190 protein-coding genes, 2 tRNA genes and 4 pseudogenes are annotated in these 174579 nt (G+C 62.5%); 59 read left to right on the forward strand and 137 right to left on the reverse strand.

Annotated features, from left to right (window positions below):
- From tnpA to tnpC, 3 genes are all read left to right on the forward strand, one after another.
- Positions 1-489, forward strand: a 489-nt coding sequence (tnpA, locus tag F3H26_RS04865; RefSeq protein ID WP_316634805.1) for an IS66-like element accessory protein TnpA, incomplete at its 5' end; no start/stop codon positions are given.
- Positions 486-839: an IS66 family insertion sequence element accessory protein TnpB gene (gene tnpB / locus F3H26_RS04870; protein WP_149774948.1), complete on the forward strand. Its 354-nt coding sequence runs from the start codon at positions 486-488 to the stop codon at positions 837-839. The genes tnpA and tnpB, both read left to right, overlap by 4 nt.
- Before the next feature lie 54 nt (positions 840-893).
- Positions 894-2408, forward strand: a complete 1515-nt coding sequence (gene tnpC / locus F3H26_RS04875) for an IS66 family transposase (protein ID WP_149774949.1) — start codon at positions 894-896, stop codon at positions 2406-2408.
- A gap of 81 nt (positions 2409-2489) precedes the next feature.
- Here tnpC and F3H26_RS04880 read toward each other — a convergent pair.
- Positions 2490-3584: pseudogene (locus F3H26_RS04880) on the reverse strand (IS3 family transposase).
- 428 nt (positions 3585-4012) lie between these two features.
- On the opposite strand from F3H26_RS04880, the gene F3H26_RS04885 reads away from it, so the two are divergent.
- Entirely contained in the window at positions 4013-5698 is a 1686-nt protein-coding gene (locus tag F3H26_RS04885) for a tryptophan halogenase family protein (protein WP_149774950.1), read from the forward strand.
- A 523-nt stretch (positions 5699-6221) separates the two neighbouring features.
- On the opposite strand, the gene F3H26_RS04890 is transcribed toward F3H26_RS04885, so the two are convergent.
- The 10 genes from F3H26_RS04890 to F3H26_RS19380 form a co-directional block, all read right to left on the reverse strand.
- Positions 6222-6824, reverse strand: a complete 603-nt coding sequence (locus tag F3H26_RS04890) for a GNAT family N-acetyltransferase (protein WP_149774951.1) — start codon at positions 6822-6824, stop codon at positions 6222-6224.
- Positions 6817-7215 (reverse strand): ketosteroid isomerase-related protein, encoded by a 399-nt coding sequence (locus F3H26_RS04895; RefSeq protein ID WP_149774952.1) that lies wholly within the window; start codon positions 7213-7215, stop codon positions 6817-6819. The genes F3H26_RS04890 and F3H26_RS04895 overlap by 8 nt, the downstream gene beginning before the upstream one ends.
- Positions 7212-7670 carry an arsenate-mycothiol transferase ArsC gene (locus tag F3H26_RS04900; protein WP_149774953.1) on the reverse strand — a complete coding sequence of 153 codons (459 nt, stop codon included), beginning with the start codon at positions 7668-7670 and terminating at the stop codon, positions 7212-7214. The genes F3H26_RS04895 and F3H26_RS04900 overlap by 4 nt, the downstream gene beginning before the upstream one ends.
- Positions 7671-7673: 3 nt before the next feature.
- Complete coding sequence (locus F3H26_RS04905) at positions 7674-8153, reverse strand: UPF0262 family protein (protein WP_149774954.1); 480 nt, start codon at positions 8151-8153, stop codon at positions 7674-7676.
- A gap of 83 nt (positions 8154-8236) precedes the next feature.
- On the reverse strand, positions 8237-9034 hold the full coding sequence (locus F3H26_RS04910; RefSeq protein ID WP_149774955.1) for a glycosyltransferase family 32 protein: 798 nt from the start codon (positions 9032-9034) through the stop codon (positions 8237-8239).
- Between the two features lie 128 nt (positions 9035-9162).
- Entirely contained in the window at positions 9163-10464 is a 1302-nt protein-coding gene (gene hisD, locus F3H26_RS04915; protein ID WP_149774956.1) for a histidinol dehydrogenase, read from the reverse strand.
- 63 nt (positions 10465-10527) lie between these two features.
- On the reverse strand, positions 10528-11064 hold the full coding sequence (locus F3H26_RS04920) for a GNAT family N-acetyltransferase (protein WP_223162430.1): 537 nt from the start codon (positions 11062-11064) through the stop codon (positions 10528-10530).
- Positions 11065-11541 (reverse strand): DUF2948 family protein, encoded by a 477-nt coding sequence (locus F3H26_RS04925; RefSeq protein ID WP_149774957.1) that lies wholly within the window; start codon positions 11539-11541, stop codon positions 11065-11067.
- A complete protein-coding gene (murA, locus tag F3H26_RS04930) occupies positions 11541-12806 on the reverse strand; it encodes a UDP-N-acetylglucosamine 1-carboxyvinyltransferase (RefSeq protein WP_149774958.1) in 1266 nt (421 codons plus the stop codon). Before murA ends, F3H26_RS04925 begins: the two co-directional genes overlap by 1 nt.
- A 6-nt stretch (positions 12807-12812) precedes the next feature.
- Positions 12813-12968, reverse strand: coding sequence for a hypothetical protein (locus tag F3H26_RS19380; RefSeq protein WP_188127691.1), 156 nt, complete (start codon positions 12966-12968; stop codon positions 12813-12815).
- An 83-nt stretch (positions 12969-13051) separates the two neighbouring features.
- Here F3H26_RS19380 and F3H26_RS04935 point away from each other — a divergent pair.
- Positions 13052-13126: transfer RNA gene (locus tag F3H26_RS04935), tRNA-Thr, on the forward strand.
- 258 nt (positions 13127-13384) lie between these two features.
- Here F3H26_RS04935 and F3H26_RS04940 read toward each other — a convergent pair.
- From F3H26_RS04940 to F3H26_RS04960, 5 genes are all read right to left on the reverse strand, one after another.
- Positions 13385-13630: a MoaD/ThiS family protein gene (locus tag F3H26_RS04940; RefSeq protein ID WP_040633350.1), complete on the reverse strand. Its 246-nt coding sequence runs from the start codon at positions 13628-13630 to the stop codon at positions 13385-13387.
- Positions 13623-15878, reverse strand: a complete 2256-nt coding sequence (locus F3H26_RS04945; protein WP_149774959.1) for a xanthine dehydrogenase family protein molybdopterin-binding subunit — start codon at positions 15876-15878, stop codon at positions 13623-13625. Before F3H26_RS04945 ends, F3H26_RS04940 begins: the two co-directional genes overlap by 8 nt.
- Positions 15878-16357: a (2Fe-2S)-binding protein gene (locus F3H26_RS04950; protein WP_149774960.1), complete on the reverse strand. Its 480-nt coding sequence runs from the start codon at positions 16355-16357 to the stop codon at positions 15878-15880. Before F3H26_RS04950 ends, F3H26_RS04945 begins: the two co-directional genes overlap by 1 nt.
- Positions 16354-17220 (reverse strand): FAD binding domain-containing protein, encoded by an 867-nt coding sequence (locus tag F3H26_RS04955; protein WP_149774961.1) that lies wholly within the window; start codon positions 17218-17220, stop codon positions 16354-16356. The genes F3H26_RS04950 and F3H26_RS04955 overlap by 4 nt, the downstream gene beginning before the upstream one ends.
- A gap of 126 nt (positions 17221-17346) precedes the next feature.
- Positions 17347-20559 carry a reductive dehalogenase gene (locus F3H26_RS04960; protein WP_149774962.1) on the reverse strand — a complete coding sequence of 1071 codons (3213 nt, stop codon included), beginning with the start codon at positions 20557-20559 and terminating at the stop codon, positions 17347-17349.
- Between the two features lie 75 nt (positions 20560-20634).
- Between F3H26_RS04960 and F3H26_RS04965 the strand changes: the two genes are divergently transcribed.
- Entirely contained in the window at positions 20635-21537 is a 903-nt protein-coding gene (locus tag F3H26_RS04965; protein ID WP_149774963.1) for a LysR family transcriptional regulator, read from the forward strand.
- Here F3H26_RS04965 and F3H26_RS04970 read toward each other — a convergent pair.
- Complete coding sequence (locus tag F3H26_RS04970; protein WP_188127706.1) at positions 21528-22379, reverse strand: LysR substrate-binding domain-containing protein; 852 nt, start codon at positions 22377-22379, stop codon at positions 21528-21530. The two genes, F3H26_RS04965 and F3H26_RS04970, sit on opposite strands and share 10 nt — an antisense overlap.
- Positions 22380-22483: 104 nt before the next feature.
- On the opposite strand from F3H26_RS04970, the gene F3H26_RS04975 reads away from it, so the two are divergent.
- Positions 22484-23188: an SDR family oxidoreductase gene (locus F3H26_RS04975; RefSeq protein ID WP_149774965.1), complete on the forward strand. Its 705-nt coding sequence runs from the start codon at positions 22484-22486 to the stop codon at positions 23186-23188.
- A 4-nt stretch (positions 23189-23192) separates the two neighbouring features.
- On the opposite strand, the gene F3H26_RS04980 is transcribed toward F3H26_RS04975, so the two are convergent.
- The 3 genes from F3H26_RS04980 to F3H26_RS04990 are packed head-to-tail and all read right to left on the reverse strand — an operon-like array spanning position 23193 to position 27729.
- Positions 23193-24467: an NAD(P)/FAD-dependent oxidoreductase gene (locus tag F3H26_RS04980; RefSeq protein WP_149774966.1), complete on the reverse strand. Its 1275-nt coding sequence runs from the start codon at positions 24465-24467 to the stop codon at positions 23193-23195.
- Between the two features lie 41 nt (positions 24468-24508).
- On the reverse strand, positions 24509-25543 hold the full coding sequence (locus tag F3H26_RS04985; protein ID WP_149774967.1) for an ACP S-malonyltransferase: 1035 nt from the start codon (positions 25541-25543) through the stop codon (positions 24509-24511).
- Positions 25540-27729 (reverse strand): dehydrogenase E1 component subunit alpha/beta, encoded by a 2190-nt coding sequence (locus F3H26_RS04990; RefSeq protein ID WP_149774968.1) that lies wholly within the window; start codon positions 27727-27729, stop codon positions 25540-25542. The genes F3H26_RS04985 and F3H26_RS04990 overlap by 4 nt, the downstream gene beginning before the upstream one ends.
- Between F3H26_RS04990 and F3H26_RS04995 the strand changes: the two genes are divergently transcribed.
- Both F3H26_RS04995 and F3H26_RS05000 read left to right on the forward strand, forming a co-directional pair.
- Complete coding sequence (locus F3H26_RS04995) at positions 27706-27975, forward strand: hypothetical protein (RefSeq protein WP_149774969.1); 270 nt, start codon at positions 27706-27708, stop codon at positions 27973-27975. The genes F3H26_RS04990 and F3H26_RS04995 overlap by 24 nt on opposite strands.
- Before the next feature lie 4 nt (positions 27976-27979).
- Entirely contained in the window at positions 27980-28876 is an 897-nt protein-coding gene (locus F3H26_RS05000; RefSeq protein ID WP_149774970.1) for a LysR substrate-binding domain-containing protein, read from the forward strand.
- A 12-nt stretch (positions 28877-28888) separates the two neighbouring features.
- Here the strand turns inward: F3H26_RS05000 and F3H26_RS05005 are convergent, their stop codons facing one another.
- From F3H26_RS05005 to F3H26_RS05020, 4 genes are all read right to left on the reverse strand, one after another.
- Positions 28889-29653 carry a nuclear transport factor 2 family protein gene (locus F3H26_RS05005; protein ID WP_149774971.1) on the reverse strand — a complete coding sequence of 255 codons (765 nt, stop codon included), beginning with the start codon at positions 29651-29653 and terminating at the stop codon, positions 28889-28891.
- Positions 29654-29831: 178 nt separating this feature from the next.
- Positions 29832-30989, reverse strand: coding sequence for an acyl-CoA dehydrogenase family protein (locus F3H26_RS05010; RefSeq protein ID WP_149774972.1), 1158 nt, complete (start codon positions 30987-30989; stop codon positions 29832-29834).
- 108 nt (positions 30990-31097) lie between these two features.
- Entirely contained in the window at positions 31098-31889 is a 792-nt protein-coding gene (locus tag F3H26_RS05015; protein WP_149774973.1) for a TIGR03084 family metal-binding protein, read from the reverse strand.
- 49 nt (positions 31890-31938) lie between these two features.
- Positions 31939-32502 carry a TetR/AcrR family transcriptional regulator gene (locus F3H26_RS05020; protein ID WP_149774974.1) on the reverse strand — a complete coding sequence of 188 codons (564 nt, stop codon included), beginning with the start codon at positions 32500-32502 and terminating at the stop codon, positions 31939-31941.
- 305 nt (positions 32503-32807) lie between these two features.
- On the opposite strand from F3H26_RS05020, the pseudogene F3H26_RS05025 reads away from it, so the two are divergent.
- From F3H26_RS05025 to F3H26_RS05040, 4 genes and pseudogenes are all read left to right on the forward strand, one after another.
- Positions 32808-33272 (forward strand): annotated as a pseudogene (locus F3H26_RS05025) (nuclear transport factor 2 family protein).
- 13 nt (positions 33273-33285) lie between these two features.
- A complete protein-coding gene (locus F3H26_RS05030; RefSeq protein WP_149774975.1) occupies positions 33286-33900 on the forward strand; it encodes a pyridoxamine 5'-phosphate oxidase family protein in 615 nt (204 codons plus the stop codon).
- A gap of 44 nt (positions 33901-33944) precedes the next feature.
- Entirely contained in the window at positions 33945-34925 is a 981-nt protein-coding gene (locus tag F3H26_RS05035) for an alpha/beta fold hydrolase (protein ID WP_149774976.1), read from the forward strand.
- Positions 34926-34977: 52 nt separating this feature from the next.
- The gene (locus F3H26_RS05040) at positions 34978-35814 is read left to right on the forward strand and encodes a PhzF family phenazine biosynthesis protein (RefSeq protein WP_149774977.1); all 837 of its coding nucleotides are present in this window, start codon (positions 34978-34980) and stop codon (positions 35812-35814) included.
- Between the two features lie 6 nt (positions 35815-35820).
- Here the strand turns inward: F3H26_RS05040 and F3H26_RS05045 are convergent, their stop codons facing one another.
- Entirely contained in the window at positions 35821-36489 is a 669-nt protein-coding gene (locus F3H26_RS05045; protein WP_149774978.1) for a TetR/AcrR family transcriptional regulator, read from the reverse strand.
- Positions 36490-36553: 64 nt separating this feature from the next.
- Between F3H26_RS05045 and F3H26_RS05050 the strand changes: the two genes are divergently transcribed.
- The 6 genes from F3H26_RS05050 (at position 36554) to F3H26_RS05075 (ending at position 44627) form a co-directional block, all read left to right on the forward strand.
- Positions 36554-37870: a flavin-containing monooxygenase gene (locus F3H26_RS05050; protein ID WP_149774979.1), complete on the forward strand. Its 1317-nt coding sequence runs from the start codon at positions 36554-36556 to the stop codon at positions 37868-37870.
- The gene (locus F3H26_RS05055) at positions 37867-38769 is read left to right on the forward strand and encodes a bile acid:sodium symporter family protein (protein WP_149774980.1); all 903 of its coding nucleotides are present in this window, start codon (positions 37867-37869) and stop codon (positions 38767-38769) included. Before F3H26_RS05050 ends, F3H26_RS05055 begins: the two co-directional genes overlap by 4 nt.
- Positions 38766-39698, forward strand: coding sequence for an SDR family oxidoreductase (locus F3H26_RS05060; RefSeq protein WP_149774981.1), 933 nt, complete (start codon positions 38766-38768; stop codon positions 39696-39698). Before F3H26_RS05055 ends, F3H26_RS05060 begins: the two co-directional genes overlap by 4 nt.
- A complete protein-coding gene (locus F3H26_RS05065) occupies positions 39695-40453 on the forward strand; it encodes an SDR family NAD(P)-dependent oxidoreductase (protein WP_149774982.1) in 759 nt (252 codons plus the stop codon). The genes F3H26_RS05060 and F3H26_RS05065 overlap by 4 nt, the downstream gene beginning before the upstream one ends.
- 133 nt (positions 40454-40586) lie before the next feature.
- Complete coding sequence (locus F3H26_RS05070; RefSeq protein ID WP_149774983.1) at positions 40587-41459, forward strand: NAD(P)-dependent oxidoreductase; 873 nt, start codon at positions 40587-40589, stop codon at positions 41457-41459.
- A gap of 102 nt (positions 41460-41561) precedes the next feature.
- On the forward strand, positions 41562-44627 hold the full coding sequence (locus F3H26_RS05075; RefSeq protein WP_149774984.1) for an aminotransferase class III-fold pyridoxal phosphate-dependent enzyme: 3066 nt from the start codon (positions 41562-41564) through the stop codon (positions 44625-44627).
- A 43-nt stretch (positions 44628-44670) separates the two neighbouring features.
- On the opposite strand, the gene F3H26_RS05080 is transcribed toward F3H26_RS05075, so the two are convergent.
- Together F3H26_RS05080 and hemP are read right to left on the reverse strand one after the other, a co-directional pair.
- Positions 44671-45147, reverse strand: a complete 477-nt coding sequence (locus F3H26_RS05080; protein ID WP_149774985.1) for a hypothetical protein — start codon at positions 45145-45147, stop codon at positions 44671-44673.
- On the reverse strand, positions 45144-45311 hold the full coding sequence (gene hemP / locus F3H26_RS05085) for a hemin uptake protein HemP (protein ID WP_005978533.1): 168 nt from the start codon (positions 45309-45311) through the stop codon (positions 45144-45146). The genes F3H26_RS05080 and hemP overlap by 4 nt, the downstream gene beginning before the upstream one ends.
- 209 nt (positions 45312-45520) lie before the next feature.
- On the opposite strand from hemP, the gene gph reads away from it, so the two are divergent.
- Complete coding sequence (gene gph, locus F3H26_RS05090) at positions 45521-46180, forward strand: phosphoglycolate phosphatase (RefSeq protein WP_149774986.1); 660 nt, start codon at positions 45521-45523, stop codon at positions 46178-46180.
- Positions 46181-46410: 230 nt separating this feature from the next.
- Here the strand turns inward: gph and F3H26_RS05095 are convergent, their stop codons facing one another.
- From F3H26_RS05095 to F3H26_RS05170, 16 genes are all read right to left on the reverse strand, one after another.
- Entirely contained in the window at positions 46411-47631 is a 1221-nt protein-coding gene (locus tag F3H26_RS05095) for an acetate/propionate family kinase (RefSeq protein WP_149774987.1), read from the reverse strand.
- Positions 47628-49001: a bifunctional enoyl-CoA hydratase/phosphate acetyltransferase gene (locus F3H26_RS05100; protein ID WP_149774988.1), complete on the reverse strand. Its 1374-nt coding sequence runs from the start codon at positions 48999-49001 to the stop codon at positions 47628-47630. Before F3H26_RS05100 ends, F3H26_RS05095 begins: the two co-directional genes overlap by 4 nt.
- Positions 49002-49212: 211 nt before the next feature.
- Positions 49213-49908, reverse strand: coding sequence for an RraA family protein (locus F3H26_RS05105; RefSeq protein ID WP_149774989.1), 696 nt, complete (start codon positions 49906-49908; stop codon positions 49213-49215).
- Positions 49908-50600, reverse strand: coding sequence for an alpha/beta fold hydrolase (locus tag F3H26_RS05110; protein WP_149774990.1), 693 nt, complete (start codon positions 50598-50600; stop codon positions 49908-49910). Before F3H26_RS05110 ends, F3H26_RS05105 begins: the two co-directional genes overlap by 1 nt.
- Entirely contained in the window at positions 50597-51721 is a 1125-nt protein-coding gene (locus F3H26_RS05115) for a cobalamin-independent methionine synthase II family protein (protein WP_149774991.1), read from the reverse strand. The genes F3H26_RS05110 and F3H26_RS05115 overlap by 4 nt, the downstream gene beginning before the upstream one ends.
- A 16-nt stretch (positions 51722-51737) precedes the next feature.
- Positions 51738-52700, reverse strand: coding sequence for a cupin domain-containing protein (locus F3H26_RS05120; protein WP_149774992.1), 963 nt, complete (start codon positions 52698-52700; stop codon positions 51738-51740).
- Between the two features lie 157 nt (positions 52701-52857).
- Positions 52858-53847, reverse strand: coding sequence for a nuclear transport factor 2 family protein (locus F3H26_RS05125; protein WP_149774993.1), 990 nt, complete (start codon positions 53845-53847; stop codon positions 52858-52860).
- Positions 53848-53850: 3 nt separating this feature from the next.
- Positions 53851-54888, reverse strand: a complete 1038-nt coding sequence (locus F3H26_RS05130; protein WP_223162431.1) for a LacI family DNA-binding transcriptional regulator — start codon at positions 54886-54888, stop codon at positions 53851-53853.
- Positions 54888-55652: an SDR family NAD(P)-dependent oxidoreductase gene (locus F3H26_RS05135; protein ID WP_149774994.1), complete on the reverse strand. Its 765-nt coding sequence runs from the start codon at positions 55650-55652 to the stop codon at positions 54888-54890. The genes F3H26_RS05130 and F3H26_RS05135 overlap by 1 nt, the downstream gene beginning before the upstream one ends.
- On the reverse strand, positions 55652-56704 hold the full coding sequence (locus F3H26_RS05140) for an ester cyclase (RefSeq protein ID WP_149774995.1): 1053 nt from the start codon (positions 56702-56704) through the stop codon (positions 55652-55654). The genes F3H26_RS05135 and F3H26_RS05140 overlap by 1 nt, the downstream gene beginning before the upstream one ends.
- Positions 56701-58029: a histidinol dehydrogenase gene (gene hisD, locus F3H26_RS05145; protein ID WP_093965116.1), complete on the reverse strand. Its 1329-nt coding sequence runs from the start codon at positions 58027-58029 to the stop codon at positions 56701-56703. Before hisD (F3H26_RS05145) ends, F3H26_RS05140 begins: the two co-directional genes overlap by 4 nt.
- An 11-nt stretch (positions 58030-58040) precedes the next feature.
- Positions 58041-58571 (reverse strand): ester cyclase, encoded by a 531-nt coding sequence (locus F3H26_RS05150; RefSeq protein WP_149774996.1) that lies wholly within the window; start codon positions 58569-58571, stop codon positions 58041-58043.
- A 130-nt stretch (positions 58572-58701) separates the two neighbouring features.
- On the reverse strand, positions 58702-59856 hold the full coding sequence (locus F3H26_RS05155) for a carbohydrate ABC transporter permease (protein WP_149774997.1): 1155 nt from the start codon (positions 59854-59856) through the stop codon (positions 58702-58704).
- 1 nt (position 59857) lies between these two features.
- A complete protein-coding gene (locus tag F3H26_RS05160; RefSeq protein WP_223162432.1) occupies positions 59858-60835 on the reverse strand; it encodes a carbohydrate ABC transporter permease in 978 nt (325 codons plus the stop codon).
- Positions 60836-60950: 115 nt separating this feature from the next.
- Positions 60951-62162 (reverse strand): ABC transporter substrate-binding protein, encoded by a 1212-nt coding sequence (locus F3H26_RS05165; protein WP_149774999.1) that lies wholly within the window; start codon positions 62160-62162, stop codon positions 60951-60953.
- A 74-nt stretch (positions 62163-62236) separates the two neighbouring features.
- Positions 62237-63286 carry an ABC transporter ATP-binding protein gene (locus tag F3H26_RS05170; RefSeq protein WP_149775000.1) on the reverse strand — a complete coding sequence of 350 codons (1050 nt, stop codon included), beginning with the start codon at positions 63284-63286 and terminating at the stop codon, positions 62237-62239.
- 165 nt (positions 63287-63451) lie between these two features.
- On the opposite strand from F3H26_RS05170, the gene F3H26_RS05175 reads away from it, so the two are divergent.
- Together F3H26_RS05175 and F3H26_RS05180 are read left to right on the forward strand one after the other, a co-directional pair.
- Positions 63452-64453 carry a nuclear transport factor 2 family protein gene (locus F3H26_RS05175; protein ID WP_149775001.1) on the forward strand — a complete coding sequence of 334 codons (1002 nt, stop codon included), beginning with the start codon at positions 63452-63454 and terminating at the stop codon, positions 64451-64453.
- On the forward strand, positions 64453-65319 hold the full coding sequence (locus F3H26_RS05180) for an amidohydrolase family protein (protein WP_149775108.1): 867 nt from the start codon (positions 64453-64455) through the stop codon (positions 65317-65319). Before F3H26_RS05175 ends, F3H26_RS05180 begins: the two co-directional genes overlap by 1 nt.
- Before the next feature lie 10 nt (positions 65320-65329).
- Here F3H26_RS05180 and F3H26_RS05185 read toward each other — a convergent pair whose 3' ends face one another.
- From F3H26_RS05185 to nusG, 7 genes and pseudogenes are all read right to left on the reverse strand, one after another.
- Entirely contained in the window at positions 65330-66331 is a 1002-nt protein-coding gene (locus tag F3H26_RS05185) for a HupE/UreJ family protein (protein ID WP_149775002.1), read from the reverse strand.
- Positions 66328-67200, reverse strand: a complete 873-nt coding sequence (locus tag F3H26_RS05190; protein ID WP_188127692.1) for a peptidyl-prolyl cis-trans isomerase — start codon at positions 67198-67200, stop codon at positions 66328-66330. Before F3H26_RS05190 ends, F3H26_RS05185 begins: the two co-directional genes overlap by 4 nt.
- Before the next feature lie 84 nt (positions 67201-67284).
- Positions 67285-69207, reverse strand: a pseudogene (locus tag F3H26_RS05195) (DUF3604 domain-containing protein).
- Between the two features lie 133 nt (positions 69208-69340).
- On the reverse strand, positions 69341-70402 hold the full coding sequence (locus F3H26_RS05200; protein ID WP_223162433.1) for a porin family protein: 1062 nt from the start codon (positions 70400-70402) through the stop codon (positions 69341-69343).
- A 501-nt stretch (positions 70403-70903) separates the two neighbouring features.
- Complete coding sequence (locus tag F3H26_RS05205) at positions 70904-71500, reverse strand: GNAT family N-acetyltransferase (RefSeq protein ID WP_223162434.1); 597 nt, start codon at positions 71498-71500, stop codon at positions 70904-70906.
- Positions 71497-71805: a type II toxin-antitoxin system TacA family antitoxin gene (locus F3H26_RS05210; RefSeq protein WP_149775111.1), complete on the reverse strand. Its 309-nt coding sequence runs from the start codon at positions 71803-71805 to the stop codon at positions 71497-71499. Before F3H26_RS05210 ends, F3H26_RS05205 begins: the two co-directional genes overlap by 4 nt.
- Positions 71806-71981: 176 nt before the next feature.
- The gene (nusG, locus tag F3H26_RS05215; protein ID WP_149775004.1) at positions 71982-72494 is read right to left on the reverse strand and encodes a transcription termination/antitermination protein NusG; all 513 of its coding nucleotides are present in this window, start codon (positions 72492-72494) and stop codon (positions 71982-71984) included.
- Between the two features lie 204 nt (positions 72495-72698).
- Here nusG and F3H26_RS05220 point away from each other — a divergent pair, with 204 nt between their 5' ends.
- The 10 genes from F3H26_RS05220 (at position 72699) to F3H26_RS05265 (ending at position 84729) form a co-directional block, all read left to right on the forward strand.
- Positions 72699-74261 carry a recombinase family protein gene (locus tag F3H26_RS05220; RefSeq protein WP_262504551.1) on the forward strand — a complete coding sequence of 521 codons (1563 nt, stop codon included), beginning with the start codon at positions 72699-72701 and terminating at the stop codon, positions 74259-74261.
- A 36-nt stretch (positions 74262-74297) separates the two neighbouring features.
- A complete protein-coding gene (locus tag F3H26_RS05225) occupies positions 74298-75212 on the forward strand; it encodes a plasmid partitioning protein RepB C-terminal domain-containing protein (RefSeq protein ID WP_223162435.1) in 915 nt (304 codons plus the stop codon).
- 19 nt (positions 75213-75231) lie between these two features.
- The gene (locus F3H26_RS05230; protein WP_149775005.1) at positions 75232-76329 is read left to right on the forward strand and encodes a plasmid partitioning protein RepB C-terminal domain-containing protein; all 1098 of its coding nucleotides are present in this window, start codon (positions 75232-75234) and stop codon (positions 76327-76329) included.
- A 449-nt stretch (positions 76330-76778) separates the two neighbouring features.
- Entirely contained in the window at positions 76779-77138 is a 360-nt protein-coding gene (locus F3H26_RS05235; protein WP_149775006.1) for a MarR family EPS-associated transcriptional regulator, read from the forward strand.
- A gap of 111 nt (positions 77139-77249) precedes the next feature.
- A complete protein-coding gene (gene wecB, locus F3H26_RS05240) occupies positions 77250-78389 on the forward strand; it encodes a non-hydrolyzing UDP-N-acetylglucosamine 2-epimerase (protein ID WP_149775007.1) in 1140 nt (379 codons plus the stop codon).
- The gene (gene wecC / locus F3H26_RS05245) at positions 78389-79675 is read left to right on the forward strand and encodes a UDP-N-acetyl-D-mannosamine dehydrogenase (RefSeq protein ID WP_149775008.1); all 1287 of its coding nucleotides are present in this window, start codon (positions 78389-78391) and stop codon (positions 79673-79675) included. The genes wecB and wecC overlap by 1 nt, the downstream gene beginning before the upstream one ends.
- Positions 79676-79843: 168 nt before the next feature.
- Complete coding sequence (locus F3H26_RS05250) at positions 79844-80929, forward strand: O-antigen ligase family protein (protein WP_188127693.1); 1086 nt, start codon at positions 79844-79846, stop codon at positions 80927-80929.
- A gap of 141 nt (positions 80930-81070) precedes the next feature.
- Positions 81071-82315 (forward strand): hypothetical protein, encoded by a 1245-nt coding sequence (locus F3H26_RS05255; protein ID WP_188127694.1) that lies wholly within the window; start codon positions 81071-81073, stop codon positions 82313-82315.
- A 141-nt stretch (positions 82316-82456) separates the two neighbouring features.
- Complete coding sequence (locus tag F3H26_RS05260; RefSeq protein ID WP_149775011.1) at positions 82457-83668, forward strand: glycosyltransferase family 4 protein; 1212 nt, start codon at positions 82457-82459, stop codon at positions 83666-83668.
- A gap of 317 nt (positions 83669-83985) precedes the next feature.
- Entirely contained in the window at positions 83986-84729 is a 744-nt protein-coding gene (locus F3H26_RS05265; protein ID WP_188127695.1) for a WecB/TagA/CpsF family glycosyltransferase, read from the forward strand.
- A 362-nt stretch (positions 84730-85091) separates the two neighbouring features.
- On the opposite strand, the pseudogene F3H26_RS05270 reads toward F3H26_RS05265, so the two are convergent.
- From F3H26_RS05270 to F3H26_RS05300, 8 genes and pseudogenes are all read right to left on the reverse strand, one after another.
- A pseudogene (locus F3H26_RS05270) lies at positions 85092-85235 on the reverse strand (IS5 family transposase); the annotation flags it as partial.
- On the reverse strand, positions 85190-85540 hold the full coding sequence (locus tag F3H26_RS05275; RefSeq protein WP_149775013.1) for a transposase: 351 nt from the start codon (positions 85538-85540) through the stop codon (positions 85190-85192). The pseudogene F3H26_RS05270 and the gene F3H26_RS05275, both read right to left, overlap by 46 nt.
- 81 nt (positions 85541-85621) lie before the next feature.
- Positions 85622-86281: a hypothetical protein gene (locus F3H26_RS05280; protein ID WP_149775014.1), complete on the reverse strand. Its 660-nt coding sequence runs from the start codon at positions 86279-86281 to the stop codon at positions 85622-85624.
- The gene (locus tag F3H26_RS19385) at positions 86278-86766 is read right to left on the reverse strand and encodes a hypothetical protein (RefSeq protein ID WP_188127696.1); all 489 of its coding nucleotides are present in this window, start codon (positions 86764-86766) and stop codon (positions 86278-86280) included. Before F3H26_RS19385 ends, F3H26_RS05280 begins: the two co-directional genes overlap by 4 nt.
- A gap of 11 nt (positions 86767-86777) precedes the next feature.
- Positions 86778-87518, reverse strand: coding sequence for a hypothetical protein (locus F3H26_RS05285; RefSeq protein ID WP_188127697.1), 741 nt, complete (start codon positions 87516-87518; stop codon positions 86778-86780).
- A 42-nt stretch (positions 87519-87560) separates the two neighbouring features.
- Complete coding sequence (locus F3H26_RS05290; RefSeq protein WP_149775016.1) at positions 87561-87851, reverse strand: hypothetical protein; 291 nt, start codon at positions 87849-87851, stop codon at positions 87561-87563.
- A gap of 47 nt (positions 87852-87898) precedes the next feature.
- Positions 87899-89014, reverse strand: a complete 1116-nt coding sequence (locus F3H26_RS05295; RefSeq protein ID WP_149775017.1) for a phage tail fiber repeat family protein — start codon at positions 89012-89014, stop codon at positions 87899-87901.
- A 202-nt stretch (positions 89015-89216) separates the two neighbouring features.
- Positions 89217-89570: a hypothetical protein gene (locus tag F3H26_RS05300; RefSeq protein ID WP_149775018.1), complete on the reverse strand. Its 354-nt coding sequence runs from the start codon at positions 89568-89570 to the stop codon at positions 89217-89219.
- Positions 89571-89657: 87 nt separating this feature from the next.
- Here F3H26_RS05300 and F3H26_RS05305 point away from each other — a divergent pair, with 87 nt between their 5' ends.
- A complete protein-coding gene (locus F3H26_RS05305; RefSeq protein WP_149775019.1) occupies positions 89658-90341 on the forward strand; it encodes a UPF0149 family protein in 684 nt (227 codons plus the stop codon).
- Positions 90342-90496: 155 nt separating this feature from the next.
- Here F3H26_RS05305 and F3H26_RS19390 read toward each other — a convergent pair whose 3' ends face one another.
- The 21 genes from F3H26_RS19390 to F3H26_RS05405 all read right to left on the reverse strand — a co-directional run bounded on the left by F3H26_RS19390 (position 90497) and on the right by F3H26_RS05405 (position 108758).
- Positions 90497-90754: a hypothetical protein gene (locus tag F3H26_RS19390; RefSeq protein WP_188127698.1), complete on the reverse strand. Its 258-nt coding sequence runs from the start codon at positions 90752-90754 to the stop codon at positions 90497-90499.
- On the reverse strand, positions 90751-91683 hold the full coding sequence (locus F3H26_RS05315; protein ID WP_149775021.1) for a C40 family peptidase: 933 nt from the start codon (positions 91681-91683) through the stop codon (positions 90751-90753). Before F3H26_RS05315 ends, F3H26_RS19390 begins: the two co-directional genes overlap by 4 nt.
- Before the next feature lie 96 nt (positions 91684-91779).
- A complete protein-coding gene (locus F3H26_RS05320) occupies positions 91780-92091 on the reverse strand; it encodes a phage holin family protein (protein WP_149775022.1) in 312 nt (103 codons plus the stop codon).
- A 38-nt stretch (positions 92092-92129) separates the two neighbouring features.
- The gene (locus F3H26_RS05325; protein WP_223162436.1) at positions 92130-92339 is read right to left on the reverse strand and encodes a hypothetical protein; all 210 of its coding nucleotides are present in this window, start codon (positions 92337-92339) and stop codon (positions 92130-92132) included.
- A 20-nt stretch (positions 92340-92359) separates the two neighbouring features.
- Complete coding sequence (locus F3H26_RS05330; protein WP_149775024.1) at positions 92360-94954, reverse strand: host specificity protein J; 2595 nt, start codon at positions 94952-94954, stop codon at positions 92360-92362.
- A 3-nt stretch (positions 94955-94957) separates the two neighbouring features.
- A complete protein-coding gene (locus F3H26_RS05335) occupies positions 94958-95395 on the reverse strand; it encodes a DUF6950 family protein (protein WP_149775025.1) in 438 nt (145 codons plus the stop codon).
- The gene (locus tag F3H26_RS05340; RefSeq protein WP_149775026.1) at positions 95395-95955 is read right to left on the reverse strand and encodes a hypothetical protein; all 561 of its coding nucleotides are present in this window, start codon (positions 95953-95955) and stop codon (positions 95395-95397) included. The genes F3H26_RS05335 and F3H26_RS05340 overlap by 1 nt, the downstream gene beginning before the upstream one ends.
- On the reverse strand, positions 95952-96551 hold the full coding sequence (locus F3H26_RS05345) for a hypothetical protein (RefSeq protein WP_149775027.1): 600 nt from the start codon (positions 96549-96551) through the stop codon (positions 95952-95954). Before F3H26_RS05345 ends, F3H26_RS05340 begins: the two co-directional genes overlap by 4 nt.
- Entirely contained in the window at positions 96548-99010 is a 2463-nt protein-coding gene (locus tag F3H26_RS05350; protein ID WP_149775028.1) for a phage tail tape measure C-terminal domain-containing protein, read from the reverse strand. Before F3H26_RS05350 ends, F3H26_RS05345 begins: the two co-directional genes overlap by 4 nt.
- Positions 99003-99161: a DUF7697 family protein gene (locus F3H26_RS19395; protein WP_188127699.1), complete on the reverse strand. Its 159-nt coding sequence runs from the start codon at positions 99159-99161 to the stop codon at positions 99003-99005. The genes F3H26_RS05350 and F3H26_RS19395 overlap by 8 nt, the downstream gene beginning before the upstream one ends.
- A gap of 167 nt (positions 99162-99328) precedes the next feature.
- On the reverse strand, positions 99329-99691 hold the full coding sequence (locus tag F3H26_RS05355; protein ID WP_149775029.1) for a hypothetical protein: 363 nt from the start codon (positions 99689-99691) through the stop codon (positions 99329-99331).
- Positions 99691-100632, reverse strand: coding sequence for a phage tail tube protein (locus F3H26_RS05360; protein ID WP_149775030.1), 942 nt, complete (start codon positions 100630-100632; stop codon positions 99691-99693). The genes F3H26_RS05355 and F3H26_RS05360 overlap by 1 nt, the downstream gene beginning before the upstream one ends.
- A 25-nt stretch (positions 100633-100657) precedes the next feature.
- A complete protein-coding gene (locus F3H26_RS05365; RefSeq protein ID WP_149775031.1) occupies positions 100658-101077 on the reverse strand; it encodes an acyl-CoA transferase in 420 nt (139 codons plus the stop codon).
- A complete protein-coding gene (locus tag F3H26_RS05370; RefSeq protein ID WP_149775032.1) occupies positions 101074-101703 on the reverse strand; it encodes a DUF6441 family protein in 630 nt (209 codons plus the stop codon). The genes F3H26_RS05365 and F3H26_RS05370 overlap by 4 nt, the downstream gene beginning before the upstream one ends.
- Entirely contained in the window at positions 101700-102011 is a 312-nt protein-coding gene (locus F3H26_RS05375; protein WP_149775033.1) for a head-tail joining protein, read from the reverse strand. Before F3H26_RS05375 ends, F3H26_RS05370 begins: the two co-directional genes overlap by 4 nt.
- Positions 102011-102346 carry a DUF2190 family protein gene (locus tag F3H26_RS05380; protein ID WP_149775034.1) on the reverse strand — a complete coding sequence of 112 codons (336 nt, stop codon included), beginning with the start codon at positions 102344-102346 and terminating at the stop codon, positions 102011-102013. Before F3H26_RS05380 ends, F3H26_RS05375 begins: the two co-directional genes overlap by 1 nt.
- A gap of 78 nt (positions 102347-102424) precedes the next feature.
- Positions 102425-104479, reverse strand: coding sequence for a prohead protease/major capsid protein fusion protein (locus tag F3H26_RS05385; RefSeq protein ID WP_149775035.1), 2055 nt, complete (start codon positions 104477-104479; stop codon positions 102425-102427).
- Between the two features lie 5 nt (positions 104480-104484).
- Positions 104485-106038: a phage portal protein gene (locus F3H26_RS05390; protein WP_149775036.1), complete on the reverse strand. Its 1554-nt coding sequence runs from the start codon at positions 106036-106038 to the stop codon at positions 104485-104487.
- The gene (locus tag F3H26_RS05395) at positions 106038-106247 is read right to left on the reverse strand and encodes a phage head-tail joining protein (RefSeq protein WP_149775037.1); all 210 of its coding nucleotides are present in this window, start codon (positions 106245-106247) and stop codon (positions 106038-106040) included. Before F3H26_RS05395 ends, F3H26_RS05390 begins: the two co-directional genes overlap by 1 nt.
- Positions 106247-108250, reverse strand: a complete 2004-nt coding sequence (locus tag F3H26_RS05400; RefSeq protein WP_149775038.1) for a phage terminase large subunit family protein — start codon at positions 108248-108250, stop codon at positions 106247-106249. The genes F3H26_RS05395 and F3H26_RS05400 overlap by 1 nt, the downstream gene beginning before the upstream one ends.
- The gene (locus F3H26_RS05405; protein WP_149775039.1) at positions 108198-108758 is read right to left on the reverse strand and encodes a hypothetical protein; all 561 of its coding nucleotides are present in this window, start codon (positions 108756-108758) and stop codon (positions 108198-108200) included. The genes F3H26_RS05400 and F3H26_RS05405 overlap by 53 nt, the downstream gene beginning before the upstream one ends.
- 146 nt (positions 108759-108904) lie before the next feature.
- Between F3H26_RS05405 and F3H26_RS05410 the strand changes: the two genes are divergently transcribed.
- The 3 genes from F3H26_RS05410 to F3H26_RS05420 all read left to right on the forward strand — a co-directional run bounded on the left by F3H26_RS05410 (position 108905) and on the right by F3H26_RS05420 (position 109731).
- The gene (locus F3H26_RS05410) at positions 108905-109174 is read left to right on the forward strand and encodes a hypothetical protein (RefSeq protein WP_149775040.1); all 270 of its coding nucleotides are present in this window, start codon (positions 108905-108907) and stop codon (positions 109172-109174) included.
- 5 nt (positions 109175-109179) lie between these two features.
- Positions 109180-109398: a hypothetical protein gene (locus tag F3H26_RS05415; RefSeq protein WP_149775041.1), complete on the forward strand. Its 219-nt coding sequence runs from the start codon at positions 109180-109182 to the stop codon at positions 109396-109398.
- 90 nt (positions 109399-109488) lie between these two features.
- Complete coding sequence (locus tag F3H26_RS05420; protein ID WP_149775042.1) at positions 109489-109731, forward strand: DUF3489 domain-containing protein; 243 nt, start codon at positions 109489-109491, stop codon at positions 109729-109731.
- Here the strand turns inward: F3H26_RS05420 and F3H26_RS05425 are convergent.
- The 16 genes from F3H26_RS05425 to F3H26_RS20095 form a co-directional block, all read right to left on the reverse strand.
- Positions 109713-110033, reverse strand: a complete 321-nt coding sequence (locus tag F3H26_RS05425; protein ID WP_394349762.1) for a DUF7220 family protein — start codon at positions 110031-110033, stop codon at positions 109713-109715. The two genes, F3H26_RS05420 and F3H26_RS05425, sit on opposite strands and share 19 nt — an antisense overlap.
- Positions 110030-111295, reverse strand: coding sequence for a site-specific DNA-methyltransferase (locus tag F3H26_RS05430; protein WP_149775043.1), 1266 nt, complete (start codon positions 111293-111295; stop codon positions 110030-110032). Before F3H26_RS05430 ends, F3H26_RS05425 begins: the two co-directional genes overlap by 4 nt.
- Positions 111296-111721: 426 nt before the next feature.
- On the reverse strand, positions 111722-112102 hold the full coding sequence (locus F3H26_RS05435; RefSeq protein ID WP_149775044.1) for a DUF6362 family protein: 381 nt from the start codon (positions 112100-112102) through the stop codon (positions 111722-111724).
- The gene (locus F3H26_RS05440) at positions 112095-112292 is read right to left on the reverse strand and encodes a hypothetical protein (RefSeq protein WP_149775045.1); all 198 of its coding nucleotides are present in this window, start codon (positions 112290-112292) and stop codon (positions 112095-112097) included. Before F3H26_RS05440 ends, F3H26_RS05435 begins: the two co-directional genes overlap by 8 nt.
- Positions 112289-112777: a crossover junction endodeoxyribonuclease RuvC gene (locus F3H26_RS05445; protein ID WP_149775046.1), complete on the reverse strand. Its 489-nt coding sequence runs from the start codon at positions 112775-112777 to the stop codon at positions 112289-112291. Before F3H26_RS05445 ends, F3H26_RS05440 begins: the two co-directional genes overlap by 4 nt.
- Before the next feature lie 345 nt (positions 112778-113122).
- Positions 113123-115447, reverse strand: coding sequence for a DUF3987 domain-containing protein (locus F3H26_RS05450; protein ID WP_149775047.1), 2325 nt, complete (start codon positions 115445-115447; stop codon positions 113123-113125).
- A complete protein-coding gene (locus tag F3H26_RS05455; protein ID WP_058243102.1) occupies positions 115447-115671 on the reverse strand; it encodes a DUF6511 domain-containing protein in 225 nt (74 codons plus the stop codon). Before F3H26_RS05455 ends, F3H26_RS05450 begins: the two co-directional genes overlap by 1 nt.
- Positions 115668-117404, reverse strand: coding sequence for a DEAD/DEAH box helicase (locus tag F3H26_RS05460; protein ID WP_149775048.1), 1737 nt, complete (start codon positions 117402-117404; stop codon positions 115668-115670). The genes F3H26_RS05455 and F3H26_RS05460 overlap by 4 nt, the downstream gene beginning before the upstream one ends.
- Positions 117398-118342, reverse strand: a complete 945-nt coding sequence (locus F3H26_RS05465) for a PDDEXK family nuclease (RefSeq protein ID WP_149775049.1) — start codon at positions 118340-118342, stop codon at positions 117398-117400. The genes F3H26_RS05460 and F3H26_RS05465 overlap by 7 nt, the downstream gene beginning before the upstream one ends.
- Complete coding sequence (locus F3H26_RS05470; RefSeq protein ID WP_223162437.1) at positions 118342-118704, reverse strand: hypothetical protein; 363 nt, start codon at positions 118702-118704, stop codon at positions 118342-118344. Before F3H26_RS05470 ends, F3H26_RS05465 begins: the two co-directional genes overlap by 1 nt.
- 65 nt (positions 118705-118769) lie before the next feature.
- A complete protein-coding gene (locus F3H26_RS05475) occupies positions 118770-119279 on the reverse strand; it encodes a DUF669 domain-containing protein (RefSeq protein ID WP_149775050.1) in 510 nt (169 codons plus the stop codon).
- A gap of 21 nt (positions 119280-119300) precedes the next feature.
- Positions 119301-120047 carry an ATP-binding protein gene (locus F3H26_RS05480; protein ID WP_149775051.1) on the reverse strand — a complete coding sequence of 249 codons (747 nt, stop codon included), beginning with the start codon at positions 120045-120047 and terminating at the stop codon, positions 119301-119303.
- On the reverse strand, positions 120047-120532 hold the full coding sequence (locus F3H26_RS05485; RefSeq protein ID WP_149775052.1) for a hypothetical protein: 486 nt from the start codon (positions 120530-120532) through the stop codon (positions 120047-120049). The genes F3H26_RS05480 and F3H26_RS05485 overlap by 1 nt, the downstream gene beginning before the upstream one ends.
- A gap of 11 nt (positions 120533-120543) precedes the next feature.
- Positions 120544-120753 (reverse strand): helix-turn-helix transcriptional regulator, encoded by a 210-nt coding sequence (locus F3H26_RS05490; RefSeq protein WP_027261246.1) that lies wholly within the window; start codon positions 120751-120753, stop codon positions 120544-120546.
- Positions 120754-120925: 172 nt separating this feature from the next.
- Positions 120926-121834, reverse strand: a complete 909-nt coding sequence (locus F3H26_RS05495) for a hypothetical protein (RefSeq protein WP_149775053.1) — start codon at positions 121832-121834, stop codon at positions 120926-120928.
- A 13-nt stretch (positions 121835-121847) separates the two neighbouring features.
- Positions 121848-123071, reverse strand: coding sequence for a hypothetical protein (locus F3H26_RS20095; protein WP_149775054.1), 1224 nt, complete (start codon positions 123069-123071; stop codon positions 121848-121850).
- Positions 123072-123094: 23 nt separating this feature from the next.
- On the opposite strand from F3H26_RS20095, the gene F3H26_RS05505 reads away from it, so the two are divergent.
- The 6 genes from F3H26_RS05505 to F3H26_RS05530 all read left to right on the forward strand — a co-directional run bounded on the left by F3H26_RS05505 (position 123095) and on the right by F3H26_RS05530 (position 127070).
- Complete coding sequence (locus F3H26_RS05505) at positions 123095-123550, forward strand: helix-turn-helix domain-containing protein (protein WP_223162438.1); 456 nt, start codon at positions 123095-123097, stop codon at positions 123548-123550.
- The gene (locus F3H26_RS05510) at positions 123547-124467 is read left to right on the forward strand and encodes an ImmA/IrrE family metallo-endopeptidase (RefSeq protein ID WP_149775055.1); all 921 of its coding nucleotides are present in this window, start codon (positions 123547-123549) and stop codon (positions 124465-124467) included. The genes F3H26_RS05505 and F3H26_RS05510 overlap by 4 nt, the downstream gene beginning before the upstream one ends.
- A 165-nt stretch (positions 124468-124632) precedes the next feature.
- A complete protein-coding gene (locus F3H26_RS05515) occupies positions 124633-124881 on the forward strand; it encodes a hypothetical protein (protein WP_149775056.1) in 249 nt (82 codons plus the stop codon).
- 58 nt (positions 124882-124939) lie between these two features.
- Positions 124940-125365 carry a DUF2924 domain-containing protein gene (locus F3H26_RS05520; RefSeq protein ID WP_223162445.1) on the forward strand — a complete coding sequence of 142 codons (426 nt, stop codon included), beginning with the start codon at positions 124940-124942 and terminating at the stop codon, positions 125363-125365.
- Positions 125362-126690 carry a recombinase family protein gene (locus F3H26_RS05525; RefSeq protein WP_223162439.1) on the forward strand — a complete coding sequence of 443 codons (1329 nt, stop codon included), beginning with the start codon at positions 125362-125364 and terminating at the stop codon, positions 126688-126690. Before F3H26_RS05520 ends, F3H26_RS05525 begins: the two co-directional genes overlap by 4 nt.
- Complete coding sequence (locus F3H26_RS05530) at positions 126687-127070, forward strand: hypothetical protein (protein ID WP_149775058.1); 384 nt, start codon at positions 126687-126689, stop codon at positions 127068-127070. Before F3H26_RS05525 ends, F3H26_RS05530 begins: the two co-directional genes overlap by 4 nt.
- A 268-nt stretch (positions 127071-127338) precedes the next feature.
- On the opposite strand, the gene F3H26_RS05535 is transcribed toward F3H26_RS05530, so the two are convergent.
- From F3H26_RS05535 to F3H26_RS05555, 5 genes are all read right to left on the reverse strand, one after another.
- Entirely contained in the window at positions 127339-128451 is a 1113-nt protein-coding gene (locus F3H26_RS05535) for a hypothetical protein (protein ID WP_188127703.1), read from the reverse strand.
- 770 nt (positions 128452-129221) lie between these two features.
- Positions 129222-129298, reverse strand: a tRNA-Arg gene (locus tag F3H26_RS05540).
- A 64-nt stretch (positions 129299-129362) separates the two neighbouring features.
- Entirely contained in the window at positions 129363-130745 is a 1383-nt protein-coding gene (locus F3H26_RS05545) for a sensor histidine kinase (RefSeq protein WP_149775060.1), read from the reverse strand.
- Positions 130746-130763: 18 nt separating this feature from the next.
- Entirely contained in the window at positions 130764-132182 is a 1419-nt protein-coding gene (locus F3H26_RS05550) for a dihydrolipoyl dehydrogenase family protein (protein ID WP_149775061.1), read from the reverse strand.
- A 3-nt stretch (positions 132183-132185) separates the two neighbouring features.
- Complete coding sequence (locus F3H26_RS05555) at positions 132186-132917, reverse strand: TVP38/TMEM64 family protein (protein WP_149775062.1); 732 nt, start codon at positions 132915-132917, stop codon at positions 132186-132188.
- A gap of 295 nt (positions 132918-133212) precedes the next feature.
- Between F3H26_RS05555 and rpmH the strand changes: the two genes are divergently transcribed.
- The 15 genes from rpmH (at position 133213) to F3H26_RS05630 (ending at position 146457) form a co-directional block, all read left to right on the forward strand.
- Positions 133213-133347, forward strand: coding sequence for a 50S ribosomal protein L34 (rpmH, locus tag F3H26_RS05560; RefSeq protein ID WP_005980833.1), 135 nt, complete (start codon positions 133213-133215; stop codon positions 133345-133347).
- Between the two features lie 26 nt (positions 133348-133373).
- Positions 133374-133796, forward strand: coding sequence for a ribonuclease P protein component (gene rnpA, locus F3H26_RS05565; RefSeq protein WP_149775063.1), 423 nt, complete (start codon positions 133374-133376; stop codon positions 133794-133796).
- On the forward strand, positions 133793-134032 hold the full coding sequence (yidD, locus tag F3H26_RS05570; protein ID WP_149775064.1) for a membrane protein insertion efficiency factor YidD: 240 nt from the start codon (positions 133793-133795) through the stop codon (positions 134030-134032). The genes rnpA and yidD overlap by 4 nt, the downstream gene beginning before the upstream one ends.
- A 78-nt stretch (positions 134033-134110) precedes the next feature.
- Positions 134111-135766, forward strand: coding sequence for an acyl-CoA dehydrogenase family protein (locus tag F3H26_RS05575; protein ID WP_149775065.1), 1656 nt, complete (start codon positions 134111-134113; stop codon positions 135764-135766).
- 9 nt (positions 135767-135775) lie between these two features.
- Positions 135776-136669, forward strand: a complete 894-nt coding sequence (gene ttcA, locus F3H26_RS05580) for a tRNA 2-thiocytidine(32) synthetase TtcA (protein WP_149775066.1) — start codon at positions 135776-135778, stop codon at positions 136667-136669.
- Between the two features lie 68 nt (positions 136670-136737).
- Positions 136738-138279 carry a putative bifunctional diguanylate cyclase/phosphodiesterase gene (locus tag F3H26_RS05585; RefSeq protein WP_149775067.1) on the forward strand — a complete coding sequence of 514 codons (1542 nt, stop codon included), beginning with the start codon at positions 136738-136740 and terminating at the stop codon, positions 138277-138279.
- Positions 138280-138395: 116 nt separating this feature from the next.
- On the forward strand, positions 138396-140225 hold the full coding sequence (gene yidC / locus F3H26_RS05590) for a membrane protein insertase YidC (RefSeq protein WP_149775068.1): 1830 nt from the start codon (positions 138396-138398) through the stop codon (positions 140223-140225).
- Positions 140222-140959, forward strand: coding sequence for an MOSC domain-containing protein (locus F3H26_RS05595; protein ID WP_149775069.1), 738 nt, complete (start codon positions 140222-140224; stop codon positions 140957-140959). The genes yidC and F3H26_RS05595 overlap by 4 nt, the downstream gene beginning before the upstream one ends.
- Positions 140956-141609, forward strand: a complete 654-nt coding sequence (gene yihA, locus F3H26_RS05600) for a ribosome biogenesis GTP-binding protein YihA/YsxC (RefSeq protein ID WP_149775070.1) — start codon at positions 140956-140958, stop codon at positions 141607-141609. The genes F3H26_RS05595 and yihA overlap by 4 nt, the downstream gene beginning before the upstream one ends.
- Complete coding sequence (locus F3H26_RS05605; protein WP_223162441.1) at positions 141606-141971, forward strand: DUF2946 family protein; 366 nt, start codon at positions 141606-141608, stop codon at positions 141969-141971. Before yihA ends, F3H26_RS05605 begins: the two co-directional genes overlap by 4 nt.
- A gap of 66 nt (positions 141972-142037) precedes the next feature.
- The gene (locus F3H26_RS05610; RefSeq protein WP_149775071.1) at positions 142038-143441 is read left to right on the forward strand and encodes a PepSY-associated TM helix domain-containing protein; all 1404 of its coding nucleotides are present in this window, start codon (positions 142038-142040) and stop codon (positions 143439-143441) included.
- A gap of 156 nt (positions 143442-143597) precedes the next feature.
- Positions 143598-144461 (forward strand): acetylglutamate kinase, encoded by an 864-nt coding sequence (gene argB / locus F3H26_RS05615; RefSeq protein WP_149775072.1) that lies wholly within the window; start codon positions 143598-143600, stop codon positions 144459-144461.
- Positions 144462-144518: 57 nt separating this feature from the next.
- Entirely contained in the window at positions 144519-145313 is a 795-nt protein-coding gene (locus F3H26_RS05620; RefSeq protein ID WP_149775073.1) for a sterol desaturase family protein, read from the forward strand.
- Positions 145310-145975 carry a 4Fe-4S dicluster domain-containing protein gene (locus F3H26_RS05625; RefSeq protein WP_149775074.1) on the forward strand — a complete coding sequence of 222 codons (666 nt, stop codon included), beginning with the start codon at positions 145310-145312 and terminating at the stop codon, positions 145973-145975. The genes F3H26_RS05620 and F3H26_RS05625 overlap by 4 nt, the downstream gene beginning before the upstream one ends.
- Positions 145960-146457 carry a SixA phosphatase family protein gene (locus tag F3H26_RS05630; RefSeq protein ID WP_149775075.1) on the forward strand — a complete coding sequence of 166 codons (498 nt, stop codon included), beginning with the start codon at positions 145960-145962 and terminating at the stop codon, positions 146455-146457. Before F3H26_RS05625 ends, F3H26_RS05630 begins: the two co-directional genes overlap by 16 nt.
- A 56-nt stretch (positions 146458-146513) precedes the next feature.
- Here F3H26_RS05630 and F3H26_RS05635 read toward each other — a convergent pair whose 3' ends face one another.
- The 31 genes from F3H26_RS05635 to rpmC form a co-directional block, all read right to left on the reverse strand.
- On the reverse strand, positions 146514-147305 hold the full coding sequence (locus F3H26_RS05635) for an amino acid ABC transporter ATP-binding protein (RefSeq protein ID WP_149775076.1): 792 nt from the start codon (positions 147303-147305) through the stop codon (positions 146514-146516).
- 10 nt (positions 147306-147315) lie between these two features.
- Positions 147316-148623 (reverse strand): amino acid ABC transporter permease, encoded by a 1308-nt coding sequence (locus F3H26_RS05640; protein WP_149775077.1) that lies wholly within the window; start codon positions 148621-148623, stop codon positions 147316-147318.
- Between the two features lies 1 nt (position 148624).
- Entirely contained in the window at positions 148625-149893 is a 1269-nt protein-coding gene (locus F3H26_RS05645) for an amino acid ABC transporter permease (protein WP_149775078.1), read from the reverse strand.
- 130 nt (positions 149894-150023) lie between these two features.
- Positions 150024-151040 carry an amino acid ABC transporter substrate-binding protein gene (locus F3H26_RS05650; RefSeq protein WP_149775079.1) on the reverse strand — a complete coding sequence of 339 codons (1017 nt, stop codon included), beginning with the start codon at positions 151038-151040 and terminating at the stop codon, positions 150024-150026.
- Positions 151041-151249: 209 nt separating this feature from the next.
- Positions 151250-151957, reverse strand: a complete 708-nt coding sequence (locus F3H26_RS05655; RefSeq protein WP_149775080.1) for an ATP12 family chaperone protein — start codon at positions 151955-151957, stop codon at positions 151250-151252.
- Positions 151950-152633, reverse strand: coding sequence for an HAD-IA family hydrolase (locus tag F3H26_RS05660; protein ID WP_149775081.1), 684 nt, complete (start codon positions 152631-152633; stop codon positions 151950-151952). The genes F3H26_RS05655 and F3H26_RS05660 overlap by 8 nt, the downstream gene beginning before the upstream one ends.
- A complete protein-coding gene (locus F3H26_RS05665; protein WP_149775082.1) occupies positions 152630-153673 on the reverse strand; it encodes an RluA family pseudouridine synthase in 1044 nt (347 codons plus the stop codon). The genes F3H26_RS05660 and F3H26_RS05665 overlap by 4 nt, the downstream gene beginning before the upstream one ends.
- Before the next feature lie 180 nt (positions 153674-153853).
- Entirely contained in the window at positions 153854-155167 is a 1314-nt protein-coding gene (locus F3H26_RS05670) for a replication-associated recombination protein A (protein WP_149775083.1), read from the reverse strand.
- Positions 155168-155171: 4 nt separating this feature from the next.
- Complete coding sequence (locus tag F3H26_RS05675) at positions 155172-156557, reverse strand: trypsin-like peptidase domain-containing protein (protein WP_149775084.1); 1386 nt, start codon at positions 156555-156557, stop codon at positions 155172-155174.
- A gap of 169 nt (positions 156558-156726) precedes the next feature.
- The gene (gene rplQ / locus F3H26_RS05680) at positions 156727-157152 is read right to left on the reverse strand and encodes a 50S ribosomal protein L17 (protein ID WP_149775085.1); all 426 of its coding nucleotides are present in this window, start codon (positions 157150-157152) and stop codon (positions 156727-156729) included.
- Between the two features lie 125 nt (positions 157153-157277).
- Positions 157278-157421, reverse strand: coding sequence for a hypothetical protein (locus tag F3H26_RS19410; protein ID WP_188127704.1), 144 nt, complete (start codon positions 157419-157421; stop codon positions 157278-157280).
- A 13-nt stretch (positions 157422-157434) separates the two neighbouring features.
- A complete protein-coding gene (locus tag F3H26_RS05685) occupies positions 157435-158181 on the reverse strand; it encodes a hypothetical protein (protein WP_149775086.1) in 747 nt (248 codons plus the stop codon).
- A gap of 67 nt (positions 158182-158248) precedes the next feature.
- A complete protein-coding gene (locus F3H26_RS05690; protein ID WP_149775087.1) occupies positions 158249-159265 on the reverse strand; it encodes a DNA-directed RNA polymerase subunit alpha in 1017 nt (338 codons plus the stop codon).
- A 114-nt stretch (positions 159266-159379) separates the two neighbouring features.
- A complete protein-coding gene (gene rpsK, locus F3H26_RS05695; protein WP_068344878.1) occupies positions 159380-159769 on the reverse strand; it encodes a 30S ribosomal protein S11 in 390 nt (129 codons plus the stop codon).
- Between the two features lie 14 nt (positions 159770-159783).
- Entirely contained in the window at positions 159784-160152 is a 369-nt protein-coding gene (gene rpsM, locus F3H26_RS05700; RefSeq protein WP_068344877.1) for a 30S ribosomal protein S13, read from the reverse strand.
- A 200-nt stretch (positions 160153-160352) separates the two neighbouring features.
- Positions 160353-160994 carry an adenylate kinase gene (locus F3H26_RS05705; RefSeq protein ID WP_149775088.1) on the reverse strand — a complete coding sequence of 214 codons (642 nt, stop codon included), beginning with the start codon at positions 160992-160994 and terminating at the stop codon, positions 160353-160355.
- Complete coding sequence (secY, locus tag F3H26_RS05710; RefSeq protein WP_149775089.1) at positions 160991-162355, reverse strand: preprotein translocase subunit SecY; 1365 nt, start codon at positions 162353-162355, stop codon at positions 160991-160993. The genes F3H26_RS05705 and secY overlap by 4 nt, the downstream gene beginning before the upstream one ends.
- Positions 162356-162464: 109 nt before the next feature.
- Positions 162465-162938 carry a 50S ribosomal protein L15 gene (gene rplO, locus F3H26_RS05715; RefSeq protein WP_149775090.1) on the reverse strand — a complete coding sequence of 158 codons (474 nt, stop codon included), beginning with the start codon at positions 162936-162938 and terminating at the stop codon, positions 162465-162467.
- 149 nt (positions 162939-163087) lie between these two features.
- A complete protein-coding gene (locus F3H26_RS05720) occupies positions 163088-163915 on the reverse strand; it encodes a hypothetical protein (protein ID WP_223162442.1) in 828 nt (275 codons plus the stop codon).
- A 173-nt stretch (positions 163916-164088) separates the two neighbouring features.
- Positions 164089-164304, reverse strand: a complete 216-nt coding sequence (locus tag F3H26_RS05725; RefSeq protein ID WP_149775092.1) for a DUF1127 domain-containing protein — start codon at positions 164302-164304, stop codon at positions 164089-164091.
- Between the two features lie 211 nt (positions 164305-164515).
- Entirely contained in the window at positions 164516-164704 is a 189-nt protein-coding gene (gene rpmD / locus F3H26_RS05730; RefSeq protein ID WP_149775093.1) for a 50S ribosomal protein L30, read from the reverse strand.
- Between the two features lie 12 nt (positions 164705-164716).
- Entirely contained in the window at positions 164717-165295 is a 579-nt protein-coding gene (rpsE, locus tag F3H26_RS05735) for a 30S ribosomal protein S5 (protein WP_149775094.1), read from the reverse strand.
- A 116-nt stretch (positions 165296-165411) separates the two neighbouring features.
- The gene (rplR, locus tag F3H26_RS05740) at positions 165412-165771 is read right to left on the reverse strand and encodes a 50S ribosomal protein L18 (RefSeq protein ID WP_149775095.1); all 360 of its coding nucleotides are present in this window, start codon (positions 165769-165771) and stop codon (positions 165412-165414) included.
- Between the two features lie 11 nt (positions 165772-165782).
- Positions 165783-166316, reverse strand: a complete 534-nt coding sequence (gene rplF, locus F3H26_RS05745; RefSeq protein WP_149775096.1) for a 50S ribosomal protein L6 — start codon at positions 166314-166316, stop codon at positions 165783-165785.
- An 11-nt stretch (positions 166317-166327) separates the two neighbouring features.
- Entirely contained in the window at positions 166328-166720 is a 393-nt protein-coding gene (rpsH, locus tag F3H26_RS05750) for a 30S ribosomal protein S8 (RefSeq protein ID WP_149775097.1), read from the reverse strand.
- A gap of 13 nt (positions 166721-166733) precedes the next feature.
- Positions 166734-167039, reverse strand: a complete 306-nt coding sequence (rpsN, locus tag F3H26_RS05755) for a 30S ribosomal protein S14 (RefSeq protein WP_005980746.1) — start codon at positions 167037-167039, stop codon at positions 166734-166736.
- A gap of 19 nt (positions 167040-167058) precedes the next feature.
- The gene (rplE, locus tag F3H26_RS05760; RefSeq protein ID WP_149775098.1) at positions 167059-167619 is read right to left on the reverse strand and encodes a 50S ribosomal protein L5; all 561 of its coding nucleotides are present in this window, start codon (positions 167617-167619) and stop codon (positions 167059-167061) included.
- Positions 167612-167923 carry a 50S ribosomal protein L24 gene (gene rplX / locus F3H26_RS05765; RefSeq protein ID WP_149775099.1) on the reverse strand — a complete coding sequence of 104 codons (312 nt, stop codon included), beginning with the start codon at positions 167921-167923 and terminating at the stop codon, positions 167612-167614. Before rplX ends, rplE begins: the two co-directional genes overlap by 8 nt.
- 2 nt (positions 167924-167925) lie before the next feature.
- A complete protein-coding gene (gene rplN, locus F3H26_RS05770) occupies positions 167926-168294 on the reverse strand; it encodes a 50S ribosomal protein L14 (protein WP_011567679.1) in 369 nt (122 codons plus the stop codon).
- A 75-nt stretch (positions 168295-168369) separates the two neighbouring features.
- Positions 168370-168600, reverse strand: a complete 231-nt coding sequence (gene rpsQ, locus F3H26_RS05775) for a 30S ribosomal protein S17 (RefSeq protein ID WP_068344864.1) — start codon at positions 168598-168600, stop codon at positions 168370-168372.
- A gap of 12 nt (positions 168601-168612) precedes the next feature.
- A complete protein-coding gene (rpmC, locus tag F3H26_RS05780) occupies positions 168613-168813 on the reverse strand; it encodes a 50S ribosomal protein L29 (RefSeq protein WP_149775100.1) in 201 nt (66 codons plus the stop codon).
- 303 nt (positions 168814-169116) lie between these two features.
- Here rpmC and F3H26_RS05785 point away from each other — a divergent pair, with 303 nt between their 5' ends.
- The gene (locus tag F3H26_RS05785; RefSeq protein WP_149775101.1) at positions 169117-169710 is read left to right on the forward strand and encodes a thermonuclease family protein; all 594 of its coding nucleotides are present in this window, start codon (positions 169117-169119) and stop codon (positions 169708-169710) included.
- Between the two features lie 16 nt (positions 169711-169726).
- On the opposite strand, the gene F3H26_RS05790 is transcribed toward F3H26_RS05785, so the two are convergent.
- From F3H26_RS05790 to rplB, 6 genes are all read right to left on the reverse strand, one after another.
- Positions 169727-170347, reverse strand: a complete 621-nt coding sequence (locus tag F3H26_RS05790) for a 2OG-Fe(II) oxygenase family protein (protein WP_149775102.1) — start codon at positions 170345-170347, stop codon at positions 169727-169729.
- 235 nt (positions 170348-170582) lie between these two features.
- On the reverse strand, positions 170583-170996 hold the full coding sequence (gene rplP, locus F3H26_RS05795; RefSeq protein WP_005980704.1) for a 50S ribosomal protein L16: 414 nt from the start codon (positions 170994-170996) through the stop codon (positions 170583-170585).
- A gap of 12 nt (positions 170997-171008) precedes the next feature.
- Positions 171009-171716 carry a 30S ribosomal protein S3 gene (gene rpsC, locus F3H26_RS05800; RefSeq protein ID WP_149775103.1) on the reverse strand — a complete coding sequence of 236 codons (708 nt, stop codon included), beginning with the start codon at positions 171714-171716 and terminating at the stop codon, positions 171009-171011.
- Positions 171716-172096: a 50S ribosomal protein L22 gene (rplV, locus tag F3H26_RS05805; protein WP_005980700.1), complete on the reverse strand. Its 381-nt coding sequence runs from the start codon at positions 172094-172096 to the stop codon at positions 171716-171718. The genes rpsC and rplV overlap by 1 nt, the downstream gene beginning before the upstream one ends.
- A 3-nt stretch (positions 172097-172099) precedes the next feature.
- On the reverse strand, positions 172100-172378 hold the full coding sequence (gene rpsS, locus F3H26_RS05810; RefSeq protein WP_068348022.1) for a 30S ribosomal protein S19: 279 nt from the start codon (positions 172376-172378) through the stop codon (positions 172100-172102).
- A gap of 3 nt (positions 172379-172381) precedes the next feature.
- On the reverse strand, positions 172382-173224 hold the full coding sequence (gene rplB, locus F3H26_RS05815) for a 50S ribosomal protein L2 (RefSeq protein WP_005980695.1): 843 nt from the start codon (positions 173222-173224) through the stop codon (positions 172382-172384).
- Between the two features lie 291 nt (positions 173225-173515).
- Here rplB and F3H26_RS05820 point away from each other — a divergent pair, with 291 nt between their 5' ends.
- Entirely contained in the window at positions 173516-174487 is a 972-nt protein-coding gene (locus F3H26_RS05820; protein WP_188127705.1) for a PilZ domain-containing protein, read from the forward strand.
- Positions 174488-174579 lie beyond the last annotated feature (92 nt).

Below are 174579 nucleotides of genomic sequence, written 5' to 3' on the forward strand. Positions count from 1 at the left end.
CAACCCGTCGCGACCAATCCCGGTCGCGGCATAACCGAGCGGGAAATCCACCTACAAAACGGCTCGAAACTGTTCAAACGAACCGAACCACCTCTCTCAACGGATTTTCTCACGGATGTAGGCGTAGTTGTGGGCCCTCGGGGTCATCGGCGGTGGCCGGATGCGGTGAAGGCGCGGATTGTGGCGGAGACGCTGGAGCCAGGGGTGACGGTGAACGAGGTTGCGCGGCGGTATGACATGCGGCCCAATCACCTGTCGGAATGGCGGCGGATGGCTCGTGAGGGGAAGCTGGTTTTGCCCGCTATGCCGGAATCGGAGGCGGAACCCGGGCTCGTGTTCGCGCCAATGGTTGTCGAAGAGTTAACCGACCGTGCGCAGGGGGCCGGGGATGCAACGCTTGAGATCGTCTGCGGCGATGTGTTGATCCGGCTGGATGCGGCGACCCCGGCGGCACGGATTGCGGAGATTGTGCGGGCACTCGGGGCATGATCTTCCCATCGAACCGGGTACGGATCGTTGTGGCGACGAAGCCGGTGGACTTCCGGAAAGGCCATGACGGGCTGGCGGCCCTGGTGAAGAACGAGTTGCGCAAGGAACCCTTCACGGGGACGGTGTTCGTGTTCCGTGCGAAGCGGGCCGATCGGCTGAAGCTGCTCTATTGGGACGGCACCGGGCTGGTGATGACCTACAAGCGGCTGGAGGAGACGACCTTCACCTGGCCGGCGATCCGCGACGGTCTGATGTCATTGAACCATGCCCAGTTCGAGGCGCTGTTTGCCGGATTGGACTGGCGGAAAGTGAAGGCGCTGGCGGCACGTCCGCCGACTGCGGCAGAGTGAATCACGGGGATGTTTTGGCGGGTGCTTCCCGCGCGATTTTGATAGATCACCCCCATGAACGCGGCGGCAAATCTTCCCGATGACATCGAGGCCCTGAAGGCCATCATCCTGGCCCAGCAGGAGCAGAATGCACGGCTGGAAGCCTTGGTCGCGGCCTTCAAACAGGCGCTGTTCGGGCGCAAGTCCGAGAAGATCGGTCCGGATCAGTTCGAGCTGGCGCTGGAGGATATCGAGACCGCGATTGCCCAGGTCGAGACCGAAGGCGAGGCCAAACCACTGGTCACACCGACGCGGACCTCGACGCCCCGCAAGGCCAGCCGGGGATCGCTGCCCAGACATCTGCCGCGCATCGAAGAAGTGATCGAACCCGAGACCACGCTGTGCGACTGTGGCTGCGAGCGGCATGTGATCGGCGAGGACGTCAGCGAGCGGCTGGACATTATCCCCGCGCAGTTCCGGGTGATCGTCACACGGCGTCCGAAGTATGCCTGCCGCTCCTGCGAGGGCAGGATCGTCCAGGCCCCGGCACCCGCGCACCTGATCCCCGGCGGCATGCCGACGGAGGCCACGGTGGCGCATGTCATCGTGTCCAAATACGCCGACCACCTTCCCCTGTACCGGCAGGCCCAGATCTACAGCCGCCAGGGCATCGATCTGGACCGCTCGACGCTGGCAGCCTGGGTCGGGCGCGCGGCGTTTGAACTCAAACCCGTCTATGACGCGCTGCTGGCGAACCTGAAGCGATCCACCAAGCTGTTCATGGATGAGACCACGGCGCCGGTGCTGGACCCGGGTCGCCGCAAAACCAAGACGGGATACTTCTGGGTCTTGGCCCGCGATGACCGCCCCTGGGGCGGCGGCGCCCCGCCGGGCGTGGCCTTCACTTACGCACCGGGCCGATCCGGCCAATACGCCGAGGGCATCCTCAAAGGCTTCACAGGAACCCTGCAAGTGGACGGCTATGCGGGCTACAACCGGCTGCTCAAACGGCCAACCCAGGATATCCAGCTGGCGTATTGTTGGGCCCACGCCCGGCGCAAGCTGCACGAGGTCGCCCAGACCGGCACAACGCCGATCGCCGACGAGGGACTGAAACAGATCGCCGCCCTCTACCGCATCGAGAAGGACGTCCGCGGTCAGAAGCCCGAGGCCCGCCTGTCCGAAAGACAAGCACGCTCAAAGCCGATCATCGACGCATTCGAGGCTTGGCTCACCACCCACCGCGCCCGCCTCTCCGCCAAGTCCCCGCTCGGCGAAGCCCTCAAATACATCGCCAAATACTGGGACGGCTTGACCCTGTTCCTGACCGACGGCCGCATCGAGATCGACAACAATGCCGTCGAACGCAGCATCCGCCCCATCGCGCTCAACCGAAAAAACGCCCTCTTCGCAGGCCATGACGCCGGCGCACAGATCTGGGCGATGCTGGCGTCGCTGATCGAAACCTGCAAACTCAATGCCGTCGATCTCCACGCCTGGATAACGGCGACGCTCCGGGCCATCATCAATGGCCACAAGCAATCCGATATCGACGCCCTGCTGCCCTGGAATTACGCCCAGACAGTGTGATCCGCGCACCGCTTACGAGTCTGCTCAACCCGCGCTGCTCCCCACCATTGGACCGCCGGAAGCTGGATTTTTGCGGTTCTGTCACGATGACGGGCTGATGACGTCATCGGGATATTGCATGGCAATCGGAACGTTGTACCCGACTGCGCTATGGGGCCTGTCCTCATTGTAGTGTCTGCGCCAATCCTCCATTTTTTCGCGGGCATCTTCAAGGCTCATGAACCAGTGGGCATTCAAACACGCCGCCCTCAGCTTGCTGTTGAAAAGCCATTGTCCGTGGGCTTGCCAGGCCGTGAGAAGTCCAATGTGACGTCGTTGGTATAGGCCCAGAGATCGAGGTCACGAGAGATGAATTCGCTGCCGTTGTCGACCCTGATCGTTCTCGGACAATCGATCTTTCCACAGACCCGTTCGAGCGTCTCCACGACATCTTCGCCCCGATAGGTGAAGCGCGGCTCGACCGCCGGGCAGAGGCGGGAATGCGTATCGACGATACTCAGAATACGCAGTTTCTTACCCAGGGCGAGCTGGTCGTGCACAAAATCCATCGCCCAGACATCGTTTGGACCGACCGCTTCCCGGCGATCCTCCCGCAGCTTTGCCTTCACCCGGCGCTTCGGGTGCTTGTTCCTGAGCTGCAAGCCCAACTCGTTGTAAATCCTGCGGGTCTTCTTCATGTTGATCACCCAACCCTCCCGTAGCAGAAGAACGTGAACGCGCCGATAGCCATAGCGCACACGCGTCTCTGCGATCTCCTTGATCCGCCTATCGACGGCAGCCTGGTCCGTCCGCCGGGACTTGTAGTGGTAGGTGGAGATGTCGAAGCAGATGGCCTCACAGGCCTTCCGGATCGACACGCCCCAGCCGACGCACATCCCGGTGACGATCTCGCGCAAACGGCCAGGCTTCAGAGCTTTCGCCGAATGACATCCTGCAACATCTCGCGGTCCAGGGTGAGGTCGGCCACGATCTTCTTCAGCCGGGCATTCTCGTCCTCAAGCGCTTTCAGCCGGCGCATCTCGTCCGGCAACAAGCCGCCGTACTTCTTCTTCCAATTGAAGTAGGACGCCTGACTTATCCCAGCCTTGCGACAAATCTCCGCGACGGGCGTGCCTTGCTCGCCCTGTTTCAGGATGAAGGCCTGTCTCGCGCCTCCGTGAACCTCGATGCGTTCATGCGATTCCGCTCCTTTCCCAGCCAGGAAAACTCCAGCTTCAAACGATCCAGTTTTCAGGGGGCAGAGCAGTCGGAGCATTGGCCTTCAGACCGATCGGCGAGGCCGGGGGCATCTCGGTCGGTACGGACGGGCATGAAATGGTATCACCGCGTCCTTTGGTCTGCGCTGCCATCCTGGTCACTTCTCCAGCGCAAAGGCCGGAAACGCTCCGATCATGGACGGGGCGCCCGTCGTTCGCTGGCTATTCCACGGCTTTTTTCGAATCCGGCCGAGCCGGCAGCCATCTTCTTTGTGGTGCCTCGGCCAGTCGGGCGAACAGCGCAGGCCGAGGACAGGCCGGTCGATCCGTGGCCGGCCTTGACGCTTAGTGGAAGCGGGAATTGCTGATATAACGACCGAAAAACAATACCAACAGGGACAGAATCACATGAACAACCGTTTGAGCAAAATCACCATCGTGGGTGGCGGCACGGCAGGCTGGATGACCGCGCTGATCCTCGAGATGGTGTTTTCACGCACATCTGCGCCAAAGGACCGACCGCGCATCTGCCTGATCGAAAGCCCCAATATCGCAACTGTCGGCGTCGGCGAGGCGACCGTGCCGCGAATGCCGGTCACGCTGCGTCAGGCCGGCATTTCCGAGCGGGATTTCTTCCGCGAGACCAATGCGTCGTTCAAGCTGGGCGTCAAGTTCTGCAACTGGAACAAGGATGCCAAGGGCAATCGCATCGATTATGTGAACCCTTTTGCCCACGGCCAGATGATCGAGGGGCTGGATGCCGCAGAGTATTTCCTGCGTTTCGGGAATGGTGATCGTGACTTTACCCAGTCGATCGCACCGCATGATGATCTGGGGCGCCTGTGCAAGGGCGCGCGGCCGCTGGGTCAGCCGGAGTTCGAGCAGCGGTTCGGGTATGCCTATCACCTGGATGCCGTGAAATTTGCCGGGATGCTGACCAGAGTCTGCACCAAGCGCGGTGTCGAACACATCCAGGACGAGGTGCAGTCGGTCGAACTGGACGAGCAGGGAAATGTCAGCCACCTGATGCTCGAACGCAAGGGCCGGCATGACATCGAAATGGTCATCGACTGCACCGGGTTCCGTGGCCTGATCATCAACCAGGCGCTTGGCGAACCCTTCATGGACTATTCGGACTACCTGCCCAACGACCGCGCGATGGCGTTGCAGGTCGAACATCCCGACCCCGACAAGATCGAAAGCCTGACGCGCGCCACTGCCCTTGGTGCCGGGTGGACATGGCGGGTGCCGCTGTTCAACCGCGTGGGCACGGGCTATGTGTTTTCTTCGGCGCATCGGACCGACGATCAAGCGGCGGATGAATACCTGGAATGGCTGGGCGACAGCGGCAAAGGCGCGACCCCACGCGTGATCCCGATGCGGATCGGGCGCGTGCGCAACGCCTGGGTCAAGAACTGCGTGGCGATCGGCCTGGCGGGCGGGTTCATCGAACCGCTCGAAAGCACCGCGATCCACATGATCGACCACGCGGTGCGCTGGTTTGCCGAACACCTGCCGACCAAGGCCATCGAGCCCTCTTTGCGGACACGGTACAACCGACAGATGAACAAGCTCTATGACGAGGTTCTGGAGTTCATCTGCCTGCATTACCGTCTGGGCAATCGCACGGATGACCAGTATTGGATCGACGCGCGCACCCAGTTGAAAGTGCCGGATCGGTTGGCCGAAAATCTCGACCTGTGGCAGAATCGCCTGCCCTTGGAGCGTGACATCGAATTCGCCACCCTGTTCGACTATCGCGTCTATCAGACGGTTCTGCTGGGCAAGCAGGTCTATGACACCGGATACGGCCCCGGCATCCGCGACCGTCTGCGGCCGCTGAAAAAGCCGATCTGGTTCCAATGGTGGAAAGGGGCCAAGATGGATCTTGCAAAGATCCTCAAGACGATGCCCGACCACAAGACCCTGCTGCTGGATATCCGCGGAGAGCTGGAACGCCCCGCCTTCGGCAAGGCGGTCGCGGCGAAACCGACCGTGGCGATGCCCGGGACAGTTCCGGCGCCGGTGGTCGTTCAGAACATGCCGAACCTTGCCGAAATCCGCAGCGGAGCAAAGGATCTTCAGCTGTTCTAACGCAATCGGGAAAACGCCCGACCGACAGGCAGCGGCCGGCAAGTTACCGTCGAACAGGGGGCTCGATTCCGTCTGGCACAGACTGACCCGGCCGCTTGATCCCGGTCGATTGAGTGTCGCATCCGTTCCTGAACCCGTCATGCGTCTGCGCCGCCCCGGATCCTTGTGCCAACTGGCGCTGACGGGGCGGTTGCGCCTGCCGGGCGATCGATGGAGCGGAGATCAACGCCGAAGCCACGTCGAGACCAAGATGCATTGCGTCAAACGGACGGGCCGCGCCTCGTGGCGAGGGATTTCGACAGGCAGGTCGCGGAAATACAAGTCCGCAGCGCCGCGCCACACCTTGCCCGGAACTCCTGCCACATAGGCCATGGGACAAATCCGTCAGGGGAAAGGGAAAATCTGCCCTTCACTCTGTCCGCGCTACTAAGCCTCCGGGATCTGCTGCGCGCCCCTGCAGAATGTTCCAGCCCTGACCAAATCTGAACTCCCCGCTTGACTTGCCATTCGGTTGAACGCCGGCTTACTTGTCGCACAATTCCCTGATCCAGAATTGCAACGGCTTGCGGGTTTCCGTGGCGTCTCCCAGGTCCTTCCACGAAAACTGGGCGATCACGCCCGGCAACGGTGAATACCCCCGCGCGCGCCAGAATGGGTCGAGCGGCCGGTAGTCGTCCGGGCGCATCGGATGATCCGCCGGACGCTGAACGCCGCAGAAGGCGCATTTGTTGAACCCCAAGCCCCGCGCGTGACCCTCGCGCAGATCAAAGAACGCATGCCCGACGCCCTGCCCCCGATAGGCGGGCAGCAGCACGGATTCGGCGCAATAGAAGATCTGCGACAGGTCCAGCCCGGTGCCCTCGAAAGCGGCGGCGAAATCCTCGGCATGGTCGGCCAGCGGCGCGCCGGTCGCGGCCCCTACCAGCCGGTCGCCGTCAAAGGCGCCGACCACGATCGCCCGGTCGCTGTCGCGGTAGGATTGCAGGTATCCGCGCTCGTAGTCCAGATCGCCGTCATAGAGGTAGGGCCAGTCGCGGAACACCGAAATGCGCAGGCGCGCCACGTCGTCCAGCGCCGCCTCGAGCGCCGGCCCCGTCAGCGCGCGGACCTGCGTGATCTCAGCCATTCGAGACCTGCTTTACCCAGTCGGCCAGGTTGTAATAGGTGGTCACGCGGGTGATCTTGCCGTCCTTGAGGTCAAAGAACGACCCGGCGGGCAGGCGATAGGACTGGCCCGAGGCCGCGGGCAGGCCGGCATCGGTTTCCAGATAGGTGCCGTTGACGATGTATTCGGCGGCGGCGCGGGTGCCGCCCTGGGCCTCGAAGATCACCATGTCGGTCAGGGTCTCGCGGTAGCAGCGGTTCATATGCGCGCAGAATTCGGCGAATTTCTCTTTGCCGACGCGGATCTGGCCTTCGTTCACGTGATGGGCCACGTCATCGGACAGGCAGGCCAGCATGCCGGCCACGTCCCCGGCGTTGAAGGCGTCGAAATAGGCTTGGATGGTCTGGGTCATGCGATCTCCGTAGGTTCCCCCCAGCGATCCTTCAGGTGCTTGATGATCTGATCGCGGGTCTGACGGTAGTGGTGTAGCTTTTCCTCGCGCGTCTCGCCCAATCCGGTAGGGTCCATTATTGGCCAGTATTCGACATCCAGGTGAAAAAACCGCGTCAGTTCCAGCGCCTTGCGCTGGCTGGCCGGCGACAGCGCCACGATCAGATCGAAGGAGCTGAGATCGTCGCCCCATTCCTGCATCTCGTCGAACGACCGCGACCGGTGGCGTGACAGTTCCACGTCGATCTCCTGGCAGACGGCGATGCTGAACCCGTCGATTTCCAGGTCGTTGTGTACCCCGGCCGACTGCACATATGTGCCCGTGCCGTAGAATTTCTTCATGATGCCTTCCGCCATGGGCGAGCGCACCGCGTTGTGGTCGCAGCAGAACAGGACCGAATGCGGCAGAGGCTTCACCCGTCAGCCTCCGAAATGCAGCACGCAGATCAGCGTGAACAGGCGGCGGGCGGTGTCGGTGTCGATCTCGGCCTTGCCCTCCAGCCGTTCCTGCAGGACCCGGCTGCCTTCGTTGTGGATGCCACGCCGGGCCATGTCGATGGTTTCGATCTGGCTGGGCGGCAGGGTTTTGACCGCGTTGAAATAGCTTTCACAGATCTGGAAATAGTCCTTGACCACCTGCCGGAACGGACCCAGCGACAGGTGGAACTCGGCCGCTTTCTGGTGGTCTTCGGTGCTGATGTCGAACACCAGCCGCTTGTCGCGGATCGACAGTTGCAGGTGATAAGGGCCGTCGGGCACCACCCGGTCGTCGCGTTGCGGTAGCGTGAACGAGTTTTCCTCGAGCAGATCATAGATGGCGACCTTGCGCTCCTGCTCGATCTCGGGCGTGGGCGGCGGCAGGTTTCGATCATCCAGTTCGATATGCGAAATGCGGGTCATGGTCATAGACTTCCGTTCAGGTCAGGCCAGACCTAGCGCACCTGTGCCCGCGGGACAACGCGGCAAACGGGTCGGACGCAGGGTCAGATCGGGTGGTCGTTCGGGTCGATGCCGTGCTTGCGCAGCAAGGTGTCGACCAGCGAACCGGGGTTGATGGCGCGGTCCTTGAATATCTTGCGGAACCAGGACCCGTAAAAATGGACCGAAGTCTGGTTCTGCCAGTCCAGGAACTCAAGTTTGCCCTGATCCGGCTCGTTCCACAGTGACCGGTGGCGCAGCGGAATCGCATACAGCGATTTCCGCGAGACGGCCTTGGCATGTTCCGGCGTCGGGTACAGATAATGGAACAACATCGGCGGGCCAAAACTGAAGATCGGCAGGCTCCAGTAGGTCGAGCGCCCGAAGATCTGAAGATACGCGCGCTGCTGTTCCTCGGGCCACCAAGGCGGCACCAGGTCGCTGTCAAAGGCAAAGGCGCACATTTCAGCAAGGGCCGGGCTGTCGCCCGGCAAGGCAAGAACGCCATTCATGATGCGTTGCCGCCTGCGATTGGCCGCCGGAAACAGATAGCCCTGATCGGTCTGGAATGGCTTGACCGCGTAAGCATCGGCATCGACCCATATCTGGTCGGTCTGCTGCAGCAGTTTCAGGCGGAACAGGTCCGCATGTACGGCGACCGACCGGGTGATCGGATCGCGATAAATCTCGGGCGCGTCGAATACCTCACGCGCGTCGCGGGCCTCGACGTAACCCGGAATGTCCTTCAAATCACCATAGTGATAGACGATCGGCTTCTGGTCCAGGTCCGCAAAGGATTTCAGGCACAGATGCTCCAGAAAGCTGAAGCGCTCTCCGATCCATAGGGTTGCGACACGTTCCAAATTCGGCTCCGGGTTTGTCCTAAGACGTCACCGGTTAGAACGCACAGGTCGGACAACCACTGCAAGTGGTTTTGCGCCGGCCACGGCAGTCCCGGGCCGGATGTGACCCCGGCGCCAATGTCCCGAGATCAGCCGTTCAGCCGCTTGAGCCGCGCCCCCACCGACAGGCCGTGCGCCTCAAGGCTTTCCGACCGCGCCAGTTGCTCGGCTGCCGGGCCAATGGCCCGCAGAGCCTCGGGGGTCATGCGGCTGAGCGTGGTGCGTTTGAGAAAATCCATCACGCTGAGCCCCGACGAGAACCGCGCCGAACGTGCAGTGGGCAGCACATGGTTCGGGCCGCCGACATAATCGCCGATGGCCTCGGGCGTGTACTGGCCAAGAAAGATAGCACCGGCATGGATGGTCTGGTGGCTCAAGGCCACCGGATCGACCACGCACAGTTCCAGATGCTCGGGCGCGATGCGGTTCGACAGGGCGGCGGCCTCGTCCAGGTCGCGCACGATGATCACCGCGCCATAATCGCGCCAGCTGGCCCCGGCGATTGCGCGCCGTTCAAGCGTTTCCAGCCGCTTGTCCACCGCCTCGGCCACCGCTCGGCCGAAACCGGCGTCGTCGGTGATCAGGATCGATTGGGCGCTTTCGTCATGCTCGGCCTGGCTGAGCAGGTCCAGCGCAATCCAGTCGGGGTCGTTTTCCTTGTCCGCGATCACCAGGATCTCGGACGGCCCCGCGATCATGTCGATGCCGACCTTGCCGAACACCCGCCGCTTGGCCGCCGCTACAAAGGCGTTGCCCGGCCCGGTGATCTTGTCCACCGGCGCGATGGTTTCCGTGCCATAGGCCAGCGCCGCAATCGCCTGCGCGCCGCCGATGCGATAGATTTCATCGACGCCCGACAGGCGCGCGGCCAGCAGCACCAGCGGGTTGACCTGCCCGTCGGGCGTGGGCACCGCGATGGCCAGCCGTTCGACCCCGGCCACCTTGGCCGGAATGGCATTCATCAGCACCGAGGACGGATAGGATGCCAGCCCGCCCGGCACGTAAAGCCCCGCGGCAGAGACCGCCGACCAGCGCCAGCCCAGCGTGGCACCCGACTCGTCGGTCCATTCCTGATCCTGCGGCATCTGGCGTTCGTGATAGGCGCGGATACGCGCGGCGGCCAGTTCCAGCGACGCGCGGTCTTCGTCGCTGACGGTCGCGATGGCCTGCGTTACCTCTTCGGCACTGAAGGCCAGCGTGTCCGGCGTCAGCTCCAGCCGGTCGAATTTTGCGGTCAGCTCGATCACGGCGGCATCGCCGCGCGACCGAACGTCCGCGATGATCTCGGCCACGACAGCGTCCACGTCCGGGCTGTCCTCGCGCTTGGCCGAGAGCAGGTCGGCGAAAGCGGTTTCGAAGTCGGGCGAAGCGGTATCGAGGAAAACGGGCATGATGGTGTCTCCGGCAGTCTTGGCGGGAATATCCGGGCGCGGCTCGCGCCTCAAGGGTTTAGATCAGGGGTGCAGCGATTTGCGCATCGGGTATCCGACGATCCAGCGCCCGGCGCGCGGCTGTCCTGCGTCCATCCACCCGCGGGACAGGTAGAACCGGCGCGCGGTCGCGGTGCTGGTGACGCGCGCCTCGGTCACGCCGAGGGCCGAGAGGCGCGATTCGAGGTGGGAAAGCATGGCGGAGCTTGCGCCCTGCCCCCGGAAGTCCGGATCCACATAGTTGAGCGTGATCCGCCCGGTGCCCTGCCCCATCTTGACCCCGCCCAGCGCCCCGACCGTGGCCAGCCTGCCAGCCTTCAGCAACAGCCAGACCTCGTCCTCCGTGTCCGCCAGGTAGTTCCGCAGCGCCTGCGGGGTCTTGTTCGCCGTCCAGCGGGCAATCGCGGCCGCGTCCTTGCCGTGATCCTCGGCGCAGAGCCGCGCGATCGAGCGGGTCAAGACCCGGCTCATCTCGAACAGGTCGAACAGGGTGGCGCGGCGAATATCAGTCCCTTTCGGCGCGCCCGAGAAGGTCTGGGATATCCCGCGTTTGTTCCGCACCTAGACCGGGTGCTGCGGCGCATGCCCCGAGGGCGCGCGGTAGGGGCGGGTGACATCCCTGAGCGTGGCCTCGAGCGCCTCGACCGTCAGGCGGATCGCGCCATCGCCGGCCAGCGTCAACAGCACCTCGCCCGCGCCGTCCTCGGCCGGGTGGAACGCGATATCCAGCAGCGACAGGATCAGGTCCTTGTCGGATCGGTCGATCCCCTGGCTGGCCACCGACAGGACCGAATCGAACACCAGCACCGACTGCACCCGCTCGTAGGGGCGGTTGCGGCGCTCGGCGGCCTCCTTGTCTTCCCACCGGAACCGGTTGAGCAGCAGGGCAAAACGGCGGCGGGTCGGTTGCCAGGTCATCTCGCTGGCCGGAAAGACCGCATCCTGCACCAAGGCCGCGATCACCTTCAGATCCTCGGCATCCAGCGCACCCAGGTTCAGCGGCGCCTCGCGCCCGTCTTCGAATGTTGCGTCTGCCATCAGCCCTTGATCCGTTCGATTTTCGCGCCCACGCCTTCCAGCTTGCGGACCACATGCTCATATCCGCGGTCCAGATGATAGACCCGACTGACAAGTGTTTCGCCCTCGGCCGCCAGACCGGCCAGGATCAACGAGACCGAGGCGCGCAGATCGGTGGCCATCACCGGCGCACCCTTCAGGCGCTCGACCCCGGTCACCGTCGCGGTGCCGCCATGCACCTCGATCTGCGCGCCCATGCGCACCAGTTCGGGGGCGTGCATGAAGCGGTTCTCGAAAATCCGCTCCTCCAGCACCGAAACCCCATCGGCCGTGCACATCAACGCCATCATCTGCGCCTGCAGGTCGGTGGGAAAGCCGGGGAACGGCTCGGTCACCACGTCGACCGCACGCACCCGGCCGTCCCTGCGCGAGACCTTCAGGCCCGCTTCCGTTTCCTCGACATCGACCCCGGTGGCCGTCAGCTTTTCCACGAAGGATTCGACCAGCGACAGGCGGCCGCCCAACAGCTCGACCTCGCCGCCGCAGATGGCCGGGGCCAGCATGTAGGTGCCCAGCTCGATCCGGTCGGTCACCACCTGGTGCGTCGCGCCATGCAGCCGGTCGACGCCCTGGATCTCGATGGTCGAGGTGCCCGCGCCCTGGATCTGCGCGCCCATCTTGCGCAGGCACTCCACCAGATCGACGATCTCGGGTTCGCGCGCGGCGTTTTTCAGAACCGTCGTACCCTTGGCCAGCGTCGCGGCCATGACGATGTTTTCGGTGGCCCCCACTGAGGCAAAGCGCATTTCATGCACCGCGCCCTTCAGCCCGTTCGGCGCCTTGGCGTGCAGGTATCCGTCCTTCAGCTCGATCTCGGCGCCCAGGGCTTCCAGCCCCTCGACATGCAGGTCCATCGGGCGCGCCCCGATGGCGCAGCCGCCCGGCAGCGACACCACCGCCTGCCCGAATCGCGCCAAGAGCGGCCCCAGAACAAGGTTCGAGGCCCGCATCTTGCGCACGATCTCGTAATCCGCCGTGTGACTGGTCAGATCATGGCTGGACATCGCCAGAACCTGCCCGTCCTGCAGGGCCGACACCTCGGCCCCCAGCGACTGCAGCAGCGCGGTCATGGTCTTGATGTCGCTCAGCCGCGGCGCGTTGGTCAGCGTAAGCGGTTCTTCGCTCAGCAGCGTGGCCGGCATCAGCGTCAGGCAGGCATTCTTGGCCCCCGCGATCGGAATTTGGCCGTGAAGCGGCCCGTTGCCCGTTACCAGAATCGAATCCATCTGCTCTCAGTCCTTGTGCTGTCCCGGCCGGTCATCCTGTGCGCTGCGCGCCTTGGCCTGCGCCTTGCGCCGCGCCAGGTTGGCCTTGAGAGCCGCCTTGAGCCGATCTTCGCGCGTGGAGCCGGATTGCCCGTGTTTTTTGGGTGATTTCTTCTCTGCCATGATCTTTCTCTACAGGAGGCGAAAAAAACCGTCCAGAGACCCTTGCGCCCCGTTTCGTTTGAGTCTAATCACCCGCCCACAGCGCTGCTGTAGCTCAGAGGTAGAGCACTCCCTTGGTAAGGGAGAGGTCGAGAGTTCAATTCTCTCCAGCAGCACCATTCCCCTCCAGATCGGCGCATCGCAGCAACTGCAAAACCTGCGGGTTATGCAAGCGGCCATGGTTGACCAAACGGAAACCCACACATCCGACACCTTTAGGTGCCACTTATGCCAATTTTGCGATCCATAGCGGGGCAACTCTGCCGTTTTTTGTTCAAAGGTGTTTTCTTAACGAGGGGGTAATTCGGCCGGGCCAGGGGCGAGACCGGTACGGGGCCTGAAGGCTGTCGTATCCGTGTCTCCCCCCGCCGATTCTCTCAACCGCCCCGCAGGCGTTGCATCAGGTACACCTCGGCCCCTTCGGGGATGGGCTCGCTCAGCCCTGCCGCGATGATCCGGCCGTTCACCGCGACCGACACGCCCGCGTCGATCGGCGCCTGCAATTGCGGATGGAGGCGCACCAGTTCGCGCAGCAGCTCGCCGGTTGTCGCTGCCTGAACCTGCACCACTTCCTGGCCCCCGGTCAGAGACCGGAGACCAGACCAGAGATGGACCTCAACCATTGCCCTTGAGCGCGGCCAGAATGCGCGGCGGCGACATCGGCAGTTGCCGCATCCGCACGCCGGCCGCGTTCGACACCGCATTCGCGATGGCCGCCAGCGGTGGCACGATGCCGGTTTCCCCCACGCCACGCACGCCGAAGGGGTGGCCCGGATTGGGCACTTCGACGATCACGGTGTCGATCATCGGCAGGTCGCTGGCCACCGGGATACGGTAGTCGAGGAACACCGGATTCTGCAGCCGGCCATCCTCGCCATAGATGTATTCCTCGTTCAGCGCCCAGCCGATGCCCTGGGCCGCGCCGCCCTGGAACTGGCCCTCGACATAGGCGGGGTGGATCGCCTTGCCCGCGTCCTGGATGACCGTGTAGCGGGTGATCGAGGTCTTGCCGGTTTCGGGATCGACCTCGGCATCGACGATATGGGTGCCAAAGGACACGCCCGCGCCTTCGGGGGTCGCCTCGAAATGGCCCGAGATCGGGCCGCCTGTGCGCCCCATGTCAGCGGTGATCTCGGCCAGCGGCAGCGGGTCGAAATCGCCCGCGTTGGGCCCGGAGGGCACTGCGCAGCCGTTTTCCCATTTCACCGCGTCCACGGGGATGCCCCATTTGGCCGCCGCGCGTTCGCACAGTTTCTCGACCGCGTGCTGCGCCGCCTTGATCGTGGCCAAACCGCTGGCATAGGTCACGCGCGAGCCGTGGCTGACGTCGTTGTAGCCCAGCGTGGCGGTGTCGGCGATGGTCACGCGGATGTTCTCGTACGGGATGCCCAGCACCTCGGCCGCCATCAGCGCCATCGACGCGCGCGAGCCGCCGATATCGGGCGTGCCGACCATCAGCTGTGCCGAGCCGTCCTCGGACAGGGCCAGCGACACCGAGGTCTCGCCCCCGTGGTTGAACCAGAACCCGCAGGCGATGCCCCGCCCCTGCCCCGGCTTCAGCGGCGCGGAATAATGCGGGTGGTCTTTGGCGGCTTCGAGCGTCTCGACCAGGCCGATCCGGTCATAGGTGGGGCCATAGCTGGCCTTGGTGCCCTCGCGCGCGGCGTTCTTCAGGCGCACCTCGATCGGATCGAGGCCCAGTATCTTGCAAAGCTCGTCGATGACCGACTCCACCGCAAACGCCCCCATCGGCGCGCCCGGCGCGCGATAGGCGGCCTGTTTCGGGCGGTTGGACATCACGTCATACCCCACCTGCCGCACATTGGTCAGGTTGTAGGGGGCAAAGGCGCACATTGCGGTCATGTCGCCCGGCGCACCCGGAAAGGCACCGCCCTGCAGGCGGAACACGCCCTGGGCGGCGGTGATGGTGCCGTCCTTCTTCATGCCGATCTTGACGTCCATCGAGGCCGAAGCGGTCGGCCCGGTGGCCCGCAGAACCTCGGACCGGGACATCACGATCTTGACCGGACGGTTGGCCTTGCGCGACAGCGCCAGCGCCACCGGTTCGATGAACACGGTGGTCTTGCCGCCGAACCCGCCACCGATTTCCGATGCGGTCACGCGCAGCTGCGCGGTTTCGATCCCCAGCAGCGCGGCGCAGGTCTTCTGCACGATCCAGTGGCCCTGGGTGCAGCACCACAGCTCGCCCTTGCCGTCAGCGCCCAGCGAGGCAAGGCAGGCGTGCGGTTCGATATAGCCCTGGTGGGTGGCCTCGGTGACGAAGTGATCCTCGATCACCAGATCGGCCTCGGCAAAGCCGGCCTCGACATCGCCATGCCCGCTTTCGTGATAGCGCACCACGTTGGGGTGCATCCCCTCGGGCACCGAATAATCGGCCGCGCCCTCGCGGATCACCGGGGCGTCGGGCGCCATCGCCTTGTCCACGTCGGTGACATGGGGCAGCACCTCGTATTCGACCTCGATCAGCTTGAGCGCATCCCGCGCCGCCAGCGCCGAACTGGCCGCAACTGCCGCCACCGCGTGCCCGTCATAGAGCGCCTTTTCCCCGGCCATGACGTTTTCCAGAACGTTCCAGAACTCGCCCTCGAGACCCGGCTTGAACGGGACATCGGCAAAATCGGCGCGGGTGACCACGGCCTTCACGTCCCGATGCGCCTCGGCCTTCGAGGTGTCGATCCGGACGATCCGCGCATGGGCGTGGGGCGAGCGCAGGATGGCGCCGAACAGCATGCCCGGCGCGGTCACGTCGGCCCCGAACCGGGCGCGACCGGTGACCTTGTCCAACCCGTCGGGACGGTTCGGGCGGGTGCCCACGAAGGTGAAATGCGACTTGCGATCGTCGAGTGCCATTACGAAGCCTCCCGCAGCTCGGCGGCCGTGTCCAGAACGGCGCGGATGATCTTGTCATAACCCGTGCAGCGGCACAGGTTGCCGGCCAGCCAATAGCGGGCCTCTTCCTCGGTCGGGTCGGGGTTCTTTTCCAGCAGAGCCTTGGCGGCGACCAGAACGCCCGGCGTGCAGACCCCGCATTGCAGCGCGGCATGTTCGATGAACTTGCGCTGCAGCGGGTGCAGGGTTTCGCCCCGGGCCATGCCTTCGATGGTTTCGATCTGCTTGCCCTCGGCCTCGACCCCCAGCACCAGGCAGGAACAGACCAGCCGCCTGTCCAGCGTGACCGAGCAGGCCCCGCAATCGCCGGTGCCGCAGCCCTCCTTGGCGCCGGTCAGGTTCAGCTTGTCGCGCAGACAGTCCAGCAGGGTTTCACGCGCGTCGCACAGGTATTCGACCGTGTCGCCGTTGACGGTGGTGGTGACGTGATGCTTGGTCATGCGGTCTCTCCCTTGGCGCGGGCATAGGCGATTTTCGCGGCGCGTTTTGCCAGCACTCCGGCCACTTCGGTGCGGAATTCGATGGTGCCGCGCTTGTCGTCGATGGGTTTGCACGCGGCCGAGGCGGCGGCGGCCAGCGCCGCCAGCGCGGTATCGTCCAGCGTGGTGCCGATCAGCGCACGGGCGCACTCTTCGACCAGCAGGACGGTAGGCGCCACGGCGCCCAGCGACACGCGGGCCTCGGTGATCGTGTCACCATCGACGCGCAGGCTCACACCCACGCCGACCACGGCGATGTCCATCTCGGTGCGCGGAATGAAGCGCAGATAGGCGTCGCCGCCATTTGCGCCCCGCGCCGGGATGTGCAGAGCCGAGATCAGCTCGCCCTGCGCCAGCGAGGTCTTGCCGGGGCCGGTCGGGATATCCTCGACCGCCACGACCCGATCGCCCGCGGGGCCGGTCACCGTCACGCTTGCGCCCGCGGCCACCATGGCCGGAACCGAGTCGGCGGCGGGCGAGCCGTTGCACAGGTTGCCAACCGGCGTGGCACGGCCCTGGATCTGGGTCGAGCCGATCAGGTCCATCGCCTCGACCACACCGGGCCACTCGCGGCCCAGTTGGGGATGTTCGCTCATCTCGGCACCGGTGACGGCCACGCCCAGCGTCCAGCTGCCGTCGGCGTGGCGAGTGATGTCGCGCACCCCGTCGATGGCCTTGATGTCGATCAGGGTGTCGGGGGTCACGATCTCGGACCGCAGCTGCACCAGAACGTCGGTGCCGCCGGCCAGAAACCGCGTGATGCCCGTTGCATGGGCAGCCAGATCCGAAGCTTCTGCAAAGCTGGCGGGGCGGTGATATTGCATGATTGTACCTCGCGCCTGTTGGTCAGGGTTCACTGGGTTTGGGGCGACGTTAGAGCAGCCGCGCGGCGGCGTCCATGGCCCGCGCGACCTATTTTTTCGCCTGAAAATGTCGCTTTCCGACCGGGGTCAGAGGTCGATCTCGACCACCCCGCCCGGCTCGGCCGCGCGGCTCTGGCACAGAATCAGTGCCGATTCCCGCTGTTTGCGCGACAGGACGAAATCGCGATGCTCGACCTCGCCTGCAATCAGCCCGCATTTACAGACGCCACAGATGCCGTCGGCGCATTTCACGTCTACATGGATGCCGGCCTCGTTCAGCACCTGCGCCGCGTCCTTGTCGGCGGGCACCTCAAGGTCACGCCCCGACCGTGCCAGCCGCAGGGTGAACGGGTGGTTTTCATAGTCGGGCTGCTCGGGCACCGAGAAATACTCCAGATGCCGGGCCTCCTCGGGCCAGCCCTGACGTTCGGCGGCCTGCATCACCGCCTCCATGTATCGGTCCGGGCCGCAGGTATAGACGTGCCAGCCGTCGCGATAGCCCGCCAGGATCGTGTCCAGGTCGGCGCGGGTGCCCTCGTCCGAGACATGCAGATGCACGCGATCCGCCCAGGGCGCGGCGGCCAGATCGGCCAGATACCCGGCCTTTCCCCGTGAAGGGACGGAATAGTGCAGATCGAAATCGCGGCCCAGCGCGTGCCGGCGATGCGCGAAGGCGATCATCGGGGTGATGCCGATGCCGCCACCCATCAGCAGAGTGCGGGTGGCGGTCTCGTCCAGTTCGAAATGATTGATCGGCTTTGACACGAACACCTTGCGGCCCGGCGTGAAAATCCGGTGCAGCAGAACCGAGCCACCGCGGCCCTCATCCTCGCGCAGCACGCCGATCTGGTATTTCGACCGGTCCGCGGGGTCGCCCGACATGGAATACTGGCGCAGGAACTCGGGCGCCACCAGCACGTCCAGATGCGCGCCCGCCGTCCATTCCGGCAGGGGCGCGCCATCCGGGGCGGAGAATTCGTATTTGCTGATGTCCGGTGTCATCTTCTCGACCTTGGTCACCTCGACCCGCATGACCGGGGCGTCGCCGGCAATCGTGTAGCGATGCACCACCGACATGTCCCCGGCGGCCAGACGGGTCTTGTACTCCTCGGCGGTGACCATCGCCTGATAGGCGGCGATCCCCGCCTCGCGATCCATCGCGAACGGATAGGGCCAGGGGTGCGGGGCCAGTGGGGCCGGATAGACGGCCAGCGTCTGATCCTCGTATTTCAGGTCAAGATCCTTTTGCAGATCACGCCGGTTCAGCGGGTGCGCGGTGGGGCGATAGGCGCCGTCGGGCTGCAGTTCCAGATCCCACCACCATTTCTTGGTGTCGTTCAGCCCGCCATTGCCCAGCGCATCGTCCAGTTTCGCCAGCGCGGGCGCGGCGGCGGGGATTTTCATCGCGGCCCAGCGGAACGGGCGTTCGGCGAACAGCCCTTCCAGGTTCCACGGGCAGGTCTTCATGCAGCGCCCGCACATCGCCCCGCCCGGCGTGGTGATCCGGTAGGTGGCGCATTTCTGGCTGTCGGATTTCCAGATCTCGTAGCCGTTAAACATCAGCTTGGGCCCGGCGGTGATCGCCCCCGAGGGGCATTCGCGGGCGCATTTGTTGCAGCTCTCGCAGAACCGCTGCAGGCCGAAGTCGATGGGCTTGTCATGCGCCATCGGCATGTCGGTGGTCACCACGCCCGATTTCAGGCGCGGGCCGAGGAACGGGTTCAGAATGACCTCGCCGATGCGGCTGACCTCACCCAGCCCCGACAGCAACAGCAGCGGCGGTTGCAGCACCTCGCCATCCATCACCGTATGCGCCTTGGCCTTGTAGCCCAGATTGCGGATCTGCCGGGCCAGCACCCCGCCCAGCAGCGAGAACCGCAGATAGGCGCGCATCGACTGGGCGACGCTGATCCAGTCGTCGCCGGAGGCGCCTTCCATGGTCTCATAACCTTGGTCGATGATCATGCTGATCGCCTGATCGTGAGGCGGCACGATTTCCTCGCCGGTGGCGTCGTGGGAATACCACGCCCATTCGGGGCAGCGGCTGAGGCCTACGGCATCGACGCCCAGAAAATAACTGGCGGCCTTGAGGTTGGCGGCGTTGCGGTCAGCGTCCGAGGGTTTGGGGCCATCGGCGCTGTCACCGTCCTGCAGCAGGACGAACGCCCCCAGCGCGCGGCGTTGCGCAAAGCTGGGCGCGGATTTTCGGACGTAGTGCCCGCCCTTGGCCGCGTCCTGCAGCGGTTTGCCCATGTCGCCGAACTGCGCCCGCGCGAACATGTCGGCGCGTTTCGGCACCCGGGCCACGTTCTCCTCGTCGATATAGGTGGTCGGGCTGTCCACGCGTTTGAGCGTCTCGAACGGGTGCGCGCCATCGACATAGCGGCGGCGGGCGAAAGGGTCGCGGTTCAGCGCGCTTTTGGCAAAGCCCGCGCCCAGCCACCACGCGGGGCCTTGGGTTCTGAACCACGGCTGCCGGTCGCGCGGGGCCAGGGGGCGATCATGGGCGATTTCCAACTCGGTGGTCACGGCGGCCAGCCCGAACCGACGCCCCAGCCAGGGGGCCACGGCGGTGCCATCCTCGGCCCAGACCAACCCGGCTGCGGCGGCAAGGCGCGGCAGATTCATGTCCGAGGACATCACCGAATGCGCCCGCGCATCATACCCCAACAGACGGATGTAATTGGCGATCACCACCGCGTTTTCGGTGGCCAGCAGGCAGGCGCGGTGGTCCTGCGCATCCAGGATCCACTCGGCGCCGGGCTCGGACGGATCGGGGTCGCGGTGATGTTCGTACAGGAACACGATGGCATGGCGATGGGCGGTGATCGGCCCCGGCTGGGCCGCGACGCTGTCGCGCAGGTCGGCCATGATCACGTCGATCCCCGAGGCCAGGGTCTTCGTCTGCCGGGTCTGCAGCGCATGGGCCAGTCGGTCGATATCGGGGTTGCGCCGGGGCTGGTCCAGCAGCGCCTGCGGCAGCAGAGGCCCGCAGCCCATCATCGAGGCGTCGTTGAAATAGCCGAACGCTTTCAGGTGATTGGCGCGCTCGACCGGATCGCGGGGCATCTCGGCCCGGGCCGGATTGACGAAGCCATCGCGGATGGTGTCCAGCATCGCCTGAAACTCGCCCATCGCGTTGACGATGCTGTGGGGCTGCTCGGGGCGGTCGAAACTCAGCACCGGCATGGGCGCCAGCGCCGACAGATCGGGCAGCGCATCCTGCCGCCGCAGCCGTTCCAGCGGATAAGGCCCCATGTGAACGGGTCGGTTCTTGTCCGAGAAAAAGCGGATCCCCATCGCGTGCCTCCTGTTGCCAAGCTTCCCCTAGCGCGGCATGAACAGCAACACCATTCATGGCGGATCATAAACGGTATGAAGAAAATCGATTTCACGGATCTGGACGGCAAGGTCCTGCGCACCTTCCTGACGATCCTCGAGGAGAACTCGGTGTCCAAGGCCGCCGACCGGCTGGGTGTCACGCAATCCGCCATCAGCCACACGCTGGCCAAGCTGCGGCAGGTGCTGGGCGACCCGCTGTTCGTACGGTCGGGCCAGGGGCTGCGCGCGACCGAGCGGGCGCTGGCGCTGAAAGACCCGGTGCAGAGGGTGCTGGACGGTATGCGTGCCCTGACCGATGAGCGGCCCTTTGACCCGCTGTCCGAAGAGATCACCGTCCAGATCGCCACCAACGACATGCCGCGCGAGTTGATCTTTCCGCAGTTGCTGCGCGCAGCACGGGCCGATGGGGTGCGGCTGCGGCTGGGGTTCATGCCCTCGGGCGTGCCCGACCCGGAACTGCTTCGCAGCGACCGGTGCCAGCTGATGCTGACCCCGCTGCCTCCGGACGGCCCCGACATCTTTCAGAAACTGCTGGTGAGCAGCCCCCTGATGGTGTTCTACGACGCCGAACGCCGCGACCCGCCCGCCGACTGGGCCGCCTATTGCGCCTCGGACCATGTCGAGGTGCGGTTTCCCGATGGGCGCAACGCGCGAGCGGTGATGCGCGGCGTGGATCAAAGCCAGATCCGCCCGCCCACCGTGACCCTGCCGCATTTCAACGCGATCCCGGCCTTCGTGAAGGGCAGTGACCTGATCTCGACCGACACGGCGCTGATGAAGCAAGGGCCTTTGGCGGCGCTGGACTGCGCTCCCCTGCCCTTCGAGTGTCAGCCGGTGTCGATCTACATGGTCTGGCACCAGCGGTTCGCCAACGATCCCGCCCATCGCTGGCTGCGGGGGCGGATCGCGGCGATTGCGGCCACGCTTCAGGCCTGAGCCCGCAGCCACTCGCGCATCAGCGCCACCAGATCCGGCTGCCGCGGCTTGCGCGGGGTGACGATATGGAACCCCAGATCGTCCAGCAGCACCTGCGCCAGCGGTTGCACCAACCGTCCCGCCATCAGCTCGGCCGCGACCAGCGGCGCATTGGCCAGCGCAAAGCCCTGCCCGGCCACGGCGGCGTCGATGGCCAGGCTGGTCTGGCTGAAATTCATCATCCTCGGGCGCCCCTGCACGCCGGCGCGTTCCAGAAACAGGGGCCAAAGGCCATGAGAATCGCTGAGCAATACATGCGCCAGCAGGTCTTGCGCCGACGTCACCTGCGCGGCCAGGTCGGGGCTGCCGACGACGACGAATTCGGTGGGGAACAGCGGCTCGGCCACCAGGCCGTCGCCGAACGGCGCGCGGCCCTGCCGCACCGCGATGTCCACCCCGTCCGTCTGGAAATCGGCCAGCCGCTCGCGCGCATCGACCTGCACCGAGACATCCGGGTGGCGCGCGGTGAAATCGCCCAGCCGCGGCACCAGCCATTTCGAGGCAAAGCTGGGCGTGACCGACAGAGTGATCTGGCGCTGGCCGGACAGGTCTTCGACCGCCTCTTCGATCAGACGGAAAGCGCGGCGCAGGGGCGCGTGGAACCGCCGACCGGCCTCGGTCAGGCGCAGGCCGCGCGGCAGACGGTCGAACAACGGGGTACCCAGCCGCGCCTCGAGGCCCCGGACCTGCTGTGCCACGGCGCCTTGGGTGACACCCAGTTCCTGCGCCGCCAGCCTGAAGTTCAGGTGCCGGGCCGAGGCCTCGAAGGCGCGCAGCGCATTCAATGGAGGAAGGGCAACCATGGCGTCCATACAATAGATTTCCTACATCCTTAAGGCAGAAGAGCTGATTGGTCAAACGGCCCGCCGCGCGTCATCTTGGCGACAGATTGAAACGGAGAACGAAGATGACGGAAAAAGTGGCTCTGATCACCGCCGGCGGCAGCGGCATGGGCGCGGATGCGGCGCGGCGGCTGGCGGCGGACGGGTTCAAGGTGGGCATTCTGTCCTCGTCCGGCAAGGGCGAGGCACTGGCAGCCGAGCTGGGCGGCGTGGGCGTGACCGGCTCGAACCAGTCGACTGACGATCTGCAGAGGCTGGTGGATGCGGCAATGGCCCACTGGGGGCGGATCGACGTTCTGGTGAACTCGGCCGGGCACGGACCCCGCGCGCCGGTGCTGGAGCTGACCGACGAGGACTGGCACCTCGGCATGGAGGTCTATTTCCTGAACGCGGTGCGCCCCACCCGGCTGGTCACCCCGATCATGCAGGCGCAGGGCGGCGGGTCGATCATCAACATCTCGACCTTCGCGGCGTTTGAGCCGGACCCGGTCTTTCCGACCTCGGGCGTGTTCCGGGCCGGGCTGGCGGCGTTCACCAAGCTGTTCGCCGACAAGTATGCCGCCGAGAACATCCGCATGAACAACGTCCTGCCCGGCTTCATCGACAGCCTGCCGGAAAAGGAGGAGTTCAAGGCCAGGATCCCCATGGGCCGCTATGGGCGCAGCTATGACGAGATCGCCTCGGTCATCGCGTTTCTGGCCTCGGAAGGCGGCGGCTACATCACCGGGCAGAACATCCGGGTGGATGGCGGGATCACCCGCTCGGTCTGATCGGTCAGACCCTTGCCTTGACCAGATGTGTCAGCGCCGCGCCGGCCTCAAAAAAGGCGCGGCGCAGGCCTGTCCAGCTTTCGCTGTGCGCAGGCACGGGCGGCAGCGGCAGGCGGGCGGGGTCGCCAGACAGCAGGCTGTCGGCCATCATGCGGCCGAACACCGTGCCCGGCCCGATCCCGCGCCCGGAATAGCCATGCGCCGACAGCGCGTTCGGCCCGATCTGCACCAGCTTCGGGATATGGTCCGCGGTCATGGCGATGCGCCCGTGCCAGCCGTCCTTCAGCGGCTGGTCGGCCAGCGCGGGAAAGATCTGCGCCAGTTTGCGCGTGATCCAGCCGCGATGGGCGAAACTGCCCGCGTGGCCCAGATCGCCCATCGCCCCGATCACCAGCCGCCCGGCTTGATCCATGCGGAACGAGGTCATGATCAGCCCGGTATCCCAACAGCCCTCGCCCCCCGGCAGCAGGGTGGCGCGGATCTCCTCGGGCAGCGGGTCGGTGGCGTATTGGAAGTAGTAGACCGGCACATAGTCCTGCCGGGTGTCGGGCAGCCCCGCGTGATAGGCGTTGGTGGCCTGGATCAGCGCCTTGGCGCGCACCGAACCCTGCGGCGTGTCCAGATGCCATATCTCGCCATCGCGGCGCAGGGCCTGCACCGGGCTGTTGGCGTGGATCGCGGCCCCGGCCTGCTGCGCCGCGCGGGCGAGGCCCTGCACATAGGCCAGCGGCTGGATCGTCCCGGCGCGCGGATCGAAAATGGCGCCGTGAAACGCCGCGCTGCCGGTGCGGCGGGTGGTGTCCTGCGCGGACAGCAGCTCCACCGGCGCGCCGTCGGATGACAGTTGCTCGTGGCGGGTCTGCAGGTCGCGCAGGCCCTTGGGCGAATGGGCCAGGTGCAGGGTTCCGGCCTGCACCGGCTCGCAATCGATGGCGTGGTCACGGATCAGGCGGAACACCTCGGCCGGGGCCTGCGCCAGCAGGGCGATCAGCCTGTCGCCCGCCGCGTCACCCAGATGGGCGCGGATCTCGGCCGGGGGCAGCCACAGCCCGGCATTGGCCAGCCCGACGTTGCGGCCCGACCCGCCATGGCCGATCTGGTGCGCCTCGAGCAGACAGACCGAGGCCCCCGCCTGCGCCGCGTGCAGCGCCACCGAGCAGCCCGTATAGCCGCCGCCGATCACGGCGAGGTCCACCGTGGCGGACCCGGTCAGGGGCGGGGCGTCCACCCGCTCGCGGCTGGTCTTGGTCCACAGGCTGATTTCCGGGTCGGTGGTCATGGCGGGATGTCCTTGAATGCGCGCGCAGATTTCCCGAGGGCTCAGCCGATGGCAAGGGGTCTTTGATCCTCGCGCCCCAGCGCGATCAGGAACGGGTCCTGCGCCTGCAGGGCCTGGAAACCCTCCTTGTCGGACATGCCGCGCCAGTTGGCCAGCACCAGCGACTGCGCCACCGCGCCGCCCAGCGTGGCACCGGGGCCGGTGACGATGAACAGGTCGGGCGCGAATTCGCGGGCGGCGGTCTGCACCGCGCGGGTGAAATCGTAGGGCTCGGTTACCTGATGGCCCAGCGTGTAATCCCACAGCGCGCCCGTGTCGGTGGCCCCCGGCCACCAGATCTTGCCGCGCCCGTCGATCATCGGCAGGTCGGGCTGGGTGAACAGCGTGGCGGGCAGTTGGCGGCGGCCCTCCTGCGCCACCGGGGCCTGAAGGCGCGTGTGAAAGGCCGCGTGGTTGGCCAGCCGCATCGGGAACCGTTCCTGCACCACCGGCTGCGCGGCCTCGAAGGCCTTGAGACCGGCTTCGTTGCCGGCCAGAACCAGCATCCCGCCCAGGTCGATCGACAAGGCAAGGTCATGTTCGGGCAGGGCGTCGATGCGCGCCACCTCGGCCAACAGCTCGGCCTTTCGGGCCGGGTCGTCGCGCCAGTCGTCGCCGGTGAAGGGATAGACCAGCTGCCCGCCGATCAGATGGGTCTGCATCAGCGTGCCCATGGTGTTGACCACCCGGAACCCGTTTTCGGGCGACAGCGCCCCCGCGGCGGCCAGCGCGATATACCAACCCATCGAGTTGCCGGTGACGGCCACCACCTCGATATCCTCGGCCAGAGCCTGCGCATCGGCCAGCGCGGCGGCATAGATCAGGGGCGAGGCCACGTCACCGCGCGAATACTTGCTGACCGAGAAGCGCGACGCGCCGTCCAGCGCGGTCACCGCCTCTTGGCCTGTCTCGGCGCGGATCGCGTCGAATTCGCGGAAAAGTTCCATCCGGTTCGAATGGTGACGGTGCAGATAGCCCAGCTCGGGCTTGTTGTAGGTGCCCCGGCCGGGGCAGATCACGACGGCGGTGCGGGTCATTTTGCGGCTCCGGTCAGAGTCAGGGCGGCGGCCACGATGCCATCCTTCGAGGGCAGCGGCGCGGCATAGGCGGGGCCGGTGGCGATGAAGCAATCCTCGGCCACCACGCGGGCGGTGGGCAGGTCGGTCTGCTCGGCAAACAGCGTCATCAGCGCCTCGGACTGGCTGCCGGTGCGGCGGCATTCATCGACGATCAGGACGTGCTTGCAGCCCTTGGTCGCCTCAAGCAGCGCCTGTTCCGGCAGCGGCGCCAGCCAGCGCATGTCGATGATGCGGGTCTTGAGGCCCGCCGCTGCCAGCTCGGGCAGCGCCTGTTTCGACAGGTAGTGCCCGTTGCCGTAGGTCACGATCGCCAGATCGGTGCCGTCGCCATGCACGCCCACCTCGCCCAGCGCGATGCGTTCGCCGGGGGCGGGATAGCGGGTCATCCACGCGCCGTCCTGCCCCTCGTGCAGGTCGCGCATCGGGTAGAGCGCGATGGGTTCCAGGAACACCACCACGCGCTGCTCCTCGCGCGCAAGCCGCACGCATTCGCGCAGCATCCGCGCCGCATCCGCCCCGGTCGAGGGGCAGGCGATGATGACGCCCGGAATGTCGCGCAGCACCGCCAGCGAGTTGTCGTTGTGGAAATGGCCGCCAAAGCCCTTCTGGTATCCCAGCCCGGCGATGCGCACGACCATCGGGTTGGTGAACTGCCCGTTCGAGAAGAAGGGCAGCGTGGCGGCCTCGCCCCGGATCTGGTCCTCGGCATTGTGCAGATAGGCGAGGAACTGGATCTCGGGGATCGGGACGAAACCGTTGTGCGCCATGCCGATGGCAAGGCCAAGGATGGACTGTTCGTCCAGCAGCGTGTCGATCACCCGGTCGGGGCCGAAGCGCGCCTGCAGCTTCTGCGTCACGCCATAGACGCCGCCCTTGCGGCCCACGTCCTCGCCCATGCAGACGATCTCGCCATGTTCCAGCATCAGGTCGGTCAGCGCCCAGTTGATCAGGCGCGCCATCGGCTGCGGGTCGTCCATCGCGCGCAGGTCGCTGCCGAAGGTGGCGGCGCGGGCCTCGGCGCTGGGGCCGTTGGTGGGCTTGCAGGGGCGTTTCGGCGGGATCAGGCTGGCCGCGACCTCGGCGGCGGTGGACAGATGCGGGCGGGTGGCGGCATCGGCCGCGATGCGGTCGGTGCGGGCGCAGGTCTGTTCATAGATCTTCAGCGCCTGATCGGGCGACAGCGCCCCGGCCTGATCCAGCAGGCGCACCGAATGCAGCAGCGGGTCGTTGGCCTCGTCGGCCTCGACCTCGGCGCGGCTGAGATAGGTGGTGGGCACATCCGCCCCCGCATGGCCATACAGCCGCACGGTTTTCAGATGCAGGAAGGCCGGCTTGCGCCGGGTGCGGACGTATTCGGCCGCCTGCTGCGCCACCGCGAAGGTTTCATAGATGTCCAGCCCGTTGGCCTGGAAATACCTGATACCCGGGCGATGCTCCATCGAGGCCTGAATCCAGCCCTTGGGCGTCTTGACCGAGATGCCGATGCCGTTGTCCTCGCAGACAAAAAGCAGCGGCAGCGGGATCGACTGGACGCTGGTCCAGCCGGCGGTGTTGATCGCGCCCTGCGCGGTGGAATGGTTCGCGGACGCATCACCGAAGGAACACATGGCGATGCCGTCCTCGGGCAGTTGCCGGTGTTCAGGGTCGTGCCGCCGCGCCGCGCCCAGACTGTAGGCCGCGCCCACCGCCTTGGGCAGGTGGCTGGCAATGGTCGAGGTCTGCGGCGGGATCATCAGCGCCTTGGAGCCCAGCACCTTGTGCCGCCCGCCCGAGGTCGGGTCCTCTTTGGAGCAGGCAAAGCTCAGCAGCATGTCCCAGGCGATCTGCTGGCCGGGCACCTGCTCGGCCCGGGCGATCTGAAAGGCGGCGTCGCGATAGTGCAGAAAGGCGATGTCGGTCGGGCGCAGGGCATGGGCCACGGCGGCCATGCCCTCGTGCCCGGACGAGCCGATGGTATAGAACCCCTGCCCCGCCTTCTGCATCGCCCGGCTGGTGCGGTCCAAGGCGCGGCTGAGCACCTGCGAGCGGAACAGCGACACCGCCTCGGGCGCGGTCAGGCCCGGGCGCGGCAGTGCGCCTGCGGGCAGGTCGCGCGCGGCGACGCGGGTCAGGAAGTTTTCGTGAACGATCTGGGCGCGATCCATGAGTTCTCCGCGGTCACTTTGGAACACCGGCGATCTGCGGCCGGCCTTTGGGTCAGGCTAGCGATGTCGGGGGCAGAAAAAAGCCGAAAACGTCCCGAGGCGCCAAAACCGCGCGCCATCGGCCTCTTGGCTTTGGACTGTTCGGAATGCTCATGCCTTGGGATCCGCCAGCTGCTGAATGTCCATGTATTTCAGTGGCAGGCCTGGAATGCCAGTGATATTCAGTTCAAAAGGTATGAGGATTGATCATATGATTGCGCCACGTCGTTTTCTTCCCTCGATCTCGTCTCTGCTGGCACTCGAGGCAGTCGACCGCCTGGGCAGCGCCTCGGCGGCGGCCGAGGAATTGTCGCTGACTCAAAGCGCGATCAGCCGCCAGTTGAAGGCGGTCGAAGAACAACTGGGCGTGACGCTGATCCAGCGCAACCAGATGCGGCTGCACCTGACACCGGCAGCCCGAGAATACGTGGAAACCGCGCGGGCGGCGTTGCAGCAACTGGCGCAGGCTTCGCTGAAGCTGAAGGCCAACCCCACAGGCGGGTCGCTGAACCTTTCGATCCTGCCCGCCTTCGGCATGCACTGGCTGGCGCCGCGCCTGCAGGATTTCGCCCGTCGCCACCCCGAGGTGACGGTGAACCTGAGCACGCGGCTGAAACCCTTCGATTTCGTGGCGGAACCGTTCGACGCGGCCATCCATTTCGGCCAGCGCGACTGGGCCGGTGTGAACTACCTGCCGATCATGCGCGAAGAGGTTCTGCCGGTCTGCGCGCCGGCGCTGGCGCAGGAAGCCTCGGAGCACCCGGACTGGCTGTTGAATGCACCGCTTCTGCATCTCGACACCCGACCCGACGCCTGGGAGCAGTGGTTCGCGGCGCAAGGTATCACCGCCACGGGCCTGCGCGGGATGCTGTTCGATCAGTTCTCGACCATGATCCAGGCGACCATTCACGGGTTGGGCGTTGCCTTGCTGCCAAGCTATCTGGTCGGGCAGGAATTCGAGCGCGGCAAGCTGATCCCGGCCTGGCAGGGGCCGCCGGTCAACCTGGGCGATTATTTCCTGGTCTGGCCGCAGAACCGGGCGGAATCAGCGCCGCTGGCCTCGTTTCGGGCATGGCTGCTCGGGCTGTTGACGGCGCCCCCGGCCTGATCCGAAGGACGCTCAGAATTTGCCGTTGTCGTTCTTCCATTCGCTTTCGGGGGCGACCTTTTCATTCGTGTCCCAATGTTCGACGATCTTGCCTTCCGCAACGCGGAACAGATCGTAGAAGGCAGTGGGAACACCATCGAACTCGCCTTCGCACTGGGTCAGAACGAAATCTCCCTCGGCCAACACGCGATGCAGCCGGTGATAGTCGATCCGCCGACGATCCGCGCGGCGTTCAGACAATGCGCCGTGCAGCAGAGAAAGGTCGTCGCCCAGTCGCGGGTTGTGTTCGGTGAAAGCCGCGGCATCGAGAAATGCCGACAAACTGCCCGTATCACCATCCATCAGAACCCGCATGACACAGGCGCGAACGAGGGCGCGGTTGTCTTCGGTCCGGTCAAGGTCACGCGCCTCGGTGGGTCCGTCCACCATGGAATGGCCCGACAGGTTCGGCCCCTGCCGCGGCTGGATATTGTCCCAATGCTCGACCGCGCGACCATCTTCAAAGCGGAACAGTTCGAACCCGATATTGCGGCGAGAGAAATCGTATTCGGTATGGGCGAACACGAAATCCCCGTCCTCGAAGGCCCGCACGACATTGACCCGCGGAGAGGTCCGGGACAGGCGCTGAAACAGGGCCGCCAGCCCCTCGCTGCCCTCGTGGGTCTGCGGGTTGTGCTGGATGTATTTCGCTTCGTTGACCACCGAAACCGGCCCCGGATCGCCGGTTTCTATGCTTTTCAGCAACGCGCGGATCCGGTCCTTGTTCGATGCGGTCATGGGGCCTCCTGCCGGGTGACGGTCACGCCATTCCCGTCAGTCTGGCAGACCACCGGACATACGGCAATGGGGCGGACGGACAGCGCGTCAGCCGCGGCCGAGCATCGCTCGGGCGCGGCCGGGCCCAACCGGAGGAGGCGGCCCGCCAGGGCCGTTGACGACGGGCGGGAGCGCCCGGTCAGACGTCGATCGAGCGGGCGATAAGTTCCTTCATCACCTCGTTGGTGCCGCCATAGATCATCTGCACCCGCGCATCCGCATAAAGCCGCGCGATCGGATATTCCATCATGAAGCCATAGCCGCCAAACAGCTGCAGGCATTCGTGCATGATCTCGTTCTGCACCTCGGAGCCCCAGTATTTCACCATCGAGGCAGTGGCCGCGTCCAGCTGACCGGCCTCCAGCTTGGCGATGCAGTCATTGACAAAGCTGCGCAGCACCTCGGCCTTCGTCTTGCATTCCGCCAACTTGAAGCGGGTGTTTTGGAAGTCCATCACCCGTTGGCCGAACGCCTTGCGTTCCTGGGTGTATTTGACCGTCTCGGCGATGGCGAAATCGATCGCGCCCAGCGCCATGATGCCGATGGTCAGGCGCTCCCACGGCAGCTGCTTCATCAACTGATAGAAGCCCTGCCCTTCCTCGGAGCCCAGCAGGTTGGTCATCGGCACCTTCACGTCCTCGAAGAACAGCTCGGCGGTGTCATTGGCCTTCATGCCCAGCTTCTTGAGGTTGCGCCCCCGGCGGAAGCCCTCGGCCCCCTCGGTCTCGACCGCGATCAGCGACACACCCTTGGCCCCCAGCGACTTGTCGGTTTTGGCAGCCACGATGATCAGGTCGGCGGTCTGGCCGTTGGTGATGAAGATCTTGGACCCGTTCATCCGGTAGGAATTGCCATCCTTCTCGGCGGTGGTGCGGATCGCCTGCACGTCCGAGCCGGTGCCCGGTTCGGTCATGGCCAGCGCGCCGACCATCTCGCCCGAGGCCAGCTTGGGCAGCCATTTGCGCTTTTGTTCCTCGCTGCCATAGGCGGTGATGTAGTGGGTCACGATCGACTGGATGCCATAGCCCCAGCCCGCATCCCCCCGCGAGGTCTGCTCATAGATCGTGACCGCATCAAAACCCATGCCGCCGCCGACACCGCCGAATTCCTCGGGGATGGCCCCGGCCATCAGCCCGGTTTCCCCGGCCTTCCGCCAGAAGTCACGGTCGACCACGCCCTGCTCGGCCCAGGCCTCGATGTTTGGCACCAGTTCATCATCCATGAACCGCCCGGCCATTTCGGCAAACATGCGGTGTTCGTCAGTGACCCAGGAAGCGGTCGAGGTAAAAAGCGCCATGATTGGTTCTCCGGAATTCTGTTGGCGAAAAGGGTAGCTTTCGCCGCCGATTCCGCCAATCCGGGTGACGCCGCGTCGGTTTGCGCCGCTACGCAACGTCCTTTGGCGTCAATGCCCTACGCGGTGCCGGGCACCGGGCGGCGGCGGCGTTTCCGGGGCACCGGCGAAACACTGGGCGATGGCCATCCACTCCTGCGCGACCGGCCCCTGCACCGACAGGCCGGTATCCGCCACGTTTCGGGTCTGGGTCACCACGCGGGAGAAATCGACGGCCGGCCCTTCGATCAGGTCGGCGCCGGGCGCGCCGAATTCCCACAGCGCCCCCGAGGGCGCGGTCAGGCGCAGATGAGGTGCCACCGGTGGCACCGGGCGGCCATGCACCGTGAAGGTCCAGCCAAAGGTGTTCACCCCCAGCACGACGATGTTGCGGATCCGGTCGGTCTCGGGCCGGGTCAGGCCGAGAATGTCGAACACCTCCTGCCCATGCGCCCAGGTCTCCATCTGCCGCGCGGTCATCGAGGACCGCACCGACATGTCCGGTCCCACCCATTTGACCCGTGCCTTTGGGTCCAGCAGAGCCCAACAATAAGCCATGCGGGTGTACAGATCGCGCCAGGCCAGCCGCAGGTCATGGCCCCGCTCGGGGATCGCGGCGTTTTCCGTGGCGCGAAAGCCCTCGGCCTGAATGCGCGGCATCACCTGCCGAACCCTTGCGTCGAACGCATCCGGGTCGCGCTGCGACAGGTCGGCCATCTGGTTCCAGAAATGCAGGTGCACCAGCACGTCGTCGATCGTCCAGCCCTTGAATTGGGTCACGGTGCGCCAGTCGCTGGTACCAAGTCCCGCAAGGGCATGGTCGAGGACCTGGCATTCCTCAAAGAAATCCGCAGCTTGATCCATGACACTCCCGCTCTCTGCCCGTTGGGCCACTAAAGCGGGTTTCGGCCGGTCAGACCAGTGCGTTCTGCAAAAGGACCTGCGCGGCCTCTTTCGCATCGCGCGCCAGATCGCAGCTGTGCAGCAGCACGGCGGTGACGATCGCACCCTCTTTCAACAGCAGCAGCTGGCAGGCCAGCTTGTCCGGGTCCCGCGCGCCGGCCTTGCGACACAGGTCGGAGAAATATTCCAGCAGCAGGCGCTTGTGCTCTCCGGCCTGCACATGGATCGGGTGGTCGGGGTCTTGGTACTCGGCCCCGGCCTTGATGAACATGCAGCCGCGAAAGTTATCCTCGTGGAACCATTCGCCCAGCGCGTCGAACGCGGCCAGCAGTTGATCGGCGGGGGTGTCGGCCAGTTCCTCGATCCGGCGCACGAACCAGTTGCGGAAATTCTCGTCCCGCAGGCGCAGCACCGCCAGGATCAGCTCCTCCTTGGTGCGGAAATGCTTGTACATCGAGGTCTTGGACACGCCGGTTTCGACCACCAACCGGTCCATTCCGGTGGCGTGAAACCCGTCGCGGTAAAACACCTGCAGTGCCTTGCGGACCAGCTCATCCCGTTTGTTCGGACGCATGATTCGGCTCCTTTACGTACCGATCAGTACATAATTCCTTTGTCGTTCAGGTGCAATTCACACCGCCGAAGCCGCTGTTTTTAATGCTTATTGTCCACCCAGCAAGGCAGAACGAAAAACTTTTTTCGGCTCAAGGGTTGAAAACGTTAACCGTTCTGTACACCTTATCAGCACAGTTTACCGATCTGTACACCCAAAGGATATGACCGATGCGACGCCGCGCCAGCCCATTTCCCGCAAGCTATGTTCCCTTCCTTCTGACCGTGGCCCTTCTGGCCGCCACCCTCGCCTGAAAGTCTCTGACCATGCAGCGCCCACCCCTGCCCCCGTTCACGACGCAGACCGCCATCGAAAAGGTCCGCAAGGCCGAAGACGCCTGGAACAGCCGCAACCCCGACATCGTGACCCCGGCCTATACCGAGGACAGCCAGTGGCGGAACCGGGCTGAGTTCCTGACCGGCCACGCCGAGATCCACGCCTTTCTGACCCGCAAATAGCGCACCGAACTGGACTATCGCCTGATCAAGGAACTGTGGGCCTGTGACGGGAACCGCATCGCGGTGCGCTATGCCTATGAATGGCACGACGACAGCGGGCATTGGTTCCGGTCCTACGGCAACGAGAACTGGGAGTTTGCCGCCGATGGCCGGATGGCCCGGCGACATACATCGTTGAACGATCTGCCGATCACCGACGCCCAGCGCCTGTTTCACTGGCCCCTGGGGCCGCGGCCCGCCGACCATCCCGGCCTGTCCGACCTGAACCTGTGAAAGGAGGCCTCCCATGCCCCGCGCCTTTTCCGAACTGACCTTCACCTCCGCCGTCCGCGCGCATCAAGAGCGGATGGGGTCCGCCGCGTCCTATGCAAAGTTCATCGACGGCGGCCCGCAGCAGGGCCACCTGATCGGCCCCGCCGAGCAAGCCTTTATCGAGGCGCGCGACGGGTTCTATCAATCCACCGTGTCCGAGACCGGCTGGCCCTATGTCCAGTATCGCGGCGGCCCGGCGGGGTTTCTGAAGGTGCTGGACGACCGGACGATCGGTTACGCCGATTTCTCGGGCAACAAGCAGTATATTTCGCGCGGGAATCTGGACGGCAATGACCGGATCGCGCTGATCCTGATGGATTATGCCAACCAGCGCAGGCTCAAGATTCTGGGCCGCGTGGACTTTCGCGAAGGCGCCGAGGCCGCGCGCGACCTTTTCCCCGACGCGGCCGAGGCCGAACGCGCGGCGATCATCCATGTCGCGGCGCTGGACTGGAACTGCCCGCGCCACATCACCCCCCGCTTCACCGAAGCCGAACTGCGCCCGCATCTGAACGCGCTTGGCCGCCAACTGGCCCAGCTGCAAGCCGAGAACGACCAACTGAAGCAGGCCCTGGCCCGAAAGGCCTGATCCCCCAATACCCCGAACCCGTCAGCAACAGGAGTATCAATGCCATGCTACGCGCGATTACCAACACACTTGCCACCCTGACCGCCGGATCGGTCTTCGCCGTCTCGGTCGTGACCGTCGGCTTCTACCTCTCGCCCGAGGCCGTGCGCGCCGCCGAGCCCGACCCGTTCCAGACCCAGTTCCGCGCCCAGACCATCGACGGCATGAAGATCGCCTATCGCGAGGCCGGTGACCCGGCCAACCCGACGGTTCTGCTGCTGCACGGTTTTCCGACCTCGTCGCACATGTTCCGCAACCTGATCCCGGTGCTCGCGCAGGATTACCACGTGATCGCGCCCGACTATCCCGGTTTTGGTGCATCCGACATGCCCCCGGCGGATGAATACGACTACAGCTTTGCCGGCACCGCGCGGATGATGACCGAGCTGCTGGATGCGAAGGGCGTCGATCGCTATGCCGTCTATCTGATGGACTACGGCGCGCCGGTGGGGTTCCGGATGTTCGCCGAGGATCCCGACCGCGTGACCGGCTTCATCATCCAGAACGGCAACGCCTATGACGCGGGCCTGCGCGAGTTCTGGGACCCGATCAAGGCCTATTGGGCCGATCCGACCAAGGAAAACGGCGACGCCCTGCGCGCCTTCCTGACCATGGATGCCACCCAGTGGCAGTTCACCCACGGCACCCGGAATCCCGACGCGATCAGCCCGGACAATTTCTGGCATGTCCAGTACCTGCTGGACCGCCCCGGAAACCAGGAAGTGCAGCTGGAGATGTTTCTGGATTACGGCACCAATGTGGGCGAATACCCCAAATGGCAGGCGCTGTTCCGCGAACATCAGCCACCCGCGCTGTTGATGTGGGGCAAGAATGACGTGATCTTCCCCGAGGACGGCGCACATCCCTACAAGAACGATCTGACCGATCTGGAGTTCCACATCCTCGACACCGGGCATTTCGCGCTCGAGGAATACGGCCCCGAGATCGCCGCCGAAATGCAGGACTTCCTGGCCCGCATCAACTGACCCCTTGCCCCCCGGCCTGTCCGGGGGGCGCCCCATACCGGAGGACTGACCCATGACCCCGCATGTTGACCGTATCGCCGCCTTTTCCGATGGCCCCGCCGGGGGCAACCCGGCCGGAGTGCTGATCGCGGATGCTCTGCCCGCGGACGCCGAGATGCAGAAGATCGCGGCCGATGTCGGCTATTCCGAAACCGCCTTTGCCGCGCCGCAGGGCGCGGGCTGGCGGGTGCGCTATTTCGCGCCGGTGGGCGAGGTCGCCTTTTGCGGCCATGCCACCATCGCGCTGGGGGCGCAGCTGGCGCAGCGGTTCGGCGATGGCGAATACGCGCTGCAACTGAATGATGCGCAGATCTCGGTCGAAGGTCGGCGTGACGGCGACAGGGTTGCGGCCACGCTGGTGTCACCGCCGACCCACAGCCGCGCGGTGGCTGACGATGTTCTGGCGCAGGCGCTGATCGTGTTCGGGCTTGCGCCCGGAGACCTGAGCACCGATCTGCCGCCCGCCATCGCCAATGCAGGCAATGACCATTTGATCCTGGAGCTGACGTCTCGCGCCCGGCTGGCCCAGATGGATTATGACCTGCAAACCGGGGCCGAATTCATGCAGGCTCAGGGGTTCACCACGATCAACCTGATCTGGGCCGAAACGCCCCGGCTGTTTCACAGCCGCAACGCCTTTGCCAGCGGCGGGGTGCTGGAAGACCCCGCCACCGGCGCCGCAGCCGCCGCACTGGCCGGGTATCTGCGCGACCTGAACTGGCCGCATGGCGGCGAAATCGACATCGTGCAAGGCGAGGATATGGGCGCGCGATCCCTTCTGCGCGTTCAGATCGGCGCCGCGAGAGGCGACGGTGTGCGCGTCTCGGGAACCGCCCGCGCCATCGACTGAGATGGGTCAGGGGCGAGCGCGGCCAGAGTGCACCATTGCCTCGATCCCCGCGGCGCAGAATTCGACCAGTTGGTCGATCCCCGACAGGTCTCCCCCCTGCGACAGCGCCTGCACCCGCCAGGCGCTGTTGAGATGCGCCAGCATCGCCGAGACCGAATAGACCTGGCCCGTGGCCAACAGCGCCGGGTCGGCCTGCGGATACAGCGCGGCGATCTCACGGATGAAGAACTGGGCGGTGGGGTCGAAACACTCGGCGGCAATATGGCGCCAGCGCGGATCGACCGACACATGTGCCACCAGCCGCCCGTAGGCCATCCAGCCCGGACCGCCGGTTTCGGCCAGGCTGACATAGGGGCGGATGAAACAGTCCAGAATGCCCCGCAGGGTCAGCGGGCCCTGCGCGCGCCGATCCTCCAGCGCCTGCATCCTGATCCGGGCAAGCGCGTCGGCGCGGCGCGCGACGGTCTGGAAGAACAGCTCTTCCTTGCCGCCGCCATGGTGGTGGACCAGACCCACCTGCACCCCGGCGCGCGTGGCGATGTCGCGGATCGAGGCGCCCTCGAATCCCCGCTCGGCAAACAGCGCCTCGGCCGCGTCCAGGATCCGCGCCTTGGTTTCCAGCGACCGGGCCGACGGCGCCCTTTGCCTTTGTTTTTCAATGTATTTCGCGCTCATGTTTTTCATCTTGCCTTATTTTGGTCGATCGTTCAAGTTAAGCGCCACGAGCAGGGGAGGGTTCATGACACGGGCGCGCAAGGCTTATGCCTTGATCGGCGCAGGTCCGATGGGGCTGGCGGCGGCCAAGGTGCTGAAGGAACAGGGCATCCCGTTCCAGGGGTTCGAGCTGCATTCAGATGTGGGCGGGCTGTGGGATATCGATGCGCCACGGTCGACCATGTATGAATCCGCGCATCTGATCTCGTCCAAGTCGATGACCGAATTTGCCGATTTTCCGATTGGCGACGACGTGGCCGAATACCCGTCCCACCGGCAGATGCGAGACTATTTCCGGGCCTTTGCCGATCATTTCGGACTGCGTGATCTTTACAGGTTCAACGCCGAGGTGATCGACGCATCGCCGCTGGGCGCGCCGGGCGATGGCTGGCGGGTCACCTGGCGCGACGACCAAGGGACGCAGAGCGGTGAATTTGCCGGGGTGCTGATCGCGAACGGTACCCTGTCGGAGCCCAACATGCCCGATTTTCCCGGCCGGTTCGACGGCGAGTTGATCCACGCCGCGCAGTACCGCTATCCCAGCCAGTTCCACGGCAAGCGGGTGCTGGTCGTGGGTGCTGGCAATTCCGGGTGCGACATTGCGGTGGACGCCATCCATCACGCCGAACTGTGCGACTTGTCGATGCGGCGCGGATATTATTTCGTGCCGAAATACGTCTTTGGCAAACCCGCCGACACGCTGGGCGGGATGATCCGCCTGCCCATGTGGCTGAAGCGCCGGATCGACGGGATGATCCTGCGCTGGTTCGTGGGCGACCCGCAGAAATACGGCTTTCCCAAGCCCGACTACAAACTGTACGAAAGCCACCCGGTGGTGAATTCGCTGGTCCTTTATCACGCGGGCCACGGCGATCTGCGCATTCGCCCCGACATCGACCGGATCGAGGGCCGCACCGTTCACTTCAAGGACGGCAGCGCCAGCGACTATGACATGATTCTGGCCGCGACCGGGTACAAGCTGCATTACCCGTTCATCGACCCGAACCTGCTGAACTGGCAGGGTGACGCGCCGCATCTGTACCTGAACGCCATGCACCCCGAACGCGACGATCTGTTCGTGCTGGGCATGATCGAGGCCACCGGGCTGGGCTGGCAAGGACGCCACGAGCAGGCCGAAATGGTGGCGCGCTATATCAAGGGTCTCCAGTCCGGCTGCCCCGTGGCCGCGGCGCTGAAGGCGGAAAAACAAAAAGACTTTCAGCGCGCCACCGGAGGCATGCAGTACCTGAACCTGCCCCGCATGGCCTATTACGTGGACAAAGCGACCTATCGCAAAGCCGTCACCAGCTGGATCGATCGGTTCCGGAAAGTCCGCGCATGACCGGCATCGACGAGATCACGCTGAATTTCAGCCCCGGCTCGCTGACCCTGCTGAACGCGATCCTGGCGATCGTGATGTTCTCGATCGCCATCGACCTGTCGCCGCGCGACTTCGACCGGCTGCGGCGCGCGCCCAAGCCGGTGGTGGTGGGACTGGCCTCGCAATTCCTGGTGTTGCCGGCGCTGACCTTCCTGCTGGTCTGGCTGACCGAGCCGCGCCCGTCGATCGCCTTGGGGCTGATCCTGGTGGCGGCCTGCCCGGGGGGCAATATTTCGAATTTCATCACCCATCGGGCGGGCGGAAACGCGGCGCTGTCGGTGTCGATGACCGCCTTCGCCACCATCGGGGCCATCGTGATGACCCCGTTCAACATCGCGCTGTGGGGCGGTCTGTACCCGCCGACCCGCGCGATTCTGCAGCAGACCCAGATCGACCCGGTGCAGATCGCCATCATCGTCGGGCTGATGCTGATCCTGCCTCTGGTTCTGGGCGTGACCCTGAACCAGAAGCGCCCCGCCCTGACGGCGCGGCTGCGCGGGCCGCTGCAGATCCTGTCGATGGCCATTTTCGTGGCCTTCATCGTACTCGCCCTGGCGGCCAACTGGAGTTTCTTCCTGGGCTACGCCGGGGCGGTTGCCGGGCTTGTGATCCTTCACAACGCCCTGGCACTGGGGGGCGGTTGGGTTGTGGCCACTCTGACCCGGCTGTCCCCCTTTGACCGGCGTGCAGTCACGATCGAGACCGGCATCCAGAATTCGGGCCTCGGGCTGGTGCTGATCTTCGCCTTTTTCAACGGCTTGGGCGGCATGGCCGTGGTGGCCGCCTTCTGGGGGATCTGGCACGCCATCTCGGGGCTGGCGCTGGCGCAGCTGATGGCCCGGACCGAGGCCGCCCGATGACCCGCATTCTGATCACCGGCGCTGCGGGCCTGGTCGGCCGCGCCCTGCTGGACGAGCTGAGCGACCATGAGGTGTTTGCCACCGACCTGCGCCGCCCGGACGCGCTGCCGGACGAGGTTCCGTTTCTGCGCATGGACGTCACCACGGGCGACCCGGCCCGGGTGATCGCCAAGGTGAAGCCCGAGGTGATCGTGCATCTGGCCTCGATCGTCACGCCGCCGCCAGGCATGTCACGGGCCGAGGCCCATGCGGTGGATGTGGGCGGCACGCGCAAGGTGGTCGATGCCGCGCTGACCCATGGCGTGCGGCGGCTGGTCGTCACCTCGTCGGGAGCGGCCTATGGCTATCACGCGGACAACCCCGTGCCGCTGCGCGAAACCGATCCGGTGCGCGGCAACCCCGAGTTTCCCTATTCCGACCACAAGCGGCAGGTCGAAGAATTGCTGGCCGGAGCCCGAACAGCCGCGCCGCAGCTGGAACAGGTGGTGCTGCGGGTGGGCACGGTGCTGGGCGACGGCACCGACAACCAGATCACGGCCCTGTTCCGCAAACCCCGCCTGCTGGCGGTGGCAGGCAGCGACAGCCCTTTCGTGTTCATCTGGACCCGCGATCTGGCCCGCATCCTGAAACGCGCGGCCACCGATGGGCCGCCCGGGGTGTACAACGTGGCCGGGGACGGCGCGCTGAGCGTCGACGATCTGGCCCGCGCGCTGAACAAACCCGTGCTGCGCCTGCCGGCCTGGGCGCTGAGGGCGGCGCTGGCCGTGGCCCGACCCTTGCGCCTGTCGCGCTACGGGCCCGAACAGGTGCGGTTCCTGCAATACCGACCGGTTCTGGACAACACGGCGCTGAAAACCGTGTTCGGCTATGTCCCGCAGAAGACCAGCGCCGAGGTGTTCGACCTTTGGAAAAGGAGTGTGGGCCTGTGAAAACCGCAGTGATCTCGGGCGGGGCCGGCGGCCTGGGCCAGGCGCTCTCGGCCGCGCTGCAAGAGCGTGGATGGCGCGTGGTCCTGCTGGATCTGAGGGTGGATGGGGTGCAGGACAGCGCCACGCAGATGGCGATTGCCTGTGATCTGACCGATCCGGCGCAACTGGCGCGCGCCGTGACCGATACGCTTGCGCATTGCGACAGCATCGATCTGGTCGTCTACAACGCCGGGATCACCCAGATCTGCGGGTTCGATCAGTCCGACGACGCCAGCCACCGCAGGGTGTTCGAGATCAACTATTTCGCTGCCGTCTCGATGGCCCGCGCCTTTCTGCCCGCGCTGCGCCGGTCGCGCGGGGCGCATCTGGCGATCTCGTCGGTGGCGGGGTTCGCGCCTCTGTATCACCGCACGGCATATGCGGCCTCGAAGCACGCGCTGGAAGGTTTCTTCAAATCACTGCGGTCCGAAGAACGGCCCCATGGCGTGCGGGTGCATATCGCGGCGCCCTCATTCGTGGCGACCAACCCGGGCCGGGCCGAGCGGCAGCCCGACGGCACCGCACGCCCCGGATCGGCCAGCGACGGCATGGACGAGATGACCCCCGAGGCGGCCGCCCGCGTGATCCTGCAAGGGCTGGATCGCGGGCGGCCCGTCATCCCGGTGGGCCGGGTGGCGCGGCTGGCCTGGTGGCTGAACCGGCTGGCCCCACGCCTGTACCAGCGCCTGATGGAGCGCAATATCAGCGGCGCGTGACGCACGGCCATTATTTGCGGCCTGTTTCCCGGTGCGGGGTTGCCCTTTGGGCGCGGCTTTGCTTTGTCTTTGGCAAGCATTCCGGCCGGTGGGCGTTTAATGCCCCGGACAGGTCACAGGGAGGATCTCGAAAATGGCGAAAGTTGCATTCCTTGGCCTTGGCGTCATGGGCTATCCGATGGCCGGGCATCTGCAGGCGGCCGGGCATGAGGTGACCGTCTACAACCGCACCGCGGCCAAGGCTGAGAAATGGGTGTCGCAGCATGGTGGCCGGATGGCGACCACGCCGCGCGGTGCCGCCGAGGGGGCCGAGTTCGTGATGGCCTGCGTCGGCAACGACGACGATCTGCGCATGGTCTGCACGGGCGAGGACGGCGCGTTCGACGGCATGGCGGAAGGCGCGGTTTTCGTTGACCACACCACCGTTTCGGCCAAGGTCACGCGCGAGCTGTATGCGGCGGCCAAGGCGCGCGGGATCTCCTTCGTCGATGCGCCGATCTCGGGCGGCCAGGCCGGGGCCGAGAACGGGGTTCTGTCGATCATGTGCGGCGGCGATCAGGCCGCCTATGACCGGGCCGAGCCGGTGATGCAGGTCTATGCCAAGATCTGCCGCCGCATCGGGGACAGCGGCGCGGGCCAGATGACCAAGATGTGCAACCAGATCGCTATCGCGGGGCTGGTGCAGGGCCTGAGCGAGGCGCTGCATTTTGCCGAGAAGGCCGGGCTGGACGGGCGCGCAGTGGTCGAGGTGATCAGCCAGGGGGCCGCCGGAAGCTGGCAGATGTCGAACCGGTACGAGACCATGCTGGACGACCATTTCGACCACGGCTTTGCGGTGGACTGGATGCGCAAGGACCTTGGCATCTGCCTGGACACGGCGGACGAGACCGGGGCATCGCTGCCGGTGACCGCGCTGGTCGATCAGTTCTACAAGGATGTGCAGAAGATGGGCGGCGGCCGCTGGGACACATCGGCGTTGATCAAGCGCCTGCGGGCCATGGGGTAAACGGGGGGCTGTCTGCCCCCCATCGCGCCAAGGCGCGATTCCCCCCGAGGATATTTTTGGCCAGATGAAGAGGGCCCCGGCGCGCGCGGGGCGGAAGTTTGAATGAATCATGTCAGTGCTTTTTGGGCGGCCGCGCTGCGGCGGGTCTGGGGGCTGGACGCCCGGCTCTCGCGGTTGGATGGCGAGTATGACCTGAATTTCCTAGTGCAGGCCACCAATGGGCAGGACTACGTTCTGAAGGTCATGCGAGCCGGATGCGACCCGCAATTGGTGGATCTGCAGATCAAGGCATTGGCGCATATCGCGACCGAGGCCCCCGGGCTGCCGTTTCCCAAGGTGATCCCCGGGCTGGACGGTGGCTTGCTGCCGCAGATCGACGACGACGCGGGACGGCCTCGGCTGGCGTGGCTGCTGGAGCGGCTGCCGGGCCGGTGCTATGCCAAGGCGGCGCCGAAATCCGAGGACCTGATCCTGAAACTGGGCCGGGTATTGGGGGCGACCGATCGGGCGCTGGAACGGTTTTCGCATCCCGGCCTGGAGCGGCTGGATTTCAAATGGGACCTGACCCAGGCCGGCTGGATCGCTGACAAGCTGGATGCGGTTGCCGACCCCGATCGCGCGGCCCTTCTGCGCGAGATCTGTGCGCAGTTCGATGCCGTCTCGGGCAGGCTGGCCGAACTGCCCCGACAGGCCATCCACAACGACGTGAATGACTACAACATCCTGGTCGAAGGCGAGCTGTGTGAGCGCAGGCAGGTCTCGGGCCTGATCGACTTGGGCGACATGTGCGCCGCGCCGCGGGTGTGTGAACTGGCGATCGCCGGGGCGTATGTGGTGCTGGATCACCCCCGCCCTGAACGGGCACTGGCCGCGCTGGTGCGGGGCTATCACGCCGCAAACCGGCTTCGCCCGCAGGAAGTGGATTTGATCTGGCCTCTGCTGCGGATGCGGCTGGCGGTCTCGGTCGTCAACTCCACGCTGATGGCCGCCGAAAACCCGGACGACCCGTATGTGACGATCAGCCAGGCACCGGCCTGGCGTTTTCTGGAGGACGCATCGGTCAATGGCGGGCTGATGTCGGCGCGGTTGAGAGCCGCCTGCGGGCTGCCCGTCACCGATGGGGCCGAGCGCATTCACGCATATCTGGCCGAGCATCGCGGGCAGTTTGCGCAGTTGTTGGGGCAGGATCTGTCGGACGTTCCGATGGGTTCGCTGTCGGTCGAAAACTCGACCTGGCCGCAGAACCCGTTCCATATGCCGCTGGACGAGGCCGCGCGGGTGGGCGCGGAATTCGGCGACGGGTTGTGGCTGGGCTATTACAACGAACCGCGTCTGATCTATGCCGAGCCTGCGTTCCGCAAGGGTCCGTGGAAGGCGTCGGACCGGCGCACGGTGCATCTGGCGGTGGATGTGTTCGCGCCGGCGGGGACGCCTTTGCTGGCGCCGCTGAGCGGTCGGGTCGAGGCGGTCGAGAACCGGGCGAACCATCTGGACTATGGCGGCGTGGTGATCCTGCATCACGAAACCCCCGAAGGTGACGCGTTCTATACGCTGTACGGGCATCTGGACCCCGAGGTCTGTGACCGGCTGAAACCCGGAGACCCTGTGGCGCAGGGGGCGGCATTCGCCCGGCTGGGCGATGCCGGCCAGAACGGCGGCTGGGCGCCGCATGTGCATTTCCAGCTGGCGCTGACGACCGAAGGCATGGAAAACGATTGGCCCGGCGTGGGGGACCCCGACGAGCTGTATCTGTGGCACGCCGTCTGCCCCAACCCGGCGGCGCTGCTGAACCTGCCGGACGAGAAGGTCTTCTATCGCCCGACCGACAAGGCCGAGATCCTGAACAAACGGCGGGCGCATTTCGGCGGCAACCTGAGCCTGACATATGACGACCCGGTGATGCTGGTGCGTGGCTGGAAGCATCACCTGTTCGACGAATGGGGGCGGCCCTATCTGGACGCCTACAACAACGTGCCGCATGTGGGGCACGCGCATCCGCGCATTCAGGCCGTGGCGGCGGATCAGCTGAAGCGGATGAACTCGAACACCCGCTATCTGCACCCCGCGCAGGTCGCCTTTGCGGAAAAGGTGCTGTCGAAGCTGCCGGACCATTTGCAGGTCTGTTTCTTTGTCAATTCCGGCTCCGAGGCCAATGAACTGGCCCTGCGGCTGGCCCGCGCCCATACCGGCGCCAAGGGAATGGTGACGCCTGATCATGGCTATCACGGCAATACCACCGGCGCGATCGACATCTCGGCCTACAAGTTCAACAAGCCCGGCGGGCCGGGCCAGCCGGACTGGGTGGAACTGGTCGAGGTGGCGGACGACTATCGTGGCTCGTTCCGGCGCGACGATCCCGACCGGGCGCAGAAATATGCGGATCTCGTGGATGACGCCATCGTGGCGCTGAAGGAAAAGGGCCACGGGGTCGCGGGGTTCATCGCCGAGACCTTCCCCTCGGTCGGCGGCCAGATCATCCCGCCCAGGGGCTATTTGCCGGCGGTCTATGAAAAGATCCGCGCCGCCGGTGGCATCTGCATCGCCGACGAGGTGCAGACCGGGCTGGGGCGCTTGGGCGACCATTACTTCGGCTTCGAGCATCAGGGCGCGCTGCCGGATATCGTCGTCATGGGCAAGCCCATCGGCAACGGTCATCCGCTGGGCGTTCTGGTCACGACACGGGCCATTGCCGACAGCTTTGCCAAGGGGCCCGAGTTCTTCTCGACCTTCGGCGGCTCGACCCTGTCCTGCCGGATCGGCAAAGAGGTGCTGGACATCGTCGATGACGAGGGCCTGCAGGACAATGCCCGCGTGATGGGCGCACGGCTGATGGATGGTCTGCGCGCGATCGAAGCCGAGTTCGCCTGCGTGGGCGACGTGCGGGGCATGGGCCTGTTTCTTGGGGTCGAGCTGATCAACCCCGACGGCTCGGAAGGCACCGAGATCTGCCGATACGTCAAGAACCGCATGCGCGACCACCGCATCCTGATCGGCAGCGAGGGGCCGAAGGACAACATCCTGAAGATCCGCCCGCCTCTGACCATCGAGGCCGAGGACGTGGACATGATTCTGTGGGCGCTGCGGTCTGTGTTGGCCGAGGTGGGCGACCAGGCCCCTGCCCCGGTGTGCGACCACAGCCATCCCCATGACGGGTGCGGCTGCTGCTGAGATACGCCCCGGCCGGATTCGGCCGGGGCACTGAACCGCGCCGTCAGTGCAGCACGGCCGAGGGGGTCTGATGGCCGGTAGACGGCAGTGGGATGGCGGCGGTCATGCGCCGCAGGGCCAGCCCGAACTCTTCGGACAGCGACGCCAATGCGGGCGCGAAATCGGGGCGTACGATCAAGGCGGCCAGCATCATCGCATCCTCGCGCGCCCCTTCCGAGGCCGCGACGATCATCTGCGCGAAACAGCTTTCATCCGCGCCCAGACAGGCGCAGCCCAGCCCGTGCCGGATCAGGGGACGGCGGGCGTGATGGGCGCACAGGCTGCACAGACGATCCAGCGCCAGCATGGCCAGTTGCCCGTGATCGGCGCCCAGCGCGATGTCGAAATCATGCGCCGCGTCGGCACGGCCGGCGGCACCGTCACTCCACATCCGCAGGTACATGATGGCGCCGGCCTCGATCGGGGTCAGATCCGCCAGCCGCCCGACCGGGGCGCCGCCCCGGGTCGATGCGCCGCTCATTTCGTCAGGATCAATTTGCCCGCGCGGGTGATGCGCAGGGTGTACAGCTGATCGCCCAGTTCGATATGGGCCAGGTTGCCGCCCTGGGTCAGATCCTCGGCCTTGTGGGCCGGCAGCATCGAAACGGCATAGGCTTGGGTCGGATTCGGGTTCTGCGCGTTCATCGGGTCATCTCCGGTTGTATTCAGGCAAAGCGCCTTTTCCGTTCGGTTTTCATGGATTTGGCTGGCCCGGACCCGGGTTGGCTGTGTGTCTGCGCCTTTAATCTGATAAAAATACTAGGGTATGTCAAGAGCCGGTTTTGCAACCGAACCGTTGCGCCCCGGCGGCAGGCCCGCTAGGCCGGGGCGGATGACCGACGGAAGGGGCAAGGATGACGGCGGCAATCGTGTTTGATCTGGACGGAACGCTGGTGGACAGCCTGGCCGACATCGCGGCGGCGGCAAACCGGATGCTGGCCGATCAGGGCCTTGCGCCCCTGCCCGAAGAAACCATCCGAGGATTCGTCGGCAATGGCCTACCCAAGCTGGTCGAGCGGGTGATGAACCATTGCGACATGGACATGAACAGGCACGGCAAACTGACCCAGGCGACCCTGCGCCACTATACGGCCGCGGCCAGCGCACGGACGCGGCCGTATCCGGGGGTGCAAGAGGCGTTGGAAGCCGTGCGGCAGGCAGGCATGCCCTTGGGTCTGTGTACCAACAAGCCCGAGGCTCCGGCACGACACATTCTGCAGGCGCTGAACCTGGAGCCATACTTCGGCGCGGTGATCGGCGGCGACAGCTTGCCCGTGCGCAAGCCCGACCCCGAACATCTACGAGCCGCGTTCGACGCTTTGGGCCAGCATCCGGTCAGAATATTCGTCGGAGACAGCGAGGTTGATGCGGAAACAGCGCAGAGGGCAAACGTGCCGTTTCTGCTGTTTTCCCGCGGCTACCGGAAATCGCCGGTCGCTCGGATCCCGCACCATTCCACGTTTGACGATTTTCGCGACCTGCCCCAACTGATCCGGTCGCAATTCACGGCGTGATCCGAACAGGCCCATCCTGGGGCAGAATCAGAACGTGATCGGCAAGAATTTCGAGGGGCCGGCCGAGGGGGTAGGTGGCCAGCCCCTCTTCGGGGAAAGTGGTAGGCCAAGTTCAACCTTGGTTAATCAGACAATAGCCCGGGCGCAGCCCCTCCGAAATTGGGGGTTTCCCGTAGTCCCGGCACTTTTTTGACGATCCGATGAATTTTGGCTGCGTTCGACGCATCGGTTCAGCCCGTTCTGGCCGCCGCTTTGTCCAAAAGTGCCTCGTACATGTGGGGATAGACGAACCGCGCGGCCGCACGGGCGATCACCAGTTCTTCGTTGGTGGGAATAACCATGACCTGAACCCGCGACAAGGGCGTCGAGATGATCCGCGCATGCTCGGTATTGGCGTCGTGGTCCAGTTCGATTCCCAGCCAGCCCATGTTGACGCAGACACGTTCACGGACCAGCGCCGAATTCTCGCCGATCCCGCCGGTGAACACCACCGCATCCAGCCCGCCCAGCACGGCGGCCAGGGCGCCCAGTTCGCGCCGGGCGCGAAAGTTGAAATAGCTGATGGCGCGACGCGCGGCTCCGGTATCCGCCTGCTCGAGCGTACGCATGTCGTTGGACAGGCCGGACAGACCAAGCAGACCCGACTTGCAATACAGCAACTCGGTGATTTCGTCCGCAGTCATGCCTTTCTGCTGCATCAGATACAGCACGACGCCCGGGTCAAGCTGGCCGCAGCGGGTCCCCATGGGCAGGCCGTCCAGAGCCGTGAAACCCATGCTGGACCCCACCGAACGCCCGTGGATCAAGCCGCACATCGACGCGCCGTTGCCCAGATGGGCCACGATCACCCGACCTCCATGCAACAGAGGCGCGGTCTTGGCCAGGTGGTCCGCGATGTATTCATAGCTGAGCCCGTGGAACCCATAGCGCCGCACGCCCATGTCATAATACTCGGTCGGCAGGGCAAAGGTATCGTTCACCCACGGATGGTGGCGGTGAAAGGCCGTGTCGAAACAGGCGACCTGAACCGCCTGGGGAAAACGCTCGATCGCGGCGCGCACCCCTTGCAGGTTGTAGGGTTGATGCAGCGGAGCGAAGGGCGCCAGATCTTCCAGCGCGCGCAGGCTGTCCGGGGTCAGCTGAATCGGGCGGTCATGGTCTGGTCCGCCATGAACGATGCGATGCCCGACGGCCACGATCTCGGCCTTTGGAAACCATTGGGTCAACAGATCCAGAACCCGGTTCATCGCCGCCACGTGATCCGCGATGGGCCCGACCCCGTCGCCACCGAGGACCCGGCCATCCGAAGTCTTGGCCGCGATGGTCGCCTCGGGGCTGCCGATGCGGTCGACCGCGCCGGTGCAGATCGCCACCGGGTCATCCTTGTGCAGCGTGAACAGGCTGAATTTCAGAGAAGACGACCCTGCGTTCAGGGTGACCACATGGCTCATGTGGCAACGCCTCCGGTCCGGGCCGCATGCAGGGCGGCGATGGCGCATGATGCCAAACGGGCCTTGTCGTCGTCGGACCTGCTGTTGAGGATGATCGGCACCCGGGCACCCAAAACGACCCCGGCGGCCTTTCCGTTGGCGACATAGGCCAGTTGCTTGGCCAGCATGTTCCCCGCATCCAGATTGGGCACGACCAGAATCTCGGCCTGCCCGGCCACCGGCGACACGATGCCCTTTGTGCGGGCCGCGTCCAGGCTGACGGCGTTGTCCATGGCCAACGGCCCCTCGACAAGACCACCGGTGATCTGCCCGCGGTCCGCCATCTTCGACAGCAGCGCCGCGTCGACCGAGGACGGAATCGCAGGATTCACCGTCTCGACCGCCGACAGCACGGCCACCTTGGGCGTCTCGAAGCCCAGCGACCTGGCAAGGTCGATGGCGTTCTGGGTGATGTCCACCTTGGTCTCCAGATCCGGCGCGATGTTGATCGCCGCATCGGTGATCAGGATCGGGTGCGGCTGGCCCGGCACATCCATGACGAAGACATGCGTGAAGCGCCGCCCGGCCCGCAGGCCGCGCTCGCGCCGAAGGGCCGCCCGCAGCAGGTCGTCGGTATGAAGGTGACCTTTCATCAGCGCTCGGGCACGGCCATCCGCCACCAGGTCGACGGCCAGGCTGGCCGCATGGGCATGCGAGGCGGCCTCGACGATCTCGACGCCGTCCAGCGTGACGCCCAGCTCTTGCGCGGCCGCATGGATTTTGGCCGGATCGCCGACAAGAATGGGGTAGATGATCGTTTCACGCGCCGCCAGCATGGCCCCGCCCAACGAATTGGCGTCCTCGGGGGCGGCGACCGCCGTCGGAATGGGGTCGAGCGGCCGGGATTTCTGTACCAACGCATCGAAGTGACGGTGACGCAGCACGACAACTCCCGGCGTTTCTACCCCGTCGACCGGCACGGGGCGGTCCGGCGCGACTGCCAAGACCTGACCCGACAGGATCAGGGCGCCATCACTCGGGCGGGTCACGGCGACCTCCAACAGCACCTCGCGGTTCGGGCGCTTTTCGGCCACGGTCGCGCGGGCCAGCAACGCGTCTCCGGCGGCGGCGGGCGTTGCCAGGTCGAGGGCGCTGGATTTCTGAACGGTGCCCAAACCGGGCAGAAGATTGCCCACGACCGCCGAAACCAGCCCGCCGACAAAGGAAGCAGGCGCAACCAGCTTGCCGCTGTCGGGCAAGGCGGAATGCAACGCGCCATGATCGCCGCAGGCCGCGGCAAAGGCCAACAGATCGTCATCGCTGCACACGCGCTCGAGTTCGGCGGTCTCTCCGACCTGGATCTGGTCATAGGGCTTGGTGTCGTATCGCATCTGATGCTCTCTGCTGTCGCCGGTCCGGTATGAAATACGGTGTACGCCGCCGTCAACGGCGCCTGCGGCGTTTCCGACCGGACCCTGAGGGAATGCGGTGGAAAAGTCCAACCTTTCCCGATCTACACCGCCCGACGCGCGTCGTCTTCCCGCAAACCGTCAGGATGTCGGCGAAACCCGGCGGGCCATGATCCGCCTTGGGCGATCGGTTTCAGACCCGCGACTTTTCGAACGCGGCCCAGGCCTGTTGAAAGGCCTCGAAATCGAACCCCGGCTGACGGGCCGCATCCAGCACGATGCGTTCGGTTTGCATCAAGCGCCGTAAGGCGTCCTCGAGCCGGTCGATGACTTCGGCGAGCACGACTACCGCGCCGTGACGATCCGCATGCACCAAGTCGCCGGGCCGGACCGTCAGGCCGAAAATGGAAACCGGCGTATCGATCTCGCGGACGTGGACGAAGCCATGGCTGGGGCCGACTGATCCCGCGATCACGGGAAAGCCCGCCGGCAAGTCGCCCAGATCCCGCATCACCCCGTTGGTCAGCGCCCCCGACAGGCCGAACCCTTTGTGGACCGTGGTGTTGATCTCGCCCCAATAGGCGCCGATGCAATCGGGAAAGTCCAGGTCTTCGATCACCGCGACCGCGGGCGACGGGGCCGCTGCCATGTATTCATAATAGGCCATCCGGCGTTGACGGATGACCTCGGGCGCCTCGGTCGGCGGATGCACGGCGGCGATTTTCGCGGTGCGGGCAAAACCCACGACCGGCGGTTCGGTCGGGGCCGAACACAGCATGGTACCGCGCGTGAACCCGTCAAAGCCGCGCTTGCCCTGCGCGAACTCGATCGCGTCGCAGACGGTGGGGGTATCGACCTTGCGCAGAAGCGACAAAAGGGACGGTGTCATCATTCCTCCAGCCAGCGGCGCAGGGCCGCCGTTGTTTCCTCGGGTCGTTCGAGCGTCGGCAGATGCCCCGCGCCCTCGATCACGGTCAGCGTGCTGTTGGACAGCAGGCCGTGCATCAACTGGTGCCGCTCGATCGGACACAGCCCGTCCTGCCGCCCGCACAGAACCAGCGACGGCCCGGCATAGGACCGCAACGTTTCAGTCTGATCCGGTCGGTCCATCAGGGCGCGGGACTGGCGCAGAAAGGCCTCAGGGCCAAGATCCATCGCCATGGCCATGCACAGATCGAGAATCGCACCCTGACGCGGGCCGTCGGCCAGATAGTTCGGCTTCATCTCGTCGCGCATCACGCGCCGCAGCTCGCCCTGTTCGACCGCCGCCATCTGCGGGATGCGGCGGGCCTTGACCTCGGGGCGTTCCGCCAAAGGGTTGGTGTCGAGCAGCGCCAGCCGCGCGACCCGGTCCGGCGCCTGGCGCAGAACCTCCATCGCCACGATGCCGCCCATCGACAGGCCGGCCAGCACAAACTGGTTGGGGGCGCAGGCCAGCACGTCGGCGGCCAGCGCCGCTACGCTGTCACGACCCGCCAGCGGTACGCTGATCAGCGGGGTGGTGCCCGACAGCGCCTCGATCTGCGGGCCGAACAGGCGCGCGTCGCACATCATGCCGGGCAGCAGAACCAGCGGGGTCATGTCACCAGCGCCGCCCCTTCGGCCAGAGAGGTCAGCTTGGCGTAGGCGATCTGCGGATCGACGGCCCCGAACCCGGCGAAGGTGCCGAACCCGCAATCGCTGCCGGCGATCACGCGGTCGGCGCCCACGATCTCGGTGAACCGGCGGATCCGCTGCGCGACCAGTTCGGGGTGTTCGACGAAATTGGTGGTGGTGTCCACGACTCCCGGCACCAGAATCTTGTCATCCGGGATCTCGGCCCTGCGGTCGCGGAACACGGTCCATTCATGGGCGTGGCGCGGGTTCGAGGTTTCGAACAGGACATAGCGCGATTTGGTCGCCATCAGCGTCGGGAACACCTTGTCCATGGCGATGTCGCAGCAATGCGGGCCTTCGTAGTTGCCCCAGCAGATATGCACGCGCACGCGGTCCTGCGGCACGTTCTGCAGGGCGTGGTTCAACGCCTCGACATGCAGGTTGGCGACCTTGACGAACTCATCATCCGACAGGTCGGTGAACAGCATGTGGCGCGACAGGGCCAGGTCGGGGCAATCGAGCTGCAGATCCAGCCCGGCGGCCACGATGGTTTCGTATTCGTCCTTCATCGCATCGGCCAGCGCGGCCAGATATGCCTCGCGCGTGGGGTAATGCGCGTTCTGCAGGAACAGAGAAATCACGCCCGGCGAGGCGGCGTTCATGAACCCACGCGCGACCCCGTGCTGCGCCATGGCCGATTTCAGGTTGGCGATGTCCTTGTTCAGCTCATCCTGCCCCTTGGACCGCACCTCGCCCGTGCATTGCGGACGGGCGTATTGCGGGGTCCCACCTTCGTCCGCCAGCCGTTGCAGAAAGCTGGGGAACATCTTCAGGTCGGCGGGCGCGTTGCGCGGGCTGTCCCCGGAAAAGCCGGTGTAGCGATCCTTGACATAGGTCGCGTACGAGATCTTGGAGGTCTCGCCGTCGCTGACAATATCGACCCCGGCCTCGACCTGCTTGCGCACCGTTTCGGATACGGCCCGGGTCATGCAAACATCGAAGGCGGCAGGATCATAGGGTTCGCCCCGCTCGCGGGCGAAGATGAAATCCACCACCTCCTGCGTGCGGGGCAACGAGCCCACATGGGTCGTTCGGATCCGTGTCATGCGGGCTCTCCTTTCGTTACTGGCCGGTCCAGGTCGCGCCGGCCGGATCATCGGTGGCCACGACGCGATACAGGCTGGCCTCGCCGGTCATCGACGGCTCGAGCGTATAGCCCTCGCCCGGGTTCAGCAGGCAGGTGTCGCCAGGATTCAGGATCGCCTCGGCCCGGTCGGTGCGCAGCAGCCAGTGGCCGCGCACGGGCATCAGCACGGTGTGCTTCTCGGGCGTGACCTTCCCTGCCCCCAACGAGCCGCGGGTCAGGAATTCGACCTCGAAACCCGGGCGGTCCTTCAGCAGGGCGTCGGGGCCGATCACCTTGGCCGGCGCATCCGCGGCCAGCGCCATCAGGTCCCAGTAGCGGGCCACATAGTCGCGCACCACGTTCTGCACCGGAACCTCGGGGAAGGCCTTCAACTCCTCTTCGGTCAGCAGCGGCATGGGGCCGACCCCGTCGGGCAGGCTCTCGCCCTTCTTGGTGTCGTACAGCACCCCGTTTTCGCCCAGCACCAGACCATGGGCCGAGGCCTCCTGAATGACCTGCGGCGCCCAGGTCACCCCGCCGCCGGCATCGTCGCCCCCCAGGATGGCCATGATCATCCCGTAGTCAGTGCCGATGTTTTCAAAGCCGCGGAAGATGCCGGTGGGAATGTTGAAGATGTCGCCTTCCTCCAGCACGACCTCGCCGGCGTCGCCCCAGCGGCCCCAGAAGAAGCGCCACCGCCCCTTGAGCACAAAGAACACCTCGGCCGTGGTATGGCTGTGCAGCGAGTTGCGGCATTTGGGCGGCTGGCCCGCGGCGCCGATATTGAAGCCGGGCGTGTCGCGGATGTGGACATGCTGATCGGGGCTTTCCGAGACGCCGCCGCCGATGATGGTGAAGTTTTCCTTCTGGTCCGACCCGGGCGTGTGGGCGTCGATGAAGGCGGTCTTGCAGGGCTTGAGTTCGCCATAGCGGACGATGCGGGATTCAAGTTGTGTCATGTGGTGTCTCCTGTCGATTGAGGTTGAAGGGAAGCGAAAACCGCCCCTCACCCCGGTGGCCGCAGGTTCAGCCGACGTGCCCGCAAGGATGCGCGATGCGCGTGATAGCGCCGCGCGGCCTGGCTGTTGTCCAGCCGGTATGGCCACGGCCTGAGCATCAGGCCTCGCCCGTCTGCAGCAGGATCTGCTTCCACACGGCGGTTTCATCGAACAGCGTGTATTCGCGGCGCAACCTGGGCTGGCCGGAAATCAACGCGCCGAACTCGGCATGGCTGATGCCCAGCACATAGACCTGCGCCCCGGTCGGCGCGCCGAACACGCCCCAGCCGTCATGCTTGCCCCACAGGCTCCAGCGGATCGCGGCGCGGGGCGGCATGTCGGGATCGTCGCGGCCGATCTGGTGCTCGACGCGGAACTCGGCATTGGGGAAACTGGCGCGCAGCCCCATCCAGAACCGGTCCACCGCGTCCCACCCGTGCCCCGTCAGGCCACCGACATATTCGGACTGCACCGCGCGGTCGTATTCGGACCCGATCACGCCCATGTCGGCACCCATGATCCGGGTCAGGATGTCGGCATAGCGCTGGCCCCATTCGTTGTCGTTGCCACGGCCCGTGTAAGGGCCGGGCTTGTCCGTCTCGGGCGTCAGGGGTTTTGCGCAGGTCTGCGGGCCGCCCTCGCGCGCGATCAGGTCGGCGGCGTAGTCCTTGGGATCCCAACCCATCTGGCGCACGATCGCGCCCTGATCGCGGATCAGCCATTCATCATTGATCTGGTTGTCGATCGCGTGGCAGTCGGCCAGGATCCGATAACGCAGCTTGGTCCCCGTGGCCTTGCCATAGACCCCGTCGCCCAGATGCCTGGCGGTCGAGATGATGCGGTGCGAGCTCAGCATGCCCTCTTCGGGCGTGCCCGACCAGATCACGTCCTCGCCCAGCAGCTGCCGGTCGGGAAACTCGGCCAGGGTCGCCATCGTGGCGCCGATGACGTTCTGGTTGCCCAGCACCACCGAAGCGGGCGACCGCACCACGATATCGGGGCTGTAATAGTCGTGCAGCGTGGCGATGCCGCGGTCTTCCCAGATCTCCTTGGTGATGCCGATGATGTAGTCGGGGAAATCCTTGAACTTGGGATCGAAGCCTTTCATGGGTCAGTCCTTTTGGGGGGTCCACCCCTTGGGCAGCCGCGCCGAGGTCCGCACGACGAGAGGCCCGTCGATGGCAACCTTGCGGGGGGCGGCGTCCTTCGGGTTTTCAATGTGATCAAGCAAAGCGGTCACCGTTTCGGCGACCATCAGGTTGGCGCGCTGGCGGATCGTGGTCAGGTTGTAGGCCGGCCAGCCGGCGGGCGGCACATCGTCGTAGCCGATGACCGAGACATCCTCGGGGATGCGCAGGCCCAGTTCGAACCGGATCACGTCCATCACCGCCAGCGCCATGTGGTCATTGGCCACGAACACGGCGTCGGGGCGCGCCTCGGGCGCCACGTCGAACATGCGGCGGGCAGCTTGCCGGGCGTTTTCGGTGTGGAAATCGCCGGTGTCATGGGCAAACAGGCCGTGGCCGGCGGCGGCCAGCGCCGCGCGGAATCCCGCCTCGCGGTCGCGCTGGGTCGAGGCGCCCTGCCAGCCGGCGATGTAGCCGATGCGCTGGTGCCCGCCCGCCAGCAGAAACTCGGCCACCTTGCGGCCGCCGGCATAGTTGTCCGAGGTCACGGTGGTGATGCCCTCGATATCCTGGCTGCGGTTGAACAGCACCACCGGAACGCCGGCCTGCTGGCAGCGGGTGGCGATATCCGACGACATCGGCACCGAGGCCAGAATGACCCCGTCCACCTGATAGTCGAGGATCTCGTCCATCACGTCGTCGATGTTTCCGGCCGAGCGCGAAGCCATGAAGATCAGCACGTGATAGCCATGCTCCTGCAGGCGGTTGGACAGTTTCTCCAACGCTTCGGGATAGAAGTAGTTGTCCAGGTAGCCGACCACCAGGCCGATGATCCGGCTTTTGCCCGACACCATCGCCCGCGCCAGCACGTTGGGACGATAGCCCAGTTCGGCCGCCGCCTTGCGCACCTTTTCTTCGGTCTTCTTGCTGACCGAAGCGCCGGGCGTGAACACCCGGCTGACCGCCGACTGGCTGACGCCGGCCAGTTGCGCGACCTGAAGCGATGTGACCTTGTCCGCCATCAGTCCGCCGTCCATCCGCCGTCGATCAGCATCGACGTGCCGGTGACCAGCCCCGAGGCGTCGGAGGCAAGATAGAGAACCGCGCCCATGATGTCCTCGACCTCGCCCACGCGGTTCAGCTTGATCTTGTCCATGATCCAGGCCGCGCGTTCGGGGTTGTCGAAGGTCGATTGCGTCAGCGGGGTTCGGATGAAGGTCGGGCAGACCGTGTTGATGCGGATGCCCTGCTTGCCCCATTCGATCGCCATCGCCTTGACCATGCCTTCCAGCCCGTGCTTGGTCGCACAGTACAGCGCCCGGTCGATGCCGCCGACATGGCCCATCTGGCTGGAAATATGGATGATCGAACCGGGCCGACCGGCCGCCATCAGCGCCTTGGCCGCATAGGCCGACAGGAAATAGGCCGAGCGCAGGTTGACGTTGGTGACCGCGTCGAAATCCTCGGGCGAGGTTTCGACCGCCGGCCCGTGCCGCGCGGTCCCGGCCGAGTTCACCACCACGTCAAAGATCCGCCCGTCGAACAGCGCTTGCAACGCGGTCAGGTCGCCCTGATCCAGCACCCGCCCCTCGGCCGACCAGCCCTGCGCCTGCAGGGCGGACACCGCTTCGTCCAGCCGCTCGACCCCGCGCGCGGCGCAGACCACATGCGCCCCGGCCTCGGCCAGGGCGACGGCGCAGCCCAATCCGATGCCCGAAGATGCGCCGGTGACCAATGCGGTCTTGCCGCTCAGCGAAAACGAAGGGGTGCGGGGCAGTTGGGTCATCAGCTCATTCCATCCGGGGTTTCAATGCGGCCCAGGTTCCGGGCCTTGTTGAATTCCCGCAGGCGGGCAAAGACGTCAACGCCAAGCTGCGCATAGGCGTCCAGAAGATCGACCAGAACCCAGTTTTCGCGAATCCGACCGTTCTCCAGCCGCCAGAAATCGAGGCTGCGCATGGTGATCCGTTTGCCCGAAGGCGCGATGCCCATCCACCCGTCATGGGTGACGGTCTGGATCATGTTGGGCCAGCCGGTCACTGCCGCGTAATCGCCATCGCCGAAGAAATGATAGGTGATGTCGTCGACATATTGCCCGCGATCCGGCATTCCGTTCAGGAACGGGATCTGGTGCCAGTTGCGGAACCCGGCATAGCCGCGCCCGGTGCCGATGCCCGAAGGCCCGTACCAGTTCATGCGCGGATGCCAGAACCGCTCCATCTCCATCACCTCGGGGCCACCTTGCGAAGGGTGTTTTTTCAGATGTTCCAGCATGTCGATGATGTGCTGGCAGGTGGCGCGGCCCTTGTCGGCGTCATAGGGCCCCGGCACCAGACCGTCCTGCGTGGCCGGGCCGGGCACATGCCATTCGCGGCCCAGGCTGGGCGCCATCGGCCAGGCACGGGCCTGCATCATCACCTCGGGGATGTCCCACAGGGCCTGCATTTCGACGATCCGGCCGTTCTCGAACCGGTAGAACTCGTGAAACCGCATGGTGACCTGATGGCCGGTGGGCGGGATGTCCAGCCACGGACCGGTGAAAGTGCCGGTGTAGTAGCCGCCGCAGCCGACCCAGTCGGCGCCGAACTCGTCCGGCCCGGCCATCACGATATAGTCGCGCCGCTCGAGGTCCGGCCAGGCATCCAGCAGGTCTTTGTAGGCCCGATCGTAGAACGCCTCGCTGCCGGTGCTGTCACCGAAGGGGTGGCACAGGCGGAACAGGGCGTCGGGCGCGGTCACCTGCGCCAGTGCGGCCCGCACGCCGGATTCGTCGAAATCATACATCGCCGCCCGAAGCGTCGCGATCAGCGCCTTGTGCTGCGTATGCCTGTCACTCATTCGGCGGCATCCCGGTATGGGGCCGGTGCGCCATAGGGCACGTTGATGCCGCCATAGCGGCGCACCCGCACGTTGCATTGTTCGGCATGGCCCACGAACCCTTCCAGCAGACACAGGCGCGAGCCGTACTCGCCGATCAGGGTTGCCGCCTCGTCGGTCAGGATCTTCTGATAGCTGTGGGTCTTCAGGAATTTGCCCACCCACAAACCGCCGGTATAACGCCCGGCCTTCTTGGTGGGCAGCGTGTGGTTGGTGCCGATCACCTTGTCACCGTTCGACACGTTGGTGCGCGGCCCCAGGAACAGCGCGCCATAGCAGGTCATGTTCTCCAGGAACCAGTCATCGCGGTCGGTCATGACCTGAACATGCTCCGAGGCGATCTCGTCGGCGACCTGCAGCATCTCGTCATAGCTGTCGCACAGGATCACCTCGCCATAATCCTGCCAGCTGACCCGCGCGGTGTCGGCCGTCGGCAGGATGCCCAGCAGGCGGTCGATCTCGGAAAGGGTCTCTTCGGCCAGCTTGCGCGAGTTGGTGACCAGAACCGCAGGCGAGTTGTAGCCGTGTTCGGCCTGCCCCAGCAGGTCGGTGGCGCAGATCTCGGCGTCGACTGTTTCGTCGGCGATCACCATGGTCTCGGTCGGGCCGGCGAACAGGTCGATGCCGACGCGGCCGAACAGCTGGCGCTTGGCCTCGGCCACGAAGGCGTTGCCGGGGCCAACCAGCATGTGCACAGGGTCGATCGTTTCGGTCCCCAGCGCCATGGCACCGATCGCCTGGATGCCACCCATGACATAGATCTCGTGCGCGCCACCCAGATGCATGGCGGCGATCACCGCCGGATTCGGCTTGCCCTGGAACGGAGGGGTGCAGGCGATGATGCGCGGCACACCAGCAACGCTGGCCGTGGCCACGGACATGTGGGCCGAGGCCACCATCGGGAACTTGCCGCCGGGCACATAGCAGCCCACCGACTGCACGGGGATGTTCTTGTGGCCCAGGATCACGCCCGGCAGGGTCTCGACCTCGATATCGGTCATCGAGGCGCGTTGCGCGCGGGCAAAGTTCATCACCTGCTCCTGCGCGAACTTGATGTCGGCCAGTTCGCGGTCTGACAGCTGAGCGATCAGGTCGTCGATCTCGTCCTGCGACAGGCGGAACGAGGCGGGCGAATAGTTGTCGAACTTTTCGCTCAGCTCGCGCACCGCGGCGTCGCCACGGGTTTCGATATCCTTCAGGGTCGCCTCAACCACCGCGCGGGTCTTGGCGTCATCCTCGGCCCGGTCTGCGTCGGACTTGCCGCGTTTGAGATACTCGATTGCCATTGTCTTGATCCTCAGTTGTCGGGGCGGGGCGGAGTTTTCTCGCCCCGGTCATATGCTTCCCAGCCGTGGCCCTGGAACAGGTCGACGCCCAGCTGCGCGGCGACATGGGCGAAATCGACGTTTACCCAGTTGTCGACGATCTTGCCGTCGACCACTTTCCAGAAATCCATGTAGCGGATCTCGACCCGCTTGCCGGTGGGCGGGATGCCCAGGAATTCACCTGAATGGGTCGCCTCCTGCCGGCCGAAGGCCGCGGCCCATTCACCCATGTAAAGCCGCGCCTCGTCGATGCAGACCTTGTCGGAAAACGCGGCCTGGAAGGGGCGCTGCCAGTTGTCCTGAAACTCTTGCAGACCGTTCTTCGTGCCGCAGCCCTGATTGCCCATCCAGCGGAACCCTTCGGCGAAGAACTCGCCAATGTCGTTGATGCGGTGGTCATTCAGGCCGTCGACCATGGCTTCGATCACGCGGCGCGTGTCTTCGGTCTTGCTCAGGTCGGTGTCGCGGGTCAGAACCGCTTGTTCGGGTCGGGAACCTTTCATCGTCTTGTCCTTGTCAGGTTGTCAGGGATTGAGGATCGGGGGGACATGCCCCCAGACCCGGGAAAATCCCTGGGCAACCTGTTCAGCGCCGGGTGGCGGGTCAGGGCGTTATGGCGGAACCGGCGGCTCATCAGCCTTTGACCGCGCCGGCGGTCAGGCCGCTGACGATCTGGCGCTGGAAGATCATGACCAGAAAGAACAGCGGCGCGGTGATCGACACGGCGGCGGCCACGGCGACGACCTGATCGGTGGTGGTGGTTTCGCGGTTGAACATGCCGGCGATGGCCGGAACCATGGTCTGGTTCTGCGCGTCCAGCAGCAGCGAGGTCACCAGAAAGTCGTTGTAGGCCAGCAGGAAGCTGAACAGCCCGGTGGTGATGACGCCAGGCCACATCACGGGCATGATCACCCGGCGGAAGGCCTGGAAATGGTTGCAGCCATCCACGCGCGCGGCTTCGTCCAGCTCGGCCGGGATGTTCTGGAAGAATGACCGCAGCATCCAGATGGTAAAGGGCTGGTTGATCGCCACCAGAACCGCGATCACGGCAAAGGGCTTGCCGTATAGCGTGGGCGCGTTTTCCCCCAGTATCGGGCGCAGCCATTCGGCCGAGTTGATGAAGACCGGCAGATAGCCCGCCACCAGAACCGAATGCGGCAGCGCGCGGAACACCAGCGCGACGATCAGGATCCAGAACGCCAGCGTCGAGCCCGACCGCGCCAGCCCATAGCCCGCCAGCGTGCCCACGGTCAGCGACACGGTCACGACGCCCGCGGTGACGATCAGCGAGTTCTTGAAGTTGTTGGAAAAGCCGCGGTCGATCCAGACGGTCTTGTAGTGCTCGGTCGTCAGACCCATCACGTCGCGCCCCAGCGGGCCGAACAGTGGGTTCAGAACGTTCAGAACGGCCGGCAGGACGACGAAGAGCGCCAGCAGAAAGCCCAGCACCAAAGCCAAACCACCGATGATCCAGCCGAACCAGGCCTGCCCCGGCTTGGTGTAGGTTCTGACCATCGAGGGCAGTGTCTTGGTGGCCAGGCGCGCGGTGACCCACAGCACGGCGATGCCCATCAGGATATCGAGGATCGAGATCCCCTTTCCGGTCTCGAGCGTGGCCGGGCCGAAGATCACGTTCAGCGCGTTGCCGTCGAAGGCATCCACCGGCGACTTGAAGCTCATCACCGTGATCCAGAAGATCGGGAAGGCCGCCACCAGGCACCAGAAGGCCAGAAAGAAATTCGATGTCAGCCGCAGACCGAGCGGTTGGCGAAGGGCGCGTGAGGACATATCAGTGGCCTCCCTTGTGGTCGCGCCATGTCCGGCGCAGCGGTGCGATGAGAAGGATGACGATGCCGACCATGGTCAGCATGGCGCTGGCCGAAGCCCGACTGATCGAACGGTTGCCCGCCTGATCCGGCACAAGGAAGTCATAGGTCAGCCATTGCAGCGAGATGACGTAGCCCTGGCTCGAGAAGCCGACGATTTCTTCGAACACCCGGTAGGCGTCCATCAGATGGATCATCGACACGAAGATGATCAACGGCATCAGGTGCGGGATGACGATGTATTTCAGGCGCTGCCAGCGGCTTGCGCCGTCGATCACCGCGCTTTCAAGGCTGTCCTGGTTCACGGTCTGAAGACCGGCATAGAACACGATCGCGGCAAAGGGGGCGACGTGCCAGACGCGGTACAGCATCATCAGCAACTCGATCGTCCAGGCCTGCGCGAACAGGGCGATGTCGCGGTTGAGCCACCATTCCAGCATGGCCGTCAGGATGCCGTCGCCGCGAAACAGCCAGTTGATCGACAGGGCACCGATGACCGGCGTGATGATGAACGGCAGAAGCGACACGAAGATGACAGGCCCCCGGATCGCCTGCGCGGCGTTGTTGATGACGATGGCGATGGCCAAACCGAACCCGATCACCAACGGCAGGGTGATCAGCGTAAAGGTCAGCGTAAAGCGCAGCGCCTTCCAGAAATTGATGGTCGACAGTACGCTCCAGCTGCCTTCGCTGATCGCGCGCCAGGCCCGTTCGGGCTCCAGCACGTTGCGATAGCTTTCCAGCCCGACGAACTGGGTCTGAGTGATGATCTCGCCGTGTTCATCCAGTTTCGGAATGGACTTTTCTTCGGTCACGCAGGTCTGGGTCAGGAAGCCGGGCGTGCAGGTCTCGACCTCGACCGTCTCGTAGATGGGCTGGGTGACATAGAAACTCTGCTTGAACACGCTGACCAGCGGAAACGCGATGAAGAGAAGCATCATAAAGACAGAGGGGCCGACAAAGGCGGCAAATGTCCGGAAATTCATGGCTCTGCCTTTCTCATGGTTCTCGGTGGCGGAAGATGCGGGAGGAGGTCGGCCCCCTCCCGCGTGCGGATCAGTTGCTGACCAGGCCGGCTTCTTTTGCGGCGGTCAGATAGTCGGCTTCGATGTCGGCCAGGGTGGTCTGGGCGTCCTTGGCACCGGTCAGATAATCGGCCAGTCCATTGCCCAGCGCGGTATGCATGATGCCCATCGGGCCCGACGCCGGATAGGGCTTGGCGCCTGCTTCTGCCGATGCGGCAGCACCCGCGGCCAGTTCACCGGGCGTGTAGGCCGGGTTCAGCCAGACGGCGACGTCATTGTTAGCCTGCACCATTTCCGCGTCGATGCCTTCCATCATCACGCGGAAGGCGGCGTCGGCTTCCTCGTCGCTCATGTTCTTGGCCAGGACCATGCCGTCCCACCAGATCGTGGTCGCCGGAGCCGCCGACCCCATCGGAGCCGCCGCCATCTTGACCTTGCCGACCACCTGGCTTTCGGCCTCGTCATTCATCGCGGCCGCGCGGCTGGCCCAGAGGTTGGCCATGGCGATCTTGCCCTGCTGGAACTGCTGCTGAACGTAGGTCGAATCCGAGACCAGGTATTCCGGGTCCATGTAGGCCGTCATCGCCTTGAGCGTTTCCAGCGCGCGAACCCCCTTTTCGTTGTTGATCGCGGGCATGTTGCCGTCGGCAAAGAACTCACCGCCCTCGCCCAGGTACATGTTCACGAATTCCTGGCCCAGGTTCCAGCCGGTCTTGAACGTGCCGCCCAGCGGATACTCGACCACGCCGGCTTCCTTGATCTTTTCCGCCGCGGCCAGCACGTCGGCATAGGTCTTGGGCTCGGCAATGCCCAGATCGGCCAGAATGTCGCTGCGGTACATCAGGTGCTGGGCGTTCACCATCATGGCGATCGCCATGGTCTGGCCGTCCACCTTGATCAGTTGGTTGGGCAGCAGGTCCTGGCCGTATTTGGCGACCAGATCATCCAGCGGACGGATGGTGCCCGCGTTCAGCAGCGGCACCAGCGTGGCGTTCGACACGCCGCCGATCTGGTACAGCGCCGGGTTGGCCGCAAAGGCTTCGGGCTGCTTCTCGCGGAATTCCTGATCCAGCGAGGCGCTGAAATTGCCGCATTCGGCCATGGCGTCGGTGACGGCCTTCCAAGCCTCGAACCCGGCCGAAAGCGATTTCAGCGGAACGGGGTTTTCGAACGAACAGGCGGCCCATGCGGCGCCCGAGGCCACCGACATCGCGCCGGCCAGTATGAGTGTCTTGAGTTTCATGCGTTTCTCCCTGTCAGGATCGGTCCGTCGTCGACGTCCGGACCGGTGGTTTGCCCTTGCGGGCTGTTGCGGGGTCAATCCCCGATCCGCGCACCGCTTCCAGCTTCGAAGAGATGACAGATTTCGCTTGGCACCGAGAACGATACTGGATCGCCGATCTCGGCGCGGAAAGACTTGTCGGCCTTGACCGAGACCAGCGCGCCGCCGACCCGGACCGAGATCATCGTGGCGTCGCCCAGCAGTTCGAGCGTGTAGATCGGCGCCGTGATCTGGCCCTGCCCCGTGGCAAGACCGGCGTCCTCGGCCCGGAACCCCAGCGTCAGCGGCCCGTCGGGGGCACCTATACCGGGGATGTCCACGTGCTGCGCGCGGAACACGCCGCCTTCGACGCGGCCCTCGATCAGGTTCATGGCGGGTGAGCCGATGAAGCTGGCCACGAAGGTGTTGGCGGGGCGGTCATAGATGTCGGTCGGGCTGCCGACCTGTTGCACGATGCCCTTCTTCATCACCACGACACGGTCGGCCAGGGTCATCGCCTCGATCTGATCGTGGGTGACATAGATCGTGGTAACGGCCAGTTCGTGGCTGAGGTTCTTGATCTGCGCCCGCGTCGACACCCGCAGCTTGGCATCCAGGTTCGACAGCGGCTCGTCCATCAGGAACACGTTCGGTTCGCGCACGATCGCGCGGGCCAGGGCGACCCGCTGGCGCTGACCGCCCGACAGCTCGGCCGGCTTGCGATGCAGAAAGTCGTCCAGTTCGACCATGGCGCTGGCCCGGCGCACCTTCTCGTCATGGGTCGCGGGGTCGATGCCGCGCACCTTCAGCGGGAAGCGGATGTTTTCATAGACGTTCATGTTGGGGTACAGGGCATAGCTCTGGAACACCATCGCCACGTCACGGTCCTTGGGTTCCAGATCGTTGACCACCTTGCCATCAATCAGGATCTCACCCTCGGTCACGTCCTCCAGCCCCGCGATCATGCGCATCGTGGTGGTCTTGCCGCATCCGGACGGCCCCAACAGCACAAGGAATTCGCGGTCGGCGATGGTCAGGTCGAAATTGTGGACCCCCACGAACGACCCCCAGCGCTTGCCGACGTTGCGCAGTTGAATTTCCGCCATGGTGCCTCCCGGGAAGGAATCGTTTTGCATACGTTTGCAAAAGAGTAATCCGGCCACATCATTTCTGGCAAGACAATTTTGCAAACGTATGCAAAACTGCCCGAAGCAAGTGATTCACGTCTTGCTGACCTCAATCGCAACCTTCTGCCAGGAAACGGAAAACCCGTGAGCTTTCACGACCAGAAGAAACTGATTTTGGCATTTCACGACGCGTTGGATACCGCAGATGCTGCCGGCACCGGCCAGATCGTCGAACAGTTCTGCGCGCCCGATCTGCTGTGGCGCGGCTTTCACCCCTTCCACGAAATCGTTGGCGCAAAGGCCGTGGCCGAGACGTTCTGGCAACCGCTCAAGCACGGGCTGAAGCGTATGCAGAACCGGACGGACATCTTCTTTGCCGGCCGAAACGCGCTGACCGAATCCGATGATGTCTGGGTCGTGTCGATGGGGCATCTGATGGGCCTGTTCGACGCGCCTTGGCTGGGCCTTCCACCCACCGGCAAGCTGGCCTTTCTGCGGTACTGCGCCTTCTACCGGGTCGCAGATGGTAAAATCACCGAAACGGCCATGTATTTCGACATTCCCCACCTCATGGTGCAGGCCGGGTTGAACCCCTTTCCCCCGCAAACCGCGGCTCACCTCGTGCAGCCCGGCCCCAGAACCCATGACGGGCTGTTGATGCGCGACCAACCCGCAGCCGAAGGCCAGAAGACACTGGCGCTGATCAACGCGATGATTTCGGACCTGGGCCAGTGGAACAGCGGCCTGACGCTGGAGGAGGAACTGGCACGCACCTGGCATGACGACATGGTGTGGTGGGGCCCCGAGGGGATCGGGGCCACCTACACCATCCCGCGCTATGCCAAGCAGCACTCGGGCCCGTTCCGCGCCGGTTTCGCCGAGCGGTCCAAAACGCGACACATCTGCCGCATGGCCGAGGGGCACTATGGCGGGTTCTTCGGCTGGCCAAACTTCACCGCCGTTCCGACGGGCGGCTTCATGGGCATGCCCGCAACCGGCAAGCCGGGTGAGTTTCGGGTCATCGACATCTATCGGCGCGCGGGCGACAAGCTGGCGGAAAACTGGATTTTCATCGACCTGCTGCATTTCTGGAACCAGCAAGGGGTCGACATCCTGTCGCGCACGCTGAGGATCGGCAAGCCATGATGATCGACGCACATCACCATCTGTGGGACCTGTCGGCGGTGCACTATCCTTGGCTGATGGAGACCGGGGCCGTGCGGTTTTTCGGCGACCCCACACCGATCCAGCGCGACTATCTTCTGGACGAGTTCCGCGCAGACGCCGCGGCGCAGGGGTTTTCCGCGTCCGTCCACATTCAGGTGGGCGCGGCGGACCCTTGGGCCGAGGCCGCTTGGGTGCAGTCGGTTGCAGATCAGGCACCCGACTGGCCGTTGGTCCAGGTGGCTTTCTGCGATCTGACTGCCCCGGACCTGGGGCACCGGTTGGACAGGCTGCAAACCCTGCCCTCATTGCGGGGCGTGCGCCAGATCGTCGGCCGCGCGCCCGAAGAGGACATGGCATCCGGCACCAATGCCCTGCTGGACGATCCCCGCTTTCTGGCCGGCCTGAAGGAACTGGGCGCGCGCGGCCTTTCGTTCGATCTGCAACTGTTGCCCGAATTGATGGAGCAGGCCGCCCGCGTTCTGGAACGCGCGCCCGAAACGCCGGTTGCCCTGTGTCATGCCGGCTCGCCGCATGACCGAACCGAGGGCGGGATCAAATCCTGGGCCGGATCGCTTTTGTCGCTGTCCGCGCTGCCGCACGTGTCTTGCAAACTGTCCGGCCTGGGCATGTTCGACCACGGCTGGACGGCAGACTCCGCCCGCCCGATCGTTCACGCGTGCCTGACCCAGTTTGGACCCGCCCGCTGCATGTTCGGGTCCAACTTTCCTGTGGACAGCCTGTCCTCGGGCTATGCGGAACTGGTATCTCGCCACCGTTCGCTGATTCCGGTTGAGATGCAGGCGGATGTGTTCGGGCGCACGGCCCAGCATTTCTATCGGTTTTGACGGGTCGGGGTCAGAAACCACTGACCCGCTCGATCAACCAATACATCGAAACGGTTCCAATTCCATATCCGGTCACCGTCGTCGCCCAGTCGCGTGCGCCACGGGATTGGAAAGCACCCAGAACACGCAGCACCGCCAGGCCCAGCGCGACGACGGAAACAAATGCCAATTGGCCGGCTTCGACCCCGATATTGAAGGCCAGCAACGCGGCCGGTATGTCGCCTGTAGGCAAACCGATCTCGGACAGGGCCCCGGCAAACCCCAAGCCGTGCAACAAAGCGAAACTGAAGCAGACAATCCACGGATATTGCTCGGACAGCCGCAACTGCCCGTCCTTGTGCCGCAATATCTCGAGGGCAAGAAACACGATGGACAGGGCGATCACCGCTTCGACCGGCGGCCCCGGCACTTGCAGCAAGCCAAGTGCGGCCAAGGCCAAGGTGATTGAATGCGCGACCGTAAACGCCGTAGCCGCCCCGACAAGCTGCCAAGGATCACGCACCAGTACGATCAGGGCAAACACGAACAACAGGTGATCCCAACCTTCGAGTATGTGTTCGAACCCCAACTGAAAATAGCTGGCAAAAACCGCCCAGGTCGAAGGATCGGCCGGGATCGTCAGCATTGTATTGTCAGGGGTAAACCGCAACGTAACCGCTTCGGCGGTCAGCGGCTGCATCCGCAGCAATACGTCGTTGCGTTGCAATTCCAGCCCATCGACCGTGATCGGCTGATCCGCGATCGATCCTTGGCATTGCGCCACCCAAACCGAAACCCAAGCGGCCCCATCATCTTGCGGCGCGGGTCCTGATCGCGGAGTGCAAATCTCCGGCAAGACCGCCTCGATTGCCATCGGCCGCCCGTTCACATCCGGCAGCCTCGACAGAACCTGCCATGTGTTTTCCGACAACTGCCGCAGATCGAGGAACCCTGGATCCAAGGCATGAGCCTGACTTTGCCCCGGCACCAACATCAACCACAAGGCGGAAAGCGCTGCGAGGATCCGCGTCATTCTTGCGGCCCCAACGCGGGCAGCGAAATCTCATACCTGTCGGCAAGGCTCTGGTATTGTGCTTCGGCCAGGTCCGCGGCGGTTTGCCTGCGCCAATCTTGCAGCACTGTGTCTCGAAAGTCGTCCAGCGGCGGCAGCACGCCTGGCTCCACCGCGTTGATCCTCACCAAGTGCTGCCCATAGCTCGACACCACCGGTCCCGCCCATGCTCCGGTGGGCAACGTCGCCAGGATCTCGGAAAAGCCGCGCCCAAACGTGCTGTCGATTGCGCGCGCCGCTGACAGCGGCATGGATTTTGGCAGCAGGGTGGACAGCCCCACCTGCATAGGATCAGCGCCCGCCGCAAGAGCCGATTGAGCCGCCTCAACATCGGCGCTGCCCGGGGCCTCGCCCAAGAATATTTGTTCAAAGGCGAATTTCGGGGGCGTTCGGAATCTATTCGGATTGTCCTGCAGATATGCCGCAAGTTCCGCATCTTCGGGCACGACAGACGCCGCAATCGAGCGGGTCAGGAATTCCATCTTCTGAGCAAGCCGCGCCCGAATGACCGGATCGCCCCGTTCCAAACCAAGATTGCGGGCCTCGCGCACCAATATTTCTTCGCGTACCAAGCCATCCACCAGCCGCTGCAATTCTTCTGGGGAGGGCGCACGATTCCAACTGGCGCTGAACCGGCTTGCCAACATCGATACATCATTGTCGTCAACAACGATTGCTTGCTGAGGGTCCTGCGCCTCGGACGGTGGGGATATCCAGTAAAACCACGCGAAAATCGCAACCCCGATCAGCAGGAAATGTACCAGTGGTTCTTTCAGAAAACGCATCAAATTACCTGTGCTCTCGAAAAGCTGTGGCGGGTAAGTGGCCACGGCACCGGGGCAAAGCCCGCTCGCCCATAATGACAAGAAACCGGGCGGTGCCATCCGCCCAGTTGAAACGTTTTCGACAACCGTTCATCCCTCCGGTGTGTACCAGATCGGCGACGAATAGGCGCGCTCCTGATGCACCAGTTGCGCCTCCTCGGGAAGCTCAAGGTCAAGGCGCAGCTTGTCGTACAGAACCCAACGCGGGGTCGGGATTTCCAATACCCGGACATAGTAGAAAGCCCGGGCTGCCGGATCGAATTCGGGATCGGTCCAGACGGTCACCAGCTCGGACGCGCCGATCGTGTTGGTCCAGCTTGCCGTGTCCAGATCGACCGTATTTCCGACCGGAGGCAGTTTGCCATTTGCGTCCGGCGCTCGATCCCCTGACCAAGCAACGTCGAACACCTTTTCCTGCATCTCGCCATCGGCGTCCAACCAGCCCTTGACCACCTGGACACGATCCAGGTTGGCGCCGATCGGATCGCGCAACGCCCCGATCAGGAAGGTCGGTGCACCCTCACCCTCGCGCGGGCGGAGATCACTGCCCATGGGTACGCCCTTGGTATAGCCCACATCGGCCACCAGACGCGTCAGCAAATCGTCCTCGACAAAATCCCATCCGCCAAAGAACCGCAGCCCGATCCGAGGCCCGGTCGTGGCATAGGTTTCGCGCCGCTTGAACGCGTCGAAAATGGCCGAGCGCGTGTTGTCCGACGCCCAGACCGCCGTGTAGCCCGAGGCCACCAGCGTGTGCCCTTCGAACGCGCCCAACTCGCTTTCGACGAAGGGATGCAGCACGCGGGTCGGCGAAGGTTCGGCGCTGACGGATTTTCCGAAATAGTTTTCCTCCTCGGCCGTGGTCAACGAAGTATGGCTGTCGGTGGCGCCGCCCATCCCAAACTTGTAGGGGTTCACGCCGAATTTCTCTTCGAGCATCAATCCGCGTTTCAGCGCCTCGCGCGCGTATTCGCCGGCCAGCATGTCGTCGGTTTTCAGTTGGGAAATGTCCAGATTGCCCACATCCCAATTCTCATAGTCGGCGAATTCGTCCTCGGGGCTGAGATAGGGATGCGCCTCTCCGTCGCCCTTGATCTGCGTTACCTCGTAATGCGGTTCCCACTTGGCCCGGTTCTTGACGTATTCTTCATCGACCTTGCCACCGTGATAGGTGTCTTCGGTCGGGAACATCCAGCCGTTGGACAGATTGCCGTTGTGCGCAAAAGCCAACGCACGTCCGCCGGTCCGGGCCTGATAGTCTTCCAACCAGGCGTACAGCATCTTGGGGTCCGTATCGCCGTAGGGCGGTTGTGTGACCGGTGGCACCACCTGCAGCGCTCGGATCGGCCCGTCCCGCAGCATGACGTTGCGGTGCAGGTTGAACCCCTTGGGTACCGAAGTCCATTCAAATCCGATGAAAGCGGTGAAATTGCCGGGGTCGTTGTGCCGTTCGGCAGCCAGAACGATCTGCTCCCATGTAAAGGCAAATGCGTCGGCGCCGGGGCTGTGGGATTCCAGCAGCACCTCGGGCAGGGTCATTTGCGAAAAATTGGAGATGATGTCGAAGGCGGCCTCGGCGGCCTCATCCCCGCCAGCTTTGTAGCCCTAGTACCATTGCAGACCCTTCGGGTCGGCCAGCACACCCGGTTTGCCCGCCTGCAGGTCAGGCGCAAACCCCATCAGGTCTGTGTGATCGGTCAGAACCATCCAGTCGAGAGGCCGCGCAAGGCGCACCGGCTGGCCGGTGGATGAGATCACCTGCTCGCCCTTCGCAAAGCGCCAGGCCGCATCCGGCCCCAGCGTATTGCCGAAGGCGCCGGCGTCCAAAGACAACGACGTGTGCAGATGTGTATCGCCCCACAAGGGGCGTTCCGGAAACGTACGATTTGCATAAGGCGAAAACGGCGCTTCTGCGAAAGTGCCTTCGGCGGCCTCCTTGCTGGGAACGGCATCGGCAAAAACCGAGGTTGGCAAGGCGATCAACCCCGCGAACATTGCAGTCATTCTGGACATCTGGTCCCCCCATTTCCATTTTCGCGACCGGTCTTTGCGACAGGTTGGATTCAAAAGGTATCATATTGCGACAACCCAAGGATGAAAAACTTGCCCTTGGGCCAGATGCCCGACCAAAGACCCAGAACAACCGTCAGAAACGATAAGTCGCCCCGATCACAGGTCCAGATTGGCTGAACGTGTAGTCATTGCCGTTCAGGACGTGATCAAAGGATATGTAGCGATAGCCACCCCGGATCAGCCACCGTTCGTTCAAAGCATAATCCGCCGTCAGCAACACCTGCCAGGTTTCGCTGTCACTCTGAAAGCCGCCATAGTCGAAAAAGGCGGTGCCGGCCCACCGTTCGGACAGGACGAAACGCGCCCGCGCCGCAATCACCGCATCGGTCCAGCTGTTGTCGACCGAACTTGTCCGACCCGGCGCGACACCGGGGCGAAGCGTGAAGGTGGTTTCAGTACTGAACCAGCGCAGACCACCCGCCAGATCCAGTTGAACGGTCGGATCCTCGTAGACCCGATATCCCAGATAGGCGCTGAAGAATTGGGTGGTGGCCGAGGTGTCGAGGCCCGAGAAATTCGGTCCGGGCGTATCAGTTCCGAACGACAGGTCCGTGTAGTTGTAGTCGGCCAACAGGCTCCAGCGCCCGTTGGTCGCGGAAAATGTGCCCATGAAGGCCAGATCCAAGTTGCTCAGCGCATCCGAGAAGCTCAACGTGCCCTCGACGCCTCCCGCGGGCGTGTCGAGGCCGGTTTTGGTTTCCGGCGTGAACAGGTAGATCGTCGCCTGGTAGGACCAATCGCCTTGCTGGGCCCGGGCCGAACCTGCCCCGACGACAAACGCAACCGCACATGCGGCGGTCGCTGCGATCAAATTTTGAGTTGTTCCAAACATCATTTTCTTCCCGCAAACACAGAGAATTTTTTTCTCTTTCGCCCGGAAAGAGGGGCAAGCCGCTCTGGTTGCCCAATTCAGCACAAAGGCATTCTTAGGACGCGGTCCAATTTGCCGGGCGCCTTGATTGAACCTCTTGGACGCCGCTGAACGGTACACGCCGTCATGCCGGCAACCGGAAGGAAATCCGCAGCCGGTTTGCAGCCACGATACCCATCGAATTCGTTCGGCACCAGTTCCAAGTACTGCGAACCGGAGGCTGCGCCGCACTGACTGAATGACCGATGGCAGAATTTTCTCCACGACGATGTGAGCTCTTGCAAAGTGACTGGTCAAGTCGAACGGCGATCTCACCTGTCCCAGTCCAGATGCAACGCCGCGCGGCAGACCGGTTCCGCCAGAAACCGGTGGGGGGCCGCCTGCCGTCCACCGGAAGGCCGCTCCGACCGGCGTTTTGGATATCGCAAAGGAACCCGACGCCGACCAATCGCATTATGTTTTGCTTCTGCCGAACGACAGGTTCACACCGCACATTCAATGTGCATTGCGGCCGCAAGTGTCGGCACATTCCAATTTGCCCTGAGGGGGGGGGAAGACAGTCGCCGACTTTCCAATTTCTCTTGAAAGTCACCGACTGGATTTTACCAAGTGGCGGAGGGGACGGGCCTGACAGCGAACCCTCTCCACCCCCTAAGTCATTGTAATCATTTAATCGACATTGAGTTCGCAAGACACTTGGTTCGAACGGGTCTGGGAGCGAACGTTAATGGGACTGAAACGCACCCAGTGGTCTTTAGGAGGCGCTCAGCTCTCGACCCTTGATCTAAGTTCATCTGCAACTTTCATCGGCATAAACATACGTAATGGATCAGAAGGCAGGCTCACAAATTTCAATCCTTCATATATCGCGAGGCGGTTCCGGACTTTGTCGGTGTCACCACAATCCAATACGTCCAACATAATAACAGCGGCGGAGTAGCCCGTCCGGGATGCACGTGAGGCGCGACACAAGGCGTCTACAAGCAAATCCTCTCCAACTTTCTGACCCCGATATTTTTCATCTCTTCCGATCATGGAGATGTATACTGCGGGTATCGAGCCATGACTGGGTGCAGTCCGCTTGTACTTCGAGGGCAATTCTTCGAAGTGAACAGCATGAGCGTTCATTGCGTAGAATCCAGCTACGTCTCCCTGTTCCCCAAGCATGACGTACACGGCGGTGTTTCCAGCCTTCATTAGCTTGTTAGCTGTCTTCTTGAAAAAGTTGTCAACTTGATCCACGCCGCATGAAAAAGAATTCCTATCGTGCCGGTCTGGATCGAACGGTTCGATTGAAAAAGGTACAGGTGACTTTTCTTCCGTTACTTCGGCGGTCGATGCCGGTCTTTCCTTTGCCGTCACTTGGATACAACGCGAGACTTGTATCGTTCGGCCGCATCAATAAGCGCGTCATTGATGACGGGCGTTGCCTCGAGGGCAGAGAAAAAAGCTTCGTGATCAACAGCCGCTAGTCGCGTATGTTCATGGGCTTCGATCACCTTTTCCGCTTCCCGTAGTGCAGCGCTCATCGTAAAGGTCGAGTCATCCACCCCAGAAAGAGCCGCGGCCCGCTGAATGGTGGCTTTGATGGGCGCTTTGGTCCGGAAATTCATCCGCTCCGAGTTGCGCCCCTCAAACCCAGTTGTTTCATCTGTAAACGACAGCATCATTTCGCTCCACTTGCCGAACCGTTGCGACCGATTATGTACGCACAACGGGCGTACATGTCAATGACTCCGGTGGCAATCACGTTAGTGCCAACAACATGTTCTCTTTGTAGCATCCTTCGTCTCTGCTGACAGCAGAAGCATTTGCAACAAGCCAACGACAACAGCGAACTTGCTCACACCGCCCGCAGCTGACCCGCCCCGACCGCAACCCGCGTCTGCGCACCCATGAGCTCCATCAGGACCCAGACGCGCCGGTCAGGCGCGATCTTTTCAACCTCCGCCACGAAATTGGCAAAGGGGCCCTTGGTCAGCGTGACCCGATCGCCCGGCTTCAGAAGCTTCGGCGGCAGCAACTTGCCCTTCGCGTCGCAGCGCAGCATCAGCTGTGAGACCAGATCCAGCGGCACCGCCGTCGGTTCTTTGCCGAAGCTCACCAGCCGCGTGATGCCATAGGTCGAGTTGACCGTCCGCCAGGACCCGCGGGTCACATCGAAGGCAACGAAGATATAGCCCGAGAACAGTGGCCGCATGGCAGTGACGAATTTGCCGTTCCGCTGGCGAGTTTCCTCTTCCATCGGCAGAAAGGTCTTGAAGCCTTGGCGCTTGAGATTCTTGTTCGCGATGTTGGCGCAGTTCGGTTTCAGCTGCGCCAAAAACCAGCTTGTGCCGCGATCGTGGACTGTCATCTTGCAACCTCATTAAAACTCCACCGCCCACATATCGCTCGAACTTGAACAGATGCAAGTCAGCTTTTCCGGAAGGTGTGTGATATTTTGATGAAAGTCATGGCCCGATTTTCCGTCAGTTCATTGATATAGTGAGATAATCCAGCACTATCAGCTTGATACACTTCGCCACCCACGCAAACGTCCGACCGACTTGAAGACGGATTGGAGGCTGAGTTGGACGGGAGTGGCGAGATTACAGAGTTTCGGGCGGCGCAATATGTGCGCATGTCGACGGAGCACCAGCAGTATTCGACGCACAACCAGTCCGACAGGATCCGCGAATATGCCGAGAAGCGCGGCATCGAGATCATCAAAACCTATGCCGATGACGGCAAGAGCGGTCTTTCCATCGGTGGGCGCGCGGCCCTGCAGCAGCTGATCGCGGATGTGGAATCCGGCGCGGCCGACTTCAACGTGATCCTGGTCTACGACGTCAGCCGCTGGGGGCGTTTCCAAGACGCCGACGAAAGCGCATATTACGAATACATCTGCAAGCGGGCCGGCATCAACGTCGCCTATTGTGCCGAGCAGTTCGAAAACGATGGCTCGCCAGTCTCGACCATCGTCAAGGGCGTCAAACGCGCCATGGCCGGCGAATACAGCCGGGAGCTTTCCGTCAAGGTCTTTGCCGGTCAATGCCGCCTGATTGAACTGGGCTTCCGCCAGGGCGGCGCGGCTGGGTTTGGGTTGCGCCGGGTGCTTGTGAACGAGCGCGGCGAGATCAAAAGCGAGCTGAAACGCGGTGAGCACAAATCCCTGCAAACCGACCGCGTGATCTTGATGCCGGGCCCCGACGAGGAAGTGGCCTGGGTCAACAAGATGTATCGCTGGCTGATCGAGGAGGATCTGTCCTTCCGCGAGATCGCCGACCGCCTGAACGAAGAAGGCGTGACCACTGATCTGGACCGGCCATGGAATTCCGGCACAGTGCGCACGGTCCTCACCAATGAGAAATACATCGGCAACAACGTCTACAACCGCTCCTCCTTCAAGCTGAAAAAGCTGCATGTGGAAAACCCTCCCGACATGTGGGTGCGCAAGGAAGGCGCTTTTGAGGGGATTGTGCCGCTGGAGTTCTTCCTGACGGCGCAGGAGATCATCACGGCACGGTCCGCCCGCCTGTCAGATGAGGAACTGCTGGATCACCTGAAACGGCTCTACGCCGATGCGGGCCAGCTCTCTGGGGTGCTGATCGACCAGACGCCAGACATGCCGTCATCATCCGCCTATCGTAATCGCTTTGGGTCGCTCGCTCGCGCCTATGAAATGATTGGCTATCGCTCGGACCGGGATCAGAAACGCATCGCGCTCAACAAGCGCCTGCGTGCCATGCATCCAGAAATCATTGCCCGCACTGAGGCCGCGATTGCGGATGTGGGCGGCACGATGGTGCGCGATGCCAAGACCGACCTGCTGACCATAAATGACGAGATGGTCGTGAGCCTGGTGTTGGCGCGTTGCCAACCGATGGCAGACGGGCGCCTGCGTTGGCGCATTCGCTTTGATCCGATGCGCTATCAGGCCGACGTCACGCTGGCCGTGCGGCTCGATCCAGAAAACCACGACGAGCTCGATTACTACCTGCTGCCCTGGCTCGACCTGCCCCGGCAGGAAATCCGCCTTTGCAACCGCTCCAGCATCACCTTTGAGGCCTTCCGGTTTGAGGATTTGGGCTTCTTTTACGGCATGGCCGCGCGCGTTGGCATTCGCCGGAAATGGGGGTGACGCAGAGAGTTTGAGAAACAGACGCAAGTATAAAACATGAACAATCCAATCAAACACGGGAGACCCCCAATGATGACTGAGACACCCGAGAGCGTCACGCTCGTCCCCATCGACCGGATCGAAGTCCTGAACTCGCGGGACCGCAACATGAAGGTCTTTGAAGAGATCGTCGAAAATATCCGCACCATTGGCCTGAAAAAGCCGATCACCGTGACCGAGCGCGAAGGTGCCGATGGGTCGGCCGCCTTCTTGCTGGTCTGCGGCGAAGGCCGCCTCAATGCCTTCCGCCTGCTGGGTGAGACCCACATCCCGGCGCTGGTGGTCAATGTGACCGACGAGGACGCCTTCATCATGTCGCTGGCCGAAAACATTGCTCGGCGCGGCCATCGACCGCTGGAGATCCTCGCAGACATCGAGCTGTTGCTCGCACGGGACTACAGCATCGACGACATAATCACGGGCACCGGGCTTTCCCAGAAATATGTCCGGGACATCGTCTTCTTGCTGGAAAAGGGCGAGGAGCGCCTGATTGAGGCAGTTCAGAACGGCACCATCCCCCTGACCACCGCCCTCGAAATCGCTCGCGCCAAGCACGACGATGAGAACCTCGGTGACATGCTGGAAGAGGCCTACAAGACCGGCCAGCTGAAGGGGCATCAGATCACCGATGCCAAGCGGCTGATCGAAAAGCGCCGCGAAAAGGGCCCGAAAACCGGTGGCGATCGCCCGAAGCTGCCAAACTCGGCGCACTCGCTGGTCAAGACTTACCAGCGCGAGGTCGCCCGCCAGCACAAGCTGATGCTGAAGGCCGATCACGCGCACCAGCAGCTGCTCTTGGTAGTCCAGGGCCTGAAACGTCTCTTCGCTGATGAGCACTTCGTGACGCTCCTGCGAGCCGAAGGTCTCGACAGCCTGCCCAAATATCTCGCCGACCGCATTGAAACCGCCTGACCCTCGAAAGGTACATCCCATGAATGACCTCAGCACAGTGAAGCCGCTTTACCCCGGGGCCTTTCCACAGCCCGACGCCGACGAAAGTGACGCGCCCTATCCCAAGGCGCCGTTGAATCTGACTCTCGGGTTTGATCTCGAAACCTTCCAGATCCCGCTCGAAGAGCTCATGCCCTCGAAAAAGGTCCCCGACGGCGTGATGACCACGCGCAAGTTCAAGCAGATCGTGTCATCGATCCGGGAGATCGGGTTGATCGAGCCGCTCTCCGTGATCAAGCCGGACCCCGAGGCAGTGGGGTTTTTGCTGCTCGATGGCAATTTGCGGGTACTGGCGCTGAAGGAATTGGGCCAAGACACGGCGCCCTGCCTCATCGCCAAGGATTTCGAGACCTACACCTACAATCACCGGATCAACCGCCTCTCGACGGTGCAAGAGCACTACATGCTGCGCCGCGCCATCGACAAAGGCGTCAGCAAGGAACGGCTTGCGCGCGCGTTCAATGTGAACCTCTCGACCATCAACAGCCGGATCAACCTGCTGCACGGAATCTGCCCCAAAGCGGTGGAGCTTCTCCAGGACCACCAGTTCACTCCGGATGTGACGCGGCATCTGCGCAAGATGAAAGCTGCCCGCCAGATCGAGGCGGTCGAGTTGATGATCGCAGCGAATACGATCACTGCCGCGCATGCGGACGCTCTCCTGAAGGCCACGCCGCCGGAACAGCGCACCGACTACAAGCCGCCGCAGCCGGAACAACCGAAAGGCGACCCGCTGGAACAGATCGTCAAGCTCGAGCGCGAGATGAGCCAGGTGCAAGAAAAATACAAACATGCCGAAGAAAACTATGGGGCTGAGCTGCTGAACCTGGTCGTTGCCAAGGGCTACCTGAAAAAGCTGATGGAGAACGAGGCCGTTCGGTCCTACGTGACGCGGCATGCGTCCGAAATCCTCCAGCAGTTCGAACTGGTGTTGAACACGGTCAGCATGGAGGAGGCCGTGGAACAGGCTGAACGGGAGGATGGACTGAGCGCCGCCGAAGCGACAGCAAAAGCCCAACTGGCGAAGAACGATAGTGACGCGGTGTCGGCCCCAGGAATGGATGGCCAACTCGGGTGATGGGCTCGGCCCGGGGTCTGATTCCAGAACATCTGCCAAATTGACTTATTTTCGAGCGACGGGGAGCCGATTCTCGTGGGGCGGCCGCTACGCCCTAATCGGTGCCGACGAAGCGCGGCTGCTATGAACCATACCTTGTGCCGGTGGGGTCGTTCAGTTATGAACGTGTCACATAAGCAGGTTATCTACTGCTGGTGCTGTTGAAGGCCCGCCGATGTCCCCAGAGTGGGTGCTCTCTCTCTGGTTGGGCGTGCACCTGCAGCTTGGTGGCTACTTCATCGTCCAAAGTGACGAAAACCTCTGAATTTCTGAAATTTCCTATTGTTTGCGCATGCAGCAGTTGATACCGCTCGGGACTGAGCGATGTTGAAACCTTTCTCATCATCAATTTGCATCCAACAAGGCGCCCTCCGGGCAGTCCTTGTGCGGTAGCCTGAAAAAATCCCAAAATGACCAGCAAGCGCACCAAGCTGCAGGAAGACACGCATTTTCGCGTGCTTCGCCTTCTGCAAAAAAACCCTGAAATGTCCCAGCGGGAGTTGGCTGAGACGGTCGGCGTCAGTGTAGGAGGAATACATTACGTTTTGAACGCCCTGATCGACAAAGGCCTTGTAAAGTTAGGGAACTTCACGGCGGCAGAGGACAAGCGGCGGTATGCCTACGTTTTGACACCGAAAGGCATCGCCCAGAAGTCCGCACTGACGCGGGCGTTTCTTGTGCGGAAGATGGAAGAGTACAAAGCGCTCAAGGAAGAGATCGAGGCGCTTCAAGTCGAGCTAGATGCCAACGCTTCACAAAAACTGTCTTGATCGCAATCGCAACTCGTTTGGTGGCCTATCTCTGACGAGAAACAGCGAATTACTGCGCGGACAGAGATAGAATGCTGGCGGCGTCCACAACAAACAAAGTTTGAGGATTCAATGAAAAAAGTATTGCTGGTCTTTGGGACTCGGCCAGAAGCCATCAAGATGGCGCCGGTTTATGAAGCACTCAGGGCAACTCCCGGTCTTGATGTGCGGGTGGCTGTCACCGCCCAGCACCGTGAAATGCTGGACCAGGTTATGCGTCTGTTTGGGATCGAACCCGACTACGATCTGAATGTTATGAAACCTGGACAGGGACTTACCGAGATCACCGCAGCGGTGCTCGCCGGACTTAAGCCGGTGCTCGAAGAGTACACGCCTGACTTGATGCTGGTGCACGGTGACACAACGACCACGCTTTCGGCCTCTCTCGCGGCTTATTACCAGCAGGTTCCGGTGGGTCATGTCGAAGCGGGCCTGCGGACTGGCAACATCTATTCGCCCTGGCCCGAAGAGATCAATCGCAAGGTCACCGGCACCATCGCGCGTCTACATTTCGCCCCGACAGAAAAGGCCGCATCGAACCTGAAATCCGAAGGCGTCGAAGAAGACCAGATTTCGATCACAGGAAATACGGTCATCGATGCATTGCTCGAGGTAGTCGAACGACTCGAGAAAGATCCACAGCAGAGCGCGGCATTCGACTCGGAATTCGGCATCGACCCGACCAAGCGCCTGGTCCTTGTGACGGGGCATCGTCGGGAGAGCTTTGGCGGCGGCTTCGAGCGTATTTGCTCTTCAATTGCCACGATTGCGAAGCGGGAGGACGTCCAGATCATTTATCCAGTGCACCTGAACCCGAATGTCAAGGGCCCTGTCGAGAGCAGCCTTGGTGAGCTTGAGCGTGTTAAACTCATTGCGCCACAGGATTACTTGCCTTTTGTGCATCTGATGCGTCGCGCAGACGTAATACTGACCGACTCGGGCGGAGTGCAGGAAGAAGCGCCGTCGCTTGGCAAACCGGTGCTCGTTATGCGTGACACCACAGAACGGCCCGAGGCGGTGGACGCCGGCACGGTGAAACTCGTGGGTACTGATGCCGACCTGATCGTACAAGAAACGAGTAAACTCCTCGACGATCAAGCCGCCTACGACGTGATGTCGCGCGCGCATAATCCCTACGGCGACGGGTTGGCCTCTCAGAGGATCCGCGATGCCGTTTTGTCATTTCTAACGATCAACCAGGATCAGCAATAATGCCTGAGCTCCCTTTCAAACGCATTTCCGTCATCGGACTGGGGTATATCGGTCTACCAACCGCTGCCATGTTCGCCTCCCGCAAAGTTGAGGTGGTAGGTGTCGATGTTAACCAGAACGCTGTCGACACGATCAATCGTGGCGAGGTTCACATTGTAGAACCTGATCTCGACATGGTGGTGCGCGCAGTGGTGAGGGAGGGTTATTTGCGGGCCACGACGGTGCCTGAACCCGCCGAGGCGTTCCTGATCGCAGTGCCGACCCCGTTCAAGGGGGAAAACCACGAGCCGGACCTGAGCTTCATCGAGGCGGCGGCCCGCGCCATCGCGCCGGTGCTGGAGGCCGGCAATCTGGTGATCCTCGAGAGCACCTCGCCCGTTGGCGCCACCGAGGCGATGGCTGGCTGGCTCGCCGAAGCTCGGCCCGACCTTAGTCTCCCTCAAGACGCGGGCGAAGCCTCAGACATCCGTATCGCGCATTGCCCCGAGCGGGTTCTGCCCGGCAAGGTGATGCAGGAGCTGATAACCAACGACCGTGTCATTGGCGGCATGACGCCGGCCTGCTCCGAGCGCGCCACGGCACTCTACAAGTCCTTCGTTACCGCAGAATGCGTAATCGCCTCAGGGCCGCGCGCGGCCGAGATGGCCAAGCTCACCGAGAACAGCTTTCGCGATGTCAACATCGCGTTCGCCAACGAGCTGTCGCTGATCTGCGACCAACTGGACATGGATGTTTGGGAATTGATCCAACTGGCGAACCGCCACCCACGCGTCAACATCCTGCAACCCGGGCCGGGAGTGGGAGGGCACTGCATCGCGGTGGACCCGTGGTTCATCGTATCGTCGTCCCCCGACGAAGCGCGGCTGATCCGCACCGCGCGCGAGGTCAATGACGGCAAGCCCGAGTGGGTGCTGGACAAGGTCCGCGCGGCGATCAGCGCACACCTGATGGAAAACTCGGAAAAAACCGCCGCAGACGTGACCCTTGCGATTTACGGCCTGGCTTTCAAACCAGACATCGACGATCTGCGCGAAAGCCCCGCACTGCGCATCGTACAGCAACTTTCAAAGCAACAATGTGGCCGGATACTTGCCATTGAACCCAATATCGAGACCCTGCCCGCCAGCCTTGCAGGCGTAGAACTGGTGAGTGTAGCAGAGGCACATCGCCGCGCAGATATCCATCTGTATCTTGTGGGACACAAGCAGTTTCGGACCGCAGCACAACCGATCCGCTATTGCATCGATACTGTAGGTATGTTCTCGGACAAAGACCTGACGCGATAGAAATATATACGTTACCCTAACCCTATAGTACCTATGCTTGTTTCGAATCGCATTATTATCAGTACAGTGTTTTGGCTGTCTGTATTATTGTACTCCTCGATTGATCTTAGCCGTTTTGGCCTTTCGCAGCTGCAAAGCCCATTAAAAGCAGCATTTGTAGTCTTTTTTGTGATATTATTTGCCTTCGCACTAATACCCAAGGGCAGGCTAACCTCAAGCTTTGGAACCAAGGCTCTATTTGTGTATTTTCTCGTTGCATTAATAAGCGCTTCTTGGAGCAGCGATATAAGCGCAACGCTTGTATCACTGACGGGTTTTTTTGGACTTTTGTGTGCAACAGCCTTCTACGAAGGGAAAAAATTTGAACTTGACCACATCGCAGGTGGGTTTCTCGTATCATCATCTTTGATAATTATTTCATCCCTGATACTGATACCTTTTTCTGGGCTAAGGCTTTTCGACTTTCTTCAGGGCCAGTGGCGCTTTTCAGGGATAACTTTTGGCGCACACTCGATTGCAAGGATTGGTGTATTTTCGATAATTTCTGCGCTACATTTGACACGTCGAGGAAAGATTGGGATTTTTTGGCTAATAGCTGTTTGCTCCGCCTCATTAGTGGTTATATATTTATCAGATAGCCGGCAGGCTTACGCTGGTATATTCTGGGTAATATTCTGTATAATATACATTTTCTACTCTAAATCTGCCGTCAAAAAGATAGTCATAATCAAATTGGGATTACTCGCCCTTATTGCACTGGGCCTGGTAATGCCAAATAACCTGGAAGAGGTGTTTTTAATTGCATCGCGATCTGGCGGGCTAAATGAAATAACAACTTTCACAGGTCGGACATATGTATGGGAGGCCGCCCTAGATCTTATCAATAATCAGGTTTTTATGGGATACGGCTTTGGAACTGGTGGATTTGTGTTGGAGGGCTTCTATCGAAGTGAAACGTCAGATTGGTCTACTACAAGTGCGCATAATATGTGGCTTCACGCCTCTTTGGACCTAGGTGTGGTCTGTGCGACGCTCTTTGTTATAATCATAGTGTGGTTTTCCGTGCGAGCATGGTATTATAGATCTTTCTTTTTCATGGCTACTACAGGATTTATCGTTTTAATAGGTGTTTTGGAAAGATCCTTAGCAGGCCCCCTCGATTATATGATAATAATAGTCGTACTGTCTTGCAGCAAATCACTTGTCTGCCAAGGCAGTGAGGTAAGCTCAAATACGCTGCAGATCAGAAGATAACCTCCTGCAATTCGAGCTTAAGTAATTTACGACTAGTTTTCACCACATGGCGAAAGTGACGATCTGCGCATGCTACTGAATGGATTAAAATTTCCTTCTCTTTATTTGGATTTATTACTGATATTTTATTATATCTTATAATTGAATTTTGACGAGCTATCCATTCTGCCGGTATTTAATTGGAAGGATCGTGAAAAACGAATAATGCGAGTCAGAATTTATTCACTAAAACCTCACGCCTCGCTTCTACTGCTCGGGACGTTTTCGGCCTGCTATTTTCTGGCCATGATCGTGGCGCGCAAGACGTTGGCGCCGGATGACCTGTACTTCTGGAATGCGCTGGTGACGCTGGTGGCCATGAGCTTTACCTTCTGTTTCTTTGGGTCCGAACAGCTGTTCTTACGCTTCAGCGGGGTCTCGCGGACGGGCCAAGTGCGTATCAACCGTACAACCCTGTGCCTGATGGGGGCGGCACTGGTGTTGTTCACTGTGCTGCTGGCGGCCTTGTCGGAGGGCTATTTCTTTCAGCTTGGCAGCTATGCGATCTATCCGGTTCTGGAGCTTTGCGTCGGATTGTTCGTCTTTGTCTACAACCTACTACGGGTGCGCAAATCCTTTAGCACGGCGCAGCTGGCGGCGAACGGGTGGAAATTCACCATCCTGATCGGGGTCCTTTTTGCGCCGCTTGGCACTGCGCCTCTAATCATCATGGTCGGGCTTGGCGCGGCCTGCGTCGGGGCCGTCTGGCTGTTTGCCAAAAACCGCAACGCGCTGGAGATAAACGACGATCCGATGCCCGAGCAGTGGAAGACATTGTTCTTGGGCTTTTTGCTTTCGCTCTTCGTGTTGATGCTGCTGAATAATGCCGACCGCCTGATCATAACGCGCTACGGCTCTGAGGCACTGTTCTCGGAGTATGTTTACTTGGTGACCCTGCTGCTGTTGCCCTTCAGCCTGTTGTCGAACTATTTCGGCTTCAAGGAAATGGCCTACCTGAAGCGGCACTACGACCAGCAGGCCTTTGTGCGCAAAACACTGGGCGTCGGCGCCTTGGCGGCGGGGCTTTTTCTGCCGTGGTTCGCACTGATATACATGGCACAAGGCCTTCTGGAGGTGCCGGTCGAGGTCAGCTATGCGCTGCCCTGTCTTGTGATCGTCACCTGCCGTTGCGCCTATGCGCTGCTGTCAGCTCTGTTTGGGCTGAAAGCTTCGCCATCTCGAATGCATATTACGAACGTGATATCTTTGATTGCGGTGCTATTGGCTGCGATCATTGTGATCGAAAGTGAGGTTACCATCATTTCAATGCTCTATCTTTTGTGCGCTTTCTGGGTGTCACGATCCTTTATTGTGCTTTGGGCAATCTGGAAAATCGAAGGTTACTGATTGGTTCATGATTGACCTTCTCAAATCCACCGAACCCTACGGGGTTTATGTGGGCTCTCCCGCGCGGCGCATTGATGAGCGTACCGGCGGTACAAACGCAAAACAGCCTGAGGCCTAGGACCACACGACAGGAGCCTGCTCATGAAAATCCTTCATGTCTTTTACTCGACCTTGCCAAGCACCAAGGGCGGCGACATCCGCAGCCGGGACGTGATTGAAAGCCAGGCCGCGGCTGGCCTTGATGTGCTTGCGCTCAGCTCGCCTTTTCAGCCACCGGCCAAAGCGGGCGCGACAGTTGAGGAATTCGGTGGCATTTCCTATCACCGCAGTTTTGACGAAACTGGAGACCTGCGTATCTCGGAACAAGATAAGGGCCTGAAAGTGAAGATGCGCAAAGCGGCAAAGCTGTTTTCTTTTGGAGACGTGGTGACGGATCTCGCGCGGCGCGAAAAGCCCGATGTGATCCATGCGCATTCCACCTTCTTTTGCGCCTTCGCCGCGCACAGGGCAGCCCGCAAGCTGGGGCTGCCGCTGGTCTATGAGGTGCGTTCACTCTGGGAGGAGCGCGCTATGATGAAGGTGCCTTCGCTGCACACCCGCAGCATTGCGCGCGCTGTGCGCGCGCTCGAGACCCGCGCCATGCGCTCAGCTGACCATATTGTGGTGATTAGCGAAGGTCTGCGCCGTGACGTGATTGCCCGCGGCATTCCCGCGGACCGCATCACAATGATCGGAAACGGGGCGAATTTGTCGCGTGTTACAGACCACAGCGTCAGCGTTTCAGGAAAAGCACCCAGCGATTGGGTCTTTGCCTATATCGGCAGCCTGAGCGACATAGAGGGGCTTGACCTGTTAATCTTGGCGGTGCGCAAATTGCGTGTACAAGGCTGGACCAATCCGGTACAATTGCATGGTGACGGCCCTGCCATAGATGATCTGCGGGCGCAGGCTGCGGGCGTGGCAGGCATCACCTTCCACGGGCGTTTCCGGCCCGAAGCCGCGCCAACAATCTATGCGGCGGTCGATGTTATCGTAAACCCGCGCCGTCAGTCATCGCTTGCCGAGAAGGTGACGCCGCTCAAGCCGCTTGAGGCGATGGCATGGCGCAAGCCAGTGATTTCTTCCTCGGTCACCGGCATGCTGGAACTGGTGCGCGACGGCGAGACGGGATTTATCTTTGATGCCGATGATGCGCAGTCCTTGGCTGAAGCATTGCAGCGCTTGACCGATCGCGCTGAGACGGTGCCCGCCGTTGTAGAACGTGCGTGGCAGTTCATAAAAAACGAACGCAGTTGGCACGCTAACGCGCAGAAGTATAAAACTCTTTATGCGCAACTAACTGGGAACGCCTGATGAGACCGGGCGCCATCCACTAAATCAACATTTACGCAAGGTTCACGCAAACTTCGGACGCCTAAGGCTGGCGCAGCGCGCCATGCTTACAGCTATCCGCCGACATTTGGAGCTGTGGTGGTTGGCAACAAAATGCACAAGCCCTTCTTCCCCAAAAGGCCGAAATGCAAGAACGTTGTGGACCTCTGGGACATCACACAGTTTTTGAAGGAACAAAACAATGGGCGCGCAGACCGGCTGCACTATTTTTTGCATTGATCAGCTTGGCGAACAGGGCCAACCAAAACCGAGTAAGTTCGACAAAGGAAACGACCCACATGAACAAGCACCAACGACACCACAGCCCATTACAGTCGGTCAGTTTTGTAAAGCCCGCGATCGGCGTGACATATTTCAAGTCGCTTGACGAAGCCGCAGATTTTGCGTTCGGCACCCAGCGTCACCAGGGCGCATTCATTGCGATGAATGCAGAAAAAATGGTCAGCCTTTATCAAGATCCCTCTCTCTTCTCCAAGATCAGGAATCCGATATACTATCCAGATGGGTCGTCCATGCTTTGGTTCGTCTCCAAACGCAGTCCGCGTATTCCGGGTGTAGAGCTATGGCTGCACATTCTCGAACGGTCGCAACTGCATGGTGGTAAAGTGTTGGTGATTGGCGCTACTGCGGATGTATCGAAGGACACAGAAGAGCGGATCGGCAAAATGGCCCCCAACCTGACATACCGTTGTGTCGATGGCTTCCGGTCGGAGGACGCCTATTTCGAGTTGATGGAAGGGATGAAACCCGATGTGGTGTTCGTGGCCATGGGGTCCCCTCGCCAGGAAATACTGATCGCGCGTCTTCAGGTGCGGTGGCCTGACTGTTTCTACATGGGGGTGGGAGGATCTCTGGACGTATTGACCGGTAACGTAGTGCGGGCCCCCGAGATCTATCGACAGTTCGGTATCGAGTTTCTTTATCGCCTCCTGAAAGAACCCCGACGGATCTTCCGCCAGCGGCGCCTACTGGTTTTTGTGTACCTTTTTCTCTCAGGGAAATTTGGACCGCGACTCGTTTAACAGGCTGCTGAAAAACGATTCCAGAGGGCCGTTTTCTTCGAGCTGATCGATCCATGTACCAAGCGATTTCAGTCAGCTCGACGAGAGGGCGCAAAATTCGTCTTCGTTTAGCCACGCGGCAGCCAGCTCCCGACTTTTTCAGCAACCTGTTAAAGCTTTCCCCCAGCAAATGGGCACTATTTTTTGCTCACAAAAGTACCCGCGGTAAACGTTACTTAAGGAACGTCTGAACAACGCCTTTGGCTGCGCCGAGTTTGCCAGTTGATGGCAACTTTGGGGCCTAACAGGCGCCGTTTCCAGCGGTTTTCGCGCCGTTTGGGCCGCCTGAGGGGCGGTTTGGTCACTTTTGAACGGGCTCCGCCTCATGCCGCGAGCCTCCTACGCGTCAGAAACAGGTTGACGAGCGCGAACAGCGTGAGCAGATGCGCTCGATTCTTCGCTAATCCCCGGTAGCGGGTTTTCACTTGGCCGAATTGGCGCTTGAGGATCTGGAACGGATGTCCGACAGCTTCGAAAGCTGCCGCACCAGAGGCGGCTCCGGCTCAAACATAACGAGCGGAGCGAAGACTGTAGGTTCATCTAACGGGGTGGCCGCCAGCAGGACTAGCTTGCCATCCTTCGCCAGACGGCGCCAGTCTGATATATGGTTCGCCACGCAAACCCCATACCTCGCAGCAACCGGATTTACCGTGACGCCGGGCTCAAGCGTTTCAGCAACAATCCGTGCTTTGACTTCTTCAGGCCGGAGCCGCGGACCATCCGCGTAGACCACCCCACCAAGCGATCTGAGAAACTCCGCCGTAGTCTCCATGGAGAAAATCCTTCCGTGCCCAACAACAAGGAACACCTCACAGAAAAACGAAAAGTAAAAAACATGGGGCCCAGACACCGTTTACTCATTCTCGGCCACGACCCAAGCCCTAAACGCCCCGCTTTCGTCTGTAATCCTGCACTCGATACGCGCTGCTCGCTCTGCGACATCGATCGCCTCCAGGGTTTTCGCCTGCGCGGCGTTGAACGCCACAGCCTCAGCCGCGCTGTCGGTCCGGTGGTTCAACCCCGTCGTACTGTCATGCCAGACGAAGGCGTCAAAACCCGCGAGATCATCATGCGCTGGATCCACCACCTCCCAGGTCTCTGCACCGCCCTCGCCAAACCGCACCCCGTTGATCACGCGCGCCGCGGCATGGTCCTCGCGCAATGCCGCGTAGCGACGCCAATCATGCTCCTGCGCGGCCTCCCACGTCTCATGCACCTGCCCATCGGCCGTGCGGAATACGTCCTCTTCAATATGATCGCCAAAATACATGATGGCCTCGGGGCGGGTGCGCAGATCATAGCACCACTGGAGCCAGCCCTCGGCGGTGTCATGGCCGGGTTCACCGCTTTGGGTCGCCTCAACCTCAAGCTGATCCATCATGCCGAGCATCAGCTGATAGCCTTGTGCGTAATCGAACTCGGTCACGCCGGCCTGCGCAAACACGCGTTCCAGCACAGCGTAGGCGCCGTCGCAGACGCCCATATCTTTGAAGAACTGTAGGGACGTTTTCATCCGATTGCTCCATATGCCCGATTTGACCCGCCAAGCCAGGTCACTGCATGCCCGTTTGTTTTAATAGCCTTGCCACCGGCGGCGCCGAGATTACCGCCTTTTTGAACGGTGAAGTCCGCCAGGGACTGCGTTCCAGAGCCACCTGCGGCGCCCCATCCACCCCCGCCGCCAGACGTCGGCGTGACTGGTGCTGTCGTGCCATCATTGGCATTCACGGAGACATACACCGCAAACCCATCGCCTTTGCCGGGCTGCCCCGGCCCGCCGCCCGGCGCTGCAAACACCGTATCGAACGTGGACCCATAAGGTGGGGTCGGTCGATAATCCGGTTGGCCGGCTGCCACATTTGCGGTTGCATCAATCCGCGTGGCACTGAGGATGAGTTCCCCAACACCGCCGCCCGTCCCCGGCAGAATACGTCCGCCGCCCTGACCCGATATGCCGCCAATCTTGAACGGTCCAGAATTGCCGCTTCCTCCACCCATCTCGTTTCCTCCTAAAGGCCGCCGCCCTCGACGGCTCCGGCACCGCCCGCGCCGCCGGCACCGCCATGGCTTGGAACGGTTGCTCCAGCCCAGTTGTTCGAATTTGTGGCCACTGATCCCGGCTGGCCGATTGCACCACCTGAACCAAAGGCGCCCATCACAAGGCTTGATGTATTGCCATAAGGCATGGCTCCGCCGCGGCCGCCACCAGCACCGCCGCCACCGGGGCTGTGCACAGCCGTGCTCAGGATCGCGATGGGCTGACCTGTTGCAGCCGCACCACCACCCCCGCCGCCGCCAATATACCCTGCGGCATTATCAATGATGATTGGGCCGGTCAGACCAATCGCCGGTCCGCCTGCTGTTGGCGCGACATAGCTGCTGCGGTCGGCAAGCTGATAGCCTCCATCGCCACCTTTCCCCATGATAAATCCACGATTGACCAGCGTCAGCCCGCCAGGGAAGGCCCCGCCCATGTCGAGGGCCGGGATCGTGGTGGTATCCGACCAGATGTAAATGCCCGCGGCCACCGTTACCTCGACCTTACTCGTGCCATCCCAGCCCTGCGCTTGCAGGTAGGTGTGCAGGTCCAACTCTTGCTGATGGCTGGTGATCGTGTGGGTGAACTGGGCAGATTTGCCGCGCAGGGTGCCGAGCCCGATAGCACCATTAACCACGCCCGCCAGCCCGCGCACTCCCGCGTCCCCAAGCGAGATCGTGGCGCCAGTGGCACGGCCGAGCTCGGTGTTCACCTGGCTAAGTGAGAGCGGTCCTGTCGATGGTAGCGCCATGGGTCACGGGCTCCCAAAGGCGGTGACATCGCCCAGAACGGTCAAATTTCCAGAACCATCGAGCGTCATCACGTCGGTACCATTGTAGCGGAAGGTCAGGCTTGATCCCGCCGCATGCGCGGTAAACGCACCCCAACGGGCGCCAACCTCAATGATCTCCTCACTGCCGTCGGCGCGTTTGAGGAACAGTTTGCCATCGCGGGTGTTGATTGCCAGCTCGCCCAGATCCAGCTGAGCCGGGGTTGGCACCTTCGTGGCGATTGCCGATCGTTTCATACGGATTGTGCTGGCCATGGGGCCTCCTGCGGTTCAGCCTCATGTGAGGGAAGGATCAAAGCGGATCAGAACGTGCCGCCATCAAGCGAGACGCCGGTGATGCTGCCACCGGTGATGGCGACTGCATTGGCCGCCTGCGTCGCAAGAGACCCGAGCCCCAGATTGGACCGCGCCGTGCTCTTATTGGGCAGATCTGAGAGGTTGGAACCCGCGGCCAGCTTGCCTGCAAGGCCGTTGGTGACGGTACTTGCGAAGTTGGGATCATCGCCCAAGGCAGCGGCCAACTCGTTCAAGGTGTTCAGCGCGCCGGGGGCTGCATCGATCAGAGCAGCAATCGCCGCCTGAACAAATGCGGTGCTCGCAATCTGGGTTGTATTGGTGCCACTTGATGCCGTGGGTGCGCTTGGCGCGCCGGTCAAGGCAGGCGAGTTAAGTCCGGCTTTGCTATCAATCGCCGCCTGCAGCCCAGTAATCTGCGAGATCGCATGGCTGTGGGACGCTGGCGCAAAGGTGGCGGGTTTGCCGGTTACACCTGCCCAAGGCACATTGTCTGCCGCCTCAGCCGCGTCGACCTTACCATCGTTGTCGCTGTCATAGGCGGATTTGAGCATGTCGCCCGCACCAAAGCCTGCCAATGCGGTTTGCACAAAGGCTGTCGTAGCCAACTGCGTGGTATTGGTCCCGCCGGTGGCTGTGGGCGCTGTGGGGGTGCCGGTCAGTGCCGGTGAAGTCAGGGGCGCTTTTGCGCTCAACGCCGACTGCAGCCCCGAGACATCGGCAATGCCGTGGCCGTGCCCATCAGCGGCTTTCCCATCAAGCGCAGCCTGCAGCCCGCTCACCTCCAAGATGGCATGCGCGTGTGTTGCCGCAGCTTTACCCGCAAGCCCCGCATCGAACTGCGACTTGCGTACAAGATCGGTGCTGGCACTCGCGTCCTGGCTCGACTTGGGCACCAGCGAGAAGGTCTTTGCGCCACTGATCGTCTGGCTGCCAACGCGGGCGACAAACCCACCCACGCCTGCCAGCGGCACGATGGCGGTCGCATTGCCGCTGCCATCATCGCCTTTGCCGATGTAGAGCGTGTCGTCGACCTCGTTGTGGGCCACTTCGCCGGATTTGAGCGCGGCGGGCGCGCCGGCATTGCCTGCCTGGCGGCGTTTGAACTGGATCGTATTGGCCATCAGAAGAAGCCTCCGTTGATTGGGGTGTTGGTGGGCAGGATGGTGATGCCGGGATCGCCCTGATCGCCTTTGTCACCGGGTGGACCAACCTTGCCCTCTGGGCCTGGCTGGCCACCAAGGCGGATGCGCAAGGGCCCAGTGACCACCCGGACCTTGATTGGTGCGGTGATTGTGATCGGTCCCGTTTGATGCGTAGCGGCACTCATGGGGCAAGCCCGCGCGTCACCGGCAGGATGACCGGGAGTTCCATCAAGAACCCCAGATGCAGATCAGGCGCGAGATCAGTTCGCACGAGGTCAAGCACAACACGTCCTGGCAAGAGATCAGCGGTTTGTTCCGCATGCAATGCCAGTTCCAGCACTGTGTCGCTGATCCGCATGATCCCTTGATCGGCGCTGGTGAGCGTGGCCAAGACCTCCGCTGCGTTTGGCCGTTCCCGGATCTGCCCCACATAACTTGCACCTTCGGCAAAGACCGGCGCCTCGGCCTCAATCTGTAGCCGCCATCCGTAACCGATCAGCACGGCCGGGCCCTCCGTCACAGTGGTAGTCGTCATGTTTTGCTCCAAAAGCCGGGATTGCGCTGGATTGCGACTTGGCAAACGCGAGGATAGAAAACCCTCGGAAATGCCGGGAGAATTCACATGGGACAATCCGATCAAGACCTCGATCACCTGAGCCAGTTGCTGCTTGCGCTGCCCACTCAGAACATGCCCATGACGCTAAGCGAACTGGACGGATATGTTACTGGCGTACTGGTCTGTCCGGACATGATTTCACCATCGGAATGGTTGCCTCATATCTGGGGAGAAACCGGCGACGCCGCGTTTCCCGACCAGCAGACGGCAAAAGAAACAATCGGTGCCGTCATGGCCCATTACAATTCCGTTGCCGAGGCGATCACACGCAGGCTCCGGGTTGAACCTATCTACGAGATTGACCCCAATAGTGACGAGACGATGTGGGAGCCCTGGATCGATGGCTTCACCCGCGCAATGGGCCTCAGACCGGATGCCTGGTCAAACCTTCTCGACACCGTTGATGAAGAAACCCAGGCCACGCTGATTTTCATGATGGCGCTGCAGGACATCTACACCGGAAATAGCAAATTCACAGAGGAGGAGATCAACGAGATCGACCTCGAAGCGCCTGATCTGATCCCGAATTGCGTGGTAACGATCCTCCACAAATCTCGCCCCGAACTCGCCGGACAGACTCCGGCCAACCTGCCGGGCCAGCCGTTTCAAGCAGGACCACGACCCGGCCGAAACGATCCATGTACCTGCGGGTCGGGCCGTAAATACAAGCAGTGTTGCGGCCGCAACTGAACGCGATAGATCAATTTCATGGCCGCCACCCGCACAGCCGCGCGCCGACCTCGTTATGCGCCACGATTTGCGCAAGCGTCAGGTCACTCAAAACATCATGACGCGACGGCCGAATAGGCTCTGCCCAGTCACAATCATCATGCACACTGCCGGGGTTAATCGCGCATCCAGCGGTCAGCCCTACGATCAAGATCAGCGCGGTCACTGTTTTGCACGTCATGGCGGATGTCCTTTGATGTTTGCATTGATCTGAGGCGCGCATCGGCACGGCGGATGGCAAAATTCGCCGCTGCCGCTTGGCGGCCCTGGCGGACGGCAACCCACAGGGCGACAATCACAGCCAAAGCGATGGCTCCGTAAAGAATAGCCCGCCTGCCAAAACCCGAGAGCAAAGCATGGGCAACTCCCATCATGGCGTGCGCCCTGTCCGGTGATCTTCAATGCGGGCGGAGCGCGCCTTCAGCGCATAAAGAATGGCACCGACAAACATCGCCATCCCGATCCAAGGCACGGCCATGGCCAGCCACTCCTCAAGACCGGCGAGCGCCAAGATCCGGGAGGCCGTATCCCGGGCCTGTTCGGCTTCACGCAATGCTGGTGCGATCTGAGAGGTGATGGAGCCTGCGGCCCCCAGAACCCCAAGCCCGATTTGCGCATTCGCCGCCGTCACGATGCGGCTATCCTCTGGTACGCCCGCTGCCCGTTCCGGCGCAACCGCTCGTCGCGATGCCACGGCTAAAGCCTCCTCCAGCGCCACATCAATGATGGGCACCAACGGCAGTGCAGCGTCATCGCGGAATGCCAGGATTGCAGCACGCGTGCGTGGCCCGATCACCCCGTCGATGGTGCCGACCTCGTGATACCCGAGTTCCTTCAAGCGGGTCTGCACGGCCTTCACGGATAGAGTTGAGGATGGCGCCACATTGCCGGTCCGCCGCACGCCTAAGAGTTTTGAGACCGGATAGCGTTTCACATTCACCGCATCAGACTGATTGCCGCCAAGACCCCAAACCCAGGCCCCCTCAATGCGGTCGATGAAGAACACATGCCCCTGCCAACTCGAGGAGCCTCGGGGTATGACCCCGATATCACCGGGCTGCGCATCTGCGATCTCGACCGGAACGCCCCAGTCAAGATAAGACCGCGCCGTCAGCTTGCGCGTCGAGCGAATGCCAGCCTTCTCCAGACAATGCCCCACGAAGGCGGCGCACCAGGCCACAGAATCGTGCTCCACCCAATCGTGGCCGACCGAAGCGTACATCTCCATGACGACGGGGTTATTTGCGGGGCCCGGGCCCTCGGTGGTGCCAATATACCCGCGGGCAATTTCAAAAGGTGTCATGATGCTCTCCCATGCAAATGGAAAGCGCCGCCCCGAGGGGCAGCGCTTGATGTTCGTGGTCGTATTCGTGGTTGTGTTCAGCAGCGCGCGGTGCGGCTATTTCTTGCGGCAAAGCCAGGCTGTCATCAGGGCCTCCGCCCCACGCGGCCCCAGATACGCCAGCATGGCCACAAGCCCCGTGCGCACCGGCTGGCCAAGATCAAAATGGCTTGCAACAGCCTCGCCAATGATGGCCATGCCGATGGCCACGGGGATTTCCCACAAGAGCTCCTTGCCAAAAAACCGCCGCCGGCCAAGTTTCACTTCGCCCGAGTGATACATCAACCGACCCGTAAAGGCGCCGATCAGCGTGGTCACCGCCCCGCCAAACAGGCTGTTCAGTGTTTCTAGAAAGCCCGGCTCGGTCATGGGCGCCTCCCGTGGTCGTTTTTATTTCGTGGTCTTGATCAGTATTCGCCGCCATCGAGCAGCGGCTCAAACGCGGCATCGGCCACATTGCGCAGCTTGAGCGTCGGCGGTGTTGTGCTGGTATCCAGCCACAACATGCCCGGCGCGGTGGCCGCAGGCTCCACCGCACCGCTGCTGGTGGAGCGTAATGCGGCGACAATCTGGTTGATCTGGGCACGCACAGCTGCCCCGTTGTCGTTGATGATCACAAAGCTAGGTGCTTGGGACACTAGGCCACCTCATCTGCTATCAGCCGCAATTCCGAGACGATCGGCGTAAAGGCCGGATCACTGGTTCTAAGCCAGGCCCGTGCCTCAACCGCGTGCGCCTCGATTTCACTGTTGTCGATCCGCCCCCAAGGTCCCCAGGCAGGGTTAGCATCCGCCGGATCGTCATCGGTTTCCCGGACCTCGAGTACCACATCGATGTCAGCACCCTCGGAGCCGTCAAAGTCGGCCCAAGCATCGATAGGCGTCATGCGGTCATCAATGTAATCCGACAGCGCCGAGGCTCCGACCAGGATATCAGAGCGCAGACGGACGCGTCTCAGCGCCCCGAAGTCGAGAAGGCTATCGAACTGGTAGAGCCCTTCAGTCGCCAGTACGACGGGTGAGCCTGCAGCATCTGTTCCGGTCTGCAGTTTTAACGTCCCGGCAGTCACGACCAGACCGGTTTTCAGGCCGGGGAAGCTTGGCTCCGCCGCCAGCGTATTCAGCTGGGCAAAGCTCAGGATCTGCACGCCCTTTGTGCTCACCGTGCTGACAGGACCAATCCGGCCCTCGCTGTCTTCCGCGCGCAGCAGATAGGTTCCAGGCTTAAGCGGCACGACCGCAATCGCCTCGCCGCCCGAGACGCGGTCCATCAGCGTGGAGTTGGCCCAGGTGGCGGTCCTTTCCTTGCTGTGACGGATAATGACATTGCCACCGACGCGGACATCCACATCAACCGAGCGCTGCCATTTCAGCACGGCAAGACCGCCTGCAGACTGGATCGTCAGCCCCGTCAGGGCTGCCGGTGGCGCCGTGAGCCCCACGATCTCCAAAGCCCCCTCGCGCCAGATCGACGAGACCCCCAGCACCGAGATGGCCTTGATCCGCACATCCCATTGGCCCGGCTGGATATCGCGCAACTCCATCACCGTGCCAGAGGTGCGGCCGCGATCCAGCCAGTCACCGCTATCCCGCCGCGTCTCCACCTGATAAGTATCGACAAACCCCGAGGCCGCGGGTTCCCATGCAATACGCGCCAGGACTTTCACCGCCGAGCCGTCCCGTGTGACGTAAAGCTCCTCTGTGATCTGCGGCGCACCTGGTGGCGCGATATCAAAGGCGGTGGGCAGCGTTGTGCGTGGGGCTGCTGCATAAATCTGCTCTTCCGAGGCGTCCCAGTCGTAGATCAGCGGAGACGTTTCCCGCAGGAGGAGTTCTGGTGCCAGACGCGGGCCCGGTCCGACTTGGCTTAGATCAAGCCGCACCGCCTCAACCTCAAAGGGCTTGCCCTCCGGCAGAGCCGCGCCGCCAAAGCCCCAGCGGGCGTAGTGCACGTAAGTGGTCTCGCCCGCCGCAACCCGCCAGGCCTTCAGCTTGCCTGCTACTTTCAGGCTCATCTGGCGCCGTGCGCGCTCCAGCTCAATCTTGGCCAGACGCTGCGCCATGGACGCCGAGATCGTGAACGGTAGCGAGATATCCCGCCAGACCCGCTCACCATTGTCCTCCAACCGGTAAGTCTCGCTGGCGTAGGCCGGGAAGTCATCGGGCTGCCAGCTGTTTTCAGGGCTCACAAACTGGCCCCGCACCGCGTTGAAGCTCAAAGCCCGGCTTTGCCGCGTCGTCAGGGTCATTCCGCCGTCGCGCACATCATCTGCCGTAATCGTGGTTTCTGGCACGCGGTATGCCCCCGCGCGCATCCGCCATTGGCCTGCCTGCCAGATACAGCGGCCTGACATGGCCGTGAGCATCGCCTCGATAATGGTCTTGGGCGTCTCCGCGAGCGAGACCACACCGTTACAGGTATAGCGCGCCTCCGTGCCACCTGTGGCCAGCGCCACAGTCTCATCGCAGATATTGGCGGCCTCGATCAGACTGTCGGTCTCGATCCCGTCTGCACCGCCAATGACAGCGCCGATCCCATAGGTCGCATGGGCCATATAGTCTGCCACGCAGAGCGCTGCATTGTCAGTATAGACCCGCGTGCCCGTCCGAGGATCGAGAATGTCGTCCTTGCCCTCCAGATCCACGGTGATGTTCGGAATGCCGCCCGGAAAGGCATCCGCATCATAGGTCAGTTTCAAATAGAGTGCCGCACAGCCCGCAAGGCGATGGGCATCCGTCCAATGCTCGGGCGCCGCCGCAATGAGCCCCGCAAAGGCGGTCTGGTCATCAGCACCGAGGCGCTTTTCCACAGCGACTTTGCCCGCCCAACGGCTCTGGGCCGCACCTGAGGCATCAATCGCCTCTTCGCCCTCAAAATAGATGGCACCGATCGATTTGATGCGGTGCGCCGCCAAGACGATCACCAGGTGCAGGTCTTTATCCTTCGCCCCCGTCGAATGCAGGAACACAATCACACCGCCCTTGCGCGTGCGGCCGTAGACCATTTCGCGCGGCATCACCGGCTCGCGCACCGTCACCGTACGGGCCTTCATTTCCATCTGGCCAAGGCTGGGCGTGGGCATCAAGGCTTGGGCAGCAGCTGATAAGAGCATCGAGGCCCCGAACTGGGCGGCAAAGCCAACCAGACCTGTGGCTGCAAAAGCCGCGGCCACACCGCCGGCCGCAATGGCAGCGCCCCCGAGGGCGACAGCACCTAAAACCACGGGTGGCATTGTTCACGTCCTCCAGGCGAGACGGCAGGTTGCAAGAGACAGGCGCACCAGACCCTCAGGCGCGACAAAGGCAGCCTTGGCGCCGATAACGACTCCAAAGGCTTCGGGCTCACCGCCAAGGATCAGATCGCCACGCTGTGCGAGCCGCACATAATCAAGCGGGTCGCCCAACAAGGCGCGTCCGCCTTCTTCAAGGCTTGTCCAGCCAAGGCGGCGCAACACCCGCCCGCAGCCGATCGGCGTGCGGTAGCGCCCGCGCCACAGGGCCGCATGATCCGGGCCATCTGTTAGATCGCGGTGGAGATCGAAGGCCCAAGTTGCGCAATCGTGCTGGCCCCAAGCAAAGGGGCGCGTGCTGGCCTGCTGGACCGCGTCCGCCAGGACCTGCTCCCAATGGGGCACGCGGGTAGTATCGCGTGGGGCAACAATTGGTCGCTCCATCAGCCGCGTCCCCAGGTGATTTCCTGATCCTGAATCGCCGTTACGTGTTCAAACCCCCGATCGCCCGGGAATAGGACTTGCTGGCTTTCATGGGTATAGCGCCAGTTGCGCGGCACGCTCAGATCAATGAGCCGGCTTTCATAGCTGATCGTGATGCGGCAGCTCTGCCCGTCCTCTTGCAGTTCCGGCACATCAAGACGGCCCGTAAAGGCCTGTACGGGATCAGCGATCACTCTGCGGTCCTCTGTGAGCAGCGCCAGCCAGATGCGCCCCGCCTGACCCTGGCGCGCCTCATCGATCGCAAGACCCACCAGATCGAGCGGCACGCCTGACAGCGACACTGTCGTCCCAGAGGCCACAACACCGGAGGTTTCTTCAAGCGCGCCGAGGCCAAGAAGAACGCCGACGCCGGTCCAGGTCTTGCCGTCCCAATCCATCGGACCCGGGCCTGTCCAGATCCGCACCATGCCCGACGGGAATTCTCCTTCAAAGAAGATCGCAGGCTGTAGCTCAGCACAATCGAGCGCTGTGGCCATGCCATTTGTGATATCCCGGCTCATAGCGCCTCGCGGGCTGACAGGGTGAAGCGGTGACGTGCCACGCGCTCAATGCGGGTTGGCACCGCACTCGTGGGGCGTAGCAGAACCTGCGGCCTGTTCACCTCCAAAGGTGTATTGGCGGGCAGCGCGCTGCGGATCGCCGGAAAGAGCGTCAGCGTGGCAAACCCGTTGATGTCTGCTGTGACATCAAAGGCGATCTGGTGCAGGCGCGTGTCGCGCGCGGTGCCAATCGACATAAAATCCCCTGAAGCCATAGCGGGCAGTCCCGGTGGCCAGCCTTGCGTTTGCACGACATTGCCGCCTGTGATGGGGGCCGCCAGAGTGACCGGTTGCGGGAGTATCTTTGGCTCAATGGAGGGATCAGCAAAAAGCAGCAGGCCCCGGCCGGAGCCAAGGGCTGTCAGCGCCGCAGAGACAGACCTTGCCAGCGGTCCGGATTGCGCGGCAAATTCGATATCATATTCCCACCATTCACCACCCCAGTCCTGCACCTCTGTCGACCCGGTGAAGGGCGACTGCGTCTGGCTTGTCGCGGTCACGAGCCGTCTTTCGATCCCGGCCACCCAGGTGCGCGGCAGTTCCACAATCACGCTCATGCCATCCGTCCCCGCCGCATGGCATTGCCAACGGCGGCCACCGCAATGCGCTCAAACTCGGGCTGGGCGCCGCGCATCACAGCAGCGATCTGCTCGGCCACGCCCATTTGCGCGCCGCGCGCATCCACATTGAGATTTATGGCCACCGGGGTAGCACCACCTCCGCCGCGAGCGACCTCTGCGCGTGACAACACCCGTTCACCGCGCTGCAGGATGGTGGGCACCTCATCTGGACGGAGCCCCGCCCAACCGCCTGCGTGCATGCGCGGCGCACCCGCAAAAACCGCTGCGGGCACAGACCGCGTATGGCCAGAGATCCCAACCATGCCACCGGCATGCGAGACAGCAGCTGCAACAGAGCCGCCACCGCCAAAAGCGCCTGAGAGCGCGTTGGCAATGGGTCCCAGCACCGCATTCTTGAATGCCAAGACGGCCAAATCTGCCAGAATTGAGCGTACCAGCCCCTTGAAGTCGAGCTTGCCGGTTTCCACAAAACTGCGGAAGGCACTTTCGGCGCCAGAAAAGGCGCTGGATAAGGTTTCGCCGAGACCTTTACCCCAGTTTAGGGCATCGTTGGCATAAGAGTTCAGGGCTTCGGAAACGGCACGCCAGCCAGTAACAATCCTTTCGGCAACGCCACCACCAGACCCGCTGCCGCCACTAACCGTATCCCCAGCCTCGGCCATGGCCTCCGCCAAGCGGCCCGCAGAGGCCGTGGCGTCATTAAGTGCCGCAGCGCCGTCTTCGCCAGTGCCCGCGACAGCATCGCGGAGTGCCGCCCAGGAGGACAGCGGGGCCGTGGCTCCAGCCGCCAAATCGGTGGCGGCCTGCCGGTAGGTGTTCGCGGTGGCGAGTGCCTCGGCCGCAATCCCATCAAGTCCAAGGTCGGGCGCCGTCAGCGGGTTGTCCTCAAAAGCCCTGCGGAATGCATCTGCGGCGGCGCTTCCAGCATCCGCTGAAGCTCCCGCGAAAGGATTGTCGATATCGCCAAGACTGATTTCACCGATTTCGCCGAAGGTGGTTTCGATGCCCACAGCCGCCAGCGCATCGCGGATCTTGCCCGTAAAGGCGTCAATCCGGGCGATCGCGCCGTTCAGCATGGCCTCAATTCCGTCGAGCATGCGATTGGCAGCCGCGTAAACGAGATCTCCGATCACGGCTGGCAGGCGGGACCAGATTTCGCGGACGGCGAGTAGTGCCCCCTCAAACGTATTCGCTGTGGCGTTACCAAAGGCGACAACGCTCTCAATCGCTCCCGCCATGCCCGTCGCAGCATCGGCTTTCAGGTCGTAAAACATCGCCGTGGCGCGCGCCCCGGCAGCCGCTGCGCCCATCTTGATCCGGTCCCAGACCTCGACAGCGACATCCTTCAAAAGGCGCATCGCATCACCGAAGCCGCCAGCGCCGGACGAAAGGCGCGTGAACCAATACACGAGCTCTCCCGCGCCTACGATCAGGGCCCCAATGCCGGTGCGGATCAACGCGCCTTTCAGGACCACCAGCGTCGTGGCCAACCCGCGCACCGAGAAGGCCGCAGCGGCCATGGCGGCCACCCAGCGACCGGCGAGGAATGTGGCGAAGGTCCCCGCGTAGATCGCCAACCGGTCAAGGTTGGCCAGAACCGCATCAAAAGCCCGGCTGATTGGGCTGGTGCTGGACGCAAAAGCGACAAATGCATTGGCCGCTGCCTCCAGTGACGGGGCAAGCGCCACTGCAATCCGGTTGCGCACGCCCGTAAACACCTGACCGATGCTGACCAGCGCCAGTTCTGAGCGGCGCATGGCTGCAATCGCATCCGCGTCGAGTACCGCGCCCAATGCCTGTGCTTGCGCCCCAAGCCGGGTCATCTCCGCACCGCCGTTTTGCAGCAATGGAATGAGCCGCGTGGTATCGGATGCCATGGCCTCGAGATAGAAGGTCATCTCCTGTTGGCTGACGCGGGCGCGCTCGAGGCTATCGACATAGAGTTGCAGCGCTTCAGGACCTGAGAGCCGGGCAAACTGATCGGCGGTGACGCCCACACGGGGTGCGATGTTTTCAAAGAAGTCCGCCATCGGACCACCGCCGGTTTGCAGAAAATCCCCCACACGGTCGTTCACGTCCTTCAGGATATCGGCGAGTTTTTCCTGCTCAATGCCCACAGTGGTAGACGCCGCCGACCACCGCTGGAACACCTCTGGGTTGGCGTTGGCGACCTGTGAGAGCTGGCCGATCTCATTGGCGGCCGCCACTGTCGAGCGCGTCATCGCAACAACGGCACCGGCCAAGGCGGCTGCCGCAGCGGTAGCAGCGATCCGAGCACGGCGCGCGAAGGCTGCCATGCGGGCATTTGCCTGGTCCAATTCACGGCTCAGACGCCCCATACCCCGCGACCCGGCCGCACCGACACCCTCGAGTTCGGCACGCACTTGCCGGCCGCCAGTCGCCGAGAGCCGGACGGATACCTTTTTCTCAGCCATGGTGGTGTTCAATCTCTTGGTTTGTCTTGCGCACCATCGCCGCCTCGATCGGCGGCAGGAGTTCCGCGATGATCAGGGGTGAGAGCCCGAGGGCCATCCCGAGTTGCAGGGCAGCAGCCATATCCCAGCCGAGCACAGCGCCGCCGCTCATGCCACCGGCGACGCGGACCTGCCCGCCCAGGCGCTGAACCAGATCCCAGATCTGCCAGCCCTCAAGTGTGCGTGGCGCATGCAGGCTGCGCGGGCATTCCGTACATACTGATGGGCAAGCCGCGCAATAGTCACCGCCCCCGCCGAACTCCCAGTCGGCGAGAGCGGTCAGGCGTTTTTTTCCGCATCCAGTATCAGCGCGCCTGCGATGTATTTGGTCTGGAAGGCCTCGAAGATCGGCCAGAGTTCCAAAAGCGCGTCGATCCCCTCAGGGGTCAGAGGAAGGGGCTTGCCGTCACCGTCTCCGACGCCCTCCCAGTCCTTCACAACGATGCGCGCCACGGCTTTGGCCACGATACGCGCAAGGTCGTCGTTGGAGGCGCTGTTTTCCGCATCGGCTGCTGCGGCGATGATCGCCGGATCGCTGCGTGCGGCTAGCATGATGGCCGTGGTGAGGGGTTCGACAAACAGCCGTAAGCCATGGCCGAGATCAAGCCACTGCGGCTCAGTGGACAGGTTCAATCGTAGCATCAGTAATCCTCGCGGTCGTTGGTTAGGGTGACTGTGCACATCCGGCCAAGACTTGGGTCACTCGCCGCCTGCCAGTCAAAGGTGGCCTGCACACCTTGTGGACCTGAGATTTCGATCCGCGGGCGCGGGAGATAGACGGCATGGGCCGTGACGGTCAGGGTCTCGCCAGTGGGCAGCGTGTAGGAGAACGCAAGCTCGCAAGCCTCGCCATTGATCGCCTGATTGACCAATGTCTGATCAGAGAAACGGACAACAACATTGCCTGTGAGCGCTGCGATGGATGGGTCTGCGCCGTCGATCTTCCCATCTGCGCGGATGGTTTCGATGCGATCGAGGTTGTTGGCATAGGTCAGGTCAGCGGACACGACATTGCCAATATTCGCCCCGTTCCGTGTAATAGACCCATTGAAATGCCCAAAGCGTTTCAGGGCGATGTTAGCCGGTGTCCCTGCCGCACTGGTCGTGGCGATCTCCTCGCCCTGGGCCACAATGCTGGCCGTGGCCGTCAGCAAGCCTGATCGCGCCATTTGCCAGTTGAGGCTGTCGACCATGCAGCCGGAATACATCGCAAAGCGGGGCACCTCAGGCATGGCCGTCTCGACCGAGAACGACGGCAGCGCCCAGTTTCCAGAGCGGAACTCGTGGGTGTAGGGTGCGTCAGTTCCAGTCGTCGTAGGCGCTCCAAATGCCGCCTTCAACCAGAAGCCAAAGGCCTCGGCATCAATCGGGATCACCACATCCCCGTCCGCTGTCACGGCATCCTTGATCGGCGCCTGCGGATCGCGGCCATACCCCAAGAGTTCTGAGGTCTGCAGCGGTTGCTCCGCCCCCAGGGACGTGCTGGCGAAGGGCATTTTGCTGAAGCCGCTCGCAGGCGGCGTGCCATATGTGGTCTCGAACGCTAGCGCCATCTGCGCCCGCGCCCCTTGGGCTCGTGCCATTTTGTCTCTCCTCAGATTAGCGGGGTCAGCTGAGCGGGTCAGCCGTGGAATAGTGCAGGACCACTGGAATGACGGCTGCTTTCAGACCAGCCGCCCCTTCAAGAGGCAAATCGACCGGCTGTGGGGCTTCCGCCTCCACCCAGTCGCAGAGCCCGCCCAGCGTGCGGTCGGCGGCAAGCGCTGCGCCGATGCTGGCACAAAGTGTGTCGAAAGCAGCATCACGGTCGTTCGTTCCTTGCACGACCGCCTCTATCTCGGCGCGGTGCTGATAGTGATAGCGCAGCGGCGACAGTGTCACCTCCGGCTCCCCCGGCTCCCCGTCGCGCAGGATTAATAGACCCTGAGCCGGGACGCGCTCGGGCAGGACATCCCCGCGCAGTGCACAAGTAGGCAGCATGGAAAAACGAGTGTGCAGTGCGGTCAGGATGGTTTCGCGCGCACTCATAGTTTTGCCTCTAGCCAATTCGCCACGATCAGCCCCGGAACTACCGCCAGCGCGCGGTCAGCGTCGCGGGCCAGATTGAGCCGTTTCGCGAGCTTCACTTGTGGGACCAGCAGAAAGATAGGCACCGTGCTGCGTCCGCGACCCGTCTTGGACCGTGAAGCCACACCAAGCCCGCGGTTGTTCAACCGACCATCAGCCACCAGCAGGCTTGGCCCGCGCCGCCGATAGACAAACCGCAGCCGCAATCCGCGCCGCCGTTCCCATTCGCCGGGGGTGATCCTGCCACCGCGCAGGCCTCGCCCTGCTGCAGGCGTGGGGATCGCCAGCCAGAACCCATCCTTCGATCGGATCAGCGGGCCGGTGTCATGCGCCCCAATGATCACGGGCGCCTTTGACCAGACCAGCGCTGCTGCTTTCAAGCTTTCGCCAGATCTCGGATAGGTCTGGCTCCGGATCGAGTTCGACAATCGCCGACCGAGGCCTGCTTGCGTGATCTGCCCGCGCCATGCAGTTTTCAGGTCCGTGCCAGCTTCGCGCACAGCTGCGCTGACGGCCTGTTCACCTGCCTTTATCTCCGCTGCCATCCCGGCAATCAGATCAGGGCTGATGTCGAGCCCGAGCTTCATGCCGGACACAACTCAATGGTCCAGACCAACCGCTCCCGGTCGCAGCGCGGTTCACCCTGGATCAGGAACGTTTCCTCACCAATCAGGATCTGTTCCTGTGGGCGCGGATCCGGGATATCTGCAACCTGAACGTCGATGCGTGTCGTCTCAGAGAGTAGACGGGCTGATCCGAACTCTGTGATCTCGTCAGGACGGCGCAGAATGCCACGGGCCCGTGTGAACTGACCCTCGACGTCACGATGCCATATCTCGACAAAAATATTCGGATCGCTGAACAGCGTTCCGATGACTGCAGCAAATGCCGTCATCAGAAGCTCGCGTTTAGGCGCACCCGGCCAATCACATCAGCCGCGCCGCCCGCAACCGCTTCGGTCGCCACGCCAATCAACGTATTGCCAGTGGCGGTTTTTGAGGCTTCCTTGTTGGTGTTATCCCAATAAACCTTGTCACCAGCAGACCAGGCTTGGGACGCAACCTTCTTTAGATCGAAGACGCCGACGAGTGCGGTCTCAACGGTTTCGGCATTGGCGGCATCCCCGGCGGCCACCCCAAAAATGGAGCCGACGAGCAGGCCGTCGCCGGACGTTACGGCGTAGGGTGCGGTGAGCGTGACGGTATTGCCGGGCTGGACGTAGTTTTTCATTGCGGGATCCTTTGCAAAACGAAACGAGCGGCCCCATTGGACCGCCCGTCAGGGGTGGAGTTTCAGAATTGGCTCGGTTTATGCGCCCGGATTCTTGTAGAGGCCGCGCCAGTCAATGGCCTTGGCTCCGAAGTCGAGGCGGCACTTGATCTCAACGCCGTCGACGTCAAAGCCGTTGCGCGTCTCGATGTAGGCACCTTGCTGGCCCTCGAGATAGGCGTACTCGATTGTGTCGATCTGGTTTGGATTGGCGGCCAAATACCAGGCGGTTTCACTCACAGCATCAAGCCGCGGCTCGCTGATGGGGGACAGTGTCCGGATCGATTGCGGCACGACGTTCGAGGTTGCAGCTGGCACGAGGTTCTGGGCGACCATCTGCTCGGCACGCAGTTCCAACGACGCAGGCACGATCAGATAAGCGGGACGGACATTCAGGACCGTCTTTTTATCCAAACCAGTCTGCTTGGCCATCGCAGCACGCGCCGCACCAACGCTGCCCACATCAAGTGCGGCGCCAGTGCCAGCCAGGTTTTTGTGAGAGTTATGGAAGAGCGCATTGCCATCGGCCATCGCCGGGTTGGCGGTGATTATGCCCCAGACCACGTCCGACTCCAGCTGGGCGATAGAGTTGCCATACATTGCCGGGATGCGCGTGAAGGCGTCGAGATCATCATTGATCAACGTCTGCCGCGTGATGGCGACCACCCGGCCATAGGTCTTGACCTTGTAGCTCTCTTTGCTTTCGCCCAGCGTGCCGCGCTTGAACTCTCCGCTCTCGCCAACTTCCAGCAACTGCGGGGCCTCACCAAGTTGCACCCGATGCATCGACTTGAAGTCAGTGGCCAGAACCTGACGGCAGAACAGCATAAACGTGCGGGGATAGGCGTCATAGGCTTGCCGCAGGGTCTTGTTCGTGACCGCCGACAAGATTTCTGGGAAGTCAGACGTTGAATGCAACGCCCGCGTGGCCACCTCGTCGCGCGACAGGCCCCGCGTGTTGACCCCGGCATTGCCAAGGCTTTCGCGAGCCAGTTCCATCAGCGTCATGCCGCGGTACTGGCGGGCGGCGTCTTCCAGCTGAAATAGCGTCGGGCTGTAGCGGTGCAGCAGTGCATTGGCCACCGCGTCGCGGCGGGTGACCTGCTCGTCACGGCCGCCCAGTGGGACCGACACCTGGCTGAAAGTGCGGGTTTCTTCGGATTTTGTCGCAACCTGGTCGAGGATCAGGCGGCGCGCTTCGCCGATATCCGTGCCGCGCTTCACCAGATCATCAGCAAAGCCGCGCTCGAGGTTCAGACGGCCTGCCAGATCATAGATTGTCGAAACGCGGTCGCGTTCGGTTTCACGGGCGCGGGTCGCGACCACCTCGGTGTCGGGTGCAACGGGGGCGTCGGCCTTTTGCGGCTTCGGCTGCGCGCGGGTCTCAACGGCAACTACCTTTGGCTCGGCCACAGGCGTCTTCGGTTCGGTCATGGTCGGGTCCTCGGTCGTGATTGGGTCACTGGGCTGGTCTGTGGCCTCTGCGGCCGGGGCATTGGGTTTGTCCGTCATCGGGATGGCTCCTGTTTGGGTGGGTGGGACGTCCCGGCGATGAAGGACGCAGTCGTGAAGTGGGGATTGTGCGCGAAACCCCGCTGCGGGGTCCGCGCCGACAGGCACAGCGGACACCTCAAAGGGCGTCCAATCCACTGCGCGCCATAACTCGCGGGCAGCCTCGGGCTTTGAGACCTCAAACCGATGAACCTGATAGCCGATGGAGACCGCGCGGATGTGGCCTGCCTGGATGTCGCGCCAGATCGGTTCAACATCGGCGCGCTCAGAGATCCGAACCTGCGCAATGCCACGGCCGTTTTCGAGCCGGGCTGAGCCGGGAACAACTGAGCCGATCACAGCGTCGAGCGTATCGACCTCATGCACCTTCAGAAACGGCGCACCTGCATTCAGCCGCTCAAGCCGCACGTGATCCGGATCGAGGCTCAGTTCCTCATCATAGGGCTCGCCAAACAGGGTCGATCGGCGCACACGCGCGCCGGCTGACCAGACGACTTCAACAGTCCGAGCTTCAATATCGGCTGAGTTTGGCGCAAGCTCCGCCATCCGGCGCAAGGCCGGGATTTCGATCGTTGTGTCCATATCGGTCAATCCTGTTGGTCGGTGTCAGCCCGCGCAGGGTCTGTGTCGTTGTCGGGCGAGCCATTCGTCGGGTCATTGTCCGGATCGGTGCCCAGATCGCTTGTCTGCGCACTTCCGGCTTTGGTGACCCGGCGTGGATCGCTGTCGAGTACCAGCCCGAGGGTATCTAGTTTGGCGTTGGTTGCTGCAATCTCCGCCAGCACGGCGTCTGGATTGCGCCCCTGCCGGGCGATGACCTCAGCCAACGTCATGGTGCCGGATCTGATCGACAACAGGTTGGCCATCGCGTCTTTCTGAGGATCGACCGCTTCGAACTTCGGCGGTGACCACTCTACCGGCACGTCCGGTGTTGGGATCAGACCTGCAGCCCATGCAGCCTCGCAAAACCAGCGCCAGACCGGGGCGCAAAACATTGGAATGAACAGCTGCCACTGCACAGCGTCGATCTGACGGCGGAATTCCACCAGCCCCGCACGGATCGAGGAATAGTTGACCTGAGAGAGATCGCCGGTCAGCAACTCATACGGCACGCGGAACCCGGCCGAGATCGTATGCAGGCTCGCCCTCTTGTAATCTGCATAGCCGCCGGTGGCCGAAGGCTGGTTAAACCGAATGTCCTTGCCGCCGCGCGCATAGGCAATGAGGCCAGGTTCGAACTGTTCGACGCGGTTGCCATCAGCATCCACCACCGAAGGCGCGATGCCCTGCTGCGCTTCATCATCGCCAAAGACGATGGCGGTGACGCAGGCCTCAGTCTTCTTGCGGACCAGCTCGGCCACCTCGTAGTCGTCGAGATCGCGCAGGCTGCGGATCACTGGTGCACCCCAAGGCACGCCGCGCGCCTGCGTACGCTGTTTTTCATATACGTGCGCGATCTCAATCGCAGGCACCGGGCGGCTCTGCAGGCCATTCTGCATCGCGCCAAAGGCATCGCCCGGATGTTCAGCGTGTAGCCAATAGGCCTCTCGCTTTCCAATAGGATTAAACTGAATTCCCTGTACCAAGCGCCCCGCGCCGAGCACGCCAGATTTCGTGGCATCCAGAAAGTCGGCTTCCAGCACCTGCAATTGTAGCGGCACCGGTAGCCCATCAGAGGAGCGGCGCAAGCGGCGGCGCACCAGAACTTCTCCTGCCTCGACCATCTCGCGGCAGATCAGGGTCTGCAAACCATAGAAGTCGAGCTGTCCATCGGCATCCGCTGCTGCAGACCAGCGCGCGAATAGCGCGTCGACCTTGCGGTCCAGCGTCTCATTGCCGCTGGCCGCTCGGGGCATGATGCCCGCACCAACAATATTGTTCACGAGCACCGCCACAGCTTTCGCCGCATGCGGGTTGTTGCGCACCAGATCGCGCATCCGATCCCGCAAGAGGGCTCCAGCCACGCCCACCTCGGTATCAGAGGAAGTGCCCGGAGCCCGCCACCCATCGGTTCGCCGCCCCTTAGCCGCACCATCATAGCCCCGCGTCAGGGTTTCTAACGCCTGGCGCGCAAGGACACGCCGCGCTGCCGCGCGCGGTGCCACGGTGGCAATTGCTTGGTCAAACCAGTTTCCCGACATCAGCGGTCTCCGCGCGAGAAGCCCGCAAGTCCGGTGATCGGTACCGGCCGTGTGGTCCCTGCGATGGCGCGCTCAATCGTTCGGATGCGCACAAGGAGATCTGCAGCTGAGCCGTAGTCGATGGATTTGCCATCATAGCTGACCCGTGTCGTGCCGCTGGCATAGGCCCGGCGCAGCGCTGAGAGCTCGGTTTCCGTCCAGTCAGTCATCAAAACCATCCTCCACGCCGTCCGAGCCAGTCGGATTGGCGCTTGCCTTGCGTAGCCTGCGCTTGCCTGTTGATCTGCCCCGCGGGATCCGCAGAGGCATCAGCGACCCCAAGTTGATCCTCGAGGTCCCGCCATTTGTCGTCTGTCCAGCGATCCGCGCCCACGATCCAAGCGGCAGCGCGGGCATAAACCCGGCAGTCCAACGCCTCGTTGCGCTCACGTAGCTTCTGCCACTCCAATCGGGCAAAGCCGCGTTTGGTGCGCACCGTCACCAATTGCTCGGCGACGAACTGCTTTAACCACTCATTTTCGACCCAATGCGGCAGATGCACTGTTCCGGGTGAGAACGTCGCACCGTCAGCACGTTCCTCTTCGGTCGGTCGTTCCAGCCGCAGAAACCGATAGGTCTCTGCCTTGAAGGTCGAGACCGCCACGGTCCAAAGACGCGCGCCCCGGCGCAGACGTTTGCCCCCTTCAGTCGCATCCACATAGGTTGGACCAGATACGGGGCTTGCGCGGTTGAACCCTTCGACGCCTTTGACGGGCGCGACCTGTGCAAATCCTTGCGCCCGCGACCATCCATAGACCGCCGGAGCCTCATAGCCGGTATCGATGGCAAGTCGCGCAATCTTCAAGTGTGCGCCACGCTCATGCGGCCAGGTTCGACCCAGAAGTTCGGCCAGATCGCCCCACGCCTCATGACGATCGGGGCCGCCTTCGATAACAATGTGATCGACCAGCCAGCTTTCCAGCCCGCGGCCCCAGGCCCAGACATCGACCTCGATCCGGTCCTTTTGCACATCGGCACCAGCGGTCAGGAACAACCCACCCGCAGGCACAATGCCCGGCTTCCAGTTTTCTCGCTGGTCGTAGAGCCGCTGCCAGTCCGGCACCTCACCCGTCTCGACCCACGTCTCGCCGAGGATCGTGTTGCGAAACGCTTTGATCGCCTCATCCGACCCCTGGGCTGCGTCCCAGGCCCGCACGATCCGCTCCCAGCTGAGCCAGCCGATGGGCGAATAAAGCGCCGAGAGGTGATAGCCGACCGTATTCGGATCCGCGGCCGTGGCGGTTGCCCGCCATTCGCCAGCCTCCAGCATCGCCGTCTTGTGATGCTCCGCTATGGGCTGCTCGCAGCCCTCGCAGTGATATTCCGCTGTTTCCGGCTGCCCCTTCTGCCAGCGCAGCCGTTCGAATTTGAGCCACTGCATCGCGCCACAATGGGGGCATGGGACGAAAAACCGGCGCTGATCACTGGCATCATAGTCCCGCTCAATCCGGCTCATCCCGCGAATGGTCGGGGTTGAGACCAAGAACACCTTACGCCGATGTGCGAAGGTCAGCGAACGCGCTTCCGCCAACGTGACCGGATCACCCTCATCGTCAGCGGACGCTGGATAGGCATCGACCTCGTCGAGGAAGATGTAGCGCGCCGGGGTCGAGCGCAGCCCTACGGCCGAGTTTGCCCCGGTCATGATCAAAATACCGCCCGCAAATTCCTTAGACAGCATCGTGTTGCCCGCGTCACGAGAACGCGCCGGTTTGACCCGCTCCCGCAGTTCCGGGCTCTCATCGATCAGCGGATCAATCCGCTGACGTGAGTTTCGTTTCGCCAATTCCACCGTTGGCTGGACCGCCAACATTGGCCCCGGCGCCTGGTGGATCGCAAAGCCAATCCAGTTGTTGCCCGCCTCGGTCGCGCCGACCTGCGCTGCCTTCATGAACACGATCCGCTGTGCCCGGTCGCCGGGCGAAAGCCTGTCCATGATCTCAGCCATGTAAGGCGTGCGGGCCGTTCGATACCGACCTGGTTCTGCCGACGCGCGCCCCGACAGCATCCGGTGTCGGTCTGCCCATTGGGAGACGGTCAGGTCCGCATCCGGCGTGAGACCCGCGCCCCAAGCACGCAGGATTTCTGCCGCGCCATCGAAATCCAGCAGATCGTCCGCATCATCGGAGATCAGGTTTGACCTCGGCAAGATCGTCGAGCTGGGCACGGACATGTTTTTCCAAAACTTTCTGCATTGCGGCGGGTTCAACACCCAGATCGGCTGCCATCAAAGCTGCCGCCCGCGCAGGCCAGTTGACCCAGACATCACGCTCCTGCCGCGCCAGCCGAAAAACCAGCGACAGTGCGCGAGCCCGGTCGATCAACTCGCCTTTCAGCTTTTGCAGACGCAGACGACGTTCCTGCGCCTTCAGCACTTCATTGGCCGTCTTGGCCTGCAAAAAGGTGGTGCCACCGCTATTTGCCGGAGCCTCAAGCCCCTGTTCCTTCAGAGTGTCACCGACTGCCGAGACAGCCGCCTCCGACACAGGCTTGCGTCTTGGCTGCGGCTTCTTGCGGGTTTTGGATGGGTCGGTTGCCTCAGCACGCAGGGCATCGCTTGAAACCGCATCGATGCTGCCATCGTCGTGCAGCACCAGCCGTCCTGTTGCCTTGGCCTTCTGGATTGCACCGCGTGAAAGACCAACACGGGTGGCGTATTGGCGCTCGCTCAAACCCTCCATTGCGCGCTCCGATTATCATTCAAAATCATGTGCTTATGTCGTTGATAAGCCTCCGTAGTAGAGCGAATGTGGTCTCACGAAAACGATGCAACTCACCACCGCGCTCAAGCAGCGCAGCGGTCGCGCAAAACCAAGGAGCCGCCACGATGACCCGCTTGAACCCGATCACCACGCCTCGCCACCAACTGCGCGCCGAGAAAGCCGCGCGAAACCGCGAAGCTGCGATCAACGCCTTCATCGGCAAGAAGGCCGAGGTCGACGACATGCTCGCCCGGCTTCAGAGCCTCTGCGACGAGCATTTCAACTGCCAACCCGACGAAATCAACTGGGGCCATGTTGGCACCCTTGAGCATTACGCCAGCCTGCTGAAGCGCATCACCGACAGCGCCTTCAGCGAAGGCGAGCACGCGGAGTAAGCGCCATGGAAACCAGCACAATTCGTATCGCAATTCGTAAACTGCCCGATCAATTCGATCGCAGCCGCATCACCACAGTCCTTGACGAGATCGAATGCGCCTTAATGGACGACGGTGGCGTTTATGTTCGCGCCTACGCCGACAGCATGACGATCACCATCGAGGTGCCCACCAATCAACTGATCGACGCAGCCGCCTGTCTGAAAGACATCGGTCTGGTCTGAACTGCACAGACCTCAAGATATGCCCCGCGCTCGCGGGGCCTGTCTCGGTACAAGGACGCATGTCGCGATCCTCAAATACTGGAGACACTTATGGCTCAGAAATCCACACCGAAAACAACCGCTACGGCCTCGCACCAGACGAAGCAGCAGATCGTGATTGACCTCCTACGTCGGCCCGAAGGCGCGACCATCGAAGAGATCGCCAATGCTACCGAGTGGCAATCGCATACGGTGCGCGGCGCCATGTCCGGCGCGCTCAAGAAAAAGCTAGGCCTCGCAATCACCTCGGAAAAGGTGGATGCGCGCGGACGCGTCTATCGTATCGAAGACTGATCCCGCGCCGCTGTACCGCTGAAGTCGCGGCGGTAAGGGAGCCTTGCGCGAACAGAGCCGTCGCTTATCTTGGGGGGCGGCTTTTTTGATCGGACCCGGATTGCCTCGAAGACCCGCCGTAAGGCGAAGGAACGCGCTATCGACACCACGGTAAAAACCGCCCCCATTTGCAGGTTCTGGGCCAGCGTTGTGTGCAGCCCAAACATCGGGAAGATCAGGATTTGCGTCAGAACAGCGATACAGTAGCCAACCGCGACATTCGCAATCGCTTCACAAAATGACATCAGACGGGATTGCTTCATTGGCTACCCCGCTCTGAGCGCAGATCATCAAAACTGGTCCCGGCGCCTTCAAGAACAGCGTGCTTGCCAGTAAACTGCTGCCACCGTTGAACAGCCACATCGACATACGCCGGATTAAGCTCAATCCCGTAGCAGACCCGCCCCGTGGTTTCCGCCGCGATAAGCGTAGTGCCCGAGCCCATAAAAGGCTCGTAGACAGCTTGGCCCTGGCTGGAATTGTTCAGGATCGGACGGCGCATACATTCGACGGGCTTCTGGGTGCCGTGTACGGTGTCCGCGTCCTGATCCTTGTTCGCGATCTGCCATAGCGTCGTTTGTTTGCGGTCGCCCGCCCAGTGTCCCTTGCCGGTTTTCTTCACCGCATAAAGGCACGGCTCGTGCTGCCAGTGATAATCGCCGCGGCTCAGCACCAGGCGATCCTTGGCCCAGATGATCTGAGACCGGATATTGAAACCGGAGGCCTCTAAGCTCTCGGCAACGGTGGTCGCATGCAACGCGCCATGCCAGACATAGGCCACATCGCCAGGGAAGAGCACCCAGGCCTCACGCCAATCAGCCCGGTCATCATTTAGTACCTTGCCGGTGCGTTTTGTTGCGGCGGCTCCTGCCTTGTTACGCCAGCCCGGATCGTATTCGACGCCGTAAGGCGGATCGGTCACCATCAGCTGCGGTTTCACATCACCGAGCAGACGATCGACATCGGTGGCCACGGTCGCGTCACCGCAGAGCAGCCGATGTTTGCCGAGCACCCAAAGATCGCCCGGACGGCTGATTGTGGTCTCGGGGGCCTCGGGAACATCGTCCTCGCCCTCGCCCTCGCGAGAGGCTGTTTCAGGATCAACGTCTCCGGCCAACAGCGCTTCGAGTTCAGCGTCATCAAAGCCGATGAGCGAGAGATCGTAGTCCTCTGCCAGCAGGTCGTTCAGCTCGGCCGATAGCAGCGCCTCGTCCCAAGTGCCAAGTTCCGTCAGCTTATTATCCGCGATCCGGTAAGCCCGACGCTGTGCTTCGGTCAGATGTCCCAGCACGATCACGGGGGCCTCAAGCAGCCCCAGCTGTGTGGCGGCAAGCACACGGCCATGGCCTGCGATCAATTCTCCATCATCCGCGACCAGGCAAGGAACGGTCCAGCCAAACTCGGCCATGCTGGCCGCGATCTTTGCAACCTGATCCGCGCCATGCATCTTTGCGTTCTTCGCATAAGGCTGGAGCTTGGCAAGCGGCCAAGTCTCGATTGCGTCGGGGGCAAAGCTCAGGGTCATAATGTTCAGGGCGCCTCAATGGGGTGGACCCCTGGGTTCCGGACACCAGCAACCAGCTTGGACTCCACGAAGGGTCCAGCGGCGGCCAAGGCATCCAGCTCCAAGGGTTTGTTTAATTGTGGTTTTTGTCAGATCGCGGGTGGATACCCGCTGGGGTGGCTTCCCAAAAAACGGGCCCTGTCGCTAGCGATATTGCGCGCCAAGCCCCCCCGTATACGTTTGGGGCCAGGAAGGACCCGCGAATTCAGAGGGTTAGCGCGCTGGATGCCAGCTGGACCCCTGGTTGGACGCCAGGAGCCAGCGGAGTATCCACCAACAAAAACGGGGAGAGCCGTCTTCCAACGTACTCTCCCCATTATGCCCTACGGATAGCACGAAACTGTTGCATGTGTCGAACACAAAAGTGTTGCAACACATTGGACTCATTCACACATTCAGGCGCGACGCGATCTTGGTCAGGGCAAGCTTGTGCTTGCGCCATGCCGTCGTGCGGTCAACGCCAAGTTCACCGCTAAGCTGCTTCCAGGGCACACGCGCCGCCCGCGACCAGATCAGCTTGCGCTCAGCCTCTTCAATCCAAAGCACCCAATCGAAAGTCTGCTCGAGCCGTGTGATCGACGCCGCCGACGGCCAGACGCGCATGGGTTGCGGCTCCATTGCTGCGATCTCGCGGCTGGTCCGCGCGATGTCAGGCCAGGCGTTGAAGTACCCCTTGGCTTTGACCGGTGGCAGCTTGCGGAGCGTGCGGAACGCTTCTTCGAAATGATCCGCAACATCGTCGGCGGTCCATGTCTTTTTCTCACGCATGGCGCACCTCCCCAGCGGGGCGTGGCCCATAGAGTTTTGTGCCTAATTGCTCGACCAGTTCACGTTCCGGCCAGGTCAGGCGTTGGTCGTCGACGCTGACAGCCAGCAAGCCCTGTTCGTGCCAACCGTCCCGTTTGACCTGATCGGGATCACGGCGGTGTCCGCCATAGCCTTTGGGGGTAAACCTCATGCCACACCTCCCCGGGTCTCAATGGCCCAATGCAGGATGGCGATAGCATCTGCCTCATTGTCATCAGCGGGGTTGAACCCGCGCGCCTGGGCGGCGGCGATCATGGCGTCCTTGTTGGCGTTGCCCTTGCCGGTGGCGTGACGCTTGATGGTGCCCACCGGCACGCCCGCATAGGGAATGCCCCTCAGCTCGCCCCAGCTTGTCAGTGACGCCAGCAGGCCTCCATAGACATGGGCGGCGTCAGTACCGGCATGACGACGGACTTCCTCGAACCAGATCGTGGCAATCGGTCCAGACCGCCGATCGAGTTCCGTTAGCCAGTTGGTGAACCGCAAATAGCGCATACCACCGCCATCGTAGCGGCCGGGTTTGAACGACGCTGTCCCGCTGGTGATCAGGCCGTCAAAGCCACGGATGGCCCAGCCGGTGGTGGTGCCCAGATCGAGCGCAAGGATGCAGCGCGGGGTTTGTGTGGGTTGGGTCATGCAGACCTCCTCTTCGATTTGATGAGCAAGGCGAGATGGCTGGCCGGTGAAGGCTGCGGTCTCGCCAGGCCCCGAAGGGTGATCTGGTCAGGTGAGGCGCAGGGCGACGAAGCCGCCCGGCGGATTGTTCTAGGTTTCAAATTGGGTCAAATGAAGATTTGCTCCACCTAACCCGTTGACCAACATGCGTATTATATAATTTTTCAATTATTATATATTACATAAGGTAGGTCACTCTTTTTTAATAACGCGCGCGTACACGCGAGGGGAATAGGTATCCTCTTGAAAGATTGAAGGACGTGAGGGATCTCACTTTTTCCAAAAATTCTAATGCCTTATGCATTATCAAGGTTCCTTCTGACTAATTTTGCGCCCTGAAGTATCTCGCCATGGCCCATGCCACTTGGCTAACCTGTACACCATGGCCTGCTTGGTCGATGAGCCGCGCATGCCCGTCGTGACATCCCCGCTTTCGATCAAGGTCAGCAGGATCTCATCACGGTCACGCGACTTGAGCCATTGCGAGGCGCGCGTGATTTCGGATTTGGCGATGCCTTTCGCACCTGCCGCTCGAATGATCTCCTTCAACCGCTTGAGATGCGCTTCCGTCTCGGTGTCCGCGACATGGCGTTCAACAGCCTCCATGGTCCGCCGCGCATAATGGCGCACAAAATCGATCGCCCAGTCTGCTGCCGACAGGTCAATTCTGGGGTGTACCGGATCGCGCCCGACCGCGACAATCAGCGCCAGTTTCAATGCGTTCTCCCCAATTCGGGCCAGGATCGCAGTGAAGGCTGTTCCACTTGCTGCGCGCAACTCCCCCGTCAGCTCTGCGCTGAGCAGTCGAAACCGGGCCCGTGCCTCCTCGGTCATGGGCACGATAGTCGGGTTCACAGCAGTGTTCTGATCGGCCGTCTTGCCCGCAAGATTGCCTTTCTGGTGCCCACCCCCGGAGGCCACGCTTTGCAACCCAGCGATCAGCGCGGGATCCGCCTGGCGCATGCCCACAGCGATGTTCTCATCCGGATAATCCTCATCACTCGGCAGGATCAGGAAACGCGCGAGCGAGCCGTCGACGACGTTTGCGCCCTGCAATGCGCCCCAGAAGTGCAAAGGCGTCGTGGTGCCATAGACACTCAGGCAGGGCTGGTTGATATCCCGCCGCTCATTTGAGCCATCACGGTTGGCATATTCCGCACCCAGGAAAATCCCGCCCGCAGCCGTATAAAGCTCGGTCATATTGTCGAGGATTTCGGTGATGTGGCGTGGACTGCGCCGCCGGTCGGCCGCCGCTGCCAAGAACATACCAAACTCATCGATCTGGAACAGGATCGCAGGCTGGCGGTGCAGCGCGGTCAAAAGCCCCGCCCCGGAGGCGATCTTGTTGCCCCCAAGATGATGGGCCAGCCCCGCCTCGAACAAGACCTCGTTGATGATTTCGCGGGCGTGGTTCTTACCTGATCCGCTATCCGCAATGCCCACGACATAAAGGTTCGAGCGCAGGTTGCTCTCGGTGCGATACTGCCGCCCCATGAGCGCACCAATCGCACAGAGGCTGGCCCCAAGCGATAACAACGGCTGAGGACGCCGGGCCGTCGACAGCATGTAATCGGTCAGATCCCCCACCAATCCATCCGGCATGACCAGCGTGAATGGCGAGGTGGCGGAAGGTTCCTCAGCACCCTCGGACTGCTCTCCCAGCTTGGACAACAGCCCCGCCGCAGGATGCTGTTCATCGCGGGCCGTCGATCCATCAAAGCGCAGTGATGCATCAGGTTGCCAGCCGCGCTCCATCGCAAGATGATAGATCGTGCCGGCGCCAATCCGGTCGGGTTTGAAACTGGCCCAGGCCTTAGCGGTCGCCGCGGGCACATCCTTGGCGGCCTGCGCTGACCAGTCAGCAAAAATATCGCCCCCAGCCTCTCCAAGCGCGCCCTTCAGCGCCATACCAATCCGCACCCAGCTGTCATAATCCAACTCTGCATTCGGCAGCCATTTCAGCGCGGCCTCAATGGCCGGCAATGTTCCCATCTGGCTATGGGCTTGCAGGTGCTCCGTGCCCGGTGATCCAGTCGCAAGGCCGCGTTGGCGCAACTGTTTGGGCAACAGCGCATAGGCCTCATCAAGAAAGGCGCGTGCCATCTCTGCGGTGATTTCAGGCAGCTCCGTGATATCGAGATCAGCCAGCCCCTCCTCTGGCCACGCGTAGGGCGCGCACGTGTCCGGGTGGTTGGCGTAAGCCACGAACTGCTGACCCAGACAAAGCACCTCCAGCGGATGGCGTTTAATGCCCCGGAAAGGGGTTTCTGTGCCATAGATCAGCATCCGCTTTGGCGCCTTACCGATGCGCAGCGCTGGCGTATCCCCCAACCGTTCACGCGCCAATTGCTCGATCTGGAGCGCCAGTTCCGCATCCTCAACGACGTCAATATCGACCGCCGCAACCGCGCCGCCAACAAGCCCGATGCCACACTCGGGCCAGGTCGCCCATGTCGTCACCTCCACCTCCGTGGTTGGGCGCTCAGTGTGCCGGTTCCATTCCGGATAATCCGCCCATGCTCCACGCTTGAACTGGCCGGGTTTTTTTGTGCCTGGGCCGATCGGCAGGATGCCATAGCCATTAGTGACCAGCCGTGCGCCGAACCGCGCCATATAAGATGTTTCAGCCATCAGAACGGCACCTCCGGGGTCATGGCGTCAAGCCGTGTGCGGTCTTGCCCTGCCAGCGCGCGCAGTTGATCACAATATCCGGTGATGACCGCATCAAGGAAGCGGTCCCACTCGGTCTCAGTCAGGGTGGCGAGATCAGATTTGCCGATACTCTCAAGGTATTCGCCACCATATTGGCCGCCAACGCTCATGGCCTGCATTTCATTTGGGGTGGGATCGATCATACCTGTCCTCCTGTGACAGATGTCCTGGCAGGTGCGAGAACAGAGGCGTTTACGGCTTTGGTCCCGCCGCTTGTCCGAGACGGTGAATATCGGGTTGAACCAGCCAAACCCGCGAGGTTCCCGGTGGCAGACGGCGCAGAGGCCGGAGTGGATGTGGCGCATGAATCAAACCTGTAGCCGGAGATTTCGAGAAAGCGGCCAGACGGGCGCACTGAGATAGCATTGGGCCGGACGAGTTGCCCCGCCTGCGCAATGGCATCGTCGACATTGCGCGGCATCGGGCAGCCCGGCGCGCGCTTGCGCCACCACTCGAGCGCCTTCTGGCGCGCATAACCCTGATGCGCGACACAGACCCATTCGTTGTAGGACTTGAGCCCGCAGCTATAGGTGACCTTCAGTGAGGGCAGCCCACCGCGCTTGTCATGACGGCTATAAGACACACCATGGACCGGCAGCCATTGGACTTTTGGCGACAAAACCGGAAGCGTGGCCGCTGTGGGGGCGATCTTCACCTCACGTGCCGGGAAGACATAACCGCAGTCCGGGCACTCCGTCGCCGAGAGCGCTAGGATGCTGTCGCACTCGGGGCAGACCTTTGTGGGCGCCTCACCACCCCCGCCATCGCCCGGACGTTTCGGGCGAACAAGATCAATTGGCCCGTGGCGGCGGACATTGCCCGCAAAGTCGAGAACCAGACAGTTTTCCTTGTCCGGAGCCAGCCGCGTGCCGCGGCCCACCATTTGGACATAGAGCCCCGCTGATTTGGTCGGGCGCAGGAGCGCGATCAGATCGACGCCAGGCGCGTTGAACCCGGTCGTCAGCACCCCCATTGAGGCCAGTGCGCGGATTTCACTGCGCTTGAAGGCCGCGATGATGGCATCGCGCTCCTCCTTTGGCGTGTCCCCGAAGATCGTGCGGCACGTGATACCTTGACGCGCGAACTCTTCGGCCACATGGCGTGCGTGATCCACACCTGAGCAGAACGCCAGCCAGGATTTGCGGTCTTTTCCATGGGTGATGATCTCGGTAACGGCCGCACGCGTCGTCGCGTCCTGATCGACTGCGGCTGCCAGATCACGGGCAATGAAGTCACCCGCACGGGTACCGACCTTTGAGACGTCGAGCCGCGTATTGGGCTGTTTCGAGATCAGTGGGCTCAGAAACCCTGCGTCAATCAGCTCGCGCACCGGCGCCTCATAGGCAATGTCAGTGAAGAGTGCGTCCTTGCCCTCATGCAGCATGCCGCTGCCAGTGCGAAACGGTGTGGCGGTGAGGCCAATCACCTTCAGCGCAGGATTGATTGCCTGCAGCGCGTCCAGAAAGCGCCGGTACATTGTGCTGGAATTGCCCGGGATCAGATGGGCCTCATCAATCAACACCAGATCGGTGTGGCCGATTTCATGGGCGCGGCGATGGATGGATTGGATGCCTGCAAACAAAACACGGGCCTGCGCCTCGCGCTTGCCCAAGCCCGCCGAATAGATGCCCGCCGGTGCCTCTGGCCAAAGCCCGATCATCTCAGCATGGTTCTGGGCGATCAACTCGCGCACATGGGTCACGATCAGGATGCGCTGATCCGGCCACGCCTTCAGCACTCCTTCGATAAAGGACGCCATGACGAGCGACTTGCCGCCGGCTGTTGGAATGACAACCAGAGGGTTGCCCTTGTTGGTCTTAAAATAGCTGTAGATCGAAGAGATCGCAGCGTTTTGGTATGGGCGCAGGGTCAGCATGGCGCGGCCTCCGTGACACGGGCGTCATTTGACCAGGAGGAGCCATCAGCCATGCGGTAGGTGACGATATCCTCCCCCGCATCGATGACCTCACCCGGCACGAGATCGGGGATGAAGAGATGTTTGCCGCAGGCGGCGCGCTGCTCGGGTGGAGCCAGCATTCTGTCGTGCCGCGCGCAGTGCCATCCACCATCGACAGGCGTCGCATGCAGACAGGAACGACAGGTCACAGCGGCAGCGCCACCCTCATGACAGGCAGCATGGTGATCGCAAAAACGACATTCAAACCAAGCCGGATCTTCGCTGATACGCGCAGGCGGGTGCTGAGCGAAGATAACCCGGCCAGCCTTTTCCAGAAGGCGTTCTGCCATGGCAGGATCGGCCTCAACCCGTTCGATATGCAGCGCATCCGTGTTCTTGCAGACCGCCATGTAAAGTGCCCGAGTGATACCGGTCAGGTGCATGTAGATCTGCATCTGCGCGGCATGCTGCGGCTTTGACAGCACCACGCCTTTTGCGGTCAAATCGGCAAAGCTTTTTACGCCATGTGTTTTGAACTCCAGCACATGCCAGGTTTTTGGCGCCTCAAGCAGACCGAGGGCGACACCATCAAGCGAACCACCGAAATGACCGCCATGGGCCTCCACGCGGATTTGCCGTCCTGTTTCGGGGTCTAGTTCCAAAACAGTGGCCCCTGTAGCGCGCAGGTTGCGCACCATACGGTCCTCTTCCAGCTGGCCGGTCTCAAACAGACGCAGCAGACGACCGGAAAAGCGTGACGGCGTCACCCAGCGGAAATCATACCAGAGCGCGCGTGCGCAAGATTTACCGATGATGGATGCGCCGAGATGGTCACGGAAGCCATCGCCCTGACGGGCCTCATAATCGGCGTAGATCGACGTCAGCGTTGGCGTGGGTGGTGCGGGAAGATCAGCCATCACAAGCCCTCCCGTTCGCTACGGGCTTGGGCCTCGGCCAGAATGCCGCTCCAAGTTTCCGGGTCGTGGCGCTCGCGCAGGACACCAATCAGCGCGTCCTTCAGCTTTTCACGGCGACGACGGCCGGTACCTTTGGCAAGCAATTCTGCCCGTTCACGGCACAGGTGGCGCAGCGCGGTCCTTGCCCGGTGGAACCAATCAGGGTCGATGGGCTTTTGCCCCCGTTGGCGCGCCAGATCAGCAGTCGCAATCTGCGTGCGGATCTTGGCAATATCGTCGTCGAGTTCGATCAACCGGCGCTGGTCATCAGGCAAGCCGAGGCTGATCACGGCCCGAGGGGCCGCGTTATGCAGGTCAGTCATGGGAATATCCTTAGATGGGGTTGGGCGCTGCCCCGTCAGTCAGGGATGCGGAGCAGCGCGATTGATCAGCCCTTCTTGTTCCAGGGCGCGGAGGCCATCTTGGGCGGGGCGGAAGCGGCATGCGTTGTCGGCGGCGCTGACGAGGTTGCAGCAGGCTTTGCAGCCATGGCACCCTCACCTTCAGGCGGCAGATAGGCGATGGCGTTACTCTCGCCGTAGCCGTTCTTCGGGGGCTTGATCTTCACCTGGATCGTCATCGGGATCAGGTGCAGCTCCTCACTGTCGCTGACATGCATCCGGCCCGTCGCATGACAGATGGCCGACAGCGTCCGCTGTGCAATCTCGACCGTGGTGGGGTTCGGGTTCACGAGGTTCAGCTGATCAAAGATCTTCCGGCCCTTATGCTGGCCATCCAAAATATCCAGCATCAACCAGAGAAACTGACCCATGCCGTTGCGGGTCACGCGCATCTCGCTCTCGACAATCTGGGCGCGGTATTTACCTGCGGGCAGAAGCTCATAGGGGGTGGTGGGTTCAACGCTGGTAGCGTCAAAGGACGTGTCAAAACGTGCCATGGTCGTATCCTTTCAAGGCAATCATTGGGATTGGGGCATGGCTGCGAGGAACTCTGACCACGAAAGCGGCAAAGTGTCCGGCAGGCCGTAACGGTTTTTGGCAAGGAAGGCGGGACGCTCCTCGGTGTGCATCACGCGCGCGCCGGACCCGAGCGCCCGGGTCACCTTCTTGTTGAAGCCGACATCGGATTTGGCGACCGAGATCTGATAGTTGGCAAAGAGCACCACATCAGAATGCTCCTGCAGCAGCGCCGAGGCGCGGGTCTGCAGCTTGATCACATACCGGTCGTAAGGCTCATGCTCTGGGCTGTCGAAACGCTTGATGTCGGTATGGGCAATCTGGATGACCACCATGCCTTTGCGGTCGCGCAGCGCATTCAGCTTATCGAGATATTCCCGCCAAATGGTCAGGGCTTCTGCGAAGCCCTTGCCAAAGCCCGGGGTTTCGATCGACTGCCAACCATTGCGTTTGCACGCCTCAGCCCAGATCAGCGGCTCAAGCCAGTCGACGCTGTCAACGACGACCGTGCCGTAATCGTGATCTTCCTCCAGCAAGGCGTCGAGCGCTTGTGCAACTTCGGCATAGCTGGTCGCCAACGGAAAATGCGGGACCTGCAGTTTGCCAAGCCCATCCTCGGTCATGATGAACACCGGCGCGCCCGCGTCAGCGGCAAAAGTGGATTTACCCACTCCGGCAACCCCGTGGATCAGGATGCGCGGCGGCTGGAGCACCGAACTGGTGCGCAGAGATGCGAGAGAAATAGCCATCAGCGCACCTCCTCGCTCAGCACCAAGCGGAACTTGGGCTTGCCGGTCCGGACCGTACGCGCAGGCTCAAAACCTTTGCGCCAGCTTTCTGGCAGCGCCGTGTATTTGCGCTCTGACACCTTCAACGTGGTCTCGATGAACTCGGCCGGGTCTTCGCCAGCCGAGGCGATGTTTTCTGCGATCTGGGCGAGTTGCGCCTGATCCCAATCGATCCGTTTGGTCAGGTCCGAAATCACTGTGACGCCACCATCTTCGAAGCGGATCGTGCCGGTGTCCTTGCCTGCCTCAGACCGGCATTCGGCAGCACGCTCGGCGTATTTCAGTGAGATGGCACCATCGAGCCAATCCGAGACCGTCTTGGCCTGGGTGAGCTGCTGATCAGCCGCATCCCGCAGCATTGCCAGCTGATCAGCGGGCAGTGCCGCGATTTGGCCGACCGGCATGCGGTGGATATCGGCCAGTGTGATGTGGTTAGAAATTGTCATATCGGTACCCCTTATGCCGACATTGGGCGGTGGGGCTCGTGGTCCGAGCCGCGGATTTGCTCAACCTCGAAAGCCTCAACGTCTTCGAGCCGGTAAATGACCCGGCCACCGAGCTTGATGAATTTCGGGCCTTCGCCCGTCCACCGCCAACGCTCCAGCGTGCGATGTGAAATGTTCCAGCGAGCCGCCAGCTCGATCTGGGAAAGGTGTCTTAGCGCCATGTGAACCTCCTTGTGGTTTTTGCGAACACTTGCGGGATCACCATGACCGAGGGGCTGGGAGGCACCGTGGAGGCAACCGGGAGGCAAACTGGGAGGCAGCGAAGTTAGATGCCTTAAAATGAAAAAAGCCGCCCCGAAGGACGGCCTTTTCATAGAAAAACGTTGGGCAGGATCAGGGATCGATCCAGCAGTTTCCGTTCTCGACCTTGACGAAACGCCATTTGTCGATATCGCGGCCAAAAGCTTTTTTCAGTGTGTTAACCTGACCACCATAGCCAGCCTCTTCCAGAACAGTGGCAAGACGCAGGACTTTTGACTTTGACCAATAGGCCGAAAACAGAATTTCCAAGAACCGACGCTGTTTGTCCCCGCGGAAGGTGAGAGTTTCGCCCCGGTACCAGACGATCCCGCAATCTTCAGAATGATCAATCGGGAACCGATGCTGCGCCTCGCCCGGGAAGACCCTTGCGCCGACGGCCTGCGGTGAGATGGCCAGCTTTCCAGGTGCTTTGGCCACATCGGTCACACTGATGATGATGTTCTTCTTACTCGCAGCAACAGGAAGGCGATCGCCCGGCGTGGACGTCAGAATGACACGGACCTCGTCAGGCGGCCTGCGTTCCAACAGAGCACCAACCTTTTTCCACACCGTAGGATCTAAAAGCCGACGTGCAAACCAGACCGGCACGGGGAATTTCGCCCCCTTGAGCTGGATGGTGCCAATGTCCCAGGCGACACTATCGATCAACGAGATCGGGCGCGCCGGGGCAACGCGCTCGAAATCTACCAACATCTTCGCGAAGAGCAGCGGGTAATCAACTGCAAGAGCTGCGATCTCCTCGGCATCGACCGCAACCCACCGACCGATGCTGTTGTGGTAGCCGTACTGCCTGCGCTCGGCGCACCACTCTGCTGGGATAGGCTCGTCTTCGAAGTTATCCATCGCGGTGACGACCGGGATATGTCCGGACGCGACCATAAGCTTGGCCTCGAGCAACTGATCCGTTGCCCGAGGTGAAACTTGCCGCAGGACCGATGCCTGCACCTTGGCAGCGCGGGTCTCCATGACCTGCAGCAGCATATCGACCGCCCGCTTAGACAATGAGGTCACCGATGTCGGAGCTGTCGGTCAGAATGCCCCAACAGCGCAGATACTTGTCGCCGATCAGGCGCTCATGCGGGGTCATGTCCTTCAAATTGCAGCCATGTGGCATGGTCACCGTCAGCGTCAACGATTTGCCCCGCCCGCCGCTCGGGCCGGGCTGAAACTTGATCGTGAACCGCGCGCGCGTGACGATCCATTCAGGCGCTTCAGATGCAACGGACAGGACATGCCCAGAACTGCCAATGTCGAGCCCGATCGTTTCTTCTGCCATTTCCCACACAGTGCGATCGGCGCCCGACATGGATTCGAGGATGATCCTTTCGTTAGGCTGGCCAACCTCCATAAGACGCAATTCTTTCACGGTGACGTCCGCGATGCCGTCATCAACGTCAGTCGGGAAGTCAAAGGGTTTCAGCAACATGCTGAGGTCGTATTCCCGCAGCGGTATATGCTTTTCTTCGAAATCGATCCCAAGCAGGTCCCGCGCCATGTAGGCAGTGAGATCCCTCCGGTCTGCAATTGTATTGGCCACCACCTCTATGACGCCGGTATCCGCCTCGTAAGTCAGCGCAGCCTCAAAAACCGGCTTCACGATGCGGCGGGACAATGTGCTGTTCGCGTCAAACCCAAGCATGTCCTCCGGCCGCCCTTCACGATAGACAGCGACCTGAACGAGATCGCATTCCTGATCATCGAGGATGACGCGGTGCCGGTCGAAAACATCGACATGGACATGCGGCGTGTCGAAACGCGCGCGGATTGCCTTGGTGAAGTCAGCTACCGATGCAGCATCCCGGCGGACCACGCGGTCCTTTTCCACCTCAAATCCGCTCCATGACCGGCCCCGGCGCCTTTCATCGTTGTAGCGGACCTCTTCCGCCTTACGAAACTGGTCTGGTTCATTCAGAAACACCCACAGCGAACGATTGTTAGCCCCCTCCAGTGTGTCGAACACCTGCCGGTTGATGACGACATTCTGCAGCGCATTCTGGCCCGGTTCGTCTGCGAGAGCAGCGACCTGACTGGCATTCATGACAACGCGTTGTTTTTCACGGTCGTCCATGTCGTCGACAGCTTTGATCAGCGGCTCGACGAGCTCCGCCTCGGGCTTGGTCCAATCGACCGGTGGAAGGGATGTGAACCCGGAGCCGGTAAAATAGTCATGCAACCGTGTGACGGGGGTCTTGCGAAGGAAGGAGGCGATAGCAGTCATAGTAGCCCTTTCTGGCGAGGAGGATGAAGGAATCGGCGCAAAGCGATACGATGATGTTCGATATACACCGAACAAACCGCCAAGTCTACTTGCGCGAAACGATTTTGTTCGGCATACCGAACAAGCTTCCTACAACCAAGGAAAACAAGGATGATACTATGACCACGTCCCTCGGCGCCAAGATCAAGCGCCATCGCCAGGAGAAGGGATACTCCCTCGATAAGCTCGCGGAATTGACCGACTCGAGCAAGAGCTACATTTGGGAATTGGAAAACCGCGACGCACGAAAGCCGTCGGGAGAAAAATTGACCCGGATCGCTCAGGCCCTCGAGGTCACCACCGATTATCTGCTGGATGAAAGCGAAGAGCCCGGAGACGCGGTTCTGAAGGAGGCCTTCTTCCGCAAATTCAGCAAGCTCGCCCCGGACGACCAAGCTAAGATCACTCAGATGATCGATATGTGGGGAAAGAAGGATTGAGCCTGCCCACGACGCCACAGGGTTGGGCAATCCGCCTTACGCAGATCCTGTCGCTGCATCAGGCAGCGCATGGGCTACCGCGGTTTCCAATCGATGTGGCCGCGCTGGCGCAGGATTTCTCACGACAGGTGTTTCCGGACGCACCGATCACCATGGTCGGCGGGTTGGACCTGTCCAAGGGCGTCGAAGGCATGTTGATGCCGCACCCCAACGGTTCCGGTGAGTGGGGTATCATTTACAATGAGACCATCCGTTCGCCGGGGCGGCGGAACTTCACGCTGGCCCATGAGCTGGGCCACTACCTGCTGCACCGGCAGACCAACCCCAACGGCCTTGAGTGTAGCAACCGCAATATGGCTGACTGGGATGAGGGCCGGAACAAGATCGAAGGTGAGGCCAATACTTTTGCCTCCTACCTGTTGATGCCGCTCGACGATTTCCGTGAGCAGATCAAGGGTCGCGTCATTGATATCGATGTGATGACTGATTTGGCCGACCGCTATGCCGTGTCGCTCACGGCGGCGATCCTGAAATGGATGACCATCACCGACAAGCGGGCGATGATCGTGGTTGGCAAGGAGGGGTTCATCGACTGGGCATGGTCCAGCGAGCCTTTGCTGAAATCTGGCGTATTCTACAGGGCGCGGCAAACCGTGACCGAGATGCCAGCCGCCTCCTTGGCCGCGCAGGAGGTGGACTGGGATACTGGTCGCCATGGTCACCTTCACCCGGCAGGTGTCTGGTTGGGATCTGAACCCGTCCATGAAATGACGGTATTCTCGCCCCGCAACGACCAGATGACGATCTCGCTGCTGCTTTATCCTGACCGTGCTCCATCCCGATGGGAGATGGCCGAGCTGGAAGAAGAGCAGACCGTCGATACGTTCGACAAATTCATGGATGGACGGACAGGCTGATTCGGCTCAGCGGCAACGATCGGCACTCCGCGTACTCGTATATTCATTACGCAGAGATACGCGGCTTTACGCGCAAGTCGCAGCTGTCCTCAAAGCATTGATTTACTTGTCTTTTCTGTATCTTGAGATACCTTCTGGCCATCATCTCAATCGCGAAAAGTCGCCATGCCCAAGAACACATCAGGCCCGATTTCGGGTCCCAATCCACTATGTCCTGAGCGCATGTCAGCAGACGCGCGCCTCGAAGAAATTGGCCGCATCCTCGCTGCAGCTGTGGTTCGGCTGAACGCCGAACAGTCCAGCGATTTATCTTCTGAGAACGGAGACAGTTTCGTGGACTTCTCGCCCCGAAAGAGCGGTGGTCGTCGTGCAAAACGTATCCGCATCGGAGGAATTGATGAAGCATCACAATAAGATAACCCCAGCATTACCAGGTAGCGATCCAAACCTGGACCAGACGGTACTGTCGCGCATGGCCGCCCTGAAGGCGATGTCGGTCAAGGAACTCAAAGCCCAATGGGAAAAACTTATCGGCACCTCGGCACCAAACAATAGCCGGGCATTTCTTGAACTTCGGATCGCATATCGGATCCAGGAGCTAACTTACGGCGGCCCAGATCGGGAAACCCGCCGCATGCTGGATCTGCTGGCAGACGAGGTTGAAGGCCATGCCCGCCGCAAACATCAGATCGCCGATCCCCGCAATCCTGTGGCCGGAACGAAACTCCTGCGCGAATGGGACGGCGCCGAGCATACCGTCACAGTGCTGAAGGACGGCTTTGACTGGCAAGGCCGTAAATACAAATCACTCTCGGCCGTGGCCCGCGCCATCACCGGAACGCGCTGGAATGGGTATCGCTTTTTCGGGCTGCGTGAACGCAAGCAGGAGGAAGCATGATGGACATTAACACCCGCCCCAACCGTCGTCTGCGCTGCGCCATCTACACGCGTAAGTCGACCGAAGAAGGGCTCGACATGGAGTTCAACACCCTCGACGCGCAGCGAGAGGCCTGTGAGGCCTATATCGCCAGTCAGAAGTCCGAGGGATGGGTGGCCACCCGCGACCGCTATGACGATGGTGGATTTTCTGGCGGCAATCTGGAGCGCCCCGGCTTGAAGCAGTTGCTGACAGACATCGACGATGGGCTGATCGACGTGGTCGTGGTCTACAAGATCGACCGACTGTCGCGCTCACTGATGGACTTTTCCAAATTGGTCGAGGTCTTCGACCGCAACGGCGTCACCTTCGTGTCGGTCACGCAGTCGTTCAACACCACAACCTCGATGGGGCGGCTGACGCTGAACATCCTGCTCAGTTTCGCCCAGTTTGAACGTGAGGTCATTGGTGAGCGCATCCGCGACAAGGTGGCAGCATCGCGCAAGCGCGGGATCTGGATGGGAGGCTACGTGCCCCTCGGCTATGATGTGCAGGATCGCAAGCTGCTGGTGAACGACGCCGAGGCCGCATCGGTCCGACGCATTTTCGAGCGGTTTGTCGAACTTGGCTCCGCCACGGTTTTGGCCCGCGAACTTCGCCGCGACGGCTTCCGCAATAAGCAGGGAACGCTGATCGACAAGGGCTACCTCTACCGGCTCCTGAACAACCGTGTTTATCGCGGTGAGGCCGTCCACAAGGGTAAGGCCTACCCCGGCGAGCATGACGCCATCATCGACGAGGCACTCTGGGATCAAGTCCACGCAATCCTCAAGGAAAGCCCTCGCAAACGTGCCAACAACAGCCGGTCGCGGACACCCGCACTCCTGAAAGGGTTGATCTTCAGCGACACCGGCGCAGCCATGACGCCGACCAGCACGAAGAAGGGCGCGAAACTTTATCGCTACTATGTGTCGATGGACGTGATCCGGAACCGCGAGACAGGTGAAGAAACCGCCCCAATGCGGCTCGCCGCCGGAATGGTCGAGGATGCGGTCGTGACCGAAGTTCGACGCATCCTGCAAACGCCAGAGGTTGTCACGCAGGTGCTGGCCGCCCTGAAACGCGACGGCGGCGCGGCATCGGAGGCGGATGCCGTCGCAGCCCTGCAGGAATTCAGCGCTCTGTGGTCGCAACTCTTCCCCGCTGAACAGGCCCGCATCATCCAGCTGCTGGTGCGGCGTGTAACCGTCACTGCCGCAGGGCTTGAGGTCGACATTCGCCGCGAGGGGATTGCGGGCGTCATCCGCGAGATGGTCGCGCCGCGCAATCTGGAGGCTGCGGAATGACCAAGCCTGATAACACGATCCGCGTACTGATCCCGTTGACGGTCCGCAAGAAGAACGGGCGGCCCAAAATCCTACCGCCCTCTGACTATCGGCCGAGCGATGACCAGACCCAAGACCCGCATGTTCTGCGCGCTATCGGCCGCGCATGGGGATGGCGGCGGCGCATGGATGCAGGTGAATTCGCCACAATCCAGGAACTGGCTGAAGCCGTCGGTTTGGCTGAGCGCCATGTCAGCCGCCAGTTGCGACTGGCATACCTCGCGCCGGAGGTACTCAAGCGGCTGACCTGCGGGCGGGAGGTGTCGGCAGTCAGCCTGTACGATCTGTGTTTTCTGGCTGGAGAGGCTTGGGGGGCACAGTTTGAGCGCGTGTTCGATTGATCGATGATGCCTCGCCCTCAAAGAAGCATGACCCGGGCCTGTTTTAGATGGAGCGGACGTTCGTGCATTCTGCAGCAAATGCCGGGTGAGGGCCCAAAGTACACGTTGGTGACGCAAGCAGCATCCGTCGCGATGGGCGGAAAGGAGCCGTTCGCTGCGCTGTAGGGCTGCTTGAAGGGGCGAGGGATGTGCCGAGATCAAAAGGGCTCATAGCGTCCTCTCCTGCGCCGCTGACATCCAGTTGCCTAAAGCTCAGTGAACGCGATAGCTAACTTTTGTTGCTTGCGCTCAATACGCGCCTCAGTCGCCGTCGCGCGACATTAAGGCCACCTGTCACGAAAGAGAGCGCAAGTGAAGTCACAACGCCAATAAGGCCAACTACCATTCCATAGACTTCGTCGCTGTATCTCATTGTGGCGCGCACCAGCTTGCTTTTGCCTACAACCTTCAAGTAACCGACCGTTTGATTTTTATAGGTTTTTGAAACGGAAGCTATCTTGCGCAACTCAAGTGCGTTGCTTGTATTTTCAAGAATGTAAACGGTTTGAGCAGGCCCGGCCTGTGATAACGTTGAACCGACGTGCTTTGCCGAGTCAATCGCTGGCTGTAGCGCTGGTCCACTAATAGCCATCTTTAAACCGCCAATGGACCGAACCTGAGAAAGCATTTTCCAGTTGATCCCTTTGGTAGCGGCAGTCAGCAGTTCACGCTGCATCCAGAGCGGCAACTTTCCAGCATTACGTACCAATTTGATTGTGCTTGCGCCCACTTTGACCGGTAACGTGGCGGGCGAACCAGCGCCCAGGCTTGCAACTGTCATTGCGGTGGCCCCCAACCCCACGACGGACAATGTAGCGTCCACTTTGTCTATTTCCTCGCCACGAATGTAGGCGTCCCCCGCCTGCCAAACCCCTTGCAGGTCGCCAACTGATGTCAGTTCGATGGGAAGCCTGCAGGTCAAGATATCCAACCCATCGCATAGGGCCACGTCCCATGCACATTTTGCGCAGCTCAATGCCTGTTGTTGTAGTGAATGATCCTCTGCTCTCGCCGTTTCCAGTTTCTGAGCAAGTTGCGGCGACAGGCTATCACCACGGGTTGAAGCAATTTCTTCAAGGCTGTCAATGACGACCCAGTCTCTTGGAACCGCGTCTAGAGCTTCTGCTAGTTTCTTCTCAATTTGACCGGATGATGTTCCATTGACGGCAAGCCGAGCTAACGCTCTCGAGAGCTCTGCCTCACTCAGGTCGATAAGTAGACTGCCGGACCAACTTCTAGAAAATTGAACGATGTTCCAAGTCGTGAACGCTAAGGAAATCACAAAGCCCCCCAAAAGCAGCACGTTCAGAAAGCGGTTTAAATATGATGGTTTCAAACTCAAAGCCCAATTGTTGAAACACAAAGATTGCCATCAATGCGCGAATAGTTGCAAGCTCAATTGGGTGTCATGCTATTTGTGTGTCTGACGCCGTCAGCTGAGGGGTAATACTTATCTGCTTTCGCTGCAGGTGCGCCAAACAGTCATTGCCGGACGCCACAGAAGTCGCCCCAAATTTGAAGCGACGGCACTTATTGCAGACCCAATCGAATGGATTATAGAACCTATTTTGACAGCCATCCCTCAATGTATCAATGGCACAAAAAATTGCCAGTGACAGCGGCGCGCCTGCTTGGGAACGGGTAAAGCCTAGATGGCGTCGGTATGCAAACGTCTTGCCGTGCCAGGAGGTTATGGCTGCTTCGTCCGCATCTCAGTTGTTGCTGCAAGCTGCAGCGAATGACCGGTCTGGGATGTGGTGGCCGCTGTGCCGGTAGGATCGCCGCCCGCCCATAGGACGACCCATCTCACCCAACCATTCGCGCCGTCGCGCACAACCACGCCGCCTTCGGGTGTCTCTGTCCGCACCGAAAGCAGACAAACCTCTTGCAACTGCGGCGTAGTGCAATTTTGCCAAAATACTGAAAAGGCGTAGCTTTTTGAATCCGTCTCGATTTGGATGAAGGGCGGATGGAAAGAGACGCGGGGCGTTCAGAGACCGATTTCGGCGGAAACGCCAGTCTCCGAAAGTCGGATGGCCTCGCTAAACCCCTTTGAAACAAAAAGAAAAAAGGCCCACAGTGGGGCCTTATCTCGGGTTCGCGAATAGTTTGTGGCGGACCGAGGAGGATTCGAACCCCCGACCCCTTGATTCGTAGTCAAGTACTCTATCCAGCTGAGCTATCGGTCCGCGTTGGTGAGGCGGTATTTAGACCCGCCGCCCGAGACGTGCAACCCGATTCTGCAAAAATTTTTCAAAAACCCGTATCGCCGCGCGGAAGCCTTATTTCAAAGGCCGTGCCATCCGGTCCGGTGCGGCGCAGAACCAATTCGCCGCCATGTCCGCGCACCAATTCCTGCGAAATCGCCAGCCCCAGCCCCGATCCGCCCTTGCGCACGCCGCCCTGAAACGGCGTGAACAGATTCTCCTGCGCGCGGGGCGGCAGTCCCGGACCGGTGTCTTCGATATCGATGAGCCAGGCATCGTCGTCCTCGCGCGCGGACAGGATGATCCGGCCCGGCTGCCCCGACGCCACCAGCGCCTGCCGGGCGTTGCGCACGAGGTTCATCAGAACCCGGAACATCTGTTCGGGGTCGGCGCGAAGGACCATGTCCTCGGGAACTTCGTTGCGAATCTCGATACGCGCGTCGTCCACCGCCAGCGCCTCGCTGCCGACCACGTCCGCCGCCACGTCGCGCAAACGCACCATGGTCAGCGTCGGCGCCGGCTCTTCGGCGCGGCCGAAGGCCAGCGTGCTTTCGCACAGCGACACCGCCCGGGTGATCGAGTTGACCAGCTTGGGCGCCATGCGACGCACCAACGGGTCTTCGCTGGCCTCGAGCCGGTCGGTGAACAGCTGGGCCGAGGTCAGGATGTTGCGCAGATCATGGCTGACCTTGGCCACCGCACCACCAAGTTGTGCAAGCCTCTCGCGCTGTTTCAGGGCATGGGTCAGGTCGGTCTGCAACATCTGCAGGGCTTCTTCGGCCTCGCGCAGTTCGGTCACCTTTGACTGGGGTGAAATGATCCCGCGCGCATCTTCGGGCGCACGGGCATAGCGCTGCATATAGCCCACCACGCTCTTGATCGGGCGCACCAGCACCACCCGCACGGCGAGAAACAGAAAAAACGCGGTGATGATCGAGATGACGAAGGACAGGCCCAGGATGCGCAGGCCATAGTCGATCATCGCCATCCGCAGCGGCGCCGTATCCATCGTGACCTCGATCAGCAGGCCGGCGTCGCGGACCGGTTGGCCGATCACGCGGATGATCTCGTTTTCGGGGGTGAACAGCCGCAGCATCGCATCGCGGATCAGAACCCACGGCCCCGCATGGCGCAGATCAAAGGTTCGGGAGACCTCGCCGGGTATGGGCGAGGACAGCATCAGCTGGCGCACCTCATCCCGGCGCAGCACCACGTTGTAGACCCCGGCATTGGCCAGAAGCTCGGCCTCCAGCTCTTCGGCCAGCATGTCGTCGGCCAGCAGCGCCAGCGAGGCGATCTGGGCGCGTTCCAGCCGGTTCAGCAGGAAATCCTCGCGGAAGCGCGCGATCGACGGCACGAAGATCAGCACCTCGGCCAACATCACGAAGACCGTCGTCAAGATCAGGAAACGACCCGACAGCGAGTTCAAGTGGCGCTCCTTTCCCGATCAGGGGAGCCAGCGCTGGACCAGCCTGACCACCCGTTCAACCATCTGATTCTCAAACAGTCTTGGCGAGAAATAAGCGCCCGCCACCCGTTTGTTAAGCTCTCCGATCGTGGGATAGGGCGACACCATCGCCGCGATCTGGCTCATCTTCAGGTTATTGGCCAGCGCCAGAGACCACAAGTTGATCAGTTCGCCGGCCTGATGACCCACGATTGTGGCCCCCACCGGGCGCCCCTTGACGACCATGACCTTGATGAACCCGGTCGTTTTGCGTTCGGCCACGGCGCGATCGTTGTGGGCATAGTCGAACCGGACGATCTCGACCCTGCCGCCGTGGCGGTCGCGCGCCTGCGCCTCGGTCAGGCCGACCTGGGCCAGTTCGGGGTCGGTATAGGTCGCCCAGGGGATGTGCGCCGTTTTGGCCTTGGACGGCAGCCCGAACAGGGCCGACCGGATGATGACCCCGGCGTGATACCCCGCCACATGGGTGAACTGGAGCCCGCCCGCGACGTCGCCGATCGCGTAGACCCTGCGGTTGGTGGTGCGCAGGCTGTCATCCACCTTGATGCCCGTGCGCGTCCGGTCGATCCCGGCAGCCTGCAGGTTCAGGCGGTCGATGTTGGCCTTGCGCCCCACCGCCAGCAGCAGGTGCGAGCCCGCATGGACCGCGCCGTCCTCGGTGACGACTTCGACCGCGCCGGCCTTCCCGCGCACCCGGGCCACCATCGCGTGTTCCAGAATCTCGACCCCTTCGGCGCGCAGGGTCTCCAGCACCACTGCGGCTGCCTCGGGGTCATCCTTGCCCAGCGCCCGCGCGCCTTCGATCACCGTCACCTTGCAGCCCAGCCGGACATGCGCCTGCGCCATCTCCACGCCGATGGGGCCGCCACCGATGATCAGCAGGTGGTCGGGCTTGTCGCGCAGGTCGAAGATGGTTTCGTTGGTCTCAAACGGCACGTCATCCAGCCCCGGGATCGGCGGCACCAGCGGCGACGAGCCTGTGGCCAGCACCACGCGGCGGGCGGTGATGACGAAATCGCCGGCCTGAACCTGCGTGGGCGACAGAAAGACACCCCAGTCGCGAATGACGCGCACGCCGAACCCCTCGAACCGTTCCTGGCTGTCCATGGGCTCGATCTGTGCGATCACGTCCCGAACATGGTCTTTGGCGGCGGCATAGTCCACCTGTGGCGCGTGGTCGGCAACGCCGAACGGCGCGGCATGGCTCTGCGCATGCGCGAGTTTGGCGCTGGCCAGCAGGGCCTTGGACGGGACGCAGCCATAGTTCAGGCAATCTCCCCCCATCTTGTGCCCTTCCAGCAGGATCACGTCGGCGCCCATCTGGCTGGCCCCGGCGGCCACCGACAGGCCACCCGACCCGGCCCCGATCACCAGGATGTCGGTCTTGAGTTCTTGCATGGATCAAAGGCCCCTTCGGCCGCGAATGAGTTTGAGGAGAATCGGCAGAGCCGCCAGCGCGCACAGCCCCAGGATCGGGCCGATCACGAAGGGCTCGGTCAGCAGCGACAGGTCCGGCGTCTCGCCCCGGTCGAACACACCACCCAGACCGACGCCGATCCAGGTATAGACGATGCCGCCCGGAATGATGCCCAGCGCCGTGGTCAGCAGAAAGTTCCGGAACTTCACCCCCACCAGCGCCGGCACCAGATTGGCGACGAAGAACGGCACCACCGGCACCAGCCGCATCAGGAACAGCACCGGGATCTCGTTCTCGCGCAACCCATCCTTGATTCGTTTGACGGTGCCTTCCGAAGCCTCCAGCCGCGCCGTCAACGCCTCGCCCAACCCCCAGCGGGCCGCCAGAAAGATCGCCGAGGCCCCCACGGTTGCGGCAAAGACGTTGAACACGGTGCCCGCGAACAGCCCGAACAGGAATCCGCCCGTCATCGAGGCTACGGCCGCACCGGGCAGTGAAAAGGTGACGATCAGGACATAGACCATGATGAAAACGCCCGCCAACGACCAGTAGTTGGCATCGCGCCAGGCCAACAGCGCCTCGCGATTGTCGCGGAGGGTTTCAAAGGTCAGGTAGTCGCCCAGCGCAAAGAAACCGACGACGGCAACCGTCAGGATCACTAGCAAGGGAATGTGTCGCGCCACCCCACTGCGCGGCACCTGGGTGGTTTCGGTCATTTCGTCGTCCGGGTTCGAATGCTTCATCTGCCCCACAAGATGCGCGCTTGGCCTTTTGTACAACAGGGTCTTCACGCCGGGTTGAACACGCACCGGTTCAATGTGAGAAATCCGCCGTCCACGGGCTGATTCTGAAACTTTTGCCCGGTCGCCCGACAGAATTGTTGCAAAAGGCACGAAAACCGTTGCGATGGGGTTTGACTTGCCCGCCGGTTCCCAGTAGAGGACGGGCTTCGAACACCACGGGCAGGCGAATCCGCGCCGCACCCGACCGCCAAAGATTGGAGACGGAGCGATGAAACGCACCTATCAGCCTTCGAACCTGGTTCGCAAACGCCGCCACGGTTTCCGCGCGCGCATGGCCACCAAGGCCGGCCGCAAGATCCTGAACGCACGCCGTGCCCGCGGCCGCAAGTCGCTGAGCGCATAAACCGCGCGACCTTTCAGGTTTTGAACATGACGCCGCCGGAGGCCCCTGTGGATGGCACTGACCACCTCGGGGATATGCCCCCGGCGGCGTCCGTTTGCGCGCCCGCCCTGTCGGTACTGCGCAAGCGCAGCGATTTCCTCAGGGCCGCACGGGCACGACGACAGGGCACGCCTTCCATGATGGTGCAGGCCCGCAAGCGCGCACCGGATGAGGCCGAGGGCATTCGTGTCGGGTTCACCTGCTCGAAAAAGGTCGGCAATGCCGTAGCCCGCAACCGGGCCAAGCGCCGCCTGCGCGAGGCGGCCCGCGCCGTTCTTCCAGACCATGGCCGGGACGGGTGGGACTACGTCTTGATCGGACGGGCCGAGGTGACCGCCGCCCGCCCCTTTGACGCCCTGCTGGACGATCTGCGCCAGGCCCTGCGCAAGATCCACAGCCCGCGCAAATGACCCTGCTTGCCCATATCCTCGCACTGCCCATCCGGGCCTACCGGCTGATCTTCAGCCCCTGGGTGGGGTTCAACTGCCGCTATCAACCGACCTGCTCGGCCTATGCGTTGGAAGCACTGGAAAAGCATGGCCCGATCAAGGGCGCATGGCTGGCTGCGCGCCGCATCGGGCGCTGCCACCCCTGGGGCGGCGACGGCTATGACCCGGTGCCAGACGACACCCCCGACGCGCCCTGATCTGACACCCCGTCACGCTTGACCCAAGGGGGGTGCGCCGCTGAACATCGGTTTCAGCAACAACCGTCCGAGGCGCCCATGTCCAGATCCAACGCCCGCCAGTCTCTGCCCACGCATGAGGTGACGAACCAACCGCCCGAGCGCGGCGACACCGACCTGTGGGCCTCTGATCCGGTTCTGCGCGAATGCGCCACGCGCGCCGGGGCGCGCGCCGCTCCACTGGCCGCCTACGGGGCCGCTCTGGGCCGGGCCGAAACGCGCGACGCCGGGCGCGACGCCAACCTGCACCCGCCCGAACTCTGCCTCTTCGACCGGGGCGGCCGCCGTCTGGACGAGGTGCGGTTCCACCCGGCCTACCATCACATGATGGATCTGAGCCAGTCGGCAGGCTATGCCGCGCTTGCCTGGGACCGAGCGCCGGGCGGTCACACCACCCATGCCGCGATGGTCTATCTGGCCAGCCAGGTCGAGCCGGGCCATTGCTGCCCGCTGACCATGACCTATGCCGCCGTGCCGGCGCTGGCCGCCAACCCCGAACTGGCCGAAATCTGGCGCCCGAAACTGACCGCCGACACTTATGACCCGGCCCCCCGCCCGATCCGGGAAAAACGCTCGGCGACCTTGGGCATGGCTATGACCGAGAAACAGGGCGGCTCGGACGTGCGCGCCAATACCACCACCGCCACCCGCGACGGCGATGCCTGGCGGCTGCGCGGCCACAAATGGTTCTGCTCGGCCCCGATGTCCGACGGGTTCCTGACGCTGGCGCAGGCGCCGGACGGGCTGACCTGCTTTCTGCTGCCCCGCTGGTTGGAAGGCGAGCGCAACGCCATCCACCTGATGCGCCTCAAGGACAAGCTGGGCAACCGCGCCAATGCCTCGTCCGAGGTCGAGTTCCATGACGCGCTGGCCTATCAGCTAGGGGACGAGGGGGCCGGCGTCCGCACGATCATCGAGATGGTGCATCACACCCGGCTCGACACCGCGATGGCGCCCGCCGGCCTGATGCGCGCAGCCCTGTCCGAAGCGCATCACTGGGTCAGCCACCGCAGCGCCTTTCAGCGCCGCCTGATCGACCAGCCGCTGATGCGCGCCGTGCTGGCCGATCTGGTGCTGGACTGGGAAGGCGCCCTGACCCTGGGCCTGCGCGTGGCCCGCGCCTTCGACGGGAACACCGCCGAAGACCGCGCCTTTGCCCGGATCGGAGTGGCGCTGGCCAAGTTCCTGTCGAACAAGCGCTGCCCCGTCGTGGCGGTCGAGGCGATGGAGGTGCTGGGCGGCATGGGCTATGTCGAGGACACGCCGATGCCGATGCTCTATCGCGAAGCGCCCCTGAACGGCATCTGGGAGGGGTCCGGTAACGTGATCTGCCTGGACATCCTGCGCAGCCTTGCGCGCGACCCGCTGGCCGCGCAGACCTTGCAGGCCGAACTGGACGTTGCAACCGGAGCCGACCGCCGGTATGACGCCGCTCTGAAGGCGCATCGCGACCGTTGGCCCACCCTGCCCCCCGAGGCCGAGGCGCGCTGGTTCGCCGAGGCCACCGCGCATCTGCTGACAGCCGGATTGCTGCTGCGCCACGCGCCCGGTGCGGTGGCCGATGGATACATCGCCACCCGGGTTCTGGGCGAAGGCGGGCGCATACCCGGATCGGTCTCGGGGCTGGATACCGACGCCCTGCTGGGCCGTCTGTCCGGCGAGGCGGGCCTTGCCCGGTGGGCGTATCTGCGGTAGGGGCTGCGCATGTTCGACGAAGCCGACGATATCCATCCGCTGTTTGCCGGTGCGCCCTCAACCACCGAGTTCAAGAAACTGCGCAAACGCATCGTGCGCCAGACGCGCGAGGCGATCGAGCAATACGGCATGGTTGACCCGTCGGCCCATGACAGGGATGGCAAACCGCCGCGCTGGCTGGTCTGCCTGTCCGGCGGCAAGGACAGCTATACCCTGCTGGCCGTTCTGTACGAGCTGAAATGGCGCGGCCTGCTGCCCGTGGACCTACTGGCCTGCAATCTGGATCAGGGGCAGCCGGGCTTTCCGGCCACCGTGCTGCCCGAGTTTCTGGAACGCATGGGCGTGCCGCACCGGATCGAGTATCAGGACACCTATTCCATCGTGGTCGACAAAGTGCCGCAGGGGCGCACCTATTGCGCGCTGTGCTCGCGCCTGCGCCGCGGCAACCTGTACCGGATCGCGCGCGAGGAAGGGTGCTCGGCCGTGGTGCTGGGGCATCACCGCGATGACATCCTGGAAACCTTCTTCATGAACCTGTTCCACGGCGGCCGTCTGGCGACCATGCCCCCGAAATTGGTGAACGAAGAAGGCGACCTGTTCGTCTATCGCCCGCTGGCCCATGTGGCCGAGGCCGACTGCGAGAAATTCGCCAAGGCGATGAACTATCCGATCATCCCCTGCGACCTGTGCGGCAGCCAGGACGGCCTGCAACGCCAGCAGGTCAAACAGATTCTGGACCAGTGGGAAAAGAACAGCCCCGGCCGCAGGCAGGTGATGTTCCGTGCGCTGACCAATGCGCGACCGTCCCACTTGCTTGACCCCGGACTCTTCGACTTTGCCGGCCTTTCGCTGAAACCGGCGAAGAACGCGGATGATCAGGGCGAAATACCGCGGTTGCGTTAACTTCTGACTCAGATTGGTTTTCTACCCTCGTCCGGCACGACAACGCCAAGGACGAAGGTCGAAACCCGATGCGGACCCATACATTCTTCAGACAGATCCGGCACGCGCTGCTGACCGTTCTCTCGATTCCGCAGGTGCTGGCTTTCGTTCCCGCACTCAGCCTCGCCGCGTTCTGGCTGGGCGGGGAAACCGCGCTGATCGTCACGGCCCTGGGCCTGCCCCTGGCCTTTCTGATCGCCCTGCGCCTGACTGACGGTGCCGTGCCCGACGGCGAGCATATCGCGGGCCTGGTTTCCAACGACGCATTCCGAATCCGGCTGGAGCAGATGCACCTGGCGGCGCGGGAGACCGGGCGCGACGCCGCCTGTCTGGTCATTGCCGTGGACCAGTTCGACGAGCTTCAGGACCTGCATGGTTCCGCCGCCGCAGACTTCATCGCCCAGCGATTCGGCGACCGGGTTCTATCGGTCATCCGCAGTCAGGACGTCGCGACCCGCATTTCCCGAAACACGTTCCTCATCGCCATGCACCCCTCCACGCAGCTCGGACTCGAGGCCTGCATTCAGGCATCGGGCCGCATTCAAAGCGTCGTCGAGGAACCCGTGCCGCTCAACAATGTCAGCGTCTACCTGTCCTGCTCGATCGGGTTCTGCCTGCAGTCCATGGTTCCCGATGGACCGGCGTCCGACTGGATCGAGGCCGCGCAGGCTGCGCTGTCCGAGGCTCAGCGAAACGGGCCGTCGACGATCCGGGCCTATACCTCCGAGACCCGGCGCCGGTCTGTGATCCACGTCAATCTTCGCAAAGAGCTTGAAGCCGCGCTGGACAACGGCGAAATCCAGCCGTGGTTTCAGCCACAGGTTTCGACCGATACGGGGGACATCACCGGTTTCGAGGCTCTGGCGCGCTGGAATCACCCCACCAAAGGGGTCCTGCGCCCGCAAGTATTCCTGCCTTTCGCAGAGCAGGCCAACCTGATGGGAATGCTTGGCCAGGCCATTCGACACCAGGCCTTTTCGGCCATGCGCGATTGGGATCGCGCCGGGGCGGTGGTGCCTAGGATCGGCATCAACTTTTCGTCGGAGGAACTGCGCGACCCCACGCTGATCGACCGCCTCAAATGGGAACTGGACCAGTGCGACCTGACCCCGGACCGGCTGGCCGTCGAAGTTCTCGAGACCGTGTTCGCGCGGCATCCCGACGATATCATTGCGCGCAACGTGGCACAGATGTCCGACATGGGCTGCCATATCGACCTGGATGACTTCGGCACCGGGCATGCCGCCTTCGCGTCGATCAAACGTTTCAACGTGAACCGCATCAAGATCGACCGATCCTTTGTCACCAACGCCGACAAGGACCCGGAACAGCAACAGCTCGTCGGCGCAATACTGACGATGGCCGAACGCCTGAATCTGGAAACTCTGGCCGAGGGCATCGAGACCCCTGGCGAGCATGCGCTGATGGCGCAGTTGGGCTGCCACCATGTTCAGGGCTACGGAATTTCCAAACCGATGCCCCGGGAAGAGACGTTGCAGTGGATCACCAACCACCGCAACGGCCTTAGGGGAGCGCCCGCGATCGGACGGAAAATGGGAGGCGATTCCTGAAATCGCCGCCCGCATTGCCGCCGCAACGGGCAATCAGCGGCGATTCCGCTTGACCTTTCGGGCTGCACTCTGTTGAACCCTGCGGTGTCTTTCACTGCTCAAGGTGGCTGTCCCCGATGGACGATCAGAACAAGAATCTCATCCTCGCAACCGCGCTCAGCTTTCTCGTGATCCTCGTGTGGTTCGTGCTGTTCCCGCCGCCGGAACCCGCAACGAACCTTGAGCAGACCGAGATCAGTGCGACCGACGGTGACGGGCTTCAAACACCGAGCGCCGCCGGGCCTTCGACCATAGGCGAGGCCACCTCGGAACCTGCTGAAGCGGCCCCCGAAGCCAACGCACCGCGGGTCGAGATCGACACCCCGCGCCTGACGGGCAGCCTTTCGCTGTCGGGTGGCCGGATCGATGAGCTGTTTCTGAAGGACTACAAGGTCTCGCTTGAAGACGACGCGCCCATCGTCGAACTTCTGTCGCCGGTGGGATCGGAATCCGCGTATTACGCGCTGTATGGTTGGGCCCCCGGTGCCGGGCTAGCGGGGACCGACGTGCCCGGCCCGAATACCTTGTGGCAAGTTGAGAGTGGCGAAACGCTGGGCGTGGACAGCCCGGTCACCCTGGTCTGGAACAACGGCAAGGGCCTGACCTTCCGTCGCACGATCGCGGTGGACGAAGACTATATGTTCACGGTGACCCAGTCGGTTGAAAACGCGAGCCAGACCGAGGTCGGCATGGCGCCTTATGGCATCCTTGCCCGGCATGGCATGGGCGAGGAGGGCGATCTGCCGGGGTTGAAGAATTTCTTCATCCTGCATGAAGGCGTGATCGGCATGGCCGACGGGACATTGTCCGAAGTCGATTACGGGGATGTCCGAGAATTCGACATCGACCCGAACGAACGCGCCCAGGCCGAGGTCTATCAGGTCAAGGAAAACGGCTGGATCGGCTTTACCGATCACTACTGGATGACCACACTGATCCCCGAGCCGGGTTCGGCCTTCAAGGCCGCCGCGAAATACGACGCCCGCCGCAAGATCTATCAGACGGAAACCGTACTGCCGACCTTGACGGTCGCACCCGGAGAAACCGCCCAGGTCACCACCCGGTTGTTTGCGGGGGCGAAGGAATGGGAAACCATCCGCGAATACCAGGCACAGGGCGTTCAGAAATTCATCGACAGCATCGATTGGGGCTGGTTCTTCTTCCTGACCAAGCCGATTTTCTGGTTGCTGCACAACATCAACGCCCTGATCGGCAACATGGGTTGGTCGATCATCGGCCTGACCCTGATCATCAAGGCGATTCTTTTCCCGCTGGCCTTCAAGTCCTACGTCTCGATGGCCAAGATGAAAGAGCTTCAGCCGCAGATGGAAGCCCTGAAAGAGGCGGCAGGCGACGATCGCCAAAAGCTGCAGCAGGGCATGATGGAGCTGTACAAGAAGGAAAAGGTCAACCCGGCCGCCGGCTGCCTGCCGATCCTGCTGCAGATCCCGATCTTCTTCTCGCTGTACAAGGTGATTTTCGTCACCATCGAATTGCGCCACGCGCCCTGGTTCGGCCCGTTCCGCGATCTGAGCGCGCCGGACCCGACCTCGATCATGAACCTGTTCGGCCTGCTGCCCTGGGCCGGTCCCGAGCCGGGCACCCTGATGGCGACCATCTTCATCGGGATTCTGCCGCTGCTGCTGGGGATCTCGATGTGGCTGCAGCAAAAGCTGAACCCGGCACCCACCGATCCGACCCAGGCCATGATCTTTGCCTGGATGCCTTGGGTCTTCATGTTCATGCTGGGCAGCTTCGCCAGCGGGCTGGTGATCTACTGGATCGCGAACAACACGATCACGTTCACCCAGCAGTACCTGATCATGCGCAGCCAGGGCTACAAGCCTGACGTATTCGGCAACATCATGTCCAGTTTCAAGCGGACACCGAAGACGGACGACAAATGACCGGGGCCGTCATCGAAATCTGGCGGCATCCGATCAAGAGCCACGGCAGGGAAGCCCTGCCCGAAGTCACCCTCATCCCCGGGCAGACCATGCCCGGGGATCGCGTTTGGGCGGTGGCGCATGAAATGTCCAAGGCCGACGGATCCCACTGGGTGCCCTGCGCCAATTTCAGCCGCGGCGCGAAGGCGCCCCGCCTGATGGCGATCTCGGCCGTTCTGGACAGGGATCGCGTGACCCTCAGCCACCCGGATCGGCCCGAACTGACCTTCCACCCGGACACAGAACAAGACCTGTTTCTGGAGTGGATCCGCCCGCTGATGCCCGCCGACCGCGCTGCATCTGCACGGATCGTCCGGGTTCCTGGCCGTGGTATGACCGACAGTGACTATCCCTCGGTCAGCCTGTGCAACATGGCCTCGCACCGCGCGGTCGAGCAGCGGCTGGGCCGCAAGCTGTCGATCTGTCGCTGGCGGGGCAACATCTGGTTCGACGGCCTGCCCCTGTGGGAAGAATTCGACTGGCTGGATCGCGAGGTCCGGATCGGCGATGCCGTCTTTCACATCAACGAGCGGATCACCCGCTGCCTGGCAACCACCGCCAACCCCGAGACCGGCCAACGCGACGCCGACACGCTGGGCGCCCTGCGCAGCTGGGATCATCAGGATTTCGGCGTCTATGCAACCGTGGTCCGCGGCGGCACGATCAAACGCGGTGACGAGGTACAGGTTCTATGAATAGTTTGGCTTTCCCCCTGGCCGCCGAGCCAGACGCGTTCGCCCTGGAAAAAGGCCGCAAGCTGTTTGCCGGCCCGTCCCAATTCGTCAAGGGCGTGGTGGCGATGAACGGCCTGCCCGCCCCCGACCGGCTCGAGGTCTGTTTCGCCGGCCGGTCGAACGTGGGCAAGTCCAGCCTGATCAACGCTCTGACCGGCACCAAGGGGTTGGCCCGCGCCTCGAACACGCCGGGCCGCACGCAAGAGATCAACTTCTTCACCCAAGGCCCCGACCTGTATCTGGTTGACCTGCCCGGCTATGGCTATGCCAATGCGCCGGTCAAGGTGGTCGAGAAATGGCAGCGCCTGCTGAAACAGTATCTGAGCGGACGGCAAACCCTGCGCCGGGCCTTCGTGCTGATCGATTCCCGCCACGGCGTGAAACCCGTGGATGACGAGATCATGAAGCTGCTGGACACCAGCGCCGTGACCTTTCAATGCGTGATGACCAAGGCCGACAAGGTCAAGGCCAAGGACCGCGAAAAGGTTCTGGGACAGGTGCGCGGCGCCTTGTCCAAACACCCCGCCGCCTATCCCGAGATCGTGCTGACCTCGTCCGAAAAGGGCGACGGCATCCCGACGCTGCGTTCGATTATCGCCAATCTGGAATGATGTTGCTGCGCGTCATATCGGTTCTGACTCTGGTTGCCGTGATGGTATCCGGTGCGATCCCGATGGGCTGGATGCCCACGCGCAACTCGGACGGGGCGATTATGATGGTGATCTGCACCGGCGACGGCCCGGTCGAGCGCTGGATCGACCCGGACGAGCACGCCCCGGACCACGACGAAACCGACGAACGCGGCGCCTGCCCCTATGGCGGGGTGAAACTGGCAACCCAATTGCCCGATGTGGGAACGGTGCTGCCCGCCGACTGGCCGGTTGCCGCGCGTTGGGCGCATGTGGAGTTCACCCATCGCAGCGCGGGCTTTTACGCCCGGTACGATGCCCGGGGTCCGCCCCTCCTCTCCTGAAACCGTGAACAAGACCTGAAACCTCGGCCGACCGGCCGGGGATGTTCCGAATTTCTGGAGACTGAAATGGCACAAGACAGCCAAACCGGGGGCGCGCAGGCGGCCCGGCGCGAGCATGCGCAAAAATTTTACATGGCCGCCTGGCGGTGGCACTTCTATGCGGGGCTTTTTGTCGTCCCGTTCCTGATCATCCTGGCGGTGACCGGCCTGATGATGATGTTCATCACCCAAGCCGATGGCCGCGACGGAGAAAAGATCGCAGTCGAGATCACCGGCCAGGCGATGCCCGCATCCGAACTGGCCGATCTGGTGCAGGCCCGCGTACCGGGCCGCGTGGTCGAATGGATCGGCCCCAAGGCGCCGGATCTGGCAACCGTGTTCCGCGTCAAAGCCGAAACCGGCCAGCGCATGGTGGCGATCGACCAGTATTCCGGCGAGGTGATCCAGGTCTGGGACCGTCGCGCGGGGTGGTACGATCTGGCCGACAACATCCACTCGACCCTGCTGATGGGCGATACCGGCGACCGCATTCTGGAAATCGCGGCCGGGATGGCGCTGCTGCTGGTGTTTACCGGCCTTTACATGTGGTGGCCGCGCGGGAACGTTTTGGCGGTCCTGGTGCCTGACCTGCGGGCGCGGGGCCGGGCCCTATGGAAATCGCTGCACGCGGTCACCGGGTTCTGGATGTCGCTGCTGCTGGTCGGGTTCCTGATCTCGGGCATGTCCTGGACCGGGATCTGGGGCGGCAAATTCGTACAGGCCTGGAGCAGCTTTCCGGCCGAGAAATGGGACGACGTCCCACTGTCGGACGATCTGCATGCCAGCATGAACCACGGCAGCCAGAACGACGTGCCCTGGGCGCTGGAACAGACGCCGATGCCGGCCTCGGGTTCGGAAGCGGGCGGTGCCGGGGTACCGGCGGGCGTTCCGGTCAATATCGATGCGATGGTTGCGCTGGGTGAGTCCCTGGGCATGCAGAACCGGTTCCGCGTCACCTATCCCAACGGCGACACGGGCGTGTGGACCCTGAACCGCGACAGCATGAGCGGCGATTCGACCGACGCCACCGAGGACCGCACCGTCCATGTCGACCAGTACACCGGCAAGATCCTGGCCGAAGTGCGGTTCCAGGATTACTCGCTGATGGGCAAGGCCATGGCGGTGGGCATTCCGCTGCATATGGGTCTGGCGGGACTGTGGAACTTTGTCCTGAACGTGGTGTTCTGCCTGTCGGTGATCTTTGTCTGCGTGTCCGGCGTGGTCATGTGGATCAAGCGGCGGCCCTCCGGCGCCAGCCGTCTGGCGGCGCCGCCGATGCCGGCCGAGATGCCCCTGTGGAAGGGCGCGGTGCTGGTCGGGCTGTTCACGGCCATGGCCTTTCCGCTGGTCGGGCTGACGCTGCTTGCGGTGCTGGCCGTCGACCTGCTGGTGGTCAGCAACATCCCTGCGGTTCGGCGCACCTTCAGCTGACCGGTTCGGGCGGTGCCCCAGTGGTGCCGCCCGTCTGCGTGGCGCGACAGCGTCCCCCTTTTGGCGCGCCACGCAACAAATCCTGCGGCCGTCCCGTTCCGGGCTTGGCAGGTCCGGCCAAAGGCCCTAACAGGGAAGGCCAGAGGGACGACTGCCATGAAGAAACAGGACATGAACCGGGATTGGATAGCCACCGCCGCCACGCTCAACAGCGCCCTGCCCTACCTGCAGCGCTATGACGGGGCAATCGTCGTGATCAAGCTGGGCGGGCACGCCATGGGCAGCGACGAAGCGATGGAGAGCTTTGCCCGCGACGTGGTGCTGATGCGGCAGGTCGGCGTGAACCCGGTGGTCGTGCATGGCGGCGGACCGATGATCAACGCGATGCTGGACAAGCTGGACATCCGGTCCGAGTTCGTGAACGGCAAGCGCGTCACCGATGCCGCCACGGTGGAAGTGGTCGAAATGGTGCTGTCCGGCATCGTTAACAAGCGCATCGTGCAGGCCATCAATGCCCAGGGCGGAACGGCCGTCGGCCTGTCGGGCAAGGATGCCAACCTGATGACCTGTGAGCAAACCGACGCGTCGCTGGGCTATGTCGGCACACCCGCCGAAATGAACCCCAAGATCCTGCATGATCTGTTCTCGCATGACGTGATCCCGGTGATCGCCCCGCTGGGGGCGGGCCGCAATGGCGAGACGTTCAACGTGAACGGCGACACCGCCGCCGGGGCGATCGCGTCGGCACTGAAGGCCGATCGCCTGCTGCTGCTGACGGACGTGTCCGGCGTCAAGAACGCCGCCGGAGAGGTCGTGACCGAGTTGAAGGCCGGCCAGATCCGCGAAATGACCCGCGAGGGCACCATTGCAGGCGGTATGATCCCCAAAACCGAAACCGCGCTGGACGCGCTGCACAGCGGTGTGCGCGCCGTGGTGATCCTGGATGGCCGCGCGCCCAACGCCGTGCTGCTGGAGCTGTTCACCGAACATGGCGCCGGTTCGCTGATCCGTCCCGACTGACGGCTTCGTGACGCAACTGGGCTTGTGATTCCCCGTCACATGCTCAATTGTGAATGTATGGAGCACGAAGCCATCCTTCGCCTGGGCGTTTTCCTGGGCCTGTTCATCATCTTTGCGAGTGCCGAGGCGCTCATGCCGCGCCGTCCGCGCCAATACGGGCGGCCGAAAAGGTGGGCCACCAACCTGTCGATCACGATCCTCAACACCATCGTTCTGCGGCTCATGGCTTTGGGCCTGCCGCTGCTGGCGGTCGGTGCGGCGCTGGATGCGGGGCAAAAGGGTTGGGGCCTGTTCAACCATCTGTCGTGGCCTGCATGGGCCGAGGTGGTGCTGTCCATCCTGATCCTCGACTTTGCCATCTGGGCGCAACATCTGGTCACGCACAAGGTGCCGATCCTGTGGCGCCTGCACCGGGTTCACCACGCGGACCGAGACATGGACGTGACCACGGCGGTCCGGTTCCATCCGGTGGAAATCGCGCTGTCCATGCTGCTCAAGATCGGCCTTGTCTATCTGCTGGGACCCAGTGCGCTGGCCGTGGTGCTGTTCGAGATCCTTCTGAACGGCACGGCACTGTTCAACCACTCGAACCTGAAACTGCCTCTTGCTCTGGATGCGGTCTTGCGTAGGCTTCTGGTGACGCCCGACATGCACCGGGTGCATCATTCGTTGCTGAGGGAGGAACATGACAGCAACTACGGCTTTGCCCTGTCGATCTGGGACCGCCTGATGGGAACCTACGTGGCGCAGCCCGGAAAGGGGCATGACGGCATGACCATCGGTCTCGAATGGCAGGACGACCGCCCGACAAGACTGGGCTGGAGCCTGTCGCTGCCGTTTCGCAGGAAATGAACTATGCCGAGGTTGAAAAGGCGGCGCACGCGCACGGGCTGATCGTGATGGGCGCCCAGCATCCGAGGCTGAGCGGCGCCAAGGGTCTCGACGGCGGCACATTGATCCTGCTGGGCGCAGCCGGGGCATTCTGGCCTGCGCTCAAGGCCTCGCCCGAATGGCGCGACGGCGGCTCTGACCCGGTCGATCGCTGGTCGACCCGCGTCATCGGCGCGATGGCAGAACGTTTCGGGGCGCAGGCGCATTTCCCATTCGGCGGCCCGCCCTACACGCCATTCATCGACTGGGCGCTGAAATCCGGCCGCGCCTTTCTCAGCCCGGTCGGTGCAATGGTGCATGATACGGTTGGCATGATGATCTCGTATCGGGGCGCGCTGCATTTCGCGGATGAATTCCCGATCCCCGAGGCGACAGCCCCCTCGCCCTGCCTGACCTGCCCTGCCCCTTGCGCCACCGCCTGCCCGGTGGGGGCGCTGAACGCCAAAACGTTCTATGACGTCGAGACCTGCCACGGCTATCTGGACACGGCCGAGGGTCAGTCCTGCATGACCGGGGGCTGCGCTGCCCGACTGGCCTGCCCCCACAGCGCAGGGGCCGGACGAGACCCCGAGCAATCGGCCCACCACATGAAGGCCTTTCACCCGCCATGCCCCGCACATTGATCCTGACCCGCCACGCCAAGTCCAGCTGGGACACCCCGGGCCTGAGCGACCACGCCCGTCCGTTGAACAAGCGCGGCCGAAAATCGGCGGCGGCCATCGGGGCCTGGCTGAAAGAACAGGGATGGCTGCCGGACGAGTTGCTCAGCTCCTCATCCGTTCGCACTCGCGAAACCTGGGAGCGGATGGGGCTCGAGGCGGAAAAACTGACCTGTACCGACGACCTCTATCACGCCTCGCCTGATCGGATGTTCCGGCTGCTGTCCTCGGCAACCGGAGAAGCCGTGCTGATGCTGGGGCACAATCCGGGGATCGCCGGGTTTGCCGGCGCTATCGTGGAACAAGCGCCGTCGCACGGCAGGTTCTTCGACTACCCGACCGGCGCCACCACGGTGATCCGCTTTGACATCAACGATTGGCGGGATGTGAACTGGCACAGCGGCAAGGTGCTGGGCTTCGTCATCCCGCGCGAGTTGCCGGAATAGAAAAGGCGGGGAAAACCCCGCCTTTGCCGATTTTCTCAAGTCGCGGGCTGCCCCGCTCAGTGACCCAGGATCTGGCTGAGGAACAGCTTGGTGCGTTCGCTCTGCGGGTTGTTGAAGAACTCTTCGGGCTCGTTCTGTTCCACGATCTGGCCGGCATCCATGAAGATCACGCGGTTCGCCACCTGACGAGCAAAGCCCATCTCGTGCGTCACGCAGAGCATGGTCATGCCTTCCTCGGCCAGCTCGATCATGGTGTCGAGCACCTCTTTGATCATCTCGGGGTCAAGCGCCGAGGTCGGCTCGTCGAACAGCATGATCTTGGGCATCATGCACAGCGAACGCGCGATCGCCACACGCTGCTGCTGACCACCCGAAAGCTGGCCGGGATATTTGTTGGCCTGTTCCGGGATCTTGACCTTTTCCAGGAAATGCATCGCCCGTTCCTCGGCCTCTTTCCGGGGCGTCTTGCGCACCCAGATCGGGGCCAGCGTGCAGTTTTCCAGAACCGTCAGATGCGGGAACAGGTTGAAGTGCTGGAACACCATCCCGACCTCGGAGCGGATCTTGTCGATGTTCTTGAGGTCGCTGGTCAGCTCGATCCCGTCCACGACGATCTTGCCGGCCTGATGTTCCTCCAGCGCGTTGATGCAGCGGATCAGGGTCGATTTGCCCGAACCCGACGGCCCCGCGATCACGATCCGCTCGCCCTGATTGACGGTCAGATTGATGTCGCGCAGCACGTGGAAGGCCCCGTACCACTTGTTCATGTTGACGATTTCGATGGCGACCTCGTCGCTCACCGTCATTTTCGAACGGTCGATTTCGCGTTCTACAGCAAGTTGAGACATTGGGCCCTCCTTAACGATGGCCAGTGTGGAGCTTGCGCTCCAGATACATGGAATAGCGGGACATGCCGAAGCAGAAGGCAAAGAACAGCAGGGCGATGAAGCCGTACAGTTCCCAGACGATGCCGTTCCAGTTGGCGTCCGCGCGGATTGCGTTGGACAGGCCCAGAGGATCCAGAAGCCCGATGATCGAGACCAGAGTGGTGTCCTTGAACACCCCGATGAAGGTCGACACGATACCCGGGATCGAGATCTTGAGCGCCTGGGGCATGATGATCAGCCGCTGCGACTGCCAGTAGTTCAGACCGAGTGAATCGGCGCCCTCGTACTGGCCACGCGGCAGGGCTGCCAGGCCGCCTCGGATCACCTCGGCCATGTAGGCCGACGCGAACAGCGTCACCATGATCAGCACCCGCAGGATGATGTCGAAATCCGTTCCCGGCGGCAGAAAGATGTTCAGCAGGGTCGAGGCTACGAACAGCAGCGTGATCAGCGGAACCCCCCGGATGAACTCGATGAAGCCCACGCAGAGATACTTGACGATCATCAGGTCGGATTGACGGCCCAGCGCCAGAACGATGCCCAGCGGCAGCGAACAGGCGATGGCGACGACGCCGATGGTGATCGACAGCATGAAGCCACCGAATTTCCGGCTTTCGACCGGCTCTATGCCGATGGCCGCGATGGTGTCCATCGCCCCGACGAAATACCCGGACAGGACCAGCCACCAGATCACGGCGGCCAAGGTGCCGGCGATGATCCCCACGAGGTTGCTCATGGCCTTGTCGACCGCCGAATAGACCAGCCAACCGATCACGAAACCCAGCAACGCCGAAATCGGGCCCCAGATCGTTCCACCCCACAGAAGCCACGGGAAGATGAACGGGTACAGCGCCGAAAAGACCAGCAGTTTCGCCGGCACCTTGTCCGAGAACAGCACCGGTGCCAGGGCCACGCCCAGCAGGATGAAGGCCGCAATCGGACGCCAATAGAGCTCGGCCGGGTAGAAGCCGAAGATCAGCTGGATCCAGCGTTCGTTGATCACGCCCCAGCAGGCTCCGGCATAGTGGCCTTCGCGGCCCAACCCTGCCAGGATTTCGCGGCATTCGGCCAGTGATCCGGCATCCCAGGTCGGCGACAGGATCCACGGCACCAGCGCCGCCAGGACCTTGTAGACGAAGTACACCGACAACAGGGTCAACGCCGAGTTGAACCAGCCGTCGAACAGGTTGTGCCGCATCCAGCCGATGATCCCGACTTCGGAAGCGGGCGGCGCCTGCTCGGGGAGCATTTCGGTACGGACAAATCCGATATCAGACATCTCAACGCTCCTTAAGTTTCACGGATTCGTTGTACCAGTTCATGATCGCCGAAATCAGCAGCGAGATGGACAGGTACACCAGCATCAGCAGCAGAACGCATTCCAGTTCACGCCCGGTCTGGTTCATGGTGATGCCACCCAGCGTGCCGGTGATGTCCATGTAGCCCACGGCGATCGCCAGCGACGAGTTCTTGGTGAGGTTGAGATAGTTCGAGATCAGCGGCGGGATGATCACGCGCAGCGCCTGCGGCAGAATCACCAGCCGCATGATCCGGCGCGGACGCAGCCCCAGCGCCGCCGCAGCCTCGGTCTGGCCCTTCGGAATGGCCAGAATGCCCGCTCGCACGATCTCGGCGATGAAGGCCGCCGTATACAGCGACAGGGCCAGCCAAAGCGCGATCAGCGAATTGCGCAGATGCGTCCCGCCCTTGAAGTTGAAGCCCTTGAGTTCCGGGTAGCCCAGGTGGAAACCCAGCAGATACAGAAGGATCGCCATCGGCACGACGATCACCGCGGTGCGCTGCCACCAGGTGACAGGGCGGTCACCGGTCTGTTCCTGAATGCGGTCGGCCCGGCGTTTGATCCACCGGGAAACCCAGATACCGATGCCAAGCACGACAAGAATGGCCATCAGGTCGAGGCTGACATTGAACCGCAGACTCGAGTCTCCGAACAGGTGAATGTCACCCAGAGTGTTCGAGAACAGCGGCTCGGGAATGTAGACACCGCGATTGGTGATCGCGACCGTATCCCCCAACATCATGCTGGCTTCGGGGTTTTCTCCCCTGAAGGCCCGCGGAGCCGGCAAGGTTTCGATCAGGATCGCCATGATGAACACGATCCACAGCAGAACCGGCACGTTGCGGAACATCTCGACATAGACCGTCATGATGCGCGCGACGATCCAGTTGTGCGACAGGCGCGCCACGCCGATCACGACGCCCAGAATGGTGGCCGTGACACACCCAAGCACCGCAACCACCAACGTGTTCAGCAGCCCGACAAAGGCCGCCCGCAGGTGCGTATCGCGCGAGGTGTAGTCGATCAGGCGCTGGTTGATGTCATAGCTGGCGGGTTCGGCAAAAAACCCGAACTCGACCGGTTTGCCCAGCGCAGCCAGGTTCTGCATCGTGTTGCTGATGATCCAGGCTGCCAGAAGCATGAAACCGATCAGGGCAATGACCTGGATGGTCGCAGACCGGTACCGCGTATCGTAAAGGAGCATGGACAGCCGGAACTGCTCCTTCGGCGGGTCAGTGAGAGTCGTCATGACCTATGTATATCCCCGTGACATCCCGGTTCTTTTCTGGGCAGGGTTTTCCCCTGCTCCCCGTGACCGGGCCTGTTGTTTGTAAGGATGCAAAAAGGGCGCAGGTTGCCCTGCGCCCCAAATGCGGGTTTTAGCGGAACGGCGGCGAGTACAGCAGGCCACCGTCGGTCCACTGGGCGTTCAGGCCGCGTGCCAGGCCGATCGGGGTGTCTTCACCGATGTTCTTGGCAAACACTTCACCATAGTTGCCGCCCGCCTTGATCGCGCGCAGCGCCCACTGGGCGTCCAGGCCCAGCATCTCGCCCAGGGTGCCTTCGCTCCCCAGAAGGCGGTTGATTTCCGGGTTCTCGGTGCCCTGGGCCATCTCGTCGATATTGGCCGAGGTGATGCCCAGCTCTTCGGCCGAGATCAGCGCGTTCAGGGTCCAGCGAACCACGTCGCCCCACTCGTTGTCGCCGTGGCGGACCAGCGGGCCCAGCGGCTCTTTCGAGATGATTTCGGGCAGCAGAACGTGATCATTGGGGTTTTCGAACGTGGCGCGGGTCGCGGCCAGGCCCGATGCGTCGGTGGTGTACACGTCACAGGCACCGGCCAGGTACTGCTGCTGCGCTTCGGCGTTGGTTTCGATCGGAACCGGCTCGTAGCTGATATTGTTCGAGCGGAAGAAGTCCGCCAGGTTCAGCTCGGTGGTGGTGCCGGTCTGGATGCAGACGGTTGCGCCGTCCAGTTCCTTGGCCGAGCTGACGCCCAGCGACTTGGGCACCATGAAGCCCTGACCGTCATAGTAGTTGATGCCGACGAATTCGAACTTCAGGTCGACGTCGCGGCTGAAGGTCCAGGTGGTGTTGCGCGCCAGCATGTCGACCTCGCCCGACGCCAGAGCGGTAAAGCGGGTCTTGCCGGTGGTGGGCACGAATTCGACGGCGTTCGCGTCGCCCAGAACGGCGGCGGCGACGGCGCGGCACACGGCCACGTCAAAGCCCTGCCATTCGCCGTTGGCGTCGGGGGCCGCAAAACCGACCAGACCGGTGGTCACACCGCAGTTCAGTTTGCCGCGCGCCTTGACGTCGTCCATGGTTCCCGCCGCGGCCGCGCCAGCAGCCAGACCGGCAATCGTCGCCGCGCCCAAGATTACGGATTTTTTCATTTTTACCTCTTCCTGATTTCCCGCCCCGATCCGGGACGGGCTTTTATCCGACACGCAAGGTAGCCGGACCGGTTACCCAAAAGGTGTCTCCCCTTTAGTGCGCCCGAGTTTGGGCGCATTCATAAACAAACGTCAAGGGCCGGATCATGGAAATCGATGAGATCACACGGGCGGGGCGGGCGTGTCTCTCAAATCAGGACCAAAAAGGCTCAGATCGATAGGTCGTGGAACTGTTTGGCGTGCAGGAAGGCGGCCCTTTTGATCTCGGCGGCCTGAACGGCTTCGTCGTCGTCGCCCCATTGCTCGGCCTGCCACGATTCATCCAGTCGCGAAATGCGCCATATCTCGTCCGGTTTACGCCAATTCCGGGCAGCGGCAAAACCCAGAATCAGCGACCCCGACAGGCTCACCAGATCGTGAAAGGCCGCCAGACGGAACGCGTCCAGCGCGTGTACCATGTCGCGCAGCCTGTTTACGGCTTCGGCAGGCTGCGGCTGATGCACCACGCCCGCAACCACCTGAAGGCGCGCGCCCAACGTTTCGGCAGCCCAGTCCAGCGCCGGGTCCCACTGTTCGGCCTGACGCCGGGCCAGTTCCCGCGGATGGGTTGCGCGATAGCACAGCAGGTCGGAATCGCCATAGTCGGCCAACATGTCGGCGACCTCGGCATGCTGATGCGTCACCTTGTCGATCGCGGCATTGGCCGAGCGGGTAAAGGGCATGGTCGCGGGATCGATTTCTTTTTCCTGCGCATCCCATTCCCGCGCCACCGCTTCGGCCATGGCCCGGGTGGGCAGCACCAGAGCCGCCTTGGCCGGCGTCTTCACCCGGCGCCCGTCCAGTTCGACGGTATAGCCGCCGTCAGTCTCGACCACGGCGCTTGATGTCCAGAAGCGTTTCGGTTTCCAGTCACTCATGCTCTTGTCCCCAGAATTCTGCCAGCGTGCCGGGCAGTTGGTCAAAGCTGTCGATCACCTTTCGCGCGGCCGCCAGACGGGCCCGGTCGTGATAGCCCCAGGCCACACCGATACCGTGAACGCGCGCCGCCTGCGCCATTTCCATGTCGAAACTCGTATCGCCGATCATCACCGCGTCGCCCGGTGCGACGCCGGTTTCGGACAGGGCCGTTGCGATCATCGAGGGATGCGGTTTCGACGGGTGATGGTCGGCCACCTGCCGGGTGACGAAAACCTGCTCAAGCCCGTGCACCTCAAGCAGCGCGTCCAGGCCGCGTTGCGACTTGCCCGTGGCCACGCCCAACAGGATCTCGGGGGTGGCGTGCAGCCGGTCGATGACGTCGCGGGCACCGGGGAACAGGGGCGAGCCGGCGGCGCCCTGCTGAAGGCGCTGCGCGTGGTAGGCTTGCTTGTAGCCATCGACCAGCCGGGCCTGCATTCGCGGCGGCTGATCGGGCACGAGGCGCGCAATCGCCACCGGCAGGGAAAGGCCCACGATCGACAGGATCGCGGCGCGATCCGGCACCGGCAGCGACACCGCCTGGAAACTCGCGGTCATGGCCGACACGATGCTGGCCTGACTGTCCACCAGCGTCCCGTCCACATCGAACAGAACCAGTCGCAGCGGCGCGGTCATCGCAGCGCCTCGAACGGATCCTCGGCGGCCAGATCCTCGGTCCAGCCCAAGGTATCCCAGCTGTCCTTCATGTGCGGCGGCAGCGGGGCGTTGATCGTGATCTGCTTGCCGGTCACCGGATGTTTGAACGACGCGGTCCGGGCGTGCAGATGCAGCTTTTTGCTGATGACCCCGCCCAACTGTGCGCCCCAGCCGTCGCCCAGGTTTTCCTGACCCGAGCCGCCATATTTCCCATCGCCGATGATCGGGTGCCCGATGGCCGCCATATGCGCGCGCAGCTGATGGGTGCGGCCGGTGACGGGCTCCATCGCCACCCAGGATGCACGGCTGGCCACCCGATACAGCGTGGCATAGAGCGTGTGCGCCCGCTTGGCGCCCGGCGTGCTGTCGATCTCGTTCAGGTGGACGGCGATCATCTTTTCGCCCTCGCCCTGCTTGCCATGACCGGGGGCCTTGACCAGCCCGGTCTTGATCTCGCCCAGATACGGCGTCGGCACACCAGCCACCAGAGCCCAGTAGATCTTGCGCGTATTGCGGTGCCGGAAGGCCGCGGTCAGCCCCTTGGCCGCTTCGCGCGTGCGCGCCATCAGCAGCACGCCCGAGGTGTCCTTGTCGAGCCGGTGCACCAGCCGCGGGTTCTCGTCATAGCCGAAGCGCAGCGCCTCGGATAGGCCGTCCACATGCCGGGCCTGACCGCTGCCGCCCTGAACGGGCAGGCCGTGGGGCTTGTTCAGGGCCAGCACGTGGTCATCCCGATAGATCACGCAGGACTGGATCATTTTCGCTTCGGCATCGGTCACGCGGGGGCGGGTCGGGGCCGGTTTGTGATCCGGGTCCGGCAGGGGCGGCACGCGCACCACCTGCCCCGCCTGCAGCCGGGTCGAGCCCTTGACCCGCCCCCCGTCCACGCGCAGCTCGCCCTTGCGGCACATCTTTTCGATCCGGCCCTGGCTGACATGCGGGAACAGGCGCCGCAACCAGCGGTCCAACCTCTGGTCGCCGTCGCCCGGCTCGACCGTGATCATCTGTACGCCGCTCATGCCAATACCCCTTGCGACCGGATGCTGCGCGCCCGGAAAATCGCCCGTGTCAGTGCCTCAGAAAACATCCGCGTCTGTCGCGCGCCGCAAGGCAAGAGTCAAGCAGGCTGACGGTTTTGCGGGCCCGGGGCGCGCGGATGTCGGTGAAATCCTCCGGCCGCATCGCGGAACCGGTCCGCGTCACGCGCCCTTGCGTTGGCTGCGCAGTTTCGAAAAGTAATCCAGACGCTTTTTCAACTCGCGCTCAAACCCGCGTTCGACCGGCTGATACAGGACCGGGCGCTTCATGGTCTCGGGAAAATAGTTCTGCCCCGAGAACCCGTCCTCGGCATCATGGTCATAGGCATAGCCCGCGCCGTAACCCTGATCTTTCATCAACCCGGTCGGCGCGTTCAGGATGTGTTTGGGCGGCGGTTCGCTGCCCGACTGCTTGGCCAGGCGCATCGCGGCCTTGTAGCCCACATAGGCCCCGTTGGATTTGGGCGCCAGTGCCAGATAGACGACCGCCTGCGCCAGCGCCAGTTCGCCCTCGGGTGACCCGAGCCGCTCGTACACTTCCCAGGCATGCAGGCAGATCGACTGGGCCTGCGGGTCGGCCAGGCCGATATCCTCGACCGCCATCCGGGTGATGCGGCGGGCCAGGTACCGCGGATCCTCGCCCCCGGTCAGCATCCGGGCGAACCAGTACAGCGCCGCATCCGGGTCGGACCCGCGCACCGATTTGTGCAGCGCCGAAATCAGGTTGTAGTGCTCGTCCCCCGACTTGTCGTATTTCGCAGCGCGGCGCATCAGGCGCTTGGCCAACGCGTCGGGGTCCAGCGGCGCGTCCACCGACCAGGCCGCGATCTGTTCGATCAGGTTCAGCAGTGCCCGGCCGTCTCCATCCGCCATTTCCTGCAGCGCGTCCCGCGCCGCGGGTGTCAGGGGCAGCGCCTTGCCCAGCTCTTTTTCAGCGCGTTGCGTCAGGCGCTCCAGATCGGCCAGGCCCAGCCGTTCCAGCACCAGCACCTGCGCGCGGCTGAGCACGGCAGCGTTCAACTCGAACGAGGGGTTTTCGGTGGTCGCGCCAACCAGAAGGATCGTCCCGTCCTCCATATGCGGCAGGAACCCGTCCTGCTGGGCCTTGTTGAAGCGATGGATCTCGTCCACGAACAACAGCGTCCCCTTGCCGTTCCGCCGCCGCAACTTGGCGGCCTCGAACACCTTCTTGAGATCGGGAACACCGGTGAAGATCGCGCTGATCTGTTCGAAATGCAGGTCGGTTTCCTTGGCCAGCAGCCGCGCGATGGTGGTTTTGCCCACCCCCGGCGGCCCCCAGAAGATCAGGCTGGACAGGCTGCCCGACGCCAGCATCACCCCCAGCGGCGCCTCGGGGCCCAGAACCTGTTGCTGCCCGATCACCTCGGACAGCGCCTGGGGCCGCAGCCGGTCGGCCAGCGGGCGGTTCGGGGCCGGTTCCGAGGGCTGGCCTTCGGTATCGAACAGGTCACTCATGCGGTCACAGCCTGAACCGCAACGACACGAGCTTGCCGCGGCGCTCCAGGTCGATCTGGACCCGCCGCCCCGGGTTGCGCAGCGCCCGCACGATGTCGCGCGGGCGTTCCGCCTGTCGCCCGTTCACGGCTTTGATGACATCGCCGGGCCGCAACCCGGCCCGCGCGCCGTAGGGGCCGGGGTCGACCACGACCACACCGTTTTGCGACAGGGGCAGCCCCATCTTGACGATCAGCGCCGGGTTGACCCGCGCAACCGTCATCCCCGGCAGAACCGTGCGGTCGGTCAACGTGGTTTCCTCGGTCGGAGGCGTCTCGGGTGCGGGCACCAGCGCGACGGCGACTTCTGAACGCTCGCCACCGCGCAGCCGGGTCAGAACGGATGTCCCGCCGACACCCGCCACCGACATGCGGAACTTCATCTCGGCGGGCGAATTCACCTCTTCACCATCCACATGCGTGACGATGTCGCCGACCCGCAAGCCGGCCTCGGCCAACGGGCTGAGCGGGTGGAGGTCCGAGATCACCACGCCCTGCGGCAGAGAAAGTCCAAGGGATTCGGCGATGTCGGCGCTCATGGCCTGACCGGACATACCGGCCCAGGGGCTGACGAATTCCGTGTTGCCCGCCCTGGCCTGGCGCAGAAACTCCGCCACCAGATTGGCGGGAATGGCAAAGCCGATGCCGTTGGACCCGCCCGACCGCGTCAGGATCGAGGTGTTGATGCCGATCAGATCTCCGTTGACGTCGATCAGAGCGCCACCGGAATTGCCCGGGTTGATAGGCGCATCGGTCTGAATGAAATAGCCCCGCGCATTGCCGGTGGCCGTTCCCGACCGCGCCAGCCCCGAGATGATCCCCGACGACACGGTCTGCCCCACGCCGAACGGGTTGCCGATGGCCAGAGCCAGCTCGCCCACCTCGACTTGATCCGAATCGCGCAGGCGCAGGAAGGGCAGGCCCTGCGCGTCCTGCAGGCGCAGGATGGCAATGTCGCTTTCCTCGTCGCCCAGAACGACCTCGGCGTGAAATTCGCGACGATCCGTGGTGACGACCCGGATCTCGGTCGCGGTTCCGACGACGTGGTAGTTCGAAACGACATACCCATCGTCGGTCAGGATGACGCCCGACCCCAGAGAGTTCTGCACCCGTGGCCGCGGTGCACCGAAGCCGCCACCGAAAAAGTCCTGAAAGAACGGGTCTGCGAAAATCGGACTGCGGCGTCCGGGCCGGACGATCGTGGCATAGATGTTCACCACCGCCGGGGCCGCCTTCTTGACCACCGGGGCAAATCCCATCGAAATCTCGGCGTGCGATTGCGGAACCCGCGTCTCGGCGCCGGCCTGAGCGGCCAGTGTCATCAGACATACAGCCAGTATCGTGCGTATCATGACAGCTCCGTTCTTTCTCGGCCGAAGATATGCGGAGCGTGGCGCGCGAATGCAATAGAGCGCCGAATTCCGTTGTCGGCAAAGTCACGTCGAAAACCGGCAAACCAACGAAAAACCCCTGCCCGGACGTTCCGGACAGGGGTCAAGAGTTCGGCCATTCAGCCGGGTCTTATTCTTCGTCAGCGACCGCTTCTTCGGCAGCAACGCGGGCCTTGTCGGCCGCGCCCTTGGCATCGACGTCGCGATCGACGAATTCGATGATCGCCATCGGCGCCATGTCGCCATAGCGGAAGCCGGCCTTCAGGATACGGACATAGCCGCCCTGACGGTCCTTGTAGCGCGGGCCCAGAACCTCGAACAGCTTGGCGACGTCCTTGTCTTCCTTCAGCTGAGCTGCGGCCTGACGGCGGGCGTGCAGGTCGCCGCGCTTGCCCAGGGTGATCAGCTTCTCAACGATCGGGCGCAGTTCTTTTGCCTTGGGCAGGGTCGTCTTGATCTGTTCGTGCTCGATCAGAGAGCCGGCCATGTTGGCAAACAGGGCCTTGCGGTGCTCATGAGTACGGTTCAGGCGGCGGTAACCACGTGCGTGACGCATTTTTCAGTTCCTTTTTCGTGTTTTTCTTTGTCCGGTGGCTTGCGGACAGCCACGCTCCTTGGGGCGGTGATTCCGCCCGTGCGCGGTGCTTTATCCGATCAGCGGCACAGTGTAAAGCACGGGGCTTATTTTACAGGCCGCAACAGAATTTCCGCTTCGCGTTCCGACAGGAATAATCTGGCAAATTCAGCGTTTTGTTCTGCATAACGCTGCATGATCCGCTCTCTCAGCTCTTGGCTAAAAAACGCCGTCGTGTCCTGATGTTCCATCTGAGCTTCAGCTTCAGTCAAAGCTTTGACGAATGCCTGTCGCTGCCTTCGGCCTTCGGCCTTCGTGAACACGGTCATAGGCAATCAAGGCTCTGACCAGTGGCGCACTGAGAGACCGGCGGTGGGCTTTTGGCAAGTCTCGCCGCCCTGTCCACTCCGTTCCGAGAACCGCTTCGGCTCTGCTGACAATATCACGCGCGCAGGTCTCGCTGTGATAAAGACACGCGTGGATCGCCGCGTCGCCGAAATGCGCCCGCCAAGGGGCTAGACGGCTCAGAAAATCAAACCCACGAAAATTGGCGTCTACGAATGCATCTACATCATGCATCCGTTTCCCTTCGCCAACGAGCTTCCACTTGAACGTGCTCTCGATCAAGTCGTCCTGACGACGCGCAAAATAAAGTATGCGCACGTCGAAACCTTTTAGCGCCTGCCGCACTTGCGCGACTTGCCACGGTCGAAAATAACACATGTGCTCCGAAGACAGCATGGTCAAAGCTTCCGATGGCAGTTCCAAGACAACTTGCCGAACTCTGTTCAAAAGCGCAGGTGCGTCTTTGATGAAGTGACTTTGGGTCTCCAACGGAAACAGGGCGTGATGTGCACCTGACGCCACTTGACCAACAGCAGGATAGTGAAAGGCCGGATCTTGAGCCGCCCGGGCCACGAAGTATTTCTGCAACGCCGTAGTACCGGTTTTACCATGGCCGATATGCAGCCAAACAACCGGTTCTTGCCCGCGTGTTGTACCAGTCGCCAAAGGGTATTTCCCCAGTGTCCAGGTCGTTGAACGAAGAACGAGCCCCTAAGGGCTCGTTCTCGTGAAATCAAAATGCGTCTTCGAATTTCTTGGCCAGATCTTCGATGTTGTCGGGCGGCCAGTCCTCGACATCCATGCCGAGGTGCAGACCCATGCCGGACAGCACTTCCTTGATCTCGTTCAGCGACTTGCGGCCGAAGTTCGGGGTGCGCAGCATCTCGGCTTCGGTCTTCTGGATCAGGTCGCCGATATAGACGATGTTGTCGTTCTTCAGGCAGTTTGCCGAACGGACCGACAGTTCCAGCTCGTCCACTTTCTTCAGCAGCAGTGGGTTGAATTCCAGACCATCGTCCTCGTCCTGGCGGCCGGCCGATTCCGGCTCGTCGAAGTTCACGAAGATCGACAGCTGATCCTGCAGGATGCGGGCGGCGAAGGCCAGCGCGTCCTCGGGCGTGATCGAGCCGTCGGTTTCGATCTTCATGGTCAGCTTGTCATAGTCCAGAACCTGACCTTCACGGGTCGGCTGAACGTCATAGGCCACCTTCTTGACCGGCGAATAGATCGCGTCGATCGGGATCAGGCCGATGGGCGCGTCTTCGGGCTTGTTCTTCTCGGCCGAGACGTAGCCCTTGCCGGTGTTGACGGTCAGTTCCATGAACAGGTCGGCGCCATCGTCCAGATGGCAGATGACGTGATCGCGGTTCAGAACCTCGATGCCGGCGCTTTCGCTGATGTCGCCGGCGGTGACGACTGCGGGGCCTTTGGCATTGATCGACAGGCGCTTGGGGCCTTCGACTTCCATGCGCAGGGCGACCTGCTTGAGGTTCAGGATGATGTCGGTGACGTCTTCACGCACACCTGCGACCGAGCTGAACTCGTGCAGGACGTTGTCGATCTGGACGCTGGTGATGGCCGCACCTTGCAGCGAGCTCATCAGAACGCGGCGCAGCGCGTTGCCCAGGGTCAGACCAAAGCCGCGCTCCAGCGGTTCGGCGACGATGGTGGCCTGACGCGCGGGGTCGTTGCCCGGCTTGCCGTCAAGCTGGGTCGGCTTGATCAATTCGGCCCAATTCTTGTGGATCATGTAATCCCTCCATTCCTGTCTGCGCCCCATGACCAACAAGGTGCAGACGCCCGAGGTTCAAAATGACGTGCTGGGGCCGTGCGAAAACACAGCCCCAGCCAGATTCCAAATTGCTTAGACGCGGCGGCGCTTCGGCGGGCGGCAGCCGTTGTGGGCGATCGGGGTCACGTCACGGATCGACGTGATGTTGAAGCCCACGGCAGCCAGTGCGCGCAGTGCCGATTCACGGCCCGAACCGGGGCCCTGAACTTCGACTTCCAGCGTCTTGACGCCATGTTCCTGCGCCTTGCGGCCGGCGTCTTCGGCGGCCATCTGCGCCGCGTAGGGGGTCGACTTCCGCGAACCCTTGAAGCCCATGGTGCCGGCCGACGACCACGAAATGGCGTTGCCCTGCACGTCCGAGATCAGGATCTTGGTGTTGTTGAAGGTCGAGTTCACATGGGCGACGCCCGATGCGATGTTCTTGCGCTCTTTGCGTTTTACGCGTGTCTTGTCACGTGCCATCGGTCAGACCCTCCTTACTTCTTCTTGCCCGCGATCGGCTTTGCGGGGCCTTTGCGGGTGCGAGCGTTGGTGTGGGTGCGCTGACCGCGAACCGGCAGGTTGCGGCGGTGACGCAGACCGCGATAGCAGCCCAGGTCCATCAGGCGCTTGATGTTCATCTGCACTTCACGACGCAGGTCACCTTCGACGGTGTAGTTGGCGTCGATGTGCTCGCGGATGGCCAGAACTTCGGCATCCGACAGTTCGTTCACCCGGCGGCTTTCGTCGATACCCACGGCTTCGCAGATCGCCTTGGCCGAGGTGTTGCCGATTCCGGTGATATAGGTAAGGGCGATAGGTACCCGCTTGGCAGTCGGGATGTTTACGCCGGCAATACGTGCCACGTGTCACTTTCCTTTCGTTGCGGTTCCGTAATTCCAGAACCTTTTTTCACAACACTTGACCGTGGCAGTGGCGCCAGAGGGTCCAGCATTTGTACGAGGTAGTCTTCGCAGGCGGAACGAATCCCGCACGCAGGGTTGATTCCCCAAGGGGATGGGGGTCGATATGGGCTTTTGCGCCTGGCGTCAAGCCCCTTGCTGCATCAGCCCAGAATGGCCGCGATCGAGGCCCGGACTTCCTTGATGTCCGCCAGCCCGTTCACCGGACGCAGATCGCCCTTGGCATAGTAGTAACCGATCAACGGAGACGTCTTCTTGTAGTACTCCATCAACCGGGTCCGCAGGCTGTCTTCGTTGTCGTCGGCCCGACGCACCATGTTGGTGCCGCCGCAGTTGTCACACTTGCCGGCCTCGGCGGTGGGCTTGGTTTCGTCGTGATAGACCTCGCCGCAATCGCCACAGGTGAAACGGCCGGTGATCCGCTTGACCAGCGCCTCGTCATCCACACGCATCTCGATCACCGTGTGCAACGACTGGCCCAGCTTGGCCAGCAATGCACCCAACGCATCCGCCTGCGCCAAGGTGCGCGGGAAGCCGTCGAAGATGAAGCCCGCACCCTTTTCGGTGGTCAGCTTCTCTTCGATCAGGCCGATCACGATCTCGTCGGTGACAAGCTTGCCCGCGTCCATGATCGCGGCCACCTTCTTGCCCATCTCGGTACCCGAGTTTCGGGCCTCGCGCAGCATGTCACCGGTGCTGAGCTGGATCATGCCCCGCGTTTCAACCAGGTGACGTGCCTGCGTACCCTTGCCTGCCCCCGGGGGGCCCAGAAGAATGATATTCATCGACGAGCGGGTCCCTTCCTGCCGCGTTTCTTGCCTTTGCCGCGCAGCTGGGACTTTTCGATCAGCCCTTCATATTGATGCGCCAGCAGGTGGCTCTGAACCTGTTGGATCGTGTCCATGGTCACAGAGACGATGATCAGAACCGAAGTGCCGCCGAAATAGAACGGGATGGCGAACTGGCCGCGCAGGATTTCGGGCAGCAGGCAGACCGCCGCCAGATAGGCCGAGCCCAGCACCAGCACGCGGTTGACCACGTATTCCAGATATTCGGCGGTCTTCTTGCCGGGGCGAATGCCGGGCACGAAACCGTTCTGCTTTTTCAGATTGTCCGCCACATCATCCGGTTTGAACGACACGTTGAACGTGTAGAAATAGGCAAAGAACACGATCATCGACGCGAAGAACAGCAGGTACAGCGGTTGTCCCGGCCCGAAATTGGCCAGCAGCCACGACATGATCGGGCCGTTCGCCGCGCCCGACGAGAAGGTCGAGATCGTGACCGGCAACAGCAGCAGCGAGCTGGCGAAGATCGCCGGAATCACGCCCGCCGGGTTGACCTTGACCGGCAGGTGGCTCGAGCCGCCCTCATAGACTTTCATGCCGACATTGCGGCGCGGGTACTGGATGTGGATCTTGCGCAGCGCGCGCTCCATGAACACCACGAAGGTGATCACGGCGATCACCATCACGATCACGCCGACGATCACGGCCGGGCTGATCGCACCGGAACGGCCCGAGGCGAAGAACTGCGCCAGGGCGGCCGGAACCTCGGCGATGATGCCGACGAAGATGATCAGCGAGATGCCGTTGCCGATGCCGCGCGCGGTGATCTGCTCACCCAGCCACATCAGGAACATGGTGCCGCCGACCAGCGTGATCATCGTGGACAGGCGGAAATACAGGCCCGGATCGGTGGCCAAATCGCCCGATTCCAGCGAAACCGCCAGGCCATAGGCCTGCACGGTGGCCAGCGCCACGGTGCCGAAACGGGTGTACTGGTTGATCTTCTTGCGGCCCTGCTCGCCCTCTTTCTTGAGCTGTTCGAGCGCGGGCACCATCGAGGTCAGCAGCTGTACGATGATCGATGCCGAGATATAGGGCATGATGCCGAGAGCGAAGATACCCATCCGCCCCAGCGCCCCGCCGGTGAACATCGAAACCATCCCACCGATGCCCTGCCCCGCCTGTTCCATGAACTCGCGCAGCGCCTGACCGTCGATCCCCGGCACCGGAATGAAAGTGCCCAGACGATAGACGATCAGCAAACCCAGCGTGAACAGGATGCGGTTGCGCAGATCGGTGGCTTTGCCCAGGGCAGCCCAGCTTGTGTTGGCTGCCATTTGTTCTGCTGCTGATACCATAAATCGGTCTCTCTTATGAAAACGCCGCCCGGAACCGTTTTCCGGCTCGGGCGGCGTCTTGGAAAACTCTGAGGTCTATGTAAGCGGGTCGGCGCCCGCTCACAAGCGCTTACTCTGCCGCAGCGGCTTTTGTGACCTTCAGTGAACCGCCCGCTTTCTCGACGGCTTCGATCGCCGCCTTCGAGGCACCGGTCACTTCCAGGTTCACCTTGGCGCTGATTTCGCCCTTGGCCAGAACGCGGACACCGTCCAGCTTGCGGCGGACCAGACCCGAGGCGACCAGAGCGTCCTCGGTGATCGCTGCCTTGGCGTCCAGCTTGCCGGCGTCGACGAATTTCTGGATCAGGCCCAGGTTGACGACGGCGTATTCCTTGCGGTTCGGCTTGTTGAAGCCGCGCTTGGGCAGGCGCTGATACAGCGGCATCTGGCCGCCTTCATAGCCGTTGATGGCCACACCCGAACGGGATTTCTGGCCTTTGATACCACGGCCACCCATCTTACCCTTGCCCGAGCCGGGACCACGGCCCACGCGGGTCCGTTTCGGTGAGGCGCCGGGATTGTCGCGCAGTTCATGCAGTTTCATGTCGCTTCTCCTAAGCCGGATATGACCCCGAAGCGTGATGGGCCAAACACGGCATTTCTTGATTTTGATTCTCGTGGCGATCAAGCCACCGAAGCGCGATACAGCCTCAGGCCCCCGGTTGCAAGTTTTGTTTGTCCGATCGCGACGAGTCAGCCCACGGGATCGGGAATCGGCGCGTCCTGTGGAATGATGCCATGTTTGGCCACCAGTTTCCCGACCAGGCTGTCGGGGTGCGGAACGCCGCCATGTTTGCGCATGATCGCGCGCATCCGGCGCCCGTAGAGATGGATCGAGACGGTATCTTCGTGGAAAAACCGGTCGAGATTCGTATTCGGCCGTGCCATGGCGCGGCGGCGTGAGAAGTTGATCGGATAGAACACATGCTTGGGCAGCGCATGTTTGATCTCGCCGGTCTGTTGCAACGCCCAGGTGAACGCCTTGGGCCCCCATACCCCCCACAAGGTTTCCGGCACGTTGGTCGGGGCCCCGGCGTCCCGCGCCTCTTCCAGCGGGCGGCGGTGGCGAGGGGGCAGCCAGGGCGGGATCAGGTAGGGGTCATTGGTGAATTCGATCAGCTTGCCCAGCGTTTCGCTGTCTTGTGGCAACCCCAACACGCCTATGGCGACTTCGCCTTCGAGGTACCCGTAATAGTGGCCGTTCAACGGCGCATAGGGTTTCAGGCAATAGGCATCGGTGTCGGCCCAGATCAGGTCGGGCTCTTGTGCCAGCATCCGGTATCGAAACTTGTCGGAATGCGGCGCCGGGCTTTGGGTTCGGTCATGGGTGATGAATTCGGAATCGGGCAGGATCTCGCGAGCATCCCGCCGCTCCACCCCGTCGGGGATGTTGGTCACGTTGTCGTAGGTGTAAAGGCGCACGCTGTGGCCCATGTCCAGATAGGACTGGATGCAAAGCAGCTCGAGGAAACTGAGCGGCCCCTCCACCCACAGCATTCCGATCTGGTAGTCCGTCGCCATGCCCTGCCCTTTCACTCAGCATTTCCGCGTTGTTCAGGAAGTGGCGCAATTCCCGGCCCCATGCAACGGTGCAGTTGGCGCCCCTTGGAAATTCTTCATGGGACAGACGCCCCAAAAAGGAAAAGGGCGCCCATGCGGCGCCCCACCTGCATCGCGATCAAGGCCCTTGCCACTTACGAGCAATAGGCGTGCTCGCGCGCGATATCGGCGATGTCGCAGCGGCGGATGCCGATGTCGTTCAGCTCGCGGTCGCTCAACCGCTGCAGTTCGGAATAGGTCTTGCTGTATTCCCGCGCACGGGCGTTGGCACGCTTGATGCAGTCGATCAGGTCGCGGATACGGGCGGTCAGGTTCAGGCCGCCATGGGTGATGTTCAGTGCGTGTGCCATATCTGGGCTCCTTTCTTGCCGGGCGTATTCCCTGGCGCTGTGAGTGTCGTTCCTTTTGGACACCCCACAGATAGGCCCAGATGTTACCGCAAACAATCCGAGTCTCGGTCTACCCGTCATGCACTATTCGCATGGCAAGCCATGCAGAGGACGCAAAGAAAAACACCCCCGAACCGGTCGGGGGCGTTTTCATGTTGGATCCGAGACGCGATCAGTCGCGTTCTTCGATGATCTCGACCAGATGCGGGATCTTGTTGACCATGCCGCGGATCGAGGGGGTATCCTCCAGCTCGCGGGTCTTGTGCATCTTGTTCAGGCCCAGGCCGATCAGGGTTGCGCGCTGGTCGGCGGGGCGGCGGATCGGCGAGCCGATCTGCTTGACGACGATGGTTTTTGCCATGATGACGTCTCCTTACGCTTCTTCGGCGACTTGCGCCGATGCGGCCGGTGCGTCTTCCCGCTTGGGCAGGATGTCAGCAACCTTCTTGCCACGACGTGCGGCAACCGAACGCGGGCTCTGTTCTTTCTTCAGGCCGTCGATGGTGGCGCGGATCATGTTGTAGGGGTTCTGCGAGCCCAGCGACTTGGACACCACGTCCTTGACGCCCAGCATCTCGAACACGGCACGCATCGGACCACCGGCGATGATACCGGTACCTTCCGGCGCGGTGCGCATGACGACCTTGCCGGCGCCGTGGCGGCCTTCGATGTCGTGGTGCAGAGTGCGGCCTTCGCGCAGCTGCACGCGGATCATGTTGCGCTTGGCCTGCTCGGTGGCCTTGCGGATGGCCTCGGGCACTTCTTTCGCCTTGCCCTTGCCAAAGCCCACGCGGCCTTTCTGATCGCCGACAACCACCAGAGCGGCGAAGCCGAAGCGCTTACCACCCTTTACAGTTTTCGACACGCGGTTGATCGCAACCAGGCGATCTGCGAATTCCGGTGCTTCCTCGCGGTCGCGACGGTTGCCCCGGCGGTTTTCACGTTCTGCCATTTCGGCATCCCTTTCTCTGATGGCGCGTCCGCGCCGTTGCTTCAATCCAGGTGAGCCCCGGCACAGCGCCGAGGCTCCCGGATCATCGGGGTGGCCGCAGGGGCCACCCACAGGTTTTAGATCTTCAGCCCGCCTTCACGCGCAGCGTCGGCAACCGCCTTCACCTTGCCGTGGAACAGGAAGCCGCCACGATCGAAATAGGCCTCTTCGACGCCGGCCTTCTTGGCCCGCTCGGCGATGGCCGCGCCCACCTTGGTGGCCGCTTCGATGTTGTTCTTGCCGACGACGCCCAGATCCTTTTCCAGGGTCGAGGCCGAGGCCAGGGTCACGCCGCGCACATCGTCGATCAGCTGGACCGAGATGTTCTTGTTCGAGCGGTGCACCGACAGGCGAGGACGCCCGGCGTTGACCTTGCGAAGCTTGTTCCGAACGCGCAGGCGGCGCTTCAGAAACAGGGTTCTTTTGCTGTTTGCCATTGTGTTCGTCCTTACTTCTTCTTGCCTTCCTTGCGGAAGATGAACTCGCCCTTGTAGCGGATGCCCTTGCCTTTGTACGGCTCGGGGCGGCGCCAGTCGCGGATCTTGGCCGCCACTTCGCCCACCAGCTGCTGGTCGATGCCTTCCACGACGATCTCGGTCTGCTTCGGCGCGGTGATGGTGACACCTTCCGGAGCAACGAAATCGACATCGTGGCTGTAGCCCAGGTTCAGCTTCAGGGTGTTGCCCTGCATCTGAGCGCGGTAACCCACACCCTGGATCTCCAGCTCCTTCTTGAAGCCGTTGGTCACGCCTTCGATCAGGTTGGCGACCATGGTGCGGCTCATGCCCCACTGCTGGCGTGCACGCTTCGAGGTGCCGCGCGGAGTGATCTTGACCACGTTGTCTTCGACCGACAGGGTGACATCGTCGGTTGCGGTGAAGCTGCGGGTGCCTTTCGGACCCTTCACTTCGATGGTCTGGCCGGACACAGCAGCGGAAACGCCGCTGGGCAGCTCGACCGGTTTTTTACCAATACGAGACATTCCAGACCTCCTTAGAAGACGGTGCAGAGCACTTCGCCGCCAACATTGTTGGAGCGAGCGTTCGCGTCCGACATCACGCCCTTGGGCGTGCTGACAATCGACACGCCCAGACCCTGACGGACCTGAGGAATGTCATTGACGCCCATGTAGACGCGACGACCGGGCTTCGAAACCCGCTTCAGCTCGCGAATGACAGGGGTGCCTTCATAGTATTTCAGGCTGATCTCAAGCGCCGGGTGGCCATTGGCACCGGTCACTTTTTCATAGCCGCGGATGTAGCCTTCGTCCGCCAGCACGTCCAGAACCCAAGCGCGCAGCTTCGACGCCGGGGTGATCACGGTGGACTTGCCGCGCATCTGCGCGTTGCGGATACGGGTGAGCATATCGCCGATAGGATCGTTCATATCACTCTCTCCCTTACCAGCTCGATTTCACCATGCCGGGGATCTGACCAGCAGAGCCCAGCTCGCGCAGCGCGATACGGCTGATCTTCAGCTTACGATAGTAAGCGTGCGGACGGCCGGTCAGCTGGCAGCGGTTGTGCAGACGGGTTGCCGAGCTGTTGCGCGGCAGTTTCGCCAGCTTCAGACGCGCCTTGAAGCGCTCTTCCATCGGGCGGCTCTCGTCATTCGCGATTTCTTTCAGCTCGGCGCGTTTTGCGGCGTATTTGGCCACCAGGCGCTCGCGCTTCTTTTCGCGCTCGATCATTGCTTTTTTAGCCATGTCTCTTTCCTCCCGGCGCTTACGCGTTGAACGGCATGTTAAAGTGCTTCAACAGTGCCTTTGCTTCAGCGTCGGTTTTCGCTGTGGTGGCAATTACGATGTCCAGGCCCCAGACCTCGTCGACCTTGTCGAAATCGATTTCCGGGAACACGATGTGCTCTTTCATGCCCATGGCAAAGTTGCCACGGCCGTCGAAAGCCGGTTTCACACCGCGGAAGTCACGCACGCGCGGCAGCGCGATGGTGATCAGACGGTCCAGGAATTCGTACATCCGGTCGCCGCGCAGGGTCACCTTGGCGCCCAGCGGCATGTCTTCACGGACGCGGAAGCCCGCGATCGACTTCTTCGCCTTGGTCGCCACGGCTTTCTGGCCAGCAATCGCGGTCAGATCCTCGACGGCAGCCTTCGCCTTCTTCGAGTCCTTCACCGCCTCGGCACCGCAGCCGATGTTCAGAACGATCTTGTCCAGCTTGGGGATCTGCATATCGTTCTTGTAGCCGAACTCTTCTTTCAGAGCGGCGCGGATCTTGTCGGCGTACTGAGTCTTCAGACGCGGGGTGTAGGTTGCAGCATCAAGCATCGATCACGTCCCCCGTGGTCTTGGCGTAACGAACCTTCTTGTCACCTTCCATGCGGAAGCCGACGCGGGTTGCCTTGCCGTTCTTGTCCAGCAGCGCCAGGTTCGACAGGTCGATCGGCATCGCCTTGGGCAGGCGGCCACCTTGCGAGGTCTGCGACTGGCGGGTGTGGCGGATGGCGATGTTGATGCCATCGACCACGGCTTTGCCGGCCTTCGGGTCGACCGAGGTGATCACGCCCTCTTTACCCTTGTCCTTGCCGGCCAGCACGACGACCTTGTCGCCTTTGCGGAGTTTAGCAGCCATGGTTACAGCACCTCCGGAGCCAGCGAGATGATCTTCATGAAGTTCTTCGCGCGCAGTTCACGAACGACGGGGCCGAAGATACGGGTACCGATGGGCTCGTTGTTGTTGTTCAGGATGACCGCGGCGTTGCGATCGAAGCGGATCGCGGTGCCGTCTTCGCGACGGACTTCCTTGGCGGTGCGCACGACGACGGCCTTGCGGACGTCACCTTTCTTCACGCGGCCGCGCGGGATGGCTTCCTTCACCGAGACGACGATGATGTCGCCGACGGAGGCGTATTTACGCTTGGAACCACCCAGGACCTTGATGCACTGAACTCGGCGTGCGCCGGAGTTGTCAGCGACATCCAGATTGGTCTGCATCTGGATCATGTGGTTTCTCCCGACCTGTGGGGGCTGGTCTTGTTAAATCCCCCAGGGTTTCGACAAATGGAAAGGCCTGGGGGCTTACGCCTCCAGAACCTCCCAGCGTTTCGTCTTCGATTTCGGCGCGCATTCGATGATGCGTACGGTGTCGCCGACCTTGAAGGCGTTCTTTTCATCGTGAGCCCGGTATTTCTTGGACTTACGGATGGTCTTCTTCAGAACCGGGTGCGTGAAGCGGCGCTCCACCAGCACGGTGACGGTCTGTTCGTTGGCGTCGCTGGTCACGGTGCCTTGCAGAATACGTTTGGGCATCTCTCAGGCTCCTCAGTTCGCAGCTTCAGCAGCTTTTTCGTTCAGCACGGTCTGGATGCGGGCGACGTCGCGGCGCACGCTCTTGATCCGGGCGGTGTTCTCGAGTTGGCCGGTCGCCTGCTGGAAGCGCAGATTGAAAGCTTCCTTCTTCAGGTTGACCAGGTCCTCCCGGAGCTGGTCCGGGGTCTTGTTACGCAGTTCCTGGGCGTTCATCGCCTTTTCCTTTGCTCAAAACACCAGAAGGCCCCTTCGCGGGTCACCTTTGACCTGGTGGATGAATGACAGACGTGCGAATCGCCCGACGCAGTCGGGAGATCGCAGGATGCCGCCGTATAAGGGTTTGGGGGGTGGGTGGCAAGGGAAAGTTTTGCAGCCGGGACCGGGCAAATATCGGGTCACGCCGTAACCTGACCACTTGCGCGTTGTCTTTTGCGAAAACGGGTTTGGCCGAAACTCAAAAGACACGTGAAAACCCCGAAGTATCTTTGTCCCGCTGGCTAAGGAACGGTGGAAGACATGGAACTGGTTGTCCTAATCGGGGTAGCGGCACTTCTGGTTGTTTTCACATCAGGAAAGCCGCGCTCTGTCACCCGTCGCACAGGCCTTCAAAAATCTCCACAAGCTTCAGCACGGAACCGCGCGACCCGCAGACAACATCCTCGTGTTGCGCCTTCCGACCGCATTCTGACGGGGCGCGCTTATGTGATCGATGGTGACACAATCATTGTCCGTGGAACAAAGATTCGTCTTGCCGGGATTGATGCGCCCGAGTTGGATATGCCATGGGGTCAAAAGGCAAAGTGGGCAATGGTCGAAATCTGCAAAGGCCAGGAAATTACGGTCAAGCTGAACGGCGAAACATCCTATGATCGGTTCGTTGGAATTGGTTATCTACCCGATGGGCGGGACATCGGCGCCGAACTGGTCAAAAGAGGGCTTGCGCTGGACCTGCCTTTCTTTTCGCAGGGAAGGTATAGGCATCTTGAACCGGCCGGGGCCAGAGAGCGGCTGCGGAACGGGGCTTTCGGCCACGCATCGATTTCGGCTCGCAGGACGACTACAGTCATCGCCTATGGGCGCAGATCAATCCGGCGCAATGCGGGCAGCTGAATACGCCCTTCGAGGCTCACTCCCACTTATAATTGAAGCTCACCGAAATCCGTTCTTCCTCGGCCATGTTCATCGGCACCTCGTGGCGCAGCCAGCTTTCCCACAGCAGAACGTCGCCGACCTTCGGCTTCATGTAAACAAAGGGGTGCAACTCACGCCGTGCGCCCTTGCGGCGCACCGGCGCGGCCATCATCCGAGCAGATCGCGGGTCCTCCAGCTTCAACGCGCTGGCGCCCTCCGGCATCGAAACATAGGTCGTTCCCGAAATCACGCTGTGAGGATGAATATGGCTGGCATGCATTCCGCCTTCGGGCAGGATGTTGATCCAAAGATCCTCCAGCTTCAATTCGCGCCCGTCGAGATCGAATTCCAGGTCTTCGGCAAAGGCGGCCACATGTTGGTCCAGCACCTTGACCAGATCCGCAAAGATCGGAAACCGCCAAGGCAGATCAGTCAGCGAGGCATAGCTGGTATAGCCCGGATAGCCGTTTTCTTCGCACCATTCCTGACCGGCCTCGTCGTCCTGGGCGATGATCAGGCAGGAGTTCTCCAGTTCCTCCGGGTCGATCCTAGGTTCGAATTCGGAAAGAGCGGCGCGGTAAAGGCGGGTGACGAAGAGCGATTCAATATGTGGCATGATCTCGTCCTAATGCTGCGTCGTGCCGAAGGCCATGGAAGTGTTGCGAGGCTCCGCCTCGCGCTCCGGGATATTTGCGGCCAGATGAAGCCGGGGCGCACTCATTCATCTGGCAAAAAATATCCCGGGGGAGCCGCGGCTTGCCGCGGTGGGGGCAGCGCCCCCTCAAAATAGCCATACCCCCGCCAGTTTCCCAGCGGGGGTAGTATAGCCGTGACGGGGTTACCCCATTCTCTTACCAGTCCTCGCGGACCACCACGCGGGTCTTGATCGGCAGCTTCATCGCGGCCAGGCGCAGAGCCTCGCGGGCGATTTCGTCGTTGACGCCATCGATCTCGAACATCACCCGACCGGGCTTCACTTTGGCTGCCCAATAGTCGACCGAGCCTTTACCTTTACCCATACGGACTTCGGTCGGCTTCGAGGTCACGGGGGTATCCGGGAAGATCCGGATCCAGACGCGACCTTGACGCTTCATGTGACGGGTCATGGCACGACGTGCAGCTTCGATCTGACGTGCGGTGACGCGCTCGGGCTGCAGGGCTTTCAGACCGTAGGTGCCAAAGTTCAGATCAGAGCCACCCTTGGCTTCGCCCTTGATCCGGCCTTTGTGCATCTTGCGGAATTTCGTACGCTTTGGTTGAAGCATCTCAAATCCTCCTTAGCGACGGCCGCCAGCACCGCGAGGTGCCGGACCATCCTGGAGTTCCTGTGCTTTACGGTCACGTGCCTGCGGATCGTGCTCCATGATCTCACCTTTGAAGATCCAGACCTTGATCCCGATGATCCCGTAGGGGGTCATCGCTTCGGCATGTGCGTAATCGATGTCGGCACGCAGGGTGTGCAGCGGCACGCGGCCTTCGCGGTACCATTCGGTCCGTGCGATTTCGGCGCCGCCCAGACGGCCAGCGACGTTCACCCGGATACCCAGGGCGCCCATGCGCATGGCGTTCTGAACCGACCGCTTCATCGCGCGGCGGAACGAAACGCGGCGCTCGAGCTGCTGAGCGATCGACTCGGCAACCAATTGCGCGTCGAGTTCCGGCTTGCGCACTTCGACGATGTTCAGGTGCAGTTCGCTGTCGGTCATCGCGGCCAGCTTCTTGCGCAGAACTTCGATGTCCGCGCCTTTCTTGCCGATGATGACACCCGGACGTGCGGTGTGGATCGTGACGCGGCACTTCTTGTGCGGACGCTCGATGATCACACGGGCCACGCCGGCCTGCTTGCACTCTTTCTTGATGAACTCACGGATCTTGAGGTCTTCCAGCAGAAGATCACCGTAGTCCTTGGTATCTGCGTACCAACGGCTGTCCCAGGTGCGGTTGACCTGAAGGCGCATGCCGATCGGATTGACTTTATGTCCCATTAGGCTTGCTCCTCAACTTGACGCACCTTGATGGTGATCTCCGAGAACGGCTTCATGATCTTGCCGAACCGGCCGCGGGCACGCGGACGACCGCGCTTCATGACCAGATTCTTGCCAACCCAGGCCTCGGCGACGATCAGCTCGTCGACGTCCAAGTTGTGGTTGTTCTCGGCGTTGGCGATGGCCGACTGAAGGCATTTCTTCACGTCCTGCGCGACACGCTTGTTCGAGAAAGTCAGGTCGGTCAGAGCCTTCTCGACTTTCTTGCCGCGGATCATCGCTGCAACCAGGTTCAGTTTCTGCGGGCTGGTGCGAAGCATACGGGTCTTGGCCATTGCTTCGTTTTCAGCCACGCGGCGGGGGTTCTTTGCCTTGCCCATGACTTACTTCCGCTTCGCTTTCTTGTCCGCGGCATGACCGTAATAGGTCCGGGTCGGCGAGTACTCACCGAACTTCTGACCGATCATGTCTTCCGTGACGTTTACCGGGATATGTTTCTGGCCGTTGTACACACCAAAGGTCAGGCCCACGAACTGGGGCAGGATGGTGGAACGACGCGACCAGATCTTGATGACTTCGTTGCGGCCCGACTCGCGCGCAGCCTCGGCTTTTTTCAGCACGTAAGCGTCGACGAAAGGACCCTTCCAAACAGAGCGAGACATGTCTTAACGCCCCTTCTTCTTGGCGTGCCGCGAGCGGATGATCAGCTTCTGGGACGCTTTGTTCTTGTTGCGGGTACGCTTACCCTTGGTGTCCTTGCCCCAAGGCGTAACCGGCGTACGGCCACCCGAGGTCCGGCCTTCACCACCACCGTGGGGGTGGTCGATCGGGTTCATGGCAACACCACGGACCGACGGACGCACGCCCTTGTGGCGCATACGACCGGCTTTGCCGAGGTTCTGGTTGCTGTTGTCGGGGTTCGACACGGCACCGACGGTGGCCATGCATTCCTGGCGCACCATGCGCAGCTCGCCCGAGCTCAGACGGATCTGGGCATAGCCGCCATCGCGACCGACGAACTGGGCGTAGGTGCCCGCGGCACGCGCGATCTGACCGCCCTTGCCGGGCTTCATCTCGATGTTGTGCACGATGGTACCGATCGGCATGCCCGAGAACGGCATCGCGTTGCCGGGCTTGATGTCGGCCTTGGCCGAAGCGATGACCTTGTCGCCAACCGCCAGACGCTGCGGCGCCAGGATATAGGCCTGCTCGCCGTCGTCATATTTGATCAGTGCGATGAACGCGGTCCGGTTCGGGTCGTATTCGATCCGCTCGACGGTTGCCGCCACATCAAATTTGTTCCGTTTGAAGTCAACGATCCGGTAGAGACGCTTTGCGCCACCGCCGCGGCGGCGTGAAGTGATCCGTCCGGTGTTGTTCCGGCCGCCCGATTTGGTCAAACCCTCGGTGAGAGACTTGACCGGACGTCCTTTCCAAAGCTCCGAACGGTCGATCAGCACCAGCCCGCGCTGGCCCGGCGTCGTCGGTTTGTACGACTTGAGTGCCATGCTTTCTGTCTTCCGTTTAGCAAGCGCGAGGATCAATCCCCGCTATGTGAGAGGCCCCCGTAGGTGCCCAGGTTATAGGGCCCCGAAGGTCCCCGGTTAAAGTGTTCACACGAACAAAAGGCATGGCCCCGGACGAATCCGGGGCCATGCGGATGCGCCCAATTAAGGGAGCAGCCAAACCATGTCAAGTGCCGCCTTCCTTTCTCCATGTTCCCTTGGGGCTTCTCCAATGAAACTGCGGGTAACCAATCATTAGCTCTCATGTGTTCCGCTGAGAATCAGGGAGGTTTCATGGCACGGATTCGCACTGCTCCCGGCGTCTTTCTGATTGGTCACCTTGTCGCGGGGTGGGCGCAGGCAGATCATGGACCATCAGCCATTTGCGCCCAAGTTTCAGAACTCGAAGTCCTGGCGGACCAAGCCGAAGCCGCCGGCCGCCCATCGGACCCCGCGACCACGGCGGCGAAACTCGCCGATCTGCACGGAAAACTACAGGAGACCACGGATCTCACCACGCTACCGTCGGCCATTTCCGCAAGAAACAGCCTCAAGGGTCTGGTTGCGCAAGGGCGAGAAGGCGACGACCCGTTGTTCGCCCAGCAGGTGACGCAAGTTCTGCTCGACCACCGCGCCTTTTTTGAGGCGATCCGGGCCAGCTTCGATTGTGATACAGTGGTGGTGCAGACCAGCGGCGGCGACTCCGAGGCTGCCAAGCCCGAGACAGCAAAGGCCGGGCCACCGCTCGCCCCAGAAACACCAGAGGGTGAGCATCGACCCCTGGTCTACAATGCTTCTTTGGTATTCCTGTCGCTGGTGTTGCTTGCCTTTCTGCGTCGCTCGCAGGAACAGCGGCGGGCGGTCCGCCACATCTGCCACACACCCGCAATCATGCAGAGCCGGAATCGTTGCACCAAAACCTACATCGTCGACATCAGCGACAGCGGCATGCGGGTCGAGGCGCCTGCCGAGGGCGCCGAAAGGGATGAAATCGACCTGTTTTTTTGCGGGCGTCGGCTGCGGGGGCGGATCATGTGGCGCAACACCTACTTCGCCGGCGTGCAGCTTGGAAAGTCCATCAGCGAACGGCTGGTTAACGAGGTCGTGGCCGCCACGGTCACAAAATCCGAAAGTGCCCAGGTGCCCACGCGCGCGTTGCCATGCCACACACCGGACTGCCACCGCTCTTGCCGCCTGCACCACCCGACCGCTCTGTCGATGAGACAGGCTGCAGCCAAGGCCACGGCCCTCGGGCAGCGAGCGTGACCTGCCCCCCGCTGGTCCCTCGTTCATAACGAGAGTCTGCGGGTTTGGGTTTGATAGTCTTCGGTTTCGGTTTGGGCAAGCGCGCAGGGCGC

Origin of the sequence: Ruegeria intermedia (assembly GCF_900129345.1) — a bacterium.
Lineage (GTDB): Bacteria > Pseudomonadota > Alphaproteobacteria > Rhodobacterales > Rhodobacteraceae > Ruegeria > Ruegeria intermedia.

What these genes read in the sequence shown, in the direction of transcription:
- tnpB (WP_149774948.1), top strand. Translation starts at nt 486, where the DNA reads ATGATCTTCCCATCGAACCGGGTACGGATCGTTGTGGCGACGAAGCCG.
- tnpC (WP_149774949.1), top strand. Translation starts at nt 894, where the DNA reads ATGAACGCGGCGGCAAATCTTCCCGATGACATCGAGGCCCTGAAGGCC.
- F3H26_RS04885 (WP_149774950.1), top strand. Translation starts at nt 4,013, where the DNA reads ATGAACAACCGTTTGAGCAAAATCACCATCGTGGGTGGCGGCACGGCA.
- F3H26_RS04890 (WP_149774951.1), bottom strand. Translation starts at nt 6,824, where the DNA reads ATGGCTGAGATCACGCAGGTCCGCGCGCTGACGGGGCCGGCGCTCGAG.
- F3H26_RS04895 (WP_149774952.1), bottom strand. Translation starts at nt 7,215, where the DNA reads ATGACCCAGACCATCCAAGCCTATTTCGACGCCTTCAACGCCGGGGAC.
- F3H26_RS04905 (WP_149774954.1), bottom strand. Translation starts at nt 8,153, where the DNA reads ATGACCCGCATTTCGCATATCGAACTGGATGATCGAAACCTGCCGCCG.
- hisD (WP_149774956.1), bottom strand. Translation starts at nt 10,464, where the DNA reads ATGCCCGTTTTCCTCGATACCGCTTCGCCCGACTTCGAAACCGCTTTC.
- F3H26_RS04925 (WP_149774957.1), bottom strand. Translation starts at nt 11,541, where the DNA reads ATGGCAGACGCAACATTCGAAGACGGGCGCGAGGCGCCGCTGAACCTG.
- murA (WP_149774958.1), bottom strand. Translation starts at nt 12,806, where the DNA reads ATGGATTCGATTCTGGTAACGGGCAACGGGCCGCTTCACGGCCAAATT.
- F3H26_RS19380 (WP_188127691.1), bottom strand. Translation starts at nt 12,968, where the DNA reads ATGGCAGAGAAGAAATCACCCAAAAAACACGGGCAATCCGGCTCCACG.
- F3H26_RS04940 (WP_040633350.1), bottom strand. Translation starts at nt 13,630, where the DNA reads ATGGTTGAGGTCCATCTCTGGTCTGGTCTCCGGTCTCTGACCGGGGGC.
- F3H26_RS04945 (WP_149774959.1), bottom strand. Translation starts at nt 15,878, where the DNA reads ATGGCACTCGACGATCGCAAGTCGCATTTCACCTTCGTGGGCACCCGC.
- F3H26_RS04950 (WP_149774960.1), bottom strand. Translation starts at nt 16,357, where the DNA reads ATGACCAAGCATCACGTCACCACCACCGTCAACGGCGACACGGTCGAA.
- F3H26_RS04955 (WP_149774961.1), bottom strand. Translation starts at nt 17,220, where the DNA reads ATGCAATATCACCGCCCCGCCAGCTTTGCAGAAGCTTCGGATCTGGCT.
- F3H26_RS04960 (WP_149774962.1), bottom strand. Translation starts at nt 20,559, where the DNA reads ATGGGGATCCGCTTTTTCTCGGACAAGAACCGACCCGTTCACATGGGG.
- F3H26_RS04965 (WP_149774963.1), top strand. Translation starts at nt 20,635, where the DNA reads ATGAAGAAAATCGATTTCACGGATCTGGACGGCAAGGTCCTGCGCACC.
- F3H26_RS04970 (WP_188127706.1), bottom strand. Translation starts at nt 22,379, where the DNA reads ATGGTTGCCCTTCCTCCATTGAATGCGCTGCGCGCCTTCGAGGCCTCG.
- F3H26_RS04975 (WP_149774965.1), top strand. Translation starts at nt 22,484, where the DNA reads ATGACGGAAAAAGTGGCTCTGATCACCGCCGGCGGCAGCGGCATGGGC.
- F3H26_RS04980 (WP_149774966.1), bottom strand. Translation starts at nt 24,467, where the DNA reads ATGACCACCGACCCGGAAATCAGCCTGTGGACCAAGACCAGCCGCGAG.
- F3H26_RS04985 (WP_149774967.1), bottom strand. Translation starts at nt 25,543, where the DNA reads ATGACCCGCACCGCCGTCGTGATCTGCCCCGGCCGGGGCACCTACAAC.
- F3H26_RS04990 (WP_149774968.1), bottom strand. Translation starts at nt 27,729, where the DNA reads ATGGATCGCGCCCAGATCGTTCACGAAAACTTCCTGACCCGCGTCGCC.
- F3H26_RS05000 (WP_149774970.1), top strand. Translation starts at nt 27,980, where the DNA reads ATGATTGCGCCACGTCGTTTTCTTCCCTCGATCTCGTCTCTGCTGGCA.
- F3H26_RS05005 (WP_149774971.1), bottom strand. Translation starts at nt 29,653, where the DNA reads ATGACCGCATCGAACAAGGACCGGATCCGCGCGTTGCTGAAAAGCATA.
- F3H26_RS05010 (WP_149774972.1), bottom strand. Translation starts at nt 30,989, where the DNA reads ATGGCGCTTTTTACCTCGACCGCTTCCTGGGTCACTGACGAACACCGC.
- F3H26_RS05015 (WP_149774973.1), bottom strand. Translation starts at nt 31,889, where the DNA reads ATGGATCAAGCTGCGGATTTCTTTGAGGAATGCCAGGTCCTCGACCAT.
- F3H26_RS05020 (WP_149774974.1), bottom strand. Translation starts at nt 32,502, where the DNA reads ATGCGTCCGAACAAACGGGATGAGCTGGTCCGCAAGGCACTGCAGGTG.
- F3H26_RS05030 (WP_149774975.1), top strand. Translation starts at nt 33,286, where the DNA reads ATGCCCCGCGCCTTTTCCGAACTGACCTTCACCTCCGCCGTCCGCGCG.
- F3H26_RS05035 (WP_149774976.1), top strand. Translation starts at nt 33,945, where the DNA reads ATGCTACGCGCGATTACCAACACACTTGCCACCCTGACCGCCGGATCG.
- F3H26_RS05040 (WP_149774977.1), top strand. Translation starts at nt 34,978, where the DNA reads ATGACCCCGCATGTTGACCGTATCGCCGCCTTTTCCGATGGCCCCGCC.
- F3H26_RS05045 (WP_149774978.1), bottom strand. Translation starts at nt 36,489, where the DNA reads ATGAGCGCGAAATACATTGAAAAACAAAGGCAAAGGGCGCCGTCGGCC.
- F3H26_RS05050 (WP_149774979.1), top strand. Translation starts at nt 36,554, where the DNA reads ATGACACGGGCGCGCAAGGCTTATGCCTTGATCGGCGCAGGTCCGATG.
- F3H26_RS05055 (WP_149774980.1), top strand. Translation starts at nt 37,867, where the DNA reads ATGACCGGCATCGACGAGATCACGCTGAATTTCAGCCCCGGCTCGCTG.
- F3H26_RS05060 (WP_149774981.1), top strand. Translation starts at nt 38,766, where the DNA reads ATGACCCGCATTCTGATCACCGGCGCTGCGGGCCTGGTCGGCCGCGCC.
- F3H26_RS05070 (WP_149774983.1), top strand. Translation starts at nt 40,587, where the DNA reads ATGGCGAAAGTTGCATTCCTTGGCCTTGGCGTCATGGGCTATCCGATG.
- F3H26_RS05075 (WP_149774984.1), top strand. Translation starts at nt 41,562, where the DNA reads ATGAATCATGTCAGTGCTTTTTGGGCGGCCGCGCTGCGGCGGGTCTGG.
- F3H26_RS05080 (WP_149774985.1), bottom strand. Translation starts at nt 45,147, where the DNA reads ATGAGCGGCGCATCGACCCGGGGCGGCGCCCCGGTCGGGCGGCTGGCG.
- hemP (WP_005978533.1), bottom strand. Translation starts at nt 45,311, where the DNA reads ATGAACGCGCAGAACCCGAATCCGACCCAAGCCTATGCCGTTTCGATG.
- gph (WP_149774986.1), top strand. Translation starts at nt 45,521, where the DNA reads ATGACGGCGGCAATCGTGTTTGATCTGGACGGAACGCTGGTGGACAGC.
- F3H26_RS05095 (WP_149774987.1), bottom strand. Translation starts at nt 47,631, where the DNA reads ATGAGCCATGTGGTCACCCTGAACGCAGGGTCGTCTTCTCTGAAATTC.
- F3H26_RS05100 (WP_149774988.1), bottom strand. Translation starts at nt 49,001, where the DNA reads ATGCGATACGACACCAAGCCCTATGACCAGATCCAGGTCGGAGAGACC.
- F3H26_RS05105 (WP_149774989.1), bottom strand. Translation starts at nt 49,908, where the DNA reads ATGACACCGTCCCTTTTGTCGCTTCTGCGCAAGGTCGATACCCCCACC.
- F3H26_RS05110 (WP_149774990.1), bottom strand. Translation starts at nt 50,600, where the DNA reads ATGACCCCGCTGGTTCTGCTGCCCGGCATGATGTGCGACGCGCGCCTG.
- F3H26_RS05115 (WP_149774991.1), bottom strand. Translation starts at nt 51,721, where the DNA reads ATGACACGGATCCGAACGACCCATGTGGGCTCGTTGCCCCGCACGCAG.
- F3H26_RS05120 (WP_149774992.1), bottom strand. Translation starts at nt 52,700, where the DNA reads ATGACACAACTTGAATCCCGCATCGTCCGCTATGGCGAACTCAAGCCC.
- F3H26_RS05125 (WP_149774993.1), bottom strand. Translation starts at nt 53,847, where the DNA reads ATGAAAGGCTTCGATCCCAAGTTCAAGGATTTCCCCGACTACATCATC.
- F3H26_RS05130 (WP_223162431.1), bottom strand. Translation starts at nt 54,888, where the DNA reads ATGGCGGACAAGGTCACATCGCTTCAGGTCGCGCAACTGGCCGGCGTC.
- F3H26_RS05135 (WP_149774994.1), bottom strand. Translation starts at nt 55,652, where the DNA reads ATGACCCAACTGCCCCGCACCCCTTCGTTTTCGCTGAGCGGCAAGACC.
- F3H26_RS05140 (WP_149774995.1), bottom strand. Translation starts at nt 56,704, where the DNA reads ATGAGTGACAGGCATACGCAGCACAAGGCGCTGATCGCGACGCTTCGG.
- hisD (WP_093965116.1), bottom strand. Translation starts at nt 58,029, where the DNA reads ATGGCAATCGAGTATCTCAAACGCGGCAAGTCCGACGCAGACCGGGCC.
- F3H26_RS05150 (WP_149774996.1), bottom strand. Translation starts at nt 58,571, where the DNA reads ATGAAAGGTTCCCGACCCGAACAAGCGGTTCTGACCCGCGACACCGAC.
- F3H26_RS05155 (WP_149774997.1), bottom strand. Translation starts at nt 59,856, where the DNA reads ATGTCCTCACGCGCCCTTCGCCAACCGCTCGGTCTGCGGCTGACATCG.
- F3H26_RS05160 (WP_223162432.1), bottom strand. Translation starts at nt 60,835, where the DNA reads ATGATGCTTCTCTTCATCGCGTTTCCGCTGGTCAGCGTGTTCAAGCAG.
- F3H26_RS05165 (WP_149774999.1), bottom strand. Translation starts at nt 62,162, where the DNA reads ATGAAACTCAAGACACTCATACTGGCCGGCGCGATGTCGGTGGCCTCG.
- F3H26_RS05170 (WP_149775000.1), bottom strand. Translation starts at nt 63,286, where the DNA reads ATGGCGGAAATTCAACTGCGCAACGTCGGCAAGCGCTGGGGGTCGTTC.
- F3H26_RS05180 (WP_149775108.1), top strand. Translation starts at nt 64,453, where the DNA reads ATGATCGACGCACATCACCATCTGTGGGACCTGTCGGCGGTGCACTAT.
- F3H26_RS05185 (WP_149775002.1), bottom strand. Translation starts at nt 66,331, where the DNA reads ATGACGCGGATCCTCGCAGCGCTTTCCGCCTTGTGGTTGATGTTGGTG.
- F3H26_RS05210 (WP_149775111.1), bottom strand. Translation starts at nt 71,805, where the DNA reads ATGCTGTCGTTTACAGATGAAACAACTGGGTTTGAGGGGCGCAACTCG.
- nusG (WP_149775004.1), bottom strand. Translation starts at nt 72,494, where the DNA reads ATGACAGTCCACGATCGCGGCACAAGCTGGTTTTTGGCGCAGCTGAAA.
- F3H26_RS05225 (WP_223162435.1), top strand. Translation starts at nt 74,298, where the DNA reads ATGAACAATCCAATCAAACACGGGAGACCCCCAATGATGACTGAGACA.
- F3H26_RS05230 (WP_149775005.1), top strand. Translation starts at nt 75,232, where the DNA reads ATGAATGACCTCAGCACAGTGAAGCCGCTTTACCCCGGGGCCTTTCCA.
- F3H26_RS05235 (WP_149775006.1), top strand. Translation starts at nt 76,779, where the DNA reads ATGACCAGCAAGCGCACCAAGCTGCAGGAAGACACGCATTTTCGCGTG.
- wecB (WP_149775007.1), top strand. Translation starts at nt 77,250, where the DNA reads ATGAAAAAAGTATTGCTGGTCTTTGGGACTCGGCCAGAAGCCATCAAG.
- wecC (WP_149775008.1), top strand. Translation starts at nt 78,389, where the DNA reads ATGCCTGAGCTCCCTTTCAAACGCATTTCCGTCATCGGACTGGGGTAT.
- F3H26_RS05260 (WP_149775011.1), top strand. Translation starts at nt 82,457, where the DNA reads ATGAAAATCCTTCATGTCTTTTACTCGACCTTGCCAAGCACCAAGGGC.
- F3H26_RS05265 (WP_188127695.1), top strand. Translation starts at nt 83,986, where the DNA reads ATGAACAAGCACCAACGACACCACAGCCCATTACAGTCGGTCAGTTTT.
- F3H26_RS05275 (WP_149775013.1), bottom strand. Translation starts at nt 85,540, where the DNA reads ATGGAGACTACGGCGGAGTTTCTCAGATCGCTTGGTGGGGTGGTCTAC.
- F3H26_RS05280 (WP_149775014.1), bottom strand. Translation starts at nt 86,281, where the DNA reads ATGAAAACGTCCCTACAGTTCTTCAAAGATATGGGCGTCTGCGACGGC.
- F3H26_RS19385 (WP_188127696.1), bottom strand. Translation starts at nt 86,766, where the DNA reads ATGGGTGGAGGAAGCGGCAATTCTGGACCGTTCAAGATTGGCGGCATA.
- F3H26_RS05290 (WP_149775016.1), bottom strand. Translation starts at nt 87,851, where the DNA reads ATGGCCAGCACAATCCGTATGAAACGATCGGCAATCGCCACGAAGGTG.
- F3H26_RS05295 (WP_149775017.1), bottom strand. Translation starts at nt 89,014, where the DNA reads ATGGCCAATACGATCCAGTTCAAACGCCGCCAGGCAGGCAATGCCGGC.
- F3H26_RS05300 (WP_149775018.1), bottom strand. Translation starts at nt 89,570, where the DNA reads ATGACGACTACCACTGTGACGGAGGGCCCGGCCGTGCTGATCGGTTAC.
- F3H26_RS05305 (WP_149775019.1), top strand. Translation starts at nt 89,658, where the DNA reads ATGGGACAATCCGATCAAGACCTCGATCACCTGAGCCAGTTGCTGCTT.
- F3H26_RS19390 (WP_188127698.1), bottom strand. Translation starts at nt 90,754, where the DNA reads ATGATGGGAGTTGCCCATGCTTTGCTCTCGGGTTTTGGCAGGCGGGCT.
- F3H26_RS05315 (WP_149775021.1), bottom strand. Translation starts at nt 91,683, where the DNA reads ATGACACCTTTTGAAATTGCCCGCGGGTATATTGGCACCACCGAGGGC.
- F3H26_RS05320 (WP_149775022.1), bottom strand. Translation starts at nt 92,091, where the DNA reads ATGACCGAGCCGGGCTTTCTAGAAACACTGAACAGCCTGTTTGGCGGG.
- F3H26_RS05330 (WP_149775024.1), bottom strand. Translation starts at nt 94,954, where the DNA reads ATGCCACCCGTGGTTTTAGGTGCTGTCGCCCTCGGGGGCGCTGCCATT.
- F3H26_RS05335 (WP_149775025.1), bottom strand. Translation starts at nt 95,395, where the DNA reads ATGGAGCGACCAATTGTTGCCCCACGCGATACTACCCGCGTGCCCCAT.
- F3H26_RS05340 (WP_149775026.1), bottom strand. Translation starts at nt 95,955, where the DNA reads ATGAGCCGGGATATCACAAATGGCATGGCCACAGCGCTCGATTGTGCT.
- F3H26_RS05345 (WP_149775027.1), bottom strand. Translation starts at nt 96,551, where the DNA reads ATGAGCGTGATTGTGGAACTGCCGCGCACCTGGGTGGCCGGGATCGAA.
- F3H26_RS05350 (WP_149775028.1), bottom strand. Translation starts at nt 99,010, where the DNA reads ATGGCTGAGAAAAAGGTATCCGTCCGGCTCTCGGCGACTGGCGGCCGG.
- F3H26_RS19395 (WP_188127699.1), bottom strand. Translation starts at nt 99,161, where the DNA reads ATGAGCGGCGGCGCTGTGCTCGGCTGGGATATGGCTGCTGCCCTGCAA.
- F3H26_RS05355 (WP_149775029.1), bottom strand. Translation starts at nt 99,691, where the DNA reads ATGCTACGATTGAACCTGTCCACTGAGCCGCAGTGGCTTGATCTCGGC.
- F3H26_RS05360 (WP_149775030.1), bottom strand. Translation starts at nt 100,632, where the DNA reads ATGGCACGAGCCCAAGGGGCGCGGGCGCAGATGGCGCTAGCGTTCGAG.
- F3H26_RS05365 (WP_149775031.1), bottom strand. Translation starts at nt 101,077, where the DNA reads ATGAGTGCGCGCGAAACCATCCTGACCGCACTGCACACTCGTTTTTCC.
- F3H26_RS05370 (WP_149775032.1), bottom strand. Translation starts at nt 101,703, where the DNA reads ATGAAGCTCGGGCTCGACATCAGCCCTGATCTGATTGCCGGGATGGCA.
- F3H26_RS05375 (WP_149775033.1), bottom strand. Translation starts at nt 102,011, where the DNA reads ATGACGGCATTTGCTGCAGTCATCGGAACGCTGTTCAGCGATCCGAAT.
- F3H26_RS05380 (WP_149775034.1), bottom strand. Translation starts at nt 102,346, where the DNA reads ATGAAAAACTACGTCCAGCCCGGCAATACCGTCACGCTCACCGCACCC.
- F3H26_RS05385 (WP_149775035.1), bottom strand. Translation starts at nt 104,479, where the DNA reads ATGGACACAACGATCGAAATCCCGGCCTTGCGCCGGATGGCGGAGCTT.
- F3H26_RS05390 (WP_149775036.1), bottom strand. Translation starts at nt 106,038, where the DNA reads ATGTCGGGAAACTGGTTTGACCAAGCAATTGCCACCGTGGCACCGCGC.
- F3H26_RS05395 (WP_149775037.1), bottom strand. Translation starts at nt 106,247, where the DNA reads ATGACTGACTGGACGGAAACCGAGCTCTCAGCGCTGCGCCGGGCCTAT.
- F3H26_RS05400 (WP_149775038.1), bottom strand. Translation starts at nt 108,250, where the DNA reads ATGTCCGTGCCCAGCTCGACGATCTTGCCGAGGTCAAACCTGATCTCC.
- F3H26_RS05405 (WP_149775039.1), bottom strand. Translation starts at nt 108,758, where the DNA reads ATGGAGGGTTTGAGCGAGCGCCAATACGCCACCCGTGTTGGTCTTTCA.
- F3H26_RS05410 (WP_149775040.1), top strand. Translation starts at nt 108,905, where the DNA reads ATGACCCGCTTGAACCCGATCACCACGCCTCGCCACCAACTGCGCGCC.
- F3H26_RS05415 (WP_149775041.1), top strand. Translation starts at nt 109,180, where the DNA reads ATGGAAACCAGCACAATTCGTATCGCAATTCGTAAACTGCCCGATCAA.
- F3H26_RS05420 (WP_149775042.1), top strand. Translation starts at nt 109,489, where the DNA reads ATGGCTCAGAAATCCACACCGAAAACAACCGCTACGGCCTCGCACCAG.
- F3H26_RS05425 (WP_394349762.1), bottom strand. Translation starts at nt 110,033, where the DNA reads ATGAAGCAATCCCGTCTGATGTCATTTTGTGAAGCGATTGCGAATGTC.
- F3H26_RS05430 (WP_149775043.1), bottom strand. Translation starts at nt 111,295, where the DNA reads ATGACCCTGAGCTTTGCCCCCGACGCAATCGAGACTTGGCCGCTTGCC.
- F3H26_RS05435 (WP_149775044.1), bottom strand. Translation starts at nt 112,102, where the DNA reads ATGCGTGAGAAAAAGACATGGACCGCCGACGATGTTGCGGATCATTTC.
- F3H26_RS05440 (WP_149775045.1), bottom strand. Translation starts at nt 112,292, where the DNA reads ATGAGGTTTACCCCCAAAGGCTATGGCGGACACCGCCGTGATCCCGAT.
- F3H26_RS05445 (WP_149775046.1), bottom strand. Translation starts at nt 112,777, where the DNA reads ATGACCCAACCCACACAAACCCCGCGCTGCATCCTTGCGCTCGATCTG.
- F3H26_RS05450 (WP_149775047.1), bottom strand. Translation starts at nt 115,447, where the DNA reads ATGGCTGAAACATCTTATATGGCGCGGTTCGGCGCACGGCTGGTCACT.
- F3H26_RS05455 (WP_058243102.1), bottom strand. Translation starts at nt 115,671, where the DNA reads ATGATCGATCCCACCCCAAATGAAATGCAGGCCATGAGCGTTGGCGGC.
- F3H26_RS05460 (WP_149775048.1), bottom strand. Translation starts at nt 117,404, where the DNA reads ATGCTGACCCTGCGCCCATACCAAAACGCTGCGATCTCTTCGATCTAC.
- F3H26_RS05465 (WP_149775049.1), bottom strand. Translation starts at nt 118,342, where the DNA reads ATGGCTGATCTTCCCGCACCACCCACGCCAACGCTGACGTCGATCTAC.
- F3H26_RS05470 (WP_223162437.1), bottom strand. Translation starts at nt 118,704, where the DNA reads ATGACTGACCTGCATAACGCGGCCCCTCGGGCCGTGATCAGCCTCGGC.
- F3H26_RS05475 (WP_149775050.1), bottom strand. Translation starts at nt 119,279, where the DNA reads ATGGCACGTTTTGACACGTCCTTTGACGCTACCAGCGTTGAACCCACC.
- F3H26_RS05480 (WP_149775051.1), bottom strand. Translation starts at nt 120,047, where the DNA reads ATGGCTATTTCTCTCGCATCTCTGCGCACCAGTTCGGTGCTCCAGCCG.
- F3H26_RS05485 (WP_149775052.1), bottom strand. Translation starts at nt 120,532, where the DNA reads ATGACAATTTCTAACCACATCACACTGGCCGATATCCACCGCATGCCG.
- F3H26_RS05490 (WP_027261246.1), bottom strand. Translation starts at nt 120,753, where the DNA reads ATGGCGCTAAGACACCTTTCCCAGATCGAGCTGGCGGCTCGCTGGAAC.
- F3H26_RS05495 (WP_149775053.1), bottom strand. Translation starts at nt 121,834, where the DNA reads ATGCTGCTGCAGGTCATGGAGACCCGCGCTGCCAAGGTGCAGGCATCG.
- F3H26_RS20095 (WP_149775054.1), bottom strand. Translation starts at nt 123,071, where the DNA reads ATGACTGCTATCGCCTCCTTCCTTCGCAAGACCCCCGTCACACGGTTG.
- F3H26_RS05505 (WP_223162438.1), top strand. Translation starts at nt 123,095, where the DNA reads ATGAAGGAATCGGCGCAAAGCGATACGATGATGTTCGATATACACCGA.
- F3H26_RS05515 (WP_149775056.1), top strand. Translation starts at nt 124,633, where the DNA reads ATGCCCAAGAACACATCAGGCCCGATTTCGGGTCCCAATCCACTATGT.
- F3H26_RS05520 (WP_223162445.1), top strand. Translation starts at nt 124,940, where the DNA reads ATGGCCGCCCTGAAGGCGATGTCGGTCAAGGAACTCAAAGCCCAATGG.
- F3H26_RS05525 (WP_223162439.1), top strand. Translation starts at nt 125,362, where the DNA reads ATGATGGACATTAACACCCGCCCCAACCGTCGTCTGCGCTGCGCCATC.
- F3H26_RS05530 (WP_149775058.1), top strand. Translation starts at nt 126,687, where the DNA reads ATGACCAAGCCTGATAACACGATCCGCGTACTGATCCCGTTGACGGTC.
- F3H26_RS05550 (WP_149775061.1), bottom strand. Translation starts at nt 132,182, where the DNA reads ATGCAAGAACTCAAGACCGACATCCTGGTGATCGGGGCCGGGTCGGGT.
- F3H26_RS05555 (WP_149775062.1), bottom strand. Translation starts at nt 132,917, where the DNA reads ATGACCGAAACCACCCAGGTGCCGCGCAGTGGGGTGGCGCGACACATT.
- rpmH (WP_005980833.1), top strand. Translation starts at nt 133,213, where the DNA reads ATGAAACGCACCTATCAGCCTTCGAACCTGGTTCGCAAACGCCGCCAC.
- rnpA (WP_149775063.1), top strand. Translation starts at nt 133,374, where the DNA reads ATGACGCCGCCGGAGGCCCCTGTGGATGGCACTGACCACCTCGGGGAT.
- yidD (WP_149775064.1), top strand. Translation starts at nt 133,793, where the DNA reads ATGACCCTGCTTGCCCATATCCTCGCACTGCCCATCCGGGCCTACCGG.
- F3H26_RS05575 (WP_149775065.1), top strand. Translation starts at nt 134,111, where the DNA reads ATGTCCAGATCCAACGCCCGCCAGTCTCTGCCCACGCATGAGGTGACG.
- ttcA (WP_149775066.1), top strand. Translation starts at nt 135,776, where the DNA reads ATGTTCGACGAAGCCGACGATATCCATCCGCTGTTTGCCGGTGCGCCC.
- F3H26_RS05585 (WP_149775067.1), top strand. Translation starts at nt 136,738, where the DNA reads ATGCGGACCCATACATTCTTCAGACAGATCCGGCACGCGCTGCTGACC.
- yidC (WP_149775068.1), top strand. Translation starts at nt 138,396, where the DNA reads ATGGACGATCAGAACAAGAATCTCATCCTCGCAACCGCGCTCAGCTTT.
- F3H26_RS05595 (WP_149775069.1), top strand. Translation starts at nt 140,222, where the DNA reads ATGACCGGGGCCGTCATCGAAATCTGGCGGCATCCGATCAAGAGCCAC.
- yihA (WP_149775070.1), top strand. Translation starts at nt 140,956, where the DNA reads ATGAATAGTTTGGCTTTCCCCCTGGCCGCCGAGCCAGACGCGTTCGCC.
- F3H26_RS05605 (WP_223162441.1), top strand. Translation starts at nt 141,606, where the DNA reads ATGATGTTGCTGCGCGTCATATCGGTTCTGACTCTGGTTGCCGTGATG.
- F3H26_RS05610 (WP_149775071.1), top strand. Translation starts at nt 142,038, where the DNA reads ATGGCACAAGACAGCCAAACCGGGGGCGCGCAGGCGGCCCGGCGCGAG.
- argB (WP_149775072.1), top strand. Translation starts at nt 143,598, where the DNA reads ATGAAGAAACAGGACATGAACCGGGATTGGATAGCCACCGCCGCCACG.
- F3H26_RS05620 (WP_149775073.1), top strand. Translation starts at nt 144,519, where the DNA reads ATGGAGCACGAAGCCATCCTTCGCCTGGGCGTTTTCCTGGGCCTGTTC.
- F3H26_RS05625 (WP_149775074.1), top strand. Translation starts at nt 145,310, where the DNA reads ATGAACTATGCCGAGGTTGAAAAGGCGGCGCACGCGCACGGGCTGATC.
- F3H26_RS05630 (WP_149775075.1), top strand. Translation starts at nt 145,960, where the DNA reads ATGCCCCGCACATTGATCCTGACCCGCCACGCCAAGTCCAGCTGGGAC.
- F3H26_RS05635 (WP_149775076.1), bottom strand. Translation starts at nt 147,305, where the DNA reads ATGTCTCAACTTGCTGTAGAACGCGAAATCGACCGTTCGAAAATGACG.
- F3H26_RS05640 (WP_149775077.1), bottom strand. Translation starts at nt 148,623, where the DNA reads ATGTCTGATATCGGATTTGTCCGTACCGAAATGCTCCCCGAGCAGGCG.
- F3H26_RS05645 (WP_149775078.1), bottom strand. Translation starts at nt 149,893, where the DNA reads ATGACGACTCTCACTGACCCGCCGAAGGAGCAGTTCCGGCTGTCCATG.
- F3H26_RS05650 (WP_149775079.1), bottom strand. Translation starts at nt 151,040, where the DNA reads ATGAAAAAATCCGTAATCTTGGGCGCGGCGACGATTGCCGGTCTGGCT.
- F3H26_RS05655 (WP_149775080.1), bottom strand. Translation starts at nt 151,957, where the DNA reads ATGAGTGACTGGAAACCGAAACGCTTCTGGACATCAAGCGCCGTGGTC.
- F3H26_RS05660 (WP_149775081.1), bottom strand. Translation starts at nt 152,633, where the DNA reads ATGACCGCGCCGCTGCGACTGGTTCTGTTCGATGTGGACGGGACGCTG.
- F3H26_RS05665 (WP_149775082.1), bottom strand. Translation starts at nt 153,673, where the DNA reads ATGAGCGGCGTACAGATGATCACGGTCGAGCCGGGCGACGGCGACCAG.
- F3H26_RS05670 (WP_149775083.1), bottom strand. Translation starts at nt 155,167, where the DNA reads ATGAGTGACCTGTTCGATACCGAAGGCCAGCCCTCGGAACCGGCCCCG.
- F3H26_RS05675 (WP_149775084.1), bottom strand. Translation starts at nt 156,557, where the DNA reads ATGATACGCACGATACTGGCTGTATGTCTGATGACACTGGCCGCTCAG.
- rplQ (WP_149775085.1), bottom strand. Translation starts at nt 157,152, where the DNA reads ATGCGTCACGCACGTGGTTACCGCCGCCTGAACCGTACTCATGAGCAC.
- F3H26_RS19410 (WP_188127704.1), bottom strand. Translation starts at nt 157,421, where the DNA reads ATGGAACATCAGGACACGACGGCGTTTTTTAGCCAAGAGCTGAGAGAG.
- F3H26_RS05690 (WP_149775087.1), bottom strand. Translation starts at nt 159,265, where the DNA reads ATGATCCACAAGAATTGGGCCGAATTGATCAAGCCGACCCAGCTTGAC.
- rpsK (WP_068344878.1), bottom strand. Translation starts at nt 159,769, where the DNA reads ATGGCACGTGACAAGACACGCGTAAAACGCAAAGAGCGCAAGAACATC.
- F3H26_RS05705 (WP_149775088.1), bottom strand. Translation starts at nt 160,994, where the DNA reads ATGAATATCATTCTTCTGGGCCCCCCGGGGGCAGGCAAGGGTACGCAG.
- secY (WP_149775089.1), bottom strand. Translation starts at nt 162,355, where the DNA reads ATGGTATCAGCAGCAGAACAAATGGCAGCCAACACAAGCTGGGCTGCC.
- rplO (WP_149775090.1), bottom strand. Translation starts at nt 162,938, where the DNA reads ATGAAACTGCATGAACTGCGCGACAATCCCGGCGCCTCACCGAAACGG.
- F3H26_RS05720 (WP_223162442.1), bottom strand. Translation starts at nt 163,915, where the DNA reads ATGGCGACGGACTACCAGATCGGAATGCTGTGGGTGGAGGGGCCGCTC.
- F3H26_RS05725 (WP_149775092.1), bottom strand. Translation starts at nt 164,304, where the DNA reads ATGGCACACGCACTGAACATCACCCATGGCGGCCTGAACCTGACCGCC.
- rpmD (WP_149775093.1), bottom strand. Translation starts at nt 164,704, where the DNA reads ATGGCAAAAACCATCGTCGTCAAGCAGATCGGCTCGCCGATCCGCCGC.
- rpsE (WP_149775094.1), bottom strand. Translation starts at nt 165,295, where the DNA reads ATGGCAGAACGTGAAAACCGCCGGGGCAACCGTCGCGACCGCGAGGAA.
- rplR (WP_149775095.1), bottom strand. Translation starts at nt 165,771, where the DNA reads ATGGCAAACAGCAAAAGAACCCTGTTTCTGAAGCGCCGCCTGCGCGTT.
- rplF (WP_149775096.1), bottom strand. Translation starts at nt 166,316, where the DNA reads ATGTCTCGTATTGGTAAAAAACCGGTCGAGCTGCCCAGCGGCGTTTCC.
- rpsH (WP_149775097.1), bottom strand. Translation starts at nt 166,720, where the DNA reads ATGAACGATCCTATCGGCGATATGCTCACCCGTATCCGCAACGCGCAG.
- rpsN (WP_005980746.1), bottom strand. Translation starts at nt 167,039, where the DNA reads ATGGCTAAAAAAGCAATGATCGAGCGCGAAAAGAAGCGCGAGCGCCTG.
- rplE (WP_149775098.1), bottom strand. Translation starts at nt 167,619, where the DNA reads ATGCTTGATGCTGCAACCTACACCCCGCGTCTGAAGACTCAGTACGCC.
- rplX (WP_149775099.1), bottom strand. Translation starts at nt 167,923, where the DNA reads ATGGCTGCTAAACTCCGCAAAGGCGACAAGGTCGTCGTGCTGGCCGGC.
- rplN (WP_011567679.1), bottom strand. Translation starts at nt 168,294, where the DNA reads ATGATCCAGATGCAGACCAATCTGGATGTCGCTGACAACTCCGGCGCA.
- rpsQ (WP_068344864.1), bottom strand. Translation starts at nt 168,600, where the DNA reads ATGCCCAAACGTATTCTGCAAGGCACCGTGACCAGCGACGCCAACGAA.
- rpmC (WP_149775100.1), bottom strand. Translation starts at nt 168,813, where the DNA reads ATGAACGCCCAGGAACTGCGTAACAAGACCCCGGACCAGCTCCGGGAG.
- F3H26_RS05785 (WP_149775101.1), top strand. Translation starts at nt 169,117, where the DNA reads ATGGAACTGGTTGTCCTAATCGGGGTAGCGGCACTTCTGGTTGTTTTC.
- F3H26_RS05790 (WP_149775102.1), bottom strand. Translation starts at nt 170,347, where the DNA reads ATGCCACATATTGAATCGCTCTTCGTCACCCGCCTTTACCGCGCCGCT.
- rplP (WP_005980704.1), bottom strand. Translation starts at nt 170,996, where the DNA reads ATGCTTCAACCAAAGCGTACGAAATTCCGCAAGATGCACAAAGGCCGG.
- rpsC (WP_149775103.1), bottom strand. Translation starts at nt 171,716, where the DNA reads ATGGGACATAAAGTCAATCCGATCGGCATGCGCCTTCAGGTCAACCGC.
- rplV (WP_005980700.1), bottom strand. Translation starts at nt 172,096, where the DNA reads ATGGGCAAGGCAAAGAACCCCCGCCGCGTGGCTGAAAACGAAGCAATG.
- rpsS (WP_068348022.1), bottom strand. Translation starts at nt 172,378, where the DNA reads ATGTCTCGCTCTGTTTGGAAGGGTCCTTTCGTCGACGCTTACGTGCTG.
- rplB (WP_005980695.1), bottom strand. Translation starts at nt 173,224, where the DNA reads ATGGCACTCAAGTCGTACAAACCGACGACGCCGGGCCAGCGCGGGCTG.
- F3H26_RS05820 (WP_188127705.1), top strand. Translation starts at nt 173,516, where the DNA reads ATGGCACGGATTCGCACTGCTCCCGGCGTCTTTCTGATTGGTCACCTT.